Source organism: Mycolicibacterium phocaicum, assembly GCF_010731115.1.
Lineage (GTDB): Bacteria > Actinomycetota > Actinomycetes > Mycobacteriales > Mycobacteriaceae > Mycobacterium > Mycobacterium phocaicum.
Genome location: NZ_AP022616.1, coordinates 1,709,715 through 1,938,671 on the forward strand (window position 1 = coordinate 1,709,715; position 228,957 = coordinate 1,938,671).

General features: G+C 68.0%; 221 protein-coding genes, 2 tRNA genes, 1 other RNA gene and 2 pseudogenes (2 of these 226 running past the window's edge). 99 read left to right on the top strand and 127 right to left on the bottom strand.

Annotated features, from left to right (window positions below; genetic code table 11):
* Positions 1-1,423, top strand: partial view of an IS1182 family transposase gene (locus tag G6N46_RS08290; RefSeq protein WP_138248674.1) — the 3' portion only. Its footprint begins 125 nt before the window's first position; the window shows 1,423 of its 1,548 coding nt (coding positions 126-1,548); its start codon lies beyond the left edge, outside the window; the stop codon is at positions 1,421-1,423.
* A 157-nt stretch (positions 1,424-1,580) separates the two neighbouring features.
* Here G6N46_RS08290 and G6N46_RS08295 read toward each other — a convergent pair whose 3' ends face one another.
* Entirely contained in the window at positions 1,581-2,585 is a 1,005-nt protein-coding gene (locus tag G6N46_RS08295; RefSeq protein WP_167526397.1) for an AraC family transcriptional regulator, read from the bottom strand.
* Positions 2,586-2,686: 101 nt separating this feature from the next.
* On the opposite strand from G6N46_RS08295, the gene G6N46_RS08300 reads away from it, so the two are divergent.
* Positions 2,687-3,238, top strand: a complete 552-nt coding sequence (locus tag G6N46_RS08300; RefSeq protein WP_138248673.1) for a 2,4'-dihydroxyacetophenone dioxygenase family protein — start codon at positions 2,687-2,689, stop codon at positions 3,236-3,238.
* 32 nt (positions 3,239-3,270) lie between these two features.
* On the top strand, positions 3,271-4,740 hold the full coding sequence (locus tag G6N46_RS08305) for a WS/DGAT/MGAT family O-acyltransferase (protein WP_138248672.1): 1,470 nt from the start codon (positions 3,271-3,273) through the stop codon (positions 4,738-4,740).
* Here G6N46_RS08305 and G6N46_RS08310 read toward each other — a convergent pair.
* The 3 genes from G6N46_RS08310 to G6N46_RS08320 form a co-directional block, all read right to left on the bottom strand.
* Complete coding sequence (locus G6N46_RS08310; protein ID WP_138248671.1) at positions 4,718-6,073, bottom strand: hypothetical protein; 1,356 nt, start codon at positions 6,071-6,073, stop codon at positions 4,718-4,720. The two genes, G6N46_RS08305 and G6N46_RS08310, sit on opposite strands and share 23 nt — an antisense overlap.
* Positions 6,074-6,194: 121 nt before the next feature.
* Positions 6,195-6,719: a YbhB/YbcL family Raf kinase inhibitor-like protein gene (locus G6N46_RS08315; protein ID WP_138248670.1), complete on the bottom strand. Its 525-nt coding sequence runs from the start codon at positions 6,717-6,719 to the stop codon at positions 6,195-6,197.
* 47 nt (positions 6,720-6,766) lie between these two features.
* Positions 6,767-8,098, bottom strand: coding sequence for a M20/M25/M40 family metallo-hydrolase (locus G6N46_RS08320; RefSeq protein ID WP_138248669.1), 1,332 nt, complete (start codon positions 8,096-8,098; stop codon positions 6,767-6,769).
* Between the two features lie 76 nt (positions 8,099-8,174).
* Between G6N46_RS08320 and G6N46_RS08325 the strand changes: the two genes are divergently transcribed.
* Positions 8,175-8,260, top strand: a tRNA-Leu gene (locus G6N46_RS08325).
* Positions 8,261-8,320: 60 nt separating this feature from the next.
* On the opposite strand, the gene G6N46_RS08330 is transcribed toward G6N46_RS08325, so the two are convergent.
* The 4 genes from G6N46_RS08330 to G6N46_RS08345 form a co-directional block, all read right to left on the bottom strand.
* Entirely contained in the window at positions 8,321-9,772 is a 1,452-nt protein-coding gene (locus G6N46_RS08330) for an LLM class flavin-dependent oxidoreductase (protein WP_138248668.1), read from the bottom strand.
* Between the two features lie 90 nt (positions 9,773-9,862).
* Positions 9,863-10,600: an SDR family oxidoreductase gene (locus tag G6N46_RS08335; protein ID WP_138248667.1), complete on the bottom strand. Its 738-nt coding sequence runs from the start codon at positions 10,598-10,600 to the stop codon at positions 9,863-9,865.
* Between the two features lie 111 nt (positions 10,601-10,711).
* Positions 10,712-11,170, bottom strand: coding sequence for a hypothetical protein (locus G6N46_RS08340; RefSeq protein ID WP_138248666.1), 459 nt, complete (start codon positions 11,168-11,170; stop codon positions 10,712-10,714).
* Positions 11,171-11,174: 4 nt separating this feature from the next.
* A complete protein-coding gene (locus tag G6N46_RS08345) occupies positions 11,175-11,603 on the bottom strand; it encodes a DUF6636 domain-containing protein (protein WP_138248665.1) in 429 nt (142 codons plus the stop codon).
* Between the two features lie 192 nt (positions 11,604-11,795).
* On the opposite strand from G6N46_RS08345, the gene G6N46_RS08350 reads away from it, so the two are divergent.
* The 4 genes from G6N46_RS08350 to G6N46_RS08365 all read left to right on the top strand — a co-directional run bounded on the left by G6N46_RS08350 (position 11,796) and on the right by G6N46_RS08365 (position 15,564).
* Positions 11,796-13,136, top strand: a complete 1,341-nt coding sequence (locus G6N46_RS08350) for an FAD-dependent oxidoreductase (RefSeq protein ID WP_138248664.1) — start codon at positions 11,796-11,798, stop codon at positions 13,134-13,136.
* Positions 13,137-13,156: 20 nt separating this feature from the next.
* Positions 13,157-13,738 (top strand): TetR/AcrR family transcriptional regulator, encoded by a 582-nt coding sequence (locus tag G6N46_RS08355; RefSeq protein ID WP_138248663.1) that lies wholly within the window; start codon positions 13,157-13,159, stop codon positions 13,736-13,738.
* 28 nt (positions 13,739-13,766) lie between these two features.
* A complete protein-coding gene (locus G6N46_RS08360; RefSeq protein ID WP_138248662.1) occupies positions 13,767-15,146 on the top strand; it encodes a glycoside hydrolase family 1 protein in 1,380 nt (459 codons plus the stop codon).
* Positions 15,147-15,210: 64 nt separating this feature from the next.
* Positions 15,211-15,564: a heme-binding protein gene (locus G6N46_RS08365; RefSeq protein WP_064859292.1), complete on the top strand. Its 354-nt coding sequence runs from the start codon at positions 15,211-15,213 to the stop codon at positions 15,562-15,564.
* A gap of 19 nt (positions 15,565-15,583) precedes the next feature.
* Here the strand turns inward: G6N46_RS08365 and G6N46_RS08370 are convergent, their stop codons facing one another.
* The 30 genes and pseudogenes from G6N46_RS08370 to G6N46_RS08515 all read right to left on the bottom strand — a co-directional run bounded on the left by G6N46_RS08370 (position 15,584) and on the right by G6N46_RS08515 (position 50,380).
* A complete protein-coding gene (locus tag G6N46_RS08370; protein ID WP_138248661.1) occupies positions 15,584-16,165 on the bottom strand; it encodes a nucleoside deaminase in 582 nt (193 codons plus the stop codon).
* A gap of 2 nt (positions 16,166-16,167) precedes the next feature.
* Positions 16,168-16,797 (bottom strand): uracil phosphoribosyltransferase, encoded by a 630-nt coding sequence (upp, locus tag G6N46_RS08375; protein ID WP_133426988.1) that lies wholly within the window; start codon positions 16,795-16,797, stop codon positions 16,168-16,170.
* 9 nt (positions 16,798-16,806) lie between these two features.
* Positions 16,807-18,042, bottom strand: coding sequence for a URC4/urg3 family protein (locus G6N46_RS08380; RefSeq protein ID WP_138248660.1), 1,236 nt, complete (start codon positions 18,040-18,042; stop codon positions 16,807-16,809).
* Positions 18,039-19,331, bottom strand: a complete 1,293-nt coding sequence (locus tag G6N46_RS08385) for a GTP cyclohydrolase II (RefSeq protein ID WP_138248659.1) — start codon at positions 19,329-19,331, stop codon at positions 18,039-18,041. The genes G6N46_RS08380 and G6N46_RS08385 overlap by 4 nt, the downstream gene beginning before the upstream one ends.
* Before the next feature lie 88 nt (positions 19,332-19,419).
* Entirely contained in the window at positions 19,420-23,469 is a 4,050-nt protein-coding gene (locus tag G6N46_RS08390) for a bifunctional nitrate reductase/sulfite reductase flavoprotein subunit alpha (RefSeq protein ID WP_138248658.1), read from the bottom strand.
* A gap of 150 nt (positions 23,470-23,619) precedes the next feature.
* Positions 23,620-24,543 (bottom strand): alkylmercury lyase family protein, encoded by a 924-nt coding sequence (gene merB / locus G6N46_RS08395; RefSeq protein ID WP_234880605.1) that lies wholly within the window; start codon positions 24,541-24,543, stop codon positions 23,620-23,622.
* Positions 24,544-24,548: 5 nt separating this feature from the next.
* Positions 24,549-24,971, bottom strand: coding sequence for a MerR family transcriptional regulator (locus G6N46_RS08400; protein WP_138248657.1), 423 nt, complete (start codon positions 24,969-24,971; stop codon positions 24,549-24,551).
* 34 nt (positions 24,972-25,005) lie between these two features.
* Positions 25,006-25,845: a sterol desaturase family protein gene (locus tag G6N46_RS08405; protein ID WP_138248656.1), complete on the bottom strand. Its 840-nt coding sequence runs from the start codon at positions 25,843-25,845 to the stop codon at positions 25,006-25,008.
* Between the two features lie 12 nt (positions 25,846-25,857).
* Positions 25,858-26,562 carry a FadR/GntR family transcriptional regulator gene (locus G6N46_RS08410; RefSeq protein ID WP_138248655.1) on the bottom strand — a complete coding sequence of 235 codons (705 nt, stop codon included), beginning with the start codon at positions 26,560-26,562 and terminating at the stop codon, positions 25,858-25,860.
* 115 nt (positions 26,563-26,677) lie between these two features.
* Positions 26,678-28,171, bottom strand: coding sequence for a nitrate/nitrite transporter (locus G6N46_RS08415; RefSeq protein WP_138248654.1), 1,494 nt, complete (start codon positions 28,169-28,171; stop codon positions 26,678-26,680).
* Between the two features lie 548 nt (positions 28,172-28,719).
* Positions 28,720-29,175 (bottom strand): annotated as a pseudogene (locus G6N46_RS08420) (hypothetical protein); the annotation flags it as partial.
* A 10-nt stretch (positions 29,176-29,185) separates the two neighbouring features.
* On the bottom strand, positions 29,186-29,989 hold the full coding sequence (gene wag31, locus G6N46_RS08425) for a DivIVA-like cell division protein Wag31 (protein WP_020103630.1): 804 nt from the start codon (positions 29,987-29,989) through the stop codon (positions 29,186-29,188).
* Between the two features lie 269 nt (positions 29,990-30,258).
* Complete coding sequence (locus G6N46_RS08430; protein ID WP_061005129.1) at positions 30,259-30,552, bottom strand: YggT family protein; 294 nt, start codon at positions 30,550-30,552, stop codon at positions 30,259-30,261.
* A gap of 133 nt (positions 30,553-30,685) precedes the next feature.
* Positions 30,686-31,324, bottom strand: a complete 639-nt coding sequence (locus tag G6N46_RS08435; RefSeq protein WP_061005131.1) for a cell division protein SepF — start codon at positions 31,322-31,324, stop codon at positions 30,686-30,688.
* A gap of 65 nt (positions 31,325-31,389) precedes the next feature.
* Complete coding sequence (locus tag G6N46_RS08440; RefSeq protein ID WP_138248652.1) at positions 31,390-32,193, bottom strand: YggS family pyridoxal phosphate enzyme; 804 nt, start codon at positions 32,191-32,193, stop codon at positions 31,390-31,392.
* Complete coding sequence (gene pgeF, locus G6N46_RS08445) at positions 32,190-32,900, bottom strand: peptidoglycan editing factor PgeF (protein WP_138248651.1); 711 nt, start codon at positions 32,898-32,900, stop codon at positions 32,190-32,192. Before pgeF ends, G6N46_RS08440 begins: the two co-directional genes overlap by 4 nt.
* A 42-nt stretch (positions 32,901-32,942) precedes the next feature.
* On the bottom strand, positions 32,943-34,118 hold the full coding sequence (gene ftsZ, locus G6N46_RS08450) for a cell division protein FtsZ (protein ID WP_138248650.1): 1,176 nt from the start codon (positions 34,116-34,118) through the stop codon (positions 32,943-32,945).
* Between the two features lie 207 nt (positions 34,119-34,325).
* On the bottom strand, positions 34,326-35,318 hold the full coding sequence (locus G6N46_RS08455) for a cell division protein FtsQ/DivIB (protein WP_138248649.1): 993 nt from the start codon (positions 35,316-35,318) through the stop codon (positions 34,326-34,328).
* Positions 35,315-36,766, bottom strand: coding sequence for a UDP-N-acetylmuramate--L-alanine ligase (murC, locus tag G6N46_RS08460; protein WP_138248648.1), 1,452 nt, complete (start codon positions 36,764-36,766; stop codon positions 35,315-35,317). Before murC ends, G6N46_RS08455 begins: the two co-directional genes overlap by 4 nt.
* Positions 36,763-37,863, bottom strand: coding sequence for an undecaprenyldiphospho-muramoylpentapeptide beta-N-acetylglucosaminyltransferase (gene murG / locus G6N46_RS08465; RefSeq protein WP_407665189.1), 1,101 nt, complete (start codon positions 37,861-37,863; stop codon positions 36,763-36,765). Before murG ends, murC begins: the two co-directional genes overlap by 4 nt.
* A gap of 86 nt (positions 37,864-37,949) precedes the next feature.
* On the bottom strand, positions 37,950-39,692 hold the full coding sequence (gene ftsW / locus G6N46_RS08470; protein WP_138248647.1) for a putative lipid II flippase FtsW: 1,743 nt from the start codon (positions 39,690-39,692) through the stop codon (positions 37,950-37,952).
* Between the two features lie 350 nt (positions 39,693-40,042).
* Complete coding sequence (locus tag G6N46_RS08475) at positions 40,043-40,717, bottom strand: DUF5642 family protein (protein ID WP_138248646.1); 675 nt, start codon at positions 40,715-40,717, stop codon at positions 40,043-40,045.
* A 69-nt stretch (positions 40,718-40,786) separates the two neighbouring features.
* Positions 40,787-41,866 carry a phospho-N-acetylmuramoyl-pentapeptide-transferase gene (gene mraY / locus G6N46_RS08480; RefSeq protein WP_061001150.1) on the bottom strand — a complete coding sequence of 360 codons (1,080 nt, stop codon included), beginning with the start codon at positions 41,864-41,866 and terminating at the stop codon, positions 40,787-40,789.
* A complete protein-coding gene (locus tag G6N46_RS08485) occupies positions 41,863-43,362 on the bottom strand; it encodes a UDP-N-acetylmuramoyl-tripeptide--D-alanyl-D-alanine ligase (RefSeq protein ID WP_138248645.1) in 1,500 nt (499 codons plus the stop codon). Before G6N46_RS08485 ends, mraY begins: the two co-directional genes overlap by 4 nt.
* On the bottom strand, positions 43,359-44,894 hold the full coding sequence (locus G6N46_RS08490) for a UDP-N-acetylmuramoyl-L-alanyl-D-glutamate--2,6-diaminopimelate ligase (protein ID WP_407665087.1): 1,536 nt from the start codon (positions 44,892-44,894) through the stop codon (positions 43,359-43,361). Before G6N46_RS08490 ends, G6N46_RS08485 begins: the two co-directional genes overlap by 4 nt.
* 42 nt (positions 44,895-44,936) lie before the next feature.
* Positions 44,937-46,880: a peptidoglycan D,D-transpeptidase FtsI family protein gene (locus G6N46_RS08495; RefSeq protein WP_138248643.1), complete on the bottom strand. Its 1,944-nt coding sequence runs from the start codon at positions 46,878-46,880 to the stop codon at positions 44,937-44,939.
* Positions 46,877-48,055 (bottom strand): cell division protein FtsL, encoded by a 1,179-nt coding sequence (locus G6N46_RS08500; RefSeq protein ID WP_163692660.1) that lies wholly within the window; start codon positions 48,053-48,055, stop codon positions 46,877-46,879. Before G6N46_RS08500 ends, G6N46_RS08495 begins: the two co-directional genes overlap by 4 nt.
* Positions 48,055-49,203 carry a 16S rRNA (cytosine(1402)-N(4))-methyltransferase RsmH gene (gene rsmH / locus G6N46_RS08505; RefSeq protein ID WP_174814034.1) on the bottom strand — a complete coding sequence of 383 codons (1,149 nt, stop codon included), beginning with the start codon at positions 49,201-49,203 and terminating at the stop codon, positions 48,055-48,057. Before rsmH ends, G6N46_RS08500 begins: the two co-directional genes overlap by 1 nt.
* Positions 49,178-49,612, bottom strand: a complete 435-nt coding sequence (gene mraZ / locus G6N46_RS08510; RefSeq protein ID WP_073698086.1) for a division/cell wall cluster transcriptional repressor MraZ — start codon at positions 49,610-49,612, stop codon at positions 49,178-49,180. Before mraZ ends, rsmH begins: the two co-directional genes overlap by 26 nt.
* Positions 49,613-49,987: 375 nt before the next feature.
* Positions 49,988-50,380: an SCO2097 family morphological protein gene (locus tag G6N46_RS08515; protein ID WP_073698087.1), complete on the bottom strand. Its 393-nt coding sequence runs from the start codon at positions 50,378-50,380 to the stop codon at positions 49,988-49,990.
* Positions 50,381-50,589: 209 nt separating this feature from the next.
* Here G6N46_RS08515 and G6N46_RS08520 point away from each other — a divergent pair, with 209 nt between their 5' ends.
* From G6N46_RS08520 to G6N46_RS08535, 4 genes are all read left to right on the top strand, one after another.
* Positions 50,590-51,168, top strand: coding sequence for a GNAT family N-acetyltransferase (locus G6N46_RS08520; RefSeq protein ID WP_073698088.1), 579 nt, complete (start codon positions 50,590-50,592; stop codon positions 51,166-51,168).
* A gap of 68 nt (positions 51,169-51,236) precedes the next feature.
* Positions 51,237-51,863, top strand: coding sequence for an LppM family (lipo)protein (locus tag G6N46_RS08525; RefSeq protein ID WP_174557730.1), 627 nt, complete (start codon positions 51,237-51,239; stop codon positions 51,861-51,863).
* 91 nt (positions 51,864-51,954) lie between these two features.
* Positions 51,955-53,013, top strand: a complete 1,059-nt coding sequence (gene idsA2, locus G6N46_RS08530) for a bifunctional (2E,6E)-farnesyl/geranyl diphosphate synthase (protein WP_174814118.1) — start codon at positions 51,955-51,957, stop codon at positions 53,011-53,013.
* Entirely contained in the window at positions 53,010-54,500 is a 1,491-nt protein-coding gene (locus G6N46_RS08535) for an alpha-(1->6)-mannopyranosyltransferase A (RefSeq protein ID WP_138248639.1), read from the top strand. The genes idsA2 and G6N46_RS08535 overlap by 4 nt, the downstream gene beginning before the upstream one ends.
* Here G6N46_RS08535 and G6N46_RS08540 read toward each other — a convergent pair.
* Positions 54,487-54,891, bottom strand: a complete 405-nt coding sequence (locus G6N46_RS08540; protein WP_073698092.1) for an Rv2175c family DNA-binding protein — start codon at positions 54,889-54,891, stop codon at positions 54,487-54,489. The two genes, G6N46_RS08535 and G6N46_RS08540, sit on opposite strands and share 14 nt — an antisense overlap.
* On the opposite strand from G6N46_RS08540, the gene G6N46_RS08545 reads away from it, so the two are divergent.
* Entirely contained in the window at positions 54,881-56,122 is a 1,242-nt protein-coding gene (locus tag G6N46_RS08545; RefSeq protein ID WP_138248638.1) for a protein kinase domain-containing protein, read from the top strand. The genes G6N46_RS08540 and G6N46_RS08545 overlap by 11 nt on opposite strands.
* A 109-nt stretch (positions 56,123-56,231) precedes the next feature.
* On the opposite strand, the gene G6N46_RS08550 is transcribed toward G6N46_RS08545, so the two are convergent.
* Positions 56,232-57,617: a class II 3-deoxy-7-phosphoheptulonate synthase gene (locus G6N46_RS08550; protein WP_020103604.1), complete on the bottom strand. Its 1,386-nt coding sequence runs from the start codon at positions 57,615-57,617 to the stop codon at positions 56,232-56,234.
* Positions 57,618-57,729: 112 nt separating this feature from the next.
* On the opposite strand from G6N46_RS08550, the gene G6N46_RS08555 reads away from it, so the two are divergent.
* Positions 57,730-58,443 (top strand): zf-HC2 domain-containing protein, encoded by a 714-nt coding sequence (locus G6N46_RS08555; RefSeq protein WP_138248637.1) that lies wholly within the window; start codon positions 57,730-57,732, stop codon positions 58,441-58,443.
* Here G6N46_RS08555 and G6N46_RS08560 read toward each other — a convergent pair.
* Complete coding sequence (locus G6N46_RS08560) at positions 58,440-59,096, bottom strand: DUF5134 domain-containing protein (RefSeq protein ID WP_138248636.1); 657 nt, start codon at positions 59,094-59,096, stop codon at positions 58,440-58,442. The genes G6N46_RS08555 and G6N46_RS08560 overlap by 4 nt on opposite strands.
* Positions 59,093-60,460, bottom strand: coding sequence for a PepSY-associated TM helix domain-containing protein (locus G6N46_RS08565; RefSeq protein ID WP_138248635.1), 1,368 nt, complete (start codon positions 60,458-60,460; stop codon positions 59,093-59,095). The genes G6N46_RS08560 and G6N46_RS08565 overlap by 4 nt, the downstream gene beginning before the upstream one ends.
* Positions 60,461-60,573: 113 nt before the next feature.
* Between G6N46_RS08565 and G6N46_RS08570 the strand changes: the two genes are divergently transcribed.
* Positions 60,574-62,493 (top strand): cytochrome c oxidase assembly protein, encoded by a 1,920-nt coding sequence (locus G6N46_RS08570; RefSeq protein ID WP_138248634.1) that lies wholly within the window; start codon positions 60,574-60,576, stop codon positions 62,491-62,493.
* A gap of 65 nt (positions 62,494-62,558) precedes the next feature.
* Here the strand turns inward: G6N46_RS08570 and G6N46_RS08575 are convergent, their stop codons facing one another.
* On the bottom strand, positions 62,559-64,832 hold the full coding sequence (locus tag G6N46_RS08575; protein ID WP_268815727.1) for a heavy metal translocating P-type ATPase: 2,274 nt from the start codon (positions 64,830-64,832) through the stop codon (positions 62,559-62,561).
* A gap of 95 nt (positions 64,833-64,927) precedes the next feature.
* On the opposite strand from G6N46_RS08575, the gene sigC reads away from it, so the two are divergent.
* From sigC to G6N46_RS08600, 5 genes are all read left to right on the top strand, one after another.
* A complete protein-coding gene (gene sigC, locus G6N46_RS08580; protein WP_138248632.1) occupies positions 64,928-65,482 on the top strand; it encodes an RNA polymerase sigma factor SigC in 555 nt (184 codons plus the stop codon).
* A 71-nt stretch (positions 65,483-65,553) separates the two neighbouring features.
* On the top strand, positions 65,554-66,012 hold the full coding sequence (locus tag G6N46_RS08585) for a hypothetical protein (RefSeq protein WP_138248631.1): 459 nt from the start codon (positions 65,554-65,556) through the stop codon (positions 66,010-66,012).
* A 28-nt stretch (positions 66,013-66,040) separates the two neighbouring features.
* Complete coding sequence (locus G6N46_RS08590; protein WP_138248630.1) at positions 66,041-66,598, top strand: DUF5134 domain-containing protein; 558 nt, start codon at positions 66,041-66,043, stop codon at positions 66,596-66,598.
* Between the two features lie 20 nt (positions 66,599-66,618).
* The gene (locus tag G6N46_RS08595; protein WP_138248629.1) at positions 66,619-67,326 is read left to right on the top strand and encodes a YcnI family copper-binding membrane protein; all 708 of its coding nucleotides are present in this window, start codon (positions 66,619-66,621) and stop codon (positions 67,324-67,326) included.
* Positions 67,327-67,375: 49 nt separating this feature from the next.
* On the top strand, positions 67,376-68,770 hold the full coding sequence (locus G6N46_RS08600; RefSeq protein ID WP_166428075.1) for a copper resistance CopC/CopD family protein: 1,395 nt from the start codon (positions 67,376-67,378) through the stop codon (positions 68,768-68,770).
* 7 nt (positions 68,771-68,777) lie between these two features.
* Here G6N46_RS08600 and G6N46_RS08605 read toward each other — a convergent pair whose 3' ends face one another.
* Both G6N46_RS08605 and G6N46_RS08610 read right to left on the bottom strand, forming a co-directional pair.
* Positions 68,778-69,272 carry a polyadenylate-specific 3'-exoribonuclease AS gene (locus G6N46_RS08605; RefSeq protein WP_061006811.1) on the bottom strand — a complete coding sequence of 165 codons (495 nt, stop codon included), beginning with the start codon at positions 69,270-69,272 and terminating at the stop codon, positions 68,778-68,780.
* Positions 69,273-70,112 (bottom strand): hypothetical protein, encoded by an 840-nt coding sequence (locus G6N46_RS08610; RefSeq protein ID WP_234880601.1) that lies wholly within the window; start codon positions 70,110-70,112, stop codon positions 69,273-69,275.
* Positions 70,113-70,224: 112 nt separating this feature from the next.
* Here G6N46_RS08610 and G6N46_RS08615 point away from each other — a divergent pair, with 112 nt between their 5' ends.
* Positions 70,225-71,496: a glycosyltransferase 87 family protein gene (locus G6N46_RS08615; RefSeq protein ID WP_133427014.1), complete on the top strand. Its 1,272-nt coding sequence runs from the start codon at positions 70,225-70,227 to the stop codon at positions 71,494-71,496.
* Between the two features lie 164 nt (positions 71,497-71,660).
* Here G6N46_RS08615 and G6N46_RS08620 read toward each other — a convergent pair whose 3' ends face one another.
* From G6N46_RS08620 to G6N46_RS08640, 5 genes are all read right to left on the bottom strand, one after another.
* Complete coding sequence (locus G6N46_RS08620) at positions 71,661-72,362, bottom strand: lysophospholipid acyltransferase family protein (RefSeq protein WP_061010504.1); 702 nt, start codon at positions 72,360-72,362, stop codon at positions 71,661-71,663.
* 87 nt (positions 72,363-72,449) lie between these two features.
* Positions 72,450-72,860, bottom strand: a complete 411-nt coding sequence (locus G6N46_RS08625) for a hypothetical protein (RefSeq protein WP_133427015.1) — start codon at positions 72,858-72,860, stop codon at positions 72,450-72,452.
* On the bottom strand, positions 72,857-74,110 hold the full coding sequence (locus G6N46_RS08630) for an ArsA family ATPase (protein WP_138248628.1): 1,254 nt from the start codon (positions 74,108-74,110) through the stop codon (positions 72,857-72,859). Before G6N46_RS08630 ends, G6N46_RS08625 begins: the two co-directional genes overlap by 4 nt.
* On the bottom strand, positions 74,103-74,540 hold the full coding sequence (locus tag G6N46_RS08635; protein WP_138248627.1) for an SRPBCC family protein: 438 nt from the start codon (positions 74,538-74,540) through the stop codon (positions 74,103-74,105). The genes G6N46_RS08630 and G6N46_RS08635 overlap by 8 nt, the downstream gene beginning before the upstream one ends.
* Before the next feature lie 107 nt (positions 74,541-74,647).
* A complete protein-coding gene (locus G6N46_RS08640) occupies positions 74,648-75,037 on the bottom strand; it encodes a polyketide cyclase / dehydrase and lipid transport (RefSeq protein ID WP_061006822.1) in 390 nt (129 codons plus the stop codon).
* Positions 75,038-75,156: 119 nt separating this feature from the next.
* Between G6N46_RS08640 and G6N46_RS08645 the strand changes: the two genes are divergently transcribed.
* On the top strand, positions 75,157-76,944 hold the full coding sequence (locus G6N46_RS08645) for an AMP-dependent synthetase/ligase (protein WP_138248626.1): 1,788 nt from the start codon (positions 75,157-75,159) through the stop codon (positions 76,942-76,944).
* On the opposite strand, the gene G6N46_RS08650 is transcribed toward G6N46_RS08645, so the two are convergent.
* The 4 genes from G6N46_RS08650 to G6N46_RS08665 all read right to left on the bottom strand — a co-directional run bounded on the left by G6N46_RS08650 (position 76,945) and on the right by G6N46_RS08665 (position 80,501).
* Positions 76,945-78,111, bottom strand: a complete 1,167-nt coding sequence (locus G6N46_RS08650; RefSeq protein ID WP_163692663.1) for a glycosyltransferase family 4 protein — start codon at positions 78,109-78,111, stop codon at positions 76,945-76,947. It lies immediately after the preceding gene.
* Positions 78,112-78,129: 18 nt separating this feature from the next.
* Complete coding sequence (locus G6N46_RS08655; RefSeq protein WP_234880600.1) at positions 78,130-78,684, bottom strand: peptidase; 555 nt, start codon at positions 78,682-78,684, stop codon at positions 78,130-78,132.
* A 260-nt stretch (positions 78,685-78,944) separates the two neighbouring features.
* On the bottom strand, positions 78,945-80,081 hold the full coding sequence (gene ripC, locus G6N46_RS08660) for a peptidoglycan hydrolase RipC (RefSeq protein WP_163692666.1): 1,137 nt from the start codon (positions 80,079-80,081) through the stop codon (positions 78,945-78,947).
* Positions 80,082-80,234: 153 nt separating this feature from the next.
* Positions 80,235-80,501, bottom strand: coding sequence for a hypothetical protein (locus tag G6N46_RS08665; protein ID WP_138248623.1), 267 nt, complete (start codon positions 80,499-80,501; stop codon positions 80,235-80,237).
* Between the two features lie 116 nt (positions 80,502-80,617).
* Between G6N46_RS08665 and G6N46_RS28620 the strand changes: the two genes are divergently transcribed.
* Positions 80,618-80,821 (top strand): hypothetical protein, encoded by a 204-nt coding sequence (locus tag G6N46_RS28620; RefSeq protein WP_234880599.1) that lies wholly within the window; start codon positions 80,618-80,620, stop codon positions 80,819-80,821.
* Positions 80,782-82,425: pseudogene (locus tag G6N46_RS08670) on the top strand (DEDD exonuclease domain-containing protein); the annotation flags it as partial. The gene G6N46_RS28620 and the pseudogene G6N46_RS08670, both read left to right, overlap by 40 nt.
* On the opposite strand, the gene trpD reads toward G6N46_RS08670, so the two are convergent.
* A complete protein-coding gene (trpD, locus tag G6N46_RS08675; protein WP_234880598.1) occupies positions 82,363-83,454 on the bottom strand; it encodes an anthranilate phosphoribosyltransferase in 1,092 nt (363 codons plus the stop codon). The pseudogene G6N46_RS08670 and the gene trpD overlap by 63 nt on opposite strands.
* 69 nt (positions 83,455-83,523) lie before the next feature.
* On the opposite strand from trpD, the gene ctaE reads away from it, so the two are divergent.
* The 4 genes from ctaE to qcrB are packed head-to-tail and all read left to right on the top strand — an operon-like array spanning position 83,524 to position 87,768.
* Complete coding sequence (gene ctaE, locus G6N46_RS08680) at positions 83,524-84,135, top strand: aa3-type cytochrome oxidase subunit III (RefSeq protein ID WP_082762195.1); 612 nt, start codon at positions 83,524-83,526, stop codon at positions 84,133-84,135.
* A gap of 26 nt (positions 84,136-84,161) precedes the next feature.
* Positions 84,162-84,974, top strand: coding sequence for a cytochrome bc1 complex diheme cytochrome c subunit (gene qcrC / locus G6N46_RS08685; RefSeq protein ID WP_061003208.1), 813 nt, complete (start codon positions 84,162-84,164; stop codon positions 84,972-84,974).
* Complete coding sequence (gene qcrA, locus G6N46_RS08690; RefSeq protein ID WP_138248622.1) at positions 84,971-86,134, top strand: cytochrome bc1 complex Rieske iron-sulfur subunit; 1,164 nt, start codon at positions 84,971-84,973, stop codon at positions 86,132-86,134. Before qcrC ends, qcrA begins: the two co-directional genes overlap by 4 nt.
* Positions 86,131-87,768 (top strand): cytochrome bc1 complex cytochrome b subunit, encoded by a 1,638-nt coding sequence (gene qcrB, locus G6N46_RS08695; RefSeq protein ID WP_163692668.1) that lies wholly within the window; start codon positions 86,131-86,133, stop codon positions 87,766-87,768. Before qcrA ends, qcrB begins: the two co-directional genes overlap by 4 nt.
* A gap of 149 nt (positions 87,769-87,917) precedes the next feature.
* Here the strand turns inward: qcrB and G6N46_RS08700 are convergent, their stop codons facing one another.
* A complete protein-coding gene (locus G6N46_RS08700; protein WP_234880597.1) occupies positions 87,918-88,658 on the bottom strand; it encodes a hypothetical protein in 741 nt (246 codons plus the stop codon).
* An 82-nt stretch (positions 88,659-88,740) separates the two neighbouring features.
* Here G6N46_RS08700 and G6N46_RS08705 point away from each other — a divergent pair, with 82 nt between their 5' ends.
* Positions 88,741-89,349 carry a TetR/AcrR family transcriptional regulator gene (locus tag G6N46_RS08705; RefSeq protein ID WP_234880596.1) on the top strand — a complete coding sequence of 203 codons (609 nt, stop codon included), beginning with the start codon at positions 88,741-88,743 and terminating at the stop codon, positions 89,347-89,349.
* Between the two features lie 3 nt (positions 89,350-89,352).
* Here G6N46_RS08705 and G6N46_RS08710 read toward each other — a convergent pair whose 3' ends face one another.
* The 4 genes from G6N46_RS08710 to ctaC form a co-directional block, all read right to left on the bottom strand.
* The gene (locus tag G6N46_RS08710; protein WP_138248617.1) at positions 89,353-90,024 is read right to left on the bottom strand and encodes a DUF2561 family protein; all 672 of its coding nucleotides are present in this window, start codon (positions 90,022-90,024) and stop codon (positions 89,353-89,355) included.
* Positions 90,025-90,852, bottom strand: a complete 828-nt coding sequence (locus G6N46_RS08715) for a hypothetical protein (protein ID WP_064859233.1) — start codon at positions 90,850-90,852, stop codon at positions 90,025-90,027.
* Between the two features lie 187 nt (positions 90,853-91,039).
* Positions 91,040-91,459, bottom strand: coding sequence for a cytochrome c oxidase subunit 4 (locus tag G6N46_RS08720; RefSeq protein WP_020103569.1), 420 nt, complete (start codon positions 91,457-91,459; stop codon positions 91,040-91,042).
* 10 nt (positions 91,460-91,469) lie between these two features.
* Positions 91,470-92,510 carry an aa3-type cytochrome oxidase subunit II gene (gene ctaC, locus G6N46_RS08725; protein WP_061002997.1) on the bottom strand — a complete coding sequence of 347 codons (1,041 nt, stop codon included), beginning with the start codon at positions 92,508-92,510 and terminating at the stop codon, positions 91,470-91,472.
* A gap of 138 nt (positions 92,511-92,648) precedes the next feature.
* Here ctaC and asnB point away from each other — a divergent pair, with 138 nt between their 5' ends.
* Positions 92,649-94,604 carry an asparagine synthase (glutamine-hydrolyzing) gene (gene asnB, locus G6N46_RS08730; RefSeq protein ID WP_138248616.1) on the top strand — a complete coding sequence of 652 codons (1,956 nt, stop codon included), beginning with the start codon at positions 92,649-92,651 and terminating at the stop codon, positions 94,602-94,604.
* A gap of 75 nt (positions 94,605-94,679) precedes the next feature.
* Here the strand turns inward: asnB and G6N46_RS08735 are convergent, their stop codons facing one another.
* Positions 94,680-95,651 (bottom strand): carbohydrate kinase family protein, encoded by a 972-nt coding sequence (locus G6N46_RS08735; RefSeq protein ID WP_138248615.1) that lies wholly within the window; start codon positions 95,649-95,651, stop codon positions 94,680-94,682.
* A gap of 64 nt (positions 95,652-95,715) precedes the next feature.
* Between G6N46_RS08735 and G6N46_RS08740 the strand changes: the two genes are divergently transcribed.
* The gene (locus G6N46_RS08740) at positions 95,716-96,348 is read left to right on the top strand and encodes an Rv0361 family membrane protein (protein WP_138248614.1); all 633 of its coding nucleotides are present in this window, start codon (positions 95,716-95,718) and stop codon (positions 96,346-96,348) included.
* A gap of 25 nt (positions 96,349-96,373) precedes the next feature.
* Here the strand turns inward: G6N46_RS08740 and G6N46_RS08745 are convergent, their stop codons facing one another.
* Together G6N46_RS08745 and G6N46_RS08750 are read right to left on the bottom strand one after the other, a co-directional pair.
* Positions 96,374-96,742, bottom strand: coding sequence for a HesB/IscA family protein (locus G6N46_RS08745; RefSeq protein WP_061003004.1), 369 nt, complete (start codon positions 96,740-96,742; stop codon positions 96,374-96,376).
* 48 nt (positions 96,743-96,790) lie between these two features.
* On the bottom strand, positions 96,791-97,855 hold the full coding sequence (locus G6N46_RS08750; protein WP_138248613.1) for a glycerate kinase family protein: 1,065 nt from the start codon (positions 97,853-97,855) through the stop codon (positions 96,791-96,793).
* Between the two features lie 71 nt (positions 97,856-97,926).
* Here G6N46_RS08750 and G6N46_RS08755 point away from each other — a divergent pair, with 71 nt between their 5' ends.
* From G6N46_RS08755 to G6N46_RS08770, 4 genes are read left to right on the top strand one after another with little or no spacing between them, the layout of a single operon-like run.
* Entirely contained in the window at positions 97,927-98,607 is a 681-nt protein-coding gene (locus tag G6N46_RS08755) for a DUF3043 domain-containing protein (protein WP_061001345.1), read from the top strand.
* A 5-nt stretch (positions 98,608-98,612) separates the two neighbouring features.
* On the top strand, positions 98,613-99,137 hold the full coding sequence (locus G6N46_RS08760; RefSeq protein WP_061001346.1) for a bifunctional adenosylcobinamide kinase/adenosylcobinamide-phosphate guanylyltransferase: 525 nt from the start codon (positions 98,613-98,615) through the stop codon (positions 99,135-99,137).
* Positions 99,134-100,195, top strand: a complete 1,062-nt coding sequence (cobT, locus tag G6N46_RS08765; protein ID WP_061001347.1) for a nicotinate-nucleotide--dimethylbenzimidazole phosphoribosyltransferase — start codon at positions 99,134-99,136, stop codon at positions 100,193-100,195. The genes G6N46_RS08760 and cobT overlap by 4 nt, the downstream gene beginning before the upstream one ends.
* A gap of 2 nt (positions 100,196-100,197) precedes the next feature.
* Complete coding sequence (locus tag G6N46_RS08770; RefSeq protein ID WP_138248612.1) at positions 100,198-100,920, top strand: adenosylcobinamide-GDP ribazoletransferase; 723 nt, start codon at positions 100,198-100,200, stop codon at positions 100,918-100,920.
* An 80-nt stretch (positions 100,921-101,000) separates the two neighbouring features.
* On the opposite strand, the gene G6N46_RS08775 is transcribed toward G6N46_RS08770, so the two are convergent.
* From G6N46_RS08775 to G6N46_RS08785, 3 genes are read right to left on the bottom strand one after another with little or no spacing between them, the layout of a single operon-like run.
* Positions 101,001-102,119, bottom strand: coding sequence for a branched-chain amino acid aminotransferase (locus G6N46_RS08775; RefSeq protein ID WP_061001349.1), 1,119 nt, complete (start codon positions 102,117-102,119; stop codon positions 101,001-101,003).
* Between the two features lie 42 nt (positions 102,120-102,161).
* Complete coding sequence (gene gcvT, locus G6N46_RS08780) at positions 102,162-103,256, bottom strand: glycine cleavage system aminomethyltransferase GcvT (RefSeq protein WP_135356729.1); 1,095 nt, start codon at positions 103,254-103,256, stop codon at positions 102,162-102,164.
* Positions 103,257-103,267: 11 nt separating this feature from the next.
* Positions 103,268-103,696, bottom strand: a complete 429-nt coding sequence (locus G6N46_RS08785) for a hypothetical protein (RefSeq protein WP_135356730.1) — start codon at positions 103,694-103,696, stop codon at positions 103,268-103,270.
* A 32-nt stretch (positions 103,697-103,728) separates the two neighbouring features.
* On the opposite strand from G6N46_RS08785, the gene G6N46_RS08790 reads away from it, so the two are divergent.
* The 9 genes from G6N46_RS08790 (at position 103,729) to G6N46_RS08830 (ending at position 110,660) form a co-directional block, all read left to right on the top strand.
* Entirely contained in the window at positions 103,729-104,028 is a 300-nt protein-coding gene (locus tag G6N46_RS08790) for a WXG100 family type VII secretion target (protein WP_135356731.1), read from the top strand.
* A gap of 7 nt (positions 104,029-104,035) precedes the next feature.
* On the top strand, positions 104,036-104,323 hold the full coding sequence (locus G6N46_RS08795) for a WXG100 family type VII secretion target (RefSeq protein ID WP_163692672.1): 288 nt from the start codon (positions 104,036-104,038) through the stop codon (positions 104,321-104,323).
* Positions 104,324-104,333: 10 nt separating this feature from the next.
* Positions 104,334-105,677 carry a putative toxin gene (locus tag G6N46_RS08800; RefSeq protein WP_135356733.1) on the top strand — a complete coding sequence of 448 codons (1,344 nt, stop codon included), beginning with the start codon at positions 104,334-104,336 and terminating at the stop codon, positions 105,675-105,677.
* Positions 105,667-106,524, top strand: a complete 858-nt coding sequence (locus G6N46_RS08805; RefSeq protein WP_234791491.1) for a HEAT repeat domain-containing protein — start codon at positions 105,667-105,669, stop codon at positions 106,522-106,524. Before G6N46_RS08800 ends, G6N46_RS08805 begins: the two co-directional genes overlap by 11 nt.
* A gap of 76 nt (positions 106,525-106,600) precedes the next feature.
* Entirely contained in the window at positions 106,601-107,005 is a 405-nt protein-coding gene (locus G6N46_RS08810; protein ID WP_135356734.1) for a DUF7832 domain-containing protein, read from the top strand.
* 36 nt (positions 107,006-107,041) lie between these two features.
* Positions 107,042-107,500 carry a YbaB/EbfC family nucleoid-associated protein gene (locus G6N46_RS08815; protein ID WP_135356735.1) on the top strand — a complete coding sequence of 153 codons (459 nt, stop codon included), beginning with the start codon at positions 107,042-107,044 and terminating at the stop codon, positions 107,498-107,500.
* A gap of 59 nt (positions 107,501-107,559) precedes the next feature.
* Entirely contained in the window at positions 107,560-108,666 is a 1,107-nt protein-coding gene (locus G6N46_RS08820; RefSeq protein WP_138248611.1) for an adenylate/guanylate cyclase domain-containing protein, read from the top strand.
* A complete protein-coding gene (locus G6N46_RS08825) occupies positions 108,666-110,189 on the top strand; it encodes a leucyl aminopeptidase (protein ID WP_407665088.1) in 1,524 nt (507 codons plus the stop codon). The genes G6N46_RS08820 and G6N46_RS08825 overlap by 1 nt, the downstream gene beginning before the upstream one ends.
* An 84-nt stretch (positions 110,190-110,273) precedes the next feature.
* A complete protein-coding gene (locus G6N46_RS08830) occupies positions 110,274-110,660 on the top strand; it encodes a hypothetical protein (RefSeq protein ID WP_138248609.1) in 387 nt (128 codons plus the stop codon).
* 12 nt (positions 110,661-110,672) lie between these two features.
* Here G6N46_RS08830 and G6N46_RS08835 read toward each other — a convergent pair whose 3' ends face one another.
* Positions 110,673-111,596 carry an alpha/beta fold hydrolase gene (locus tag G6N46_RS08835; protein ID WP_138248618.1) on the bottom strand — a complete coding sequence of 308 codons (924 nt, stop codon included), beginning with the start codon at positions 111,594-111,596 and terminating at the stop codon, positions 110,673-110,675.
* A 191-nt stretch (positions 111,597-111,787) separates the two neighbouring features.
* On the opposite strand from G6N46_RS08835, the gene sucB reads away from it, so the two are divergent.
* Genes sucB through G6N46_RS08860 form a run of 5 tightly spaced genes read left to right on the top strand, consistent with a single transcriptional unit; the run spans position 111,788 to position 116,867 of the window.
* Entirely contained in the window at positions 111,788-113,560 is a 1,773-nt protein-coding gene (gene sucB, locus G6N46_RS08840) for a 2-oxoglutarate dehydrogenase, E2 component, dihydrolipoamide succinyltransferase (RefSeq protein WP_163692674.1), read from the top strand.
* A 4-nt stretch (positions 113,561-113,564) separates the two neighbouring features.
* Positions 113,565-114,473 (top strand): TIGR01777 family oxidoreductase, encoded by a 909-nt coding sequence (locus G6N46_RS08845; protein WP_138248585.1) that lies wholly within the window; start codon positions 113,565-113,567, stop codon positions 114,471-114,473.
* A 25-nt stretch (positions 114,474-114,498) separates the two neighbouring features.
* Positions 114,499-115,167 (top strand): lipoyl(octanoyl) transferase LipB, encoded by a 669-nt coding sequence (gene lipB, locus G6N46_RS08850; protein WP_061005304.1) that lies wholly within the window; start codon positions 114,499-114,501, stop codon positions 115,165-115,167.
* Positions 115,164-116,096, top strand: a complete 933-nt coding sequence (gene lipA, locus G6N46_RS08855; protein WP_061005306.1) for a lipoyl synthase — start codon at positions 115,164-115,166, stop codon at positions 116,094-116,096. The genes lipB and lipA overlap by 4 nt, the downstream gene beginning before the upstream one ends.
* A gap of 15 nt (positions 116,097-116,111) precedes the next feature.
* Positions 116,112-116,867 carry a DUF4191 domain-containing protein gene (locus G6N46_RS08860; RefSeq protein ID WP_064859253.1) on the top strand — a complete coding sequence of 252 codons (756 nt, stop codon included), beginning with the start codon at positions 116,112-116,114 and terminating at the stop codon, positions 116,865-116,867.
* Positions 116,868-116,944: 77 nt separating this feature from the next.
* Here G6N46_RS08860 and G6N46_RS08865 read toward each other — a convergent pair whose 3' ends face one another.
* A complete protein-coding gene (locus tag G6N46_RS08865) occupies positions 116,945-117,436 on the bottom strand; it encodes an RDD family protein (protein ID WP_167526398.1) in 492 nt (163 codons plus the stop codon).
* 168 nt (positions 117,437-117,604) lie between these two features.
* On the opposite strand from G6N46_RS08865, the gene glnA (G6N46_RS08870) reads away from it, so the two are divergent.
* The 3 genes from glnA (G6N46_RS08870) to G6N46_RS08880 all read left to right on the top strand — a co-directional run bounded on the left by glnA (G6N46_RS08870) (position 117,605) and on the right by G6N46_RS08880 (position 120,164).
* Positions 117,605-119,041 carry a type I glutamate--ammonia ligase gene (gene glnA, locus G6N46_RS08870; protein ID WP_061005309.1) on the top strand — a complete coding sequence of 479 codons (1,437 nt, stop codon included), beginning with the start codon at positions 117,605-117,607 and terminating at the stop codon, positions 119,039-119,041.
* Positions 119,042-119,270: 229 nt separating this feature from the next.
* Complete coding sequence (locus G6N46_RS08875) at positions 119,271-119,597, top strand: darcynin family protein (protein ID WP_061005311.1); 327 nt, start codon at positions 119,271-119,273, stop codon at positions 119,595-119,597.
* A 150-nt stretch (positions 119,598-119,747) separates the two neighbouring features.
* The gene (locus tag G6N46_RS08880) at positions 119,748-120,164 is read left to right on the top strand and encodes a DoxX family protein (protein WP_061005312.1); all 417 of its coding nucleotides are present in this window, start codon (positions 119,748-119,750) and stop codon (positions 120,162-120,164) included.
* Here the strand turns inward: G6N46_RS08880 and G6N46_RS08885 are convergent, their stop codons facing one another.
* The 7 genes from G6N46_RS08885 to G6N46_RS08915 form a co-directional block, all read right to left on the bottom strand.
* Complete coding sequence (locus tag G6N46_RS08885; protein WP_061005329.1) at positions 120,165-121,019, bottom strand: TIGR03619 family F420-dependent LLM class oxidoreductase; 855 nt, start codon at positions 121,017-121,019, stop codon at positions 120,165-120,167.
* On the bottom strand, positions 121,016-121,660 hold the full coding sequence (locus G6N46_RS08890; RefSeq protein ID WP_061005314.1) for a PaaI family thioesterase: 645 nt from the start codon (positions 121,658-121,660) through the stop codon (positions 121,016-121,018). Before G6N46_RS08890 ends, G6N46_RS08885 begins: the two co-directional genes overlap by 4 nt.
* A 5-nt stretch (positions 121,661-121,665) precedes the next feature.
* Positions 121,666-124,626, bottom strand: a complete 2,961-nt coding sequence (locus G6N46_RS08895; protein WP_138248583.1) for a bifunctional [glutamine synthetase] adenylyltransferase/[glutamine synthetase]-adenylyl-L-tyrosine phosphorylase — start codon at positions 124,624-124,626, stop codon at positions 121,666-121,668.
* A gap of 28 nt (positions 124,627-124,654) precedes the next feature.
* Entirely contained in the window at positions 124,655-125,998 is a 1,344-nt protein-coding gene (gene glnA / locus G6N46_RS08900) for a type I glutamate--ammonia ligase (RefSeq protein WP_061005316.1), read from the bottom strand.
* 82 nt (positions 125,999-126,080) lie between these two features.
* Positions 126,081-127,622, bottom strand: a complete 1,542-nt coding sequence (locus G6N46_RS08905; RefSeq protein ID WP_061005319.1) for an alpha/beta hydrolase — start codon at positions 127,620-127,622, stop codon at positions 126,081-126,083.
* Positions 127,623-127,715: 93 nt separating this feature from the next.
* A complete protein-coding gene (locus G6N46_RS08910; RefSeq protein WP_138248582.1) occupies positions 127,716-129,230 on the bottom strand; it encodes an alpha/beta hydrolase in 1,515 nt (504 codons plus the stop codon).
* Between the two features lie 58 nt (positions 129,231-129,288).
* Positions 129,289-130,686: a WS/DGAT/MGAT family O-acyltransferase gene (locus tag G6N46_RS08915; protein ID WP_138248581.1), complete on the bottom strand. Its 1,398-nt coding sequence runs from the start codon at positions 130,684-130,686 to the stop codon at positions 129,289-129,291.
* A 162-nt stretch (positions 130,687-130,848) separates the two neighbouring features.
* Here G6N46_RS08915 and panB point away from each other — a divergent pair, with 162 nt between their 5' ends.
* Positions 130,849-131,694 (top strand): 3-methyl-2-oxobutanoate hydroxymethyltransferase, encoded by an 846-nt coding sequence (gene panB, locus G6N46_RS08920; RefSeq protein ID WP_061005324.1) that lies wholly within the window; start codon positions 130,849-130,851, stop codon positions 131,692-131,694.
* A gap of 64 nt (positions 131,695-131,758) precedes the next feature.
* Here panB and G6N46_RS08925 read toward each other — a convergent pair whose 3' ends face one another.
* The gene (locus G6N46_RS08925; protein WP_061009818.1) at positions 131,759-132,538 is read right to left on the bottom strand and encodes an enoyl-CoA hydratase/isomerase family protein; all 780 of its coding nucleotides are present in this window, start codon (positions 132,536-132,538) and stop codon (positions 131,759-131,761) included.
* A 97-nt stretch (positions 132,539-132,635) separates the two neighbouring features.
* Between G6N46_RS08925 and G6N46_RS08930 the strand changes: the two genes are divergently transcribed.
* Positions 132,636-134,141 carry a CYTH and CHAD domain-containing protein gene (locus G6N46_RS08930; RefSeq protein ID WP_167526399.1) on the top strand — a complete coding sequence of 502 codons (1,506 nt, stop codon included), beginning with the start codon at positions 132,636-132,638 and terminating at the stop codon, positions 134,139-134,141.
* 5 nt (positions 134,142-134,146) lie between these two features.
* Here G6N46_RS08930 and rnpB read toward each other — a convergent pair.
* The 4 genes from rnpB to G6N46_RS08950 form a co-directional block, all read right to left on the bottom strand.
* An RNA gene (rnpB, locus tag G6N46_RS08935) (RNase P RNA component class A) lies at positions 134,147-134,547 on the bottom strand.
* Between the two features lie 25 nt (positions 134,548-134,572).
* A complete protein-coding gene (locus G6N46_RS08940; protein ID WP_138248579.1) occupies positions 134,573-134,923 on the bottom strand; it encodes a hypothetical protein in 351 nt (116 codons plus the stop codon).
* A 14-nt stretch (positions 134,924-134,937) separates the two neighbouring features.
* Positions 134,938-135,567, bottom strand: coding sequence for a class I SAM-dependent methyltransferase (locus G6N46_RS08945; RefSeq protein ID WP_138248578.1), 630 nt, complete (start codon positions 135,565-135,567; stop codon positions 134,938-134,940).
* Positions 135,567-136,532 (bottom strand): NAD(P)/FAD-dependent oxidoreductase, encoded by a 966-nt coding sequence (locus G6N46_RS08950; protein ID WP_138248577.1) that lies wholly within the window; start codon positions 136,530-136,532, stop codon positions 135,567-135,569. Before G6N46_RS08950 ends, G6N46_RS08945 begins: the two co-directional genes overlap by 1 nt.
* 47 nt (positions 136,533-136,579) lie before the next feature.
* On the opposite strand from G6N46_RS08950, the gene G6N46_RS08955 reads away from it, so the two are divergent.
* Positions 136,580-137,158, top strand: a complete 579-nt coding sequence (locus G6N46_RS08955; RefSeq protein WP_138248576.1) for a helix-turn-helix domain-containing protein — start codon at positions 136,580-136,582, stop codon at positions 137,156-137,158.
* An 84-nt stretch (positions 137,159-137,242) separates the two neighbouring features.
* Here the strand turns inward: G6N46_RS08955 and G6N46_RS08960 are convergent, their stop codons facing one another.
* The 18 genes from G6N46_RS08960 to cobC all read right to left on the bottom strand — a co-directional run bounded on the left by G6N46_RS08960 (position 137,243) and on the right by cobC (position 155,645).
* Positions 137,243-137,905 (bottom strand): CAP domain-containing protein, encoded by a 663-nt coding sequence (locus G6N46_RS08960; protein ID WP_138248575.1) that lies wholly within the window; start codon positions 137,903-137,905, stop codon positions 137,243-137,245.
* Positions 137,906-137,921: 16 nt separating this feature from the next.
* Positions 137,922-138,257: a DUF732 domain-containing protein gene (locus G6N46_RS08965; protein ID WP_138248574.1), complete on the bottom strand. Its 336-nt coding sequence runs from the start codon at positions 138,255-138,257 to the stop codon at positions 137,922-137,924.
* Positions 138,258-138,283: 26 nt separating this feature from the next.
* Positions 138,284-138,928, bottom strand: a complete 645-nt coding sequence (locus G6N46_RS08970; protein WP_138248573.1) for an Rv1363c family protein — start codon at positions 138,926-138,928, stop codon at positions 138,284-138,286.
* Positions 138,925-139,554 carry an Rv1363c family protein gene (locus G6N46_RS08975; RefSeq protein WP_167526400.1) on the bottom strand — a complete coding sequence of 210 codons (630 nt, stop codon included), beginning with the start codon at positions 139,552-139,554 and terminating at the stop codon, positions 138,925-138,927. Before G6N46_RS08975 ends, G6N46_RS08970 begins: the two co-directional genes overlap by 4 nt.
* Complete coding sequence (locus tag G6N46_RS08980; protein WP_138248572.1) at positions 139,518-140,969, bottom strand: MCE family protein; 1,452 nt, start codon at positions 140,967-140,969, stop codon at positions 139,518-139,520. The genes G6N46_RS08975 and G6N46_RS08980 overlap by 37 nt, the downstream gene beginning before the upstream one ends.
* Entirely contained in the window at positions 140,970-142,124 is a 1,155-nt protein-coding gene (locus G6N46_RS08985) for an MCE family protein (protein WP_138248571.1), read from the bottom strand. It lies immediately after the preceding gene.
* Complete coding sequence (locus tag G6N46_RS08990; RefSeq protein ID WP_138248570.1) at positions 142,121-143,425, bottom strand: MCE family protein; 1,305 nt, start codon at positions 143,423-143,425, stop codon at positions 142,121-142,123. The genes G6N46_RS08985 and G6N46_RS08990 overlap by 4 nt, the downstream gene beginning before the upstream one ends.
* Complete coding sequence (locus G6N46_RS08995) at positions 143,425-144,774, bottom strand: MCE family protein (RefSeq protein WP_138248569.1); 1,350 nt, start codon at positions 144,772-144,774, stop codon at positions 143,425-143,427. The genes G6N46_RS08990 and G6N46_RS08995 overlap by 1 nt, the downstream gene beginning before the upstream one ends.
* Positions 144,771-145,796, bottom strand: a complete 1,026-nt coding sequence (locus G6N46_RS09000) for an MCE family protein (protein ID WP_138248568.1) — start codon at positions 145,794-145,796, stop codon at positions 144,771-144,773. Before G6N46_RS09000 ends, G6N46_RS08995 begins: the two co-directional genes overlap by 4 nt.
* Before the next feature lie 39 nt (positions 145,797-145,835).
* Complete coding sequence (locus G6N46_RS09005; RefSeq protein ID WP_138248567.1) at positions 145,836-147,269, bottom strand: MCE family protein; 1,434 nt, start codon at positions 147,267-147,269, stop codon at positions 145,836-145,838.
* A gap of 3 nt (positions 147,270-147,272) precedes the next feature.
* Complete coding sequence (locus G6N46_RS09010) at positions 147,273-148,127, bottom strand: ABC transporter permease (protein WP_138248566.1); 855 nt, start codon at positions 148,125-148,127, stop codon at positions 147,273-147,275.
* A 7-nt stretch (positions 148,128-148,134) separates the two neighbouring features.
* The gene (locus G6N46_RS09015) at positions 148,135-148,908 is read right to left on the bottom strand and encodes an MlaE family ABC transporter permease (RefSeq protein ID WP_138248565.1); all 774 of its coding nucleotides are present in this window, start codon (positions 148,906-148,908) and stop codon (positions 148,135-148,137) included.
* Positions 148,909-149,253: 345 nt separating this feature from the next.
* Complete coding sequence (locus G6N46_RS09020) at positions 149,254-150,327, bottom strand: helix-turn-helix transcriptional regulator (RefSeq protein ID WP_138248564.1); 1,074 nt, start codon at positions 150,325-150,327, stop codon at positions 149,254-149,256.
* Positions 150,324-151,382 carry a LuxR C-terminal-related transcriptional regulator gene (locus G6N46_RS09025; RefSeq protein WP_138248563.1) on the bottom strand — a complete coding sequence of 353 codons (1,059 nt, stop codon included), beginning with the start codon at positions 151,380-151,382 and terminating at the stop codon, positions 150,324-150,326. The genes G6N46_RS09020 and G6N46_RS09025 overlap by 4 nt, the downstream gene beginning before the upstream one ends.
* Before the next feature lie 264 nt (positions 151,383-151,646).
* Complete coding sequence (locus G6N46_RS09030) at positions 151,647-152,753, bottom strand: bifunctional RNase H/acid phosphatase (RefSeq protein WP_138248562.1); 1,107 nt, start codon at positions 152,751-152,753, stop codon at positions 151,647-151,649.
* Positions 152,750-153,502 (bottom strand): zinc ribbon domain-containing protein, encoded by a 753-nt coding sequence (locus G6N46_RS09035; protein ID WP_138248607.1) that lies wholly within the window; start codon positions 153,500-153,502, stop codon positions 152,750-152,752. Before G6N46_RS09035 ends, G6N46_RS09030 begins: the two co-directional genes overlap by 4 nt.
* 11 nt (positions 153,503-153,513) lie before the next feature.
* Entirely contained in the window at positions 153,514-154,638 is a 1,125-nt protein-coding gene (locus G6N46_RS09040) for a Nif3-like dinuclear metal center hexameric protein (protein ID WP_163692677.1), read from the bottom strand.
* The gene (gene cobC / locus G6N46_RS09045; RefSeq protein WP_138248560.1) at positions 154,635-155,645 is read right to left on the bottom strand and encodes an Rv2231c family histidinol phosphate aminotransferase CobC; all 1,011 of its coding nucleotides are present in this window, start codon (positions 155,643-155,645) and stop codon (positions 154,635-154,637) included. Before cobC ends, G6N46_RS09040 begins: the two co-directional genes overlap by 4 nt.
* A 148-nt stretch (positions 155,646-155,793) precedes the next feature.
* Between cobC and G6N46_RS09050 the strand changes: the two genes are divergently transcribed.
* From G6N46_RS09050 to G6N46_RS09060, 3 genes are read left to right on the top strand one after another with little or no spacing between them, the layout of a single operon-like run.
* Complete coding sequence (locus G6N46_RS09050) at positions 155,794-156,420, top strand: HAD-IA family hydrolase (protein WP_163692679.1); 627 nt, start codon at positions 155,794-155,796, stop codon at positions 156,418-156,420.
* Positions 156,413-156,901: a low molecular weight protein-tyrosine-phosphatase gene (locus tag G6N46_RS09055; protein ID WP_138248559.1), complete on the top strand. Its 489-nt coding sequence runs from the start codon at positions 156,413-156,415 to the stop codon at positions 156,899-156,901. Before G6N46_RS09050 ends, G6N46_RS09055 begins: the two co-directional genes overlap by 8 nt.
* Positions 156,901-157,764: an SURF1 family cytochrome oxidase biogenesis protein gene (locus G6N46_RS09060; RefSeq protein WP_138248558.1), complete on the top strand. Its 864-nt coding sequence runs from the start codon at positions 156,901-156,903 to the stop codon at positions 157,762-157,764. The genes G6N46_RS09055 and G6N46_RS09060 overlap by 1 nt, the downstream gene beginning before the upstream one ends.
* Here the strand turns inward: G6N46_RS09060 and G6N46_RS09065 are convergent.
* The gene (locus G6N46_RS09065) at positions 157,706-158,671 is read right to left on the bottom strand and encodes a cobalamin biosynthesis protein (RefSeq protein ID WP_138248557.1); all 966 of its coding nucleotides are present in this window, start codon (positions 158,669-158,671) and stop codon (positions 157,706-157,708) included. The genes G6N46_RS09060 and G6N46_RS09065 overlap by 59 nt on opposite strands.
* Positions 158,672-158,707: 36 nt before the next feature.
* Here G6N46_RS09065 and G6N46_RS09070 point away from each other — a divergent pair, with 36 nt between their 5' ends.
* Both G6N46_RS09070 and G6N46_RS09075 read left to right on the top strand, forming a co-directional pair.
* Positions 158,708-159,535 carry an oxygenase MpaB family protein gene (locus G6N46_RS09070; RefSeq protein WP_138248556.1) on the top strand — a complete coding sequence of 276 codons (828 nt, stop codon included), beginning with the start codon at positions 158,708-158,710 and terminating at the stop codon, positions 159,533-159,535.
* Between the two features lie 28 nt (positions 159,536-159,563).
* Entirely contained in the window at positions 159,564-159,959 is a 396-nt protein-coding gene (locus tag G6N46_RS09075) for a VOC family protein (RefSeq protein ID WP_138248555.1), read from the top strand.
* Positions 159,960-159,962: 3 nt separating this feature from the next.
* On the opposite strand, the gene G6N46_RS09080 is transcribed toward G6N46_RS09075, so the two are convergent.
* Both G6N46_RS09080 and G6N46_RS09085 read right to left on the bottom strand, forming a co-directional pair.
* Complete coding sequence (locus G6N46_RS09080) at positions 159,963-160,661, bottom strand: DUF5666 domain-containing protein (RefSeq protein ID WP_138248554.1); 699 nt, start codon at positions 160,659-160,661, stop codon at positions 159,963-159,965.
* 90 nt (positions 160,662-160,751) lie between these two features.
* Positions 160,752-161,756 (bottom strand): alcohol dehydrogenase, encoded by a 1,005-nt coding sequence (locus tag G6N46_RS09085; protein WP_138248605.1) that lies wholly within the window; start codon positions 161,754-161,756, stop codon positions 160,752-160,754.
* Between the two features lie 220 nt (positions 161,757-161,976).
* On the opposite strand from G6N46_RS09085, the gene G6N46_RS09090 reads away from it, so the two are divergent.
* From G6N46_RS09090 to G6N46_RS09100, 3 genes are read left to right on the top strand one after another with little or no spacing between them, the layout of a single operon-like run.
* Complete coding sequence (locus tag G6N46_RS09090; protein WP_138248553.1) at positions 161,977-162,816, top strand: SH3-like domain-containing protein; 840 nt, start codon at positions 161,977-161,979, stop codon at positions 162,814-162,816.
* Positions 162,817-162,863: 47 nt separating this feature from the next.
* Entirely contained in the window at positions 162,864-163,583 is a 720-nt protein-coding gene (scnC, locus tag G6N46_RS09095; RefSeq protein WP_138248552.1) for a thiocyanate hydrolase subunit gamma, read from the top strand.
* Positions 163,580-163,918 (top strand): SH3-like domain-containing protein, encoded by a 339-nt coding sequence (locus G6N46_RS09100; protein WP_138248551.1) that lies wholly within the window; start codon positions 163,580-163,582, stop codon positions 163,916-163,918. The genes scnC and G6N46_RS09100 overlap by 4 nt, the downstream gene beginning before the upstream one ends.
* 8 nt (positions 163,919-163,926) lie before the next feature.
* On the opposite strand, the gene G6N46_RS09105 is transcribed toward G6N46_RS09100, so the two are convergent.
* Together G6N46_RS09105 and G6N46_RS09110 are read right to left on the bottom strand one after the other, a co-directional pair.
* The gene (locus tag G6N46_RS09105) at positions 163,927-165,387 is read right to left on the bottom strand and encodes an aldehyde dehydrogenase family protein (protein ID WP_138248604.1); all 1,461 of its coding nucleotides are present in this window, start codon (positions 165,385-165,387) and stop codon (positions 163,927-163,929) included.
* Between the two features lie 20 nt (positions 165,388-165,407).
* The gene (locus tag G6N46_RS09110; protein WP_234880591.1) at positions 165,408-167,393 is read right to left on the bottom strand and encodes an Ig-like domain-containing protein; all 1,986 of its coding nucleotides are present in this window, start codon (positions 167,391-167,393) and stop codon (positions 165,408-165,410) included.
* 10 nt (positions 167,394-167,403) lie between these two features.
* On the opposite strand from G6N46_RS09110, the gene G6N46_RS09115 reads away from it, so the two are divergent.
* Positions 167,404-167,985, top strand: coding sequence for a hypothetical protein (locus G6N46_RS09115; RefSeq protein ID WP_138248550.1), 582 nt, complete (start codon positions 167,404-167,406; stop codon positions 167,983-167,985).
* A gap of 207 nt (positions 167,986-168,192) precedes the next feature.
* On the opposite strand, the gene G6N46_RS09120 is transcribed toward G6N46_RS09115, so the two are convergent.
* Both G6N46_RS09120 and G6N46_RS09125 read right to left on the bottom strand, forming a co-directional pair.
* Positions 168,193-169,032: a mycofactocin-coupled SDR family oxidoreductase gene (locus G6N46_RS09120; RefSeq protein WP_138248549.1), complete on the bottom strand. Its 840-nt coding sequence runs from the start codon at positions 169,030-169,032 to the stop codon at positions 168,193-168,195.
* Between the two features lie 189 nt (positions 169,033-169,221).
* On the bottom strand, positions 169,222-169,821 hold the full coding sequence (locus G6N46_RS09125) for a TetR/AcrR family transcriptional regulator (RefSeq protein ID WP_138248548.1): 600 nt from the start codon (positions 169,819-169,821) through the stop codon (positions 169,222-169,224).
* Between the two features lie 114 nt (positions 169,822-169,935).
* Between G6N46_RS09125 and G6N46_RS09130 the strand changes: the two genes are divergently transcribed.
* From G6N46_RS09130 to G6N46_RS09150, 5 genes are read left to right on the top strand one after another with little or no spacing between them, the layout of a single operon-like run.
* Entirely contained in the window at positions 169,936-171,219 is a 1,284-nt protein-coding gene (locus tag G6N46_RS09130; protein ID WP_138248602.1) for a cytochrome P450, read from the top strand.
* Positions 171,216-172,673, top strand: a complete 1,458-nt coding sequence (locus G6N46_RS09135) for an aldehyde dehydrogenase family protein (protein WP_138248547.1) — start codon at positions 171,216-171,218, stop codon at positions 172,671-172,673. Before G6N46_RS09130 ends, G6N46_RS09135 begins: the two co-directional genes overlap by 4 nt.
* 20 nt (positions 172,674-172,693) lie before the next feature.
* A complete protein-coding gene (locus tag G6N46_RS09140) occupies positions 172,694-173,524 on the top strand; it encodes a mycofactocin-coupled SDR family oxidoreductase (protein ID WP_138248546.1) in 831 nt (276 codons plus the stop codon).
* Complete coding sequence (locus tag G6N46_RS09145; protein WP_138248545.1) at positions 173,521-174,333, top strand: mycofactocin-coupled SDR family oxidoreductase; 813 nt, start codon at positions 173,521-173,523, stop codon at positions 174,331-174,333. Before G6N46_RS09140 ends, G6N46_RS09145 begins: the two co-directional genes overlap by 4 nt.
* 16 nt (positions 174,334-174,349) lie before the next feature.
* Positions 174,350-175,144, top strand: coding sequence for a carboxymuconolactone decarboxylase family protein (locus G6N46_RS09150; protein ID WP_138248544.1), 795 nt, complete (start codon positions 174,350-174,352; stop codon positions 175,142-175,144).
* Here the strand turns inward: G6N46_RS09150 and mddA are convergent, their stop codons facing one another.
* Positions 175,145-175,969 (bottom strand): methanethiol S-methyltransferase, encoded by an 825-nt coding sequence (gene mddA, locus G6N46_RS09155; protein ID WP_138248543.1) that lies wholly within the window; start codon positions 175,967-175,969, stop codon positions 175,145-175,147.
* Positions 175,970-176,216: 247 nt separating this feature from the next.
* Between mddA and G6N46_RS09160 the strand changes: the two genes are divergently transcribed.
* Both G6N46_RS09160 and G6N46_RS09165 read left to right on the top strand, forming a co-directional pair.
* Positions 176,217-176,786: a hypothetical protein gene (locus G6N46_RS09160; RefSeq protein WP_138248542.1), complete on the top strand. Its 570-nt coding sequence runs from the start codon at positions 176,217-176,219 to the stop codon at positions 176,784-176,786.
* 17 nt (positions 176,787-176,803) lie between these two features.
* Positions 176,804-177,379 carry a hypothetical protein gene (locus G6N46_RS09165; protein WP_138248541.1) on the top strand — a complete coding sequence of 192 codons (576 nt, stop codon included), beginning with the start codon at positions 176,804-176,806 and terminating at the stop codon, positions 177,377-177,379.
* Here the strand turns inward: G6N46_RS09165 and G6N46_RS09170 are convergent.
* From G6N46_RS09170 to G6N46_RS29000, 3 genes are all read right to left on the bottom strand, one after another.
* Positions 177,376-178,641, bottom strand: a complete 1,266-nt coding sequence (locus tag G6N46_RS09170) for an HNH endonuclease signature motif containing protein (RefSeq protein WP_163692681.1) — start codon at positions 178,639-178,641, stop codon at positions 177,376-177,378. The two genes, G6N46_RS09165 and G6N46_RS09170, sit on opposite strands and share 4 nt — an antisense overlap.
* A gap of 40 nt (positions 178,642-178,681) precedes the next feature.
* Positions 178,682-181,570 carry an AfsR/SARP family transcriptional regulator gene (locus G6N46_RS09175; RefSeq protein WP_138248540.1) on the bottom strand — a complete coding sequence of 963 codons (2,889 nt, stop codon included), beginning with the start codon at positions 181,568-181,570 and terminating at the stop codon, positions 178,682-178,684.
* A 69-nt stretch (positions 181,571-181,639) separates the two neighbouring features.
* Positions 181,640-182,827 (bottom strand): PGRS repeat-containing protein, encoded by a 1,188-nt coding sequence (locus G6N46_RS29000; protein WP_163692683.1) that lies wholly within the window; start codon positions 182,825-182,827, stop codon positions 181,640-181,642.
* 327 nt (positions 182,828-183,154) lie between these two features.
* On the opposite strand from G6N46_RS29000, the gene G6N46_RS09185 reads away from it, so the two are divergent.
* The 5 genes from G6N46_RS09185 to G6N46_RS09205 all read left to right on the top strand — a co-directional run bounded on the left by G6N46_RS09185 (position 183,155) and on the right by G6N46_RS09205 (position 187,052).
* Positions 183,155-183,430, top strand: coding sequence for a DUF4242 domain-containing protein (locus G6N46_RS09185; protein ID WP_138248539.1), 276 nt, complete (start codon positions 183,155-183,157; stop codon positions 183,428-183,430).
* Positions 183,431-183,476: 46 nt separating this feature from the next.
* Positions 183,477-183,710, top strand: coding sequence for a hypothetical protein (locus G6N46_RS09190; RefSeq protein ID WP_138248538.1), 234 nt, complete (start codon positions 183,477-183,479; stop codon positions 183,708-183,710).
* 18 nt (positions 183,711-183,728) lie between these two features.
* On the top strand, positions 183,729-184,931 hold the full coding sequence (locus G6N46_RS09195) for a YncE family protein (RefSeq protein ID WP_138248537.1): 1,203 nt from the start codon (positions 183,729-183,731) through the stop codon (positions 184,929-184,931).
* Between the two features lie 93 nt (positions 184,932-185,024).
* Entirely contained in the window at positions 185,025-186,128 is a 1,104-nt protein-coding gene (locus G6N46_RS09200; protein WP_138248536.1) for a hypothetical protein, read from the top strand.
* Between the two features lie 213 nt (positions 186,129-186,341).
* A complete protein-coding gene (locus G6N46_RS09205) occupies positions 186,342-187,052 on the top strand; it encodes an MgtC/SapB family protein (RefSeq protein ID WP_163693127.1) in 711 nt (236 codons plus the stop codon).
* A 42-nt stretch (positions 187,053-187,094) separates the two neighbouring features.
* Here G6N46_RS09205 and G6N46_RS09210 read toward each other — a convergent pair.
* The 4 genes from G6N46_RS09210 to G6N46_RS09225 all read right to left on the bottom strand — a co-directional run bounded on the left by G6N46_RS09210 (position 187,095) and on the right by G6N46_RS09225 (position 188,896).
* Positions 187,095-187,169, bottom strand: a tRNA-Val gene (locus tag G6N46_RS09210).
* A gap of 41 nt (positions 187,170-187,210) precedes the next feature.
* On the bottom strand, positions 187,211-187,666 hold the full coding sequence (locus G6N46_RS09215) for a peroxiredoxin (protein WP_138248534.1): 456 nt from the start codon (positions 187,664-187,666) through the stop codon (positions 187,211-187,213).
* Positions 187,667-187,814: 148 nt separating this feature from the next.
* Positions 187,815-188,237 (bottom strand): DUF3052 domain-containing protein, encoded by a 423-nt coding sequence (locus G6N46_RS09220; RefSeq protein ID WP_020104234.1) that lies wholly within the window; start codon positions 188,235-188,237, stop codon positions 187,815-187,817.
* A 116-nt stretch (positions 188,238-188,353) separates the two neighbouring features.
* Positions 188,354-188,896: an Rv2240c family protein gene (locus G6N46_RS09225; protein WP_138248533.1), complete on the bottom strand. Its 543-nt coding sequence runs from the start codon at positions 188,894-188,896 to the stop codon at positions 188,354-188,356.
* Between the two features lie 149 nt (positions 188,897-189,045).
* Between G6N46_RS09225 and aceE the strand changes: the two genes are divergently transcribed.
* The 8 genes from aceE (at position 189,046) to G6N46_RS09265 (ending at position 199,457) form a co-directional block, all read left to right on the top strand.
* Positions 189,046-191,835 (top strand): pyruvate dehydrogenase (acetyl-transferring), homodimeric type, encoded by a 2,790-nt coding sequence (aceE, locus tag G6N46_RS09230; RefSeq protein ID WP_138248532.1) that lies wholly within the window; start codon positions 189,046-189,048, stop codon positions 191,833-191,835.
* 96 nt (positions 191,836-191,931) lie between these two features.
* Positions 191,932-193,167, top strand: coding sequence for a PucR family transcriptional regulator (locus tag G6N46_RS09235; protein ID WP_138248531.1), 1,236 nt, complete (start codon positions 191,932-191,934; stop codon positions 193,165-193,167).
* A 207-nt stretch (positions 193,168-193,374) separates the two neighbouring features.
* Complete coding sequence (locus G6N46_RS09240; RefSeq protein ID WP_174814121.1) at positions 193,375-194,295, top strand: ACP S-malonyltransferase; 921 nt, start codon at positions 193,375-193,377, stop codon at positions 194,293-194,295.
* Between the two features lie 75 nt (positions 194,296-194,370).
* Positions 194,371-194,664 (top strand): meromycolate extension acyl carrier protein AcpM, encoded by a 294-nt coding sequence (gene acpM / locus G6N46_RS09245; protein WP_061006272.1) that lies wholly within the window; start codon positions 194,371-194,373, stop codon positions 194,662-194,664.
* A complete protein-coding gene (gene kasA / locus G6N46_RS09250; protein ID WP_138248529.1) occupies positions 194,661-195,911 on the top strand; it encodes a 3-oxoacyl-ACP synthase KasA in 1,251 nt (416 codons plus the stop codon). The genes acpM and kasA overlap by 4 nt, the downstream gene beginning before the upstream one ends.
* A gap of 22 nt (positions 195,912-195,933) precedes the next feature.
* A complete protein-coding gene (gene kasB, locus G6N46_RS09255; protein WP_061006270.1) occupies positions 195,934-197,202 on the top strand; it encodes a 3-oxoacyl-ACP synthase KasB in 1,269 nt (422 codons plus the stop codon).
* 56 nt (positions 197,203-197,258) lie between these two features.
* Positions 197,259-198,686 carry an acyl-CoA carboxylase subunit beta gene (locus G6N46_RS09260; protein WP_138248528.1) on the top strand — a complete coding sequence of 476 codons (1,428 nt, stop codon included), beginning with the start codon at positions 197,259-197,261 and terminating at the stop codon, positions 198,684-198,686.
* A gap of 126 nt (positions 198,687-198,812) precedes the next feature.
* Positions 198,813-199,457, top strand: coding sequence for a dihydrofolate reductase family protein (locus G6N46_RS09265; RefSeq protein ID WP_138248527.1), 645 nt, complete (start codon positions 198,813-198,815; stop codon positions 199,455-199,457).
* 10 nt (positions 199,458-199,467) lie between these two features.
* Here G6N46_RS09265 and G6N46_RS09270 read toward each other — a convergent pair whose 3' ends face one another.
* Positions 199,468-200,217: an SDR family oxidoreductase gene (locus G6N46_RS09270; protein ID WP_138248526.1), complete on the bottom strand. Its 750-nt coding sequence runs from the start codon at positions 200,215-200,217 to the stop codon at positions 199,468-199,470.
* An 87-nt stretch (positions 200,218-200,304) separates the two neighbouring features.
* Here G6N46_RS09270 and G6N46_RS09275 point away from each other — a divergent pair, with 87 nt between their 5' ends.
* Positions 200,305-201,186, top strand: a complete 882-nt coding sequence (locus G6N46_RS09275; RefSeq protein WP_138248525.1) for a LysR family transcriptional regulator — start codon at positions 200,305-200,307, stop codon at positions 201,184-201,186.
* Here the strand turns inward: G6N46_RS09275 and G6N46_RS09280 are convergent, their stop codons facing one another.
* The 5 genes from G6N46_RS09280 to G6N46_RS09300 all read right to left on the bottom strand — a co-directional run bounded on the left by G6N46_RS09280 (position 201,187) and on the right by G6N46_RS09300 (position 207,106).
* Positions 201,187-202,467, bottom strand: a complete 1,281-nt coding sequence (locus tag G6N46_RS09280; RefSeq protein ID WP_138248524.1) for an MFS transporter — start codon at positions 202,465-202,467, stop codon at positions 201,187-201,189.
* 65 nt (positions 202,468-202,532) lie between these two features.
* Complete coding sequence (locus tag G6N46_RS09285; RefSeq protein WP_138248523.1) at positions 202,533-203,732, bottom strand: acyl-CoA dehydrogenase family protein; 1,200 nt, start codon at positions 203,730-203,732, stop codon at positions 202,533-202,535.
* A gap of 2 nt (positions 203,733-203,734) precedes the next feature.
* On the bottom strand, positions 203,735-204,868 hold the full coding sequence (locus G6N46_RS09290) for an LLM class flavin-dependent oxidoreductase (protein WP_138248522.1): 1,134 nt from the start codon (positions 204,866-204,868) through the stop codon (positions 203,735-203,737).
* A 136-nt stretch (positions 204,869-205,004) separates the two neighbouring features.
* Positions 205,005-206,525 carry a glycerol-3-phosphate dehydrogenase/oxidase gene (locus G6N46_RS09295; protein ID WP_138248521.1) on the bottom strand — a complete coding sequence of 507 codons (1,521 nt, stop codon included), beginning with the start codon at positions 206,523-206,525 and terminating at the stop codon, positions 205,005-205,007.
* On the bottom strand, positions 206,522-207,106 hold the full coding sequence (locus tag G6N46_RS09300) for a TetR/AcrR family transcriptional regulator (protein ID WP_138248520.1): 585 nt from the start codon (positions 207,104-207,106) through the stop codon (positions 206,522-206,524). The genes G6N46_RS09295 and G6N46_RS09300 overlap by 4 nt, the downstream gene beginning before the upstream one ends.
* 50 nt (positions 207,107-207,156) lie before the next feature.
* Between G6N46_RS09300 and G6N46_RS09305 the strand changes: the two genes are divergently transcribed.
* Positions 207,157-208,737, top strand: a complete 1,581-nt coding sequence (locus tag G6N46_RS09305; RefSeq protein WP_138248600.1) for an FAD-binding oxidoreductase — start codon at positions 207,157-207,159, stop codon at positions 208,735-208,737.
* Positions 208,734-209,636 carry a diacylglycerol kinase gene (locus tag G6N46_RS09310; protein WP_234880589.1) on the top strand — a complete coding sequence of 301 codons (903 nt, stop codon included), beginning with the start codon at positions 208,734-208,736 and terminating at the stop codon, positions 209,634-209,636. The genes G6N46_RS09305 and G6N46_RS09310 overlap by 4 nt, the downstream gene beginning before the upstream one ends.
* Before the next feature lie 14 nt (positions 209,637-209,650).
* Here G6N46_RS09310 and G6N46_RS09315 read toward each other — a convergent pair whose 3' ends face one another.
* The gene (locus tag G6N46_RS09315) at positions 209,651-210,289 is read right to left on the bottom strand and encodes a TetR/AcrR family transcriptional regulator (RefSeq protein ID WP_138248519.1); all 639 of its coding nucleotides are present in this window, start codon (positions 210,287-210,289) and stop codon (positions 209,651-209,653) included.
* Between the two features lie 115 nt (positions 210,290-210,404).
* Between G6N46_RS09315 and G6N46_RS09320 the strand changes: the two genes are divergently transcribed.
* The 3 genes from G6N46_RS09320 to G6N46_RS09330 are packed head-to-tail and all read left to right on the top strand — an operon-like array spanning position 210,405 to position 213,657.
* Positions 210,405-211,289 (top strand): SDR family oxidoreductase, encoded by an 885-nt coding sequence (locus G6N46_RS09320; RefSeq protein ID WP_138248518.1) that lies wholly within the window; start codon positions 210,405-210,407, stop codon positions 211,287-211,289.
* Positions 211,286-212,200, top strand: a complete 915-nt coding sequence (locus G6N46_RS09325; RefSeq protein ID WP_138248517.1) for a patatin-like phospholipase family protein — start codon at positions 211,286-211,288, stop codon at positions 212,198-212,200. The genes G6N46_RS09320 and G6N46_RS09325 overlap by 4 nt, the downstream gene beginning before the upstream one ends.
* Entirely contained in the window at positions 212,200-213,657 is a 1,458-nt protein-coding gene (locus G6N46_RS09330) for a flavin-containing monooxygenase (RefSeq protein WP_138248516.1), read from the top strand. Before G6N46_RS09325 ends, G6N46_RS09330 begins: the two co-directional genes overlap by 1 nt.
* Before the next feature lie 94 nt (positions 213,658-213,751).
* Here G6N46_RS09330 and G6N46_RS09335 read toward each other — a convergent pair whose 3' ends face one another.
* A complete protein-coding gene (locus G6N46_RS09335) occupies positions 213,752-214,267 on the bottom strand; it encodes a DUF3145 domain-containing protein (protein WP_061006284.1) in 516 nt (171 codons plus the stop codon).
* A gap of 198 nt (positions 214,268-214,465) precedes the next feature.
* Here G6N46_RS09335 and G6N46_RS09340 point away from each other — a divergent pair, with 198 nt between their 5' ends.
* Positions 214,466-215,884, top strand: a complete 1,419-nt coding sequence (locus G6N46_RS09340; RefSeq protein ID WP_138248515.1) for an NCS2 family permease — start codon at positions 214,466-214,468, stop codon at positions 215,882-215,884.
* Here the strand turns inward: G6N46_RS09340 and G6N46_RS09345 are convergent.
* A complete protein-coding gene (locus G6N46_RS09345; RefSeq protein WP_138248514.1) occupies positions 215,881-216,699 on the bottom strand; it encodes a serine hydrolase domain-containing protein in 819 nt (272 codons plus the stop codon). The two genes, G6N46_RS09340 and G6N46_RS09345, sit on opposite strands and share 4 nt — an antisense overlap.
* A gap of 112 nt (positions 216,700-216,811) precedes the next feature.
* On the opposite strand from G6N46_RS09345, the gene G6N46_RS09350 reads away from it, so the two are divergent.
* The 3 genes from G6N46_RS09350 (at position 216,812) to G6N46_RS09360 (ending at position 219,690) form a co-directional block, all read left to right on the top strand.
* Positions 216,812-217,900 (top strand): S-(hydroxymethyl)mycothiol dehydrogenase, encoded by a 1,089-nt coding sequence (locus tag G6N46_RS09350; protein ID WP_138248513.1) that lies wholly within the window; start codon positions 216,812-216,814, stop codon positions 217,898-217,900.
* Positions 217,897-218,520 carry an MBL fold metallo-hydrolase gene (locus G6N46_RS09355; RefSeq protein WP_138248512.1) on the top strand — a complete coding sequence of 208 codons (624 nt, stop codon included), beginning with the start codon at positions 217,897-217,899 and terminating at the stop codon, positions 218,518-218,520. The genes G6N46_RS09350 and G6N46_RS09355 overlap by 4 nt, the downstream gene beginning before the upstream one ends.
* A gap of 102 nt (positions 218,521-218,622) precedes the next feature.
* Entirely contained in the window at positions 218,623-219,690 is a 1,068-nt protein-coding gene (locus tag G6N46_RS09360) for a class I SAM-dependent methyltransferase (protein WP_138248511.1), read from the top strand.
* On the opposite strand, the gene G6N46_RS09365 is transcribed toward G6N46_RS09360, so the two are convergent.
* Positions 219,687-221,084: a GntP family permease gene (locus tag G6N46_RS09365; protein WP_138248510.1), complete on the bottom strand. Its 1,398-nt coding sequence runs from the start codon at positions 221,082-221,084 to the stop codon at positions 219,687-219,689. The two genes, G6N46_RS09360 and G6N46_RS09365, sit on opposite strands and share 4 nt — an antisense overlap.
* Positions 221,084-221,587 carry a gluconokinase gene (locus G6N46_RS09370; RefSeq protein ID WP_138248509.1) on the bottom strand — a complete coding sequence of 168 codons (504 nt, stop codon included), beginning with the start codon at positions 221,585-221,587 and terminating at the stop codon, positions 221,084-221,086. Before G6N46_RS09370 ends, G6N46_RS09365 begins: the two co-directional genes overlap by 1 nt.
* Before the next feature lie 131 nt (positions 221,588-221,718).
* On the opposite strand from G6N46_RS09370, the gene G6N46_RS09375 reads away from it, so the two are divergent.
* Entirely contained in the window at positions 221,719-222,426 is a 708-nt protein-coding gene (locus G6N46_RS09375; protein WP_138248598.1) for a FadR/GntR family transcriptional regulator, read from the top strand.
* Between the two features lie 11 nt (positions 222,427-222,437).
* Here G6N46_RS09375 and G6N46_RS09380 read toward each other — a convergent pair whose 3' ends face one another.
* On the bottom strand, positions 222,438-222,968 hold the full coding sequence (locus G6N46_RS09380) for a hypothetical protein (RefSeq protein WP_138248508.1): 531 nt from the start codon (positions 222,966-222,968) through the stop codon (positions 222,438-222,440).
* A 72-nt stretch (positions 222,969-223,040) separates the two neighbouring features.
* Here G6N46_RS09380 and G6N46_RS09385 point away from each other — a divergent pair, with 72 nt between their 5' ends.
* Positions 223,041-223,793 (top strand): SDR family NAD(P)-dependent oxidoreductase, encoded by a 753-nt coding sequence (locus G6N46_RS09385; protein ID WP_138248507.1) that lies wholly within the window; start codon positions 223,041-223,043, stop codon positions 223,791-223,793.
* A 24-nt stretch (positions 223,794-223,817) separates the two neighbouring features.
* On the opposite strand, the gene G6N46_RS09390 is transcribed toward G6N46_RS09385, so the two are convergent.
* A complete protein-coding gene (locus tag G6N46_RS09390; protein ID WP_138248506.1) occupies positions 223,818-224,162 on the bottom strand; it encodes a DUF732 domain-containing protein in 345 nt (114 codons plus the stop codon).
* Between the two features lie 261 nt (positions 224,163-224,423).
* Between G6N46_RS09390 and G6N46_RS09395 the strand changes: the two genes are divergently transcribed.
* Genes G6N46_RS09395 through G6N46_RS09405 form a run of 3 tightly spaced genes read left to right on the top strand, consistent with a single transcriptional unit; the run spans position 224,424 to position 228,256 of the window.
* The gene (locus G6N46_RS09395; RefSeq protein ID WP_064860213.1) at positions 224,424-224,858 is read left to right on the top strand and encodes an MmpS family transport accessory protein; all 435 of its coding nucleotides are present in this window, start codon (positions 224,424-224,426) and stop codon (positions 224,856-224,858) included.
* The gene (locus G6N46_RS09400) at positions 224,855-227,767 is read left to right on the top strand and encodes an MMPL/RND family transporter (protein ID WP_138248504.1); all 2,913 of its coding nucleotides are present in this window, start codon (positions 224,855-224,857) and stop codon (positions 227,765-227,767) included. The genes G6N46_RS09395 and G6N46_RS09400 overlap by 4 nt, the downstream gene beginning before the upstream one ends.
* A 30-nt stretch (positions 227,768-227,797) precedes the next feature.
* Positions 227,798-228,256 carry a DUF5078 domain-containing protein gene (locus G6N46_RS09405; RefSeq protein ID WP_138248503.1) on the top strand — a complete coding sequence of 153 codons (459 nt, stop codon included), beginning with the start codon at positions 227,798-227,800 and terminating at the stop codon, positions 228,254-228,256.
* Between the two features lie 57 nt (positions 228,257-228,313).
* Here G6N46_RS09405 and G6N46_RS09410 read toward each other — a convergent pair whose 3' ends face one another.
* Positions 228,314-228,957 carry the 3' portion of a TIGR03617 family F420-dependent LLM class oxidoreductase gene (locus G6N46_RS09410; protein ID WP_138248502.1) on the bottom strand. The gene runs 367 nt beyond the window's last position, so 644 of the gene's 1,011 nt are visible here — the last part of the coding sequence; the start codon falls outside the window, past its right edge; the stop codon is at positions 228,314-228,316.

Below are 228,957 nucleotides of genomic sequence, written 5' to 3' on the forward strand. Positions count from 1 at the left end.
GATGTTCGCCGACCTGTTCCCGTCGCGGCGGGGCCGACCCAGTGTGCCGGCCGAGGTGATGGCCTCGGTGATCACACTGCAAGCCCTGCACGGACTCTCAGACAACGAGACCGTGGACGCGGTCACCTTCGATCTGCGGTGGAAAGCCGCGTGCGGGCTGCCGGTCACCGCGCCGGCGTTTCACTCCACGACGCTGACCTACTGGCGGCGCCGGCTGGCGGCCTCGGATCGCCCCAACCGGATCTTCGAGGCCGTGCGAACCGTGGTCGCGCAGACCGCGGTGCTGGCGGGCAAGACCCGGCGAGCATTGGATTCCACCGTCCTCGATGACGCGGTGGCCACCCAGGACACCGTGACCCAGCTGATCGCCGCGATCCGCCGCGTGGGCCGCGACGTCCCCGGCGCCGCCGAGGTGATCGAGACTCATTGCACGGCCCACAATTACCACGACCCGGGTAAACCCACGATCGCCTGGAACGACAAGGCCGCCCGTGATCAGCTCATCGACGCCCTGGTCGGCGACGCGCATCGGCTGCTGGGGCATCTGCCCGAGCAGGAGCTGGGACCGAGGGCCGCCGAGGCGGTGGCCCTGCTAGCGCTGATCGCCGGGCAGGATGTCGAACCTGTCGAAGGCTCCGATGGCACCGACGGGCAGTGGCGCATCGCCCAGAAAGTCGCCGAGGATCGCATCATCTCCACCGTGGATCCTGAGGCCCGGCACGCTCATAAGACGGTGCATCGGCGCCAGGACGGCTTCAAAGCCCACATCGCGATCGAACCCGATACCGGGATCATCACCGACTGTGCTCTGACCAAGGCCAGTGGTCCCGATAACCACGAAGCGGTCGTCGGGCTGGGATTGCTTGAGGATGAAAATGCCCCGGTGCGGGTGCTCGGCGATTCGGCCTACGGCACCGGCGCAGCCCGCGCCACCCTCGCCGAACTCAAGCATGTCGCGGTGATCAAACCGCTGCCGCTGCGGACCCCAGTGCCTGGCGGGTTCACCAGCGATGACTTCGCCATCGATTTCGATGACCGCACCGTGACCTGCCCGGCCGCACACACCGTCACCATCACGCCCAGCGGTGGCGCAAAATTCGAAAAATATTGTCGCTCATGCCCGTTGGCGGCCCGATGCACTACCGCAGTACGGGGACGCAAGCTCACCATCAGCGAGCACGAACCGCTGATGCGTGCCGCCCGCGCAGCAGCGCGCACCCCCCAGTGGCAGGACGAGTACCGCCAACACCGGCCCATGGTGGAACGCTCCATCGCCTGGCTGACCCGCAGCAACCGCAAAGTCCGCTACCGCGGCACCACCAAAAACGACCACTGGCTGCACCACCGAGCCGCCGCCCTCAACCTGCGCCGGCTAATCACCTTGGGCCTGACGCACACGGGCACCACCTGGGCCATCGCCTAACGGCAGGTGACCAACCTCTTGCCACCCCAGGCAACCGATGCCACAGTCGATGGTGGCGGGGCGATCTCGTATCTGTCGACCTCCGGGCCTGACTTCACCCACGCGCCAATGAGCACTCCAGACGCCCCGCCCCAAACCCCACTAATTCAGCAGACTCCTAGCCCTCGACTCCGGTACGCCGGTACGCCGACGCCGACATGCCGAACCAGCGCCGGCTCGACCGCGACAGCACGCTCTGCTCGCTGTAGCCGAGTAGTCCGGCCAGCTGCCCCAATGGCATGTCGGTGGTGCGGAGGTAGCGGTCCGCGTCCTCGCGACGCACCTCGTCGACCAGCCCGGCGAACGACGTGCCCTGCGCCTCCAGTTGCCGCTGCAGGGTGCGCGGGTGCACCGCGAGCTGCTGCGCAACCAGGTCGAGGGTCAGGCCGCCGGTGGGCAGCATCCGGCGGATCAGCAGCCGGACCGGTTCGGCGGTCTGTGAATCAGCCGGGACCGCGATGGTGTTCAGATAGCCCCGCACCACGTCGTGCACCGCGCCGTCGGCCGCAAGCGGCCGGGCGAGCACCGCGCGCGGGAAGCGAAAACCGTTGTCCGGCATGGCAAAACGCGCCGGGCACCCGAAGTAGTCGGCATAGCTCTCGGCGGTCGTCAGCGGCTCGTGCCGGAAGTGCACCACGGCCGGCGTGAAGTCGGGCCCCGTCAGCAGCCGGAACACCCGGAGGGATACGCCGAGAGCCAACTCTGCCGCCTGCCGGTGCACGATCGGCCGGGGCACGGCGAGACGCCAATCGAATCGGGCGTAGCGCGCGGTCGGCTGCGGGTCGATCGCTGCCGACAGCGCCGGGCTGTAGACCGCCATGTACTGGTCGATCGCGGCGAGCGCGGCCGCTACGTTCGCCGCCGTCCGCGCCGCGATCCCGACCGGCCCCAAGATGTCCAGGCCTTGGCGCAGGGCCAGCCGCCGGCCGAAGTCGGGCGCGCCGGTCGCCGCGGCGGCAGCCTCCAGAACCGTGACGACGCTGCGGTAGTCGACGAAGTTGTCCTGATCGCCGACCGCGTCGACCGGGATGCGACTCCGGGCGAGCAAGGGCTCGGGATCGGCACCCAGTTCGCGGACCAGCTCGAGAAAGCCCTGCAGCGACGTGCCACGCACGAACGACATGTCGTCCACTGTCAAGAAGCTGTCGCTTGATGTCAAGTATCTCGGCGTCGCGGATCACAGAATTGATCCATAGCAAGCCACCCCACAACGAAAGGCTCGACATGACCGCCATCGCATCCCCCGAAATGGTCACCACCCTCAGCGGCGCTCCGCTCCCCCTGGTCGCACTGCCGCAAGGCGAGCTGCTGACCGTCAACCTCGCCGAGACGCCGCTCCTGAAGGACGCCCTCGGACCCGGCATGAGCTTCCACCCGCTGCGCCTGGACACCGAGCGGGGCGAGTACGTCATCCTCGCCCGCATGGCACCGGGCGTCGGCCTGCAGCTGCACTACCACACCGGTCCCGCGCAGGTGTACACCTTCCAGGGCTGCTGGTTCTACCGCGAGTACCCCGACCAGCCGCAGACCGCCGGCTCCTACCTGTACGAACCCGGCGGCTCGGTCCACACCTTCTTCACCCCCGAGGACAACACCGAGGACACCGTCGCGCTCATCATCGTCGACGGCGCGAACGTCAACTTCAACGAGGACGGCTCGTTCCACTCGATCCTCGACGCGGTGTCCCTGCACTACCTGACCGAGACGGTCTCCGCGGCCCAGGGCACCACGCCCGTCTTCGTCCACGGCGGCACCGCCGGCGTCGTCAAACCCTGACCCCACCGCCACGAGACTCGAAAGGACCGGCCATGACCTACCGGAAGTTGACCAGCCTCGACGCCCAGTTCCTGGCGATGGAGGACGGGCGCGCACACGGGCACGTCAGCGTGCTGAGCACCTACGCGCCCACCACCGCGGACGGCCGCGCGCTGACCGCAGACCGCATCCGCGACCTCGTGGCCGCGCGACTGCCGCTGCTGCCGCCGTTCCGCTGGCGCCTGGTCCGGGTGCCGTTCGACCTCGACCATCCCTACTGGGACGACTCCGGCGACGTCGATCTGAGCTACCACGTCCAGGAATCCGCGCTGTGCGCGCCGGGTGACGACCGCGCGCTCGCCGACCACGTCGCCGAGCTCATCGCCCGGCCGCTGGATCGGTCGCTGCCGCTGTGGGAAATCCACGTCATCAGCGGCCTGGCCGACGGTTCCGTCGCGCTGCTGATCAAGATGCACCACGCCGCCGTCGACGGCGTGTCCGGCGCCGACGTGCTGCGGGTCCTGCTGGACGACACCCCGGAAGGGCAGGTCATCGAGCAATCGGTGACGCCGGAACCCGGGCGCAAGCCGTCGCAGATCGACCTGCTCGGGCGCGGCCTGTTCAACGCGTCGCAGTACCCACTGCGGTCCATCCGCGCCGCGCTGCGCGCGCTGCCGCACCTCGACGAGGTCCCGACCCTGCGCGGTGTGCCCGGCGTCAACACCATCGCCCGGCACAGCCGGACCGCCAAGGCCGTCCTGGAACGTAGCGACGCTGCCGCAGGCACCGACCTCGTCGCACCGCGGACCAGGTTCCAGGCGCCCATCTCGCAGCATCGCAGCGTGGCGTTCGGTTCGGTGTCGCTGGCCGAGGTGAAGACCGTGAAGGACCACTTCGGTTGCAGCATCAACGATGTCGTGATGGCGATGTGCGCATCGGGTCTGCGGTCATGGCTGACGGAGCACGACGAGCTGCCCGCCGGACCGATGCTGTCGTTCGTGCCCGTGTCGGTCCGGACGCCCGAACAGATCGGGACGTTCGGCAACCGGGTCTCGGTCATGATGGCCGAACTGCCGACCGACGAGCCCGACCCCGTCCAGCGGCTCCACCGGGCGCGCGCCACCATGACCGCCGCCAAACAGCGGCATCGGACATTGCCGGCGTCGTTGCTGGAAGACGCGAACGACCTCATCCCGCCCGCTCTGTTCGCCCGCGCCACCGGGACCGCGCTGCGCCACGGCGCGTCGTTCCTGCAGCCGGCCGTCAACGCCGCCATCTCCAATGTGCCCGGCTCCCCCACGACGCTGTATTGCGCAGGCGCCGAGCAGCTTTCGCAGTTCCCGATCTCCGGTGTGCTGCACGGGGTCGGCCTGAACATCACGGTGTTCAGCTACCGTGACGAGCTGGCATTCGGCATCGTGGTCGACCGCGAGCAGCTCGACGATCCGTGGCCTCTGCTCGACGCGGTGCGGGGCTCCCTGGCGGAGCTGACGGCCGCGGTCAGTAAACCTCCAGCGGCGTGACACCGAGTTCGTCCAAGGTCTGCTGCACGTGCTCGCGCAGCACGGCCTTGGTGTTCTCGGCGCCTACCTGATAGCCCACGACGCCCAGGGTGACCTTGCCGTTGTGGCGCAGGGCCGTCACCACCAGCAGGCCGCCGGGCTGCTCGATGTCGCGTTTCTTGACGTTCTGCTCGACACCCCAGCAGATCACGTAATCGGCCTGGCGGACGCCGTCGATACGGCCGACCAGCTCCGGCACGTCGCCGACATTGGAGCAGGTCACCGGTAGCTCGCCGAGCACCATGGCCGCAGTGTGGCGGACCGCCCGCCGCGGGATGAACGGCGTCAGTGGCAACAGTTGGAAGGATTCGTCCGGCTGCTCCCGGGCGCGGCGCAGTGCGTTGCGGATCTCGCCGCGGAGCTCGGTGAGATCGGTTGTGGCCGAATCGGGTTCGACGGTGAACGTCGTGAACGTCATCGCGTTGGCCCTGGTGTCCTCGAACGACGCGCGGTCGTTGATCGCGACCATCAACGAGATGGCGCCGTCCCGCGCACGCTGGCGGCCCATCCGTACGCCCAGTCGCGTGGCGAACGCCGCGACCAGTGAATGGCCATTGCCGCCGAGTTCTGCTGCACGCGCGTCGAAGCGATCGAGGTCGATGATGGCGGACGCGAACGGCACGTGCACGAGTTCGTCACCGGAGGCCGAAACTCCCGTCGGCGGCGTTGCCGTCATCTCGCCGCGCCGCTCTCGGGCCAGTTTGGCGGCGACCTTGACCGTCCTCCGGACCTCCGGCAGGTCCCTGAAGGTCTGTCGCAGGTCGGAACGGATCGCCTGCAGACGGCTCCGGGATCGCGGCCGCTCGTAGCCCAGGTCGCGCTCGTTGCCCAGGACCGCGTCCATGAACGCGACGACCGAGCCGCTGCCGTCGATCAGACAGTGCGAGAGCACTATCGCGACCGCCGTCGAGCCATCGGTGAAAGGCTGCACCCCCAGGTGCCAACCCGGACCGCGCTCGGGATCGATCGGGATCTGGGCACGCTCCTCCAGCCAGTCGCTCAGTCCTGAACGTGGACAGGGCGTTTCGGCGACGTCGACCGGCCGCGGCGGGCCTGACGCGGCCACCCAACGATGACGGCCGAACGGCAGTGGGGAGCGCTCGATGTACCGCGCCACCATCCCCTTGCCGAAGTTCTCGTTGAACCGGCGCAACCCGTCGAGGTCCACCGGTCCCTCGTAGAACCACAGCGCCATGCCGACCTGGACCCGGCCATTGGCCCGGTACGACAGGAAGGTGGCCTGGTCGATGTAGTCGAGGCGGTCCTGATCCGTCGGTGTCGACTGCTTGCTCACCGGGGTAGGTGTGGACAAAGCCGATGGCCCCCTCGCTTCGGTAGGCCGGCGGGGTCGCTGCCGCCGGCCTCGATCCGATAGTAGGTCGGGTGATAGGTGGTCGCGAATCGGCGCGAGCGGCCTATTTCTGCTCGTACGTGCCGTGGATGACGGCCCGGGCGATGGCCTGCATGAACAGGTTGAAACCCAGGAACGCCGGGGTGGCGTCCTCGGGGATGTCCAGCTTTTCCACAGGTAGCGCGTGCACCGCGATGTAGTACCGGTGCGGGCCGTGACCGGCCGGCGGGGCGGCACCCAGGAAGCGCTTGAGGCTGGCGTCGTTGGTCAGGGTGATGGCGCCCCCGGGCAGGGCGTCGCCGTTGCCCGCGTCGGCGGCCAGCTCGGTCACGTCGGCCGGCAGGTTGGCGACGGCCCAGTGCCAGAAGCCCGACGCGGTCGGGGCGTCGGGGTCGTAGACGGTGACGGCGAAGCTGCGGGTCTCGGCCGGGAAGCCCGACCAGCTCAGCTGCGGCGAGACGTCTTCTCCCCCGGCGCCGAAGATGCCACTGACCTGAGCGTTGGCCAGCGGGCCGCCGTCGGTCAGTGACGTCGAGGTCAGGGTGAAGGTCGGCAGCTGCGGCAGGTTGTCATACGGCGAAGCGGTCATGATGCGAGTCCTTTCGGCGGTCAAACTTCGGTGGCGGGCAGGGTCGGTCAGCAGTGCGTCAGGAAGTGTTCGAGGACCTTGGCGCCGAACTGTAGTGCGTCCACGGGTACCCGTTCGTCGACCCCGTGGAACAGCGCGGCGAAGTCCAGCTCGGGCGGCAGCCGCAGCGGCGCGAAGCCGAAGCACCGGATACCTAGGCGCACAAACGCTTTCGCGTCGGTGCCGCCCGACATCATGTAGGGCACCGTGCGGGCGTCGGGGTCGACGGCCAGGATCGCGGCATTCATCGCGTCGACCAGGTCACCGTCGAACGTGGTCTCCACGCTGGGCAGGTCCCGTTCCCAGGTACGGGTGATGTTGGGACCGAGCAGCGCGTCGAGTTCGCGCTCGAAGGCCTCCTTGCGGCCCGGCAGGACGCGGCAGTCGACCATGGCCTCAGCCGTCGCCGGGATGACGTTGGCCTTGTAGCCCGCCTTGAGCATGGTGGGGTTCGCGGTGTCGCGCAGGGTGGCGCCCACGATGCGCGCGATGCCGCCCAGCTTGGCGATGGAACCTTCCAGGTCCGGCGAGGTCGGGTCGAGGTCGTAGCCGGTCTCTTCGGAGACCGCCGCCAGGAACTGCTCGACCGACTCACTGAGCACCAACGGGAACTGGTGCCGGCCCAGTTTGGCGACGGCTTCGGCGATCTCGGTGACAGCGTTGTCGTCGTGCACCATCGAGCCGTGCCCGGCGCGGCCGCGGGCCGTCAGCCGCATCCAGGACAGGCCCTTCTCGGCCGTCTCGATGAGATACAGGCGACGCTCGCCGCCCTCCTTGGTCGGGACGGTCAGAGAGAAGCCGCCGACCTCGCCGATGGCCTCGGTGATGCCGTCGAACAGGTCGGGCCGGTGGTCGACGAGCCATTGGCAGCCGTAGGTCCCGCCGTGCTCCTCGTCGGACACGAAGGCGAAGACGAGGTCCCTTGGCGGTGTGATGTTGTTGCGCTTGAGGTGCCGCGCGACGGCGATCATCATGCCGCACATGTCCTTCATGTCGACCGCGCCGCGGCCCCACACGTAGCCGTCCTTCACCGCGCCGGAGAACGGGTGCACGCTCCAGTCGGCGGGCTCGGCGGGGACGACGTCGAGGTGGCCGTGGATCAGCAGGGCGCCCCGGTTGGGGTCGGCGCCTTTGAGCCGTGCAAACACGTTGCCGCGCCCGGGCGCGCCCGCCTCCACGTACTCCGTGGTGTAGCCCACTTCGCGCAGTTTCTCGGCCACCCAGCGGGCGCAGTCTTCCTCGCCTTTGGTGGTCTCCGGCTCACCGGTGTTGGACGTATCGAACCGGATGAGGGAGCTGACGAGGTCGACGACCTCATCCTCGGGCGCAGTCACAGTCACATTCGTACCACCCTCGGTTTTGGACTGGGCACCTTGATCCGTTAGCCTAAGCTGCCCGGCCAGACGGCTGGGCAGGGTCCGAGTGGCGGAATGGCAGACGCGCTAGCTTGAGGTGCTAGTGCCCTATTAACGGGCGTGGGGGTTCAAGTCCCCCCTCGGACACACATCAGTAACCAAGAAACCCCGGCCCGCGGGCCGGGGTTTCTTGTCTCCACTGAGCGCTCAGCGGCCGCGCGCCGGTTGAGCCGCGGTCGATGCCGACGACGACGGCAGCGTGGACGGACGATCGATGATCGTCGACGACGGCCCACCGACCCGGTATCGCGCGCCGCGGTGCTCCTGCGGTAGCCGGTCGCCATTGCCGAGCAGCTTGTGCCGCAACGACCCTGGTTGGTAGTCCGCCTGGTAGGCACCACGTTCGGTGAGCACGGGAACCACATGCTCGATCACGTCGGCGAACGAACCCGGGGTGATGGAATAGGCGAGGTTGAAACCGTCGACATCGGTCTCGTCGACCCACTCCTGCAAGGTGTCGGCCACCGCCGCGCCCGACCCGACGATCCGTGGGCCCATGCCCCCGATCTCGCCCCACTCGGCGATGTCCCGGACCGTCCACTCCCGGCCATCGGGGTCAGCCGACTGAAACGCCTTGACCGCGGACAGGATCGCGTTCGAGTCGACGTTGCCGATCGGCTCGTCCAACCCGTACCGGGCCAGATCCACACCCATCCACCCGGACATGAACACCAGCGCGCCTTCCGGGTCGCCGTAGGAGAGCAACTCGCGATGCTTCGCGTGCGCCTCGGCATCGGTGGCCGCGGTGATCACTGTCGACAGGTTGAAGATCTTGGCCGAGTACGGATCCCGGCCGGCCAGTTCCAGCTCCCGGCGGATGGTCGAAACCGTCTCGGCCAGAATGGCTTTGGTCGGCGCCGCGGTGAAGATCGCCTCGGCGTTCTCGGCGGCGAACCGTACCCCGCGCGGAGATGAACCAGCCTGGTAGATCACCGGGGTGCGCTGCGGCGACGGCTCGGCGAGGTGCACTCCCGGCACGCTGAAATGTGTTCCGGAGTGCCCGATGTGGTGCACTTTGTCCGGATCGGTGAACACCCCGCGCTCGCGGTCGCGGACCACCGCATCGTCCTCCCAGGAGCCCTCCCACAACTTGTAGAGCACCTCGAGATATTCGTCGGCGTGGTCGTACCGGGCGTCGTGGGCCGGCTGGTCGGTCTGCCCCATGTTGCGCGCGGCGGCGGGCAGATAACCGGTGACCACATTCCAGCCGATCCGCCCCTTGGTCAGGTGATCCAGGGTCGATATCCGGCGCGCGAACGGATACGGGTGCTCGAACCCGGTGCCGGTGGTGATGCCGAAGCCCAGATGCTCGGTCACCAGCGCCATCGCCGATACCAACAGCAGCGGGTCACCCACCGGAATCTGCGCGGCCTGCCGGATGGCCGCCTCGTCGCTGGCTCCATAGACGTCGTAGGTGCCGAGCACGTCGGCGATGAACAGGCCGTCAAACCTGCCGCGTTCCAACAACTTCGCCAGTTCGGTCCAGTACTCCAGGTCCTTGTAGCGCCAGGACTGATCCTCTGGATGCCGCCACAGCCCGGGCGACTGATGCGCGACACAGTTCATATCGAAGGCGTTGAAGCGAATTTGTCGGGTCACTCCTCCACCGTGCACACATCTCGCGCATCAGACACCGATTGCACTCAGCACGAACATTTTTCGCCGACGTCAGCTGGGTGGCGAGCCGCGTCAACGCAAGCTGTACCCGCCGTCGGGATAGATGGTGGAACCCGTCGTCGCGCCGTTCAGGAACAGATGAACGACGGCGGCCGCGATCTCGTCCTCCCGCGCCAGCTTCCCGGTGGTCGACGTTTCGACGAAATGGGTGAACGCCGCTTCCCGGACCGCCCGGGGGCGTTGATTCCAGAGGTTGCCGTCCACGGTGCCGGGTGAGATGGCGTTGACCCGTACCGGCGCGAGTTCGACGGCCAATCCGCGTGCCAGTCCCTCGACCGCGGCGTTGGCCGCGACGTAGGCGGGGGCCGCTCCGGCGGGCCGCACACTGGCCGCCCCGGCCATCAGGACGACAGACGCGTCGGCGGTCAGCACCGGCAGCGCGGCCTTGACGACGCGGTACTGGCCCCAGAACTTCGAGTCGAAGGGCGATGCGGCGTCGGCCAGCGAGAGTTCGCGCATCGATCCGGTGACGTAGGTGGCCGCGGTGGTGAAGACGGCATCGACCGCATCGAGCCGGGCGAACAGGGCCGCGATGGTGCGCTCGTCCGCGGTGTCGACGACCTGCCAGGTCGCCGCCGGGCCCAGCTCGGCGGCGGCCTTTTCGAGCACACTCGCGCGGCGCCCGCCCAGCACGACCGCACCCCCACCGGACACCACCAATTTGGCCACCGCGAAACCGATGCCGGACCCGCCACCGATGAGGACGACCGTCCGATCAGCGAATGCGTCGCCGGCAAGGAAACTCTTCATGGCTCAGACCCAATCGTCCGCGCCGGGACACCGTCAATCGATTCGATCAGCGTGACTCGCCTGGGATGGTTTTGTGAAGTGACGGAACCTGTTGCGGATCAAGGGTGTTCGTCAGATGCCGTTGACGTAGTCGCCGGTGCAGATGTTGTAGTGCCCAGCGGGATCGAACGTCTCGCCGTTGCCAGGGAAGTACCACTTCACCGCTTGATACATCAACTGGCCATTGCAGGTGCCGAGGTTGTAGGCCACGATCGTCGCCGGTTGTTTGATCGACTCCGCAACGCTGGTGGCACCCGGCGGGATCCCGTAGGAAAGACCTCTCCCGATGGCCCGTTCTCCGCCCCAGGATGACCAGGTGATGTCCCAGATATCGCCCGTCGGGTCGCCGCCGTTGAAGACTCGCATCGGCCGGACCGTTCCGTAACCCCGCACGCTCGGGTTCCAAACGCCGCCGAGCGTCGGTTGCGCGTCGGCCGACGCCGGCGGTGCGCCGGTCGTCGAGCAGGCGGCCACGGCAATGGTGGTCGCAATCGCCGCAGCGAATCGTGTCGCGATCATCGTCGATTTCATGGAGTCAGCCCAACTGGTAGGAGTCGCGTGACACTCGGAAGTAGTGTCCGGTGGTGGAGTCGGTGCACGTCATGCCCGAAACTTCGCTATCGCAGGTGATGGCGCCCACGGTTCTCGTTTGCCCGTAGTCGAGAATCGCTGCGCCGTCGGGAAATTCGTGATCTGAGTGCCAGTCGCCCCCGATGGGCACGTGGCCCCGGTCGAGAATGAACCTGTTGCCCTTCCCGCCCACGGTGTAGTCCGGCGGGCGCGGGACGAACCACGTGTAGTCCTTGATCTCGCACATGGCACCGCCCGCGCCCATCTTGCAGCCGACGTTCCCCGACGGGGACCGAAACGCGTAGGCGTCATCGGCGTGCGCGGTCGCCGCCAGGCCGATCGTTGCCGCGACGGCCAGAGAAAGCTGTGTGGTGATCAGCGCCAGTTTGATCATCTTCGTGGCCTGCCTCTGTTCGGAAGGGTCGACGGTTCGGCGTCGGTCACTCCCAAGGCTGCGGCCGACGCCTTGGTGATTTCTTGGTGGGCGGCCGGCTGTGACGAGCATCTCGGCCGCCGCCCTGACGTAGGCCTTGCGGTACCCACGTACCAATTTAGGCTTGCCTTACCTAATTCAAGGAGATGCTGAATGCGTGACATCCGCGTGGCGGTGATCGGGGCAGGTCCGGCCGGAATCTATGCGTCCGACATCCTGGTCGATGAATACCCGCAGGCCAGGGTCGACCTGTTCGATCGACTGCCGGCCCCGTACGGGCTGGTCCGGTATGGCGTGGCACCCGACCATCCCCGGATCAAGGAGATCATCAAGGCGCTACGCCGGGTGCTCTCGCGCGATCAGATCCGCTTCATCGGCAATGTGCACTACGGCACCGATCTGAAACTGTCCGATCTACGGCGCTACTACGACGCGGTCGTGTTCTCCACCGGCGCTCGCGCCGACCGGCCTCTCGACATCCCCGGCATCGAGCTGCCCGGCAGCTACGGCGCCGCCGACTTCGTGTCCTGGCACGACGGCCACCCCGACGTGCCACGGACCTGGCCGCTGGAGGCCAAGAGCGTCGCGGTGCTCGGCGCGGGCAACGTGGCACTCGACATCGCCCGGATGCTGGCCAAGCCCGCCGACGAGCAGTTGAGCACCGAGATCGCCGGCAATGTGTACCAAGGCCTTTCACTGAATCAGGCCACTGATGTGCACGTGTTCGCCCGGCGCGGCCCGGCCCAGATCAAGTTCTCGCCGATGGAGTTCCGCGAGTTGTCGCACTCCCCCAGCGTCGACGTGATCGTGCACCCGGAGGGCTTCGAGATCGACGAGGCCAGCCAGCACGCCATCAACACCAGCAAGTCCACCAAGCTCGTCGTCAACACCATGATGCGGTATCTCGACGTCGAGCCCACCGGTGCGCCGCACCGCATCCACATCCATCTGTGCCAATCCCCGGTCGCGGTGCTCGGCGCCGAACGGGTCGAAGGGCTGCGGACCGAACGCACAGAGCTGATCGGCGACGGAACCGCTCGGGGCACAGGAGAATTCACCGATTGGCCGGTACAGGCGGTGTACCGCGCGGTCGGCTACCTGTCGTCGCACCTGGCCGACCTGCCGTTCGACCATCACGCCGGTGTGGTTCCGCACGATGCCGGCCGGGTACTGGACCTCGACGGCGAACTGATCGAGGGCACCTACGTCACCGGCTGGATCAAACGCGGACCCATCGGGCTCATCGGACACACCAAATCCGATGCGTCCGAGACGATCACCAGCCTGCTCGCCGACCTGCCCGGACTCCGCGCGCCGGAGGTCGGCGAACCCGATGCCATCCTGGAGCACCTGACCGGCGCCGGCATCGACTACACGACATGGGCGGAATGGGAACGCCTCGACGCCCATGAGATGGCCCTCGGTGCGCAACAGGGCCGAGAGCGGGTCAAGGTGGTGCCCCGCGCGGACATGATCAGGGCCGGTCGACAGTAGGGAGCCGCTAGCCTCACGTCATGCCAACTGTGGGGCGGTACGCCAAAGGTGAGGCCAAGCGCGCGGAGATCAAGGACGTCGCGCTGGCGGTGCTGGAACGCGACGGTGAGGCCGGTGCGTCAATGCGGGTGATCGCCAACGAGGCGAACATCAGCCTGGCGGGCCTGATGCACTACTTTCCCACGCGCGATGCCCTGCTGACCGAGCTGCAGCGCGACGGCGACGCCAAATTCGAAGAGCGGTACCGCAATTCGGACACTGACGTCGACCCGGGCGAAGTCATGGCACAGGCGATGGCGGACAAGGCGGCCAAACCGGGCTCGGGCACGGTCTATCTGTCGCTGGCCGCGGCCGCCGCGGTCGATCCGTCCCATCCGGCCGCGGAATACCTGCGCCGGCGGTACGAAGGGATGCGGGCAACCATCACCGAGTACGTGCGCCGCCGCCAGGAGACCGGCGCCGTGCCCGCACACGTCGACGCCGAGTTCACCGCCACGGCCCTGATCGCCGCAGCCGACGGGATCCAGATTCAGTGGATGTCCGACCGCTCGATCGACATGGGCGCGCACGTGCGCGCGGTGTGGGCAGCATTACTCGCCTGAGCAAAACAGTGCAGTGTATGGTTTTTGTATGAAGTGGAACCGGGTTGTCGTGGCGTCGGCCGTTGTCTTCTCCCTGTGCCTCTCCGCCTGCGGCGCGAAGCAGGATGTGAAGCAGGAGCGCACGGACAGCAGTCCGTCCTGGAACCGCAACTTCTACTGGGGTACCGCGACCGCCGGCTACCAGGTGGAGGGCGACGCTCCCGACAGCAACTGGCGCCGATACGTCGACCGGACGGCCGGCAAGCCCGTCACCGATCCGTTCGGCGCGGTCGAGCCGTACAAGCAGGCCGACGACTTCCGGCACCGCTACAAAGAGGACATCGCCAACGCGCATGCCATGGGCGTCAACACTTTTCGCTTCGGTGTCGAGTGGGCGCGGGTGATGCCGCAGCCCGGCGTATGGGACGAGAAGGAGCTGGCCTACTACGACGACGTCGTCGCGACCCTGCTCGCCAACGGCATGACGCCGATGATCACGCTGATGCACTGGGTGTATCCCGGCTGGATCGCAGACCGCGGCGGCTTCCTGAACAACGTCGCGGCGTTCGACGACTTCGCCAAGGCGATCACCAAACGGTATGCGGGACAGGGCGTGCTGTGGGTGAGCATCAACGAGCCCCTGGCCTTCGGCGCCATGGAAGTGCGCACCGGTGCCATCAAGCCCGACCAGTTCGGCACATTCCTCGACCGGGTCGCCGACGCCCACCGCGCCGTGTACCGCGCCGCGCATGACGCCGATCCCAAGGCCAAGGTCACCACGAATGAGGCCTACATTCCGCCGGAAGTGTTGGCGCAGTTCACCGGTCTGGGCGTCCAGGGAATCGATGGCTCGTTCTTCGACCGAGTCCGAGACAGTCTCGACTACCTCGGGTTCGACTACTACACGGGGACCGCCGAAGACAATCCGGCATCGGCGCAGAGCATGGCGCAGCGCTGGAATATCAAACTGCAGCCCGAGGACATCTACTACGTGGCGCGGCACTACGCCCAGCAGTACCCTGGCCTGCCGATCTACGTCGTCGAGAACGGCATGGTCACCGACAACGGCAAGCCGCGGTCCGACGGCGTGACGCGGTCGCAGTACCTCAGCGACACCGTGTTCTGGCTGCAGCGCGCCAAGGCCGACGGCATCCCGATCATCGGCTACAACTACTGGTCCCTGATCGACAACTACGAGTGGGGCAGCTACCGGCCCCGCTTCGGTCTGTATTCGGTTGACGCAGTCAATGATCCGGCATTGCGGCGGGTGCCGACCGACGCCGTCCAGACCTGCACTCAGATCACCCATGACGGCGGGACGCCGCCGGGGTACCGGCCCGTGATTCCCGCGGCGAAGTGCTCGACGACCGTCGGCAAGGACAGCTGCGCGCCGCTGGACGTGACCGGGCCGACGGTCGCGCTGCGCTGACGCGACGCGCGGCGATTCTCCGCAATGCGCCCGAGATCGCCAGGTTTCGAGCAGGATCAGCGGTATGAAACTGACTGCCATGCTCGCGCTCGCCGGGTTCGCCTCGCTCACGATCGCCATCCCCACCGCGAACGCTGCACCGTGTTCCGCGAGCGGACTGGCCAGCACCGCGGGGACAGTCCTGGCCCAGGCCGGGGCCTACCTCGACGCCCACCCGGGCGCGAACGACGCCCTGACCAACGCGAGCTCGTCGGGCGACGCCGAAGGCGCTGTCCGGGCGTACTTCACCGCTCACCCCGGCGAATTCTTCGATCTGAAGAACATCGCACGGCCCCTGACGACGCTGCGCGGTCAGTGCGGTGGCATGTCGGTCAGCCCCGCGCAGATGTCCGCACTGTTCGACGCGCTGTCGTCCTGAGCCGCCACGGCCCGGGAAATCAACGCCAGTAGCCCTGATGGGCTTGTGCCGCTTCGTCTTCGAGCAGGGGCCCGATGACGGTGATCGGGCGGTAGCCGTGCAGCAGGATGTCGCGGCACGGCAGCGCGTAGCCCGCGTTCTTCGGATCGCCGCCGGTGAATTGGAGCAGCCGGGTGTTGGACATGCCGTACACCACCCTGCCGATGCCACTCCAGTAGGCGCCGCCCGCACACATCGTGCACGGCTCGGTGCTGGCGTACAGCGTCGCTGACTTCATCCCGTCGTCGCCGAGTGCCCGCCAGGCGCTGCGGACGGTGACCATCTCGGCGTGGTCGGTCGGATCACCGCCGTCGACAGACGACGTGTTGCCGTGCTCGGCCACCACATTGCCGGCGGCGCCGGCCACCAGGGCACCGTAGGGGGCGCCGCCGGCCTGACGTGCCTGCTCGGCCAGCACGAAGGTACGCCGGAGGTGGGCCAGGTCTTGCGGATCCGGATCGGGCTGCGCGGCTGCCGGACCGGCGACGCCGACGGCCGCCACCGAGGCGCCGAAGGCTATTCCGGCGCCGCGCAGCACGGTCCGTCGGTTCGGGTTCAGCATTGCTACTTGGTACCGAAGATGCGGTCACCGGCGTCGCCGAGTCCCGGCACGATATAGCCGTGCTCGTCGAGCTGCCGGTCCAGCGCCGCGGCGTAGATCGGCACCTCGGGGTGGGCCGCCTGCATGGCCGCGACGCCCTCCGGACAGGTCAGCAGACAGACGAACTTGATGGACCGCGGCTGGTACTCCTTGAGCCGGTCGATCGCGGCCACTGCCGAGTTTCCGGTGGCGAGCATGGGATCGCACACCACGATGTCGCGCTCGTGCAGCTCGCTCGGCATCTTGAAGTAGTACTCCACGGCGACATGGGTTTTCGGGTCGCGGTATAGACCGATGTGGCCGATGCGCGCGCCCGGAACGACGCTGAGCATGCCGTCCAGAATGCCGCTGCCCGCCCGCAGGATCGAGGCGAAGACGAGCTTCTTGCCGTCGATGACCATGCCGGTGGTGGACTCCAGCGGCGTGTCGATCTCGACCTCGTGCACGGGGATGTCGCGCAGCACCTCGTAGGTCATCAGCATGGAAATCTCGTTCAGCAGCGCACGAAAGCCCTTGGTGGACACGTCTTTCTGCCGCATCAGCGTCAGCTTGTGCTGAACCAGCGGATGGTCGACGAGATGCAGGTTACCCATGGCGCCCTCCTAGAAAACCGTGCCGTCACTGCTGATGGACAGCGGCGGGTTGCCGCCTCGCAGCTGCTGCGCCAGGGTGCGCCCGGCGGCCCAGGTGCCGCCCTCGAGGACGCACGCCAGCGGCAGGGCCGCGGAGTCGAGGCCGAGCGCGGCGCGCACCAGCGGCGCGAGTTCGTCGAGCAGCGCGACGGTGAGCGCTCGCCACTCGACGACCAATTCGTCGGCCACCGACCAGGTTCGGTCCGCGGCCGCCGGATCACGCAAGCGCAGTACCCCGGCATCGAGCAGCAGGCCACCGTTGCGATATTCGGGCAAGCCGGTCAGCGCGTCCAGCCTGGTGACCGGCACCCGCGCCCACTCGAACGGTTCCAGCAGCGAGTACGTCAGCCACTGCGACAGCTTGTGGAACGGCATCCACCCACGCGACAACCCAACCCCGGGCACCGCCGGGTGCGGCCAGCAGTCACCGAGCGGGATACCGCCGATGTCGTTGTCGGCCAACCAGACTCCGGACAGGGTGTCCAGGAGCTGAGTCAGGATGTCGTGCGCATCGACTGCCGGGCCGGCCAGCGCGTCGAACAGACCGCCGGGGCGCCCCTGCGGGCCGAAGACCTCGGGACGGCTTTCCATGGCGGCGCCGAGGCGGCGCAGCAGCTGTACCCGGCCGCTCAGCCCCACCAGCGGATTGTCCGGTCCGGCCTGAAATGCCCGGCCGAGGCCGGCTTCGTCGATGGTGCGCAGGGCCGCGGCATCGACCTGCCAGGGCTGGGCCGGATCGCTGGAGAACAGCCCGTCGGCAAAGGCGTGCCAGCTCGCCACGCCGAGCCCCTCTGACCGCGTGAAGCGTTGCCCGGTAACGGGTTCGGTGTAGGCCCAGTCCGGCCCCGCGCCGGCGTCGAGCAGCACGCTGACTACAGCGAGGTCGATCAGCGCGCGGGCCTGCGCGGCGGGGTCCAACCCGGCCAACCGGGCGCGCAGGTCGGCGGTGCGGTCGACGCCGCCGGCCTCGAAATGGCGCCAGCGGCTGTGATACGGGATTGCCAGGTCCGGATAACGCGTGCGCGTGACGTCGGCGACGAGCTCGGCGGCGTGCGCCAGCGCGGCATCGTCGACCACGAACCAGCGGGACTCCCCCGCGCGCGCTCGGTGCAGCAGGAATGCGGCGCGTGCGCGGATGGCGTCGGTGCTGCGCAGGATGCCGACCGCGACGGCGCTGTCGGTGCCAGTGCCGGTGCTGATCGTCATGACGTGAGTCCGCGGCCCTTGGCGATCTTCAGTTCGTCGGCGTCGGGCACCGGCCCGGGGGTGAAGTAACCGGCGGCCGTCTTGGCGTCGATCTCGACGCGGGCGTCGGCCGGGATCAGGTCGTCGGGGATGTTGACGCGTTCGACGACCTCGATACCCGAGCCGGTGATGGCGTCGTATTTCATGTTGCTCATTGACACCAGCCGGTGAATCGTGCGGATACCCAGCCAGTGCAGGACGTCGGGCATCAGTTCCTGGAAACGCATATCTTGCACGCCGGCAACGCATTCCGTGCGGGCGAAGTACTGGTCGGCGGTGTCGCCACCGACCTGACGCTTACGCGCGTTGTACACCAGGAACTTGGTGACCTCCCCCAGCGCGCGACCCTCCTTGCGCGAGTAGGCCACCAGCCCCACGCCGCCTCGCTGCGCACCCTGGATGCACTCCTCGATGGCGTGGGTGAGGTACGGCCGGCAGGTACAGATGTCGGAGCCGAACACGTCGGATCCATTGCACTCGTCGTGTACGCGGGCGGTCAGCTCCACGCTGGGGTCGGCAAGGTCGCGGGGCTGGCCGAAGATGTAGAGGGTCTGCCCGCCGATGGGTGGCAGGAAGACCTCCAGATCGCCGCGCGTGACGAGCTCGGGATACATGCCGCCGGTCTCCTCGAACAGCACGCGGCGCAGTTCCGTTTCGCTGCAACCGAATCGCGCCGCGACCCCGGGAAGGAACCAGACCGGCTCGATGGCCGCCTTGGTCACCAGGGCGGCGCCGTTGTCCAGTAACACGCGACCGTCGGGGCGGAGCCGGCCTTTGCCGATCGCCTCGGCGACCTCCGGCAGGATCACATGGGCTTTGGTGATGGCGATGGTCGGCCGGATGTCGTATCCGCCGGCCAGTTCGGCGGTGAACGCGTCCGCGACCATGGCACCCCACGGGTCCAGGCTCACGATCGCCCCGGGGTCGGTCCATTGCGGATACGGGCCGATGACGTCGGTGGGTGCGGTGTTGGTCAGGTCGGCGCGGTGCGCGGGTGAGAGCGCGCCGGCCGCCACCGCCAGAGCCCGGTAGACGCTGTAGGACCCGCTGTGGGTGCCGATCACGTTGCGGTGCGCTCGCGTGGTCGTGGTCCCGATCACCGGTCCGCGCTCGGCGGCGGTGGCCGCACCCCAGTGGATCGGCAGGGCGTCGGCGGCGCCGCTGTGGGACGTGAGCCTGATGTGGCGGGCAGAGCCCCGGGGCGGGACCGCACGCGGTGGCCCCGATGCTGCGTCTGATTCGAGGACCATCGACATCGCTCCTTCCGGCAAGCTCCAGTCAACCCTGAAACGGCCGGGTGTGCAGCGGTACCGCCGGACCGCCTGGCCGGCAGGCAGATCAGTAGACGTCGCGGACGTAGCGCTTGTCGGCGATCAGCTCACGTTTGTATTCGTGCGCTGCCGATTCCGACATGCCGCCGTGGGCCTTGATGATGTTGGTGAGCGTCACGTCGACGTCCTTGGCCATCCGCGCCGCGTCGCCGCACACGTAGAAGTGCGCGCCATCCTCGAGCCACCGCCACAGAATCTCGCCGTGCTCGCGCATCCGGTGCTGTACGTACACCCGGCGCGCCTGGTCCCGCGAGAACGCGGTGTCGAGCCGGGTCAGCAGACCGTCGGCGGCGAAGGCCTCCAATTCGTCTTGGTAGTAATAGTTTTCGGCCCGGTGCTGGTCGCCGAAGAACAGCCAGTTGCGGCCGGTGTGCCCCAGTGCCCGGCGCTCGTGCAGGAAGCCACGGAACGGCGCGATGCCGGTGCCGGGGCCAACCATGATCATGGGGGTCAGCGCATCCTCGGGCGGCCGGAAGTGGGGCGCCGACTGCAGGAATACCGGCACCGTCTGCGCCCGGTCGGCGAGGTAGGTGGACGCGACGCCGTGCCGGATACCGCCGCGGGCGCCCTCGTAACGGACCACCGACACGGTCAGCTGCACCTCGTCAGGGCTCACCAGCGGGCTGGACGAGATGGAGTACGAGCGTGGCGCCAGGCGCACCAACGCATCTCGCCACTCCTCGGGTTCGGCCCGGACCTTGAACTCTTCCACCAGGTCCAGGCCGGTGCGGCCGTCCAGCCAGCGGTCGCGTTCTTCGCGGGGCGCCCGCAGCACCTTGGCCCGGCTGCGTTCGGCCAGGAAGTTGATCAGGGTCGGCGAGACCTTGCAGATGTCGTAGGACGTGGTCAGCGCATCGCGAAGCGCGGCTTCGCCGCCGTCGATCTCGATGACCTCGTCACCGGAGAGCCCGGTGGCCGCCAGCCATGCCGACACGGTCTCCGGGCAGTTGGCCACCACCACGCCAAGCGCATCGCCGACGCCATAGCTGACATCGTGGCCGGACAGGTCGAAGCCGATCTGGCGGACTTCCTTCGTGCCACCGGTGGTCAGCAGGGTGTTGCGGCACAACGGGACCGGCAGCGGGCTGTTGCGGGTGAACGGCTTGGCGGGCTTGGGAGCGGGCTTGGCAGGCGCGGCCGGAGCGACGGGTGCGGTCGGCGCCGACGGGGCGGCCGCGGCCAGCTCGACGACAGCGTCGGACCACTGCGCGATCGGCTCGTCGTCGTAGGCCTCGCAGTCCGCGCGGTCGAGCAGCGCGGTGGCCCCGAGCTCGGTGAAGCGGCCGTCGAGGGATTTGGCGTAGCCGCAGAAGTTGTCGTATGCGCGGTCGCCGATCCCGAGCACGGAGTACCGCAGCCCGGACAGATCCGGCGCATCGGCCGCACTCAGGCGAGCCCAGAAGTCGGCTCCGTTGTCGGGCGGTCCGCCATCACCGAAAGTGCTTGTCACAACCAGGACTTCGCCTGCGGCGGCGACATCGTCCAACGCGGTGTCGTCCAGCACCTGCAGGCGGGCCCCCGCGATCTTCGCGGCCAGTCCGGCGGCGAACTCCTCGGCGGTGCCGGTCTGCGACGCCCACAGCACCAGCGGGCCCGAGGGCGCCGCCTCTGGCTCGGGCCGGACATCGATGGCGGCAACCGGGGCCGAGACACTGTGCGCACCGGCCAGCGCCCCGTCGACCCACAGCCGCACCACGGGGCTGACAGGCGCCGACGCGGGCAGCACGGGGACCCCGGTGGAGTGTCCGATGCCACTGAAAAATCCTGACAGATAAACCTTTTCAGTGTCGTCGAGCGCGGGCGGCCCGGCCAGGCCGAGTGCGGCGGCCAGCGGGTGGAGCTCGGTACCAGTGGGTGCGGCAACAGCTGCGGCGGCGCGCTCGACCACGACCGGCGCCAACCGCACCGCGCACACCTTGAATTCGGGCTGCAACGAATCGGGGTCCACCGCATCGTTGGTGACGGCGTTGATCGTGAGCTGATCACCCTGTTGGTCGTTCCAGTGGAACGGCGCGAAGCAGTTGCCCGGCCGCACCCGGTCCGTCAGGACGGCCGGCAGGACCGCGGTGCCACGGCGCGATGACACCTCGACAGCCGCTCCGTCGGTGATGCCGAGGCCGGCCGCGTCGGTGGGGTGAATCTCGATGAACGGCTTCCCGGTGAGCTTGTTGAGCTTCTCGACCTTCCCGGTCTTGGTCATGGTGTGCCACTGGTGTTGCAGCCGGCCGGTGTTCAGCACCAACGGGAATTCGTCGTCGGGCAGCTCGGTGGCGTCCATGTGCGGGCGCGCGTGGAACACCGCCCGCCGCGAGGGCGTCGGGAACGCCAGCCGCGGCTGGTGCCCGTCGGCGCCGACGAACAGGTCCTGGCTGATGCCGTCGTTGAGGTAGCGGATCGGGTTCCGATCGCCGCTGTCCGGCGGGCAGGGCCACTGCAGCGGGGTCTCCCGCAGGCGCTCGTAGGTCACGCCGCTGATGTCGTAACCGGTCCGGCGGTTGGCGAACTGGCGGATTTCGGCGAATACGTGCTCGCTGGACTTGTAGTCGAACTCGTCGCCGAAGCCCATGTGCCGGGCCACATTACAGATCAGCTCCCAGTCGGGGCGCGCGTCACCGGCGGCGGGGATGCTCTGCTGCAACAGGGTCAGGTTGCGCTCGGAGTTGACCATGACGCCCTCGGCTTCGGCCCACAGCGTCGCCGGCAGCATGATGTCGGCGTAGGCGTTGGTCGCGGTGTCCTGGTAGGCGTCCTGCGTGATCACCAGCTCGGCGACCTGCAGGCCGTCGATGACGGTCTGCCGATTGGCCACGGAGGCAACAGGATTGGTACAGATGATCCATACGGCCTTGATGTCACCGGCGGCCAGTTGCCGGAACATCTCGATGGTGCCGGGGCCGACGTCGGTGCGGATGGTGCCGGGTTCCAGCCCCCACTGCTCTTCGGTGAACGCGCGGTCGTCGGCCGACGTCACGGCGCGCTGCCCGGGCAGACCCGGTCCCATGTAACCCATTTCGCGGCCGCCCATGGCGTTGGGCTGACCGGTCAGGGACATCGGACCGCTACCGGTGCGGCAGATGGCGCCGGTGGCCAGGTGCAGGTTGCAGATGGCATTGGTGTTCCAGGTGCCGTGCGTGCTCTGGTTCAGGCCCATGGTCCAGCACGACATCCACTCCCCTGCCTCGGCGATCATCTCGGCGGCGCGGCGGATGTCGGCTTCGGCGATACCGGTGATCTCGGCGACCTTCGCCGGCGGATAGTCGGCGAGGAACGCCGGCATGGCCTCCCAGCCCTCGGTGTGCGCGGCGATGAATTCGTGGTCTACCGCGCCACTTTCGACCAGGACATGAAGCAGGCCGTTGAGCAGCGCCAGGTCGGTTCCGGGTTTGATCTGCAGGAAGAGATCGGCCTTCTCCGCGGTCGTGGTGCGGCGCGGGTCGACGACGATCAGTTTGGCGCCCTTGGCCATGCGGTCGGCCATGCGCAGGAACAGGATCGGGTGGCAGTCGGCCATGTTGGCGCCGGTCACGAAAAACAGGTCGGCGGAATCGAAATCGGTGTACGACCCGGGCGGACCGTCGGCACCGAGCGACTGCTTGAAGCCGGTGCCGGCGCTCGCCATGCACAGCCGCGAGTTGGATTCGATGTGCACGGTACGGATGAAGCCCTTGGCCAGCTTGTTGGCCAGGTACTGGGCCTCGATGGTCATCTGGCCCGAAACGTACAGCGCCACGGCGTCGGGGCCGTGCTCGTCGATGATGGCCCGCAGCCGGCGGCCCGCTTCGGCGGTGGCGTCGTCGGTCGGGACGCTGACCGTCTCACCGTTGCGGCGCACCAGAGCGGTCGTCAGCCGGTCGTCATCGGCATGCATCAAGTCGGCATGGGTGGCGCCCTTGGTGCACAACCGGCCGAAGTTGGTGGGGTGCAAGCGGTCCCCGGATACGCGCGCGATCACGGGCAGCCCGGTACCGGCGTCGGGGCGGGTCTCGACCGAAATACCGCACCCGACACCGCAGTAGGAGCACGCGGTGCGCGTGGTGTGTGCTCCGGGGGGCGTCATGCCCTCAGTTCTACGGGCCGTCAATTCCGCAGCCGTTGCGCAACCATGTACTACGCGTCAACCCGAGCTCACATGGTCGTCAGGCCCTGGTGCGCAACATGTTTCATGCCGGAATCGTGACGGAAACCTGCCGGAAATCTGTGAGCTGCGTTACGCGGATCCGAATGAGTCGTTTGGCCAGTCTACGAGCAGAGTGCCGAAAACTGCGTCTGCGAGCGCGACCGCGTCGTCCTGCCCGACGACCAAGCCTTGCAACTCGGGACGGCGGTCGAGGTGGGACTGTGCGTGCAGCCGATCGAGGTGGAAGGTGATCGATCGGCAAGCGGTGGTCGCCAGCGTGCCACAGCCGCCGGCGTGCCCGACGACGACAACAGCGGTGGCGGGATGCCATATCCAGTCATCACCGCGACGCTCCACGCGAATCAGCGCTCCCGTATCAGGGTCGGCGGAGGTGATCATGGCGTCGGTACCGGTCATCAACGGAATCCCGAGCGCATCGATCGCACACATCGCGGCGACAGGCCCGTGGCCGGAGAGATGAACGGTGTGGCCCGTGGCCCGACGACAAAAGGGATACGCGATCTCGATGTATCCATCGTGGCCGGTATGCACGAGGTCCACTCCAGCCAGGTGCATCAGCGCTTCGTCCAGGTCGACCCCGACCGCGGCGGCGGTCGAGCGCAGGTCGTCCCGAACCACCTCGCCGTGATCGCGGAAACCGCGCAGTACTGCGCGGTGCAGCTCGCGCACCGGCGGCGGAAGCTGTTGAACGGCAGCGACGACCGATTGCGGTGTGCCGGAGCCAGTCTCGACCTGACCGTTCATGTGGGCGCGTAAGGCGTCCAGAACACGGTGCGATGTGGGCAGGTCGAGTCGGCACGCGTCACCGGTCGACTCGCCGGCGTCGGGGCGCATCACGTCGATGCCGTTCACGAGGACCGTCGGCGAGGGGTGGCTGCCGATCCGCTCGACAATCTGCGCCTCGATGCCGAGCGTGTTCAGGCAGTCGATGACCGTTTGTCTGGCGGCCTCGGCGTTCGGGCATCCCGGCGAGGTCAGTAGTTCGATCCGCATGACGGTCACCCCTGCGCGCCGGAGGTTGTCGTCGAAGCCACGGTTTCGATGTCCTGCAGAATCGGGCAGTCACGCTGGGCACGGGGCTGATCACAGGTACGGATCAGCCGAGCCAGCGCGTCACGCATAGCTGTGAGTTCGTCGATGCGCAGTTGCAGGTCGGCGATCCTGCGGTCAGCCATGGACCTGGCCTCTTCACATGCGGCTGGACCGCCGCCGGCCAGGTGTAGCAGCTCTTCGATGTCGTCGAGGGTGAATCCGAGCTGCTGAGAGCGCTTCACGAAGCGCACCACCCGCACCGCCTCGGGTGTGTATGCGCGATAGCCCGACCCGGTCCGCGCCGGTTCGGGCAGCAGGCCGCGCCGTTCGTAGTATCGGAGCGTTTGGGTATTGACCTGCGCCTGTTCGGCGACCTCGCTTGTCCTCACCTCACCAGCATGAACCCTGTACCCGGGTACCGGGTCAAGCCCCACCGGCGCCTTCGGGGCTCCACCCCGGTCCACGGAAGGTATATCCCCAGCGGTGCGTCCACGTTCGGGCGGCACGCACGTCGCGCCAGATTCCGGCGTATTCGTGCGTCGCCACCCGCAGTGGGTTGAACGTCTTGATGTTCTTGGTCAGACCGTAGACCACGCGCTCGCTTTCGGGCCGGAAACTTCCGAACAGCCGGTCCCAGATGATCAGGATGCCACCGTAATTGGTGTCCAGGTATTGGTCGTTGGAGCCGTGGTGCACTCGGTGGTGCGACGGCGTGTTCATGATCAATTCGATTGGCCGCCACATCTTTCCCACCCGCTCGGTGTGGATGAAGAACTGGTACAGCAGGCTCACCGACTGCTGCAGCAGGATCATCCACGGCGAGAAGCCGAGGAACGCCAAGGGCAACCAGAACGGCAGCGCCGTGAACGGCGTCCACGTCTGCCGCAGTGCGGTCGACAGGTTGTAGTGCTCGCTGGAGTGGTGCACGACGTGACTGGCCCAGAACACGCGAATCGTGTGGTGCGCGCGGTGGTACCAGTAGTAGACGAAGTCGTCGGCGACGAACAGCGCGACCCAGGTCAACGGGTTGTCGGCAGGCAGATGGACCGGCGCCACGAGGTACGCCGCGCTGAGCGCGGCCAGGACCACCAACTTCCAGCCGATGTTGATGATGACGTTGCCGATGCCCATGGTGAGACTCGTTCGGGAATCCCGGAGTTCGTAACCGACCTCGTCATCGTCCGGCAGGAAGCGGAAGGACAGCGCCTCAAGCACGAGGCAGATCACGAACACCGGTATGGCGTGCTGGATCAGATCGAACATGGGCAATGACTCCTACTGCCGAGCGGATAGGGTGTCGACGACGCGGCCCAGCAGCTCGTCGGCCACGCGGTAAGCGGCATCGGCGTCCCGCGCGACGAGGCGCTCGGCCAGCGTGATGTGGGCGTCGCGGTCGGCCAGTTCGGCGGCCGTGCCGAGGTCGGCGATCGATTCGAAGCCGATGTCGGCGAACGCCGCAACCAGCGTGTTCAGCGCCAGCCGGTAGGCCAGATTGCCGCTGCCGTCGATGATCGCGGTCCAGAATGTCAGGTCCACCGCGAACGATTCGTCGGTGCGCTGTGCCGGGTACGCCGCGGCCGCGGCGGCGATTGTCGCCAGCTGGTCGTCGGTGGCGTTGCGGGCGCACAGCCGGGCCGCGTCGGCGGCCACGGACCGGCGCATCACCATGATGTCGCGGGCGATCTGCAGGGCCGGCACGGCTCCGGTGGCAGCGAGGGTGCTGAGCACGTCCAGACCGGCCGTCTGCCGCCAGTCCTGGACCCGCGTCTTGCCGCCGTGGCTGATCCGCACCAGCCGGGCCTGCTGCAGCCGCTTGAGCGCTTCCCGGATGGCATGCCGGTTCACCGCGAAGGCCAGGGCCAGCTCGCGCTCGGACGGCAGTGCGTCGTCGACCGCGACGCGTCCGGACAGGATCTCGTCGACGAGGTGCGCGAAGACCGAGTCACTGACCGCTGACCGCGCGACAGGTGCGATGTCCATGGGGTCAATCATCGGATTGTCGGCGTTAACTGGTCAACTGGTTGGACCAGTTATCTGAATCACAAACACGAGAATGCCCCGCGGGAAACTCCCGCGGGGCATTCCGGCCGATTGACTAGGTAGCAGGCACGACCGCCCGGCCGACGTGCTCGCCGGTCGCCGCACGCAGGTGCGGCTGACGCAGGAACACGAACCAGGTGATGACACCGCACACCACGTAGAAGGCGAGGAACACCCAGAACGCGGTGGTCGCCGAGTGGGCGGGCCCGGCGTACGACGCCCGGAGCACGATGTTGACGAGCACGCCACCGAACGCACCGACCGCGCCGGCGAAGCCGATCAGCGCGCCGGACATGCTGCGCGACCACAAGGTCTTCTCCGCGGCACCCAACTCGTCCTTGCTCTGCGCCTTGGCCTCGAAGATCGACGGGATCATCTTGTACGTCGAGCCGTTACCGAGGCCGGTCAGGATGAACAGCACCATGAACGCCGTGATGTAGACGGCCATCTGGGCGCCCGTGGCCGGACCCTTGGTGGCGTCGTCCCACATGCCGCCGGCGACCAGGACGGCGGTGATGGCCGTCATCGCCCCGAAGGTGTACAGCGTGATCTTGCCGCCGCCGATCTTGTCGGCCAGCTTGCCGCCGAACGGACGCGAGATCGAGCCGAGCAGCGGGCCCAGGAAGGCGATCCACGCGGTGTGGATGGAGGCGTCGAAGTTGGCCTTGGCCAGTTCCTTGGCGGCTTCCTTCGGCAGCTTGGCCACCGACGCGACGTGGTACTTATCCAGCAGCGGCGCGACGTCCTGAGCGGTGAAGTTGATGTTCAGAATCTGGGTGAACGCGAAGCTGAACCCGATGAACGAACCGAACGTGCCGATGTAGAGGAAGCACATCACCCAAGAGTTGCGGAACTTCATGGCCTCGACCATCGCCGACAGGTTCGACTTCTGTCCCTGGATGTTGTCCATGAACAGCGCGGCGCCGAGGGCCGCGGCGGCCAGCAGCACCAGGTAGATGGCACAGACGACCTCGGGGCGACGGTTGCCGAGCGTGGCGATGGTGACCAGGCCGATGATCTGGATGACCGGGACGCCGATGTTGCCGCCGCCGGCGTTCAGGCCCAGCGCCCAGCCCTTCAGCCGCTGCGGGTAGAAGGCGTTGATGTTCGTCATCGACGATGCGAAGTTACCGCCACCAAAACCGGCGACCGCGGCGACGATCAGGAACGTCGTGTACGACGTACCCGGATGCATCATGAAGTACATGGTCAGCGCGCACGGGATCGCGAGCATCAAGGCGCTGAAGATCGTGAAGTTGCGGCCACCGAACTTGGCCGGTCCCACGGTGTAAGGAATGCGCATGAATGCGCCCACCGCGATCGGGACGGCACCCAGGACGAACTTGCCCAGCGCATCGATGCCGTAGACCGCCTGCGGCATGAACAGCACCATCACCGACCAGATGGACCACACCGAGAAGCCGACATGCTCGGCGAAGATCGACCAGATCAGGTTCCGCTTGGCGACGTCCTTGTTACCCGCGTCCCACGCAGCAACATCCTCAGCATCCCAGTGCTCGATGTCGCGGTTACGACTTAACAGACTCACAGTGCCTCCAGGCCTCCCAGTACGGAAATTGGTTGGCTACATATGTACGGACGCCCCATGCCGCAGCTGTTGCCCTTCGGTGTCAGCAAAGTCAATAGGCACTCACTTGGAGGACCCTGTGGTTGGTGACCCGCGTGATTCACAGCCGACGTTTAGACGCAACAAGCTCGAAATGTGGGGCGCGGACGCGCTGGCTGGTGCAGTGCCGCCGGCAACAGCGCCGATCAGGTGGGTTGATCCTGGCGGAAGAGGCCGAGGAGTACGTGAGTTCACTCGTGGTGACGATCCGCGGCGGTTGTTGAACTCAGGGACCTCCGGCGGCCGGCGAAAGTACCTGGCTTCAATTACGGCGGCTGAAACGCATGGCGACTGAAGCCACGTACTTCTCTGGCGAAGTCAACGGAAGAAAAAGCACCGCCGCGACGGGAATCCGTCGCGGCGGTGATCAGTGTGAAATTCGGGGCGTCTCAGGCCTTCTTGGCCTCGTCCTCGTCTGCCTTGGCTTCTTCGGTGCGTTCGGCTTCCTCGGCCTCTGGCTCGTCGGTCTCCTCGGCAGCGTCGTCGGCCTCGGACTCCTCCGATTCCGCGTCGGTCTCGTCGGTAGTCGCTTCGGCCTCGGCCTCGGGCTCGTCGGCCTCGGAGCTTTCGGCTTCGGCCGCTTCGGGCTCGTCAGACGACGCTTCGGGCTCGTCTTCCGAAACCTTCTCGGCCACAACCGTTTCGGGCTCGTCGGCCGGGTAGTCCTCGACAGGTTCCGCGGCCGCTTCTTCTTCCGCCGCGTCTTCTTCGCCGGCCTCGGTGGCCAGGGCGTCGTCGACATCGGGGACGGAGTCGGCCGCCGCACCGCCGCGCGAGCGTTCCCGCAGCGCGTCGACGATGAGCAGCAGCACCCCGATGACGCTGGCGCCGATACACACCCAGGCGATCAGCTCATTGCTGGTGACAATCGCGGTCACCAGCGCGGTCAGCCCGATGAGGGCAAGGACCAGGGCAATGATCAGCATTGGTCAGCCGTCAGCTGTTGCCCCGGTTGAACTGGCCGAAGCCAGCACCTTCGCCACCGGCCGCCGAATCGGCCGGAGCGGCAGAGCCACGCTGACCGAGCTCTTCGAGCTGGGACTCCAGGTAGGTCTTGAGACGCGTGCGGTACTCGCGCTCGAACGTGCGCAGCTGCTCGAGGCGGCCTTCCAGCACCGTGCGCTGCTGGTTGATGTTGCCCATGATCTCGGTGTGCTTGCGCTCGGCGTCGGCCTGCAGGGCGTCGGCCTTGTCCTGCGCCTGGCGCAGCTGCGCCTCCGAACGGGTCTGTGCGTCGGCCAGCATGGCCTCGGCGCGCGCCTTGGCGTCGGCGACCGTGGTCTCGGCGGTGCGCTTGGCATCGCTGACCAGGGCATCGGCCTGGGCGCGGGCGTCGGCGAGGGTCTTGTCGGCCTCGGCCTTCGCCGAACCGGTGAGACGGTCGGCAGTGTCCTGGGCCAGGCTCAGGACCTTGGCCGCACGGACGTGGTGGTCCTCGCCGACCGGTGCGGCGACAGGAGCGGCCACCGGCGCGGGTGCCGCGACGGGCTCCGGCTCGGGCGCGGGGGCGGGCGGGGTGTAGACCGGCGCCGCGACCGGCTGGCCGGTGCGGGCGGACTGGAGCTCGGCGTCGAGCTCGGCGACCCGCTGCCGCAGATCGCTGTTCTCTTCGATCAGCCGGGTCAGCTCGGTCTCGACGAGATCGAGGAATGCATCGACCTCATCCTCGTTATAACCGCGCTTGCCAATCGGCGGCTTGCTGAATGCGACGTTGTGGACGTCAGCCGGAGTTAGCGGCATCTTCTGCCCCCTTGCAGTCTGGACCGTCAATCGGTGTCAAAGTGTAGAGCGATCAAAGTGTAGAGCGATCGTGGAGTAACTGGCGTCCATCCTGTCACAGCAGACCCGGCGGTTGCAGGCGAGGTCCGGAATTAAGAACGAATTTCAATGTTTCATTGGAATTCGGCAACGCTGCCCGGCGCTCGACACCGAATTGACCAAAACGAAAGAAGCGCATTAATTACATAAATGTAATTAATGCGCTTCTGCAGGTCAGGGGAACGTCGCGGTCAGGCCCCGACCTGATCGAAAGACAGCCGCATGCCGATGAACACCACCATGAGCAGCACCACGATGGACAAGTCGACCCGGACCGGTCCGATGGTCAGCGGCGGGATCAAGCGCCGCAACAGCTTCACCGGAGGATCGGTCACCGTCATGATCACTTCGAGGATCACCACGGTCAGTCCCCTCGGCTGCCAGTCCCGGCTGAATCCGCGGATGAACTCCACCACCACACGGGCGATCAACAGCAGCCAGAAGACGAACAGCGCAAAACCCAGAATGTCGAAGAACAGGGTCAATGCAACAGACCTCACTAGCGCGGGAAAAGCGCCGACTGTTGTCGGCGCTTGAGAGCGAGCCTACCTAACGCAGACCCCTCCGGCCGGGGGCCGAAGGGGTCTTGCGTAGAGCTGTTCGGTGATACCAGGGGTGCTACTGGTAGCTGTAGAAGCCCGCCTCCGCGATCCGGCGACGCTCTTCGGCGCTGACGTCGACGTCGGCCGGCGAGAGCAGGAAGACCTTGGTGGCGACCTTGTCGAACGAACCGCGCAGCGCGAAGGCCAGGCCAGCCGCGAAGTCGACGAGGCGCTTGGCGTCGGCGTTGTCCATCGACACCAGGTCCATGATCACCGGGGTGCCGTCGCGGAAGCGCTCACCGATGGTGCGGGCCTCGCTGTAGTCCTTGGGACGCAGGGTCGTGATCTTGGCCAGGGCGCTGCCGGCCTCGAACAGCTCGGCCATGCGGCGGGGCTCCATGGCGACGGCGCCACGGGTGGCACCACGCAGGGTGTTGAAGCGCGGACGCTCGAACTCACGCGGGCCACGGGCGGGCATCTCGTCGTAGCCACCGCGGTAACCCATTGGGGCACTTTCGTATTCGCGGCCCATGCGGTCGTCGTAGCCGCGCGGCTCACCGCGGCCGTAGTCCTCGTCCTCGAAACGCTCGTCGCGGGGGCGGCGCGGGGCCTGGTAGGAGCGCGATGGACGCTCTTCGTCGTCGTAGTACTCGTCGTCATAGTCGTCCATCGGCGCCATACCGAAGTAGGCCTTGACCTTGTGCAGTGTGCTCATCGGATGCCCCTAGCTAAAAATGTGGTGTCTGGTGACTGTGATGTAAGTGTGACTGGAGTGACTACTCATGGTGACGTTAGAGGACGCGGTCCCATTAACGCGGTACCGACACGCACACACGTTGACCCGTGTCGCACTGCAACTTCCAGGTCATTCGACATGCCCGCGGACAGGCCCAGCCGGTATGGGTATTGCGTTTGGACCCTGAGCAATTCAGCCTCCAGTCGCGCAAACTCCGCGTCGGCCGCGCTGGCCAGCGGCGGGATCGCCATCAGGCCCGCCAGACCCAGGCCCGGCGCGGCATCCGCGGCAGCACACAGTTCGTCGACCAGGTCCGGTCGGTCCACCGGCACACCGCCGCGCGCCGGATCCCCGTCGAGGCTGACCTGGATATAGACCTGCAATGGCTCGGACCTGCGGCCTTGGTCCAATGCTTCGACCGCGCCGCGCGACAGCGTGGCGATCAACGGCGCGGTGTCGACCGAATGCGCCACCGCCGCCCAGCGCGCCACCGCCCGCGCTTTGTTGCGTTGAATTCGGCCGATCATGTGCCACCGAATTACATTGTTCGACTCTATGTTCGATGACGCATCCAACAATTCGCCGGGCGCTGTGATCAATTTCTTGTCCGACAACGCGGCCGAGACCTCGGCGACTTTGCCCGCCGCTTCCTGCTCCCGCGATTCACCGAATGCCCGGCAGCCCAATCCGAACAGTGCGACAACATCACTCGCCGGAAAGAATTTGGTGACCGGAAGAAATTCGATGTCGGCCCGATCCCGGCCGGCAGCCGCCGCGGCAGCGTCGATCCGCGCCTGAATCCGGGCCAGCGACGCGGCCAGTTCGGCCTCGCGCGGCGCGCCGGTCATTCCATCCACACCACCGACGCCAGCCGCCCGGTCGGGGCGCCACGTCGGTGGCTGAACAGATTCGGATCGTCGACCGTGCAGCGCGGGTCGATGTCGATGGCCTTGATACCCAGACCGGCCAGCTGCTTGGCGATGCCCGCCCGCAGATCCAGACCGACTGTGCCGCGCGCGGTGGTGGTGATACTGCCCGGCAGCACCGCCTCGACGTCGTCGGCCATCTCGTAGGGCACCTCATAGTTGCGCCCGCTGACCGCCGGGCCCAGCAGCACCGAGATGTCCTGCACCTGCGCACCGAGTTTCTGCATCGCCTCGACCGTGCGCAGCACCACGCCCTTCTGCGCGCCGACCCGTCCGGCATGCACGGCGCCCACCACACCAGCGCGTGCATCACCCAACAGCACCGGCACGCAGTCGGCCGTGATCACCGCGAGCGGAAGCCGCGGCGTCGCGGTGACCAGGGCGTCGGTGTTGTCGTAGGCTCCCCCGGCTCCAGTTCCGGGGCCCTCGACAACTTCGACATGGTCACCGTGCACCTGGTTCATCCACACCAGCGGGCCGTGCCCGATGGCCTCGGCCAGCCGAGTCCGGTTGGCCGCCACGGCCTTTGGCTCGTCGCCGACGTGGTCACCCAGGTTGAACGTGTCGAACGGGGCCTTCGAGACCCCGCCCGCACGCGTCGTAGTCACTCTGCGGATACGGAACGTCACGATGACAAATTTATCCGGCGTATCCGCGCCACTCGATCACTGTCAGTGCTTCATGAACGGCGGCACGTCGACGTCGTCATCGTCGTCGCCACGGCCGCCGACGCTCACCGTCACACCATTGGTCGCAGCCGGCACAGTGCCCGGGTCGGCGTTGAACGCACCGACCTTGCCCGCGCTCGCCGCCCCGAAGGTCTGTGCGCGGTGCGCACCACCGGCAGCCGGCGTCGCCGTCGCACCCGGCACCGCCGAAGTGACGGGCTTGCGGCTCTGGCCGGCGGTGTCGAACCCGGCCGCGATGACCGTGACGCGAACCTCGTCACCCAGCGAATCGTCGATGACGGTTCCGAAGATGATGTTGGCCTCGGGGTGGGCGGCATCCTGCACCAGCGACGCGGCCTCGTTGATCTCGAACAGACCCAGGTCGCTGCCACCGGCCACCGACATCAGCACGCCCTGCGCGCCGTCCATCGAGGCCTCGAGCAGCGGCGAGTTGATGGCGATCTCGGCGGCCTTGAGAGCGCGACCGTCGCCGCGGGCCGAACCGATGCCCATCAACGCCGTGCCGGCGCTGCTCATGACGCCCTTGACGTCGGCGAAGTCGACGTTGATCAGACCCGGGGTCGTGATCAGGTCCGTGATGCCCTGCACACCGTTGAGCAGCACCTCGTCGGCGCTGCGGAACGCGTCCATCAGCGAGACGGCGGCGTCGCCCATCTGCAGCAGGCGGTCGTTGGGGATGACGATCAGGGTGTCGCAGCTCTCGCGCAGCGCCTGGATGCCCAGCTCGGCCTGGTTCGAGCGGCGCTTGCCCTCGAAAGAGAACGGGCGGGTGACGACACCGACGGTCAGCGCGCCGAGCTTGCGGGCGATGCCGGCGACGACGGGCGCGCCACCGGTACCGGTACCACCGCCCTCACCGGCGGTGACGAACACCATGTCGGCGCCGCGCAGCAGCTCCTCGATCTCGTCCTTGGCGTCCTCGGCGGCCTTGCGCCCGACCTCGGGGTCGGCGCCGGCGCCCAGGCCACGCGTCGAGTCGCGACCGACGTCGAGCTTGACGTCCGCCTCACTGAGCAGCAGCGCCTGCGCGTCGGTGTTGATCGCGATGAACTCGACGCCGCGAAGGCCCTGTTCGATCATGCGGTTGACGGCGTTGACGCCGCCGCCGCCGACACCGATCACCTTGATGACGGCGAGGTAGTTATGCGGGGGTGTCATCTGACGTCTTCCTCCCTGGCTCGGTTTGTCCTGAGCAAAACTTCTCGAATCAAAACCCTAAACCTCAACCATAGGGTTAGAGTTATGTCAAGTTGTTCCGCGCAAACAGAACGGTAGGCCGCGGCCACGCCGCAGCCGTGCAGGCGCGCCGAGAGTTCACGTGATTTTTCTTGGCCTGGGCGAGCTCAGCGACGGGAAGTCGATGAGCTACTTCACAGTCGGCAGGTCGGGACTGGACACGTCATAGGTGTGGCCCGGCTGCGTGAGCAGCGCGCCCAGCTTGAGCGCCTTCTCCTCGGTGCGGTCGGTGGTCCCCCAGATGACCTCGCGACCGTCGTTCAGCGTCAGCGTGACACCGGCGACCGACGGCGCCCCGACGCGCGCGACCTGGCTGAACACCTCGGGACGCAGCGACAGCAGGACCTCGAGGGCCGCCAGCGTCGCCGGGTCCTTGGGACCGGGATTGTCGGCATCCAGGTACGGCAGGCCCGGCGGCGGCGGCTCGGTCGCGAAATCCACCCCGTCGCGGTCGAACAGGTGCGGGCCGTCCGGGTACTCCTTGGCCGCCACCGGAACCCGCTCCAGCACCGTGATGCGCAGGGTCGACGGGTACTCCCGCTGCACCCGGGCACTTGCCACCCGCCGGATCGTGGCGACCCGCTCGGCCACCGCGTCGGTGTTGACCTGCAGCAGCGGCGTCTCCGGCTTGACCGCGGCCGCCGCCGTCACCTGGTCCTCGGTCAGGGTGCCCAGACCGGTGACCACGGTGTGGCGGACCGCCATGATCGGCGTGAAGTACAGCACCAGACCCAGTGCGACGGCGACGACGGCCGTCACCGCCGACCACAACAACATCTTCAGGCCGCGGATGACGCCCCGTGTGGGCGCCTTGGGCTGCTCGGACAGGCCTGCCGCGCGGCGCCGCGCCTCCTGACGCGCCTGCTCCAGGGCCCTGGCCCGCTCCAGCGCGATGCGGCGTTCCTCCCGCTCGCGCCGGGCCCGGCGACGCGGCCCCTCGTAGTCGGGTGACGCGGGATCGGCCGACGCGGCGTCCGGCGCCTCCTCGGCGGCGGACTCTGCCGCGGCGTCCGGCGCGGTGCTGTCCGGCACGACGTCTTCTGCCGTCTCGCCCTGCACCGGATCATCCTGCGCCGCAACGGGTTCGGTAGCCGGCTCCCCCGAGCCGTCCGCCCCGGTCACGGCGTGGGCCGTCCCGGGGCGGCGCGGTCGGCCTTGACCTCCAGTGCGGTCAGGATTTCGCGCCCCAACAGCGTGACGTCGCCGGCGCCCATCGTGACGATGACGTCACCGGGACCCGCCTTGGCCGCCACCTGCTCGGCCACCGCGGAGAAGTCAGGCACGTAATGCACCGGGGCCGAGACGTGCTCGACGATGCTCGCGCCGCTGACGCCTGCCAACGGGGCTTCCCGCGCGGCATAGACATCGAGGACGAACACCTCGTCGGCACGATCGAGGGCCTGACCGAACTCCTTCGCGAAAGTCTGTGTGCGCGAATACAGATGGGGCTGGAACACCACGATGGACCGCGATGTGCCGGCCACCGCGCGCAGCGCTTCCAGCGTCGCCCGGACCTCGGTGGGATGGTGCGCGTAATCGTCGAAAACCCGGACGCCGTAAGCAGTTCCGACCGCCTCGAAGCGGCGCCGCACACCTTCGAACCCGGTGAGGCCGTCGAGCACGGCCTCCGGATCGGCGCCGACCTCACGGGCCGCCAGCAGCGCGGCCAGGGCGTTGAGCGCCATGTGCTTGCCCGGCACCGACAGTCGCATGCCCCGGCGGTGCGGCTCGCCCGCCAGTTGGATGGCCGCCACCCCACCGGTGCCCTGCTGCTGCCAGGTCAGCAGCGTCGCTTCCAGATCCGTGCGCTGCGCACTGCCCATGCCGTACCGCAGCACCCGAACACCGCGCTCCGCCGACCGCTGGGCCAGCGCCTCGGCACCCGGGTCGTCGGCGCACACCACCAGCGCGCCGCCGGGACGCAGCCGGGCCACGAAGTCGTCGAACACCGCGGTGTAGGCCTCGACGCTGCCGAAGTGGTCGAGGTGGTCGGCCTCGATGTTGGTCACCACCGCCACGTCGGGTGTGTATTCGAGCAGCGAACCGTCGCTCTCGTCGGCCTCGGCCACGAAGCAGTCGCCGCTGCCGTGATGCGCGTTGGTGCCGGCCTCACCCAGATCGCCACCGACGGCGAACGACGGGTCGAAACCACTGTGCTGCAACGCCACGATGACCATCGAGGTCGTCGTGGTCTTGCCGTGGGTGCCGGTCACCAGCACCGAGCGATAGCCGTCCATCAGCTTGGCGAGCACGACCGGGCGCATGATCACCGGGATGCCGCGCCGGTGGGCCTCCACCAGCTCGGGGTTGTCCTTGGGGATGGCCGCGTGCGTGCTCACCACGACGGTCGGGCCGCCCGGCAGCATGTCCAGCGACGACGCGTCGTGCCCGATCCGGATCTCGGCACCACGGGCCCGCAGGGCCGCGACACCACGGGACTCCTTGGCGTCCGAACCGGACACCTGGCCACCGCGGTCCAGCAGGATGCGGGCGATACCGGACATCCCGGCACCGCCGATACCGACCATGTGCACCCGGGCGAGCTCGGGTGGCAGCTGCCGCGCCGTCATCGGATACCCGCCGCCACGTCGAGGGCGATCTGCGCCACCCGCCGCGCCGCGTCGCGGTGGCCGGCCAGCGCGGCCGCCGTCGTCATCTGGTCCAGTGCGGCGGTGTCGCCCATCAGAGTTCCGATCCGTTCGGTGACGAAGTCCGGGGTGAGCTCGGCGTCGTCGACCAGCAGGCCGCCGCCGGCGTCGACCACCGGGAGTGCATTGAGTCGTTGCTCGCCGTTGCCGATCGGCAACGGCACGTAGACCGCGGGCAGACCGACCGCGCTGACCTCCGCGACGGTCATGGCGCCGGACCGGCAGATGGCCAGATCGGCTGCCGCATAAGCCAGATCCATGCGGTCGAGGTACGGCACCCCGACATAGGGCGGCGCACCCGGTGCCGGCTCCGGCAGCTCGAGGGTGTTCTTGCGGCCGTAGGCGTGCAGGACCGAAACGCCTTGCGCAGCCAGGTTTTCGGCCGCACCGGAGACGGCGCGATTCAGCGACTGCGCACCCTGGGAGCCACCGAACACCAGGAGCACGCGGGCGTCGTCGGCGAAGCCGAAGAACTTGCGGGCCTCCGCGCGCCGCGCGGCCCGGTCGAGTGCGGTGATCGACTCACGCACCGGGATCCCGACGACCTCGCCGCCCTTGAGCCCCGAATCCGGCACCGCGGCCAGCACGCGGCGCGCCGAGCGGGCGCCGACCTTGTTGGCCCAGCCCGCGCTGGCGTTGGCCTCGTGCACCACGACCGGAACGGTGCGGCGACGGCGCAGTCCCCCGCCGCGGGCGGCGAGGTAGGCCGGCAGCGAGACGTAACCGCCGAACCCCACGACGACGTCGGCCTGGACGGCGTCGAGAACGTCACGCGTCTCGCGGACCGCGGCGCGAACCCGCAGTGGCAGCCGGGCCAGGTCGGCAGAAGGCTTGCGCGGCAACGGAACCGGGGTGATCAGCTCGAGGTCGTAGCCACGTTCGGGGACCAGCCGGGTTTCCAGCCCGCGGGCCGTGCCGAGGGCGGTGATCCGGACGTCGGGCCGCAGCGCCACCAGCGCGTCGGCAACCGCCATCGCGGGCTCGATGTGACCTGCGGTGCCGCCGCCGGCCAGCACCACGGAGATGCCGCGAGTTCCGCCGTCGCTCCGCTCGCCTGGGTGTGTTTCCCCGTCGCTCCGCTCGCCTCGGCCCGAACTCACACCACTCACCCGTACCGCTGACCTTCCAATGTGCGGACCCGCGGGTCCGACCGGCGCGGGTCACGTCGCCCGTGACCCTTGAGGTCACCATTTTGCCTTGCACGCCGTCCGGCACCGTCGGCCGGTACGGGGTTGCCACGCTTACTGCGGCCGCGGTCGGACCGCCGGTCCGGTTCCTCGGTGCGCCGCGGGCGCCTCGGGGCGTCGGTGCGGCGCTGCCGGGGCGGCGGTTCCTGCCGGGTGGCCTGCCGGGTGGGCCGCGCCGACTTCGTGGGCTTTGCCGGCTTGGCGGGTTTGGCCTGCCGGGCGGCGGGCTTGCGGACCTGCTTGTCGCCGGCCTTGTCGCCCCGGCCACGCAACCGGTCCCGGGCCGAGTCCAAGGTGGTCGGCGAATACGGCACCGGCGGCGGCAGCCGCAGGATCCGGTTCATCCGGTCGTCGCGGCCGGCCCGCAGCGCAGCCACCGCGTCGGGCTCGTGGCGCGCCGCATTGGCAATCAGGCCGATCAGCAGAAGTGTTGTGGCCGTTGCTGTTCCGCCGGCAGAGATGAGCGGCAGCTGAATACCCGTGACGGGCAGCAGGCCGAGCACGTAACCGACGTTGATGAACACCTGGCCGACGACCCACAGTGTCGTGGTGGCGGTCAGCAGCCGCAGGAACGGGTCGACCGACCGGCGGGCGATCCGCATGCCGGTGTAAGCGAACAGGCCGAACAGCGCCAGCAGGCCCGCCGCGCCGATGAAGCCGAGCTCCTCGCCGATGATCGCGAAGATGAAGTCGTTGTGTGCGTTGGGCAGGTAGTTGAACTTCGCGGTGCCCTGCCCCAGCCCGTCGCCGAACATGCCGCCGTTGGCGAGCGCGTACTTGGCCTGCCGCGACTGGTAACCGATGCCCTGCAGGTCGGAGTCGGGGTCCAGCCAGGCCCGCACGCGGTCGGAGCGGTAGCCGGCCGAGACCGCCATGATGGCGGCCGCCCCGATGCACAGGACCAGCGAGCTGAGGAAGATCCGCAGCGACAGCCCGGCGTACCAGAGCAGGCCGAGCAGGACGATGCTCACCGACACCGTCTGGCCGAGGTCGGGCTCGGCGACGATCAGGCCGAGCGCCAGCACAGCGGCCGGGACCAGCGGAAACAGCAGCTCTTTCCAGCCGGCGTGCTGCATGCGGCGCGTCGCCAGCAGGTGCGAACCCCAGATCGCGAAGGCGATCTTGGTCAGCTCGGACGGCTGCATGGAGAAGCCGGCGACGACGAACCAACCGCGGGCACCGTTGGACAGATGGCCGATGCCCGGGATCAGCACCAGCGCGATCAGCACGAGGCTGACGATGAACGCCGGCAGCGCCATCCGGCGCATGAACGCGATCGGCAGGCGTAGCGCGACGTAGAACGCGATCAGGCCGATGACGGTCCAGAGCACCTGTTTGGCGAAGATCGTCCAGGGCGAGCCGTCCTCGTCGTACGAGTGCACGCCCGAAGCCGAGAGCACCATGGTCAGGCCCAGCGTGATCAGCAGCGCCGCGCATGCGATGACCAGGTGGAACGACGTCATCGGCCGGCCCAGCCAGGCGCCGAACCGGGCCCGGGGACCCTGCAGCTTGGGCTGGGCGGGCTTCGCGGCCGTCTCTGCGGCGTCTTTGCCCGTCTCTTTGCCGCCGTCCGCGGCGGCGCTCGGCGTCTTCTCGTCGGGGGCCTGCGGGCCTTCCGGGCCGGCTTTGCCCCGACGGAGCTTGGCAAGGATGTCCGGCATGTGACTACCCGACCTCGTCGTTCACATTGGTCACAAAAACCACAACTGTCCCTTGCATCCCAAAATCCTCCCCTGTCGCACCCGCAGGGCGCGGCACATCCGGCGCGTGTCGCCGGAATGGGGCGATTTGCCACAGCCGGTTGACCGTGCGTCTACGCCGAGAAATGTCGAGTACCGAGCAGCAGAAACGCACAGTCAATCCACCCCAACATTGACCGTGCGCCTGGGCAGAAAAAGGTCGAGTACCGAGCAGCGGTACCGCACACTCAATCCGCCGGGCTCATGCCGGCACGGTCGACGCCGCCGCGGGCCGAGACTTCACCCACAGACGTGGGCCCAAGGCTCGGGGACTAGGACTTGATCGCCGCGACCGCCTTGACGAGCAGGTCTTTGGCGACCTGCGGGTCGACGTCGGCCTGCACGACGGCCACGGTCTTGTCACCCATGACGGCCGTGTAGGTGGTCTCCTCGATGGCCTTGCCATTGGCAGTGATGTGCGCCTGCACGCCCATGGTCTTCGCGCCCGCGATATCGGGGCCCGGGACGCGCTCGACCGTCGCGGTGACGCCGTCGGTCGAGTCGACGGTGATGTGGTCACAGCCCGCATGGCCGAGTTCGCCGACGGTGCCGGCTGCTTCGGCCGCCATCACGATGACGGTGTTGCCGTCCTGGTTGCTGCCGATGAAGCCCGCGGTCTTGGCGCCGACGCCGGCCGGCGCGAGCGGCTTGAGCAGCGACGCGCACTCGGCGGGAGTGACGACCGACGGCGGCGTGGTGGTGAGCGCACCGACGCCCGGAGCATCCAGCTTCTCCTGGGTGACGGTGTCCGCCTCCAGATCCATCGGGTCGTAACCCGGCGGCAGGCTGCTCTTGGCGCTGCCGACCTTCGCGATGTCGTACTTCGCCGCGGCCTGGCCGTTCCCGGACTTGCCGTCCGAACCGCCGCAGCCGGCGATCAGCGCCGCGCCTGCCAGCACGACGGTCGCCAACCCAACGGGCCCGACCAGGTACTTCTCGACGTTCATGGCGCGAACCCTAACAGCGCGCCCCGGCGCCACCGCGCACATACTGAATGTCGGCTGTGAGCCGCGTGTCTAGCGGCCACCCGCCGAGAGCCACTCGCTGTAGAACAGCGCCACCCCGAGCCCGCAGGCGATGGCGGTGAGCAACCAGAACCTGATGATCACCGTGGTCTCGGCCCAGCCGGCCAGCTCGAAATGATGATGGAACGGCGCCATCCGGAACACCCGGCGCCCCGTGGTGCGGAAGGCCAGGATCTGGACCACCACCGAGGTCACCTCGGCGACGAACAGGGCGCCGAGCACGATCGCCAGCGTCTCGGTCCGGCTCGTCACCGACAGGCCGGCGATGATGCCGCCGAGCGCCAGCGAGCCGGTGTCGCCCATGAAGATCTTGGCCGGCGCGGCGTTCCACCACAGGAAACCGATGCAGGCACCCGCCGTCGCCGCCGCGACCAGCGCCAGATCCAGTGGATCACGGACGTTGTAGCAGCCCGGCCCCGGGCTGGTGGCGCACGCGTTGCGGTACTGCCAGAACGTGATCAGGACATACGCCGCGCTGACCATCGCCATGGCGCCCGCGGCCAGCCCGTCCAGGCCGTCGGTGAAATTGACGGCGTTGGACCACGCGCTGACCAGCACCACGATGAACAACACGAACAGCACCGGACCCAGCGTCACCGTCGCGATCTCGCGCACGTACGACAACCCCGCGCTTCCCGGCGTCAGCCCGTAACCGTTGCGGAACTGCAGCACCAGCACGCCGAACAAGACGGCCGACACCAGCTGGCCGATCGTCTTGGCGGTCTTGTTCAAACCCAGGTTGCGGGCCCGGCGGAGCTTGATCAGATCGTCGATGAAACCGACGGCGCCCAGCGACGTGGCGAGAGCCAGCACCAGCAGGCCCGAGGCCGACGGCCCTTCGCCGTCGACCAGCAGCCCCACCACATGGGTGCCGAGATAGCCGCACCAGATGCCGGTGACGATCGCCACGCCACCCATCGACGGCGTGCCGCGCTTCTTCTGGTGGCTGGCCGGGCCGTCCTCGCGGATCTCGTGACCGAAGCCCCTGCGGGTGAAGAGCCGGATCAGCACCGGCGTCAGCACGATCGACACCGCGAGCGCGATACCGACGGCGAACAGGATCTGGATCATGCCTGCCCCTCCCGCGCCAGCTCCTCGGCCAACGCGCCGAGCCCCGCGGAGTTCGAGGCCTTGACCAGCACGACATCGCCGGGCTCCAGCTCGGCGCGCAGCAAATCAAGTGCGGCCCCGGCATCCGGGACGGGCGATACCTCGCTGCCCCACGAGCCTTCCATCACCGCGCCGTGTTGCATGGCGCCCATAGTCCTCCCGGTTCCGACGACAACCAGTCGTGACACATCTAAACGCACGGCCAGTCGACCGATGCTGTCATGTTCGGCAATCGCGTCGTCACCCAGTTCGGCCATCTCGCCGAGCACCGCCCAGCTACGCACCGGCGCGCCGGATTCGGCACGCGCCGACTTGGCCATCCAGGCCAGCGCTTTGAGCCCCGCCCGCATCGAGTCGGGGTTGGCGTTGTAGGCGTCGTTCACCACGACGACGCCGTCGGCCCGGGTGGTGACCTGCATGCGGTGCTTCGAGACGGGCCCGGCGCCGGCGAGTGCGTCGGCCACCTGCTGCAGGGTCGCACCACATTCCAGCGCGACGGCGGCGGCGCTGAGCGCGTTGGACACCTGGTGATCGCCGTGCACCGCCAGCGTGATGTCGACCTGCTGCTCCCCCGCGTGCATGGTGAAGCGCGGACGGGCCAATTCGTCGAGGGTGACGTCACCGGCCCACAGATCGGCGCCAGGCGACCGCGATACCCGCACCACGCGGGCCCCGGTGACGTCGGCCATCGCCGCGACGGCACCGTCGTCGGCGTTGAGGATGACGACACCGTCTGCCGGAACAGCTTGCGGCAGTTCCGATTTCGTTGCCGCGATGACGTCGCGCGAGCCGAACTCGCCGAGGTGCGCGGTGCCGACGTTGAGCACCACACCGATCGACGGCGGTGCGATGGCGGCGAGCGCGGCGATGTTGCCGGGGTGCCGCGCCGACATCTCCAGCACCAGGAAGTCGGTGTCTTCGGTGGCCCGCAGCACCGTCCACGGGTGGCCGAGCTCGTTGTTGAACGATCCCGGCGGCGCGATCACCTCGCCGAGCGGCGCGAGCACGGCGGCCAGCAGGTCCTTGGTTGACGTCTTGCCCGACGAGCCGGTGACACCGATGATCCGCAGGCCCCCGGCGACCAGCCGGTCGGCCACGGCGCGGGCCAGTTTGCCCAGCGCCGCCAGCACGGCGGCGCCCGAGCCGTCGGTGTCGTGCTCCAGCGCACCGGATGCCGAATCAACCTGTCCGGCAACCGGCTTCACCACGATGGCCGGCACCCCGACGGGCCGGGCCGCCAGCACCGCGACGGCACCCGCCGCCACCGCGCCCGCGGCGAAGTCATGCCCGTCGGTCCGGGCGCCCGGCAACGCCAGGAACAGCCCGCCCGCCGTGACGGCCCGCGAGTCGAATTCGACGGTTCCGGTCACGCGCGTCGCGGCAGCAGCCTCGGGCGTGACGTCGGACAGTTCGCCGCCGACGATGTCGGCGATCTCTGCCAGGGTCAGGTCGATCATGCGGGTGACTCCCCAGCTTTCCCGGCCGCTGCATCGAGCGAGGCGGCCAATTCATCACGGTCATCGAACGGGCGGGTCTGACCGGCGCGGGTCTGGCCCGACTCGTGCCCCTTGCCCGCGACCAGGACGGTGTCCCCCGCCCGGGCCCAGCCGACGGCATGGTCGATGGCGGCCCTGCGGTCACCGATGACCACCACCTCGGCCGATCCGTCCGCGGCACCTGCCGCGATGGTCGCCCGGATCAGGTCGGGGTCCTCGTCGCGCGGATTGTCGTCGGTGATGACGACCAGGTCTGCCAGTTCCGCGGCGATGCGTCCCATCGGTTCGCGTTTCCCGGCGTCACGGTTGCCACCGGCCCCGAAGACGACGGCCAACCGGCCGCTGGTCTGCGGGCGCAGCGTCTGCAGCACGGCCTCCAGAGCACCGGGCTTGTGGGCGTAGTCGACGAGCGCGAGGAAGTCCTGCCCGCGGTCGATGGGCTGCAACCGGCCGGGAACGCTGGCGGTGGCCAGTCCGGGGGCGGCCTGCTCCGGGGACACGCCCACCGCGTCGAGCAGCGCCACGGCCAGCAGAGCGTTGGCGACGTTGTAGCCGCCGGGCAGGCCGATCCGCAGCCGGTGCTCTGCACCGTCGGGGCCGACGGCGGTGAACTGCTGGCCACCGCGGTCTGTCTCGATGCCGGTGACGGTCCAGTCGGCCTCGCCGGTGGTACTGACGGTGACGGGGTCGAGAGCCCGGGCGGCCATCTTCCGGCCCCAGTCGTCGTCGACGCACACCACAGACACCGCCGCGTGAGTGGGCGAATCCGGTTGGAACAGCCGGGCTTTGGCGTCCAGGTAGTCGTCCATGGTCGGGTGGAAGTCGAGGTGGTCCCGCGACAGGTTGGTGAAACCGCCGGCCGCGAAGCGCAGGGCGTCCACGCGCCCCAGCGACAGCGCATGGCTGGAGACCTCCATGACGACGGTGTCCACACCACGCTCGACCATGGTGGCCAGCAGCGCCTGCAGCGCCGGCGCCTCGGGGGTGGTCAGGGAACTCGGCAGGTCGCGGCCGTCGATCCGGATGCCGACGGTGCCGATCAGTCCGGCGACCCGGCCGGCGGCACGCAACCCGGCCTCGACCAGATAGGTGGTGGTGGTCTTGCCCGAGGTCCCGGTGATGCCGATGACGTGCAGCCGCTCGGACGGCCGCCCGTAGATTTCGGCGGCGACCTCACCCAGCACCGCCCGCGGGTCGGCATGGACGAGCACGGGGACGTCCACGTCGAGAAGCTCCACGCCGTCCGGGTCCGTCAGGACGGCGGCAGCACCGGCGGCGACGGCATCGGCGGCGAACCGCGCGCCGTGCGCGGCCGAACCCGGAAGCGCCGCGAACAGATCACCGGCGACGACGTCCCGGCTGCTCAGAGTGACGCCGGTGACCCGCAGGTCCCGGGCGTGCGCCTCGGCCGGCAGCGCTGCGCCAACATGGTCGGCCAATGAGCCCAGCGCAGCTCCGGCGGGATCAGCGGGGCGCAAGGTAGGCAAAGACATGGCCATGACACAGTACCGGGCCTCTCGCGGGCGCCTGCCCCGTCAGGTCGCCTGCAGGATCAGCGGAGGACCCGGGTCCGGCGACAGCGGCACGTTCTCCCGCTGCATCAGCCACGCCGCGATGTTGTGGAACAGCTGGGCCATCGAGTGGCCCGGAGTGCCGTCGGCATTGCGCTGTGGGTTGTTGGCCATGATCCCGACGACGTAGCGCGGGTCGTCCGACGGCGCCATGCCGGCGAAGGTGATCCAGTAGTGGTCGTCGTAGTAGCAGCCACATGCCGGGTTGATCTGCTGCGCGGTGCCGGTCTTGCCGGCCATCTGGTAGCCCTCGACAGCTCCCGGCCAGCCGGTGCCCTGCTGGGTGCCGCGCGGGTCGCGCTGGAGGGTCGAGCGGAACATGTTGCGCAGCGTCGCCGCGGTCTGCGGCGACACGACCTGGACGCTCTCGGGCGCCGGCTGGTCCTGGTGGGTGCCGTCGGCCGAGACGATCGACTTGACGATGCGCGGCTGGATGCGCAGGCCGTCGTTCGCGATGGCCTGGTACATGCCGGTCATCTGCAGCAGCGTCATCGAAAGACCTTGGCCGATGGGCAGGTTCGCGAACGAGCTGCCCGACCACTGATCGATGGGCGGCACCAGGCCCGCGCTCTCACCCGGCAGTCCGGAACCGGTGCGCTGGCCGAGGCCGAACTTGGTGAGCATGTCCGCAAAGCGCTCCGGGCCGACCCGCTGGGCCAGCATCAGGGTGCCGATGTTCGAGGACTTCCCGAAGACACCGGTGGTCGTGTACGGGTCGACACCGTGGCCCCACGCGTCGCGGATGGTGACGCCGCCCATGTTGTAACTGCCCGGAACCTGCAGCACCTCATCGGGATTCGAGAGGCCGAACTCGATGACCGACGCCGCGGTGACGATCTTGTTGACCGAACCCGGCTCGAAGGGTGACGTCGCGGGCAGGTTGCCCATCTGCTTGTCTTCCTGGCGGCTCAGTTCCTGCGCCGGGTCGAACGTGTTGTCGTTGGTCATGGCGAGGATCTCGCCGGTCTTCGCATCGAGAACCACGGCGGACACGTCATGTGCGCCCGAGACGTCCTTGGCCTGCTGCACCTGCTGCTGGACGTAGTACTGGATGTCGTTGTCGAGGGTGAGCTGCACCGTCGCGCCGTTGATGGCGTCGTGCCGGTCCCGGTAGCTGCCGGGGATCACCACACCGTCCGAGCCGCGGTCGTACGTGACCGAGCCGTCGGTGCCGGAAAGCTTTGCGTCGAAGGAGTCTTCGAGACCGAGCAGGCCGTGGCCGTCCCAGCCGATGTCGCCGACGACGTTGGCGGCCAGCGAGCCGCCGGGGTACTGCCGGATGTCCTGCCGCTCCGCGCCGACCTCGGGGTACTTCTTGGTGATGGCGTCGGAGATCGACGGATCGACGGCGCGGGCCAGGTAGACGAACGAGTCCTTGCCGGTGATCTTCTTGGCCAGGGTCGCGGCGTCGGGCTTGTTGCCCAGCAGACCGGCCACGCCGACAGCGATCTCGTTCAGACGCTTGTCGGGGTCCGGCGCCGCCGGGGTCTTGGCCTTCGCCTCCGTGAGCTGCTGGCGAATCCGGTTGGGCTGGAAGGTCAGTGCGCGGGCCTCGATGGTGAACGCCAGCTTGGCGTTGTTGCGGTCGACGATGCTGCCGCGGATCGCCTTCGCCACGTCGGTGACCTTGAGCTGGCTGGCCGCCTCGGCGCGTAAGCCCGCGGCCCGCGGCCCCTGCAGGAAGAACAACTGCACTGCCGAGGCCAGCAGCACCAGCGCGATGACGATGTTGCCTGTCTTGTGCCGGAACCCGAACGAGCCGGTCCGCCCCTCGGAGACCACCGCTTCGCGGGTCCGCCGCTCACGTGCCGAATGTGGTTGCGCGGGACGCGGTTTGGCGGCCGGCTGCCGCTTGCGCGGCGCGCCGGTCCGCGGGGCGCCGGTCTTGCGCGGGCCCGTGCCGGTCATGCGGGAAGGCCGGGGGCGGGCTGCGCCGGCAACGGGGCCGGAGCCGGGGCCGGAACCTGTGCGACCGGGGCCGGGGCGACGGGGGCCTGTGCGACGGGCGACGGCAGCGCGGCCTCAGGCTGCAACGCCGGGCCGGGCAGCGTGCCCAGCCCAGGCATCGGGAGCGCCGGAGCCGCGGGCGCGGGCGCCGCGAGGGCAGGCGCCGGGACCACCGGAGCGGCGGGCGCCGGTGCGTGCACGACCTGCTCGCGCGGGTCGACCACGACGGGCGCCGGAGCCGCGGCCGGCGCCGGAACAGCACCCGGGACCGGAACAGCTGCGGGAGCCGGAACACCCGCCGGAGCAGGCACGGGAGCGGCAGCGGGAGCCGGGGCCGGTGCCGGAGCAGCGGCGGGCGCCGGGGCCGGACGCGGCGCGGCGGCCGGGGCGGGCGGGGCCGCCTCGGGCAGCGGCGTGTTCAGCGGTGGCGGCGGCACACCCTGCGCCGGCTTCGGACTGCCGACCAGCAGCCAGTTGCCGGTCGGGTCCTGCACCAGGTGCGCGGTGTCGCGCGACGGGATCATGCCGAGGTTGCGGGCCGCGTCGGCAAGCGCCGGTGCGGCCTGGGCCACCAGCACGTCACGCTCGAGGGCCTCTTTCTGTTGCTGCAGAGCCTGATTGATCTCCTTGGCCCGGCCCAACTCGTAGGACCGCTCGGCCGCGGAGGTCGAAAGCCACAGCGTGACACCGAGACCCATACCCAGCGCGCCGATGATCAGCACGACGAACGGCACACGCGCGATCAGGTGCCGCGGGTCCAGGTCCATCTCCGCGATACGGATCAGCAGCCGCTCCCGCAGTGGCGTGCGAATGACCTTGGGTGCCTTGGCCTTACGCGCCTTGGCCCGAGCCTTGGCCTGGGACGCGCTCTTGGGGCGCGACGGCGCAGCGGTCGGCCGGGCGAACGGTGTGGTCTGCGGACCGGCACCGGTGGGCTTGGACCGCTGCGGCCGGACGTCGCGCTTGCCACGCTTGACGCGGGTTTCGCCCTTGTTACCGGACTTGTTGTCGCGCTTGACATCCCGCTTGTTCACGGGGTCCTGCCGCACGGCGGTGCGCCGGCGCGGATCCGGATCGCCGGACCGGGTGCCCCGTCGTGCGCTGCCGCCGCGTACCGGTGCTGGCCGCTTTGCCATCACAGACCTCCCCTTGTGGCAACTTTTTCCAGTGCGCGCAGGCGAACCGACGCGCTACGCGGATTCAATTCGAGTTCGTGTTCGTCGGCCCGCTCGGCACCCCGGGTCAACGAGGTGAAGAGCGGCTCGTAGCCGGGCAGCTCCATCGGCAGCCCCTCCGGAGTACGCGATGCGATGGCATCGGTGAAGTACCCCTTGACAATTCGGTCTTCCAGCGACTGATAGGCCTCGACCGCGATGCGGCCACCGGGACGCAGCGCGTTCAGCGCGGCGGGTATCGCGGCGCGCAGGCAGTCCAGCTCGCCGTTGACCTCGGTGCGCAGCGCCTGGAACGTCCGCTTGGCCGGGTGCCCCCCGGTGCGACGGGCCGGCGCCGGGATCACCGCGTACAGCAGCTCGACCAGTTCGGTCGTCGTGGTGAACGGGCGGCGGGCGCGCTCCCGGACGATGGCTCCCGCGATACGGGAGGCGAATTTCTCCTCGCCGTATTCGCGCAGCACGCGGGTCAGCGCCCGGGCGTCGTAGGTGTTGAGGATGTCCGCCGCCGTCAGCCCGGAGCTCTGGTCCATCCGCATGTCCAGCGGCGCGTCCTGGGCGTAGGCGAAACCGCGCTCGGCCTGGTCGAGCTGCATCGAGGACACCCCGAGGTCGAACAGGATGCCATCCAGTTCGCCTGGGCGGTAACCGGATTGGGTGAGTGCGTCGTCGATGCCGTCGTACGGAGTGTGCACGAGGTGCACCCGGTCACCGAACGGCGCGAGCCGCTCCCCCGCCAGCCGCAGCGCGGTCTGGTCGCGGTCCAGGCCGATGAGCGTCAGACCGGGAAAGCGGGACAGGAAGGCTTCGGAGTGGCCACCGGCACCCAATGTCGCGTCGATCATGACGGCGCCGGTACCGTCGGCGCCGCGCCGGGTGAGTGCCGGAGCCAGCAGCTCGACGCAGCGGTCCAGCAGCACCGGAATGTGCGGCCGGCGATCGGTCAACGCAACACCCCCATAAGGCTTCAGCTGGTGGATTTGTGCGGCCCCCGCAGCGAGGTCTCTGTCCGAGTTCGCGAACCTGACGTTGGGGAAGTACGCCAGGGCCGGTTCGGGCAGAGGCCACGCTGCACGGGCCTGCAGGTCAAAGGGTGCTGCCGAGCGCTTCATCGCTTGCCGCGGAGAAGTTCTCTTCGTGAGTTTCTTGGTAGGTCTGCCAGGCCGCGGCATCCCAGATTTCGAGGTAGTCCACCGCACCGATCACGACGCATTCCTTGGTCAGACTCGCGTAGCGGCGGTGGTCGGCGGACAACGTGATGCGGCCCTGAGCGTCGGGGTGCTGCTCGTCGGCGCCCGCAGCGAAAACGCGCAGGTCGGCACGAGCGGCGGGATCGTTCCGGGGGGTGCTCGCCACGCGGCGGGCGATCTCTTCCTCGAACTCGGCCCGGGGATACACGGCGAGGCTGTGATCTGGACTTTTGGCGACCATCAACCCTCCTGCCAGTGCATCACGGAACTTGGCGGGCAGCGTGAGCCGCCCCTTGTCGTCGAGCTTCGGCGTGTAGGTACCCAGGAACATCAGGCACCTCCCACCACTCCGGAGTCCGGTCTCTCCGACGTCCGCCACATTACCCCACAATCCCCCACTTCTCTCCATTCAAAGTCTAAAAATGGCCTTATCTGCCCCACCGGGCGCAGCAATCACGGGAAGTAGGTGGTGGAGCACGGCATCAAAGCGCCTGGATGCACGCGGAAACCACAGGTGAATGGCCGTGCGGAAGTGTGGTGGGGCGTTGTGGGGAACCGCGGAGCGCAGCCCCTGGAAAATCGCGGCGCACGCCGCCGCCGGCAAATTTCGCTACGGGCCCGGCGTGTCGGGCGTCACACCGCCACAGGACGGCCCAAAAAAATCAGGGGCAGCCGAATCGGCTACCCCTGTGTCACGCGTCAGCGATCACTCATCGAACCGGCGACGGAACCGGTCTTCCATGCGGTTGGTGAACGAGTTGCCGGCGCGAGCGCGCTTGGACTTGCCGGACGACGGCGTCGACTTCTCCTTGGACAGCACCCGGGGCCCAGTCACCGCGAACACCGCACCGGCAAACATCACCACGAAACCGATGACGCTCAGGATCGGGAGCTGGTTGATCCACAGGATCCGAAAGGCCACACCCAGCACCAGCAACGCCAGGCCGAGGACAAACAGCCCCGCACCTTGCAGCCGCCGCCGCGCTGACGGCGCGTGCAGCGTGCCGCCCCGGACGCTCGAAGCGAACTTCGGGTCCTCGGCGTACAGCGCACTCTCGATCTGGTCGAGCATGCGCTGCTCATGATCGGAGAGTGGCATCCGCGCCTCCCAACTCACACCGCTGCCCGCAGCGGCTCCTGACGTCTGCACCCGTGGTCACGGATCCCTAACTGTCATGATACGAGGTCACACAGACACGTACCACATACTTCAGACTCCCGAATTGTAAGACTGGTACGTCGGCCGGGCGACAGCGCCTGTTCAGCAACCCGAAACCGACATCCCAGCTGCACCGAAAGGCACACACCGTGGCGACACTCCTGACCGATCTGTCGCCGGCCGACATGCAGCAGCGACTCGACGAGGCGCTGTCCGTCTACGTCGAGGCCATGCGTTATCCGCGGGGCACCGAACGCCAGCGCGCATCGATGTGGCTGGAGCACACCCGGCGCGAGGGTTGGACGGGCGTCGCGGCGTTCGACGTTCCCGACGGCGGCTCCGTCGAGTCGGCACCGATGCTCGGCATCGCCTACGGGTACCGAGGCGCCCCCGACCAGTGGTGGCACCAGCAGGTCTCGACGGGCCTGCGGCACGTCGGTACGCCCAGCGAACGCATCGAGCAATTGATGAGCGGGTATTTCGAGCTCACCGAGCTGCACATCCACCCGCGGGCACAGGGTCACGGACTCGGCGAGGCGCTGGCACGGCGGCTGCTCGCCGGCTGCCGGGAATCCCACGTCCTGCTGTCCACTCCGGAAAGCGCCGGCGAGGGCAACCGGGCCTGGCGGCTGTACCGCCGGCTGGATTTCCATGACGTCATGCGCAGCTACTTCTTCCCGGGCGATCCACGGCCGTTCGCCATCCTCGGCCGTTCGCTACCGTTGTGACTGCCCCGGTCTGGCACGATAACGGCGTGAACCGCCGCCGCCACCTGCGTGCCTTGCTGCTGTTTCTGATGCTGCTCCCCCTGGCGGTCGGCTGCGTCCGCGTCCACACCTCGCTCACCGTCTCGCCCGACGACCGGGTGTCCGGCCAGATCGTCGCCTCCGCCAAGGCCAAAGACGCGGACGACAAGGGCCCGCAGCTGACCAACAACCTGCCGTTCGCGCAGAAGGTGGTGGTCTCGGACTACCGCAAGGACGACTACGTCGGGTCCGAGGCCGTGTTCTCGGACCTGAGCTTCTCCGAGGTGCCCCAACTGGCCAACCTGAGCCGCGACTCGGCCGGCGCCGACATCTCGCTGCGCCGCGCCGGTGACCTGGTGATCCTCGAAGGCCGCGTCGACCTGACCACAGTGGCCGACCCGGATTCCGACGTCACGTTGTCGGTGGCGTTCCCCGGAGACGTCACGTCAACCAACGGCGAGCGAGTCGCCAGCGACATCGTCCAGTGGAAGCTCAAGCCCGGCGTGGTGAGCACCATGAAGGCCCAGGCCCGCTACACCGACCCGAGCGCACGGTCGTTCACAACCGCCGCGATCTGGATGGCCGTCCTGGCCTTCGCGGTCGCCGGCGTCATCGGCGGCCTCGCCTACTGGAGCCGGGACCGCTCCCCGAAGTTCGCCGCAGTGTCCGACGAGTGACCCGCCACCCTCTAATCTGGATGCACAATTCCGGGGTCAGGAGAGGGGACGCGCGCTGAGCGTCGATGCCGCAGGTCCGTCGGCTGGCGAGCTGGCGAATGCCATCACAGATCAACTGCGCGACTATCTCGCCGAGCGCCGGCGGGACAGCGCCTACATCGGCGACGCCTATGCCGATGTGACGGGGGCACTCGAAGAATTCGTGTTGCGCGGCGGCAAGCGGGTCCGTCCGGCGTTCGCCTATTGGGGCTGGCGCGCGGTGGCACCCGACCCCGGCCACCCGGCCGACCCGGCCGTGCTGCGCCTGTTCTCCGCGCTGGAGCTGCTGCAGGCCTGTGCCCTGGTCCACGACGACGTCATCGACTGTTCGGCGACCCGGCGCGGCCTGCCGACAGTGCACCGGCTGTTCGCCGAGCGGCACCGACAGCTGGGCTGGCGGGGCTCGTCCGAGCAGTTCGGACTGTCCGCGGCCATCCTGCTCGGCGACCTGGCGCTGTCCTGGGCCGACGACGTCGTCTCGAACGCCGACCTGTCGGTGGACGCCCGGCGGCGCGTCAACGAGGTGTGGGCCCACATCCGCACCGAGGTGCTCGGCGGGCAGTACCTCGACATCGTCGCCGAATCCAGCGGCGCCGACACCGTGGCGTCGGCCATGAACGTGAACCTCTACAAGACCGCGTCGTACACCGTCACCCGGCCGCTGCAGCTGGGCGCCGCGGCCGCCGCCGACCGGCCCGACGTGCAGAAGATCTTCCACGCCGTCGGCACCGACCTGGGCATCGCATTCCAGCTGCGCGACGACGTCCTCGGGGTGTTCGGCGATCCGGTGGTCACCGGCAAGCCCTCGGGTGACGACCTGCGCTCCGGCAAGCGCACCGTGCTGCTGGCCGAGGCCGTCGAACTCGCCGAGAACTCCGACCCCACCGCGGCGGCCCTGCTGCGCAGCTCCATCGGCACCGACCTCACCGACGGTCAGGTCGCCGAACTCTGCGGCGTCATCGAGTCCGTGGGCGCGTTGGCCGCCGTCGAACAGCGCATCGCGCTGCTCACCCAGCGCGGACTGGACGCGCTCGCCGCGGCGCCCATCGACGAAGGGGCCAAGAGCGGACTCACCGAACTCGCCCGCCGGGCGTCGAACCGGTCCGCATGACCTGGTTCACTCGCCTCACCGCCTTCGGACGCTCCGACGAGGGCCGTCCCGCGCTGCTGGGGTTCACCGGCGCCATTCTGATCGCCCTCGGTGGGCTGGGCGCCGGGAGCACCCGGCAGCACGATCCCCTGCTGGAGTCGATGCACCTGTCGTGGTTCCGGTTCGGCCACGGGCTGGTGCTGTCGTCGATTCTGCTGTGGACCGGCGTGGCCCTGATGCTGATCGCCTGGCTCGCGCTGGGCCGACGTGTCGTGGACCGCACCGCGACCGAGTACACGATGATCGCGACGACCGGTTTCTGGCTCGCGCCTCTACTGCTGAGCGTGCCGGTGTTCAGCCGCGACACGTACTCCTACCTGGCGCAGGGCGCGCTGCTGCGCGACGGGCTGGACCCCTATCTCGTCGGGCCGGTCGACAACCCGAACTCGTTGCTGGACAACGTGAGTCCGATCTGGACCACCACCACCGCGCCCTACGGACCGGCGTTCATCCTGGTGGCCAAGTTCGTCACCATGATCGTCGGCGACCACGTGGTGCAGGGCACCATGCTGTTACGGCTGTGCATGCTGCCCGGCCTGGTCATGCTGATCTGGGCGGCGCCCCGCGTCGCCCGCCACGTCGGCGCCAACAGCGCTGCCGCCCTGTGGATCTGCGTCCTCAACCCGCTGGTGATCATCCATCTCATGGGCGGCGTCCACAACGAGATGCTGATGGTGGGGCTGATGATGGCCGCCATCGCGCTCACCTTCGAACGGCATCCCATCGCCGGCGTCAGCCTGATCGCCCTCGCAGTCGCGGTGAAAGCCACCGCGGGACTGGCACTTCCGTTCATGGTGTGGGTCTGGATGCGCCAGTTGCGCGAACGACACCCGTGGAGTCAGGTCCGCGCCTGGCTGGTGGCCACCGCAGCCTCGGGAGCGATCTTCACGGTGGTGTTCGCCGTGGTGACGGTCGCAGCGGGCGTCGGCCTCGGCTGGCTGACGGCACTGGCGGGTTCGGTGAAGATCGTCAACTGGCTGACCATCCCGACGGCCGTGGCCAACCTGATCCACGCCATCGGCGGGCTCGTCACCACCGTCAGCTTCTACGCGGTGCTGGACGTCACCCGGATCATCGGCATCGCGATCATCGCGATCTCACTTCCGTTGCTGTGGTGGCGGTTCCGCCACACCGACCGCGAAGCACTGATCGGCATCGCGCTGGTGATGGCCGTCGTCGTGCTGTTCGTGCCCGCCGCCCTGCCGTGGTACTACACCTGGCCGCTGGCGATCGTCTCCGCGCTGGCGCAGAGCCGGCCGGCCATCGCCGCGATCGCCGGGTTCTCGACCTGGATCATGGTGATCTTCAAACCCGACGGATCACACGGCATGTACTCGTGGCTGCATGTGATCCTGGCGACGGGATGCGCTGTGGCAGCGTGGTATTCGCTGGCGCACGCACCCGAGCCGGCTGCCCCGGAACCGGCGCCCGAAGCTAGTACGCCATAGCCTGGGCGCGGCGCAGCACTTCCCTGGCCTGGTGCGAATGCAGCGCGTCGACCGGGCGCGCATTGACGGTGCGCTCGGTGCTGCCGTCGCGGGTCAGCGTCAGCGACTCGTCGGCCGTGAACAGCCAACGCACGATGTCGGTTTCGTGGTAGCCGCCGTCGCGCAGCACGACCAGCAGGCCCGGCAGCTGCTTGATCACATGCCCCTTGGCGTCGAAGAAGATCTTCGGCACCACGATGGCACCGTTCCGGCGCACCCCGAGCAGGTGCCCGTCCCGCAACTGCTGATGCACCTTGGTCACCGGAATACCCAGCATGGATGCCACTGCGGGAAGGTCGTAAACCGCTTCATCGGGATCGATAACGTCCTCGGCGGCCGGAATGCTGCTCACGCAGGAGATTCTAGGGCCGTACGATTGCCGGGTGCAGCCATCCCGCCAACCTGACCCACTGATCGGTGTGGTGCTGGACGGGCGATACCGCGTGGATGCACCGATAGCCAGCGGTGGCATGTCGACGGTGTACCGCGGTCTGGACACCCGGTTGGACCGCCTGGTGGCGCTCAAGGTGATGGATTCCCGGTACTCCGGGGACCAGCAGTTCCTGACCCGGTTCCAGCGCGAGGCGCGCGCCGCCGCCGGCCTGAAAAGCCCTGGCCTGGTGGCGGTTTACGACCAGGGATTCGACGGCCGACACCCGTTCCTCGTCATGGAGCTGGTGGAGGGCGGGACGCTGCGGGAGTTGCTGCGCGAGCGCGGCCCGATGCCGCCACATGCGGTGGCAGCCGTGCTGGCCCCGATGCTCGACGGCCTGGCCGTGGCCCACCAGGCCGGGCTGGTGCACCGCGACATCAAACCCGAGAACGTCCTGATCTCCGACAGCGGCGAGGTCAAGATCGCCGACTTCGGACTGGTGCGGGCCGTCGCCGAAGCGAAGATCACGTCGACGAGCGTGATCCTCGGCACCGCGGCGTACCTCTCCCCCGAGCAGGTCAGCACCGGCGACGCCGACCCGCGCAGCGACGTCTACGCCGTCGGCATCCTGGCCTATGAGTTGTTGACGGGTGCCACGCCATTCACCGGCGACAATCCGCTCAGCGTGGCGTACCAGCGGCTGGACCAGGACGTACCGCCGCCGAGCGCGGCAATCGCCGGTGTGCCAAAGCAATTCGACGACCTGGTGGCGTGCGCGACAGCCCGTGCGGCGGATGACCGCTACCTCGATGCCGGCGACATGGCAGCCGAGCTGGCCGCCATCGTCGCCGATCTGGGCCTGCCCGAATTCCGGGTGCCGGCACCGACCAACTCGGCGCAGCACACCGCGGCGGCTGCCCAGCGTGGCCGAGCGGAACGCACCACGGTCGCGACGGGCCGGGCCCCGGCCCCCAAGCCGGCGCCCCAGCACACCCTGCAGTTCACGATGGACCCGGCGATGGACCCCGCGCTGCTCGAATCACCCATGGTGGCAAAGCAATTCGCCGGCATCGACCTCGACGACTTCGCCTGGGCCAGGCAGCGCTCGCGGCGTGCGGTGCTGTTCTGGCTCATCGCGATCCTGACGCTGACAGCGTTGGTCGCGGCCGGCGCCTGGACACTCGGCACCAACATCGACGGGCTGTTTTAAACCGCGAGAAGACGTAAAACTGTTGTTTTCATGGCGAAAACGACAGTTTTACGTCTGCTCGCGGGAAGTACTCGTGGGAACCACTCGCGGGAGAAACTCGGCGGGAAAACTAGTCGCGGAGCATCTCCGCGACCAGGAACGCCAATTCCAGGCTCTGCTGGGTGTTCAGGCGCGGGTCGCAGGCCGTTTCGTAGCGTCCGGCCAGGTCGTCGTCCGAGATGTCCTGCGCGCCACCGAGACATTCGGTGACGTTCTCGCCGGTGATCTCGACGTGGATGCCGCCCGGGTGCGTGCCCAGCGCGCGGTGCACCTCGAAGAAGCCCTGCACCTCGTCGACGATGCGGTCGAAGTGCCGGGTCTTGTAGCCCGTCGAGCTCTCGTGGGTGTTGCCGTGCATGGGGTCGCACTGCCAGATGACCTGGTGGCCGGAGGCCTCCACCTTCTGGATGATGCCCGGCAGCACGTCGCGCACCTTGCCGTTGCCCATCCGGCTGACCAGCGTGAGCCGGCCCGGAATGTTGTGCGGATCAAGGCGTTCCACGTACTCGACGGCCATCTCGGGCGTCGTGGTCGGGCCGATCTTGATGCCGATGGGGTTGGCGATGGTCTCCACGAACGCGATATGCGCGTGGTCGAGCTGACGGGTGCGCTCGCCGATCCAGACGTAGTGCGCCGACAGGTCGTACAGGCGCGGTTCGTCGAACTCGGTGGACAGCCGCAGCATCGCGCGCTCGTAGTCGAGCACCAGGGCCTCGTGGCTGGCGTAGATCTCGGCGGTCTGCAGATTGCGGTCGTTGACGCCACAAGCCGTCATGAAGTTCAGGCCACGGTCGATCTCGGCGGCCAGCGCCTCATACCGGGCACCCGCCGGCGACGTACGGACGAACTCACGGTTCCACTCGTGCACCTGCTGCAGCGACGCCAGACCCGACGAGGTCAGCGCGCGCACCAGGTTCATCGCGGCGCTCGCGTTGGCGTAGGCCCGCACGAGGCGCGACGCGTCGTGCACACGCACCGCGGGGTCCGGGTCGAAACCGTTGACCATGTCACCGCGGTAGGACGTCAGGCCCAGCGAGTCGGTGTCCGACGAGCGCGGCTTGGCGTACTGCCCCGCGATGCGGGCCACCTTGACCACCGGCATGCTGGCGCCGTACGTCAGCACGACGGCCATCTGCAGCAGGGTCCGGATGTTGGCCCGGATGTGCGGCTCGGTGTTGTCGACGAACGTCTCGGCGCAGTCGCCGCCCTGCAGCAGGAACGCCTTGCCCTGCGCCACGTCGGCCAGTTGCAGCTTGAGCTTCTCGATCTCGGACGGCACGGTGATGGGCGGCACGCTCTCGAGCACCTTGCGCATCGCAGCCGCCTGGTCCGCAGGCCAGCTGGGCTGCTGCGCGGCCGGACGGGACAGCGCGTCGGCAAGGCGGGTGCGCAGGTCCTCGGGCAGCGGGGGCAGCTCGGGCAGCTGGTCGATGGGTACGTCGACGGTCCAGTTCACGTGTCTATGGTACCGGCGCCGACCAGCGACTATTTACCCGCCAATTCGGCACCGATCGACGGATTTGGGACCACCGGGAGAAAACCGGGCCCGGTGCGCGACTATTGACGATGTGGAGTGCGAGATTGCCCGGGAGGCGCTGTCCGCGCGCATGGACGGCGAGCATGAGCCCGTCCCCGCGCGCCGCGTCGACGAGCACCTGGCGTCCTGCCCGGAGTGCCGGCAGTGGCAGGACGAGCTGAACAGCCAGATGGACCTGTTGCGTGGGCTGATCGCCGCCGACCGGACCCGGATGACCGCGGTGACCGATTCGGTCGCGCAACCCGCCCTGCCCGAAACCCGCGACGGCCTCGACTGGGTGCGCATCGCCCTCGCGGTGGTGGGCGGCATCCAGATCGTCCTGGCCGTCCTGCAGGCGGCGGGTGTCAGCATCGGTGTGCACGTCGGGCATTCGATGGGCGGGCATGTGGTCAACGAGTCGACGGCCTGGTCCGTCGCCCTCGGCGTCGCCATGCTGGTCGCCGCCGCCCGTCCCGCCGCGGCCATGGGACTGGCCATCGTCGGTGGCGTGTTCACCCTCGTGCTCACCGGCTACGTCGTCGTCGACGGACTGACCGGAGCGGTCGGCGCGGTCCGCATGCTGAGCCATCTGCCGGCGCTGGCCGGCGTGGTGCTGACCGTGCTGGTGTGGCGCCGCCACACCCTCGAACCGCCACGGCCGGACCGCGACGCGGCCCCCACGCTGGACGACATCACGCTGCCGGACAACGCCTCCCGCGGCCGCCGCCGGGGTCACCTGTGGCCCACCGACGGCAATGCCGCCTAGACCATCACGCCGAACATGATCGCCATCCCGGCCGCCGCCATGGCCTGACAGGCCACGGCGAACCACAGCCGGGCCGGGACGTCGGGCCGCTCCTGCCGCACCGCGAAGTAGCGGATGGCCCACCACAATGCGGCGGCACCGAACATCGCGGTGAACGCCCAGTTCACGGCGTCGACCCACGCCGCCGGGTGCCCACAGCCACCCATCGGGCCCGAATGCGGCGTCGTCCCGGACATGTCCATGCCCGGCATGGACGGCATCGACGACGCCGGCTGCGGCGCGTCGGCAGCGGTCCCGGTGCACTGACCGGGCAGCACCCGCCCGTCCATCACGGCGTACATCCACGCCATCGCCAGCATCATCACCGCGTGATAGCCGTCGGTCGCCCGGTGGCCGGCGCGCACCGCCAGGACCACGGTGAACCAGCCGGCCGCCAGCAGGAAGAACACCATCGGCGGCCGGTTCGGCACACTCATCCCCGCCGGCCACGCCATGACCAGCATCGCCACCGCCATCAACAGGTGCAGCGCGCGGCTCGTCTGGTCGATCCAGGTCCGATCCGCACGGGCAGTGACCAGGGCGTAGACGCACTGCGCCGCGCTCAGCAGGAACAGCCCCGTCACGAGCAGCCGGAGCCAGATGTCGACGATCACTTGGCCGCCTGCCGCCGCTGCCGCCAGCCCAGTGCCACGTCGACCGCGACGAACAGGGCCAGCGTGAGGCCGAACAGCGGGGCGAAATAGCCGACGCCGGCGAGAACGGCGACCAGGAGCACCGCCTCGTACGGCCGTAGCGCCGACAGCGCGCCCCGCCGCTGGCCCGTGGGCAGGACGAACCGGTCCCCGCGGGTCGGGCGGCGTCGCCACCACATGCGGTAGCCCAGCAGGATCCCGACGATCATCGCGAGGGCGACCGCGATCAGCGCCAGCTGGTTGACCAGGCCGAACAGGATGCCCATGTGCAGGTCGATGACCCAGTCGGTCATCTTGGCCATCAACGGCCATGCGGCGAAGTCCAGCCGCGAGACCACCGTGCTCGTGGCGGGGTCGACGACGATGGCGTCGTACTGCGTCGGCCAATCACGCTTGCGCTCGGCGACCTGCCAGCCCTGGCCCGCCGTCGCCGGCGGGTACATCCACATCGGGGTCCGCAGGTGCGCGTCATGGGCGACCTGCAGCGCCACGTCGGCTCCGCGAAGCGCGGTGGCCTCGTCCAACGCCGCCCCGGCGGTCTGCCCCGGCAGTGCGGTGTCGACGGACGGGCTGGTCCAGCTCAGCTGCGTCCGCAACTGTGCGACGTTCTCCCCCGCGAACCGCGACCACGTCATGCCCGACACCGCCAGCAGCGCCACCGCCGCAAGGATCCAGACCCCGAGGGTGCCGTGCCACGACAGCAGCCGGCGCCGCCCGGTCGCCCGTACATCCGGAACGACCAGCCGGCGCGGCTGTCCCCGGTTGTGCCCGACCCACAGCAGCAGGCCGACGCCCGCGATCACCCAGGACCAGCTGGCGGCCAGCTCGCTGTAGTTCCGGCCGAAGGCGCCGAGGTGCAGGTTGCGGTGCAGTTCGTCGAACCAGGCCCGCACCGGGAGCCACTGGCCGTAGGTGGTCAGGGCACCGCGGATCGCGCCGGTGTACGGGTCGACGAACACCGTGCGCGCGTAGTCGGCGGGGACGTCATCGACCGCGAGCGTCACCTGCGTCGTCTCGTCCGGCGCGGCCGGCGGCCGGATGCTGGTGACGGTGCCCTCCGGATGCGCGGCGCGGACGGCTGCCAGCTGAGCAGCCAGCGGCAGCTGCCGGTCGCCGATGTGGTCGACGGTGAGTTCGTGCCGGTACACCGCGCTGTCGATCTGCGGGATCACCGCGTACAGCAGCCCGGTGACTGCGGCGATCAGGATGAACGGCGCGACGAACAGGCCGGCATAGAAGTGCAGCCGCAGCAACGCCGGGCGAAAACGCTTCCACGCCGATGGGTCGGCCGCGACGTCCGAGTCGGGTAGTTGGGTATGACTCACAACTTGTATTGGTCGGCCCGCGGCGTCAGGAGTTCCTGCGCCCGGAAAATTTCTACGACACCTGGTCGTAGACTGGGCGTGATCAGTTCTTCAGGTGGAAGGCCGGTATTTCGATGGGCAGGCTGACTCTGCCGCTGTTGGGTTATCTGGCCGCGCTGGCCGCCCTGGTCGCCTACGCGCTCATCTCCGGCGACCAGCGCTTCGTCGCCACCGGCGACAGCTATCCCGGCACGTTCACCGCGTGCGCCGAACCGGTCGGCTACTTCACGGCCGTGCTCGCCGCCGCCGTCTGTCTCGGCGGCCTGCTGTACGTCGTCACCACGGCGCGCCCCGACCCCAAGGGCGTCATCGACCCGCCCGCCTTCCGCATCCACCTTGTGCTGGAACGGGTTTCGCTGGTCTGGCTGGTCGCCTCGGCGTTCATGGTGGTGGTGCAGGCCGCGACCGACGCCGGCGCCCCGGCTCTGCGACTGGTGGAGAGCGGCCGGCTGGGTGAGGCCATCGGCGCCTCCGAGATGGCCCGCGGCTGGATCGTCGCCACCCTGTGCGCCGCGGTCGTGGCGCTGACGCTGCGGTTCAGCGTGCGGTGGGTCGCCATGGTCGTGCTGTTGCTGCCGAGCGTCATCGGCGTCCTGGCGCTGCCGGTGACCGGCAACGCCAGCGAAGGGCCCGACCACGACTACACGACCAGCGCGGTCATCGTGTTCGCGGTGGCACTGGCGGTGCTGGCCGGTACGAAGATCGCGGCGGTCATCAGTCCGCCCGCGGCCGACCTCTACCGGCGCGTGCTGATCATCCAGGTCGCCTGCGGCACCGTCGCCCTGATCTACGGCGTGCAGCTGCTGGCCGAACAACTCGGGCCCCCCGGCCTGACGGGCAGCGACTACGGGCGGTGGGCCATCGTCGCCGCGATCGCGCTGGCGGCGTCCTGGATCACCGATGCCGCCGCACTGCGCCGCGCCAAGCCGTCCCGGCTGGCCACCTGCCTGCCCGCGATCACCGCGCTCGCCGCGGTGTCCGCCATGGCGGTGCAGACCGCGCCGCGCCTGCTGCACCACAAGTACACGACGTGGGACGTCTTCCTCGGCTACGAACTGCCCGCCCCGCCGAATGTGGTTCGGCTGCTGACGGTCTGGCGGTTCGACACCTTCATCGGCATCGGCGCGCTGGTCCTCGCCGGCGCCTATCTGTACGCGTATGTGAAGCTGCGGCGCCGCGGCGACGAGTGGCCCGTGGGCCGGCTGCTCGCATGGCTGATCGGCTGCGCGGTACTGCTCTTCACCAGCAGCTCGGGAGTGCGGGCCTACGGCTCGGCGATGTTCAGCGTGCACATGGGCGAGCACATGACGCTCAACATGTTCGTCCCCGTCCTGCTGGTGCTGGGCGGCCCGGTGACCCTGGCGCTGCGCGCCCTGCCCCCGGCCGGCGAGGGCGCCCCGCCCGGACCGCGCGAGTGGATTCTGTGGCTCGTGCACTCGAAAGTGACTGCCGCGCTGTCGAATCCGATCGTGGCGTTCGTGCTGTTCGTCGCGTCGTTGTACGCGGTGTACTTCACCCCCATCTTCAACACACTGGTCCGCTACCACTGGGGCCACGAGTTGATGAGCGTGCACTTCCTGCTGGTCGGCTACCTCTTCTACTGGGGCATCATCGGCATCGACCCGGGCCCGAAGCGCCTGCCGTTCCTGGGCCGGCTCGGATTGTTGTTCGCGGTCATGCCTTTTCACGCGTTCTTCGGCATCGCGACCATGACCATGACCGACACCATCGGCGGGCCGTTCTACAAGTTCGTCGGCCTGCCGTGGCTGTCCAGCATCGGCGCCGACCAGCACCTCGGTGGCGCGATCGCGTGGGGCTCGAGCGAACTGCCGGTGATCCTGGTGGTCATCGCCCTGGTGGCGCAATGGGCGCGGCAGGACCGCCGCGCCGCCTCCCGCGCCGACCGGCACGCCGACGCGGACTACGCCGACGACGACCTGGATGCCTACAACGCGATGCTGCGCGAACTGGCCCGCCAGCGCGGCCAGCAGTAACCCCCGCCGTCAACCAGCGATTTGTGCACGATAATCCGCGGCACGCGCGGAAAATCGTGCACAAATCACTTGAAGTTGCGCAGGCGCAGGCTGTTCGACACCACGAAGAACGACGAGAACGCCATCGCCGCGCCCGCGATCAGCGGGTTGAGCAGGCCGGCCGCCGCCACCGGGATGGCGGCGATGTTGTAGCCGAAGGCCCACACCAGGTTCATCTGGATGGTGCGCATGGTCGCCTTGGCCAGGTCCAGGGCCTGTGGCACCGAATCGAGGCTGTCACGCACCAGGATGATGTCGGCCGCGCCGATCGCGACGTCCGTACCGCGACCGATCGCCAGACCCAGATCCGAACAGGCCAGCGCCGGGCCGTCGTTGATGCCGTCACCGACCATCGCGACCATGCGACCGCGGTCGCGCAGCTGCTGGATGACGTCGACCTTGCCGTCCGGCAGCACGTCGGCGATGACGTCGTCGATGCCCACGGCGGCACCCACCGCGGCGGCGGCCGCCGGGTTGTCACCGGTCAGCAGGATGGTCTTCAGACCGCGCTCGTGCAGCGCCGCGATGGCGCCCGTCGCTGATTCGCGCACCGCGTCAGCGACCGCGATGGCGCCGCACAGCTGATCGTCGACCGCGACGAAAACCACTGTCTCGCCGCGAGATTCGGCGCCCCGGCGCGCTTCGGCCAGGGCCGCGGGCACCGCGGCACGACCGGCCGCCCACGACGGCTTACCGATGCGCACGTCACGCTCCGCCACGGTGCCGACGACGCCGCGGCCGGGAACGGCCTGGAAATCGGTGACGGCCTCGTGCTCGGGCGCTGCCGTGGTGATGGCCACCGCGACCGCGTGCTCGGACGCCGACTCGACGGCCGCGGCGAGGGCCAGGACGTCCTCGTCAGACCAGCCGTCGACGGCCGTCGCCGCGGTGACGGCCAGGTGTCCGGTGGTCAGGGTGCCGGTCTTGTCGAAGACGACGGTGTCGACGGCCCGGATCGCCTCGAGCGACCGGTGCCCCTTGAGGAAGATGCCGAGCTGGGCGCCGCGTCCGGACGCCACCATCATGGCCGTCGGCGTGGCCAGGCCCAGCGCGCACGGGCAGGCGATGACCAACACCGCCAGTGCGCAGGCGAACACCTTGTCCGGGCCCGCGCCCGCCAGTGCCCAGCCCAGCGCGGTCAGTGCGGCGATGCCGAAGACGCACGGCACGAATACCGAGGCGATGCGGTCGGCGAGGCGCTGCGACTCGGCCTTCTGGGCCTGCGCTTCCTCGACGAGGCGCACCATGCCGGCGAACTGGGTGTCGGCGCCGACCGCGGCGGCCTCGACGATCAGCCGGCCGTCGAGCACGATGGTGCCGCCGATGACGCTGCTGCCGGGCGTCGCGCGGACCGGCTTGGCCTCACCGGTCATCACGCTGGTGTCGACGGCCGCCGAGCCCTCGACCACGAGTCCGTCGGCCGCGATGGTCTGGCCGGGGCGCACGACGAACTTCTGCTGCTCGGCGAGTTCCTCGGCCGGGATGACCATCTCGGTGCCGTCGGCCAGCAGGATCGTGACGTTCTTCGCGCTCAGAGCCGCGAGCGCGCGCAGCGCACTGCCCGCCTTGGACTTCGCGCGGGCCTCGAAGTAGCGGCCCGCCAGCACGAACACCGTGACACCCGCGGCGACCTCGAAGTAGATGGCGTCGCTGCCGGCCAGGGCCTGCCAGATTCCGGTGCTCGTGGTGGCGTGATGGCCGACGAACATCGTGTAGAGCGACCACACCGTCGCGGCCGTCACGCCGACCGAGATCAGCGTCTCCATGGACGCGGCCCGGTTCCGGGCATTGCGCAGGGCCACGCGGTGGAAGGGCCAGGCGGCCCACGTCACAACCGGCAGGGCCAGGGCGGTCAGGATCCACTGCCACCCGGTGATCCGGGTGCTCGGCACGACGGCGAACATCACCGACAGATCGGCGAGCGGGACGAACAGCACGGCGGCCACCAGCAGACGACGCAGCAGGTAGCGGGCGTGTGACAAATCCTCGTCGTCGCGGTCCCCGGCGATGACCCCGGACCGCGGCTCGGCGTCGTAGCCGGCCTTGCGGATCACGTCGCACAGCTCGGTGTCGGCGATTTCCGGGAGCGCGTCGACCGTCGCGACGCGGGTGCCGAAGTTCACCGAGGCGCGGACACCCGGCATCTTGTTGAGCATGCGCTCGACCCGCGCGGCACAGGCGCCACACGTCATGCCGGTGACGTCGAGCTGAACCCGACGCACGTCGTCGGCAGCTGCGGCAGCGACTGCTGTGTCGTCGGCGCTGCCAGCCACTGTGCTTACCGAGCCGGCCGTCATCATCCTCCTATTGTCCCCGGCGATGCGGAGCTACCCAAAAACATTGGTCGGACGTGCCCGGCTGTGAGTTCCCGGCACTCGTCACATATGGTCGGGCCGTGAACAGCCGCGGCGACGACGATGAAGTGACCCGCCTGGCACTGGCTGCCGGTCGGGGCGATCGCGCCGCATTGGACCAGTTCATCAAGGCTACCCAGCGCGATGTGTGGCGCACCGTCGCCTATCTCGACGAGCCCGGCAACGCCGACGACCTGACCCAGGAGACCTACCTGCGGGCCCTCGGCTCGCTGTCCCGGTTCCGCGGCCGGTCGACCGCCCGCACCTGGCTGTTGTCGATCGCGCGCCGCGTCGTCGTCGACCACATCCGGCGCAAGCAGTGCCGGCCGCGCAGCAGCGCCGCCATCGAGCCCGAGACCGTCATCGACATGCACCAGCCGACCGCCCGGTTCGAGGACATCGTCGAAATCCGCATGCTGCTCGACGGTGTCGACGCCGACCGCCGGGAAGCGCTGCTGCTGACCCAGGTGCTGGGCCTGTCCTACGCCGAGGCCGCCGAAATCTGCGGCTGCCCCGTCGGCACCATCCGCTCCCGGGTCGCCCGGGCCCGCGACGACCTGCTGCGGGCCGGGAACCAGGACCAGAGCGCGGGCTGAGCCCGGAACCCGGGCCGCCACTTGCCCGACCAACTCTGCGAAACTGGTCTACAGACTGAACGGAGTTCGGCTTGTCCACCCGCCACGCGATCGACCTCGAACACACCCTGAGCGCCATCGGGCGCCGGGTGTTCGACGAGGTCTGGATCGGTCCTGCCCGCCGCTACCCCACCGCCGTCGCGGTCGTCGTGTTGGTGGTGTCGGCCGGGGTCAGCTGGTCGGAATCGCATCGGTGGGTACTGAAGGTCGTCGCCATCCTGTTCACCCTGGCCGCCATAACATCGGCAACGGCACTGTGGCGCAAGCGCTTTCGCGTGTGCTGCGCGGCGCTGTACCTGTCGGGCGTGGCCACGGCCGCCGGGTTCGGCGCGGTCTGGTGGTGCCAGACGTCACCGGCGCGGGTCGCGGTGTGGTGGTCGCTGGCCGGTTTCGTCGCAGCCGCGGTGCTGGCCGTCTGCTGGCTGGGTGTGGCGCTGACACCGCTCGAGCGGTCGCAACCCGACATGCGGTTCAAGCCCGCCGGGAACTGAATCCCCTTTCCGTACGACTAATGACAGCGTGATCGCCGACTCCGCCCTGCGCTGGGCGCTGACTGCCGTGTTCGCGGTGGCCGCGCTGCTGTTCGCGGGCAACGGGCGGCGCGTACCCGGACAACGCGGCGTCGCGGTGCTGCACGCGCTGGCTTCGGTGGGCATGATCGCGATGCTCTGGCCGGCCGGCATACAGGTGTCGCCGCTGCTGTACGTGCTGGTGTTCACCGCCGGCGCGCTGTACTTCGCCTACCTCGCCCTGTTCGGCTTCGGGCTGCCGCACCCCGTCTACCACTGCACCATGATGGCCGCGATGGCGCTGATGGGCCTGCTGATGGCGCCGAACGCCGGGGTCCCGGTGGCGACAGCTCGAGCCTCCGGTCACCACAGCGCCCACCTCGGTCACGGCGCCATCGCCGTGACTCCCCCGGGCTGGTTCACCGTGGTCTGCATCGCGCTCGCGGTCGGATTCTGCGCCGCCGCGCTGTGGTGGTTCTACCTGCTGGTGCGCGGGCCCAAGCGCCCGTACGCCGACCTGCTCATGGCGCTCGGGATGAGCGCCACCTTCGCTGTCATGGCCGTCTGACCCCCTCCCGAAAGGACAACATGCCCAAGCTTTTCCAGGCCCGCAAGCCTCTTCAGGCCATTGCCGCCGTCACCGCGACGACGGCCTGCGCCGTCGCCCTGGCCGCGCCGGCCGCCGCCCACGTCAAGGTGACCGGCGACGCCACCCAGGGTGGCTGGGGCGTGCTGAACTTCCGCGTGCCGACCGAGTCGGACACCGCGTCGACCACGGGCCTGCTGGTCGTACTGCCCGACGACCAGCCGATCATCTCTGTCAGCACGCAGCAGAAGGCCGGCTGGACCGCCACCATCACCAAGAAGAAGCTGCCGGCACCGCAGAAGGACGACGACGGCGCCGAGGTCACCGAGTACGTCTCGTCGGTCGAGTGGAAGGCCACCGCCCCGGACGCGCCCATCCCGCCGCATCAGTTCAACGTCTTCGCGATCTCGGCAGGCCCGCTGCCCAAGGTCAACACGCTGACGCTGCCCGCGGTCCAGACCTACAGCGACGGCAAGACCGTCAACTGGAACGAGATGGCCAACCCCGGCCAGCCCGAGCCCGAGCACCCCGCGCCTTCCCTGCACCTGAAGCCCGCCGGCGGCGGTGACCACGACCGGCCCGCAGCCGCCGCCCCGGCTGCTGCGACGCCCGCCTGGCCGGGCCTGACGGCGCTGGCCCTGTCGGTGGTCGCGCTGCTGCTGGGGATCGCTAACCTGGCAGCTTCCCGACGAAAGACGAGTCACGACTAGAGAACTGAGGCCGGTCGCAGCGCTGCTCGCGGCTCTGCTCGCGCTCCTGCTGCCGGCTCCCCTCGCACACGCGCACGCCGTCCTGGTCTCCAGCGATCCGGTCGACGGCGCCACGCTCGCGGCCGCGCCGAGCCGGGTCACCTTGACGTTCGACGAGCCGGTTCGCATGATTCCCGGTGCGGTCCAGGTGATTTCGAACGCCGGCGCACGGGTCGACCGGGAGGTCCGACAGCGGGCGGGCAACACCACCGTCGAACTGGACCTGCCGCCGGAACTGCCGCGCGGCAGCTACACGGCGACGTGGCGGCTGATGTCGGCCGACGGACACGAGGTGTCCGGGTCGGTGAGCTTCGGCGTGCAGCAGGCGCCGGACGCGCCGCCGGAGATTCATCCCGTTGCCTCGTCGTCGGTGGCGTCGGATGTCTCCCGCGGTCTCACGTACACCGGCCTGGTGCTGTGTGTCGGCGTGCTCGCGGCGGCCCGGCTGGTGTGGGGATGGGCACTCACCCTGCGCCGCACGCGCGTCCTGGCCGGCATCGGCTGGGTACTGCTGGCCGCGGCGACCGTCATCGACGCCGTCAGCACCGGAGCCGACGTCCGACTCTACGTGCAGGCGTTCCTGCTCGTGCTGCTCGCGGCGACCGTGCGCGCCGGGACTGCGCTGTTCGTCGTGATCGCGACGGCGCTCGCGGCGGGCGTCGCCGCTTCCGGGCACGCTTCCGCCGGTCCGGACCCGTGGCTCGCCATCACCGTCACCACCGTCCACCTGCTGGCCATGGCGCTGTGGCTGGGCGGGCTGGTTGTGCTGACGCTGGTGGTCCTGCCCGCCCGTCGCAGTGACGAGCTGGCGCGGTGGTCCCGGGTGGCGTTCGGGTGCGTCGCGGCGGTCCTGCTCACCGGCGAGTACCAGGCCTGGCGGCAGGTGTCGCCCATCGAGTCCCTGTGGTCGACCGGCTACGGAATGGCCTTGTGCGGCAAGGTTTTCCTGGTGACGCTCATGGCCGCCCTGGCCTACCTCGGCCGGCGTCGGCTCACCCCGCAGCGGCTGCGTCGCACCGTGCCGCTGGAAACCGCGATCGCGGTGCTGGTGCTGATCATGACCACGGTGCTCACCGGTGAGCCGCCCGCCCGCACCACCTACGGCCCCGCGTTCACCGCAACCGCCGCGCTCGACGAGGGCCGCCAGGCGCAGGTGCATCTCGATACCACGCGGCACGGCGCCATCCCGATCGACATCACCGCGCCCGGCGCCACCGCGCTGCGGGGCACCCTGTCGAGCGCCGAGATCGCCAGCCTGCCCGTGCGTTTCACGGCGGGTGCCGACGGTCACTGGCACAGCACGTACGCGACGGCGCCGCGGCCGGGACTGTGGACGCTGCAGCTGACGGTGCAGTTCGGCCCGAACGACGCCGCCGTCACCAGCGTGCCGTTCCGCGCCTGGTGACCGTGACTTACCTCGGCGCCGTCATCATCTCGGCGATCAGCCGGTAGCGGTCCAGGTTGTGTCGCGCATCCACCAGCGCGTCGTGGGCATCGCGCGGCCGCGGTGGCATCCGCGGGCTGCCGCAGTCCTCCCAGAACTGTCGCAGTTCCCGGGTGAAGCGCGGCATCGCCGGTGGCAGGTCGGCCATCGGCCCCCACAACTGGCACAGCACCACGTGGTCGTAGGCGCCGACCCAGGCCCACAGCTCGATCGGCTCGTCACCGTCGATGTTGAAAAAGTCCTCCAGCTCCGAGCGGATCTGCCGGCGCGAGCGCCACACCTTCGACGACGGTGACGGGAGCTTCGGCAGCACGTTCTTGCGCACCCAGGAACCGGCCCGGTCGGGGTCGAACTCCGAAGAGACGGCGTAGTACTCGCGCCCGTCCTCGGCGGCCACACCGATCGAGATCAGGTCGATGGTGCGACCGTCGTCGATGAACTCGGTGTCGTAAAAAAACTTCATTCAGGCAACCTCGGTCGGCGTTCGGTCCGGCGGCGCGGGTGCCGCGTGGATCTCGCGGTCGAGTTGTTGGTCAACGTCCGCGTCGTCGGGAAACTTTGGCATACCGGCGATCGCATCCTGTAACCACAGCTTCGCCCGCACCACCGGCCGGCGCAGCCAGCGCTCGCGTTCCAGCGCTTTGTGCATCTTGCGCGGCCGGCTCGTGTAGCGCCACCGGGCCCACGGCGCGTGCGGTCGCGACAGCCGGATTGCCCCGATGACCAGCAGCGGTGTGATGAACATCCCAATCAGTCCGGTCCACACCTTGCCCTTGAGCAGCACGATGACCGCCATCGCGAGGGTGATGAGAGCCAGCGCCACCACCATGATCCGGGCGGCCACGTCTTGGTCGTCACGCCAGACCGTGATGTCGAAGAACGACAGCGGGTTGAACCCGAGGATCAGCAGCCCGGCCACCGCGATCGCGACGAACACCGCGTCGACCGAGGTGCGGCCGTCCTCGGCCCAGTACACGTCCGACAGGTGCAGGATCAGCGCGAACTCGTCCAGGACCAGGGCCGCACCGATACCGAAAAAGATTGCCGCCACGGTGAATTCGGGGACGCCGCCGTCGACGGCGAGGGTCACCATCGTCACTCCCGACACCATCACGAGCACCACGCCGATCACCACGTGGTGGATGTGCAGGCTGCCGTGACCGATGTTGCGCGGCTGCCACCACTTGCGCGGCGCCGGATTGTCGGCATGGGCCCGGATGTAGCGCACCACGGTCCGGGTCACGAAAAACGTCAGGATGAACGCAATCAGGCACCACAACAACGGCAGCCGCCCACTGGACACGAACTCCGTAGGTAAGGGCGACCGCACGCTGAAGAAACTTACGCCCGCGTATGCGTGTCACCGCACCGCAGGGCGCCGACGCGCCGGTCCCCCCGATAGGCTGTCCGGCGAGATGCGTATCAGACCCGGGTTCTGGCCCGCCTCCGGACAACGGCTGGCCTGGCGGCTGCTGCAGTTGCTGGCCATGTTGACGTTGGTATGGGGCGCCTGGCGGCTGCTGGGTCATACGCCGTACCGGATCGACATCGACGTGTACCGGATGGGCGGCCGCGCCTGGCTGAACAACACGCCGCTGTACAGCGAGAGCACGATCTTCCGTACCGAGGCCGGCATCGACCTGCCGTTCACCTACCCGCCGCTGGCGGCGATCATGTTCGCGCCGTTCGCCTGGCTCCCGCTGCCCGCAGCGAGCGTGGCCATCACGGTGACGACGTTCGTGTTGTTGCTGGTGTCGGTCGTGATCGTGCTGACCCGGCTGGACGTCTGGCCGCAATCGCAGCTCGGCAGCTCGGCCCTGGCCCGCCGGTGCTGGCTCGCCGTCGCCATCGTCGGACCTGCCGTGCTGTTCCTCGAACCGGTGCGGTCCAACTTCAACTTCGGGCAGATCAACGTCGTGCTGATGACGCTGGTGATCGCCGACTGCGTCCCCCGCCGTACCCCGTGGCCGCGCGGCGTCCTGCTCGGGGTGGCGATCGCCCTCAAGCTGACCCCGGCCGTGTTCCTGCTGTACTTCCTGCTGCGCCGCGACTTCCGCGCACTGCTCACCACGGTGGCGTCGTCCGTCGCGGTCACGCTGATCGCATTCGCGCTGGCGTGGGGCGACTCGTGGGAGTACTGGACCAAGACGGTCCGCAACACCGACCGCATCGGCACCGCGACGCTGAACACCAACCAGAACATCTCCGGCACGCTGGCGCGGTTCGGGATGTCGGCGACGCCGCGATTCGTGCTCTGGGTCGTGCTGTGTTTCGCGGTACTGGCGCTCACGGTGTGGGCGGCCCATCGGGTGCTCCGCGCGGGGCAGCCGGTGCTAGCCCTGATGTGTGTGGCGATGTTCGGCTTGGTGGTGTCACCGGTGTCGTGGTCGCATCACTGGGTGTGGGCCCTGCCGACCATGGTGACCATCACCGTGATCGCCTACCGGGAACGCAGCGCCGTCCTGGCCGCGGTGAGCGCACTCGGCGCCGTCCTGCTGGTCTGTACGCCGATCCGGCTGTTGCCCGAACATCACGAGGTCGACGCGACGCTGTGGCGTCAGGTGATCGGCAGCTCGTACGTGTGGTGGGGGCTCGCCGTCATCGCCGCGGCGGGCACCATCACCGGCCGCGGCACACCCGCTGCCGATGCGACCGAACACGTCGCGCCGGTCTCGGCGACGAACTGACCGCGGCCGCGTGGCAGCCGCGCGACGGTGACCACAAGGCGGTCCGACGGCCGCTGTTCGGCCGCGTCAGGTTGGCGAACCGGTGAACCGGCCCTGCGAAATCAAGAAAGCCGAGGATCGCGTCACCTGGTGACGGCAATCCTCGGCTCTTGTCGTTCTGGCGTTCAGCCCGCCTTGATCGCGGGCGGCGGCGTCTTGCCTTCTTTGACGTCGGCCGCGTAGAGGTCGACGTACTCCTGCCCGGACAGCCGCATCAGCTCGTACATGACCTCGTCGATCACGGCGCGCTCGATGAACCGGTTACCGGCCAGCCCCTCGAAACGGCGGAAGTCCATCGGCTTGCCGAACTTCACCTCGACGCGCGCGAAGTGCCACATCTTGCTTCCCGGCGGGTTCACGACGTCGGTGTTGATCATCGCGACGGGAATGACGGGGATACCGGTCTCCAGCGCGATGCGCGCCAGGCCCGTCTTGCCCTTGTAGAGCTTGCCGTCCGGCGACCGCGTGCCCTCGGGGTACATGCCGAGCAGCTTGCCCTGGTCGAGGATCTTGGCGGCGGCGGTCAGCGCGTCGGCCGCGGAGTCGGCGTTGGTGCGGTCGATCGGCACCTGGCCGGTCGACGAATAGAAGAACTTGATCAGCTTGCCCTTGATACCGGTACCGGTGAAGTACTCGGCCTTGGCCAGGAAGAAGATCCGCCGGCGCAGCACCAGCGGCAGATAGAAGCTGTCGACGACCGCCAGGTGATTACTGGCCAGCAGGACGGGCCCCTGGTCGGGAACGTATTCCAGCCCCGTGACTTTCGGACGACCCAGAAGACGCAGCAACGGGCCCATCAAGATGTACTTGTAGAACCAGAAGAACATCGAACCTCCCGCTGAGGGCCCCCGGACGGTGCCCCCGACAACTTTACCCACCGACTGTCGGCCCGACCACAGCCCGCAGCGGACTGGTCATTCCTCCACAGATACCGGAATGGACTGGTACCGGCCCGGCCCTGGTGGACCGTCCGGATCGTCGGGCTGGCGGTGTTTGCCGCCGGGACCGGACGGATCCGTCGGCGGCTCGGGGTGCGGGCCGGCGGGGCCCTGGTCGGCGAGCGCGGCGCGCACGGCGTCGAGAAAAGTCGTGCTGTGTTCGGCGATGGCCGTCAGCATCGGATGCTGTTCGTCGTTGGCCAGGGCGACAAGTGCGCACACCGGGCACCACACTTGGTTGCAGTCGCTGGGGTTCTCGCCGTCGGCGAGCATCGCCACGGACAGCCGGACGACGGGATCGATCTTGTCGAGGAGCGCCTGCGCCAGCAGCCGCAGGTCCACCGGTAGGTCGCCCAGAGCGTCCGCCCCGAAATCGGTGTGCGTCACTTGGGCCACACCTCCGGGTCAGGGCGAAAACGGACGGTCAGTTCACAGCCGCGCAACGACGCGCCGGTCACGATGCAACGGCGCAGGACTGATGCCAACGGGACCCGGCGCCGGGTGCCACCCGAGCCGATGATCAGGTCGTCGTCGACGCGGCCCAGCGTCAGAGACCCCGGGTCGATTTGCGGCAATTCTATCCGGAGCCGGTAGACAGCGGCCAATCCTGAGCCCGATTCGCGGTCGACGATGGGCCGCGGCGGCGCGGGCGGCGGGGCGCCGTGCCGCAGCCGCGATGCCTCCAGCAGTTCCCCCAGTGCCTTCGGCCCGATGGGTTCGCCGGCCAGGTGCGGCACGAGCACCAGACGCACGTCGCCGACGGCGGCATCCAGGTCGCTGAGCATGCTGCGCTGCTCGGCGATCCGCTCGGCGTACCAGTCGAACGCGAGGTGCGCGGGCAGGTTCACGTACTCGTACGAATCGTCTTGGATCAGAACCTGATTCACGATCAGCTCGGATACGTGCACGCCCATCAAGGTGAGGGACGCCAGCGTCCGCACCGCCTCGGCCACCACCACCCGTTCCGGGGTGAGCACCAGATGCGCGGTGACGTCCGGCTGGTCGAGCAACTCCCCCAGCGCCTCGGTGGCGGCGGCGAGCCGCTCGACGAGCATGACCATGGCGGCCGTCTTCGCATCGGCCAGACCGACCGACAGCCGCCGGTGCCGCGGCCAGGCCTTCTCTAGGTACAGCGCGAACGCGCCGGGCAGCGTCAGCATCCGCATCGCGTCGGCGGTCGAGGCGCAGTCGACGATCACGTGGTCCCAGTTGCCCGACGCCGCCAGCTCGGCGACCTCGTGCAGGCCCAGCACCTCCTGAATGCCGGGCAGCGCCGAAAGCTCTTCCGGGGCAACGTCTCCCACATCGGACTCCGGGAACCGGGCGACCAGCACGGCGGCCACCTCACGCCACCGGGCCTCCAGCAGCGCCAGGGTGTCGAGCGCCAGGGCATCCAGCACGACGCCGGCACCGTCGTCGACGGGGACCTGTGTCGGCGTCCGCAGTCCGGTCGGCGGGACGTCCGCGCCGAGCACGTCACCGGTGGAATGGGCCTGATCCGTCGACACGATGAGGACCCGCTGCCCGGCCCGGGCGTCGCGTACCGCGGTGGCCGTGGCCACCGTCGATTTGCCTACTCCACCCTTACCGACGAACAGACTGATCCTGGCACGCCCAGCAGGGTCTGTGTCACTCAGACTCGACTCGCTTCTTGAGGTCCTTGAGCGCCGTGTCGGTCAGGCGCCGCTCTGCCTTGCGTTTGAGCAATCCGATCATCGGAATCATCAGATCGACCGACAGTTCGTAGGTCACCTCGGTGCCAGAATCCTTGGGCGACAAGCGGTATGTGCCTTCGAGCGCCTTCAGCAGCGTGCTGGACACCAGGGACCAGCTCACCGACTTGCGGTCGGCGGGCCACTGGTAGGTGAACACCATGGTGTCCTTGAGCACCGTGGCGTCGAGGACCATCCGCGCCGTCTTCGGGTAACCGTCGGCGTAGACGTCGAGCACCTCGGTCTCCGGGTACTCGGCGACCCAGTCGGGATATGAGCCGATGTCGGCGATCACGTCCATCACGGTCGCCGGGTCGGCGTCGATGTAGATGGTCTGCGCAGTCTTGTCCGCCACGTGTCCACTTCCCCGAGTTCTACGATGCCGGCGCGGGCGTCGGACGCCCGTCTGCCGAGCTCTCAATGTACCGCCAGCGCCCCGCCCTGGCGGGGCGATACCGGGCCTCAGGCCAACCGGGACACGCCCACCGGGCGGGTCCGCTCGAGATCGGTCTTGATCTCGAAAGCCATGTTCTTACCAGCCACCCGGCGTCGGTGGTTGAGGTCCGCCAGGTTCAGCTCGGCGAGTGCCGCGCCGGACACACCCGTCGGCTCGGCGTGCAGGAAATAGTGCAGCACGACACCGTCCATGACGGCCTCCAGCCACACCTCCATGGTCCCGGTCAGCGCACCGGTGACGGTCCACCGCTGCCCCGCCGGACCGCGGTCTTCGACGACCGTCAGCTTGAGGTCCGGCCACCAGCGCCGCCAGCTGCTCTGGTTCGCCACGGCGGCACCGACAGCGGCTGGGTCGGCGCACACGAAGGTCTCGTCGGCGATCTGGATGCTGTTCATCCCGACCAGCTTCACATACGCCTCCACAGTGTGATGAAGCACCCGACTACGCTGAGCACGGCATTGCTGTCACGGCACTGCTGCCAGTACCGCCTTGCCCTGACCCGAAAGGCCACACCGTGCGTGAGTTCAGCGTTCCCGCATCGTTCACCATCGGCGAATACGACAACGTCGTCGCCCCGGTGTACTCCCTCGAGCGCGATGACCCCAAACACGTAGCCATCCAGCGCCTGGTCGGAGACACCTGGACCGACGTGACCAGCGCCGAGGTGGCCGCCCAGGTGCGGGCCACCGCCCTCGGCCTGATCGCCAAGGGCGTCAAGGCCGGTGACCGTGTGGTGCTGCTGTCGGCGACCCGCTACGAATGGCCGATCATCGACTTCGCGATCCTGTCGATCGGCGCGGTGACGGTGCCCATCTACGAAACCTCCGCCGCCGACCAGATCCGGCACGTGCTGGCCGACTCCGGCGCCGTCCTGGCCTTCGCCGAGGCGGACTCCCACGCCGCCAAGATCGAGTCCATCCGGTCCGAGGTGCCCGCGCTAGGTGAGGTGCTGGTCATCGACGGCGGCGCCCTCGATCAGCTGGCCGACGCCGGCGCCGGCGTGGACCGCGCCGAGCTGGACGCCCGCCTGGCCGCCATCAAATCGAGCGACCCGGCCACCCTGATCTACACCTCGGGCACCACCGGCCGCCCCAAGGGCTGCCAGCTGACCCACGCCAACCTGCTGTCGGAGCTGCGCGGCGTCAAGGCCTGCTTCCCCGACCTGCTGGCCAAGGGCCAGAAGCTGCTGGTGTTCCTGCCGCTGGCGCACGTGCTGGCCCGCGCCGTCGCGGTGGCCGGCTTCAGCAACCAGGTGACCCTGGGCTTCACCAGCGACATCAAGAACCTGGTGCCGATCCTCGGGGTCTTCAAGCCGACGCTCGTGGTGTCGGTGCCCCGCGTGTTCGAGAAGGTCTACAACACCGCCGAGCAGAACGCCCGCAACGACGGCAAGGGCAAGATCTTCCAGATCGCCGCCGACACCGCCATCGAGTGGAGCAAGGCGCAGGACACCGGGGGCGCCGGCCTGCTGCTCAACCTCAAGCACACGGTGTTCGACAAGCTGGTCTACGGCAAGCTCAAGGCCGCCCTCGGGGGCAACTGCGTCGGCGCCATCTCCGGTGGCGCGCCGCTGGGCGCCCGCCTCGGCCACTTCTACCGCGGCGTCGGCGTCACCATCTACGAGGGCTACGGCCTGACCGAGTCCAGCGCCGCCATCACCGTCAACCGGGTCGGCGAGTTGAAGGTCGGCACGGTGGGCAAGCTGGTGCCCGGCAACAGCATGCGCATCGCCGACGACGGCGAGCTGCTGCTCTCCGGCGGCGTGGTGTTCAGCGGCTACTGGGGCAACCCGACCGCCACCGACGAGGCCTTCACCGGCGAGTGGTTCCACACCGGTGACCTCGGCGCCATCGACGACGACGGCTACCTGTCGATCGTCGGGCGCAAGAAGGAGATCATCGTGACCGCCGGCGGCAAGAACGTCGCCCCGGCCCCGTTGGAAGACGTCATGCGTGCGCACCCGCTGATCAGCCAGGCCATGTGCGTCGGCGATCAGGAGCCGTTCATCGCCGCGCTGATCACCATCGACCCCGAGGCGTTCGAGGGCTGGAAGCAGCGCAACAACAAGGACGCCGGCGCATCCGTGGGCGACCTCGCCGCGGACCCGGCCCTGGTCGCCGAGATCCAGAAGGCCGTCGACGACGCCAACCAGACGGTGTCCAAGGCCGAGGCCATCCGGAAGTTCCGGATTCTGCCGGTCGACTTCACCGAGGACACCGGCGAGCTGACGCCGACGCTGAAGGTCAAGCGCAAGGTGGTGGCCGAGAAGTTCGCCGCCGAGATCGCGGCGCTCTACAGCTAGCTAGAGAAGCTCGGCGAGCCGCTCGCCCTTGAGCTTCCACTGCCAGTTGTCGACGACGAACTGACGGCCGGCGGCGCCCATAGCGGCGCCCCGGTCGGGGTCGGCGAGGATGTCACTGACGGCGGCCGCAATTTCGGCGACGTCGCGACCGTCGACCACGTGGCCGGTCTCGCCTTCCACGACGGTTTCCGGTGCGCCCCCGGAGTCACCGGCGACCACCGGCACACCGCACGCCGAGGCCTCGAGGAAGACGATCCCGAGGCCCTCGACATCGAGACCGTTGCCCCGGGTCCGGCACGGCATGGCGAAGACGTCGGCCATCGCATGGTGGGCCGGCAACTCGTCGCCGGGCACGCCGCCGGTGAACACCACATGGTCGGTGACGTCGTAGCGCCGCGCCAGCTTCTGCAGGTCGTCGCGGTACGGCCCGTTGCCGACGATCACCAGTGCGGCGCCGTCGATCCGTTGCCGGATCTCGGGCAGTGCCCGGATCAGCATGTCCTGCCCTTTGCGCGGCACCAGGCGGGACAGGCAGACGATCACCGGCCGCTGCCCCAGCCCGTACCGGGTCCGCAACTCGGCCCGGGCCACCTCGTCGGGGACGAAGCGGTCGACGTCGACCCCGGGCGACAGGTATTCCAGCGCCGCGTCCGGCCCGAACGCCGCGGCGAACCGGTTGCGCGTGTAGTGGCTGACGAAGGTCACCACGTCGGTGTTGTTTCCGATGTGGCGCAACGCGTTTCGCGCGATGGGCAGCATCGACCAACCCACCTCGTGCCCGTGCGTGCTGGCCACCACCCGGGTCGCGCCGGCTTCGCGGGCCAGCGGGGCCAACAGCGCCAGCGGCGCGGCCGCGCCGAACCACACCGTGTCGATGTCGTGCTCGGCGATGAGGCGGCGCATCCGCAGCGCGACGGTCGGTTCGGGCACCATCAGCGTCGTCGGATGGCGGACCACCTCATAGCCGGCGGCCGCGGCGGCCTTGTCGTATTCCGGTGCGCCCTTCCATTTCGGGGCGTACACCGTCAGCTCGTGCGACCCGCGGCCGAGCAGCTCATTGACCAGGCTCTCCAGATACGACTGGATGCCGCCCTTGCGGGGCGGGAAATCGTTGGTCAGCAGCAGCACCCGAGACGTCCGGGGCGAGCGCAGCGACGGGGAAGACATCGCGGTCAGGCTATCGCGTCAGCCCGGGGCCGCGAGCCACTGCCGCCACGCAGCGGTCAGCGCGTCGCCCCGCAGGCCGAGCGTGGCGGTCAGTGCGGCGTCGAGATCAGGATGACCGGCGCCGCAGGCGGCCAGATACAGCCGGCGCAGCACCGGATCGCCGAACCGCGCGCCGACGAACCGGGCGAACCACCAGGCGCGGTCATAGGCGAGCGACAGCGCCGGGCCGGTGACCTGGAAGTCGGCGTTGGTGGGCAGCACCGCCATGTCGGCGGGTGCGGGTCGCGGGGTGCGCGGGCGGCTGACGTAGTCGGCGACGCCTTCAGTCAGGCACCAGGGCGCGTCGGCGGCCGTGACCGGCCGGGAGGCATAGTGGAAAAGCTCGTGGCGCAACACGATTCGCAGCGCACCCGGTCCCATCGCGGCGGCGCCGGGCCCGAACACGATGCGGTCGACGGTGGTCGCCGCGGCGAACTCCTGACGTCCGCCGGCCAGCGCCCGGAACTCCTCGTCGGTCCCGGTGGTCACGATGGTGATCTGACGGCGCCAGTCCTCGCCCCAGAATGCGGTCACCGCGGCGACGGCGCCGTCGAGTTCGGCGGTGATGCGGCCCGGCAGCGTCGAGCCGGGGTCGAGGACCAGGAGGTCGGCGGTCCGGCCGTCGGCCAGCCGGATGGTGCCCGGAGTTGGCGACGGCAGCGGCGGCGCCGGCAGCGGTGAGGCGGCCGGAACGTCAGCCGAGTGACCGCGACTCAGTACGAAAGCGGCAGCAGCCGCCTCTGCGGTGAGAAGGCCGATAACTACGCGACGGGAAAGACCGCGACGGGAGAGGCTCAGTAGCGACGCACGTTGTAGATCGGCGCGTTGTCGACCGGAGCGACCCGCACGGGCACACCGAACGTCGAGGCGTGGACCATCATGCCGTCGCCGATGTAGATGCCCACGTGCGAGGCATCGGAGTAGTAACTCACGACGTCACCGGGCTGCATCTGGTCACGCGACACCGCTTGGCCGCCGGCGGCCTGCGCGTAGCTCGAGTGCGGCAGCGAGATGCCGGCCTGCTGGAACGCCCACATCACCAGGCCCGAGCAGTCGAACTGGCCGGGACCGGCGGCACCCCAGACATACGGGTCGCCGATGCGGGTCAGTGCGGCCTGCACCGCGATGGCGCCGGCAGCGGTGCCGCCACCTTCCGACGGGACGGGAACCGCCTCGGCGGGCGGGTTGGGGCCGGCGGCGTTGATGGCGGGATCGTCACCCGGGGCCGGCAAGGCATCCGGGGCGGGCGCCGGCGGGGCGGCGGGAGCCGGCGGGAGTGCCGCGAGCGCCTGCCGCTGACTCGGCGTCAGCGCGGTGTAACGGGACTTGACGATGGCGATCTGCACCTGCAGCTTGCTTTGCTTGGACTGCAGATCGGCACGCACGGCGGCGGCCTGCTCGGCCGCGGTCTTGGCTTCGGACGCCGACTTGGCCGAGTCGGCCTCGGCCTTCGCGGCGGAGTCGGAGGCGCTGTGGAAGTTGGCCATCTGCGCGGCCATCTCACCGGCCATCACGCGCTGGACCGAGAGCTGGTCGATCAGACCCTGCGGGGAATCGGCGGTCAGGATGGCGTCGATGCCGTCGGTGCGGCCGCCCATGTACTGCGCCGCAGCAATCTTGTCGACCGAGTCCTGGTAGGTAGCCAGGTCGTTCTTGGCGACTTCCGCGGCGGCAGCGGCGGCCTCGTGCTTGGAGTCGGCGGCCTTCGCGGCAGCCAGCTTCTTGTCCAGATCGAGCTGCGCGGCGTGCATGGCCTCGGTGGTCTGTTCCGCCTGGCGCGAGAGCTCGTTGAGCTTTGCTACGGCATCGTCGGCCGGATCGGCCATGACGTTGCCCGCAAATGCACTACCAAGTATGGTGAGCCCCGCGATCGCACCGGCTACTGGTCGTTTAAGACCGCATATGGTGCGGTGTGTGCGGTGGAGACTCAAGATTTCGCGTCCTTCAACTGCGGGTTCGAGCCGCTTCGAACTCAGTGAGGTCTCGAATAGGTTACGAAACGGCATCGGCGTTGTCCAACGGGAATGGCCAATCTATCAGCCCGCCCCCCGATCCCGTTAACCAGCATCACAATGTGAGCGTCGTCACGCTACGCCCGTAGTACTTGACTTTGTCTCGTTTTGAGTGCCCGCCCCGCCTTTGGGCCGACCGATCGGCACCAACCGCAAGCGCGGCGCCAGGCCCGCATCGGCGAGCACCTCCAGCGCGCGGCGCTCGTCGTCGAGCAGCGTCTCGGGTACGCCCAGCAAAACACTGACCACGCAGTCACCGCAGCCCGGACCACGCACGGCGCAGTCGTCGCAGTCGATCTTGACCGGCCCGTTGTCGAACTTCATCTCTGACTCCTTCATCGGTTGAGGCGCACGCTAGCGACGTCCACCGACAAAAAAGTGCGGGTGATCAGCAACCGGATCACGGAATGACATCGATGTGATTTCTTGTCGGTGCCGGCCCCTACTGTCACGTCATGGGCTCCGGCAGCGCCACCGACCAGTTGGCTTTCGACCTCGACGAGGCGTTGCTGCGTGACACCACATTCGTGGTGGTCGACCTGGAGACCACCGGCGGCCGGGCCCGGGCGGACGACACCGGAGGCGGCTGGACGCCATCACCGAGATCGGTGCGGTCAAGGTGCGCGGCGGCGAGATCATCGGCGAACTGGCCACCCTGATCGACCCCGGTCGCGCCATCCCGCCACAGATCGTGCAGCTGACCGGGATCACCACGGCCATGGTGTGCGACGCCCCCCGCATCGAATCGGTGCTGCCCGCCTTTCTGGAGTTCTGCCGCGGCGCCGTCCTGGTCGCCCACAACGCGGGCTTCGACATCGGCTTCCTGCGGGCGGCGGCCGAGCGGGCGCAGCTGCCCTGGCCCAACCCTCCGGTGCTGTGCACGGTCAAGCTGGCCCGCCGGGTCCTGACGCGCGACGAGGCACCGAGCGTCCGGCTCTCGGAGCTGGCCCGGTTGTTCCGCGCCACCACCACCCCCACGCACCGCGCCCTCGACGACGCCCGCGCCACCGTCGACGTGCTGCACGGACTACTCGAGCGCATCGGCAATCAGGGTGTGCACACGCTGGCCGAACTGCGCGGCTATCTCCCGGACGTCACCAGGGCTCAGCGCCGCAACCGCAAGCTCGCCGACGCGCTGCCGAGCTCCCCCGGCGTCTATCTGTTCCGCGGGCCGTCCGAGGAGGTGCTGTACGTGGGCACCGCGGTCGATCTGCGCCGTCGGGTCCGGCAGTACTTCACCGGCGCCGACCCGCGCGCCCGCATGAAAGAGATGGCGTCACTGGCCATCCGCGTCGACCATGTCGAGTGCGCCCACGAGTTGGAGGCCGGCGTGCGCGAACTGCGGCTCCTCGCCGCGCACGCGCCGCCGTACAACCGGCGCTCGAAGGCCCCGCACAAGTGGTGGTGGGTGGTGCTCACCGACGAGGCCTTCCCCCGCTTCAGCGTGGTGCGGGCGCCGCGACACGATCGGGCGGTCGGGCCGTTCCGGGCCCATGCCGACGCCGTCGACTCCGCGCTGCTGCTGGCCCGCTTCACGGGCGTGCGGACCTGTACGACGCGGCTGGCGCGGGCCGCCCAACACGGGCCGCAGTGTCCGGAGCGGGAACTGTCGCCATGTCCGGCGCCCCGCGGCATCACCGCGGGCGCCTACGCCGAATTCGCCGACCGGGCCGCGGAAAACATTGCCGGCGTTGATGATTCCGCACTGTGCACGGCACTGAAACACATCGACGACCTGGCTTCCGAGGGCCGTTTCGAGACCGCCGCGCGGCTCCGCGACCATGCCGCGACCGTCATCGACGGACTGTGGCGCGGCCAGCGCCTGCGCGCCCTGACCGCACTGCCGGAGCTGGTGGCCGCCCGGCCCGACGGCGCCGGCGGCTGGCACCTCGTCGTGGTCCGGTACGGCCAGCTGGCGGCAGCCGGGAACGCACCGCGGCGAGTCCCGCCGATGCCCGTCGTCGACGCGATATCCGCTGCGGCACAAGTGATCCTGACAGCGGAGCGGCCGCTGGGCGGCGCGCCCGTCGAGGAGGTGGCGCTCATCGTGCGCTGGTTGGCCGCGCCGGGTGTGCGCATCGTGCGCACCTCCGCCGACGACGAATCCGGGTACTGCCTACCGGTCACCGCGGCCGGCCGGTGGGCCGAGTGGGCCGCCACCGCCCGGTCGGCCCGGGCGGCGGCGCAGCAGGCACAGCGCTCAGACCTTCTGGGTGAACCGAGCCCACCGCGCGAGCAGCTGCTCGGCCGCACCCGAATCGATCGCCTCGGTGGCGCGGGCCAGGCCACGCTCCCACGCCGGCACCCACTGGGCGTCGCTGGATAGCCCGGCATGAGCCACCATCGCGCCAGCGGCGTTGAGCACCACGGCATCCCGGACCGGACCGGTCTGGCCCGCCAGGACCGCGCGCACCGACTCCGCGTTCGCCGTGGCGTCACCGCCGCGCAACTCGCTCAGCTCGGCGCGGGCGAACCCGAATGCCTTCGGGTCCAGCGTCAGCCGCTCGACGGTGCCCGCCTGCACGCGCCAGATGGTGCTCGTCGTCGTGGTGGTCAGTTCGTCGAGCCCGTCGTCGCCGTGCACGACCAGGACGCTGGAGCCGCGCGCGGCGAACACCCCGGCCATCACCTCGGCCAGTTCCGCCCAGGCGCAGCCGATCAGGCCGGCGCGCGGCATCGCCGGATTGGTGAGCGGCCCAAGGAGATTGAAGACCGTGGGCACCCCGATCTCTCGCCGCACTGCCGACGCGTGCCGGTAGGACTGATGGAACTGCGGGGCGAACGCGAACCCGATGCCGACCTCGACGACCGAGCGGGCGACGTCTCCCGGCGACAGGTCGATCCGCACGCCCAGGGCCTCCAGGGTGTCGGCGCCACCGGACAACGACGATGCCGCGCGGTTCCCGTGCTTGATCACCGGCACCCCGCACGCGGCGACGACGATCGACGCCATCGTGGACAGGTTGACGGTGTTGGAGCCGTCGCCACCGGTCCCCACGATGTCGACGACGTCGCTGCCGATCGCGGCGAGCGCGTCCGCGGGCACTTTTCGGGCGTGTCGCAACATCACGTCGGCGAGCTCCGTCACCTCCGCGGAGGTGGGCCTCTTCATCTTCATCGCGATGGCGAACGCAGCGATCTGCGCCGGGGTCGCAGAACCGGTCATGACCTGGTCCATTGCCCACCCCGCCTGACCCGCGGCAAGGTTCTGGCCGGTGGTCAGCCGGCCCAGGATCTGGGGCCATTGCGGCCCGTCGGTGATCGGTTCCTGATGGGGATCGGTGGTTGGCACGAACCCGATTATGACCAATGTCGGCACCCGGGTGGAGTTCAACAACTACAAAGCGTCATACTTACCGCTGTGACGAGCGCTGTAGGTACCTCCGGAACCGCCATCACGTCGAGGGTGCATTCGCTGAACCGGCCGAATATGGTCAGTGTCGGCACCATTGTGTGGCTTTCCAGCGAGTTGATGTTCTTTGCTGGGCTGTTCGCAATGTATTTCACCGCGCGTGCCCAGGCGGGCGGCGATTGGCCGCCGAAGCCGACCGAACTCAATCTGGCCCTCGCGGTGCCGGTGACGCTGGTGTTGATCGCGTCATCGTTCACCTGCCAGATGGGCGTGTTCGCGGCCGAGCGCGGCGACGTGTTCGGGCTGCGCCGGTGGTACGTCATCACGTTCCTCATGGGCCTGTTCTTCGTGTTGGGACAGGGCTACGAGTACCTCAACCTGGTCGACGAGGGCACCACCATCCCGGGCAGTGCCTACGGATCGGTCTTTTACCTGACGACCGGTTTCCACGGCCTGCACGTCATCGGCGGTCTGGTGGCATTCGTCTACCTGCTTGCCCGCACGAAGATGAGCAAGTTCACGCCGGCCCAGGCCACCGCTGCCATCGTTGTGTCGTACTACTGGCACTTCGTCGACATCGTGTGGATCGCCCTGTTCGCCACCATCTACTTCGTCCGATGACCAACTCGTCGATGAGAAGGGGTTCGATGACCAGCAAGTCCCGTCGTCGGTTACACCGGCGCCTCTCAGCAGCGATGCTGCTGCTGCTCGGACTTCTAGTCGCTGGTGGCCTCGCGGCCACCCTGACGCCGCGGCCTCAGGTCGCGGTCGCCGACGAGTCGCAGCTGGCATTGCTGCGTACCGGCAAGCAGTTGTTCGAAACGTCCTGCATTTCGTGCCACGGCGCCAACCTGCAGGGTGTGACCGACCGCGGCCCGAGCCTCATCGGCGTCGGCGACGCGGCCGTCTACTTCCAGGTGTCCACCGGCCGCATGCCTGCCATGCGCGGCGAGGCCCAGGCCGCCCGCAAGGACCCGGCGTTCGACGAACACCAGATCGACGCCCTCGGCGCCTACATCCAGGCCAACGGCGGCGGTCCTCAGGTTCCGCGTGACGCCAACGGCCAGATCAACCAGCACTCGTTCATCGGTGAGAACGTCGCCCGCGGTGGCGACCTGTTCCGCCTGAACTGCGCGTCCTGCCACAACTTCACCGGCAAGGGTGGCGCACTGTCGTCGGGCAAGTACGCGCCCGACCTCGGCCATGCCGCCGAAGTGCCGGCGCAGGTGTACACCGCCATGCTCACCGGCCCGCAGAACATGCCCAAGTTCTCGGACCGCCAGCTGTCCCCGGAAGAGAAGCGCGACATCGTCGCTTACGTCCGCGAGTCGGCTGAGCACCGCAGCCAGGGCGGCTACGGCCTCGGCGGCTTCGGCCCCGCGCCCGAGGGCATGGCGATGTGGATTATCGGGATGGTCGCCGTGATCGGCGCGGCTATGTGGATCGGAGCTCGCGCATGAGCGAGAACGTGAACATTCCCAGTGACGCGGAACTGCGCGAGATGTCGCGCGAAGAACTCGTCGAACTGGGCGGAAAGATCGACGGCGTCACGACCGTCTTCAAGGAGCCGCGCTGGCCCGTCGAGGGCACCAAGGCGGAGAAGCGCGCCGAGCGTCAGGTTGCGGCCTGGCTGCTGCTCGGTGGTCTCTCCGGCCTGGCCCTGCTGCTGGTGTTCCTGTTCTGGCCGTGGGAGTACAAGCCGTTCGAATCCGACGGCGAGTTCATCTACTCGCTGGCCACCCCGTTGTACGGCCTGACCTTCGGTCTGTCGATCCTCGCGATCGGCATCGGTGCGGTGCTCTTCCAGAAGAAGTTCATCCCCGAGGAAATCTCGATCCAGGACCGCCACGACGGCGCCTCCCCCGAGGTCCACCGCGCCACCGTCGCGGCCAACCTGACCGACGCGCTCGAGGGCTCGACCCTCAAGCGCCGCAAGCTGATCGGCCTGTCGCTCGGCGTCGGCCTGGGTGCGTTCGGCCTGGGCACCGCGGTCGCCTTCATCGGCGGTCTGATCAAGAACCCGTGGAAGCCGGTCGTGCCGACCGCCGAGGGCAAGAAGGCCGTCCTGTGGACGTCCGGCTGGACCCCGCGTTTCCACGGCGAGACCATCTACCTGGCCCGGGCCACCGGCCTGCCGGGTGAGTCCCCCTTCGTGAAGATGCGTCCCGAGGACATCGACGCGGGCGGCATGGAGACCGTGTTCCCGTGGCGTGAGTCCGACGGCGACGGCACCACCATCGAGTCGCACGAGAAGCTGTCCGAGATCGCACTCGGTGTGCGTAACCCGGTGATGCTCATCCGCATCAAGCCCGAGGACCTGTCCCGCGTCGTCAAGCGCAAGGGCCAGGAGAGCTTCAACTTCGGTGACTTCTTCGCCTACACCAAGGTGTGCTCGCACCTGGGCTGCCCCTCGTCGCTGTACGAGCAGCAGACCTACCGCATTCTGTGCCCCTGCCATCAGTCGCAGTTCGACGCGCTGCACTTCGCGCGGCCGATCTTCGGACCGGCGGCCCGCGCCCTGGCGCAGCTGCCGATCACGATTGACAAAGAGGGCTACCTGGTCGCCAACGGCGACTTCATCGAACCCGTCGGACCGGCATTCTGGGAGCGCAAATCATGAGTCCCAAGCTCGCTGACATCGCCGCCGCCCAAGGCGACGCGATCGACTCGCGGTACCACCCGTCGGCCGCCGTACGCCGGCAGCTGAACAAGGTCTTCCCGACGCACTGGTCCTTCATGCTCGGTGAGATCGCGCTGTACAGCTTCCTCGTGCTGCTGCTCACCGGTGTGTACCTGACGTTGTTCTTCGACCCGTCGATGACCGAGGTCATCTACAACGGCGTCTACCAGCCGCTGCGCGGCGTGCAGATGTCACGGGCTTACGAATCCGCCCTGGAGATCTCGTTCGAGGTCCGCGGTGGCCTCTTCGTCCGCCAGATTCACCACTGGGCCGCGCTGATGTTCGCTGCGTCGATCATGGTCCACCTGGCCCGCATCTTCTTCACCGGCGCGTTCCGCCGCCCGCGTGAGGCCAACTGGATGATCGGCTCGGTGCTGCTGATCCTGGCCATGTTCGAGGGTTACTTCGGCTACTCGCTGCCCGACGACCTGCTGTCCGGTATCGGTCTGCGCGCCGCGCTGTCCTCGATCACCCTGGGCATCCCGGTCATCGGTACCTGGATGCACTGGGCCCTGTTCGGTGGGGACTTCCCCGGCAACATCATCATCCCGCGCATGTACGCCCTGCACATCCTGCTGATCCCGGGCATCATCCTGGCCCTGATCGGTGCCCACCTGGCGCTCGTGTGGTTCCAGAAGCACACGCAGTTCCCCGGCCCCGGTCGTACCGAGAAGAACGTCGTCGGCGTGCGCGTCATGCCGGTGTTCGCGATCAAGGGTGGCGCGTTCTTCGCGCTGGTCACCGGCATCCTGGGCATCATGGGTGGTCTGCTGCAGATCAACCCCATCTGGGAACTGGGCCCCTACAAGCCCTCGCAGGTGTCCGCCGGTAGCCAGCCCGACTTCTACATGATGTGGACCGAAGGCCTGGCCCGTATCTGGCCGGCCTGGGAGTTCTACCCCTTCGGCCACACCATCCCGGCCGTCATGGGTGTCGCCGTGATCATGGGTCTGGTGTTCGGTCTGTTGATCGCGTGGCCGTTCCTGGAGAAGAAGTTCACCGGCGACGACGCCCACCACAACCTGCTGCAGCGTCCGCGTGACGTGCCGGTCCGCACCGCCATCGGTGCCATGGCCATCGCGTTCTACATGGTGCTCACCCTGGCCGCGATGAACGACATCATCGCGCTCAAGTTCGACATCTCCCTCAACGCCACCACCTGGATCGGCCGCATCGGCATGGTCGTCCTGCCCGCCATCGTCTACTACCTCACCTACCGCTGGTGCGTAGGCCTGCAGCGCAGCGACCGCGCCGTCCTCGAACACGGCATCGAGACCGGCATCATCAAGCGCCTGCCCCACGGCGCCTACGTCGAACTGCACCAGCCCCTCGGCCCGGTCGACGACCACGGCCACCCCATCCCGCTGGAATACCAGGGAGCCGCACTGCCCAAGCGCATGAACAAGCTCGGCTCCGCCGGCTCCCCCGGCACCGGCAGCTTCCTGTTCGCCGACTCCGCCGTCGAACAAGCCGCCCTCGCCGACGCCGAACACGCCGCCGAGCACAAGGCACTCACCGCCCTCAAGGAGTACCAGGACGAAATTTCGCCCAACGGCTCCAACGGGCATCACTAGTTCGATCTACGGTTTCGGCCCGGTCTGGTTTCCACCAGACCGGGCCGAAGTCGTTTTCGGGCCCACTCCCCTACCCCGGCCTCTGATTTCCGCGCTGAGCCTGCGCTGGGGGCGAGAAAAGTCGAGTGCCCTGCGCCCTCGGCACAGACTCAACGATGTGCGAACGCCGCGGTGATCCAGTTGCCGAACTCGCACGCCAGGTGCCAGCGATGCTGAGCGATCATGTACGGCGCGGTGAGCCAAGGGAATTCGACGCACAGCCGCGCGTGGAAGCCGTTCGCCTCGTCGCGGAACTCATGCCGGACGCCGCCGATCGCGAGGCCGCTCCCGGTACGCGCGACCCCTGCCGCCTCGACGGGAAAAGCGGTATCACGAGGTGTCACGAGCGGTGACGTGTCGTCGTAGTCGACGAAGAACTGCGTCGCCAGTGGGCTGCCGCCCGTCGTTTCGACGACTTCCTGCCGTCCGTCCGCGGCGGTGTCGATGAGGAAGTGGTCGGGGTTGGCGGCGATCATGCTGTGGGCGTAGTCGTCGCGCTCGGCGGCGGTGAACCACTCGACGAATGCCGCCGCGCTGCCGCCGGTGACGTACAGGTCGCACACGCTCGTCGCGCGTCGCCCGAAGGACAGTTGCGTCGACGCGCGGGCCACGACCCCGGCCGCGCGAATGTCACGCGCCAAGCGCCGGCGGACGTCGTCGGCGCCCAGGGCCAGCTTGGCATCGGCGAAGGCTGTTCGTTGCCGGGCGAGATCGCCGGCGGGCACGGGCAGACCGATCTTGCGGGCGGCCTTCGGCAGGCGCTCGGCCTCCCAGGCGAGTACCTCGTCACGAGGCACCGCACGACCCGCGATCACGGCGTCGATGGTGAGCGTCTGGTCCGGCATGCGCATACCTCCTACACTAAAAGCATCTATGGTTGCTTTTATATGCCCCGTCGCGCCACCGGGTCAACAGTCCTGCGAGACTGAATCGGTGACGGACACCACCATCGACGCCGCCGCGGTCCCCCGACCGCGACCAGGTGGCCGATCCGCACGTGTCGTGGCGGCCGTGCACACGGCGACGCTCGAACTCCTGGCGGAAACCGGGTACGAGAGTCTGCAACTGCCAGATGTGGCCAAGCGCGCCCAGGTCAACAAGACGACCGTCTACCGCCGGTGGCCGACGAAGGCCGCACTGGTCGCCGACCTGCTGACGAGCTTCACGCAGCGCAACGTCGCCACACCGGACACCGGGTCATTGCAGGGTGACCTCGAAAAGCTCCTCGCCGACATCGTCACCGCGCTGGCCGACCGGGCCGTCCGCGCCGTCCTCTACGGCGCGCTGGCCGGCGCCGACGACAGCGACGACGTGCGGACGGCGCGGGCCAGGTTCTGGGAGGAGCGGTTCCGGCGTAGCGGCGCGGTCGTCGAACGCGCGATCACGCGGGGCGAAATCCCGCCCGGCACGGACCCGCGCGCAGTGCTCGAGATGGCTGCCAGCCCGATCTACTTCCGCGTCCTGTTCACGGCGGACGCCGTCACGCCCGACTATCTCGGCGAGACCGCCCGGCGCACCATTCGCGCGTTCGCACCGCGCTGAGCGCTAAGCCGCCCGGGCATCCTCGGCCGACGCCTCCAGCACGGCATGCAGACCGCGCAGGCAGTACCAGGGAATGGCCACCATGGCAGCGGTGATGAGGAATGCCAGGCCGTACAGGATCCAGGCCAACTCGTCGTGGCGGTCGGCCAGCATGTACGCGCCCAGGAAGATGAACAGCGTCGCGCCGCCCATGGCCGCGGCGATCCCGAGCGTGCAGCGCAGCCACAGCTGATCCACCGCCGCCACCGGAAAGCCCAGCATGCTGGTCGCCGGCGACGCCGAATAGCGGCGTACCACCGGGTCGTCGAAGGAGCGCAGGGCGCTCGTCGGAATCTCCCCGGCGGGACGACGATCGTCGGCCTCGGACGGTCCGCCCCCGAGCAGCGGCAGCGGTGCCGCCCCACCGCGACGGGCGCGCAGTAACAGCGGGATGGCGCCCACGATGACCGCCGCCGACACCGCGATGACGGAGTACAGCAGCCACGGCGTATGCGACGATTCCGCACCCGACGGGTGCCGGGTACCAAGGTCCACCATGGCGACGACAGCGGCCACCCCGGCGCCCAGGGCCGCCAGCCACACGGCGACGGAGCCGCCGAGCAGAAGACGGTCCAACTGCTCGGGGTTGCCGCCGGTCACTCGCGACCGGGTTGAAGTCTCAGCGTTGTACGGCATTTAACAGCTCGTCTGCCAATCATCGTTTGTCTGCGAGGCCAGCGTCTGGCCGTCGCTGGTCACAATCGAACAGTTCAGGTGGCTCAGCCGCAGCAGGCTGGAGGCCTGCACCGAGCCCACATCGGACATCGAGATCGGTGTCAGAGTGATCATCCACGGGATGTAGACGTTCTGCTGGGTGCGCTGGCGGCCCGCGGCGTCGGTGTACGTCACCGAAATACGGTCCAGCGGCGCCTTCGTGCCCCAAATCCGGTACGTGACATACCGCGGTCCGGTCGGCGGCGCCGACGTCGTGGCCGGCGGCGCGGCCGCGGCGCTGCTGGGCGGCGGAGGCGGTGGCTCCTCCGACGGGGGTGGTGGCGGCGGCTGGGTCACGGTCACCGTCGACGGGGGTGGCGGAGGCGGCGGTGGCGGGGGCGCCTCGGTTGTCGTGGACGGAGGCGGCGGCGTGGTCGTGGTGGTGAACTCGTCCTGGAACGGCGGCGCCGACGTCGTGCTGGTCGACGGCGTCGCCACGTTCTCCGAGCTGGTGTTGCGGGTCACCAGGATGGCGACGGACGCCACCAGCGAGATGGCGGCGATGATCGCGACGACACCGACGACCCACGGCCACCGCGGCGGCGGGGCGTCATCGGCGTCGGGTTTGGCCTCGTAGCTGTCGTAGTCGTACAGCGCCGGCTCCGGCGGCACGTACGGGGCGATGGTGAAGTGCTCGGACTCGGGCGCCGAGTAGGCCTGCGAATAGATCTCGGTTTCGCCGGTGCCTTCACCGACGCCCGATGACTCCCGGGCCGCATCATCCGAGCCCGGGGAATGTGACCCGCTCACGTACGCCTATCCCTCTCGACCACTGTGTCGCTGCAGCTGCGGAACGTCGCTCACGGCGACATTCCAGCCTTCGGCAGACATTACCCAACATGGGCCCGGCATGGCCGTACCGGACGGTGCCAGAGGACCATCTGACATACGGTTGTGACCTGACCGCAGAGCGATCAGGTCACAGGGGCCGTATGTGTCAGTGCTTCTCGGGGCCGGTGTAGTACTCGAACACCAGGCCGGCGACGGTGGCCAGCACGAAGCAGACGCCGGCGACGATCAGCCAGGGCAGCCACAGGCCGATACCGACCGCGGTGGTCGAGGCCGACAGGGCGATCAGCAGCGGCCACCAGCTGTGCGGGCTGAAGAAGCCCAGCTCGCCGGCGCCGTCGGAGACCTCGGCGTCTTCGTAGTCCTCGGGCCGGGTGTCGAGGCGACGGGCCACGAACCGGAAGAACGTGCCGATGATCAGCGACAGACCGGTGGTCAGCACCAGCGCGGTGGTGCCGGCCCACTCGATGCCACCGTTCGCGTACAGCGCGGTCAGCGCGCCGTAGCCGACGGTCGCCAAGGCGAAGAAGGCAGTCAGAATCTCGAAAAGTCGGGCTTCGATATGCATGGCGTATCCCCTACTTGCTCGCCTGAGCGGGCGAACCGACCTGCTCGCCGCGGCGAGAGTCGAACGGATGGGTCGTCTGGGCCACCGGCGGCAGACCGATCGAGACCAGAGCGTCGGCGTTGGTCGCCTTCGGGTGATCGATGCGGTACTGCAGGTAAGCCTTGAACTGCTCCGGCTCCACGACGCGTACCTCGAAGTTCATCATCGAGTGGTACGTGCCGCACATCTCGGTGCAGCGGCCGACGAACGGACCTGTCTTCTCGATCTCGGTGACCTGGAAGATGTTGTCCGAGTGGTTGGCCTCGGGGTTCGGGATGACGTCCCGCTTGAACAGGAACTCCGGCACCCAGAAGCCGTGGATGACGTCGGCCGAGGCGATCTGGAACTCGATGCGCTTGCCCTTCGGCAGGACCAGGATCGGAATCTCGGTGCTGGTGCCGATGGTCTCGACCTTGTCGAAGTTCAGGTAGCTGCGGTCCTCGGGGTTCTCGCCGCGGATCGCGCCGACCTTCTCCTCGCCGTGCTCGTCCTTGCCCTCGGGCTTGGACTTCATGGCTTCCTTGCGGGCGGCGTCGGCGCCGTCGTAGGAGAAGGTGTTGTCCTTGAAGGCGACCTTCTGGTAGCCGAACTTCCAGTTCCACTGGAAAGCGGTGACGTCGATGGTGACCTCAGCAGGCTTGCTGTGGTCCATCATCTTCTCCTGCACCACGACGGTGAAGTAGAAGAGCACCGAGATGATGAGGAACGGCACGACGGTCAGCACCAGTTCCAGCGGCATGTTGTAGCCGAACTGACGGGGCAGCTCAGTGTCGGTCTTCTTCTTGCGGTGGAACGCCATCGCCCAGAAGATCAGCGCCCACACGATGGCGCCGACCACGAACGAAGCGATAACCGACCACACCCAGAGGTCACGGTTTGCGTGCGCTTCTGGCGTGATGCCGGTCGGCCAACCCAGGCCGAAGACTTCCTGCCAGCTGCATCCGCTGAGCAGCAGCGTCGACGCGCCGAGAATGGCGGACAACGCCACCAAACGGAGCCCGCGAGCGGTCACGTTGAGGCCCTCCTAGAGGTCGGTCAAGCCGGTCGAATACTACGCAGCGTAGACCACGCCCACGGTGCCGAGCGAAGCGACCGGCCAATCGGCAGCGCCGGTTCTGAGTTCACCTGCCTGAACAGGCATACTGGCGCCGTGTGCGGACTGCTGGCCTACCTGGCCGACCCTGTTGCCGACCATTCCACTGACCTGGTGAACGCCGTTTCGGATGCCACGCATCCGATGCGCCACCGGGGCCCGGACGAGTCGGGCGCATGGGCCGACGACAGCGATCCGACCGACGGACACCACACCGTCGTCTTCGGCTTCAACCGGCTCTCCATCATCGACATCGCGCACAGCCACCAGCCGCTGCGCTGGGGTCCGCCGGAGTCGCCGAACCGCTACGCGCTGGTGTTCAACGGCGAGATCTACAACTACCTCGAGCTCCGGGAAGAACTGCGGACCGAGTTCGGCGCCGAATTCGCCACCGAAGGCGACAGCGAGGCGATCGTCGCCGCCTACCACTACTGGGGCACCGCGGCGCTGGGCCGCCTGCGCGGCATGTTCGCCTTCGCGCTGTGGGACACCGAGACCCGTGAGTTGTTCTGCGCGCGTGATCCGTTCGGCATCAAGCCGCTGTACCTGGCGACGGGCCCCGGCGGCACGATCGTCGGCAGTGAGAAGAAGTGCATCCTCGACCTCGCGGCGCGCGCCGGCATCGACCTGAGCATCGACGAGCGCGCCGTCCAGCACTACACGGTGCTGCAGTACGTGCCCGAACCCGAGACACTGCAGCGCGGAATCCGTCGGCTGGAGTCGGGCAGCTACGCCCGCATCCGGCCGGGCCAGCAGCCCGAGGTGACGCGCTACTTCAAGCCGAAGTTCAGCGCTGTGCCATTTGTCACAGGGCAGGAGCAGGCCCGGTACGACGAGATCACCGCGGTTCTGGAGGATTCGGTCGCCAAGCACATGCGGGCCGACGTCACCGTCGGTGCGTTCCTGTCGGGAGGTATCGACTCCACCGCCATCGCCGCGCTGGCGATGCGGCACAACCCCAAACTGATCACGTTCACGACGGGCTTTGAGCGCGAAGGCTTTTCCGAGGTCGACGTGGCCGTCGCCTCCGCCGAGGCCATCGGCGCGCGGCACGTGACCAAGGTGGTGAGCCAGGCCGAGTTCGTCGAGGCACTGCCCGAGATCGTCTGGTATCTGGACGAGCCGGTGGCCGACCCGGCGCTGGTGCCCCTGTTCTTCATCGCCCGCGAGGCCCGCAAGCACGTCAAGGTCGTGCTCTCCGGCGAGGGCGCCGACGAACTGTTCGGCGGTTACACCATCTACCGGGAACCGTTGTCGCTCAAGGCTTTTGATCGCGTACCGCGGGGACTGCGGCGCGGGCTCGGCAAGGCTTCGAAATCACTGCCGGACGGTATGCGCGGCAAGAGCCTGCTGCACCGCGGGTCGCTGACGCTCGAGGAGCGTTACTACGGCAACGCCCGCAGCTTCTCCGACGAGCAGCTGCAGTCGACCCTCGCGCAGTTCGATCCCGAATGGACCCACACCGATGTGACGGCGCCGATCTACGCCGAGTCCGCGGGCTGGGACCCGGTGGCGCGCATGCAGCACCTGGACCTGTTCACCTGGCTGCGCGGCGACATCCTGGTCAAGGCCGACAAGATGACGATGGCCAATTCACTGGAACTGCGGGTGCCGTTCCTGGACCCGGAGGTGTTCGCGGTGGCATCCAAGCTGCCGTACGACCAGAAGATCACGCGCACCACCACGAAGTACGCGCTGCGCCGGGCGCTCGAGCCCATCGTGCCCCCTCATGTGCTGCACCGCGCGAAGCTGGGTTTCCCGGTGCCGATCCGGCACTGGCTGCGTTCGGGCGAGCTGCTGGAGTGGGCGTACGCGACGGTCAACGCGTCGCAGGCCGGGCATCTGATCGACCTCGACGCCGTCCGCGAGATGCTCGAGGAGCACCGCAACGGCGTCAGCGATCACAGCCGCCGGCTGTGGACGGTGCTGATCTTCATGCTGTGGCACGCCATCTTCATCGAGGGCAGCGTCACGCCGCGGATCAGCGAGCCCGTCTACCCCGTCGAACTCTGACCCATACGACGAAAGTGCGGGAAATGACCGCGAATTCGCACTGAATTCGGTCGTTTCCCGCACTTTCGGCGGTTATCAGCTCAGGGCTGCGGCGATCTCGTCAGCGGCCTCGGCACCGAACGCGTCCGACAGCCGCGGCAGCGCGGTGGCCTTGTCCCAGGTCCATTCCTGCGGACCCGGCGCCTCGAGGACCAGCGTGGCCACGAGCGAGGCCAGCTGAGCGGCCCGTTCCAGACTCAGGCCGGCGCCGCGGCCGGTGAGGAAACCGGCGCGGAACGCGTCACCGATGCCGGTCGGGTCGACCTTCTCGTTCTCGGGCACCACGTCGACGTGGACGAACGAACCGTCGCCGACGATGTCGACGCCCTTCTCCCCCAGCGTGGTGACCCGGAGCTGGATCTGGCTCATCACCTCGGCCTCGGACCAGCCGGACTTCTGCAGCAGCAGGTCCCACTCGTAGTCGTTGGTGAACAGGTAGGTGGCGCCGTCGATGAGGCGACGGATCTCCTCGCCGGACAACCGGGCCAGCTGCTGGCTGGGGTCCGCGGCGAACGGCAGACCCAACTTCCGGCATTCCTCGGTGTGCAGGAACATGGCCTCGGGGTCGTTGGCGCCGATGATCACGAGCTCGGGCTCGCCCTGGGCGGCGACGAGGTCGGCCAGTTTGATGTTGCGTGCTTCGGACATGGCGCCGGGATAGAACGACGCCAACTGCGCCATGTCCTCGTCGGTGGTGCAAACGAATCGTGCGGTGTAGGCGGAGTCGGACACCAGCACCTGCGAGCAGTCGACGCCGTGCGACGTCAGCCAGCCGCGGTAATCGTCGAAGTCCTTGCCCACCGCGCCGACCAGCGTCGGGCTACCACCCAGGATGCCGATGGCGTAGGCGATGTTGCCCGCGACGCCGCCGCGGTGCACGACCAGGTCGTCGACCAAGAAGCTCAGCGACACCTTCTGCAGGTGTTCGGCCAGCAACTGCTCGGCGAATCGGCCCGGGAAGCGCATCAAATGGTCGGTCGCGATCGATCCGGTCACGGCAATGGTCATTCGGCGAGCTTACCCAGGCTGACGCCCCGGCCCGCCTGCGCGGGTGCGCTAGCCTGTGGTCAACATGGACGGCGCATATCCGTACCCGGAATCGATCCCCCCGCAGCCGGGTCCGGGGAACCCCACATTCGGAGCCCCTTTCGGCGGCCCGCCTCCGGCCTACCCGACGACGCTGCCACCGGCCGTGGAGTACCCGTCGGGCGGCGGAAGCAACAAGAAGCGCATCCTGCTGGTCGTCGGCGCGGTCGTCGCGGTCGTCGCCGTCATCGGCGGCATCATCTTCGCGGTGCGCAGCACCAGCGATCGCGGTCTGGCCGATGCCATCGCCAAGTCCGCGATCCAGGGCTACCTCAACGCGTTGCTGCATCAGGACAAGCAGACCGTGGCGCGCCATGCGCTCTGCGGCCTGTACGACGGCATCAAGGATCACGCCACGGATTACACGGTGGCGAATCTGGCCAGTGATGCGTTCCGCAAGCAGTTCGGTCAGGCGGATGTGACGTCGATCGACAAGATCGTGATGCTGTCCCCGAATCAGGCGCAGGTGCTGTTCACCATGAAGGTGGCGCCGTCAGGCCGGCTGCCGCGCGGTTCGGGACCCAAGAACAACGAATTCCAGGCTGTCGCTCAGCTGCTGGTGCAGCCGCGCGAGACCCTGGTCTGCTCGTACCTGCCGCGCCCGGCGGACTCCCTGTAGGAGGCCGCCGGACCGGCCGGTTGAATCAGTTGAACGAATCGCCGCAGGCGCAGGAGCCGGTGGCGTTCGGGTTGTCGATCGTGAAGCCCTGCTTCTCGATGGTGTCGACAAAGTCGATGGTCGCGCCCTGCACGTAGGGGGCACTCATCCGGTCGACGGTCAGATTGACGCCGCCGACGTTGGTGGTGAGATCACCATCGAGGGTGCGGTCATCGAAGAACAGGTTGTACCGCAGGCCGGCGCAGCCGCCCGGTTGCACGGCGATACGCAGCGCGAGGTCGTCACGGCCTTCCTGATCCAGCAGGGCCTTGGCCTTGGCGGCCGCAGCGTCGGACAAGATCACGCCGTGGGTCTCGGTCGAGGTACCGGTGGTGGTCGCGTCCTCAACAGTCATTGCTTCTCCCTGGTGCACACTCGATTGCCTGGCAATATCCAGGCACCATCAACGGTACCTTGTCGGGCCGTTATTCCCGAGTTCAGCGGCTACGCCTGCAGCTAACCCGGCCAGCTGGTTGGCCGCATCGCTGATGGCGAGCTCCACCGAACCGGCGTGGTCGACGATCGAATGGGCTGCCGCGACGCCGGCACCGGCCAGCGCTGACGGGTCCAGCGCCACCTGTCCGGCCAGTACCAGGACGGGCTTGCCGCCCGCCTGGCCGACCAGGGCGCTGATCACCTTGCCGTGCAGCGACTGGTCGTCGAACCGGCCCTCACCCGTGATGACCAGGTCAGCGGCGGCCAGGTCCGCGGCCAGCCCGGTATGGGTGGCGATGACCGTCGCGCCCGATTCGCGCCGTCCGCCCAGCGCCAGCAGCGCCGCTCCCAGCCCGCCGGCGGCGCCGGCTCCGGGCTCGACGGCGACGTCGCGGCCGGCCACCGATTCGAGTTCACGGGCCCACGCCATGAGCCGCTGCTCCAGCAGCACCACCGTGGCCGGATCTGCGCCCTTCTGCGGGCCGAACACCGCGGCGGCACCCATCGGACCGAGCAGCGGGTGCTCCACGTCGGAGGCGACGACGACCTCGATGCCGGCGAGCCTCCGAGATGCTGGCGTCAGGCCGCCCAGCGCCGCGACAAGCCCCTGGCCACCGTCGGTGCACGAGCTGCCGCCGAGCCCCACGACCACCTTCGTCGCGCCCGCGGTCAGCGCCGCGTCCACCAGTTGCCCCACCCCGAAGCTGGTGGCGTCGAGCGCGGTCCGCACGGTGGGCGGCCCGCCCAGCAGCGCCAATCCGCAGGCCTGCGCGCACTCGATGTACGCGGTGTCCTGGTGCAGCACCCAGTGCGCGGTGACGTCGCGGTCCAGCGGGCCGCGCACCGTGGCCGCCTGCAGACCGCCCAGCCGTTCGGCCAGGACGTCGACGAAGCCCGGGCCGCCGTCGGACTGCGGCGCGAGCACCAGCGTGTCGGCCGGCCGCGCGGCGGCCCAGCCCGCGGCGATGGCCGCCGCGGCCGCCACGGCGGTGAGGCTGTCGCCATAGCAGTCGGGGGCGACTAGGACTCTCATCGGAGCAGGTTAAGCCGCCCACGGCTCGGGTGCATGACGGCCGACGGCGGCGACCGAAGTAACCTGACAGCGTGAATCTGCTGGGCCGCAAGAAGGACAACGCCGACTCCGGAGACGAGAGTGGCAATGCTGACGACGTCGACATGACAGTTGACGCGGGCGACGACGCCGGGGCCCGGACCACCGCGCCCAAGGGTCGCCCCACTCCCAAGCAGAGCGCGAACCGTAAGCGCGGCCCGGTCGCACCGGCGCCGATGACGACGGCCGAGGCCCGCAAGCGCCGCAAGGAGCTGCGCAACTCGAAGTCGAAGGAAGAGCGCAAGGCCGACCGCGTGGCCCGCCGCGCCGACATGGATGCGCGCCGCGCCAAGATGATGGCCGGCGACGAGGCCTACCTGTTGCCCCGTGACAAGGGCCCGGTCAAGCGCTACGTCCGCGACCTCGTCGACTCCCGGCGCAACGTGCTGGGGCTGTTCATGCCGTCGGCGCTGGTGCTGGTGTTCTTCATGATGGCGCTGCCGCCGGTGCAGACCCAGGGCCTGCTGTCGGTCGCGATGCTGGGTCTGATGGTCATCATGGCCATCGACGGCGTCCTGCTCAGCCGGCGCATCAACAAGCGAGTCGACGCGAAGTTCCCGGGCAACACCGAAAGCGGTTGGAAGCTGGGCTTTTACGCGTCCAGCCGGGCTTCGCAGCTGCGCCGCATGCGTGTGCCGAAGCCGCAGGTCAACCGCGGAGACAAGGTCGACTGAGCCCGGTGCGCACCCTGGTGCTCGGCGGCATCCGGTCGGGAAAGTCGCAGTGGGCCGAGGACTGGATCGCCCGTGCGGCGGGTCCGGACGGGCCGGTGCGCTACGTCGCGACCGGGTCCGTCGACGGCGACGCCGACTTCGCCGCCCGGGTTTCGGCCCATCAGAACCGTCGCCCGGTGCACTGGTCGACCGTCGAATCCGCTGACGTGGCAGCTACTTTGCGCGACTCGGCCGCCACGATGGTCGATGACATCGGCGGATGGCTCGTCGCCGCGATGGACCGGCGCGCCGCCTGGACCGGCGGCTCGATCCAGACCGATGTCGACGAATTGGCCTCCGCGGTCAGCGAATTCACCGCGCCACTGGCCCTGGTCAGCCCAGAGGTGGGCCTGACCGTCGTCCCCGCCACGGAATCGGGCCGCCGGTTCGCCGACCAACTGGGCTCGCTCAACCAGCGCCTGGCCGCGGTCTGCGACCGCGTGGTGCTGGTGGTGGCCGGCCAGCCTCTCACCGTCAAGGAGCCCAGATGAGCGATCCCCGCGCCCAGTTCCCCGATCTCACCAAACCCGACGCCGACGTGCGCGAGGCTGCCCTCGCGCGTCAGCTCACCTTGACCAAGCCGCCGGGCGCGCTGGGACGCCTCGAGGATTTGTCGGTCTGGGTGTCGGCGTGCCAGGGCGTCTGTCCGCCAAAGCAATTCGAGCGGGCGCGGATCGTGGTGTTCGCCGGCGACCACGGCGTGACGGCATCGGGCGTCTCCGCGTTCCCGTCAGAGGTCACCGCGCAGATGGTGGCGAACTTCGACGCCGGCGGCGCCGCCATCAACGTGCTGGCCGAGGTGGCCGGCGCCACCGTGCGCGTGGCCGACATCGCCGTCGACGGTGAGGCCCACTCCCCCGCGATCGGCGCCCACAAGGTGCGGCGCGGCAGCGGCAACATCGCCGTCGAGGACGCGCTGTCGACCGAGGAGGCCATCGCGGCGATCGCGGCGGGTCGCACCATCGCCGATCAGGAGGTCGACGCGGGTGCCGACCTGCTCATCGCCGGCGACATGGGCATCGGAAACACCACTCCGGCAACGACTCTGGTCGCCGCTCTGACGGCGACCGAGCCCGTTGCCGTCGTGGGCCGCGGCACCGGTGTCGACGACGAGGGCTGGGCGCGCAAGACCGCGGCGATCCGCGACGCGCTGTTCCGTGCCCGCCAGGTCAAGGCCGATCCCGTTGCGCTGCTTGCCGTTTGCGGCGGTGCCGACCTGGCCGCCATGGCCGGTTTCCTGGCCCAGGCCGCCCTGCGACGTACGCCGGTGCTGCTCGACGGCATGGTGGTGACGGCGGCCGCGCTCGTCGCCGACCGGCTGGCCCCCGGCGCGAAGACCTGGTGGCAGGCCGCGCACCTGTCGACCGAACCCGCTCATGCGGTGGCACTGCAGCGCCTGCAGCTGACCCCGATCCTGGACCTCGGCATGCGCCTGGGCGAAGGCAGCGGCGCGGCGGTGGCGCTGCCGGTGCTGCGGGCCGCGGTCGCGACGCTGGCGTCCATGGCCACATTCGGCGAGGCGAACGTCACCGACAAACCCGCCCACTGACTGTGATCGGTTCCCTCGCTTCGGCTTTCGCGTTCAGCACCGTCCTGCCGGTGCGCAGTGACCGGCCGTTCGGCCGCGGCACACTGACCGCACTGCCGGCCGTGGGCGTCGTTCTCGGCGGTATCGCCGCGGCCGTGGTGTGGGGCGCCGGGCAGGTGTACATGACCGGCCCGCTCGCCGGGTTGCTCGCGGTGGCGGTGCTGCTCCTGCTGACCCGTGGCCTGCACATCGACGGGCTGTCCGACACCGTCGACGGCCTCGGCTGCTACGGACCGCCTGAGCGGGCCCTGGCCGTCATGCGCGGCGGCACCGCGGGCCCGTTCGGGGTGGCCGCGATCGTGGTCGCGATCGGCGCACAGAGCATGACGTTCGCCGCGCTGAGCCCGGTGGCGGTCGTCATCGCCGTCACTGCGGGCCGCGTCGCCGCCCTGACGGCCTGCCGCACGTCGGTACCGGCGGCACCGGGCAGCACGCTGGGTGCGATGGTTGCCGGTAGCCAACCGGTATGGGTGGTCGCGGCGTGGACGGTGGCGGTCGCGGCCGCATCGGCGTGGGCGACGCCGCGGTTGTGGCAGGGCCCGGTCGTCGTACTCGTCGCCCTGGGGGTCACCGCGCTACTGGTGGCGCACTGCGTCCGCCGGTTCGGCGGGATCACCGGCGACGTGCTGGGCGCGGCCGTCGAGATCACGACGACGCTGACGGCGCTGGGACTCGCTGCCCACTAGCCGCAAACCTCGTTGACACTGCGGCCAGGGCGCTGCTTACTCGCACCTTTGCGCCGTAGCCGCAGCGTCAACGCAGGAAACTATCCCAGCCGGGTCATCCAATTGTGGGTGTCGGCGAACGTGCCGCGCTGGATTCCCGTGAGGGTGTCGCGCAGCGCCATGGTGACCTCACCGGGCTGGCCATCACCGATGGTGAACTCGCCGGCCGATTCGCCGTGGCCGTACTTCACGTGCGCGACCGGGGTGATGACGGCCGCGGTACCACAGGCGAACACCTCGGTGATCTCGCCCGCAGCGGCCTTCTTCTGCCACTCGTCGATGTCGATCTTGCGTTCCTCGACGGCGAAGCCGGCGTCAACGGCCAACTGCAGCAACGAATCCCGCGTGATGCCGGGCAGCAGCGAACCGGACAGCTCCGGGGTGACCAGCCGCGCCGAACCACCGCTGCCGAACACGAAGAACAGGTTCATGCCACCCATCTCTTCGACGTACCGGCGCTCGATGGCGTCCAGCCAGACCACCTGGTCGCAACCCATCTCGGCGGCCTGCGCCTGCGCGAGCAACGAGGCGGCGTAGTTGCCACCGAACTTGGCCGCACCGGTGCCACCGGGGCTGGCCCGCACGTACTCGGTGGACAGGTACACCGACACCGGCTTGATGCCGCCCTTGAAGTAGGCGCCGGCCGGCGAGCCGATCACCAGGTAGCGGTACTCGTTGGCGGGCCGCACGCCCAGGCCCGGCTCGGTGGCGATGATGAACGGCCGCAGGTACAGCGACGCCTCACCACCGGCAGCGGGCACCCACTCGTTGTCGACGGCGATCAGCTGACGCAGCGACTCGACGAAGACGTCCTCGGGCAGCTCCGGGATGGCCAGGCGCCGGCACGACGACTGCAGTCGGGCGGCGTTGGCCTCCGGGCGGAACGACACGATCGAGCCGTCATTCCAGCGGTACGCCTTCAGACCTTCGAAGACCTCCTGCGCGTAGTGCAGGACGATGGCCGACGGATCCAGCTCGATGGGGCCGTACTCGGTGACCCGCGCGTCATGCCAGCCGCGGTCGACGGTGTAGTCGATGGCCACCATGTGGTCGGTGTGGAACCGCCCGAATCCGGGGTCGGCCAGAACCTGGGCCCTTACCTCGTCGCTCGCCGGGTTGCTCGCGCGCGAAACGGTGAATTCGAGGGGGCCATCGGTCATATGCCGATTGTATCGCCCGTGGCTAGCGCGTTTTCGTCGCGGCTAGCGCGTCTTGGCCGCCACGAACGGCGGCGCGACGACCTCGCACTCGAGCGCCCGGCCGCGGACGTCGACGGTCACGCGCGCGCCGTCGGCGATGTCGGCTGCGGTGTCGAGCAGCGCCAGCGCGATGCCGACCTTGAGGCTCGGCGAGAAGGTGCCCGACGTGGTGATGCCCACTGGCTTGTCACCATCCAAGACGGTGAGGTCGGCGCGCAGCACGCCACGACCGACCGCCTTGAGACCGCGCAACGTGCGCTTGGGGCCGGCTTCCTTCTCCGCGAGCAGGGCGTCGCGGCCCCAGAACGCGTCCTTCTTCCAGCCGATGGCCCAGCCGCAGCGGGCCTGCAGCGGCGAAATGTCCAGCGACAGTTCATGTCCGTGCAGCGGGTAGCCCATCTCGGTGCGCAGCGTGTCGCGCGAGCCCAGTCCGGCGAGTTCACCGCCGGCGTCCTTGACCGCGGCGACGAGCGCGTCGAACACAACACCCGCGCGGTCCCACTCGGGCAGCAGTTCGTAACCGTGCTCGCCGGTGTAGCCGGTGCGGCACACCCGGACCGGGACACCCTCGTATTCGGCGTCGGCGTATCCCATGTAGTCCATGTCGGTCGGCAGCCCGAGCGCGGTGAGCACCTCGGTGGACTTCGGCCCCTGCACGGCGAGCACGGCGTAGGAGCGGTGCTCGTCGGTGATGGTCAGTTCGGGCGGGGCGAGGCGCTGCAGCTCGGCGACCACGGCGGCGGTGTTGGCCGCGTTGGGCACCAGGAAGATCTCGTCGTCGGAGACGTAGTAGGCGATCAGGTCGTCGATAACGCCGCCGGATTCGTTGCAGCACAACGTGTATTGCGCCTTGCCCGGCCCGATGCGGCGCAGGTCGTTGGTGAAGGCGGAGTTGACGAACTCGGCGGCGCCGGGGCCACGCACCAGCGCCTTGCCGAGGTGGCTGACGTCGAACAGGCCGACGGTCTCGCGGGTGGCGTTGTGCTCGGCCACGGTGCCGGCGTACGACACCGGCATCAACCAGCCGCCGAATTCGGCGAAACTCGCCCCGAGTTCGCGGTGACGGTCTTCCAGCGGGCCCTGCAACAGTTCGCTCACGGCCAGACAGCCTAGTGCTGCGGCCACAGATTCGGGGTATCGACGCTGGTTGTCATGGCTTCGGCATCGATTGTGACGCCGTCAGCGGTGGTTCTATACGGGACCAGAACGTCGACCGCCGGGCCATCGCGATGTTCGAGCCGGATGTTGATCGCGTCGCCGGCGAATGGTGCGCGCACAGTGACATCCAAGACAGTGGCGCGTGCCCGCAGCCGTTGAGCATCGTCGTCGTTATGGAGTGCCGACATCACGGCGTCCGCAGTGTTACGGACGGACGCCCCCAAGGCACGCATGGTGCGGTGACCGCCGGAGTCGATGACCAACATGAACGGCGCCAGGTTCTGAAAGCTCAATGCCGTGGCTGCGACTTGTATGCTGGCCTGCAGCAGCTCGTTGAGATCAGCTTGGGTTGCAGGGCTGAATCGCGTATGCCAGTCCATCGGCGGATCTCATACCTCGTGGGGGGGTGGGGATGGATAACAGTTTACGGGTGGATCCAGACGTTCTGGATCACGGTGCGGCGCAGCTCCATGCGGCGCATGACGCCATCCAAGCGGCGTTATCGAGGGCTCATGACAGCCATGAGACTCTTCAGGGCGCATGGAGAGGCCGTACCGCCGATGTAGGCGCGCAAATGTGGACCGACGTACACGACAAGTTCCGTCGGCACCTCGACGCGCTGGCGGACAACGCCACGAAATTGTCTGTCGCTGCTGGTCTTTACCGCGGTCAGGATGCGTCGTCGGGCGCCGACATCGCACAGCAGATGTGAGACAACGTTGCCCACATACGAATACGACCTCGATGAGATGAACGAGTTCATCACAGCGCTGGACCGATCAATTGAGGAGATCACAACCCATTGCGCCACTACGAAATCCGCGGTGGCGGCCGTACTCAACCACTACTCAGGCTCTGCCGCAGCAGCCTTTACCGACTTCCATGAGGGCTGGCAGAACACCGCCCGCCAGCATCTGGATTCACTGAGGGCGTACCGGGCGTACGTCGCGACAGCTCGCGACAACTACACCGAGGCGCGGCGCAAGAACGTCGAAATGTTCCACTAGGAGTGAGCCGTTGACGAAGATCACTCCAGAGAACTATTACGCGGTGGCCGCCAAACTTTGTGCTGCGTCAGCGCAGCTCGCAACGGACGTAAAGAATCTCGACAACGCACTCGATGTCAGCCAGTCCGCGGGAACGTACGCCTCTGGTGGACCGACATGGGCGCAGAGTTTTGACCAGTCAGCTTCCGACGTCTTCGAACTCGGATCAATTACCGCCATCGCTGCCCGCGAACTCGGTTACCTCGTTCATCAGGCGGGCCTCAACCACGCCCACGCCGAAAACGAATCTGGCGGTGGCGGGAATCAGCCAACCCCGCCCGCACCCCAGGGGTGCACGCTGGAGACAAATCTCCATCCAAGTCAGCATGCGGTCGGCGGAACGCACGAGAAGCCCGACAAGTGGGACTTGATTGCCGAATACGTCACCAAGCAGTGGGCCGATTGTGATGAAGGCCGAATCGACAGCGCCGGAAAACAATTCACGAGTTTTGCCAACAGCAAGGGTGCCACAGCCGTGCAGCTGTGGAACGACGTCACCACGGTGTTCACCAACGACGCGCAACACCAGAGTCCCGAGGTCAACGGAATTGTTGACGAGGTCGCGGCCGTCTGCAGATCGCTACGAGACACTGGCGACGCAGCAAGCGCATTGGGCACCGCATGCTCGGAAGTTCACCGGGTTGCCACTATCGACAAGAGCACCGGCAGAACGTCCCTGAAGATTCTCGATTTGATCATCAAGTCGTATGAGATCGACAAGATCGCCGCGCGCCGGCTTCCGTTCGGGTCGTGGATGGTCCGTCAACTTGACGAATTGATCAAAACCAACAAAATCGCGTACGCGCGCGGCATGGACAAGCTGATCGAAGGCATCAATGGCACGGTCGACACTGCCGCCAAGTCCAATCAGGGCATCTATTCGCTCGCGACCGGCAGCACCCAGGGGCTGTCCTCGATTCTCAACCGCACACCTCGACAGACCAATCCAATTCGAAACCGCGGCGACCGTGACAATGACGCGGCCGGCAAGCGCGGGGAGGACCGGGCCGGGGTGCCGGGCAATTACAAGAAACGATGGGTGAGGGTCACGGTCAACGGTGTCCCGAGGATCGTCGAACCGGATTACATCGACCGAGCCAACAAGAATGTCGTTGAAGTCAAGAACACCAACGAGATTCGTGGCAACTACGACCAGATCGCCGCGGAGACCGAGTGGGCACGTCAGCAGGGTTTCACCATGACGTTGGTGGTCGATCACCGCACCGTGATTAACGATCCGCGTATTCAGGCCATGATCGATTCTGGACAGATCCAATTGATCCGCAAAGAACTGGACGACAACGATGACATCTGATCCGCAAGGCGCACGGGATGCCACCGTCGCCGCATTGCGCGAGGCAATCGGTGCAGTTGAGGCCACCAGCGCCGACTTAGTCCGCAAACCGCCACCACCGCAGGAAGCCCCGCCGCCCAAAAAGCGCCGCACACCTCCGAAGCAGAACCCCGACGGCAGCTGGCCACCCATCACCTACCCAGGCATGCCCGAAGGCGACGACTGGATGCACAACCTCCCAGCGCGCTACACGGACGGCCAACGCGGACACGACCGCAGAATCATGGAAGAGCTCGCCGCCGTCGGCGTCCCCTGCTACACAGTCAGCGAGTTGGCCGACCGTGCCGAGACGGTTCCACAAGGCATCCCCATCTTCATCGACTGGCTCACGCACCTGGAAGAACGTGTCCCCGGGCCTGAATCTGACCACCGGGAGATCCTGCGTTCGGGGCTGATCTGTGCTCTGGACGACCCGGCCGCGCGCGGCAACCAACGGGCGATCGACCTGCTCATCCAGCAATTGCGGCGACAACCGCCATTAGCCGGACCAGTACGAGACTTCACCGAATATGCGTTGGCTCATATCGCTACTAAGACCGACTTCCCGGCCATCGCTGCCCTGATCGACGAATTGCCACCGGACTATCCGCGAGGAGCATTGATCGAGTACCTCGGCAGGGTAAAGACCTCGGAAGCACAAGCAATCGCACTGCACTGGCTCGACAACGGTTACGCATACTTCGCCATCAAGGCACTGGTTTCGATGAAGGCCATTGGCGTGCGCGACCGCGTCGCGCCCTACGTCAATGACCACGATCCCTGGGTGCGGAAAGTCGCCAAACGTGCCATGGAACGGCTCCCCGACTGACGTGCACCGCACCACCGCTCCAGAACTTCCGGGCACCCGACCGAGCTGCCCGCCCCATTGAAGGAGAAACACGCCGATGACCTACGACGACGCTGGTTGGCACCAAGATTCAGTCGGTGAACACGGCCTGGACCCCGACTGCACCGCCACCCACATTGGCATGTTCTTCGCCTGGCTGGCCCACAACGATCTGGTCGACACCGAGAGAACGAATACCGCACCGCTGCTTGCCCGGTCGATCACTCCAGGAAAGTTCCTGGTCGACCAATGCTGTGGAGAGATCAACTCGGCCGATGTCACCGCACGCGGCGCCGCGTTCTGCGAAGCGGCCTATCGTCAGTATCTGCGCGTCTACGACGCTATCCCCGAAATCGCCAGGTACGAGGTCAGTTACGCCGCACCAGACACGTGGGAGACGTACGACGCCGTGGCACCGGTAATCCAGGAGGCCTACGAAATCTTCAGACATGGCGGCAACTGAGTACCCCCTGCCAATTCACGTCGAACGGTTACCCACATGACCGACAACCGGTTCATCGATATCGAAAGTCTAGAAGGCCAAGCCGAATTGATCGCCCGTACCCGCCGAGCGGTCGACGAGATCGGCGAAGTTCAGGCATGCTCCCCCGACGATTTGGTTCGCGTCACCGTCGCAGTCTCGGGCCTGGTAACTGATGTCGACCTGGCCGACGAGACCGTGCGCCTCGACCGCGAAGAACTCGGCCGACTGATCGCGGCCACCGCTCAGAAAGCCAGCCAACTCATGGCGGCCAAAGTCGCCGAGGCCATGGCCGAGGTCCATCGTCTTCAAGAACTACTGCTCGCCGACTTCGACGGTGTCGACGCCTCTGCAGCCGAGGCTCTCCGCAGCATCGCTGCCAATTCTCGCGCTGAGGAACTGCCAAGCGACGTAGACCCATTCGACTTCTACGTCCCGTACGACCAACCGTCGGACCAGGATCGAGAAGACTGGTAACCACACATCCGCAAAGCCCAGTCCGCCCATCACCGCCCCGTAGCTGGCAAACTCATCTCGTGGTCGACTTCGACGCATTGGAAGCCGCGGGCATCGCCGATGCGCGTCGGCGCGCGCCGCTCATCGAGTACCTGGACAGCCTGGGCTTCACCGCGGAGCAGATGGTCGCAGCAGAGCGCCAGGGCCGGTTGTTCGGGCTGGCGGGCGACGTCGTGCAGTGGTCGGGGCAGCCCCGGCACAGCCTGACCGACGCCGCCCAGGCGCTCGGGTTGCCGCTGGCCGACGTCGAGCAGGCCTGGGCGGTCCTGGGCCTGACGGTCGCCGACCCGAATACGCCGACGCTCACCGACAACGACATCGAGGCGCTGCGCACCTGGACCGATCTGCGGACCGCGATCGGCGACGACGCCGCGACGGGCTTCCTCCGGGTGATCGGTGCGAGCGTGGCGCGGGTGGCGGAGGCGCTGGCGTCGATGAGCCGCGCCGGTCTGCCGGAACTCGATCTGGCGCACAGCCACGACGAACTCGTGACGGCACAGGCCTACCGGTCGGCGGCCGCCTTCATCCCGCGCATCGGCGGCATGATCGACTCGTTTCACCGCCACCATTTGTTCGCTGCCCGAACGTATTTCGATGCCATCGTCCACCACGAGTCGTTAACAGTGGACTGCGGTGTCGGGTTTGCCGACCTGTCCAATTTCACGCAGCTCACGCAGCGGCTCACACCGGCCGATCTGACCAGCCTGCTCAACGAGTTCAACGCCATCACCAATGACGTGGTGCACGCCGACGGAGGTCGGGTGGTCAAGTTCATCGGTGATGCGGTGATGTGGGTCAGCGCGACACCCGAATCGCTCGCCAAGGTCGCCATGGATTTGGTGCACCATCCGCGCCCGAAGATGGCCAACATCAGCGTGCGGGCCGGCCTGAGCTTCGGTTCGGTGGTCGCCACCGGCGGTGATTACTTCGGCAACCCGGTGAATCTGGCGGCCCGCCTGGTGGCCGCGGCCGAGCCGGGGCAGATTCTGGTGGCCGCGCCGTGGTACGACATGCCGGGCAAATGGCCGGTCGCGCCTCGGGAGCCCTTGGTACTCAAGGGCTTCAACGACCCCGTGACCGCATTCGAGCTGTGCCCGGAGGCTGAGCGGGCGGCCCGGCAGGCGTGATGACTAGGGTGGGACCGGTGAGCAGCGCACCCGGTTACCAGTCCCCCGCCGTCACCCTCGCATCCGCCCTGCCGTCCGATCTGGACGCTGCGGTGCTGATCGTGCCGGTCATCACCGGCGAGAACGACGAGGCCACGGTCGTGGCCAACCCGTTTCTGGACGCCGAGGCCACCGGTGAGATCGAGGTGGCGCTGAAGGCACTGGGCGCGAAGGGTTCGACCGAGCAGGTGACGCGCGTGCTCGTCCCGTCACTGCCGGTGGCCAGCGTGCTGGCCGTCGGCCTCGGCAAGGACCGCGACGAATGGCCGGCCGACGTGATCCGCCGCGCCGCGGGCGTGGCCGCCCGTTCCCTCAACGGCACCGAGACCGTCGTGACCACCCTCTCCGAATTGGATGTGGCCGCGGCCGTCGAGGGCCTGATCCTGGGCGCCTACCGCTTCTCCGAATTCCGCAGCGCGAAGACCGCCCCCAAGGAGGCGGGCCTGACTGCCCTCACGGTTCTGTCCACCGCAGACGACGCCGAGACCGCCGCGGCTCGGGGTGTCGACGTGGCGACCGCGGTCGCGACGGCCCGCGATTTCGTCAACACCCCGCCGAGCCACCTGTACCCGGGTGAATTCGCCAAGCGGGCAAAGGCTTTGGGTAAGTCGGCGGGCCTCGAGGTCGAGGTGCTGGGCAAGAAGGAACTGGAGGATGCCGGTTTCGGCGGCATCGTGGGCGTCGGCAAGGGCTCGTCCCGGGGGCCCCGACTCGTGCGCCTGACCTACCGCTCCGGCACGAAGAACGCCAAGAAGGTGGCGCTCGTGGGCAAGGGCATCACCTTCGACACCGGCGGCATCTCGATCAAGCCGGCCGCCAACATGCACCACATGACCTCTGATATGGGCGGCGCCGCGGCCGTCATCGCCACCATCGTGCTGGCGGCGCGCCAGCAGCTGCCGGTCGACGTCATCGCGACCGTCCCCATGGCCGAGAACATGCCGTCGTCGACGGCGCAGCGCCCCGGCGACGTACTGACCCAGTACGGCGGGACCACCATCGAGGTGCTCAACACCGATGCCGAGGGCCGGCTGATCCTGGCCGATGCCATCGTCCGCGCCTGCGAGGACAACCCCGACTACCTGATCGACACCGCGACGCTGACCGGCGCGCAGCTGGTGGCACTCGGCGTGCGCACCCCCGGCGTGATGGGCACCGACGACTTCCGCGACCGGGTCGCCAAGCTCTCCCAGGAGGTCGGCGAGAACGGCTGGCCGATGCCGCTGCCCGAGGAACTCAAGGATGACCTCAAGTCGACGGTGGCCGACCTGGCCAACGTCAGCGGCGCGCGCAACGCCGGCATGTCGGTGGCCGGGGTCTACCTGCGCGAGTTCGTCGCCGACGGTGTTCAGTGGGCGCACCTCGACGTCGCCGGCCCGGCCTACAACACCGGCGGCCCCTGGGGCTACACCGGTAAGGGCGGCACCGGCGTCCCGACGCTGACCATGTTCGCCGTGCTGGAAGACATCGCGAAGAACGGCTAGCCATTCGCCCGATGCGGTAGCTGGATTGACGCCAGTTACCGCATTTTCGGCATGCCAATCTCCACACCGGCGTATTTTTCCTGCATGAACAAGTTCATTCGCGTTATCGCCGTGGCAGTCGCCGTTATTGGCCTGGAGTTAGCCGGATTGAGCAGCACCAGCACGGCACTCGCCGACCCCGAGCAGGAACCCGTCCCCGATCAACTGTGTCCGTTCCGCAATGTGATCGACCGGATGGGCGGCAACGATCAGTGCGATCCCGGCTGGAACGATGCCAACCAGAACGTCGGCGCCGGGGCTCCGAACGAGTGCGCGCCCGGCGGCGGGTGGGTCGGAAACAACGAGCTGTGCCCGCCCCCGACGCTCAACGTGAACGTCAACCATGACGGCAACGGGAATCATCAGATCACCATCAACGGCCAGCAGGTCGATCCCAAGAACATCACCGTCGACGGCAAGCCGATGGGCTGACCCACCGCCCGCCTAGCCCACGTATGCGTCGTGCAGATCCCGGGCCGGCTCGGCACCGGCGAGGTGGTCGGCCAACTCGCGCACCGCGGTTGCCAGCTCCTCCGGATGCGACATCGGCGACCAGTGCCCCGACTCGATGTCGCGGCGCCACAGCCGCGGAACCCATTGCGGCGTCTCGTCGTACAGGTGCGGGCGGACGAACTGGTCGCCACGGTTGACGATCACCTGCACCGGCACGTTGACGTAGTGGTCGCGCCGGCCCTTGAAGATGGTCCGCCAGTAGTTGGCGGGGTACACCTTGAGGCTGTTCGCGGCGTCGGTCGCGAAGGTGTCCGAATGCCGAATCTGCTTGTCGGACATGCCATCAAGATGTTTCATCAGTTGCGGCAGGATGGTCGGCACAGTGGCCCGAACCAGCACTCGCGCCACGAGCGGTATCGAGAAGAAACCCTGATACGTCAGTCGCAGGAACTGCGACACCGACTGCAGGAACCGCACCGGCCGATACGGGCGCTTCAAGCCCTCCATGATGAAGTGCCGGGTGTGGTCGGCGCTCGGTCCCGACGTCGAGGTGAAGGACGCGATGCGATCCACCGACTCGGGCCGCGACAGGTATTCCCACATGCCGACCGAGCCCCAGTCGTGGGCCAGTACGTGGACCTTCTCGCCGGGCGCCAACGCGGCGATGACGGCCGCGAAGTCATCGGCGTAGTGGGCCATGGTGTACGACGAAACCTTCTTGGGCACACCGGAATTGCGCGATCCGCGGTTGTCGTAGCGGATCACGCGGTAGGTGTCGGCGAGGTGGGGCACGGTGGCGTCCCACATGTCGTGCGAATCCGGCCAGCCATGCACCAGTACCACCACCGGACCGTCGGGGTTGCCCTCTTCGTAGGTCGCGATCCGCGTCCCGTCCGCGCTGTCCACAAACTGCATCGTCACACCCGCCTGACCTCAAAATATCCCGTACCGCCGGTACCGGTTCGAATGCGACAGTAGCCTGCTCAGCGAGGGTGTCAACACAGCGGGACAAAGTCCCGACCCGCCCCTCCTCGACTGCGCGAGCATGACAGGATGGGGCCTGAGACATTCGAAGTGACGAGCGAACTTTTCGAGGAGTCAACGTAATGGCCATCTCCGTCCAGATGCCCGCACTCGGTGAGAGCGTTACCGAGGGGACCGTCACTCGATGGCTCAAGCAGGAGGGCGACACCGTCGCGGTCGACGAGCCCCTGCTCGAGGTGTCCACCGACAAGGTCGACACCGAAATCCCGTCGCCTGCAGCCGGTGTCCTGACCAAGATCGTCGCGCAGGAAGACGACGTGGTCGAGATCGGCGGCGAACTCGCCGTCATCGGTGAGGCCGGCTCGGAGCCGGCCGCAGCCCCCGCTTCAACCGCCGCACCGTCGGCTCCCGAGCCCGCCGCGGCCCCCGCGCCGGAGCCCACCCCGGCTCCCGCACCTGCCGCCGAAGCGCCCGCGTCGGCCCCCGCTCCGGCGGCCTCCGACGCTGCCGACGCCACCTCGATCGTGATGCCCACGCTGGGCGAGTCGGTCACCGAGGGCACCGTGACCCGCTGGCTCAAGAAGGTCGGCGACTCCGTCGAGGTCGACGAGCCCCTCGTCGAGGTCTCCACTGACAAGGTCGACACCGAAATCCCGTCGCCGATCGCGGGCGTGCTGCTTTCCATCACCGCTGACGAGGACGACGTCGTGTCCATCGGCGGCGAGCTCGCGAAGATCGGTGCCGCCGGTTCGGCCCCGGCACCGGCACCCGCCCCTGAGGCACCGGCCCCGGCCGCTGAGGCCCCGGCAACCGCCGCCGCGCCGACGCCGCCGCCGGCTCCCCCGGCGCCGGCCGCACCGACCCCGCCCCCCGCGCCTGCTCCCGCCCCGGCTGCCCCGGCACCCGCCGCCGCAGCTCCGGCCGCCACGTCCGCCCCGGCCGACGACGCCAGCCCCTACGTCACCCCGCTGGTGCGAAAGTTGGCTGCGGAGAACAACGTTGACCTCGCTTCGGTGCAGGGCACCGGCGTCGGCGGCCGCATCCGCAAGCAGGACGTGCTCGCCGCGGCCGAGGCCGCCAAGGCCCCCGCCGCACCTGCCGCCGCGTCGGCTCCGGCCGCTCCGGCCGCCAAGGCCCCGGCCGCAGCAGCTCCCGCGCCCGCGCTGGCGCACCTGCGTGGCACCACGCAGAAGGCCACCCGGATCCGTCAGATCACGGCCAAGAAGACGCGCGAGTCGCTGCAGACCACGGCTCAGCTGACCCAGACCCACGAGGTCGACATGACCCGCATCGTGTCGCTGCGGGCCCGCGCCAAGAACTCGTTCGCCGAGCGCGAGGGTGTGAACCTGACGTATCTGCCGTTCATCGCCCGCGCCGTGATCGACGCGTTGAAGATCCACCCGAACGTCAACGCCAGCTACAACGAGGAAACCAAGGAGATCACCTACTACGACGCCGAGCACCTCGGCTTCGCGGTGGACACCGAGCAGGGCCTGCTGTCGCCGGTCGTGCACAACGCCGGTGACCTGTCCCTCGGTGGCCTCGCCCGCGCGATCGTCGACATCGCGGACCGCGCCCGCTCGGGCAACCTGCGGCCCGACGAGCTGGCCGGCGGCACCTTCACCATCACCAACATCGGTAGCCAGGGCGCGCTGTTCGACACCCCGATCCTGGTTCCGCCGCAGGCGGCCATGCTCGGCACCGGTGCCATCGTCAAGCGGCCGCGGGTCGTCGTGGACGAGGGCGGCAACGAGTCGATCGGTGTCCGGTCGGTGTGCTACCTGCCGCTGACCTACGACCACCGCCTGATCGACGGCGCCGACGCCGGACGGTTCGTGACCACCATCAAACGTCGTCTCGAAGAGGGTGCGTTCGAGGCCGACCTGGGGCTGTAATCCCATGGCGCACGCGGTCATAGCCATCGCGGGCTCGTCGGGACTCATCGGTTCCGCACTGGTGTCGGCGCTCCGTGCCACCGACCATCGGGTGGTGCGCATCGTGCGCCGCCAACCGGCCAACGCCGACGAGGTGTACTGGAACCCCGACGCCGGCGACTTCGACTGGCGCACGTTGCGTGACGTCGATGCCGTGGTCAACCTGTGCGGGGTGAGCGTCGGTTCCCGCCGGTGGTCGGGAGCGTTCAAGCAGAGCCTCCGTGACAGCCGCATCGTCCCGACCGAGGTGCTGACCGACGCCGTCGTCGACGCCGGAGTGCCCGTGCTCATCAACGCCAGTGCCGTTGGCTTCTATGGCAATACGCGGGACCGGATCGCCGACGAGCGCTCCCCCGCCGGCACCGGCTTCCTGGCCCGGCTGTGTCTGGACTGGGAGGCCGCCACGCGGCCGGCGGCCGACGCCGGTGTCCGCGTCGTGCTCGCGCGCACCGGCCTGGTGCTGGCGCCGGCAGGCGGCATGCTGGCCCGGCTCCGTCCGGTCTTCGGGCTCGGGCTGGGTGCCCGGCTGGGCAGCGGGCGCCAGTACATGCCGTGGATCACGCTGGAGGACGAGGTGCGGGCCCTGCTGTTCGCGCTGAATCACGACGACCTGTCCGGACCGCTCAATCTGACAGGGCCGGCGCCGGTCACCAACGGTGAGTTCACCGAGGCGCTGGGACGGGCACTGCACCGCCCCACCCCGCTGCTGATGCCCGGTTTCGCGCTGCGGGCCGCGCTCGGCGAGTTCGCCGAGGAGGGACTGCTCGGCGGCCAGCGCGCCATCCCGGCCGCGCTGGAGGATGCCGGCTTCGAGTTCCACCAGCGGACCATCGGCGAGGCGCTGTCTTACGTCACCGCCCCCAACGCGGCCTGACTCCAGCAGGCGTAGCGTCAGTTCGGTGACGATCCGATCTGCCGGCGGCCCGATCGACGTGCGCCGGCTGGGCACCATCGACTACAACGACGCCTGGGCGCTCCAGCGGGAGCTCGCTGACGCCCGCTCCGACGAGCGCGGCGACGACACGCTGCTGCTGCTCGAGCACCCACCCGTCTACACCGCCGGCCGCCGGACCGAACCGCATGAGCGGCCGGTCGACGGCACCCCCGTCATCGACACCGACCGCGGCGGCAAGATCACCTGGCACGGTCCCGGACAGCTGGTCGGCTACCCGATCATCGGCCTGGCGCAGCCGCTCGACGTGGTGAAATTCGTTCGGCTGCTCGAGGATGCGCTGATGGCGGTCTGCGCCGAGCTCGGCCTGCAGACCATCCGGGTGGACGGCCGGTCGGGCGTCTGGCTGGCGGCCGACGAGCTGCGGCCCGAACGCAAGATCGCCGCCATCGGCATCCGCGTCGCCCGCGGCACGACGCTGCACGGCTTCTCCCTGAACTGCAACTGCGACCTGCGTGCGTTCGGCGGCATCGTCCCGTGCGGCATCGCCGACGCCGGTGTGACGTCGCTGACGAAGGAGTTGGGCCGCGAGGTCACGCCGGAGGACGTCATGGACCGGGTGGCGTCAGCGGTGTGCACGGCACTCGGCGCTCCCGCACTAACATCGACACCATGAGCGTCGATCCCGGTAACCGCAAGCTGCTCCGCCTGGAGGTCCGCAACGCGGAGACGCCGATCGAGCGCAAGCCGCCGTGGATCAAGACCAAGCTCAAGATGGGCCCCGAGTACAAGGACCTCAAGAGCCTGGTCAAGCGCGAGGGCCTGCACACCGTCTGCGAAGAGGCCGGCTGCCCCAACATCTACGAATGCTGGGAGGACCGCGAGGCCACCTTCCTGATCGGCGGCGAGCAGTGCACCCGCCGCTGCGACTTCTGCCAGATCGACACCGGCAAGCCCGCCGACCTGGACCGTGACGAACCCCGCCGGGTCGCCGAGAGCGTGCACACCATGGGTCTGCGCTACTCCACGATCACCGGGGTGGCCCGCGACGACCTGCCCGACGGCGGCGCCTGGCTGTACGCCGAGACGGTGCGCCAGATCCACGCGCTCAACCCGAACACCGGCGTCGAGCTGCTGGCCCCCGACTTCAACGGCGTGCCCGAGCTGCTCGAGCAGGTCTTCGACTCGCGCCCAGAGGTGTTCGCGCACAACGTCGAAACCGTGCCGCGCATCTTCAAGCGCATCCGCCCGGCGTTCCGCTATGAGCGCAGCCTCGGCGTGATCACCGCGGCCCGCGACTACGGCCTGGTGACCAAGAGCAATCTGATCCTCGGCATGGGCGAGACGCCCGAGGAAATCCGAGTGGCCCTGCAGGACCTGTACGACGCCGGCTGCGACATCGTCACCATCACGCAGTACCTGCGCCCGTCGCCGCGGCACCACCCCGTCGAGCGGTGGGTGCGGCCGGAGGAATTCGTCGAGCACCAGCAGTTCGCCGAGGGTCTCGGGTTCGCCGGTGTGCTTGCCGGACCGCTGGTCCGGTCGTCCTACCGGGCCGGGAAGCTGTACGCCCAGGCTGCCCGGTTACGGCCACCGGTTTCCTGAATCTATCCTGGTGGCATGGCGAAGACCACCAATCCTGCTGCTGTGAAGGCTGCGAAGGCCGAGGCGAAGGCGGCCCGCAAGGCCGCCTCGAAGCAGCGCCGCGCCCAGCTCTGGCAGGCGTTCCAGATTCAGCGCAAAGAGGACAAGCGGCTGCTGCCGTACATGATCGGCGCGTTCGTGCTGATCGTGGCGCTCGCCGTCGCGATGGCCGCGTACTCCGGCGGCATCTTCAGCTGGATCACGCTGCCCATCCTGGGCGTGCTGCTCGGCGCGCTGGTCGCGTTCATCATCTTCGGCAGGCGCGCGCAGAAGTCGGTCTACAGCAAGGCTGACGGCCAGACCGGCGCGGCGGCCTGGGCGCTGGACAACATGCGCGGCCAGTGGCGGGTCACGCAGGGCGTCGCCGCCACCGGCAGCTTCGATGCCGTGCACCGGGTGGTCGGCCGGCCGGGTGTGATCTTCGTCGGCGAGGGTTCGCCGCAGCGCCTGAAACCGCTTCTGGCGCAGGAGAAGAAGCGCACCGCACGACTGGTCGGCGAGGTGCCGATCTACACCATCGTGGTCGGCAACGAAGAGGACCAGGTGCCGCTGTCCAAGCTGGAACGGCACCTGACCAAGCTGCCCGCCAACATCACCACCAAGCAGATGGACGCGCTCGAGTCCCGTCTGGCCGCTCTGGGTTCCAAGCTGGGCCCCGGCGGTCTGCCCAAGGGTCCGCTGCCCGCCGGCGCCAAGATGAAGGGCATGCAGCGCACCGCGCGCCGTAAGTAGTCGCAGTCAGCGATTTGTGCACGATAATCCGCGGTGGCCGCGGATTATCGTGCACAAATCACGCCAGGGGGCGGTGGTCAGCGGCGCAGGACGGCGGTGTGGGTCAGCCGGTCCTGCAGCCCGCGGCCGTCGGCATCGGTGAGCAGCGCGGGCACGGCCAGCAGCACCAGCAGCATGCGCACGAAGGCGCGGCCGAGCCCGACGTACTGGCTCCGGCCGACGGACACGACGCGCAGCCCGAGCGCGAACTGTCCGGGCGTGAAGGTGAAGAGCCGCACCGAAACCGTGCCGACGACGACCCAGGCGATCACCGCGGGGGTGCCGTGCCAGACGTATTGGTACTCGTATTCACTGAGCCCGCCGAACACCACACTCAGGGTGCCCAGGCCGTAGCAGATCAGCCAGTCCACCAACAGCGCGGCGAAGCGACGGCCAAATCGGGCGAGGGAACCCGGTCCGGTTTCCGGCAGGCCCAGGGCTTTACCCGGGTATGTGGCGTCATCAACGGGGCGCTGCGATTCGGGCCCGGACAGCCACGAACCGAGCCGAAATCCATCTGCACCGGACATGGTGTCAGGATAGGCGTGCGCGCTCGTGCAACCGAACCGCGCGGCGGGTGGTCCGCGGTTACCCAAACCGTCGATCGCGTAACGTCCGCGAAACATACGGTTGATTGGCGTGCAACATCGTGTCCCTAGGTTCAACCGCGGGTAACACCAGTAAAGGAGATCACTTACGTGGCAGAAAAGACGTCTGACGACATTTTCAAGCTGATCAAGGACGAGAACGTCGAGTACGTCGACATTCGTTTCTGCGATCTGCCGGGTGTTGTCCAGCACTTCTCGATCCCGGCTTCGGCCTTCGACGAGAGCGTTTTCGAGGACGGCCTGGCGTTCGACGGTTCGTCGGTGCGCGGCTTCCAGTCGATCCACGAGTCCGACATGATGCTGCTGCCGGATGCCAACACCGCGCGCATCGATCCGTTCCGCGCCGCCAAGACGCTGAACATGAACTTCTTCGTGCACGACCCGTTCACGCGCGAGGCCTACTCCCGTGACCCGCGTAACGTCGCCCGCAAGGCCGAGAACTACCTCGCCAGCACCGGCATCGCGGACACCTGTTACTTCGGTGCCGAGGCCGAGTTCTACATCTTCGACTCCGTGGCGTTCGACTCGAAGATGAACGGCACCTTCTACGAGGTCGACTCCGAGTCGGGCTGGTGGAACAGCGGCGAGCCCTTCGAGGCCGACGGCTCCGCCAACCGTGGCTACAAGGTCCGCCCCAAGGGTGGCTACTTCCCCGTCGCGCCGTACGACCACTACGTGGACCTGCGCGACGAGATGTCGACCAACCTGATCAACTCCGGCTTCACCCTGGAGCGCGGCCACCACGAGGTCGGCACCGCCGGCCAGGCCGAGATCAACTACAAGTTCGACACGCTGCTCGCCGCCGCCGATGACGTGCTGCTGTTCAAGTACATCATCAAGAACACCGCGTGGGCGAACGGCAAGACCGTCACCTTCATGCCGAAGCCCCTGTTCGGCGACAACGGTTCGGGCATGCACGCCCACCAGTCGCTGTGGAAGGACGGCAAGCCGCTGTTCCACGACGAGTCCGGCTACGCCGGCCTGTCCGACATGGCGCGCCACTACATCGGCGGCATCCTGCACCACGCCCCGTCGCTGCTGGCGTTCACCAACCCGACGGTGAACTCCTACAAGCGTCTGGTGCCGGGCTACGAGGCCCCGATCAACCTGGTGTACAGCCAGCGCAACCGCTCGGCGTGTGTGCGTATCCCGATCACCGGCAACAACCCGAAGGCCAAGCGCCTCGAGTTCCGTTGCCCGGACAGCTCGGGTAACCCGTACCTGGCCTTCTCGGCGATGCTCATGGCCGGTATCGACGGCATCAAGAAGAAGATCGAGCCGCTGGCCCCGGTCGACAAGGACCTCTACGAGCTGCCGCCGGACGAGGCCGCCAACATCCCGCAGGCCCCGACCTCGCTGGCTGCCGTCATCGACCGCCTCGAGCAGGATCACGACTACCTCACCGAGGGTGGCGTGTTCACCGAGGACCTGATCGAGACCTGGATCTCGTACAAGCGGGAGAACGAAATCCTGCCGGTGCAGATTCGCCCTCACCCGTACGAGTTCTCGCTCTACTACGACTGCTGAGTCGCGAGCGCAAAGGACTGCCCCTCTCCTTCGGGAGAGGGGCAGTCTGCGTCTACGGGGTGCGCGACTCGGCCGCATGCCTTGCCGAGCCACAATAAGTACGCTAGCCTAACCATTGTGAGCGACACTGCTCACGGTGCTGACAACCTCACAGGTCAACGGAGAGATTCGTTGACCTGTTTTCGTTTCTCTCCAACCCTATTCACAAGCGAGAGAACGAGGTTCGCCAATGTTCACGGTTTTCATGCTGGTCAAGACCAATCCCGAGTGGCTCGGTTTCCCGGTGGCCAAGCGGTTCGACGAACTCGCGCGGCATCTGCAGCCGATCCTCGACCGCCACAAGGCGGTCAACTTCACGTGGTACGACACGGAGTTCTACACCGCCCGGGTCACCGATGTGTGGGTGCTGGCGGCCGCCGACCCGCACGAGTACGAGCTGGCGGTCGAAGAGCTTCGCGAAACACCGCTCTGGGACCGCTATTTCGCCATCGTCGAGATCCTGCCCGGGGTCGCCAACGCCTACGCCGACAACTACGGCAGGGCCGCTATCGGATGACCGACACCTGGTTCGCCCCCTGCCTCCGGGGGCGAACCAGGTGACTCAGCGCCGAGTTCTGTGGCGCTGTGAGGCACATCGCGGAAATTTGCTCCCATTCCGCAATCTCGCGGCACCTGGCGCGTCACAGGAACCTCATATGATGTCGCCATGGCTCAGACTGACATCGAATCGCGGCTCGACGCGGTCGCTCCCATCGTGCTCTCCGTTTTCCGGATGGTCATCGGCTTCCTGTTCACGATCCACGGCGCCACCACGCTGTTCAAGTGGCCGGTCGACACCAATCCCGGCGTGGCCGCACCGGATTTCGGCAGTTTTCCGGGCTGGTACGCCGGCGCCATCGAGCTCATCGTCGGCATCCTGATCTTCACCGGCCTGGCCACCCGCATCGCCGCCTTCATCGGTTCCGGCGAGATGGCTTTCGCGTATTTCATGGCGCACCAGCCGAAAGGCCTGCTGCCCATCGCCAACGGCGGCGAGCCCGCGGTGCTCTACTGCTTCGCGTTGTTCCTGCTGGTCTTCACCGGCGGCGGCGCCATCGCACTGGACGCGCTGCGGAAACGCTAGTCACAGACCGAGGTCGACGCGAAAGCGCTTGAGTCCGTCGATCTTCTCGGCCAGTGTGGCTGTGGGACCGCTGTAGAACATCCAGGGCATCGTGATGTTGCCGGTGATGCCCGCCCGCGCGGCGCGCTCGAAATGCTCCGGCAGGTACGCATCGGCCAGCGGTGTCAGAATCTCGAAACCCTCGATCGGTAAACCGTTTTCGACGCGCAGTTCGCGCACCCGGGTCGCCGCGGCGATGGCCTGGTCAGTGGTGATCAGGTCCCCGATCCAGCCGTCGTTGCGGGCGGCCCGGCGCAGCGCGATCTCACTGAGTCCGCCGACGTAGACGGGCACCGGTGGCGGCGTCGGCTCCATCTCGAGCCGCGGCACCTGGTAGAACTCCCCGTCGAACGACGTCCAGCCGGGCTGCCACAGCTGCCGGATCAGCTCCAGCATCTCGTCGGTGCGCTTGCCGCGACGCTCGAAAGCCTGCCCCATCAAGGCGAATTCGTCGGCGCACCAGCCCACGCCGACACCGAACTCGACCCGGCCGCCGGACAGGCAGGCCGCGGTCCCGACGGACTTCGCGACCGAGAACGGGTCGCGCATCCCCGGGATGTACACCGTCGTCACGAATTTCACGCGGCTGGTCACCTGCGCCAGGGCACCGACCAGCACCCACGGGTCCGGCCAGTGCGTGAACGGCTGCCAGCGCCGCTGCCCGTCGGGCGTGTACGGGTACGGCGTGCTCAGCGTCTCCAGGTTCACCACATGGTCCGGGATCGCGATGCCGTCGTAGCCGAGTTCGTCTGCGGCCCGGGCGATCTCGGTCAGTTCACTGATGTCCAGGAACGCCAGGGAGACGTAGAACTTCACCCGCGCGCCCACTGCGGCCGGATGAAGATGCCGTCGGCCTCGACGGTCACACCCTCGGCGTCGGAAAGGGTGCCACGTGCAAAGGTCTTGACGCCGTCGGTCCGGTCCACCCAAGCCTCGGCCCGGACCCGCCCCAGCGGGGTGCCACGCAGATAACGCACGGTGATGGTGCCGGTGAAATGTGGCTTCGTCAGTCCGGCGCTGGCAACCTCGCCGAGCAGCTGATCCAGCACCAGGGCGCAGATTCCGCCGTGCACCAGGCCGGGCGGGCCTTCGTAGGGCAGCCCCAGGTCGAACTCGGCCCAGCAGCGGCCGTCCGGCCCGTCGTGGTGGGTGATCCCCATCGGCGGGGCGATGGCGTTGCGCAGCCCCACAGTCGGATTCGCGTACGACAGCGGACGACCGGTGTCGGCGAGCCGCACGATCGAGGGCACGGGCTTTTGCACCGCAAGGAGTCTGTCGACGATCGCTTCGATCTCGGTTTGTGCACCGGACAGGGTCTCCGCGTCGACGCCGGTACGGATCCCGGCCTCGATGAGCCTGCGGACCGCATCGGTGAACGGCTCGTACACGGCGCACTGGCGCTGGTACTCCTCGTCGGTGATCACGTCGAAGGAGGAGTTGCCAATTGCCTCTGTCATGTCGCCTACTCCCCGAACACCTTGCGCACCACGGTTTTGGCACGACGAGTCACGCGCAGATAGTTGTCCAGGAAGGCGCCGCCGTCGCCGCTCGGCCAACCGGCCGCCACGGCGACCGCGTTGAGCTGACGTCCCGGCCCGGGCAGTTGGTCGGTCGGTTTGCCGCGGACTAGCACCAGGGCGTTGCGCGCGCGGGTCGCGGTCAGCCAGGCCTGCCGCAGGATGTCCGCCTCGTCACCCTCGATCAGCTGGGCCGCCTCGATGGCGTCCAGCGCTTGCAGTGTCGACGTGTTGTGCAGCGTGGGAACCTGATGCGCATAACGCAATTGGAGCAGCTGCACGGTCCACTCCACGTCGGCCAGGCCACCGCGGCCCAGCTTGGTGTGGGTGTTGGGGTCGGCGCCGCGGGGCAACCGCTCGGCATCGACCCGCGCCTTGATCCGCCGGATTTCCCGTACCGCATCTGCCGAGACGCCACCGGTCGGATAGCGGGTCTTGTCCGCCATCAGCAGGAAGCGCTCGCCCAGTTCCAGGTCGCCCGCCACCCGGTGCGCCCGCAGCAGGGCCTGAATCTCCCACGGCTGGGCCCACTGCGCGTAGTACGACTCGTACGACGCCAGCGTCCGCACCAGCGAGCCGTTTCGGCCCTCCGGCCGCAGCCCGGCGTCGACCTCCAGCGGCGGGTCGCTGCTGGGCTGCCCCAACAACGTCCGCACCTGTTCGGCGACCCCGATCGCCCAGCGCACCGCGGTCGAATCCTCCACGCCCGCAACCGGTTCGCAGACGAACATCACGTCCGCGTCCGACCCATAGCCCAGCTCACCGCCGCCGAGGCGGCCCATGCCGATGACGGCGATGCGCGCCAGCGGGCCGCCGGCTCCGGAGCGCGCCCGGATCACCGCATCGAGCGCGGCCTGCAGCACCGCGACCCACACCGACGTCAGCGCCTTGCAGACATCGACCACCTCGAGCAGCCCCAGCAGGTCGGCCGACGCCACCCGCGCCAGTTCCCGGCGACGCAGGGTGCGCGCCGCGGCGATGGCCCGCACCGGGTCGGCGTGCCGTCCGGCCGACGCGACGAGCGCGCGGAACACCGCATCCGGTTCCACCTCAAGCAGTTTCGGCCCCTGCGGACCGTCGGCGTACTGCTGCAGGACTTCGGGCGCCCGCATCAACAGCTCCGGTACGTAGGCCGAGGTGCCGAGCACCCGCATCAGCCGCTTGGCGACGGCGCCCTCGTCGCGCAGAGTCGACAGGAACCAGCGCTGGTCCCCCAGTTCCTCGCTGATCCGCCGGTACGCCAGCAGGCCCGCGTCCGGATCCGGGGTGTCCGACAGCCAGTCCAGCAGCGTCGGCAGCAGCACCTGCTGCACCGTGCCACGGCGGCCGCTGGCACTCGTGAGCGCGGCCAGGTGCGTCAGCGCACTCTGCGGGCCTTCGTAACCCAGTGCGGCCAACTGCCTTTCGGCCGCGGCGGTGGTCAGGCTCGGACCGAACTGGTTCCCCACTTCGAGCAGTGGCTGATAGAAGAGCTTGGCGTGCAGGCGGGACACCCGCATGTTCTGCCGCTTCAGATCCTCACGGAGAACCCCGAGCGCGTCGTGCTGGCCGTCAGGCCGGATGTGCGCCGCCCGCGCCAGCCAGCGCCACGCCTCGTCGTCGCCGTCCTCGGGCAACAGGTGGGTGCGCTTGAGCCGCTGCAGTTGCAGCCGGTGCTCCAGCATCCGCAGAAACTCATATGACGCAGTGAGATTGGCGGTGTCGTCGCGGCCGATGTAACCGCCCGAGCCGAGCGCGGCCAATGCGTCGACCGTGGAGGCGACATGCAGCGAATCGTCATTGCGGCCGTGCACGAGTTGCAGCAGCTGGACCGCGAACTCGACGTCGCGGAGCCCACCCTTGCCGAGCTTCAGTTCTCGGGACTTCACCCCGGCGGGCACCAGTTCCTCGACGCGGCGGCGCATGGCCTGCACGTCGGGCACGAAATCCTCACGGTCACAAGCGGTCCAGACCATCGGCATCAGCGCGTCGATGTACTGTTCGCCCAGTTCGGCATCGCCGACGGCCGCGCGGGCCTTCAAAAGTGCCTGGAATTCCCAGGTTTTGGCCCAGCGCTGGTAGTACGCGACATGCGACTCCAGGGTGCGGACCAGCTGACCGGCCTTGCCCTCGGGCCGCAGCGCGGCGTCGACCTCGAAGAAGGTCTCGCCGGCGAACCGCATCATCTCGCCGGCCACCCGCGTGGTCACCGAGTCCGCCGCCTCGGCCACGAAGATGACGTCGACGTCGCTGACGTAATTCAGTTCGCGCGCACCGCATTTGCCCATCGCGATGACCGCGAGCCGGGGACCGGGTTCGTCGCCGCACACCGTCCGGGTGGCGACGACCAGTGCCGCCCCGAGCGCCGCATCGGCCAGGTCGGACAGGTGCTCGCCCACCGTGACGTACGGCAGCACCGGTTCGTTCTCGACCGTCGGCGCGACGTCCAGCGCCGCCAGCACCAGGATGCGGTCGCGGTAGTAGGTCTGCAGCACATGGGAAACAGCGGAGGTGCCGGCCGTCCTGCACAATTCGGCCGCCAACCGCTCGAAGTCCTCGAGCAGCTCGGCGCGGGACGGCAGCGTGATCTCACCGCGCAGCAGTCGCCACGAAAGCGGGTGCGCCACCAGATGGTCGCCCAGGGCCAGCGACGAGCCCAGCACGGCGAACAGCCGGCCGCGCAGCGCCGTGTCGGTCACCAGCAGCGTGCCGAGTTCGGCCCAGTCGCCCTCGAGGGCGTCCGCGATCCGCACCATGGCGCGCAGGGCGCTGTCGGCGTCAGGGGCGCGCGACAGCGACCACAACAACGGGACGTGCGCGTCGGTGTTCCAGCCGAGCCGGTCCAGATCCGCCCGCGCCGTGGGCGCCACCAACCCGAGGCGCCCGACGCTGGGCTGTGTGGGGCGCTGCGTCGCGGGGTTGGGCACCACCCGACGTTAGCGCACCATCACGGCGTCACAGCGACAGGTATTCCTTGAGTTCGAACGGTGTCACGTGGCTGCGGTAGGTCTCCCACTCGGTGCGCTTGTTGCGCAGGAAGTAGTCGAAGACGTGCTCCCCCAACGCCTCGGCGACGAGCTCGGACTTCTCCATCTCGGCCAGCGCCACGCCCAGGCTCGACGGCAGTTCCTTGTAACCCATCGCGAGCCGTTCCTCGGGCGTCAGGTTCCAGACGTTGTCCTCGGCCTGCGGCCCCAGCTCGTAGCCCTTCTCGATGCCGCGCAGGCCGGCGGCCAGCAGCACCGCGAACGCCAGGTACGGGTTGCATGCCGAGTCGGGGCTGCGCACCTCGATACGGCGCGACGACGCCTTGCGCGGCGTGTACATCGGGACCCGGACCAGTGCGGAGCGGTTGGCCGCACCCCACGACGCGGCGGTCGGCGCCTCGCCGCCGTGCACCAGCCGCTTGTAGGAGTTCACCCACTGGTTGGTGACGGCGCTGATCTCGCTGGCGTGCGTCAGGATGCCGGCGATGAAGGACTTGGCGACGTCCGACAGCTGCAGCGGGTCGTCGGCGCTGTGGAAGGCGTTGGTCTCGCCCTCGAACAGGCTCATGTGCGTGTGCATCGCCGAGCCCGGGTACTGGCTGAAGGGCTTGGGCATGAACGTGGCCCGCACGCCTTCGTTGATCGCGACTTCCTTGACCAGGTACCGGAACGTCATGACGTTGTCGGCCATCGACAGGGCGTCGGCGTAGCGCAGGTCGATTTCCTGCTGGCCGGGCGCGCCCTCGTGGTGGCTGAACTCCACCGAGATGCCCATCGACTCGAGGGCCTCGATGGCGTGCCGGCGGAAGTTCGGGGCCGAGTCGTGCACGGCCTGGTCGAAGTAGCCGTTGTTGTCGGCCGGCACCGGCACCGAGCCGTCGTTGGGGCCGGGCTCCAGCAGGAAGAACTCGATCTCCGGGTGCACGTAGCAGGAGAAGCCCAGATCGCTGGCCTTGGCCAGTTGCCGGCGCAGCACGTGCCGCGAGTCGGCCCACGACGGCGAACCGTCGGGCATGGTGATGTCGCAGAACATGCGGGCCGAGTAGTGCTTGCCGGTGCTCTTGGTGGTCCACGGCAGCACCTGGAAGGTGGACGGATCCGGCCGGGCCACCATGTCGGCCTCGGAGACGCGGGCGAAGCCCTCGATGGCGGATCCGTCGAAGCCGATGCCCTCTTCGAAGGCGCCTTCCAGCTCGGCCGGCGCGATCGCCACGGACTTGAGGTATCCGAGCACGTCGGTGAACCACAACCGGACAAAGCGAATGTCGCGTTCTTCCAGCGTGCGCAGCACGAATTCCTTCTGGCGATCCATGTCCGCAGCGTAGGCAGCAGCTGTTAAATCCGTGTTACCAAGTGGACTCTGTTCGGCATGTTTCGCTGGTGAGACGCTCAGGTCAGCACCGCAATCCCGCCGCCGGCAGCACGGACTGCGTCAGGAACGCCACCACGGCCGTGTCGACACACCGGTCGCCGTTGAACACGACGGTGTGCTGGGTGCCCTCGTAGCTGATGAGTGAGGCGCCCAGTTCGCGCGCCAGGTTCACCCCGGCTTGATACGGCGTGGCCGGGTCGTGCGTGGTGGAGACGACGACGACCTTGCCCGGGCCGGGCGACGCCGGTGCGTGCGGACGGGACGTCGCGGGCACCGGCCACATGGCGCAGACGTCGCGCGGCGCGTAGCCGGTGTACTGGCCGTAGCTCATGAACGGCGCCAGCTGACGCGCGCGCTGGTCGGCGGCCGCCCAGGTCGCGGGATCGGTCGGGAACGGCGCGTCGACGCACCGGATCGCGGTGAACGCGTCCTGCAGGGGCGCGTAGCGTCCGTTCTGATCACGGTGCTGGTAATCGTCGGCCAGCAGCAGCAGATCACCGGCGTCGCCGCCGCGCTGCAGTCCGAGCAGCCCGCTGGTCAGGAACTTCCAGTACTTCTTCGTATAGAGCGCGTTGATGGTGCCGGTGATCGCGTCGGAGTAGCTCAGGCCCCGCGGATCGGACGTCAGACCCGGACGCACGGCGAGCGGATTGACCAACTGCTGGTACCGCGCCACGAACTGCGTCGGGTCGGTCCCCAACGGGCAGCCGACCGACTGTGCGCAGTCCGCCGCATAGTCGTTGAAAGCCGTTTGGAATCCCGCCAATTGGAGCAGGTTCTCGGTGACCGGATCGGCGTTGGGGTCGACGGCGCCGTCGAGCACCATGGCGCGCACCCGGTCGGGGAACCGTTCGGCATAGGCCGCACCGAGCTCGGTGCCGTAGGAGAAGCCGAGATAGTTGATCTGCGACTCCCCGAGCGCGGCCCGCACCACGTCCATATCCCTTGCCGCCGAGGCGGTTCCGACGTTGGCCAGGAAGCTGCTGCCCATCTGTTCCAGGCAGTCCTGCGCCGTGCGGCGGCTGACGGCTTCGATGTGCGCCACGCCGGCCGGGCTGTAGTCGACCATCGGGTCGCGGCGGTTCGCATCGAATTCGGCGTCGCTGCGGCACCGCAACTGCGGCGTCGAATGCCCCACGCCACGCGGATCGAAGCCGACGAGATCGAAGCTGCGGCCGATCTCGGTGTCGGACAGGACGGCGCCCATGCCCGCGACGGTGTTGACGGCCGACGCGCCCGGACCACCGGGGTTGACGAGCAGCACGCCGAGGCGCTGGCCCGAGGCCGGGACCCGGATGACGGCCAGTTTCGCTTGCGGCCCTTGCGGATCCGCGTAGTCGACGGGGACGCTGATGTTGGCGCACCGCGCCGTCGGCAGGTCCGTGGTGTCACCGATGAAGGGTTCGCAGCCACCCCAGACCGGTGCCTGTTCGTAGTAGGACTGCAGAGATTCAGGAGCCGCGTGCGCGGCCGATCCCGGTGCGGCGCTGATGGCCACCAGCAATCCGACGACCCCTACCGCACACCGTCGTCCTCGACTGCCCGCCCGCCACATGGCACACATGGTCGCACGGCGCACAGCCGAGCCGAAGCCTGGTTCCGGAGGGAGACAACCCGGCAATCAGACGGTGACCGAACGGTTATCGTGTGACAGCACTCAGCATTTCGCGCCGGCCTCGGGCACGACCCCGTTGACCAGATAGCCGGCAGCGTGATCGTCGACGCAGCTGTTGCCCTGGAACACCACGGTGTGCTGGGTGCCGTCGAACGTCAGCAGACTGCCACCGAGTTCCTTGGCCAGGTCCACGCCGGCCTGGTACGGCGTGGCCGGGTCGTGCACCGTCGACACCACCAGCGTCGGCGCCAGGCCCTTGACCGAAATCTCGTGCGGCTTGGACGTCGGCGGCACCGGCCAGAACGCGCAGGTGCCCAGCGGGGCGTCGCCGGTGAACTGGCCGTAGCTCATGAACGGCGCCACCTCACGGGTGCGCTTGTCCTCGGCAATGACCTTGGCGCGGTCGGTGATCGGCGGCTCGTCGACACAGTTGACGGCCACCCGGGCGTCGGTCGAGTTGTCGTAGTGGCCGTCGGGGTCGCGGCCCATGTAGGCGTCGGCGAGCCGCAGCATGATGTCGCCGTGCCCTCCCGCGAGCTCGGTCAGCCCGGCGGTGAGGTCCTTCCACATGGCCGGCGAGTACAGCGGCAGGATGGTGCCGACCAACGCGTCGCTGTAGCTCAGACCGCGCGGATCCTTTGTGGCAGCGGGCTTCTGGACCAGCGGGTCGACCAGGCTGTGGTAGACGTCGTTGACCTTGGCCGGGTCGGTGCCCAGCGGGCAGTCGGGGCTGGTCGCGCAGTCGGCGGCGTAGTTGTTGAACGCGGTCTGGAACGCGGCGGCCTGGTTGATGTCGGCTTCGATCGGATCGGCGTTGGGGTCGACGGCCCCGTCGAGGATCATCGAGCGCACCTTGTCCGGGTAGTCCTCGGCGTATTGGGCGCCGATCCGGGTGCCGTACGAGTAACCGAGGTAGGTCAGCTTGTCGTCGCCGAGGGCGGCCCGGATGGCATCCAAATCCTTGGCGACGTTGGCGGTTCCGACGTTCTCGAGGAACTCCTTGCCCATCTTGTCGACGCAGCGCTGCACGAACGCCTTGGTCTCGGATTCGATGTGCGCGACACCGGCCGGCGAGTAGTCGACCTGCGGGTCGGCGCGCTGCCGGTCGTTGTCGGCGTCGGAGTTGCACCACACGGCGGGCTTGGAGGACCCGACGCCGCGGGGGTCGAAGCCGACGAGGTCGAAGCGCTGCCGGACCGAGTCGGGAATGTTGTTGAGCAACGACACCGCGGCGCTGACGCCGGACTCCCCGGGACCGCCGGGGTTGATCACGAGCGAACCGATCTTGTCGCCGGTCGCCTTGATCCGCAGCAACGCCAGCTGGGCGACGTCGCCGTCGGGCTTGCTGTAGTCGACGGGCACCGACAGCATCGCGCACTCGGCGCCCTTGGGGATGCGCGACTGCGAGTCCGGGGACGTGGTCTGGCACGGCGACCACTGCAGGGGCGCGCCCGGCTTCGGCACCGCGCGGGTGGCGCGTCCGTCGATCACCTGGCTGCAGCCTGTCGCCAGCACGAGCACCATTGCTGCGGCGAGACTCCCCCGTCTGAGGTTCATGGTCGACCATGGTGCCATGTGCGCTGGTCTGACCTGATGAGGGCGTTGCCGCGCGCCGTCAGACGGTGGCGACCAGTTCGTCCAACGCGGCGGCGAACTCGTCGGCCATGTCCCACAGGTCCGGAACCAGCTCCGGGCAGGAGATCAGGCCGACGTCGAGCGTGCCGTTGAGGGACATCACCGTGATATTGAGCCCGGAGCCGTGGAACAGCGGGCCCAGCGGGTACATCGCCTTGACCTCAGCGCCGAGCATGTACAGCGGATCCTGCGGACCGGGCACGTTCGAGACGACGAGGTTTTGCACGGGCTTGGCCTCGGCCAGGCCGGTCGATGCGAACACCCGCATCGCGGCGCCGAACACCGACGGCGCGGCGAACTGCGACCAGTCCTGCAGCAGCGTCGCGCTGATGGCCGAACTGTGTTGTTTGGCAACGGTGCTCGCGTCGGCGATGGCCCGCAAACGTTCGGCGGGGTCTTCGATGGTGGTCTCGAGTTTGGCGAACATGCCCGATACCTGATTGCGGCCCGGGCGGTCGGATTTGTCACGCACGGACACCGGGCACATGGCCACCAGGGTCGATTCCGGCAGCGCGTCGCGCTCGGCCAGGTAGCGCCGCAGCGCGCCCGACACCAGCGCCAGCACCACGTCGTTGACCTTGACGTGGAAGTGGTTCTTGACGGTCTTGATGTCCGCCAGGTCCAGCTGCGCGAAGGCGACGTTGCGGTGCGCGGTGACGTTGACGTTGAAGGCCGTCTTGGGCGCGGCGAACGGCGCCGCCATGGTCAGGCCCTTGGCGGCGCGGCGGACGGTGTCGATGACGGTCGTCGCCGTCGAGGGCAGCACGTTGGCCAGCTTCAGCGGCCGGGTGAAGTACTTGACCGCCCCGCCGACGGCGATCTCGAGTTCGGACGCGGTGCCGGCGGCCGGCACGGGCTCGGGCGCCGGCGCATCCGGCTCGAGGGTGCACAGCTGCGACATCAGGTTGGCGCCCGTGACGCCGTCGATGCCGGCGTGGTGCATCTTGGTCATCACCGCCAGCCGACCACCGTCGTGGGCGTCGGTGCCGGCGATGTTCTCGATCACCCACATCTCCCACAGCGGGCGGCTACGGTCCAGCTGCAGCGCGGCGATGTGCCCGCAGATCTCGGACAGCTCGACACGGCCGCCCGGGGCCGGCAGCCCGATCCGGTGAACGTGCCGGTCGATGTCGAAATCCTGGTCCTCGACCCACACGGGGTGGTCGAGGTTCAGCGGCGAGTCGGCCAGCTTCTCGCGGAACTGCGGCATGGCCGCGATGCGCTCGCTGAGCATCTGCCGCATCTTGTCGAAGGTGTAGCCACCCGGAATGGTGGCGGCGTCGAGTTCCAGCACCGCGCACACGTGCAGGGGCTGCACGGCGGTCTCCAGATAGAGGAAGCTGGCGTCGAGTCCGCTGAGCCGTTGATATCCGGGCATGGGCGTGATCGTAGGCGGCCCGGTTTACCCAATGTGAGGCATTCCACTTCATGTGTCGTTCACCTTGGGGGTGCGGTGGTGGCAGACTTGACGGCGTCAAACGTCCCGGGGACCCGATATGGGCCTCGAGGTTCGTACCGACCAACACATTTGAGGACGACGATGTCTGATCAGGTTTACGGCGCTGCCCCGGAGTCTGTCTGTACGACCCCGCGAACCAAGATTCGTACCCACCACCTGGCGAAATGGAAGGCCGAAGGCCACAAGTGGGCGATGCTCACGGCCTACGACTACTCCTCCGCCCGCATTTTCGATGACGCCGAGATTCCCGTCCTGCTGGTCGGCGATTCGGCGGCCAACGTGGTCTACGGCTACGACACCACCCTGCCCATCACCATCGACGAGTTGATCCCCCTGGCCCGCGCGGTCGTCAAGGGCGCCCCGCACGCGCTGGTGGTCGCCGATCTGCCGTTCGGCAGCTACGAGGCGAGCCCGCAGCAGGCGCTCGCGACGGCCACGCGGTTCATGAAGGAGACCGGCGCCCACGCGGTCAAGCTGGAGGGCGGTGAGCGGATGGTCGAGCAGATCGCCGCACTGACCCAGGCCGGCATCCCCGTCGTGGCCCACATCGGTTTCACCCCGCAGAGCGTCAACGGGCTCGGCGGCTTCCGGGTCCAGGGCCGCGGTGAGGCCGGCGATCAGACCATCCACGACGCCATCGCCGTCGCCGAGGCCGGCGCCATCGCCGTCGTACTGGAGATGGTGCCGGCGGAGCTGGCCACGCAGATCACCGGCAAGCTGACCATCCCGACCGTCGGCATCGGCGCCGGCGCCAACTGCGACGCGCAGGTGCTGGTGTGGCAGGACATGGCGGGCATGACGGCGGGCAAGACCGCCAAGTTCGTCAAGCGTTTCGGCGACGTCGGTGCCGAATTGGGCCGTGCCGCACGGCAATACGCCGCCGAGGTGGCCTCCAGCGTGTTCCCCGCCGAGGAGCACTCTTACTGAGCGCGACTGTGAGGGCTGTGCACGCGAATCTGTGAAACTGCGTGCACAGCCCTCACACTCGTCGTTACGCGAATTCCGGCTTGCGCTTGCCGACGAACGCGCCGACGCCTTCTTTGCCGTCGGCCGACGACGCGCACTTGGCGATCAGCCGGCCCTCGCGTTCCAGCTGGGTCTCGTAGTCAGCGCCGTAGGTGGTCAGCAGCAGCTGCTTGACCGCGGCGTTGGAACCGCCGGGCTGCGTGGCGACCTCGGCGGCCAGGGCGTCGAGCGCGGCGGGCAACTCGGCGTCGGGCACGACGCGCGTGACCAGGCCCCAGTCGGCGGCCTCAGCGGCCTTCAGCACGCGGTTGGTGATCATGAGTTCCTGCGTGCGGCGCAGGCCGATCAGCCGCGGCAGCACATATGACGATCCGCCGTCGGGGCTCAGGCCGGCCTTGGTGTACGCCATCGTGAACGACGCCGACTCGGCGGCGAGCACCAGATCGCCGGAGACGCCCAGCGGGAAGCCCGCGCCGGCGGCGACGCCGTTGACGGCGGTGATCAGCACGGCGTCCATGCGGGCGAACGTCGACATGGCGCGGTGCAGGTCGTCCGCGATGCCCTTGACGAACGCGCCCGGGTCCTCGGCAGCAGCCATCGCCTTGAGGTCGCCGCCGGCGCAGAAGAACCGTCCGGCGCCGGTCAGGGTGACGACCTTGACGCCGGCGGTGTCGCACAGCGCGGCAGCCTTCGCGAGGTCGCGGGTGAGGGCGTCGTTCATGCCGTTGGCGGCCTCGGGCCGGTCGAGCACGATATTCACGACGGCACCGGACTGGGCGAACTTCAGTGTCTCGAATTCGGTCACGCTTCAAGACGTTATCGGCAGCGGGTGCGGCGCCGCGATATGGCACCCTAATGGCAGCGTTGGTACTGCCCGTCCCGGGTCGCAAATGAAGGTGAACATGGCCGCTGGCAAGCGTAAACCGTCCCGCCACACCGAGATTGAACGCAAGTTCGCGGTGGTCGACAGCACGGTGTCCCCGTCGTTCGACGGATTGTCCGCCGTCGGCCGGGTCGAGCAACTGCCCGTCGCGCATCTGGATGCGGTGTACTTCGACACCCCGGATCATGATCTGGCGGCGCACAAGATCACGCTGCGGCGGCGCACCGGCGGCACCGACGCGGGCTGGCACCTGAAGCTGCCGGCCGGAGCCGACGCGCGCACCGAGGTGCGGCTGCCGATCACCGCGGCGCGCGAGAGCGTGCCCGACGAACTGCGCGACATCGTGCTGGCCATCGTGCGCGACCGCTCGCTGCAACCGGTCGCGCGCATCGAGACCGAGCGGACCGTGTCGATGCTGTACACGCCGGACGACACCGAGCTGGCCGAGTTCTGCGACGACCGGGTCACCGCCACGGCGGGCGAGTCGCTGCAGAACTGGCGCGAGTGGGAGCTGGAGCTGGTCGGCGCGGATTCGGAGGCCGCCGACTCGGGTCCCGAGGTACTCGACCGGCTGGCCAACCGGCTCTTCGATGCGGGTGCGCAGCCGGCCGGGCACGGGTCCAAGCTGGCCAAGGTCCTCGCCGCGGCCCGGGGCGGGGACGCGCCGCCGCCGGCGCCCGAGCCGACGGACAAGGTGCACCGCGCCATCGCGGCGCACATCGCCGAGTTGATCGACTGGGATCGCGCGGTCCGCGCCGACGCCTTCGATTCGGTGCACCAGATGCGGGTCACGATCCGCAAGATTCGGAGCCTGCTGCAGGAGACCGGCAATCTCGGTGACCGCGAGTGGGTACTCGACGAGCTGAAGCTGCTGGCCGCGGTGCTGGGCACCGCGCGCGACGCCGAGGTGCTCGCCCAGCGGTACGACGATGCGCTGAAGGGGCTTGCGCCGGAGCTGGTGCGAGGGCAGGTGCGCGAGCGCCTCGTCGACGGTTCCCAACGGCGCTACCAGTCCGGGCTGCGGCGGTCGCTGACGGCGATGCGGTCGGAGCGCTACTTCCATCTGCTCGACGCACTCGATGCGATCGTCGTCGACAACACCCAGCCGGCCACCGCCGACGAGGAAGCCAAGCCGGTGACCGTCGGCGGCGCCTACCGCCGCGTCCGCAAGTCGGTGCGGCGGGCTGAATCGGCGGAAGCCGAGGGCGCCGAGGACAGCGAGGAGGCGCTGCACCGAATCCGCAAGGGCGCCAAGCGGCTTCGCTACACCGCGGCCGCCATGGGCGAGTCGAAGGTGGCCGACTGCGCCAAGGACATCCAGACGCTGCTGGGCGACCACCAGGACAGCTACGTCAGCCGCGGACATCTTGTCCAGCAAGCCGAGGCTGCCCACGCCGCGGGCGAGGACACCTTCACCTACGGCATCCTGTACCAGCAGGAGGCCGAGGTCGCCGAGTACGCCCGGCTGCAGTTGGATGCTTCGCTCAAGGCGCTGGCGCGCGCGATGCGCAAAGTGAAGAAGTAGCGGGGCGGACGAGCTGGCCTGTAAGCCGGATTCTGTTCCCCGCCACCATCGCTGGTGGCGGGGCGGCGACCATCCATCTGGGCACACCGTCGCCGGGTGCCTCAAGCGGCCTACCCGCAGGCTCGGGCGAGCAGCCCTCGGGCACCTGCGCAACCGCAACCAGGTTGCGGCCTTCTTGGCCTTGCTTCGGGTGGGGTTTACCTAGCCACTCCGGTCACCCGGAATGCTGGTGCGCTCTTACCGCACCGTTTCACCCTTACCGTCTTCGCACCAGGCTCAGACGGCGGTCTGTTTTCTGTGGCACTGTCCCGCGAGTCACCTCGGATTGCCGTTAGCAATCACCCTGCTCTGTGAAGTCCGGACTTTCCTCGAAACCTCTCGGTCCCGCGGCCGCCCGGCCAACTCGTCCGCGCCGATACCATATCAGCTGGTCAGAGCGCCGCGACCAGCGAGTCCAGCACAACGATCGCGCCGTACACCAGGAGCACCTGTTTCAGCCAGCGCGGCCCGTCCCGACGCGTGCGGGCGAGCGCCAGGCCGAGACCGAGCACCACGATCACCGGCACTGTGATCGCCCAGTGCGCCCACACCTGCCGCGGTCCGTACACCAGCAACGCGGCGGCCGGCCCCAGCGACCAGTCGCCGGAGGTGGCCAGCGAGTTGCCCATGGCGTCGGTCAGGACCTGAACCGCCTGGTGACCACCGAACAGCAGGCACAGACAGGCGGTCACCAACAGCATCGACTCCGCGGCCAGCCGGAAATCGAGCCGATGTTTGACCACCCGGTGACCTCCGATCAGTGCGTGCGGTGCAGGACAATCAGATTGTCCCGCAAAACGGCGGGTTCGCCGGTAGGGCCGATTGCCTCGCGTTCTACAGTACCGACGTGCTGCTTCTGCCAGCCTTCGTCAGGCAGATCGAGCTCGGCGACGACCTCGCCAGCGGACTGAAAGTGGTGGTCATGGATATGTTTGGCGGCCCACGGCGGCGCCTCGCCGTGGTCGACGATCAACAGGGTGCCACCCGGGGCGACGGCAGCTGACGCCTGCTGCAGTATTTGCCGGCGCTCCAGATGGACCGTGGAGTGCAGGAACTGCGCAGACACCAGATCGAAGCTGCCCGCCGGGAAAGTGTGCGACAGGTCGTGGTGCTGAAAGTCGATGCGCTCGGCCACTCCCCTGGCCTCGGCCGCGCTGCGGGCCCGGTCCAGGGCGTTGGTGGCGATGTCGACCGCCACGACCTGCCAGCCCGCGGTGGCGAGCCAGATGGCGTCGGCGCCCTCGCCGCACCCCAGATCGAGCGCGCGGCCCGGCGTCAGCTCGCCGGCAATCTTCGCGAGATGGGCGTTGACCCGGCCGCTCCACATCTGTGGTTTCTCGGCGTACCGGCTTTCCCAGTGCTCCTGGGGCGTTTCCGTCGTGGACATCAATCCTCCTGCGTATCGAAGTGGGGCCAGGGCATGACGGGTAGGCCGAACTGGTCGTGCAGCAGACTCTGCACGATCGCGGCGGCCGCGGCGGAACCGGCGGCGATCGCCGCCGCCACCTGGGGCATCTGCGCGCAGACGTCGCCCGCGGCGAAGACGCCGGGCACCGACGTGCGCTGTATCGGGTCGACCTTCACGGCGTCGACGACGACCGGACCCGGCGGGGCGATCCGCACGCCGAGCTGGGTCGCCAGGTCGGTCCGCTGCCGCAAGGCGCTGGCCACCAGCACGCCCTCGCGCTCGAGCTCGTCGCCGTCGGCGAACACCACGGCGGTCAATGCGCCGTCGCGCGAGGCGAATTCGACGATCTTGCGCTCGTCGACCCGGACACCGGCAGCGGCCAGCGTGCGGTTCTGGTCGTCATCCAGACCGGAGGGACCGTTCGACACGACGACGATGTCGTCGGTCCAGCCGCGCAGCATCAGCGCCATGTGCACGGCCCGGTCGCCGTCGGCGAGGACGGCCAGCGCCTGGTCGCGCGCTTCCCAGCCGTGGCAGAACGGGCAGTGGAACACCGACCCGCCCCAGTGCTCGTCCAACCCCGGGATGTCGGGCGCGTCGTACTGCATGCCGCCGGCCAGCAGTATCCGCCGGGCGTGGTGCACCGATCCGTCGGCGAGTTCGAGCCGGAACGCGGGGCCGTCCTGTGCCGTCGCACTGGTGACCTGCCCGTCGATGACCTGCACCGACGGGTACTCGGTCAGCTCACGGCGCCCGTCGGCGTACAGGTCGGCCGGCGGCCGTCCATCCTGACCCAGCAGTCCCCCGATGCCGTGGGCCGCGAGGTTGCTCTGCTCACCGGCGTCGATGACCAGGGTGCGTCGTCGCGCTCGTCCGAGCACCAGTGCGGCGCTCAGCCCCGCCGCGCCGCCACCGACGATGGCGCATTCCCATTCGTTGTTCATGACACCGACCTTGCCGGGCGATGGCGAAAATGCCAAGCTGATTTGCCATGCAGGCAAACCCTGAGGACGACGATATCGAAGCGCGGGTCCGGCGGCGACTGCGAGAACTGCGCACGCAACGCGGCATGACGCTGGAAGACGTTGCGCGCGCGGCCGATATCGACATCTCGACGTTGAGCCGCCTGGAATCGGGCAAGCGCCGATTCGCACTCGACCACCTGCCCCGGCTCGCCGCGGCGCTGTCGATCAGCACCGACGAACTCATGCGCGCACCCGAGGCCGAGGACCCGCGGGTCCGCGGCGCGTCACACAGCCGCGACGGCATCACCTACTGGCCACTCACCCGCGGCGGGCCGGCCGGCGGGCTGCACACCTTCAAGATTCGCGTGAGCACCCGGCGCCGGACGCCACCCGCCGAGCTGCCGGTGCACGACGGCCAGGAGTGGCTCTACGTGTTGTCGGGGAACCTCCGGCTGCTGCTCGGAGATCGCGACTTCACCATCAAACCCGGTGAGGCCGTGGAGTTCTCGACCTGGACACCGCACTGGTTCGGCACCGTGGACGGGCCGGTCGAGGCGATCGCCATCTTCGGGCCGCATGGAGAGAAGCTGCATATCCGCAACTGAGCCGCATCCGCGCCGCGGACGCACTCAGTTCACCAGTTTCGCGATTTTCCCGTTCTGCAGGCGCACTCGCGAGACACGAGAGTCCTAGTTGGGCGGATACGCCGGCGGCGGGTGGACGCCGCGCAGGATCCACGGGAACCAGTCGAAGAAGTGCTCGACCTCGTCGCTGCCGTCGTAGTCGGGACTGGGGTCGAAGCCGTTGTTGGTGCCGCCCGCTTTGTCGTCGCGGTGCGGCGGTTCGGGCAGCTGGCCGTAGACGGCGACGACGACGGTACGGTCCAGGCTGTTCTCGGACCACACGCCCATCTGGTTGTTGGCACAGTTGGCCATGATCTGTTTGATGACGGGGTCGTAGTACCACTGGTTGATCAGCTCGACGCCGCTGATCGCCAGCGCGGGATTGATGGCCACGGTCTGTGCCACCGGGCCGCCGCGGTAGCCGGCGTCCGCGGCCCGCGTCTGGGGTGTGGATCCGTCAGATCCGATGTCGCCGTCCAGGTTCCGGTTGGCCATCATGTCTCTGGCCTGGCGTGCGGCGGCCTCCTGCAGCTGCGGGTTGACGGCAATGTCGTTGGTGCATCCCGCCTGATGCTGCACGGTGTAGACGTTGGATACCACGGAGTCGTTGAGCCGCTTGTTGTTCGGGATGAGGGTGTTGCCGTTGTCAGCGTGTGCGAACGGCGTGCAGAGCACAGCACTGACGGGCACGACAGCCAACGCGGACAGCACCAATGGCCGACGTCTCATGTTGGATTCCTTTGCATCAGGGATGAACACCGGGCGGCGACTGGTAGTGCGCCGCGGAGTTTCTCAGCTGCCAGATCTGCGCGGGGCACAGTTCGCCCACGGCCTGCGAAATCAGGTAGGACGCCTGGTAGTCGTCGTCGGTGCCGAAATCGCCTCGTACGTCGCCCATCACCTGAGCGAAGGGCTGACCGGCCGCCACCTTGTCACAGATGCCGTAGCCATAGCCCAGCGCCGCATCGGCGTTGGGAAAGTTGTAGCCGGGCCGCACGGTCACGCCGATCAGATACGCGGCCGCATCGGCGTGGACAGTGGGTGCCGACAGCACCGGCAGCACCGCCGCGGCGAGCAACATGCAAGTCCACCGTCTGGTCACGCGGCTCACATCGGATCGAATTGTGAGATGAGCCAACGCCCCTCGACCTTGTCGAGAGTCACGCGGACGCTCGACGCGGTGCTGGTCGGGGCGCTGTCACCGATGATCATCGTCTGATCCACGAACAACATCACCACCGCGTGGTTCGGCGATGCCTTGGTCCAGGCCGCCGCCGGCACCGTGGCGACCGCCGAGATCTTCTTCTGCTTGGACCCGGGGATCACCACATCGCGTGTGAGCTTGGTGTAGGAGTCCAGGAAGTTGCCGGTCATGTACTTCTTGGCGGCTTCCAGATCCTTGTCGACGGTCTCGGGCTTGTACGACAGCAAGGCGATGGTGCCGTCGCTGGCGGCTTTGGTGGATTCGGTTTTGGCCGTGTCGGTCTCATGCAGGGACACGTCCTTCCACTGCAGATACCCGGCGGCCCCACCGAGCACGAGGACCAACGCGGGCAACAGGCCGTACACGGCGACGTTGGCCCACGCGACGCGGCGCCGCCCAGGTGCAGGCGCCGCGTCGGTGGTCTCTGCGAGCGACCCGGGCATCGAGTCGTCGATCTCGATGTCGTCGTCGAGCTCGTCGACCGAAGCTGTTGCTTCAATGGGTTTTTCGGCGGCCTTGTTCTCGCCGCGGGACTTGATCAGTTTCACGGCACAAACTCCACGTTCGACACCTTCATGACATCACCGACTTTCTGCACCGCGAGGCGCATCCGCCACTCGCGGGGTTCCTGATCCGGCGCACCGACATTCGAGGTCTTGACGGCCACCGCCACCAGCACCTGTGCCGAGTCACCGGACTCCGATTCCAGCCCGGCCTCGGTGATGGACCCGGTGGATGTCGACTTCGCTTCCTTGACGACCTTGATGAAAGGTGCTGAACGCTTGGCGAAGTCGTCGTAGAACTCCCCCGTCGCGCTGTCGAGGATGCGCTGCACGTCGGCGTCGGCGCGCTGCCAGTCGATGGTCGTCAGGTTCAGTGCGCCCTGCCGCGCGGCCTGGACGATCTGGCTCTGCCGCTCGTCGACGCCAGTCGCGCGCTGTGTCCGCACCACCAGCCACCCGACCAGCGCACCGAGTGCGACCACCAGGATCAGACCGATCACCGCCGCCAGCCGGCGCACCGACTTCGGCTTCGTCGGCTCCTCGACCAACTCATCGGCAGCGGTGTCAGGGGCCTCATCGAAGTCCTCGATGTCATCGATTTCGGGATCGAGGACAGCGACCCCGCCGCCCTCGGTCAGCTCCCCGGCTGCGGCGTCATCATGCTCTGCCATGTCTTCTCCTTCGGAGCCGTGTGGGCCAAATCGGCTTGGGTATAGGTCTTTCCGTCCGGGCCGATATACGACCCACTGGCCGGGTCGTACTCGGCCACCGCGACCGGTGGTGGCGGCGGCGCACCGGGCGGCGCGGCCGAGCCCGGCCGCAGCTGCGGCACGTCCTGCCCGGTCCAGGTGGCGTTGGGATCGCCCTTCCAGTTGTAGCCGTCATTGAGGGGCACGTACGGCTCGTTGCTCTCGCACTGCTTGACGGTCGCGGCGCGCTTGCCGGGCACCGTCTCGCACGGCAGGTTCTTGGCGCCGCGCACGTTGAACATGCCGTCCTGCGGAGTCCGGCAATACAGATCGCCGGCCGGAAGTTCGGGGTAGTCCTCCAACGCGGGGTTGCGCATCTGCTGCGCCGGCAGATACCCGGTGGTGCACGGCGGCGGCAGGTTGATGTTCAGGTTGAAGCTCAGGTACGCACCCTTGTACGCCTGCTTGGTGTCGCGGTTCGCCAACGTAACGCCTTGCGCCGCTTCCGTTGTGCGTGGCAGCAGTACCAGGAGCTGCTCGAGGTTCGGTTGGTACGTCACTGCGACCTTGTTGATGGACACCAGGTTCTGAAGCAGGATCGGCAGTGTCGGACGCAGCCGGTTGAACAACTGCCCCATCTCCCCGAACGCCGGACCACCCTTGTCCAGGAGGGTGCCCACGGCCTTGTCCTGCGCCTGCAGCTCCCCGGTCACCGTGGCGAGGTTCGATGCCCACGCCTGGATGGCACCCGAGGTGTTGTTCTGCGAGTCGAGCACGGGTTTGACCTGATCGATCAGGCTCAGCAGCGGGTCGAGGTTCGCGCGCGCGTCGATGGCCAGCTGGCTGCCGCCCTTGACGATGTGTGAAAGCTCGGGCCCCAAACCGCCGACAGCCGTGGCGGATTCGTCGATGACCGTCTTGAGGTTCTCCTTGGGCACGGCCTGCAGGCCCTTGGTCAGCGAGTCGATCACGGTGTTGATGTCCGGCGGCACCGAGGTATGCGCCAGCGGGATGACGTCACCGTCCCTCAGCGGCCGGGAATTCGCGCTGCGCGGCGTCAGGGACACGAACTGCTCACCGATCGCCATCTGGCTGTGCACGTCGGCCTGCACGTCGGACGGAATGTCGGTGCCCGAATTGAGCGACAGCTCGGCCTGCACCCCGGTGGGCGTGAGCCCGACAGACTGCACCCGGCCCACCACCGTGCCGCGGTAGGTGACGTTGCCGGTGGCGTAGAGGCCGCCGGTCTCGGGCAGCTCCATCTTGACCACGTAGCGCCCGATGCCGAAAAGCTTGGCGGGCAACTGCATATAGATCAGGCTCATCATCGTCACCGCGACCAGGGCTACGAGGGCGAAGATCGCGAGCTGAATTCTCACGCGTTTGTCGAGATGCATTTACGGCCCCTGATCCCAGCGGTACGGAATGGTCAGCGGATTGCCCGGGTTGTTCGGCCCGCCGGCGGTGCACGGGCTGGGGAACTGGCCGATGGTGCGGCCCCATTGCAGTTCCAGCTCCGTCAGGTCGCACTCCCAGCGGGTGCCGGTGAAGAACGCCTGGTCGATGCGGCTGAGGGTGAGGTCGACGATCGCGGTGAGGTTCGCGTAGTCGCCGCGCTGCCACTTCTCGATGGTGTCGCTCGGGAACGGCACCGTGGGGATGAAGCTCAATGCCCGCGTCATGGCCGGCCCGGCGTTGGCGAGCTGCTCGAGCGTCGGCCCCAGATCACGTAATTCCTTGATCACGTTGTCTTTTGACCGGTCCACGGTATCCGCGGCCAGCGCGGCGAACTTGCTCAACTTGTCGGCGGCCTTGACCAGGTTCTCCCGTTCACCGTTGAGTACGGCCAGCGCCTCCGGGACCGTGTCGATGGCCTTGTCCAGGACCGGCTGGCTCGCGGCCAGCTTGCCGACGACGACGTTCAGGCTCTCCGACGCCGCGATGATGTCAGGGGTCTGGTCCTTGACGTTGGCGGTGAACGTATCGAGCTGTTTGATGAGGCTGCGCAGGTCCTCGGCACGCCCGTGGAACGCCGTGCTGAACGCCTCGGTGATGTCCTGGACGTTGCCGATGCCACCGCCGTTGAGCACCATCGACACCGCTGACAGCGTCTGCTCAACCGACGGGAAGCTGCCGCTGCTCGCCAGTGGAATGACCGACCCCTGGTGCAACTGTCCTTGTGGCCGGCCGTCTTTGGGCGGCCCGAGCTCGATGTGCAGCGTGCCCAGCAGACTGGTCAGACCCAGTTTGATGGTCGAGTTGGCCGGTACCTTCACATCTCCGTTGAGCCGCATGGTGACCAGCGCGTGCCAGCCCTGTCGCTCGATCTTGGTGACCGTGCCGACCGTGACGTCGGAGACTCGCACCCGCGAATTCTCTTGCAGGTTGGTGACATCGGGCATCTGCGCCTGGATTTCGAAGGCTCCGGGTCCCCCACCCTCGGTGCCGGGCAGCGGCAGGCTGTTGGCGCCGCGCCACCCCGAGCAGCCGGCCGAGGCCAGCAGCGTCAGGACCGCGAGGGTGCAGCCGGCGGCGGTACGCAGGCGGCTCATGACCCACCTCCCGGCGGCGTCATCATGCCGGCCAGGCCGGCGTTGGCGTCGGTGGCCACGGTCTGGGGGGCCGCCGGCGCGGGCGCCGCAGCCGCCTGCTGTGCCACGGGGGCAGCGGGCCGCGACGGCGGCACATAATCGGGACGCATCCAATCCTCGCTGTACGTAACCTCATTGGGCCGCGCTTGGGTACCGACGAACAGGTTTTCGCCCAGCGGCGGGAAGTTGTACTGCCGGTTCTTGACGATGGGCGCCAAGTACTGCGCGCACAACTTCGACGACTGGTCCGCGCCGAGGCGCGACGCGGCCTGGATGGCACCGCAGATGAAGCTGACCGGGTTGGCGAAGTTGTTGGCCGCCAGAATGCCGGTCAGCGAACCGACCGCCGGCTCGTAGATGTTGTTCAGATCCGCTACCGAATTGGGTGCCACGTGGAGCACCTGCTTGATGTCGTCGAGGCTGCCCACGATCGCGGTGCTGACCGAGGCCAGTTTGTCCGACGCTGTCCCGACAGCCTCCTTGTTGTCCGCGACGAACGACCGCACGTCGTCGGCGACCGCACTCATGTCGTGCAGCGCCTGCCCGACCTTGCCCGGATCGTCGGCGACCAGTCCGGTCACCTCGGCCAGGTTGGTGTTGAGCCGTTCCATCAGCCCGGTGCTGTCCTTTAGCGCGGACACCAGGATCGAGAGATTCTTGAACGTCGAGAACAGGTCGTTGCTGTGGTCGCCGAGGATCGAAACCGCCTGCGACAGGCGGACCACCGATTCCCGGATGCTGGCGCCCTGCCCGCGCAGATTGTCGGCGGCGGTATTGATGAAACCACCGAGCGTGCTGACCCCGCCGGGCTGGTCGGGCTTGAGCAGATCGGCCAGCCGCTGCAGCTGAGTGCGGACCTGATCCCACTCCACGGGCACCGCGGTCCGATCGAGCGGAATCACGGCGCCGCCGCGCAACGGCGGCCCGCCCCGGTACGGCGGGATCAGCTGAATTGCCCTGCCTGTCACCAACTGTGGCGACAGGATCACAGCCTTGGCGTCGGCCGGCACCTTGTACTTGTCGTCGATCCAGAAGGTCACCTTGACCTTTTCGGGCCCCGGTTCGATCTTGTCGACCTTGCCGACCGGCACGCCCTGGATCAGCACATCGTCGCCACTGAACAACTGATTCGTGTTCTGGAAATAGCCCACCACTTCATTGCGCGACGCCCGCTGGAACGCCGTCACGGCGAAATAGCCGCCGCCCACGACAAGGGCCAGCGCGGCTGCCACCACGAGCAGACGCGTGGACAGCTTGCTCATCACTGTCCTCCTGGCGTCGGTGCGGCTACTTCAACGGGATCCGACACGTGCAGTGGCGGGGTTTTCGGTGGTTCCGGCATGGCGGTCATCCCGGGTGCGAGCGGCGGCGGTCCGGGCGGCGGCCCACCGGGCGGCGGGGCCGGTTCCGGATCGCGGACGGGGTAGCAACCGGGCCCGGGCAACGGGATTCCGGGCGGGCCGCACGCGGTGTCGCCGGGCTTGCCGGTGATCGCGTCCGGGATGGTCATGCGTGGGTCGCCGGCCTGGCCGGTGCGCGGGAACGGCACGGGCAACGGCGGGGTGCCGGGCTGTCCGGTCTGCGGATCCTGAAGCTGGGACGGCAGTTTGGTGTTCGGGTCCACTCCGAGGTCGGAGAACGCGGCATCGACGAACGGCTGCACGAACTGGCCCGGCAACAGGTTGACGATGTACGCCTTGAAGAACGGGCCCGACCCGAGCGCGTCACCCAGTGCCATGGCGTACTGGCTGAGTCGCTTGACGGCCTCCTGCAACCGCTCCTTGCGGTTGTCGAGCATCGTCACGACACCGTTGAGCTTGTCCAGCGCCGGCCGCAGCTGCGTCTTGTTCTCCGCGATCAATCCCTTCAACTGCTGGGAGACCGCAGACAGGCTGTTCCACAGCCGGCTCACCGCGGCACTCTGCGAACGCAGTTGCACCAGAAGCGCATTGGTGTTCTTGACCAGGCTGACCACCTGGTCGCTGCGCTTGGCCAGCACCGTCGTCGCCTTCGAGGCGTTTTCCAGCAGGCCGCGCAGTTGTGCGTCCCGGTCGTTCAGCGTCTTGGAGAACCGCGCGATGCCGTTGACCGCGTCCCGCAGGTCCGGAGCGGTGTTCGCGAACGCCTCCGAGACCGTGGCCAGCGAGTCCGACAGCTGATGGGTGTCCAGGCCGCTGATCGCATTGGTCACGTCACCCAGTGCGTCCGGCAGCTGGTACGCCGACACGGTCCGCTCGAGCGGGATGGTGCCCTTGAGGTCGCCGTCGCCCTTGGGAACGACTTCGAGCATCTTGCTGCCCAGCAGCCCCTTGGTCTTGATCGCGACCTCGGTGCGCTCCCCGAGGTGCACGTCGTCGTCGACGGTGAACTTGATCAGCACGCGCGGGCCGTCGAGGTCGATGCTCGCGACCCGGCCCGCCGGAAAACCTGAGATGTCCACGGGCGCACCGGTATGCAGGCCGCTGGCGTCTTCGAAGTACCCGGAGTACGTGGTCGTGCCGCTGACGAACGGAATCTTCTGGAACAGCAGCGCGACGGTGGCGACCATTACGACGGCGCTGATGCCTATCGCGCCCAGGGCGAAATGACTTCGCTCGGCAAAAGGTTTCATCTGGGTGTGCACCGTCCCGTGCTCTGTCCGGCCACCTTCACGTAAACCGGTTGTCCGCCTTTGCCGTTGAGTTTGAGCACCGCGTCGCAGAGGTAGAAGCTGAAGAAGTCGCCGTAGATGCCCTGCCGGGTCAGCGCCTTGTACTTGTCCGGCAGGGTGTTGATGAAGTTGTCGAAGTAGTCGTGGTCGGCGAGCACGAGTCCGGCGGTCCGGTCCACTTCATGGACGGTCTTGACCAGCGGCGGCCTGGCCTCGGTCAGCAGGCCGGCAATCGAGTTGGCCGCTGCATCGGTGTAGGCCACGGCATTCGAGACGTCGGTCTTGCGTTGTGCCAGGCGGTCGACCAACTGCGACAGTGACACCACGGCTTTGTCGAGCTTGTCGCTCTTGCCGCCGAAGGAACTGAGCACGGTGTTCAGGTTGGTGACGACCTGCCCGATCAACTGGTCGCGGTCGGCCAGGGTGTTGGTGACCACCGCGGCCTGCGCCAGGAACGACCCTATCGACGGCCCCTGCCCCTGCAGCGCCTGGATCAGCTGCCCACTGAGATCGTTGATCTTGTCGGGGCTCAGGGCCGAGAACAACGGACGGAAACCACCGATGACGGCATCGAGGTCCAGCGCCGGCTGGGTCCGGTCGACGGGGATGGTGTCCCCCGCGTTGAGCTTCTTGGTGCCGCCGGCACCTTCCTCGAGCGCCAGGAACCGGTCACCGACGACGTTGTCATACCGGATCACGGCACGGCTGCCCTCGGTCAGTACGACGGAACTGTCCGCGGTGAACTCGACCGTCACCGTGGAATCGCGGTTGATCGACACGTTCTTGACCTGGCCGACCTCCACGCCCGCGATGCGAACGTGACTGTCCTTCTTCATGTTCGAGACGTTGATGAAGCGGGCGAAGTAGGTGTGACCCTCGTCGAACCGCAGGTCGGCGAAGACCGCCCAGAGGGCGACGGTGCCGAGCAGACATACCGACAGGAAGACGGACAGGCGCAGGAGCGTGCCCCTAAGGTTCTCCACGACTTCCCTCCTGTCTCGGTCGTTGATTGGTCATCACGGTCAGTTCCCGCCCGCCTCGGCAGGCAACGCGGGGGCTTCGGCCGGCAGTGGCGGCGCCTCGGCGGGCGCCGGTGCCGACTGCGGTTGCGCGTCAGCGGGATTCGGCGGCGCGGGCGGCACACCGGGCCACAGCGGCACCCCGCCGGGGCCGTACAGCGGTGCGCCGTAGGGCGGCGCGCCGGGGTACGGGATCGGGCCGGGAGCGGGCCCGGGCAGGCACTGCCGGATGCTCGGCGCCTGAGGCACTGCGCGGGTGCTCTGGAACCACTGGCCCCAGCAGGGGCTGCCGATGCCCGGGTTCGGCCGGATGTCGAGCCCGGTGCCCCAGCCCGTGTTGGTGATCAGTTGCCGCACTGGAAAGTTCTTGGCGACGTCGGGCAGCGAGCCACAGCCGGGCTTCCCGCCGGGACCACCCTTGGCCGCGTTGATCGGCAGGTTGTCGGGGAACACGTACGGGTTCTTGCCGGGCAGCAGCGTCGCATCGAGGATCAGCGAGCGGCCATCGGCCCCGCCGAACACGCCCCACGCGCCGGTGTCGAGGAACTTCTTGGTGCCCTCCAGCCAGCAGGTGTATCCGGGGCTGTACTTGAGCAGCAGACTCGTCGTGGGTTCCAGCCCATTGATGGCGTCGACGAGGTTGTCCCGGTTCGGACCCAGCAGGTCCGTGCCGGCCTCGGAGAATCCGATGACGTTCATCAGCAGGCTGTCGAGTGCCGTGGCCTTACCCGTCACCGTGCTGCTGGTGGTACTGGCGGCGTTGAGGATTTTCACGATGTTGTCGGCCGCCGCACCGTAGGTGTCACTGAACTGCTTGAACGACCGCCAGTCGTCACGAATCTTGTCCGAGCGTGAGTTGAGCGCCGTCAGTACCTCGTTGAGATCGGTTGTGGCCTGGCCCATTCGCTCACCCTGGCCACGGACGCCTTCGGCGACGGCGCTGAGCACCGAGTTCAGTTTCGCCGGATCCACCATGTCGAGCAGGTTGACGATGTTCTCGAAGACGGTGTCGACCTCGGTCGTCGTGTGTTCGGAGTGCAGCACCGCGCCGGCGGCCAACCGGGTGCTGCTGGGCGACGACGGATAAACCAGATCGACGAACTTGGCGCCGAACGCCGTTGTGACACTCACCTGCGCACCGACATTGGCGGGGATGTACTTCACCTGGTCCGGGTCGAGCTTGAGTTGCAGGGTCGCCCCCGACTGGCCCACGTCGATCTGGCTGACACGGCCCACCAGCACGCCGCGCATCTTGACCTTGGCGTTGGTCTCCAGCACCAGACCCGCCCGGTCCGCCATGACCGTCACGGGCACATAGGGTTTCGCGGCACCGGTGAAGATGACCGTGGTCACCACCATGAACAGCACCACGGCCGTGATCAGGATCAGGGCCCACCATGAGTTCGAGATCCGGCGATCTCCCTTGCGCGCTTCCACCGGCTAACCCGCCATGTTGAAGTTGCCGGACTGGCCGTAGATGGCCAGTGAGATGAACACGATCTCGACGGCCGCGATCACCATCGACAGACGCACCGCACGGCCGACCGCCTCACCCACGCCGGCGGGACCGCCGGAAGCGGCAAAGCCGAAGTACGTGTGCACCAACATGATCACGACAGTGATGGCGACGCACTGGACGAACGACCAGATGAGGTCGGTCGGGTTGAGGAACGTGTTGAAGTAGTGGTCGTACACACCGGCGCCCTGCCCGTAGACCGTCGTGGTGCCCATGCGCGCGGCGAAGAACGCCATCATGACCGCGACGCAGTACAGCGGGATCACCACGACCACCGCGGCCAGGACCCGGGTCGACGCGAGGTAGGTGATGCTGCGGATGCCGATCACCTCGAGGGCGTCGATCTCTTCGTTGATCCGCATGGCACCGATCTGCGCGGTGGCGCCGGCGCCGATGGTGGCCGACAGCGCCACGGCCGTGGTCGCCGGCACGATCATCCGCACGTTGAGGAACGCCGAAGCAAAACCCGTGAGCGCCTCGAAGCCCACGGACGAGAACTGGTTGTAGCCCTGGATCGCCACGAGGGCACCCGTCGTCATCGTCAGGAAGCCGACGATCGCGACCGTGCCACCGACGACGACGAGCGCGCCGGTGCCCAAACCTGTTGCGGCGATGAGCCGTAACAGCTCCGCACGATAGTTGACGACGGCATCGGGAATCGACCCGATGGTGTGCGAATAGAAGGCACCCTGCTCACCGATGCGATTCCAGCGCGCCACCGAGGTCTTGGCCAGTTTGTCGAGCCGCGGGAATCTGCGGCTGGGGACGTCGACAGTCATCTCTCCCTCACGACACCGTGTACTGGATCGCGACCGCGGTCACGATGACGTTGATGGCGAACAGCACCATGAAGGTGAAGACCACGGTCTCGTTGACGGCGTTCCCCACACCCGCGGGGCCGCCGCGCACGGAAGTGCCCTTGTAGCAAGCGATCAGGCCGGCCGCCATGCCGAACAGCGTCGCCTTGATGAGCGCGACGATGATGTCCCCGGGACCGGTGAGCAGGTTCAGGCCGCCGACGAACGCACCCGGAGACACGTGCTGCACGGTGGTACAGAACAGGAACGCACCGGTCAGGCCGACGAGGATCACCGTCGCCGACAGCGCCAGCGCCACCGTGGTGGCGGCCAGCACGCGGGGCACCACGAGCGAACGGATGGGGTTGATGCCCATCACGCGCAGCGCGTCGAGTTCTTCGCGGATGGTCCGCGCCCCGAGGTCGGCGCACATCGCCGTCGCGCCGGCCCCCGACACCACCAGCACCGTGACGATGGGGCCGATCTGGTTGACGGTGCCGATCGCGGCGCCGGTGCCGGAGAAGTCGGCTGCGCCGAATTCGGTCAGGAGAATGTTGAAGGTGAATGTCAGCAACACCGCGAACGGCATCGTGAGCAGCAGCGCGGGCAGGACGGACACGCGCGCGACGAACCACGTTTGCATGACGTATTCATGCCATGCGAACGGCGGTTGAAACATTTGCACAAAAGTGTCGAACGTCATCGCGAAGAAGCCGCCCAGTGAAGTAACCGGCTTCGCCGCTGTGCGAGCAATCGTCACCATTTGCCGCCCGCACTTTCCAACCATTGCGCCGAATCCACTACGTATGGTCGATAAGCGATCGCTGCGGCCAACATGGGTGGAGACGCTATCAATGTAGGTCAGCCGTCAGCCACCTCCAGATGGAGGGATTCAGGCCTGTGAGTTGTCCCCCATCGGGGTGACTATTGTGCTCTACATCACACGGTGCCGGCGGTACCGGAATTCCACAGCAATAGCACAGTCAAGCCATATCAGATAATTGCTGAATTCGCACCAGAACAGAAATGCAGGCCAGTTTTTTAATTCACCACAGCGGCAATATCGAAAGCGCCCCGAAAACCCGACGGAGGCCGAAAGCACGCACGGCTATCGCGCCTGTTCACCGAATCTGGACTGCGCGTCCATGTAGAGCGTGATCGCCTCCAACCGATTGGCCGCGCCGATCTTGCGCAGGATGCGTTTCACGTGCGTCTTGACGGTTTCCACCGACACGACCAACCCCTCGGCGATCTCCGCATTGGAGTCGCCCCGCACCATCCTGGCGAACACCTCACGCTCGCGGCTGGACAACGCCGCCGTGACCGCATCGACCGCCGCGGCCGGCGCGAACACGTCGTCGTCACCGCCGGGGTCCAGGCTGACGGCGGTGCCGGCGATGCGGTCGGCTTCCTCCGCCAACCGGGCGGCGGCCCCGATGATCGATACCCGAAGCTGTTCCATCCGTTCGGAATTCAACAGCCGCTCGTAGACGAACGAATACACCGCCAACAGCAGTCCCAACGTCTCGACGTCACCGTCGGCGATGGCACCCCGCGCGCGGAACATGTGGACCAGTGCCACCACTTTCGACTCGACGACAATGGGGGCGACCAGATAGTCCGCAGCGCCCAGTATGTCGCAGAAGCCCTCGCTGGCCGGCGCCTCATCGCCGCCGGCGTGGATGACCCGCCGGAATCTGACGCAGTCCTGTTCGGCGGCAGCGACATTGCGCGGCACCGGTTTTCCGGTACCGCGCGTGCCGTGCGATGTCACGGGGATGAACTTGTCGGGAGCGATGGACGACAGCACCGCACTGCTGAACCCGATGGTGTGGCAGAGCTCGGCGCACACCTGGCGCTCGAGTGCCTGCAGCGACGGCGCCGCTTTCAACCGCCGGATGCTGTCGATCACCGAGCGCGCCGTGGCACCGGAGTCGTCACCGCTGATCAGGCGCGCCTCGACCTGCGCCTGCAACGACGCCATCAGCAGCCGCTGCGCCACGGCGGGCATCAGTGCGATGCCCTCGCCGTCGTCGCCGAACAGCACTTCCTCCGTGGTCGCCGCCGAGTTGGCAATGGCCTCCTCGAGAGTGGTCGCCTTGTCCGCTCGCGGCAGGTTGAGCACGCTGCGCAGGTGTCCGTCGATCTGATTGAGCCTGGTCACCATCGCACGGCGCGTCATCGCGACGGTCCGCTCCCCACGCCGGCGTCCATCGCCAGATACATCGCGAGGGCGGCCGCGCGGTTGGTGGTGCCGAACTTCTCGGCGATGCGCTTGAGATGGGACTTGACGGTGCCCTCGGAGATCTCCAGACAGCGCGCGATGTCGCGATTGGTGGCTCCGGTCGCCACGTAGGACATGACCTCCCGCTCACGCGGGGTCAGCTCGGCCGCGACGACGGGCGCGCTCGTCGGCTGGACATCCGGCTCGCACTCGCCTGCATCCGACACGACAGCGCCACCCGGTGCGGGCCGCGTCATGAGGTGATCCATTGTGGCGCAGAGTTTGTCGACCTCGACGCGCTGCTGCGTAACCTTCTCTGCCAGAACGGCCCGCTCGTACACCACGGCCAGGCATTCGGCGAATGCCTCGAGCAGATCGAACTGATCCATGACCGTGGTGCCGGGGGCTTCGGGGAAATCGGCGTGCAGCATCCCGATCACCGCGCCGCCGACGGTGATCGGTGCCGCGAGGTAGTCCAGCCGGGCCGACGCGGTCGGGCGGGACACGACGACGCCGTGTCGCCCGCGGATCAGGGCGGCCTCTGCCTCGGCGTCCTCGAACCGGACGGGCACGCCCACCGAGAACCCATGGAAGGACAGCGATGTCGCACCGCGGCCATGCAGATGCCGCGGCAGCCAATCGTGCTCGCGGACCGTGGAGACCATGACGCGGCTGAATCCGAAGTCCCGGCACAGCAGTGTCATGGCGGCCTTGATGGTCTCCCGCGACGAGGTGCCGCGCAACGAATCGACGGCGTGGCGAATGGCAGTCACGCGCCCGGCACCATGGGCCACCGCGCGACGGCTCAGCTCACGGCGGAGCCGCTGGACGCCGGCCAACACGTCTTCGGTCGCGGTGCCGGCACTGCGCTGGCGTTCGAGGCGGCGGCGGAAGCGGTCGAGTTGCCGGTCCAGCTCGCGGTAGGCGCCGGGATCGCGAAGATTGCGGCCCAGCGAGTGCAGTCGGTCCGCTCCCGTCGTCGTCGCAGCGTGCCCGGCGATGAGCGTGGCCATTCACTCCCCTGCCTCGAGGTCGAAAACGGGACTGGTGCCAACATGTTCCGCGGTGCGCGCAGACGGGTCGGACCCGCGGCAGCTCTGCCCAGCTGCGACCGATGCGCGTTCAACAACCGTTTGAAATGTTGCTACGCAGATTCTGCGTGGACGACAGCTTTCGACCTATGTCCGCAACCGACGAAAAAACCAGCGTCGCCCGCTCTGCTCTGTCCTGACACGACAAATCTGTGAGTCAGCAAACCGCCGGAGCTACAGACCGGCCTACAGATAAGCGGTCTGATTGACCAACCGGACCGCGGAACCGCCGTCGCCGAAGAACTCCGCGATGCTCAGCGACGCCAGATCCAGGTGCAGGCGGTACAGGATGCCGGGCCCCGCATCGAGCGCCTGCCGCAGGATCGTCTTGATCGGCGTGACATGCGAGACCACGAGTACCGTCGTCGCACCGTGCTCGGCGATGATCCGGTTGCGGGCGCGGCGAATCCGGTGCGTCACCGTATCGAAGCTCTCCCCATCCGGCGGCGCTACGCTGGTGTCCCCCAGCCAGCTGCGGTGCAATTCCGGATCCCGTTCGGCCGCTTCGCGGAAGGTCAGGCCTTCCCAGGCACCGAAGTCGGTCTCGATCAGGTCGTCGTCGACGGTGACATCGAGGCCCAGCGCACTCGCCGCCGCCTTCGCGGTGTCCAGCGCCCGTTGCAGCGGCGAGCTGATCACCGCCGAGATGCCGTCGATGCCAGCGATATACGCCGCGGCCGCCGCGGCCTGCTCGCGTCCCAGTTCGGTCAGCGGCGGGTTACCCCGGCCCGAGTAGCGCCGGTGCACCGACAATTCGGTCTGCCCGTGCCGCAGCAGCAGGAACCGGGTCGGCGCGCCGACGGCACCGGTCCAACCGGGCGCGGATGGTTGTGCCGCAGCAGCTTTCGGCTCCGGCTGGGCAGCCGGCACCGACGGCGCCGACACCGACGCCGCCGCAGCATCCATGGCCTCGTTGGCCAACCGGTCGGCGTGGGAGTTCTGGGCCCGCGGAATCCACGTGTAGCTCACCCGGCCGAACCGCCGGGCGAGCGCCACCGCCTCGCGGTTCAACGGGATCAGGTCCGGATGCTTGACCTGCCAGCGGCCCGACATCTGCTCGACCACCAGCTTCGAATCCATCGACACCGCAACGTCATCGGCGTCCAGGGCGGCCGCGGCCTCCAGACCGGCGATCAGGCCCCGGTATTCGGCGACGTTGTTGGTCGCCACCCCGATCGAGGCACTGCTCTCCGCGAGCACCTCGGCCCGGTCGGCCGAAAACACCACGGCGCCATAGCCTGCGGGTCCCGGGTTGCCGCGCGACCCACCGTCGGCCTCGACCAGAACTCTCACAGACCGGTTTCTCCCGCACGGAAGTCCTTGACCCGCACCAGGATCGCCCCGCACTCGGGGCAGCGCAGCACGTCGTCGGGGGCGGCCGCCGAAACCCGGGACAGCTCACCACGATCCAGGTCGATGCGGCAGGCGCCGCAGCGGCTGCCCTGGAGCAGCCCCGCGCCGGGGCCGCCCAGCTTGCGCTGTTTCTCGTACATCTCGGCAAGTTCCGGGGACACCGAGTCCAGCAGCGCTTTGCGCCGGTCGGCCGCCACCTTGCGGGACTCGTCGATGGACACCAGCGCCTGGTCGCGCTCGACCTGCGCTGAGGTCAGATCCCCCTGCAGCGCGTCGATCAGGGCCAGTTCCTCGTTCCGCTCACCCTGCAGCTCTTCCCGACGCTCCATGATCTCCAGCTGCTGCTCCTCGAGAGCGGCCTGCCGGCGCTGCAGCGTCTCGAGCTCGTGCTGCAGTTCGGCCACCTGCTTGGCGCCGACCGAACCACTGTCCATCAGCTTCTGGTCACGGGCCTCACGCTGACGCACGGCGTCGATCTCGGACTCGAACTTGGCGATCTGCGCGTCCAAATCCTCGACGGCGATGCTCAGCGCCGCCAACCGATCGTTGGCCTCGCGGTGCTCTGCCTGCACGGCGTCGAAGCGCTGCTGCTCGACCAGGTGCGTCGACCGGTGCGTCAGGCGGGTCAGCGCGGCGTCCACTTCGGCCACCTCGAGCAACAAACGTTGTTGCGACACTTCAGCTTTCATCTTCACGTCTCTCAGCAGGTTATCTCGACGTTCCAGGGGTCGGTACGGATCTGGCTGACCCGCACCGGCAACGCATCACCGAATTGTGCACGCACGACCCCGGCGGCCTGCTCGCACCACGGAAATTCACTCGCCCAATGCGCTACATCGACCAGCGCCACGTCCGATGCGCGGCGGTGCTCGTCGGCGGGATGATGGCGCAGATCGGACGTCACGTAGACATCGACGCCCGACCGCGTCACCGCCCCCAGCAGCGAGTCGCCGGCGCCCCCGCAGACCGCGACGCGTGACACCAGGGCGTCCGGATCGCCCGCTGCCCGTACCCCCCACGATGTGGTGGGCAGACCGCGCGCGACGCGGGACGCGAAGGCCGACAACGGTTCCGGCTCCGGCAATGAGCAGATGCGCCCGATTCCGACGTCCGACGGCAGCGGCGCCAGCGTGAGCACGTCGAACGCCGGTTCCTCATAGGGGTGCGCCGCGCGCATCGCCGTCAGCACCGCCCGCCGCAGCCGGGACGGCGCGATCACCTCGACGCGGTCCTCGGCGACCTGCTCGATGGCGCCGACCATGCCGATGGTCGGTGTCGCGCCCTCGTGCGGCAGGAACTGGCCTACGCCCATGGTCGCCCAGCTGCAGTGCGAGTAGTCGCCGATCTGGCCGCCACCGGCGGCGAACATCGCGTCCCGCACCGCGTCGGCGTTCACGTGCGGCACGAACACGACCCATTTGTCCAGGTCAGCGCGCGCCTCGGCGGGGTCGAGCACACCCTCGACCTGCAGGCCCAGTGCCTCGGCGAGGGCGTCCGACACCCCGGGCGCGGCCGCGTCGGCATTGGTGTGCGCGCTGAACAGCGCCGCGCCGCGGCGGATCAGCGAGTGGATCAGGGCGCCCTTGCCGGTGTCGGCGGCCACGGTGTCGACGCCGCGCAGCAGCAGCGGATGGTGCGCCAGCAGCAGTCCGCCCTCGGGCACCGACGCGGCGACGGCCGCGGTGGCGTCGACCGCGACGGTCACCGACTCCACGGCCTCGGACGGGTCACCGCACACCAGGCCCACCGAGTCCCAGCTGTGCGCGAGCGCCGGCGGGTAGGCGCGGTCCAGCGCGGCGATGACGTCACGCAACGGCACACTCACCAGGGGACCTCCTGTAGGGCTTCGGCGAGGACCGGCCATTCCGGGCGGACCGCCGCACGCAGGTAGCCGTCGGGCAGCCCGAAGAACGTGTCGCAGCGGCGCACCGCAATTCCCTTCTCCGCCAAGTACTTCCGGGCCAGCTCTGCATCCGGTACCGAAAACAGCACGAAAGGGGCCGCGCCGGCGGCGACGGGGAATCCGGCCGCCGTCAGGCCCGCCGCCATCTCGGCCCGCAGCTGCGCCAACCGGCGCGCCCCCGCGTCGGCCTCGGCCACCGCCTCGGCGGAGCAGCACGCCGTCAACGCCTCCAACTGCAGCGTGCCCAGCGGCCAGTGCGGCCGCTGCGCCGTCAGCCGTGCCAGCACCTCGGGCGCGCCCAGCGCGTAGCCGACCCGCAGCCCGGCCAGCGACCAGGTCTTGGTCAGGCTGCGCAGCACCACGACATCGGGCAGCGACCGGCCGGCCAGCGACTCCGGTTCACCGGAGACCGCGTCGGCAAAAGCCTCGTCGACGACGACGAGGCGCCCGGGCGCGCACAGCGCCAGAATCTCGTCGCGGCGGTGCAGGACGCCGGTCGGATTGGTGGGATTGCCCACAACCACGAGATCGGCGTCAGCCGGCACCGCGGCGCCGGACAGCCCGAACGGCGCGTCCAGCACCACGTGCGCGACGGGCACGCCGGCGGTGTCGAACACGGCTTGGGGCTCGGTGAACGACGGCGCGATGAGCCCCGCCAGGCGCGGCCGCAGCTGCGGAAGCAGCGCGAAACCCTCGGCGCCACCCGCCAGCAGGGCCACTTCCTGCAGGTCACGGCCGTGCCGGGCGGCGACGGCGGCACGGGCCGCGGCCACGTCGGCGGCGGTCGGGTAGCTACCCAGATCGGCCAGCCGGGCCGCGAGCCGGTCAGCCAGCCACTGCGGCGGGCCGGAACCGCGGACGTTCACCGCGAAGTCGAGCATGCCGGGCGCGACAGCCTGATCGCCGTGATAGCGCGCCCCGGATTCCACACGTAGACCCTAGATCAGAGCTGCCAGAAGCCGAGAAGGACCAATTGGTCGCTCGTCGCACCCTCAAAGCAGCCATTTGGTCCTTCTCGAACCGGAACTCGTCCGGTGCGCGGCGCAGGCGGTCAGATACATCAGGGACAATGACACCGTGACCCCGCAGTTGGTGCTATTCGACCTCGACGGGACGCTGACCGACTCCGCCGAGGGCATCGTCGCCAGCTTCCGTCACGCGCTCGACGCTGTCGGCGCTGACGTACCCGACGGTGACCTCGCCGAACGCATCGTCGGCCCGCCGATGCACGTGACGCTGGGCTCACTGGGCCTCGGTGAGAAGGCTGCCGACGCCATCGCCGCCTACCGCGCCGACTACACGTCCCGCGGCTGGTCGATGAACCGCATGTTCGACGGTATCGAGGACCTGCGGGCGGCCGGGGTACGGCTGGCCGTCGCGACGTCGAAGGCCGAGCCGACTGCCCGGCGCATCGTCGAGCACTTCGGCATCGACGAGCACTTCGAGGTGATCGCCGGTGCCAGCGTCGACGGCACCCGGTCGGCGAAGGCCGACGTCGTCGCTCATGCGCTCGCCCAGCTGACCCCGGTGCCCGAGCAGGTGCTGATGATCGGCGACCGGTCGCACGACGTCCATGGCGCCGCGCACCATGGCATCGACACCGTCGTCGTCGACTGGGGTTACGGCGCAGCCGATTTCACCGACGATTCGACGGTCCGGCGGGTCGCCACCGTCGACGAGCTACGGGAGGTGCTGGGTGTCTGACCGCGTGCACGTGACGTTCATCTGTTCCGGCAACATCTGCCGATCGCCGATGGCCGAGAAGATGTTCGCCCACCAGATCGACGAGCGTGGGCTGGCCGGCCTGGTCCGGGTGACCAGCGCCGGCACCGGCGGCTGGCATGCGGGTGATCCCGCCGACAGCCGCGCCGAGCGGGTGCTGCGCGCGCACGGCTACCCCACCGCGCACGCCGCCGCGGCCATCGACGCCGACCATCTCGCCGCCGACATGATCGTTCCCATGGGCCGCAACCACACCCGCATCCTGAGCGACCTGGGCGCCGATCCCGACCGGGTGCGGATGATGCGCTCGTTCGACCCCCGTTCGGGCGCGCACGCGCTCGACGTCGAGGACCCGTACTACGGCGGCATCGACGATTTCGAGGAGACCTTCGCGGTGATCGAGGCGTCGCTGCCGGGCCTGCACGACTGGGTCGACAAGCAACTGGCGGACCGAGGCGACTGATGCGCCGGCTCGGGTTCCTCTTCCGGCCGCAGTGGCTGGCCCTGTTCGTCGTGGTGATCGCGTTCGCCTACCTGTGCTTCACGGTGCTCGCGCCGTGGCAGCTGGGCAAGAACACCCGCACCTCCCGCGAGAACAACCAGATCGCGTCGTCGCTGAACACCGAACCCGCGCCCCTGACTTCGGTCCTGCCGCACCAGGATTCGTCGGCCCCGGATGCGCAGTGGCGGCGGCTGACGGCGACGGGCCACTACCGCCCCGAGGCGCAGGTGCTGGTCCGGCTGCGGACCGATGACGGCGACCCCTCCTACGAGGTGCTCACCCCGTTCGCGGTCGACGGCGGCCCGACGGTGCTGGTCAACCGCGGCTACGTGAAGCAGGGCGACGGTCCGGGCGTGCCACCCTTCGCCGCGCCGCCGCCGGGGACGGTCACGATCACCGGGCGGCTGCGGGATGCCGAGCCGATCATGTCGGGCAAGGAACCGTTCAAGCAGGACGGCATCCAGCAGGTGTACTCGATCAGCCCGACCCAGATTTCGCAGCTGACCGGCGTGCCACTGACGGCGGAGTACCTACAGCTCGTCGATGGCCAGCCGGGTGGTCTCGGGGTCATCGCGCTCCCGCACCTGGATGCCGGCCCGTTCCTGTCGTACGGCATCCAGTGGATCGCGTTCGGCATCGTCGCGCCCATCGGGCTGGGCTACTTCGTGATGGCCGAAATCCGGCAGCGCCGCCTGGAGAAGGCCCAATCCGGCTCGGGCACCGACACTTCCGGTGGGCCCGACCCCGAGGAACCGGCCACGCCACTCACCGCCGAGGAGAAGACCGAGCAGAAGCTCGCCGACCGCTACGGCCGGCGCCGCTGAGCCCGACGGCCACCACCGTCGCCAGCGCCTGCACCCGGCGGGTCAGTCCCACCGCGCGACGCAGATCGGCGGGCACCGGCGCGGGCCCGGTGCCCAGGGTCGGCCGCATCTCCAGCCGGTGCGCGTACTGCGTCGCTCCCCCGAGCCGCACGCCCAGCGCCCCGGCGAAGGACGCTTCGGCCACACCGGCGTTGGGGCTCGGGTGCTTGTGCGCGTCGGCGCGCCACGCCCGCCACGCCGCGGCGGGCCGTCGCGACGCCGCCATGACGCACAGCCCGGTCACGCGGGCCGGCAGATAGTTGAGGACATCGTCGAATCGGGCTGCCGCCCAACCGAACCGGGTGTAACGCGGGTTGAGGTGACCGATCATGGCGTCCAGGGTGTTGGCACCGCGGTACACCAGCAGGCCCGGCACCCCGGCGACGGCGCCCCACAGGATCGGTGCCACCTGGGCGTCGGAGGTGTTCTCCGCGACCGATTCGAGCGCGGCCCGGGCCAGCCCGTCGGCATCCAGCGCCGACGGATCACGCCCGCACAGGGACGGCAGCAGCTCGCGAGCCGCAGCCACATCGTCGCGCTCGAGCCGCGCCGCCATGTCGGCACCGGTCCGGGCCAGCGACGTCCCGCCGAGCACGGTGTAGGTCGCCGCGGCGGTCACGAGCGTCTTCGCCACCGGACCCCGCGCGACACGTTCCAGCCCGATGCCCAGCGCGCCCAGCCCGAGCAGCAACGCCGCGGTGTGGCCGGCCCCCGCCGGCCGGTTGTCGCGGTACGTACGCCGTTCCAGCGCGGCGGCCGCCGTGCCGAACAGCGCTACCGGATGGCCGCGGCGTGGGTCGGCCCAGCACACATCGGCCAGGTAGCCGAGCGCCAGACCGGCCGCCCGCGGGGCGCTTCTGTCAAACACGCCGGGCAGCGTCTCACAGGTGTCTACTCTCCCATCATGCGGCTGGGTCCACCTCGGCATCCGAAGCGGGTTGTCGACCTCATCAACCCCGCGGCGGCGCTGGCGCCCGCGGCCAACGTGATCATGCAACTGGCCCTGCCCGGGGTGGGTTACGGCGTGCTGGAGAGCCCCGTCGACAGCGGCAACGTCTATAAGCACCCGTTCAAACGCGCCCGCACCACCGGCACCTACCTCGCGGCCGCGGTGTACGGCACCGACGACGACCGTGCCCTGATCCGCCGCGAAGTGGACCGGGTGCACGCGCTGGTGCGGTCGACGGCGTCGAGCCCGGTGAAATACACCGCGTTCGACCCGAAGCTGCAGCTGTGGGTGGCGTCGTGTCTGTACCGCTACTACGTCGATCAGCACGAGTTCCTGTACGGCCCGCTCAGCCCCGCGGCCGCGGACGCCATCTATCAGGACGCCCGCACCCTCGGCACCACGCTGCAGGTGCGCGAGGGAATGTGGCCGGCCGACCGCGTCGCCTTCGACGAGTACTGGAAACGCACGCTCGACGAGCTGCAGATCGACGAGCCCGTCCGCCAACACCTGCACGGCGTGGCGGCGCTGGCGTTCCTGCCCACCCCGCTGCGGCAGCTGGCCGGTCCGTTCAACCTGTTCGCGACGACGGGCTTCCTGCCCACCGAGTTCCGCACCCACATGAAACTGGCGTGGACACCCACCCAGCAGCGCTGGTTCGACCGGCTGCTGACGGCGCTGCGGCTGGCCGACCGGGTGATCCCGCGCGACGTGTGGCTGCTGGGCTACCAGCTGTACCTGTGGGACATGCGGTCCCGCGCCCGGCGCGGAAAAGCAGTGGTATGAAACAACATTCACGATCAGGAGGCATCCCATGGCGTTCGCAGCTCTGAACCATGTCGCGGTCACCGTCAGCGATATGACGGTCAGCGGCCCCTGGTACCGCAACCTGATCGGCGAGGACCCGGTGCTCGACGAACACACCGACGCCGGCTACCGGCATCTGGTGTGGGCACTGCCCGGCGGCACCCTGTTCGGCATCCACCAGCATGACCGCGCCATCGAACCGGGCCAGTTCAGCGAGTTCCGGGCCGGCCTCGACCACGTCGGCTTCGGCTGCGCCTCCCGGGCCGAGCTCGTCGACTGGGCCGCCAAACTCGAGGCGCTGGGCATCACCCATGGCGGCGTCGTCGACGCGCCCTACGGCTCCGGTCTGAGCTTCCGCGACCCCGACGGCATCGCCTTGGAGTTCTTCGCGCCGCCGGAATGAGCGTCAGCGGTGCCCGCCGCCACACGCCCCGTTCACGGCCGGCCGCACCATCGCGAACGTGGCCTGGAGGGCGCCGTTGCCGTCCTTGGTGCCGCGCGCGCCCAGACACATCCCGGCGGCGATCGCCTTCGCGTCGGCGCTGGAGCTCTTGGTGTAGCGGGTGTCGGGTGTCACCGTCACGGTGATCTGCGCGTTGTCGGCGTCGGTGACCATGATCGTGCTGCCGTTCACCGAGGCAACCGTGCCGTTGATGCCGTGTTCGCGCTTTCCGCCCTTCTGACCGCATTGCGCGTTGCCCGGTTGGCCGACGAGGACGTTGGCGGCCGTCACCGCGTTCCCGGTGTCGTTGCCCTTGACCGGGCGGACCGCGACGCACTCGCCGGCCGTGACGTCGGTCAGCTGACCGGGCCCGAGCTGGGTGACCCGCGTCGAGGACGTGATGTCCACGGTCCCCGGCCCGTCTTTCCCGGTGATCGACACGGTGCCGCCCGAGACCGAGTTGACCAGACCGGACAGCCGGTCTTTACCGCCCGGACCGCCGGGAGCTGCAGGTGCCGGGTTCGCGGACGACGGCGCTGAACTGGCGGCGGCACTGGAACCGGCCGACGGTGTGTTCGATGATCCGCAGGCCGCCAGGGACAGCGCGGCGAATCCGGCGAGGGTGACGACGCCGTAGCGCCGGGTACGGGATGTAGTGGACATGAGCCCACAGTGAACGGCCCAGCCATGAATCAGCCCAGATCTTGATATGAAGACGCTGGGCGCGGCTCCATCGTCAGCTCGGGGTCACGCTCAGCCCATTGTCAAGACCACGCGGAATCGCGCATCGCCCGCCATCATCCGGTCGTAGGCTGCCTGCACCTGGCTCAGCGGCATCGTCTCGACCATCGGCCGTACCCCGGTCAGCGCCGAGAAACGCAACGCGTCCTCGGAGTCCTGCGACGTCCCAGAGGCCCAGCCCTGCACACCCAGCGACTTGGTGATCAGCGCGATCGGCGGCACCTGCATCAAGTTCTCGGACGCGCCGACAACAAGTAACTGACCGCGCGGTTTCAGGCCGCCGAGCACGGCGGTCATCGCATCCGCGGCGGTGACCGTCGAGAGCACCACGACAGCACCACCGAGCTTGCGGAGTTCGGCCGCAGGGTCAGACCCGCGTGAATCGATGTAGTGATGGGCGCCAAGCTCTTTCGCCAGCGGCGCCTTGTCTTGTCCGCGCGCGATCGCCGCCACTTCCAACCCCATCTTGGCGGCGAACTGGATCCCGAGATGGCCGAGACCGCCCACCCCGAGGATCCCGACGAGGTCCCCGGGTCGCGCAATCGAATTGCGCAGCGAGTTGAACGTCGTGATGCCCGCGCACAACAGCGGAGCGGCTTCCACGAAAGACAAGCCGGCCGGAATCCGCGCCAGCGCCTCGGCCGGAGCCACCAGGTACTCGGCATAGCCCCCGTCGTAGCTGGCACCGGCGGTCTTGCGCTGCGCGCACGAGATGAAGTCTCCGCGGCGGCAGGGCTCGCACGTGAAATCGCAACCACCGAACGCGCCGACGCCCACCCGGTCACCGATGGCCCACGCGCTGACGCCGGCGCCGACCGCGTCGACTTCGCCGGCGATCTCATGCCCCGGCGTACGCGGGAACGTATTGCCCAGCGTGCCCGCCACCGTCATCGAATCGGTGTGGCAGACGCCGCAGGCACGGACGCGGATCCGCACTTGCCCAGGCCCGGGCTCGGGAATGTCCATGTCCGCCAACTCAAATCGCGCACCCTGTGCCAGAACACGGGCTGCCTTCATCGTCGCCACGCGATGCACCCTACGCCGGAACAACGAGCCCACCTCGGGAAGGTGAGCGCGAACGCGCCAAACCGGCACGCGACTGCCACGGCAACGGTTAAGGTCGGAAAAGTAGTCATGTGAGCCAGGACGCGGGGGTGCGTTCGTCCCTCAGCATGTGTTGGATGCCGGATCGGGCCTCGCGTCAGTTTGTCGCCTCTGCACAACACGAGGAGCTGTCATGAGCACAGCGGCCGAGCGCGCAGCCCAATTGGGCTTGGTGTCCCGACTGAAATCGTCCTACCCGGAACTTCCCGACGCCCCCTACCCCGACATGCTGGATGCGGCCCGGATCCAGGCCTACCTGAAACCGGTGCACGACGTGGGCGGCGAGCCCGACGCCCCGATGGAGTACGTCAACAAGCAGTACGAGCTGTGGGAACACATGACGTACGTGATCTGCGAGGTGCTGGCCTGGCGCGGCATCTGGTTGTCGGAGGAGCGGCGCCGCATCGGCAACGTCGACGTCGGCCGTGCGGAGTACCTGGGTCTGCCCTATTACGGCCGCTGGCTGCTGTCGGTCGCCCGGGTCCTGATCGAGAAGCATCACATCAGCCTCGGCGAACTCATGGAACGGATGGCCGAGGTGAGGGGCCGTTACGAGGGCGGGCTCGACGGCAAGACCCTCGAGGCGAAGCCCAGGTCCGAGGGCGACGGGGCGAACGTCAAGCGCAACAAGCATCACATCGAAGCCGTCGGCATCGGCGATCCGCAGATCTACGCCGGTAAGGCCGGGACACCGAAGTTCAAGGTCGGCGACGCCGTGCGGGTGCGGGAGCTGCCGGTGATCTTCTACACCCGCACCCCGGAGTACGTGCGCGGCGCGACCGGCAAGATCGCGGTGCTGGCCTACGAGAGCCCGGCGCCGGAGGACGAGACGTGGGACATCCCCGAGGCGCCGCCCGAGTGGTTCTACGTCGTCGAGTTCAACCAGTCCGAGCTGTGGCACGACTACACCGGCACGACGCGCGACACCCTGCGCACCGAAATCCCCGAACGCTGGCTGGAAGCCGCCACCTAGCTCGAATCACCGATGCGCTCAATTCACTGATACCAGAAGGGATTTGCATGTCGGATCACCATCATGATCATGACCACGACCACGCCCGCACCGTGAAACCCATGGTCGACGAGATCACCGACTTCGAGGTCCTCGAGATCGCCCTGCGCGAGTTGTGCATCGAGAAGGGCATTTTCACCGCCGAGGAGCACCGGCGGTTCACCGAGTTCGCCGAGCAGATCGGCCCCACCCCGGCGGCGCGGCTCGTCGCACGGGCTTGGCTGGACCCCGAGTTCAAGGAGCTGGCCGTCAACGATTCACTCGCCGCCAGCAAGGCCGTCGGCGTCGATTGGCTGGAGCCGACCGGCTTCGGCACCCCGAGCGATTTCGTCGCGTTCCAGATTCTCGCCGATACGCCGACGGTGCATCACGTCATCGTCTGCGCGCTGTGCTCGTGCTATCCGCGGCCGATCCTGGGGAACTCCCCCGAGTGGTACCGCACGCCCAATTACCGCCGGCGCCTGGTCCGTTGGCCGCGTCAGGTGCTGGCCGAGTTCGGGCTCTACCTGCCCGACGACATCGAGGTCCGGGTCGAGGACTCCAACCAGAAGCACCGGTTCATGGTGATGCCGATGCGCCCCGAGGGCACCGACGGCTGGACCGAAGATCAACTGGCCGAGATCATCACGCGCGACTGCCTGATCGGCGTGGCACTCCCCAAACCGGGCGTGACCACCAACGCGATCGTGACGACGCGCCCCGCCATGCACCCGGGGACGGCCGGATGAGCGAGATCGCGCCACTGCGGGACATCGTGGCCCGTGACCAGGTGTGGTCGCGCATGGCCGCCAAGTGGGGTGTCGAAAACCCTGTTCCCCCATGGAAAACCAGCCTCGACGGACTCTGTGACGCACTGGACCATTCGGCCTGCGAAGCCGAGGTGCTCAATTTCAAGGACCGCCGCGACGAAGAGGACGCCCTCTCGGCCACGGTGTATGCGAGCCTGCCGTACCCGGAGAACCAGCTGGTCTCGCTCGCCCATTCACTGGTCGCGCGCGGCGTCATCAGCGAAGCGGAGTTGCAGGAACGACTCGCGAGCGTGCGGGCCAGGCTGGAGGGCTGACACGCCCGTCAGGACACCTTGATCCGGATGTTCTTGGTCTGCCGGAACTCTCGGAGGCCTTCGATTCCGCCCGACCGGCCGATGCCGCTGTGTTTGTATCCGCCGTAGGGGCCTTGCGGCTGGATGTCGCTTCGGGTGTTCACCCAGACCGACCCGGCCTGAAGCTGCCGTGACACCACATGGGCGCGGTGCAGATTCGTGGTGTGGACGAATGCGTTGAGCCCGTACCGGGTGTCGTTGGCCAGCTCCACCGCTTCGGCGTCGTCGTGGAATCGCAGCACCGACACCACCGGCCCGAAGGTCTCCTGCTGGGCCAGCGGTGAGCAGTTGTCGACGTCCGCGAACACCGTCGGCTCGACGTAGAACCCGGACGCCAGCTCGCCGCCGATCCGGTTGCCGCCCAGCACGAGTTCGCCGGCTCCTTCGGCCATCGCCCGCTCGATGGTGCCCAGGATGCGGTCGACGGCGGCCTGGTTGATGACCGGACCGAAGAGGACATCGGAGCGCAGCGGGTCGCCGATCGGCGCCCGCGTGACAGCGGCGAGGAACTTGTCCAGAAACGCGTCATAGACATTGTTGTGAACCAGAATTCGGCTACTGCAGGCACAACTCTGCCCGGCCTGCATGATCGGCCCTTGGTGCGCGGACAGGTTCGCGGCGGCATCCAGATCGGCATCGTCGAAGATGATCGCGGCGGCGGTGCCCCCGAGTTCGGCGACCACCGGGGTGATGTTCTCCGCTGCGGCGGTCAGCACCCGCCGGGCAGTGGCGGTACCTCCCGTGAAATGAATCTTGCCCACACCGGGGTGCCGCACGAGTGCCTCGCCGCCGTCCGCGCCCGCGGGCAGCACGTTGACGAGGCCGGCGGGCAAGCCGGCCTCGAGGCAGAGTTCGCCGAACCGGAGTGCCGCCAGCGGTGCGAGTTCCGACGGCTTGACGACGACGGCATTGCCCGCGGCCAGGGCCGGCGCGACCGCCAGCCCGATCACCACGAGGGCGCCGTTCCATGGCGCGATGACGCCCACGACGCCGTACGGTTCATGCTCGACCAGGTTGAGGTCGAAGCCGCCCGCCACGGGAGTGCTTGCGCCATCGGCCTTGTCGACGTATCCGGCGTAGAACCGGAAGAACCGTTCTGTCAGCACCGACGTCGCGGCCAACGACGTCGGCACGCCGTAGTCGTGGGTGTTGATCCGGGCGAACTCCCCGTGGTGCTCACCGAGGAGATCGGCCAGATCGAACAGGATGTCGCGGCGCCGGTCGGGCGGATACGACATCCAGGTTCGCTGCGCCCGCTTGGCCGACTCGACCGCCCTGTCGATTTCCACGGCGCCGGCCATCTCGACGACGGCGTTCACCCGACCGGTGCCGGGATAGATGTGGTGGTGCGTCCCACCGGAGGATCCCGTGATCCGCTCTGCACCGAGAAGCAATGCACCACTGGGTAATTCGTTGCCGCTTGCGATGATGCGGTCCTTTCGATGGCCGGCTATGCGTCCTGCTGTGCCTGGTGCGCCGCATCCGGGTCCGGCAGCGACTGCACATCGCCGTCGACACTGGAGGTGATGGTGCCGGTCAGCGACTGCTGGAACGCGTTGATGTTCGCGTCGGCTGTCAGATAGCCGGTGTGGGCGCCGGTGACGGTGATATCGGCCAGGTAGTGGACCGTCGTCTGACTGGCGTTGTAGTCGGCGGATTCGGTGCCGTTGAGAATCTCGCCCAGTTCGTTGACATAGTTGGTGTAGGTGACGGTGCGGATGGTGCGCGTCGGATCGTTGGAGTCCGGCGCCTCGGTCACCACCGCGGTACCACCACCCACACCCGAATAGGTGCCGGTGGCCGGCAGCGGTGTGGTGGCGGCGACGTAGCTGCCGAGGGCCGGTGCCCACGAATCCGAGCTCGGCGTCGACCGGTCCGCCGCGACCGGTCCGACACTGGTGGTGTACTTCAGGTTCGCGATGACCAGCCGGGACACCGTCGGATCGGTGGTGCTGGACTCCCAGAACGTGACAGCGGTGCCGTCGGGATTCCAGCTCGGCATGCTGCGGGCCGCGTATCCGTCGCCGGCGTCGAACAGCGGAATGCCGTTCTCCCGGTTGAGTTCATCACCGACCTGGACGATCCATTCCTGGTTCGAGATGTTGACCGGGGCGGCCCACTCCAGGTACACGGGTGCGCCGACGTACACCGGCAGGAAGTTCTGCCGGATGATCCGCGTCATCGGGGTCAGCGCATTGAGCCCGCGGGTGCTGCCGATGGCGATCCACTGCATGTTGGGCGAGTAATCCATGTCCTCGTCGTAGTCGAGGTTGGCCGTCACCCTGGTGACCTTGCCGGTGGCGAGGTCGACCTCGATGTCGTCGACATTGCCCGCATCGAATTGGCCGCCGAGGATCACCACGCCCTTACCGTCCGGTGTCCACTGCTTGCCCTCACCCGTGGGGTACACCACCCGGGCGTCGGTGACCGTGTAGCCGGTATCGGTGCGGGTGAGCGTGCCGACGATCGGCAGGGCCTGCAGCAGGTTGTTGGGCCCGATCACGATTCGGGTGTACAGCACGTGGGTGCCGTCCGGCGACACCCGCATCTCGCGTTGCGGATCGATGGCGTAGCCACCGCCGGCCGGCGTGGTGATCGAAACCAGCTGGGTCCCGTTGATTCCGGTTTCCAGCATGGAGTAGCGCGGCGTCTGCCCGGCGACGTTCACCAGCACCAGTACCCGGCCCGAACCGTCGTCGACGGGAACGGGTTTGGCCAGATTTCCGGTTTCGCCGACGCTGACGCCGCAGGTCACACATTGCAGCGCCGTTCCGTCGGTCTTGACCTGGTAGATCTCCGAGCGGCCCCCGCTGGTCGGTTGGCCGGCGAAGAAGATGGATTGGCCGTCGGCCGAGTAACGCGGATTCGCCGGGCTGGCAATGGTGCCGGGCAGGTTCAGGATCACCCGCTGGACTTCGGGGTTGAGCACCGAAACGTCGATGCCGGCCTTGGCGCTGTGCGGGCTGAACAGACCCAGCAGGTTGAACTTGCCGTCCGTCACCGACACGGAGAACGAATCGGTCTGCACCGCCGTGTAATTGATGTCGTTCGGGGTGTAGGTGAAGTTGCCGGTGGCCTGATCGATGGTCAGCGTGCCGTACTTCGGCCCCTGTGTGACCTTGTAGGTCAGGGCGTCGCCTTCGGCGTCGGACGCGCCGAGGTTACCGGTCACTGTCTGGCCGGTCTGAACTGTCGTGGTCGGGTTGTATGCGATGGTCGGGGCCTGGTTGAACACGTTGCGCCGCACCCAGGCGAGTACCGCCCACACCGCCGGGGTCAGCGGGTCCGCGGTGTTGGGTGCCGGCTTCACGAACGGGTTGAGCAGATTGGTCACCACACTGTTGAGAAAGCCCGCCAAACCCGTTGCCGGAGAGACGACCTGAGTCGTCACGGCGGCCGGTATCGCGGCGGTGGCAGCCGTCGCGGCGACCGCCATCGTCTGTGTCGTGGCGGCCGTGGAGGCAACTGCCGCCGCGGTCACCGCGGCGGTCTTGGCCGTGACGTTGGTGCTGACGGCCGCGGTGCTCGCCGCCTGCGTGGAGGGCGAGGCGGTGGTGGTCTCCGCACGCGCCGGCTTGGCCGGGGATTTGGTGGTCGTGCCCGGCTTGGACGAGGGCTTGGCACTCGTGCGCGGCTTGGCCGCCACCGATGCCGTACCGCCGCCGGCACTTTCGTGTGCGTCGCCCTTCGGAGTCGTCGATGAACTGCCGGTATGGGCTCCCCCACTGCTGCTGACGACCACCCCCGAGCCCACCTCGGCGCTCGACGACGTCGATCCGGACGTCGGTGATGTGCCTGACGTCCCTGGGACCGAAGACGATCCGGTGCCACCCGAGCCACTCGCCGATTCGGTCGTCCCGGTCGTCCCCGTGGTGCCCGCCGTTGCGGTTACACCGGTGTTCGTCGGGGACCCACTCGTCGCACTGCCCGCGGCACCCGAGGACGTCGACCCACCCGGTGCGCTCATCGAACTCGATGACGATGAACTCGCCGACCCGCCAACGGTATCCGCGACGGCCACTCCGTGACCGGTCGCCACCGCGGTGGCCAGCCACGCCGCGACCGCCAGGCCGCCATACCCGCCGATCTTGGCGGCTCTCTGACAGGAGTGGGACGCAGGTACCTCGGGTGCCACTGAGGCAAACAGCGGATTGACGGGAGAACTGTTACTGGCCATGGGCTTTGGCTCCGTTGCCGTTGGGTTGATGCCTATTCGGTTGGGTTGCTGATCAGGGTTACTTGAGCATGCTTCCGGCGTCGACGGTCATGGGAAGACCTGTCACATAACGGGATTCGTCCGAGGCCAGGAACAGCACGGCGTTGCTGATGTCCACTGGCTCGACCCAGCCCACCGGCAGCACGTGCATCATCTGCGCGACGACCTTCATGTCGTCCGGGCCCGGGTTCTCCAGGTCGGGACGGAACAGCTTCATGGTGCCCTCGTTCATGAACAGCGGGGTGTTCACGTTCGTGGGGTGCACCGAGTTCACCCGGATCGAGTGGTGGCCCAGCTCCACGGCGAAGGTCCGCATCAGCCCGACCACGCCATGCTTGGCCGCGATGTAGTGCCCCGTGTGCGGGTAGGCCTTGAGTCCGCCCACCGAGCTGGTCAGAATGATCGATCCACCCTGCCCCTGCGAGATGAGGTGCGGCACCGCGGCTTTGACCGACTTCCAGACGCCGGAGAGGTTGACGTCGATCATGTCGGTCCAGTCTTCTTCGCTGGTGTGGTCCAGCGTCTGGCCACCGTTTCCGATACCGGCATTGGCGCAGATGATGTCCAGCCGGCCGAGCTGTTCGACGCCGTTGTCGACAGCGGCCTTCACCGCGGCGTAGTCGCGCACGTCGACCTCGGCGGTGACGATGCGCCGGTTCAGCTGCTTGACCAGGTCCGCCGTTTCGGCAAGGTCGTCCCGCGTCGCGGGTGCGATCTGGGGGTTGCTGCTCACCGGACCACAGACGTCGATGGCGATGATGTCGGCGCCCTCTTCGGCGAGCCGCACGGCGTGACTACGCCCCTGACCACGGGCCGCTCCGGTGATGAATGCGACCTTGCCCTCTACCCGTCCCGCCATGAATCCACCTCGCTGTTGGTTGTCGCCGCCGCCGCGGAATGGCGGTCCGGCCGTCGATTCCAAAAATTGGTCGATCGATCAGGAACCATGGCATGCGATGCCGCGCAGTGTCAATGACGAGATTCAAAAAGGCGGCGACGCCGCCGAAATCACCGAGCGGACGGGCGCGACGGCCCGTCCGGCCACCGGTCAGTCGCGCACGACTTCCGCAGCCTTCGTCAACAGCTCGATCTGCCGGTCGATGAACGCGCGGAGTTCCTCATGCCCCCGGGTCACACCGACCGCATTCTCATTGCCGACGCTGCGCGCGATCTGGGCGACGATCATGGAGATCACCACCGGCGGGTACGCGTCCAGATTCACGCCGGCGGTCCGCAGAACCAGCGTCACCGCCGCGGTCTCGATATCGCGCACACGTTCCGAGTACGCCTTCAATTCGGCGCCAACGGCCTTGCGATGGTTGGCCAATGCCATGAATTCGGTGCTCAACACCGTCTGTCGCGGGTCACTGTTGATCCGCCACAGCGCGCGCAGCGGGTCCTCGTCGAGCAACACTTCCCGCAGCCGCTCCAGAGCCACTTCCCCGCCGGCACGAAGCGCCTCGACGAACAGGTCGTCCATGGTCGGGAAGTAGTAATAGACCAACGCCTGCTTGACGCCGGCCTGGGCCGCGACCCGCCGCGAGGTGGCCGCGGCGTATCCCTCGTCGTGCATGATCTGCACCGTCGCCTCGATCAGGCGCTGTCGGGCACCGCCGTCATCGGCCTTCGATTTGCGTGCCTGGGTCATCGACGAACCCGCCCCGAAATGCTTGACCGGCCGTCGCGGCGCGTGATAGGCATACGGCAGTCTAACATTTTGATCGATCGATCAGGAGTTGCTGTCATGCAGCCCAAGTCCACAGTGGCCGACCTCGCCGACGTCGACTACTTCACGAACCCCGACATCGCCCAGGACCCGTACGCGTACTGGGATCACCTGCGTCAGCAGGGGCCTGTCGTTCGCGAACCGCACTACGGCGTGGTGGCGGTGACCGGGTACCAAGAAGTCCAGGCGGCCTTCAAGGATGTCGATTCGTTCTCGGCGGTCAATGCCATCGGCGGCCCGTTCCCGCCGCTCCCGTTCACCCCGGATGGGGACGACATCAGCGAGCTCATCGAGGCACACCGTCACGAGTTCCCGATCTTCGAACACATGGTGGTGATGGATCCGCCCGAGCACGAGAACGCCCGGTCCCTGCTGAGCCGGCTGCTGACCCCGCGCCGCCTGCAGGAGAACTCGGACTACATGTGGGGTCTCGCCGACCGGCAGTTCGACGAGTTCATCGCGAACGGCCGGTGTGAGTTCCTCGGCGAGTACGGCAAGCCGTTCGCGACGCTGGCGATCGCGGATCTACTCGGCGTACCCGAGGACGATCGCCCCGAGATCCGGCGCAACCTCGGAGCCGGCAACGTACCGGGATCCGCGGTCGGCGCATTGGACCATGAACCCGTCGGCTCCAATCCCCTTCAGTACCTTGACGATCTGTTCAGCGGCTATATCGCCGACCGGCGCGAGCACCCGCGCGAAGATGTGCTGACCGGGCTGGCCACCGCCACCTATCCCGACGGCTCCGTCCCGCCGCTGCTCGAGGTGGTGCGGCCGGCGACGTTCCTGTTCGCCGCCGGGCAGGAAACCGTCACGAAGCTGCTCAGTTCCGCCGTCAAGGTGCTGGGCGACAACCCCGGGCTGCAGCATCACCTGCGGGAGAACCGCGACCTGATCTCGCCATTCATCGAGGAGGCACTGCGCTTCGAGAGCCCCACCAAGGTGGACTTCCGCCTGTGCCGCAAGTCCACCACCCTGGGTGGCGTGCCGATCAAGGCCGGCACCGTGATGATGCTGTGTCTCGGGGCGGCCAACCGGGATCCCCGAAAGTTCGACAATCCCAACGAGTTCCGTCTCGATCGCAAGAACGTGCGCGAACACATCGCCTTCGGCCGTGGCATCCACACCTGCGCCGGCGCTCCCCTGGCCCGGGTCGAGGGCCGGGTCACCATCAACCGCCTACTCGACCGGACGCGCGACATCCGGATCAGCGAGGCCAAGCACGGCGCCCCGGGCCATCGCAACTACGGCTACGAGCCGACGTTCCTGCTGCGCGGCCTCACCGAGCTGCACATCGAGTTCACCGAGGCGCGGCGATGACGGTGCAATCGGTCCTGGAAGACATCACGAACCGGCCGGGCCACGGGGACGTCATCGCGATCATCAACCCCGCCACCGAGGAGGTGATCGCCGAATTCCGGGACGGCGGCGCCGAAGCGGTCGACGCTGCCGTGACCCGTGCGCGCGCGAGTTTCACCTCGGGGGTGTGGAGCGGGCTGCCCGGCAACGAGCGGGCCAAGGTGCTGTGGCGGGTGGCCGATCTGATCGACCAGCACGCCGACGAACTCGCCCAGATCGATTCCCTCAACACCGGAATGCCGTATTTCCAGGCGTTCATGATCATGTCGACGTGCGCCGAATCGTTCCGTTACTACGCGGGCTGGTGCACCAAGGTCAACGGCATCGCCCACGATGTGCAGCAGACCGGCGGCATCACGGGCGCCTTCACCACCATGCACGCCTACACACTCAAAGAGCCCTACGGCGTTGTCGGGCTGATCTTCCCGTGGAACGGGCCGGTGTTCAACGCGTGCACCAAGCTGGCGCCAGCCCTGGCCGCGGGGTGTAGCTGTGTCGTCAAACCCGCTGAGGAGACGCCCCTTTCGGCCCTGCTGCTGGAGCGGATCCTGGCCGAGGCCGGCGTACCGGGCGGCGTGGTCAACCTCGTCACCGGATACGGCCACACGGTCGGCGCGGCGATCACCGCGCATCCCGGCGTCGACAAGGTCGCCTTCACCGGCTCCACCGAAGTGGGCAAGCAGATCGTGCAGGCCGCCGGCGGTGGCAATCTCAAGCGGGTCGCGCTCGAATTGGGCGGCAAGTCACCGGTTCTGATCTACGACGACGCCGATCTGGACACCGCCATCACGATGGCGGCGATGGGTATCTTCATCCATTCCGGGCAGGGCTGCATCAGCGGATCGCGAATCTTCGCCCAGCGAAGCGTGTACGAGAAGGTGGTCGAGGGCGTCGCCAACATCGCTAACTCGGTGAAGCTCGGTGCACCGACAGAAGACGGCGTCCTGATCGGCCCGATCATCAGCGCCAAGCAGCTCGACCAGGTGTTGGGCTTCATCGATGGGGGCCGCCGGGATGGCGTCGAGATAGTCGCCGGCGGAGACCGGCTGGATCGCAGTGGATTCTTCGTGCACCCAACGGTTCTCACCGATGTCGCGCCCACCGCGCGGCTGTACCAGCAGGAGATCTTCGGGCCGGTGGTCGCGATCCTGCCGTTCGATGACGACGACGAGGTCGTGGCCCTGGCCAACGATTCCGAGTACGGACTGGCCGCGACGGCCTGGACCAAGGACATCGGCCGCGCGCACCGACTCGCCAAACGTCTCGACGCCGGCACCGTCACGCTGAACTGCCAGATGGTGTTCGACCACTCGATGCCCTTCGGCGGCTACAAGCAGTCCGGCTGGGGGCATGAATGGGGACGCGACGGCATCGAGAGCTTCCTGAAGACCAAGACGGTTTACACCCAACTTTGAGTACACGGCAAGGAGTTCAGATGGGATCGTTGGACGGGAAGGTCGCCTTCATCACCGGCGCGGCCCGTGGGCAGGGGCGTAGCCACGCCGTGCATCTCGCCAGAGAAGGTGCGGGCATCATCGCCGTGGACATCTGCGCCGACATCGCGTCGAACGGCTACCCCATGGCCAGCCGCGACGAGCTCTCCGAAACCGTGGCTCTCGTCGAATCGGTGGGCGGCAAGATCGTCGCCGACGTCGCCGACGTCCGTGATTTCGCCGAACTCAAGTCAGCGGTGGATGCCGGCGTCGAGCAATTCGGTCGCCTCGACATCGTCTGCGCGAACGCCGGCATCGCCACGATGGCATTCCGTGAGCTGACCATCGAAGAAGAACTCGAGATGTGGACCGACGTCATCGACGTCAACCTGACGGGCGCCCTGCACACCGCCAAGGCCGCGATCCCCCACATCATCGCCGGCGGGCGCGGCGGGTCGATCATCTTCACCAGCTCCACTGCCGGGCTCAAGGGCTTCGGCGGTTCGCAGGCCGGCGGTCTGGGATATGCGGCGTCCAAGCACGGCATCGTCGGACTCATGCGAACACTGGCCAATGCGCTTGCCCCACAGAGCATCCGGGTCAACACCGTGCACCCGACCGCCGTCAACACCATGATGGCGGTCAACCCGGCCATGACGGCGTTTCTGGAGAACTACCCCGATGGTGGCCCACACCTGCAGAACCCCATGCCTGTCGGGCTGCTCGAACCAGAAGACATCAGCCACGCCGTCGCCTTCCTGGCCTCCGATGCGGCGCAATACATCACCGGGGTCACGCTTCCGGTCGACGCCGGCTTCTGCAACAAGCTGTGAATGCCGGCACCGGCAGAGTCGCCGGCAAGAAGATATTGATCACGGGCGCGGCCCGCGGGATGGGCCGCAGCCACGCGGTGCGCCTCGCCGAGGAGGGCGCCGATCTCATTCTCGCGGACATCTGCGAGTCCCTCGCCGTCCTCGAGTACCCACTGGCCACGCGCGACGATCTCGACGAAACCGCCAGACTGGTGCGGGAATCCGGACGCCGCGCCGCGACGTACGTCGTCGACGTCCGCGATGCCGACGCGTTGCGCGCGGCAGTCGACGACGGCGTGCAGCAGTTGGGCGGCCTCGACGGCGCCATTGCCAATGCCGGGGTCCTCACCGCGGGCACGTGGGACACCACCACCGCAGAACAATGGCGCGCCGTGGTCGATGTGAACCTGATCGGGACGTGGAACACCTGCGCAGCGGCGCTGCCCCACCTGATCGACCGAGGCGGCAGCATCGTCAACATCAGCTCCGCTGCCGGTACCAAAGGGACACCGCTTCACCTCCCCTATACCGCGTCCAAGCACGGGATCGTGGGGCTCAGCAAGAGCCTGGCCAATGAGGTTGCCGCGCAGGGTGTTCGAGTGAACACAGTGCATCCCACCGGAGTGCCGACCGGAATGCAGCCGCCGTCCCTGCACGCCCTGATCCGGGAGACGCGGCCTGACCTGGCACCGCTTTTCGCCAATGCCCTACCGGTCGTCATGGCCGAGGCCATCGACATCAGCAACGCGGTGCTGTACCTGATGTCCGACGAATCCCGTTACGTCACGGGCCTCGAACTCAAAGTCGATGCCGGCGTCACCATTCGGTGAGCCAGAGAGGACGAACATGACAGAGCTGGACACCGAGCGCGGCAGGCTGGCCTACGCCGAAGTCATGACGGTTGCCGCACCACCGCAGTCAACCCCGGTGGACGACCATTTGCGGGATGTGGTCTTCGGCGACGTCTGGCAGCGGCCAGGACTGACCCGGCGCGAACGTCGCTTCATCACCCTCCCCTGCGTCGCGGACGCCGATGCCGAAGATCCGTTGCGCGCACATGTTTACGCCGCCCTCAACAGTGGTGACATCACGATCGTCGAGATGCGGGAAACCGTCCTGCATTTCGCCGTGTATGCCGGCTGGCCGAAGGCTTCCCGCTTCAACATGATCGTCGACCAGGAGTGGAACCGCATCCATCAGGAGCGGGGCCTGCCGGTACCCGAGCCCGAACGGCTGCTGCCGCTTCCCACTCCCAGTGACCCCGAAGAACGCCTGGCCGTCGGCGCGCAGTGCTTCAAGGACATCAACTGCCTGCCGTTCGCGCCGAACCAGGACAACCCATTCCAGGGCGCCGGCATCTTGAACTTCGTCTTCGGCGAAATGTGGCTGCGGCCCGGGCTGGCGAGAAAGGAACGGCGCCTGATCACCGTGGCCTGTGTCGCCTTCCAGGACGCGCCGTTTCCCATCGTCAGCCACGTCTACGCCGCGTTGAAGAGCCGCGACGTGTCGTTCGACGAGATGGACGAACTGATGCTGCATTTCGCCGCACACTGCGGATGGCCGAAAGCCGCACATCTGAGTCAGGTTGCCGCCGAGCAGAAACGGCGCGTGACGCAGGAGTGGGCCGCCGAGGCCGGCTGATCACCGCCACAACTTCGGCACGAGCATCGGCACGCGGTCGCGATACACGCGGTACTGCTCGCCCAGCGCGGCGATCAGGTCGCGCTCCTCGAGCTGGATTGCCACCAGGATGTACCCGGTCGTGGTGAGCGAGAACAGCAGGTGCCCGGCCGTCATGGTCGGCGTGGCCCAGAAGGCGACGACGAATCCGAGCATCAGCGGGTGCCGCACCAGCCGGTAGAGGAGCACCGTGCGGAAACCGTTGTCCGCATGGGCCTTCGACTGCCACGCGAGCACCACCTGGCGGACGCCGAAGAGTTCGAAGTGGTCGATCATGAACGTCGAAGCGAGCACCGTCATCCAGCCCACGGTCGCCAGTGCGTACAGCGCCACGGCAGCCGGCTCGGAATCCACCTGCCACACCACCGTGTCGATCGAGCGCCACTGCCAGAACACCAGCGCGAGTGCCGCAGACGCGAACAGCACGTAGGTGCTCCGCTCGATGGCGACCGGCACGAAACGGGTCCACCACCGTTTGAAAGCCGGCCGGGCCATCACGCTGTGCTGGACCGCGAAAACGCTCAACAAGCCGAGGTCGATGATCACCGCTTGTCCGACCGGCGCGTGGATTGCGCGGTCGACGCTGCGCGGCACGATGACGTCTGCGACGAACCACATGGCGTAAACGAACACACCGAGGAATAACGCGTAGCTCACCGCGCCGTAGGCCAGCGTGGCCCTGCGGGCTCCCGGTCGATCGTCGGGTCGGTTCGTGGGGTGACGGAGCACCGGGCAGCTGGTGATCTTCGGTCCGGCAACGACATCCGGCGGCGGTGTGGGGCTCATGGGAGTTCCTCTCGGGTAGTGCAGTTTTGTAGTCACCCGACGATGCGTCCCGGCTCTGCACCAAACGTTGCACCGCTATGAAATGCCGAGGTCAACGCGGTCCCCGGTAGACACACACACCTCGTGCGCCCTGCTTCCGCCGTCGGCGCGTGCCGGTCACCTGCGCCTTTCACGACTTCTTCAGCAGCGGGCAACGCCACTCGCGCACCGTCAGTGCGACAACCCCCACTGCCAGAGGAGAGCAGCAATGAACGGAATCATCCGCCTGGGCGGCGTGGCCGCCGTCGCGACGATCGTCGGCCTCGGCGCCGGCACCGCCGTAGCGGCGCCCGCGCAAACCGACGGCGCCATGCTCTACATCTGCCAAGACATCGGGAACCCGAGCAGCTACCGGATCACGGTCAAAGGCGCCTATCCGATGCAGCAGCCCGACGCGGCCGGCTACCTCATCCACATGAACGACGGCAATCATCCCGGTGGCTCCGGTCCCGGCGGGCTGCGCGTTCAGCTCAAGGCCGACAATCCCGGCAACAACTCCGACTACGACATCGGCTACGGCTTCTACCCCACGACCCAGACCACCAGTGAGGGTTATTTGAAGGCGGGCCCCAGTGGCCTCGAGTACCGGCGCGAAATGGTCGTCCCCCGACCGAATTTCAACGAGGACTACCGGCAGCCCGGCGCCGACGACAACGTCGACGAGGTCTATGCCGTCGCGACGTTCCGCGACGGTGGCGGCGGCGAACGGCGTGCTGTGACGCAGGTGATCACACGCAATTTCGAGGTGCCGGGCATCTGCGACGGCTGCTGCCACTGAGACACGAGGAAACGACAATGAACAACAACTCATGGCCGGTGAAACTCACCGCGACCGTACTCGCCTTGACCGCCGTTACCACCGCACCCGCGGTCGCAGCTCCCAAGCCCAGCGGCGCAACGCTTTTCCTCTGTCCCGATTTCGGGAAGCCGGGCTCGTACCGGGTGACCATCCGCGGCGTCTTCCCGATGACACAGGCCGACGCCGAGGGCTACCTCATCCACATCGACGACAATCCGGCCAAGCCGGGCCACATGGTCTACTACCTGCAGGACGACGACGGCCATGGCCACGAGGGAGACAGCAGCATCGCCTACCTCACAGTGCCGCACAGACATTCGGATGCGGGCGGCTTCCTCCGGGCCGGCCCTGGTGGCCTGGAATACCAGCGTGAGTTGTCGGTGCGCACCTACGACCTCGATGCCGACGGCACCAAGTGGTACGACCCCGACCGGGTTACCGGCGAAGATCTCGACGAGATCTATGCCGCGGCAACATTCATCGACGCCGATGGTGGCGCAAGGACGCAGATCAGCCAGCAGATCACCAAGGACTTCACCGCGCCCGGCGTCTGCGACGGGTGCTGTTCCTAGCCGGCCGGCTGCGTGGGTGGAGGTTCGAAAGGTTGGTACCACCACCATTGGGCGCGTTCCCCGGTCGGTCCGGGACACGGCCGAACATTGGGTGGCGGAATGGTCGGTGGCCTCGCCAGGGATCCACCGTCGAGTTGTCGACCCGCGGAGTCGGTCACGACCAGCCGATCAGCCGGGCCGGTGATGGTGATGACCCGCTTGTGGTGCAGCTGGTGGTGGTACGGGCACACCAGCACCAGGTTGTGCAGTTCGGTTTCCCCGCCGTTCTCCCAATGAATGATGTGATGCGCATGCAATCCGCGGGTCGCCCCACACCCAGGCACTCGACAGCAGCGGTCGCGGTGTTCCAACGCGCGGCGCAGGCGGCGGCTGATGGTGCGCGTCGACCGGCCGGCACCGAACGGCTGACCATGCTTCTCGAGCCACACCTCACACGTCGCGTCACACAACAGCAGCCGGCGTTCGTCATCGGTCAGCGCCAGGCCCAAATGCAATGCCGCCGCCCGCTTTTCCGCATCCATGTGCACCACCACGGTGGTGTGCTGCCCATGCGGACGGCGTTCCACATCGGTGTCCCAGCCGGCCTCCACCAGGCTCATGAACCCGTCCACCTGATTCGGGAACGGCGGCGCCTCGTCGGACGGTTGCCCATCCTCGTGGGCGCGCCTCCAGTCCGCCACCAACGCATCCTGATGCGACGCCACCGCCGCATCGAACTTGGCGGCCTCCAGCTTGGGCAGCCGAATCTTGTATGTCGTGGACCCGTCCTCGTGCGTGGTCTTGCGGATCGACCGCTCCGGCTCCGGCTCCGGCTTCGTTTCCAGCTCGGGGTCCGGGCGCGGCTCCAACTTCACCGCGGTCCGTAGTTGGGTGACCGTGGCGCTTTCGGCGAACTGTGCGTAATGCTCATCAGAGCCGTCGGCGGCGTGCTCGGCGACGACGCCGACCTGATCCAGCGACAACCGGCCTTCCCGCATCGCCTCGGCGCAGCGCGGGAATTCCTCGATCCGGTGCGCGACCGCCACCATCACTTCCGCATTGCGCGGTGACACCCCGGTCTTCCACGCCACCAACGCAGGAAGCGACCGCGCCCCCGTCGCGCCCCACAACCCATCACGATCGATCTCGGCCACGATCTCCACCAACCGGCCATCGATCGCGTTGCGCTGACCGATCAACTCCCCGATCTCCACGACGAACGTATCGAGACGCTCACACGGCGACGGCGACTCAACATCGAAAGCCATTGCCGTGGTGGACATAACACCATCAAAGCAGAAGGGTACGACAGGTTTGCTCGTCTCACATGAAGCGGTGCAACGCCGTTCGCGCGTAGTCGACGATCTCCGTACCCGTCAGCACGACGCCGTCGGCGCCGTCCAACTGCGCCACCTGGGCGGCGTTGAGCGGTGGTCGCCGGCCCGCCGCGATGGCAGCTCCGTGCAGCGCCGCGGCTTCTGTGATGGCGCCGGCCTGCAGCAGGAACCGCGCCATGCGCCCCAGGTTGTCCCACTGCAATGGAATGACTTTCGACGGTCCGGCGATCACGAACATCTCGAGTGTCACATGATGACCCCGCGCTGCCGCGCGACGGTCACCGCGGGCGGCGTGAATGGTCGCCGACTCCATCTCGGCCATGGCGATCAGCCAGGTGTTCTCCACAGAGGAGGCCAACTCGTGGGCGTCGCTGATGATCGGCAACGCATCGTCCGGCCGGCTTACGGCAAGCGCCCGCGCCAGCGCGCACCGTGCCAACGACCGTCCGGTGGGGTTTCCCACGCTGTCCGCGATCCGCACGGCTTCCCGCGCAGCCGGCAACGCCGCGTCGTTCGTCTCCATCGCCTGGTATCCGAGGGAGATCCGCTCTGCCGCCAGCAGCCTCCGCAGTGGATCGGTGCCATCGCCCGACCGGAAGAACAGGTCCTCGAAATATGCGGTGCTGGTCGACAAGTCGCCGTCATTCATCACCACGTCGGCGAGCACATCGGCCGGGTACGCGAGAAAGGACACACCCGCGGCCGGCTCGCGGCCGTCGGCCAGGGCGATGATCGCCCGCGCGTGCGCGAACTCCCCGAGTACCTGGTAGCCGCGCGCGACAGTGCCGACCGCGGCCGGAAACAACGGATGGTGGCGGTCGGCGGCCTGGATCGCCCGCTCCACCCAGTCCATGGGGTCGTAACCCACGCGAAGGTGGATCTCCGGCAGCGACGTGGCCAGCCGCAACGCCAGGTCGATGTCGTGCCTCGCCATCGCGAACTCGAACGCCGTCCGCAGATTGTCGAAATCCGGTGCGACAAAAGTCGTTCCGGCCTTGGGCAGGACCCGCTGTACCCAGGCCGCTTCGTCACGGCCACGCATCCCCGCCGACGCGCGCTCGGCGAGTTCGACGAAGTACGTCGCGTGGCGGGACGCCACCGCGTCAGCGGTCCCGTTGTCCTGCAGGCGTTCCCGTCCGTACGCGCGCAATGTCTCCAGGACGTCATAGCGGGTGCCCGTCGGGCCGGTGCGCACCATGACCATCGACTTGTCGACCAGGCCCATGAGCATGTCCAACACATCGTCGTCGGTGGTGCCGGCGTCGGCACACACACCGTGAACCGCGTCCAGATCGAACCCGCCGGCGAACACCGACAATCGCGCGAACAACTGTTGTTCGGATTCGGACAACAATCGGTACGACCAGTCGATTGTCGCGGTGACGCTCTGCTGCCGCGGGTGCGCGCCGCGCTTACCGCCGCTGAGCAGGCGTAACCGGTCCAGTCGGCGGGCAACGTCCCCACTTGACATCGCCCGCATGCGGGCGGCGGCCAGCTCGATGGCCAACGGCACGCCGTCAAGCCGCCGGCAGATTTCCGCCACGGCGCCCACCGGCTCGCGATCGGGGTCGAAGTCGGGCCGGCTGGCCCTGGCCCGGTCGACGAACAGCACGGCGGCGTCGTCCTCCGACAATGGATGCACCGGCACGAGGCGTTCGGCTTCCACCCCGAGGGATTCGCGGCTCGTCGCCAATACCCGCACGCCGGGACACTCGTAGGTGATCCGGTCGATCAGGGCGGCCGCGTTGGCGAGGACGTGCTCGCAGTTGTCGATGACCAGCAGAAGTTTCAGCGGACGCAGATGATCGATCACGGCATCGTCGACGTCCTGGCCGTACCCGGCCTGCACCCTCAGCGCGGCAGCGACGGCGCGTCCGATGGCCGAACCGTCACTCAGCGGTGCCAACTCACAAATCCACACGCCATCAACGAAATTGCTCTCTTCGCGCGCCGCCGTTTCGAGGGCAAGACGGGTCTTGCCGACGCCTCCGACTCCCGTGAGCGTCACGACCGGCCCGTCGCCGAACGCGGACAGCACGCGCCGTACGTCGTCGTCGCGACCGACAAGCCGGGTTACGCGCCGCGGAACGACGGGTTCCGTCGCCGGAGCGGCAGCCGCAGCGGGTTGCGCGACGGGCCGCGCGGGATCACCGTCGAGTATCTGTTGCTGGACGGCCTGCAGGGCCGGACTGGGGTCGACGCCCAGTTCCTCGACAAGCCGTTCGCGCATCGCGCGGTACGTATCGAGGGCGGCGGCCTGTCGCCCGCACCGGTACTGCGCCAGCATCAGCTGTCCCGCCACCCGCTCATCGAGCGGATGTGCCTGCAGCGTCGTCGTCAGCTCATTGAGTAACTCACCGTGGCGCCCCGCACCGAGCGCCGCGTCATTACGATCGAGCACCGCGGAAAACCGTTCGGCTTCAAGCGAACCCCGCACCTCGTTGGCCCACGGCGTGTCGATTGTGGCGAACGGCTCCCCGCGCCACAGCGCCAGTGCGGCGTCGAACTGGCCGGCGGCCTCGGCCGGGATGGACGCCGCCCGAGCCCGGGCCAGCATGTCCCGGAAGAGATGCACGTCCACGGTACGCGGATCGGCCTGCAGCGCGTAGCCGGCAGGCCCCCGGACAATCTGCACGCCATCGGCGTCCGAGAAGAGCTGACGCAGTCGAGAGATGTACGCCGCCAAAGCATTACGCGCCTTGTGCGGCGGTTCATCGGCCCACACCCGGTCGATGAGCTGATCGGACGACACCGGACGATTGACGTCGACCAGCAATGACACCAGCACGCACCGCTGGCGCGCATGACCGACGTCGAGGCGCCGGCCATCGACCAGCACCTCGACGTCGCCGAGCACCCGAAACTCCACCGCCATCGACGTACAGCGTCCTCCAAGTTTCGGCGAGACGCCCGGCAATCGCGGCAATCAGTGCCGGTGCACCACCTACCCGTTGCTGCCATTGTTGCCATTGCCGTTGTTGCCCTGGCCGCCGGTACCGCCAGTACCTTTCGGACTACCGCCGTCACCACCGTCGCCTCCCTTGGCGGTCCCGGTTTTCGTGGTGGCATTTCCGCCGTCGCCGCCACGGCCGCCGGTGCTCAGCGGGCCGCTGTTGCCGCCGTGACCGCCGCCGCCCGCTTTGGCCGCGCCCGACGTCGACGACGCCGCGCCGCCGGTTCCACCGGCGCCACCCCTGCCGACTTGTGAATTCGCGCCGGAACCGGCGTAGCCGCCGCTGGCGCTCACCCCCGCTCCGCTGCCACCGGCTCCGCCCGCGCCGCCGGTCCCGGAGAATCCACCGTCGCCACCCGCGCCGCCACTACCACCGACACCCTGACCCTGGCTGCTCGCGCCGTTACCGCCGTCACCCCCGCGGCCGCCCGTCCCGATGAATGTCCCGGCTCTGCCGCCATGTCCGCCGGTGCCACCCACCGCGGTACCGACATTGGTGGCGTTACCACCCCTACCGCCATTGCCACCATTGCCGGCTATGCTGCCGCCGTTCCCGCCGGTGCCGCCCGGATGACCCATACCGCCATCGGCCGATGACGCGTTGGCACCCGCGCCGCCGTCACCGCCGTTTCCGAACAAGCCCGCGTTGCCGCCGTTCCCCGGTCCCTGGTTTGCGGTCGCATCGCCACCCTTGCCGCCGTTGCCGAAGAGCAGTCCGCCCCGGCCGCCGTTCTGGCCCGCGGCTCCATCTGCACCGTTGCCGATCAACAGCCCGCCGTTCTCACCCGGTGCGTCGCCGTTGCTCACGAAGATGCCGACAAGCTCACCCAGAGGATCGCCGCCGACGCCCGGTTGAAGCGCCGTCGGCGCCCCGCCCCCGGCGGGCGTGCGCACCGTCGTAGCGGCGAGCAGCGCGGGACCGAAGACGAGCGCCGTGTCGCCCGCGACGCGCACCCGTGGCTCGTGGTGCGGTGGACGGCTCGCGACCACGTGCGGACCGTCGACGGAATCACCTGACCGCGGTTGCACCACAACGGGTTCCACTGACGTACGCGGCGCGGTCGGATCCGCGGAGTGCGCGGCAGCCCTGGTTGGCTCCGCTTGCGTCGCGGCCCGCACCGTCACCACATCGACATGGCGCGGCAGCGCAGATGACGCCTCCTGCGAAGCGAATGCCATTGGCAGCATGGCGATTCCAATACCCAAAGCAATTACCGGCGGACCCACCCGCCCGACTGACTTCATGTCCACCACCGTCTTCTCCGTTCCCGATCAGGTCGTTGCCCGACGAAGCCATCGGACCGGTCGACGGTCTACCGGGGCCGTTGCGCGCCGCTGAAGCAGTTGTGAAACACAGGCCGGCGAAACTGAGCCGAGCGGCCCGCTGTGCACCGCCGTGACCTGCAGATTTCAGGATTCCGTCAAGGCCACGGCAATCGAGGCAACGCATTCTTCGAGACGACCGCGACGACAGTTGCGGACACCAGACCCAGGGACGGAGAGATCATGAAGCGCTACCTCATCGAGCGGGAGATTCCGGGAGCCAGCGAGCTGACCGAGGCGGAGCTGGCCGACATCGCGACGAAGTCGAACGATGTCGTGGCGAACCTCGGCGTCCCCTATCGCTGGATCACCAGCTACGTGGCGGGTGACAAGATCTATTGCGTCCACGAGGCGCCCAGCGAGGACGCGATCCGTGAGCACGCACGTCGAGGTGGCTTCCCCGCCGACAAAGTCGCGGTGCTGGCCAACGAATTCGGCCCCGAGTCCGCCGATACCTGATGGCACTTTCGGCCCACAGCCGGCGCATAGGTGCCACACTGGCGACGTGACGACGAACGATATCTACGAGCGGCTCGGGGCGCTGGAACAGTTGGTCCGACATCTCTACGCGCAGACCGGCATCCCACTGCCCGATGTGCGGTCGATGGCGCAAACACAGGTGTCGAACCGCGTGCTCGAACTACTGGCCGCCGGCAACAAGATCGCGGCCATCAAGGCGTACCGCGACGAGGCCGGTGTCGACCTGCCGACCGCGACCCGGGTTGTCGAATCCCTTTAGGCCAAGGGAGCTTTCGCCATGCTCGCAGTCATCGCAACGATTCCGGAGAGCGGCGGACCGACGGCGGCGGCGGCGAGTCCGGCCGGTGACCGCCTGTACGTCGGAAACATCGCCAATCCGACGGTCTCGGTGATCGCCACGGTCAGCAACACCGTGGTCGACACCATCGGGCCCGGCATCGGATTACCCGGCGCCCAGCAGCTGGTCGTACACCCGGACGGTACGCGGCTGTACTGCAACAATCTGGGCGGGTTGTCGGTGATGGACGTCAGCACCAAATCCGTTGTGGCCGTGGTGCTGTCCGGCTGGGCCGGCACAGCGGCGGTTCACCCCGACGGTTCCACCGTTTATCTCGCTTCAGGCGGCGATACCGATGGCACTTCCGACCCGAAAGTCATGCTGATCGACGCCGCCACCAATACGGTGACCGGAACCATCAAGGTCGACGACGCGTACTACCTCGCCGTCAGCCCCAACGGCGCCCGCCTCTACGTCGCGGGTTACGGCGGAGACCTGATCTGGGTCATCGACACCACGAGCCACAACATCGTGAAGACCATTGACGTCGGCAAGCCGATCGGCGGATTCGTCGTCAGCCCCGACAACAGTCGGCTCTATGTGCAGGGCGACGTCAAGTTCGGTCTGACCACCAGTAATGTGACCATCGTTGATGTCGGCGCCGGCGCGGTCACCACCAGCGTCACCTTCCCACTCGGCGAAGAGCTCACCGACATCGCCGTCGCGCCCGATGGTTCGGCGGTCTACGTCACCCAACTGACCGGCGACGTGAGTCGGATCGATACCGCCACCATGACGGTGACGGATACCGTCAACATCGGGAATTACGCAGGGGCCATTGCCGTTTCGCCCGACGGCTCGCGAATCTACGTCACCAACCGGTACAACAACACGGTGTCGGTGCTCGCTCAACTGCACCTTCCGGCCGGCGGCCTCGACCTGCCCGACCTGGTCGGCAAGCTGTTCGGTGGCGCGGCCGCCGGCGGCGGCGGTTGGTTGGTCATCGGCGACCATTTCATTCCGATCCCACCGCGAGAGCCCGTGCTGCAGGCCATCGCGCGCACACTCGCGCCGCACGTGGGCAAGCCCGTGCAGAACCATGAATTGGGCCAGCGCCTGCGACGCACCCTGGCATCCGAACCCGAGGCCCCAAAAATGGCGCCCGGCACCTTCCACCCCGACGGGCACCGACCGCAGCACTGACAGCGGCGCGAACTTTGGCGATTGCTCAGCACCGAGGCAAATTTGTCGCTACCGTCAATATTGCTTGAGTTCCCTCTCGGTCAGGAGCTTCACATGCATACCCTCACAGCCCGTTTGAGCCTGCCCACCGCCGCCGCCGTCATGGCCGCAGGCGTCATCGTCGCCGCTCCGCCGCCACCGGTGTTGAGGGCCCTCCCCGCACCGGTGATACACAGCGTCCAAATGCCGAACATCCAGTTCACCGCCACCATCGCAGACATCCTGCAGTTCCCCGCGTTCAAGCAGTGGGTCGCCAACCAGATCACCGACTTCGTGACAATCGGGGCGGGACTGGCCAAAGCAGGCCAGGGCGTCGGGCAGACCATCAGTGCCATCCCGGGACTCGTGGTCACCGTCGCGCAGCAGGTTCTGGCCCGAGACTTCGTCGGCGCCCTCGGCACTGTCGAAGCCGGAGTCATCGGCGCGGTGACCGTCATCGGCGGGCCGATCCTGTTGTCCATGATAGCGCGCGACCAACGCGTGCTGGCGGTGGACCAGGCGTTGGTGCAAGCAGTCCCGGTCGCGCTGATCGGTCTCGGCACCGGTCTGCTCGGCGGGTTCAACGCTGTCGCGACCTCGGCGATCATCGCCACCCAGAACATCGTGGCGGCCCTACTGCCCATCAACATCGGCAACCTCGCCACTGCCGTCGTCGACGGCGTCAAACTCGTCGTCCAGGGCCTCAACACCGGCGCCGCCAACGTCATCGACGGCATCGCCTTCGCGCAGAACACCATTGCCAACGCATTGGCGACCCAGCCGGCGCCGATCGCGGCCGTCACGCCGACCCCGGCAGCCGGGGTCGCGGCCACCGCAATCCCGAAGATCACCGCAACGAAGATCAAGCCCGCGGTCAAGCCTGCACCGACATCGGCCACGCCGCCGACGACGGGCACCAAAGACTTGGCAGACCCCAAAGATCCGACAGACACCAAGGATTCAACGGCGCCCGACACCGTCTCGACGACGAAGCACGACACCGACTCCGGCGCCAAGCCCGACACGACCGGGGCAACAACCAACTCGAACGCCGGCTCAGGCACGTCGGACACCGGCAGCAAGGCCGAGAAGCAGACCGCCCCGAAGAAGCCGAAGACGAAGTCCGGCAAGAAGTCCCAGGGCAAGAAGGTCACGTCGACATCGCAGGCCGCCGCCTGAGGCCCAGCACATCCGGAGGTAACTCACAGACAGCCGCAGCAATGCGAAATACGCACTGAATCAACGATATCCGCGCCTCACGGTGACCACAGGTCGCCCGCCGTTCACCTTGAGTTCGTAGTCGATCCTTACCATCCGCCCCTACTGCCGTCGCAGCCGCGGACGCGCCGAGAGCGCGCCCCGGAATTCGAAAGCAACAGGAGCACAAGGGTGATCGACACACTGGATATCGCGCTGCGGATCGCCGCCGGCCTGGGGCTCGGCGCGGCGATCGGGCTGGAGCGTCAGTGGCGGTCCCGCAATGCCGGATTGCGCACGGCTGCACTGGTCAGCCTCGGGTCGACGCTGTTCGTCATCATGGGTGGCTACACCTTCGCGGGGGAACATGCCGATCCGACCCGGGTCGCCGCCCAGGTCGCGTCCGGCATCGGCTTCCTCGGCGCCGGCGTGATCATGCAGCAGGGCGCCACGATCTCCGGACTCAACACCGCGGCCACCCTGTGGGCCTCCGCCGCCATCGGCGCCCTGGCCGGCGGCGGACTGTTGATCCCCGCCGTGATCGGAAGCTGCGCGGTGATCGCCGCCAACATCTTCCTGCGGCCGGTGGGACGCACGCTGGACCGGCACCGCCGTCCGGGCGCCGAAGAGTCCTCTGCCGAATACCGGTTCGAGGTACGGTGCGCCACGACCGCCGAGCTGCACATCCGCAGCCTCATCTTCGACGCCATCTCGCACCCCAACCTCACGGTGCGCTCCATCTCCGCGGTCGATCTGCCCGACGACGAAGGGGTGCGCATCACGGCCACCGTCATCGCCGACGAACGCGACGACCACCGCATCGAGGCGGCCCTCGCCGATGTCATCAAGGCACCGGCCGTCACCGCGGTGCGCTGGAGCGCCGACGACATGAGCCCGGTCGACTAGACCGCACCCCGGCGGCCGACAAGGCCGCTACCAGGGGAAATTTGGTGGGCGCGGACGGTATCGAACCGCCGACCGCTGGTGTGTAAAACCAGAGCTCTACCACTGAGCTACGCGCCCCGCCTCGGGCACGCTACACGCCGATGGCGGCCAAGGGAAAATCAGTCGAGCGCGTTCAGCGCCGAAACCCAGACCGACTGGTCGCGCGCCTCGCCAGGCGATGTGCACTCCGCGAATCGCACGATGCCCTCCCGGTCGACGAGGAACGTGCCTCGGTCCGGGTACCCGGAAACCTCGTTGAAAACCCCATAGAGCTGGGCCACCGCGCCATGCGGCCAGAAGTCGCACAGGATCGGGAACTCGAAGCCCGATTCGCGCGCCCACACCTTGTGGGTGGCCGGCGGCCCGACCGAGATGGTCAGCGTTTCCACCGAGTCATTGCGGTACCGGGCCAGGTTGTCCTGAATCTCGCCGAGCTCCCCCGCACACACCGGGGTGAACGCCAGCGGGAAGAACACCAGCAACACGTTCCGGCCGCGTAACGCCGACAGCGTCACGGCGCGACCGTGCTGGTCTTTGAGCGTGAAGTCCGGTGCGACGGACCCGACGTCGATCATGACCGAACCCGCGAACGCAACGTGGTGGCGGAAAGCAGGCCGGTTTTCCGCCGTGTGGTTGCACTCGACGCGACGACGGCCCACCGACAACGGATTTGCCGCACAGAGGCGGCCGCACCGTCCAGCCGCGGCACAACAGCCAACCGCACTAGTGCCGGCCCGCGGCCTTCGACTTGGGCTGCACCAGGCGGCTGGCGATCCAGTCCCCGAGGTTGGCCGACGACGTGACGACCAGTCCAGCGGTGGGCGCGGACTCGGCGATCTCGGCGGGCTGGACGTGGCCGCCCTTGCCGGTTTTCGGAGTGACCACCCAGATGACGCCGTCATCGGCCAGCGGGGTGATCGCGTCCATCAAACGGTCGACCAGGTCGCCGTCGTCATCGCGCCACCACAGCAGCACGACGTCCACGACTTCGTCGGAATCCTCGTCGAGAAGCTCTCCGCCGCACGCATCTTCGATGTCAGCGCGGATGTCGTCGTCGGTGTCCTCGTCCCAACCCAGCTCCTGGACGATCTGATCTTTGTGAATGCCCAGTCTCTGGGCGTAGTTCGGCGCGTCCGCCGCGGCCACCGGTGTCCTCCTCTAACCTGCTTGTTTGCAGCCCGTGTGTGTGGAACCCAATAGTCGCACGCGGCGACGATTCATTCGACGCAAGACACATCTTTGATCGACAAGATCAGTGCTTGCTACCCGCATGCGGTCTCGGTGGCCGACTTGGCGTTGTTGAACGAGTCGACCGCGGCATTGAAATCTGAGGTCGACGCGTTGGTGCTGATCGCCGTCGCCAGCGACTGGGCCGCCGCCGACCAACCGGCGAGCGCCGCCTTGAGGGTGTCCGACTGCACGGTCGTGGCGCTCTTGGTCACCGCGTCCGCGGCGTGGTGCAGGGCGTCGACCGCGGCCTGCAGCTTGGCAGCGTCGGTGCCACCGGCGTTCTCGGCGTCGACGTAGGCGTTGACGGCCTGCATCGCCGGTTTGCCGGTGTCGACGAACGTCTGGCACGCGGCCTCTGTCGCCGCCACGGACGCGCTCGACGAACTGGAACTGGCCGACGCCGCCGCGGACAGCGACACCGAGGTGCGGTATGCCGCGGCGCCCGGCTGGTCGACCGTGGAACTGCCTTCGACGGACTTGCTGCAGCCGACGAGCACCATGGCGGAGACCGCCACGCTCCCGAATACCAAAGCGGCTGCGCGAAGCCGCGACACACTCGCCGCGCTGGTCATCATCAGCTGACCGTACAGGGTTGATGTGTCAATCGCGGGCATCCGAACGCGTACTCGCCGGTAGCCCACCCCAACGCCTAATCTGCGCAACGATGGGGGGACGATGGGCAGTGCCAAAAGCATCCCCAAAATCGAATACCAAGGAGTGGCAGTTGACCACTGAGTTCGTGCGCCAAGACCTGGCTCAAAACTCCAGTACCTCAGCCGAACCCGACCGGGTCCGGGTGATCCGTGATGGTGTCGCGTCGTACCTACCCGACATCGACCCAGACGAGACCGCCGAATGGCTGGAATCGTTCGACGACCTGTTGGGTCGGTCAGGGCCCGCGCGTGCCCGCTACCTGATGCTGCGGCTGTTGGAGCGCTCGCGGGAGATGCGCGTGTCCATCCCCGCGCTGACGTCCACCGACTACGTCAACACCATCCCCACCGACCTGGAGCCGTGGTTCCCCGGTGACGAAGAGGTCGAGCGCCGCTTCCGCCGCTGGATCCGCTGGAACGCCGCGATCATGGTGCACCGCGCCCAGCGGCCGGGAGTCGGTGTGGGCGGCCACATTTCGACGTACGCATCCTCGGCGTCGCTGTACGAGGTCGGCTTCAACCACTTCTTCCGCGGCAAGAACCACCCCGGCGGCGGCGACCAGATCTTCATCCAGGGCCACGCCTCCCCCGGCATCTACGCCCGCGCCTTCCTCGAGGGCCGGCTGTCTACCGACCAACTGGACGGCTTCCGGCAGGAGCACAGCCACGCCGGCGGCGGCCTGCCGTCGTACCCGCATCCCCGCCTGATGCCCGATTTCTGGGAATTCCCCACGGTGTCAATGGGTTTGGGCCCGATGAACGCCATCTACCAGGCGCGCTTCAACCACTACCTGCACGACCGCGGCCTCAAGGACACCAGCGATCAGCATGTGTGGGCCTTCCTCGGCGACGGCGAGATGGACGAGCCCGAGAGCCGTGGCCTGATCCAGGTCGCCGCCAACGAGGCGCTCGACAACCTGACGTTCGTCGTCAACTGCAACCTGCAGCGCCTGGACGGACCGGTCCGCGGTAACGGCAAGATCATCCAGGAGCTGGAGTCGTTCTTCCGCGGCGCCGGCTGGAACGTCATCAAGGTGGTGTGGGGCCGCGAATGGGACGCCCTGCTGCACGCCGACAAGGACGGCGCGCTGGTGAACCTGATGAACGTCACCCCCGACGGTGACTACCAGACCTACAAGGCCAACGACGGCGCGTACGTCCGCGACCACTTCTTCGGCCGGGACCCCCGCACCAAGGCGCTGGTCGACCCCATGACCGACCAGGAGATCTGGAACCTCAAGCGCGGTGGCCACGACTACCGCAAGCTGTACGCCGCCTACCGTGCCGCGATGGAGCACAAGGGCCAGCCGACCGTGATCCTGGCCAAGACCATCAAGGGCTACACCCTGGGCAGCCACTTCGAGGGCCGCAACGCGACGCACCAGATGAAGAAGCTGGCGCTCGACGACCTGAAGAAGTTCCGCGACGCGACGCGGGTGCCGATCACCGACGCCCAGCTCGAAGAGAACCCGTACCTGCCGCCGTACTACCACCCGGGCTCCGAGTCGCCGGAAATCCGGTACATGCTCGACCGGCGCCGGGCGCTCGGCGGCTTCCTGCCGGAGCGGCGCACCAAGTCCAAGCCGCTGCCGCTGCCGGGCCGCGACGTCTACAAATCGCTCAAGAAGGGTTCGGGCAACCAGGCCGTCGCCACCACGATGGCGACGGTGCGTACCTTCAAAGAACTGTTGCGGGACAAGAACATCGGGCCGCGCATTGTCCCGATCATCCCCGACGAGGCGCGCACGTTCGGCATGGACTCATGGTTCCCGAGCCTGAAGATCTACAACCGCAACGGCCAGCTCTACACCGCCGTGGACGCCGATTTGATGTTGGCGTACAAGGAATCCGAAGTCGGCCAGATCCTGCACGAGGGCATCAACGAAGCCGGGTCGACGGCGTCGTTCACCGCGGTGTCGACGTCGTACGCCACGCACGACCTGCCGATGATCCCGATCTACATCTTCTATTCGATGTTCGGGTTCCAGCGCACCGGCGACGGATTCTGGGCGGCTGCCGACCAGATGGGCCGCGGCTTCGTCCTCGGCGCCACGGCCGGGCGCACCACGCTCACCGGCGAGGGCCTGCAGCACGCCGACGGGCACTCGCTGCTGCTGGCCTCGACCAACCCCGCGGTGGTGGCCTACGACCCGGCGTTCGCCTACGAGATCGCGTACATCATCGAGAACGGTCTCGAGCGCATGTACGGCGAGAACTCCGAGAACGTCTACTTCTACATCACCATCTACAACGAGCCGTACGTCCAGCCGGCCGAGCCCGACAACTTCGACCCCGAAGGCGTCCTGCGCGGCATGTACCGCTACCGCGTCGCGACCGAGAAGCGCTCCAGCACGGCGCAGATTCTGGCGTCGGGCGTCTCGATGCCCGAGGCGCTGCGGGCGGCGGACATGCTGGCCGAGACCTGGGACGTCGCCGCCGACGTGTGGTCGGTGACCAGCTGGGGCGAGTTGAACCGCGACGGCGTGGCCATCGACCGGCATGCGCTGCGGCACCCGGACCAGCAGGCCGGCGTGCCCTACGTGACCGCTGCGCTCGCGAAGACCGCGGGCCCCGTGGTCGCGGTGTCCGACTGGATGCGGGCGGTGCCCGAGCAGATCCGGCCGTGGGTGCCGAACACCTACGTCACCCTCGGCACCGACGGGTTCGGCTTCTCCGACACCCGCCCGGCGGCCCGTCGCTACTTCAACACCGACGCCGAGTCGGTCGTGGTGGCGGTGCTGGAGGCCCTGGCCCGTGACGGCGAGATCGACCCGTCGGTGGCCGTCGCGGCGGCCAAGCAGTACCGGATCGACGACGTCTCGGCCGCCGAGGTGTCGTACGCGGACACCGGTAGCGCCTAGCCCACACGCGCCGAGATGACGGTTTCTGGCGGAAACCGTCATCTCGGCGTGACTGGATTGGCGGAAGTCTCCAGAAATCAGGCGTATCTTTTAGTCATGCCTGACAACGCAACCGGCGGTAAGCGGTTCGTTCCCCCCAAGTCGACGCTCGAAGTACTCGAGAACGTCCCGGACACGGTGCTGCGCCGTCTCAAGCAGTACTCCGGCACGCTGGCGACGCAGGCGGTGCACGCCCTCGAGGAGCGGCTGCCGTTCTTCGCCGAGTTGGAGGCCTCGCAGCGCGCCAGCGTTCACCTGGTGGTGCAGACCGCGGTCGTCAACTTCGTCGAGTGGATGCGCGACCCGAACAGCGACGTCAGCTACACCGCGGAGGCCTTCGAGGTCGTGCCGCAGGATCTGCGGCGTCGCATCGCGCTGCGGCAGTCGGTGGAGATGGTGCGGACCACCATGGAGTTCTTCGAGGAAGTGGTCCCGCTGCTGGCCCGCACCGAGGAACAGCTGACGGCACTGACGGCAGGCATTCTGCGGTACAGCCGCGATCTGGCCTTCGCGGCCGCCAGCGCCTACGCCGACCAGGCCGAGGCCCGCGGCGCCTGGGACACCCGGATGGAAGCCAACGTCGTGGACGCCGTCGTGCGCGGCGATGTCGGCACCAGCCTGCAGTCGCAAGCCGCGGCACTGAACTGGGATGCCACCGCCCCCGCGACCGTCGTGGTGGGTTACCCGCAACCCGACCGAGCCGATCTGGCCAGCGAGGACGTCCACGACGTCGCCAGCCGCAACGGGCGCGTCGCCCTGTCCGACGTCCACGGCACCTGGCTGGTGGCCATCGTGTCCGGACAGATATCCCCCACAGATCGGTTCCTGGGTGAACTGATGGGTGTCTTCGCCGACGCCCCGGTGGTGATCGGGCCGCTGGCCGCCACGCTTGCGGCCGCGCACTACAGCGCCACCGAAGCCATCTCCGGCATGAATGCGGTGAGCGGCTGGACGGGCGCACCCCGCCCGGTCGCAGCCCGCGAACTACTGCCGGAACGCGCGTTGCTCGGGGATCGTTCGGCCATCGCGGCGCTGGAACTCGAGGTCGTCCGGCCGCTGGCAGACGCGGGTCCGGCGCTGACGGAGACCCTCGAGGCGTACCTCGACGCCGGCGGCGCCATAGAAGCGTGCGCCCGTAAATTGTTCGTTCATCCAAACACCGTCCGGTACCGGCTGCGCCGGATCGCCGACTTCACCGGCCGCGATCCCATGGTGCCCAGGGATGCTTACGTGCTCCGCGTGGCCTCCACAGTGGGTCGATTGAGCCGTAGCCCCGCTCAGGCCAACCAGTAAACGGCCTGATCAGCATAGTTACAGCAAACCTACCCGCCGGTAGCTATCGACACCCCACTGTGATCCACATCGCAGCCAGGTCTCGCCAACGTTGCATAACGTGCGTTTTTGTAGACATTCCACAAAACTTTAAGACGAGGTTCATAATCTCTTACACGGCATAAAACCCGCTTCACAGTGTTTTCTTAATCCGTGCCTCAAACACCTGTGCTTGCGCTGCTTGCCCCCGGGCAGGGATCTCAGACGCCCGGCATGCTCACCCCCTGGTTGGAGCTGCCCGGTGCTGCTGACCGTCTGGCCACCTGGTCGGAGATCAGCGGCCTCGATCTGGCCCAGCTCGGCACCACGGCGACCGCCGAGGAGATCACCGACACCGCGGTGACCCAGCCCCTGGTCGTCGCGGCGACGCTGCTCGCACACGAAGAGCTGACGAAGCGCGGCCTGCTGGCCGGCGCCACCACGATCGTGGCCGGCCACTCGGTCGGCGAGATCGCCGCCTACGCCATCGCCGGCGTCATCTCCGCCGACGAGGCCATCAAGCTCGCCGCCACCCGCGGCGCCGAGATGGCCAAGGCCTGCGCCCTGGAGCCCACCGGCATGGCCGCGGTTCTCGGTGGCGACGAGGCCGAGGTGCTGGCGCGTCTCGAAGCCCTGGAACTGGTCCCGGCCAACCGCAACGCGGCGGGCCAGATCGTCGCCGCCGGTGCCGTCGCGGCGCTGGAGAAGCTGGCCGAGGATCCGCCGGCCAAGGCGCGCGTCCGTGTGCTGGCGACCGCCGGCGCCTTCCACACGCACTTCATGGGCTCGGCGCAGGAGCCCTACGCGGCTGCCGCGGCGACCATCACCCCGAGCGAGCCGACCACGACCCTGCTGTCCAACGCCGACGGCCAGCCGGTCGCCGGTGCCGCGGACGCCATGGCCAAGCTGGTCGCCCAGATGACCCGTCCGGTCCGCTGGGACCTGTGCTCGGCCACCCTGCGCGAGCGCTTCGACGGTCAGGAAGTGACCGGAATCATCGAGTTCCCCCCGGCCGGCACCCTCACGGGTATCGCCAAGCGCGAAGTCAAGGGCGTGCCCACGCATCCCATCAAGACCCCCGCAGATCTGGACGGACTCGCCGAGTTCTGACAGGCCCGCTTGCCGAAACAACCAACCCGGCACACCAAATCCGGTGTGCCGACACAACAAAAAGAAGGAGCCATCGTGGCTGCCAGTCAAGAAGAAATCATCGCCGGCCTCGCCGAGATCATCGAAGAGGTCACCGGCATCGAGCCGTCTGAGGTGACCCCCGAGAAGTCCTTCGTCGACGACCTGGACATCGACTCGCTGTCGATGGTCGAGATCGCTGTCCAGACCGAGGACAAGTACGGCGTGAAGATCCCGGACGAGGACCTGGCCGGCCTGCGCACCGTTGGTGACGTCGTCGCCTACATCCAGAAGCTCGAGGAAGAGAACCCCGAGGCTGCTGCCGCACTGCGCGATAAGTTCAGCAAGTGACCAGGCCTTCCACGGCTAACGGAGGCTTCCCGAACGTCGTGGTGACCGCCGTGGAGGCAACCACGGCGCTCGCTGCTGACATCGAGAGCACGTGGAAGGGCCTCCTGGCAGGCGAAAGCGGCATCCGTGAGTTGACCGACGATTTCGTCACCAAGTGGGACCTTCCGGTGCGTATCGGTGGCCACCTGGTCGACGATCTCGAGGCCGAGCTCACCCGCGTCGAACTGCGCCGTAACTCGTACGTGCAGCGCATGTCGCTCGTGCTGGCGCGACGGTTGTGGAAGAACGCGGGTGCGCCCGAGGTCGATCCCGACCGTTTCGCCGTCGTGATCGGCACCGGTCTGGGTGGCGGCGAGAAGATCGTCGAAACCTACGACGCCATGAACGAAGGCGGCATCCGCAAGGTCAGCCCGCTCGCCGTTCAGATGATCATGCCCAACGGTGCGGCTGCGGTCGCCGGCTTGGAACTGGGCGCCCGCGCCGGGGTCATCACCCCGGTCTCGGCGTGCTCGTCGGGTTCTGAGGCCATCGCCCACGGTTGGCGTCAGATCGTCATGGGTGACGCGGACTTCGCCGTCGTCGGTGGCGTGGAAGGCGGCATCGAGGCACTGCCCATCGCGGCGTTCTCGATGATGCGCGCCATGTCGACCCGCAACGACGATCCCGCGGGTGCGTCGCGGCCGTTCGACAAGGATCGTGACGGCTTCGTGTTCGGTGAAGCCGGCGCGATGATGATCATCGAGACCGAAGAGCACGCGCTGGCGCGTGGTGCCAAGCCGATCGCCCGCCTGCTGGGTGCCGGTATCACCTCGGACGCGTTCCACATGGTGGCCCCGGCAGACGGCGGCGTGCGCGCCGGTGCCGCGATGAAGCGTGCACTGGAGACCGCGGGGCTGGACGCCAAGGACATCGACCACGTCAATGCTCACGGCACTGCCACCCCGATCGGTGACACCGCCGAGGCCAATGCCATCCGCGTCGCCGGATGTCAGAACGCCGCGGTGTACGCGCCGAAGTCGGCGCTCGGCCACTCCATCGGTGCGGTCGGTGCGCTGGAGTCCGTGTTGACGGTGCTCGCGTTGCGCGACGGGGTCATCCCCCCGACGCTCAACTACGAGACGCCGGATCCCGCCATCGATCTCGATGTTGTTGCGGGCGAGCCTCGTTATGGCGAATACAAGTACGCCATCAACAACTCGTTCGGGTTCGGTGGACACAATGTCGCCCTGGCCTTTGGGCGTTATTAAGTCGAAGGGACATTGAGCAGTAATGGCAGGGGTAACCGCACAGAGGTTGTCAACGGGGAATGGTCTCCCCAATGTGGTCGTCACTGGCGTAGCCATGTCGACTGCCCTGGCGACCGACGCCGAAACCACATGGCAGAAGCTCCTTGACGGACAGAGCGGGATTCGTCTTCTCGAAGATGACTTCATCGAGAAGTACGACCTCCCCGTCCGTATCGGTGGGCATCTGCACGAGGATTTCGAAAGTGAACTGACGCGGGTCGAACTGCGTCGGCTGTCATATCTGCAGAAAATGTCGACGGTCATCGGCCGGCGAGTCTGGGAAAACGCAGGCTCGCCGGACGTTGATCCCCGACGACTGATGGTGTCGATCGGCACCGGCCTCGGCTCGACCGAGGAACTGGTCTTCGCCTACGACGGCATGCGCGAGCGCGGCCTGCGAGCGGTTTCGCCGCTGGTCGTGCAGATGTACATGCCCAACGGGGCGGCGGCCGCTGTCGGACTGGAGCGCAAGGCCAAGGCCGGGGTGTCCACCCTGATCTCGGCCTGCGCGTCCGGTTCGGAAGCCATCGCCAACGCCTGGCGCCAGCTGGTGCTGGGCGAGGCCGACGTCGCCATCGCCGGTGGCGTCGAAACCAAGATCGAGGCAGTGCCGATCGCCGGGTTCGCCCAGATGCGCATCGTGCTGTCCAACACCAACGACAACCCGGCCGGTGCCTGCCGCCCGTTCGACCGCGACCGCAACGGCTTCGTGTTCGGTGAGGGTGGCGCCATGCTGGTGCTCGAGACCGAGGAACACGCCAAGGCCCGCGGCGCCAACATCCTGGCCCGCCTCATGGGCGCCAGCGTCACCTCGGACGGCTACCACATCGTGGCCCCGGACCCCAACGGCGAACAGGCCGGCTACGCCATGACCCGGGCGATCGAGCTCGCCGGTCTGGCGCCGTCCGACATCGACCACGTCAACGCGCACGCGACCGGCACCAGCGTCGGTGACGTCGCCGAGGGCGTGGCCATCAACAACGCCATGAAGGGCCACCGCCCCGCGGTGTACGCCCCCAAGTCCGCTCTGGGCCACTCGGTGGGTGCGGTTGGTGCGGTGGAGTCCATCCTCACCGTGCTCGCGCTGCGCGACGGCGTAATTCCGCCCACACTGAACCTGGAAAACCTGGATCCGGAGATCGATCTGGATGTGGTCTCCAAGGCTCCGCGGCAGGGCGACTACAAGTACGCGATCAACAACTCGTTCGGGTTCGGCGGACACAACGTCGCACTCGTATTCGGCCGGTACTGAGCGACCCCGGAAAACACAGCGCAGACCCCGGTGTGCGAGATCAAGGAGATTAGAAAATGACGACCCTGGCACCTGAGGCGACGGCCGCCGAATCACTTGATCCTCGCGACCCGCTGCTGCGGCTCTCGACCTTCTTCGACCCGGGCAGCGTCAAGCCGCTGCACGAGCGCGACAAGTCGGGCGTCCTGGCCGCCTCCGGCACCGTCAACGGCGTGCACACCATCGCGTTCGCCACCGACGGCACCGTCATGGGTGGCGCCATGGGCGTCGACGGCTGCGCGCACATCGTCCGCGCCTACGACACCGCCATCGACGAGCAGGCCCCCATCGTGGGCATCTGGCACTCCGGTGGTGCCCGCCTCGCCGAGGGTGTGCGCGCGCTGCACGCGGTCGGCCAGGTCTTCGAGGCCATGATCCGGGCCTCGGGCTACATCCCGCAGATCTCGCTGGTCGTCGGCTTCGCCGCCGGTGGTGCCGCCTACGGCCCCGCACTGACCGACGTCATCGTCATGGCCCCCGAGGGTCGCGTCTTCGTCACCGGCCCGGACGTCGTCCGCAGCGTCACCGGTGAGGACGTCGACATGGTCTCGCTCGGCGGCCCCGACACCCACCACAAGAAGTCGGGTGTGTGCCACATCGTCGCCGACGACGAGCTCGACTGCTACGAGCGTGGCCGTCGCCTGGTCGGCCTGTTCAGCCAGCAGGGTCACTTCGACCGCACCAAAGCCGAGGCCGGCGACACCGACATCAAGGCCCTCATGCCCGAGTCCGCGCGTCGTGCCTACGACGTGCACCCGATCGTCGAGGCGCTGCTCGACGAGGGCGTGCCGTTCGAAGAGTTCCAGTCCAAGTGGGCGCCGTCCATCGTGGTCGGCCTGGGCCGCCTCGCCGGTCGCTCCGTCGGCGTCATCGCCAACAACCCGCTGCGGCTGGGCGGCTGCCTGAACTCCGAAAGCGCCGAGAAGGCAGCGCGTTTCGTGCGCCTGTGCGACGCCTTCGGCATCCCGCTGATCGTGCTGGTCGACGTCCCCGGCTACCTGCCCGGCGTGGACCAGGAGTGGGGCGGCGTCGTGCGCCGTGGCGCCAAGCTGCTGCACGCCTTCGGTGAGGCCGAGGTCCCGCGCGTCACCCTGGTGACCCGCAAGATCTACGGCGGCGCGTACATCGCGATGAACTCGCGGTCGCTGGGCGCCTCGAAGGTGTTCGCATGGCCGGACGCCGAGGTCGCCGTCATGGGCGCCAAGGCCGCCGTCGGCATCCTGCACAAGCGCAAGCTGGCCGCCGTCGAGGACGCCGCCGAGCGTGAGGCCCTGCACGAAGAGCTCGCCCTTGAGCACGAGCGCATCGCCGGTGGCGTCGACTCGGCCATCGAGATCGGTGTGGTCGACGAGAAGATCGACCCGGCCCACACCCGGTCGAAGATCACGCAGGCCCTCGCCGAGGCCCCGGCCCGCCGCGGTCGCCACAAGAACATCGCGCTGTAGTTCGTTCGCGACTCACGCAAAACTGCCCCTTTTCGTTGGAAAAGGGGCAGTTTTGCGTTCCCCCGCAAGCGGGAGGTGCCCCCACCGTCGCGATGAGTTTCGGTAACCACGGAGGTCAACACGTCCATGACGCAACTGGTGAAAGTGCAGAACTTCAACGTCTCGGCGGACGGCTTCGGCGCCGGTGTCGGGCAGAGCTTCGAGCGACCCTTCGGTCACGCCGACCCGAGCACCATGTTCGCCTGGGCCGGCGCCACCGCCAGCTGGCCCAACCGCACCGATCCGGGCGGCACGCGCGGCCTCGATGACCACCTCGTGCGCGACTTCCACCACAACATCGGCGCAGAGATCATGGGCGCGGGCAAGTTCAGCCCCTACCGCGGGCCGGCCCGGCTCGACTGGCAGGGCTGGTGGGGCGACGAACCCCCGTTCCACACCCCGGTTTTCGTGATGACGCACCACGTGCGGCCGTCGTTCACGTTGTCGGACACCACGTTCCACTTCGTCGACGCAGCACCGGCCGAGGTGCTGGCGCAGGCGCGGGAGGCCGCGCAGGGCAAGGACATCCGCATCGGCGGCGGAGCGACGATCGTCCGGGCGTTCCTCGACGCCGATCTCATCGACACCCTGCACATCGTGGTGTCCCCCACCGTGACGCTCGGCGAGGGCTCACGGCTCTGGGAGTCCCCCGACGAGCTGCTCGACCGGTACCACTGCGACGTGGTGCCCAGTTCCAGCGGCGTCATCCACCACTTGTTCTGGCGCCGCTGAGCTTTCGCGCCTACCGGGTGGTGTAGCCGCCGTTGGCGAAAATGGTCTGACCGGTGATCCAGTGGCCTTCGCCGGCCAGGAACACGACCAGCGGGGCGATGTCCTCGATGAGGGTCAGCCGGCCGCCCATCGCCTGCGACTTGTGGAACTCCACCCGCTCCGGGGTCTCCTGGCCGTAGAAGAACGGCGTGTCCATGGGCCCGGGACCGACGTTGTTGACGTTGATGCCGCGTGTCGCGAACTCTTTCGCGGCGGCGCGGGTGAAGTGCTCGACGGGGCTCTTCGCGCCGGCGTAGGTGCTGTAACCGTCGGTGAAGGCCGCGAGCAGCGCCGTCACGATGGTGATCACCGATCCGCCGTCGTTGAGCCGGCGGCCGGCCTGCTGCAGGAAGAAGTACGCGGCCTTGGCGTTGATGTCGAACATCGAATCGTATTCGGCCTCAGTCGTTTCCACGATCGGCTTGCGCAGCACCTTGCCGACGGTGTTGATCGCGATGTCGACGCCGCCGAACGCCCCGACTGCCGCGTCGAACAGCTTCTCCACGTTGCCGGGCACGGTGAGGTCACCCTGGACCTTGATGGCCTTGGCGCCGGCGGCCTCGACGGCGGCGACGGTCTGGTCGGCGTCGGCCTCGGTCGCGGCGCTGTTGTAGTGCACGGCGATGTTGACGCCGCGCGCGCCGAGGGTGGTGCTGATCAGGCCGCCCAGGTTCTTGGCTCCGGCGGCGACGACTGCTGACTTACCTTCGAGATTGCTCATGACGCCCACGCTAGCCACTGCCAACCACAATTAGAAACGAAAGTTTTCTACCTATCCACAACCAACAGTTGTCGATAGGGTGGGTGCATGACCCGGCCGTATCCCGACCTGCGGAGGCTGCAGCACTTCCTCGCGGTCGCCGACGCCGGCGGCTTCACCCGTGCCGCGGACCAGCTGCACCTGAGCCAGCAGGCCCTCAGCAGCTCGATCCGGCAGCTCGAAAAAGAGCTGGGCGCAACGCTTTTCGATCGTGACGGCCGTCGGGTCAGCTTGACGCCGGCGGGCCGGCAACTGCACAGCGATGCGCGCACGCTTCTCGCCGCCGCCCACACCGTCACCGACCACGTGCAGCGCGCGGCCAGCGCCGCACGCGAGAACTACGTCGTCGGGCATACCCCCGCGCTCGAGAGCGTCGAGGCGTACGCGCTGTTGGAGCCGGTGATCGACGCCTTCGCCGACGTGTCCTTCACGTTCCGCCAGATGTTTCCGGACCAGCTGTCTCCCGCGCTCCTCGACGGGTCGATCCAGCTCGCACTGCGCCGCGGCGTGGTGCCGGACCGCGACCTCGCCACCGCGGTACTGGGTTACCACGAGGTGCGCGTGGCGGTGCTGAGTTCGCATCCGCTGGCCCGACGCGACACCGTCGACCTCACCGATCTGACCGACGAACGGATCGCGCTCTGGGCACCGCCGGGCGCGTCGTACTACAGCGACCTCCTGCTGGGCGCCTGTCGCCGAGCCGGATTCGAGCCGGACTACGTCGTCAGCCGCGTGCAGGGCGCCGCCACGGTGGCCGCGCCGTTGACGACGGGAGCGGTGGCGTTCGTGACGCATCCGGTGGGGCCGGTGCTGGACGGCCGGGTGACGGTCGTCGACCTCCAGCCGCCACTACTCGTCCCGGTGCAGGCCATGTGGCAGCGGCATACGCGGTCGCCGATCCGGGACCTGCTGCTCGCTCAGCAGGGATAGTCAGGCGCGCGCCACCAGAGCCTCGTCGGCGAGGTCGTCGAGCTCCTTGCCCTTGGTCTCGGGCCCGAACAGGTAACCGATCACGGTCAGCAGCCAGATCGCGGACAGCGCCAGATAGGGCGTCTGCACACCGTAATGGCCGATGGCCCAGCCGACGACGGTCGGCGCGGCGATCGACACGATGCGACCGCCGCCGACGGCGACACCAAATCCGGTGCCGCGCAGCACTGTTGGAAACAGCTCGGAGATGTACGCGTCACCGACGCCCCACAGCCAGCCCAGGGTGGCGATGGAGATGGCGCCGTAGACCTGGTATTCGGCCAGCGAATCCGAGGTGGCCGCCAGGATCGCGGACCCGGCCTCGATGACGGCGCCGAGAATCGCCGACGGGCGGCGGCCGAACCGGTCGGCCAACGCGGTGCCGATGAAGACGAAGACGACCTGAAGCAGGAAGAACAACAGGGCATAACGAATGGCGTCGGTGGTGGACGCATGGAATCGCTTGACGATGTACGTGGTGAGAAACAGGGTCGAGCCCCAGTAGCCGACCGCGTTGGCCGTGTAGATCAGCCAGCCCACGATCAGCCGCCGCCGTACGCCGGGGAGCTGCCACAGTTTCGTCCGCGGGATGCCGTCCCGCTTCCGGGCCTCTTTCACCTCGGTGTAGCGGGGTGATTCCGTAATGCCCTGGCGGACAAGGAACAAGATGATGGCCGGGACGATGGCCACGATGAACGACGACTGCCAGCCGAACCGTGGCACCAGCACCAGCGCGACGGCAGCCGCGAGGACGTAACCGAGCGAGAACAGCGAGAAGATCACCCCGCCCACCCCGATGGCGCGGGTCTTGGTCGGCCACACCTCGGCGGTGTAGGGCGCGCCCACCGCCAGTTCGCCGGCCCCACCCACGCCGGTGAGGAAGCGCAGGCCGGTGAATGCGGCCAGGTTGGTGGTGATGCCGGCCAATGCGGTGGTGATGCCATACAACAGGATTGACGCACCGAGCGTGGTCTTGCGTCCCCAGCGGTCGGCGGCGATACCGAAACCGATGGTGCCGATGGTGTAGCCGACCAGGAAGATCGACCCGATGTACCCGGCCTGGGCCTCGGTGATCTGCAGGGTCTTCTTGATCTCGGGCAGGACGAGGCCGTAGATGTTCACCGCATAGGAGTCGAAGCCATATCCGAGCCCCGCCGTCACCGCCACGAACAGCGCCGGTCTGAACGGCTGTGACTTCGGCGGGGGCGAATCGACTTGTGCCTCTTCCAGATTGGCAGTCATCAGTCGACGGTATCGGGCCCCCGGCAGCGTCCGAACATTCAGAATCCGCCGGATCGCAAGTGCATTCAGATCTGACCGTGATTCGGCGGGGCCACGCCGGAGAGTTCCCACGCGCCGATGTGGTGGTACTTCCAGTCGACGGGGTCGTGCACGCTGTGGGTCCGCGCGTTCCGCCAGTGCCGGTCGAGGTCGTAGCGGCGGTCGGTTCCGCTCGCGCCGGTCAGCGCGAAGATCTGGCTGGCGACATCGACGGCCACGTCACTGGCGAAGGCTTTGGCCTGCGCGACCGCTATCGAGCCGCGCGCGGCCGCGTCGGGATCGGTGACGTCGAGGCCGATGTCTTCGAGTTCTTCTGCGGCCCAACGCAAGAGCTGAGTGGACGCCCGTGTGCGGGTGGCGAGTTGGCCGAATCGCAACAGGACGTGTGGATCGTCGCCGGCGGCGGTGGCCCCGCCATGACGCACCGCCTCGAAGAACGGGCGGCTGCGGGTGCGGACGAACTCGGCGGCGTCGGCCAGGGCGCCTTCGGCGATACCGGCTTCGATGGCCGTGTGGACGAGCTGGGCGCGGGCGCCGAGCAGTTGCGGCTTCTCGAATGCCGACCAATAGGGCAGGACCAGGTCGCCGTCGACGGCGACGCCATCCAACGTCGTGGTGCCACTCACCGTCGAGCGCTGCCCCATGGCGGCCCAGTCTTCGTCGATCGTCACGCCGGGTGCGTCGCGTTCGACGAACGCCAGCACGAGACGATCCTCTGGATCGAGCGCGCTGACCGCCAGCCACTGTGACGTGATAGCGCCGGTGCAGTAGTACTTGATGCCGTCGAGTCGCCACCGCGCGCCGTCGCGGATCAGGCGCGTCTTGAGGTCTTGGGCATGATGACCACCACGCTCGGCGAGCACCGGACCGATGCGCGCACCGTCGACGACAGCGGGCAGGATGCGGGCCCGCTGCAGTGGGGTGCCGAGGAGGCGCAGGATGTCCACGGCCAGATAGTGACCCTGCGGCGTCTGTGCAAGGGCCGGGTCGGCCGCCGCGACGATCCTGATGACCTCGGCCAGCGTCCGAGGTCCGAGTCCGTCTCCCCCGTCATCGATCGGCACCGTGACGGCCGGCAGCCCCAGGCTGTCGAACTCGGCCACTTCGGCGCGGGGTACCGCGCCGGCCCGATCACGTTCTGCCGCACCGGGCTTCACCGAAGCCGCGAATTCTTCCGCGGCCGCGACGACGTGCGCGTGGGTTCGGGGAACCCGGGTGCGCACCATGGTCAGGAGCGCCGATCAGCGAGCAGCCCACGCTCCGCCAGGATGGGGACGACGCCCTCGCCGAAGGTGAAGGCCTCTTCCAGATGTGGATATCCGGACAGGATGAACTCGTCGAGGCCCAGCTCGTGGTATTCGGCGATGCGGTCGGCGACCTGCTGATGACTGCCGACCAGCGCGGTGCCGGCGCCGCCGCGGACCAGTCCGATACCGGCCCACAGATTGGGCGACACCTCCAGGTTGTCGGTCCGTCCGCCATGCAGGGCGGACATCCGACGCTGACCCTCCGACTGCGAATTGCGCTGTATCTGCTGGGCACGGTTGATGCTCTCGGGGTCCAGGCCGGCCAGCAGCTTGTCGGCCTGCGCCCACGCCTCCTCTTCGGTGGGGCGGCTGATGACGTGCAGCCGAATCCCGAACCGCAATTCTCCCGCCGCCCGTCGCGCGCGGCCCAGGTTCTTGACCTGGTGCCGCACGGCGTCGAGCTTCTCGGCGACCTGGGCGGGCGGCTCACCCCACGTGAGGTACACGTCGGCGTGTTCGGCGGCCACTTCCAGTGCTTCGGCCGAGGAGCCGCCCAGATAGATGTCGGGCCACGTCTCGGCGGGGATGATCGTCGAGTTCTCCACCGACAGGTGCTTGCCGGTGAAGGTGACCGGCTCGCCGGACCACAGCTGCCGGAAGATGGTGAGGAACTCGGCGGCCCGCTCGTAGCGCTCGGATTTGCCGAGGTAGTCGCCGAAGCGGCGCTGCTCGACATCGTCGCCGCCGGTGACCACGTTGAGCAGCAATCGATTCCGCGAGATGCGCTGGTACGTGGCGGCCGCCTGGGCGACGAGGGTCGGGGCCTGCAGCCCCGGCCGGAACGCCACGAGGTACTTGAAGTGTTCGGTCCGCTGGGTCAGTGCGGCCGTGAACACCCAGGCGTCCTCACACCAGCTGCTGGTGGGGGTCAGCGCCCCCGTGAACCCGAGCTTCTCCGCGGCGCCGGCCACCAGACTGAGGTAGTCGAGGTCGGGCACCCGATCCGCGCCGAAGGCGTCTGCCCGGCTGCCTGCGCCTCCGACCGCGTTGCCGAGACTCAGGTCGGTGCGCGAGTCACCATTGGTCGGCAGGAACCAGTGCAACGTGATGGCCATCAGCGAAATGTAGAGGCAAGCACTGCCACCGGACACCGCCATCGAATCTGTTGCGGCGGCCGCAATGGGCGTGACCACCGGACGTGGCTGTGATTCCGTCAGAATCATGCTGATTCCAACGCGCGCACTTCGGCGGCTAGATGAAATCCTGCGCCACGGCAGCGACGCGCTCGCGGTCGGCGTCGACCAACCCGATCCGGGTCCGACGATCCAGGATGTCGTCGGCGGTGAGCGCACCTTCGTGCGTGACGGCGTATTCGAATTCGGCGCGGGTGACGTCGATTCCGTCGGCCACCGGCTCGGTGGGCCGGTCACAGGTCGCAGCGGCGAACACGTTGGGCGCCTCCGCGCCGTAACGCGCGACCAATGACTCCGGCAGCGCTGCAACATGATCCACCGACACCGGGTTCTCCGGAGCCCCGACCAGGGGCAGATTGCGAGTCCGGCACTCCCCCGCGCCGAGGTCACGCAGCGCCACCGCCTGGTTCAGCACATCCTCTGCCATGTAGCGGTATTCGGTGAGCTTGCCGCCGATGACACTGAGCAGCCCGCTGCCCGACTCGACGACAGCGTGATCGCGGGAGACGTCGGCGGTGTTGCCCTCGCCGGTGTCGATCAGCGGCCGCAGCCCGGCGTAGGCACCACGCACATCGTCGGGCCCCAGGCTCGTCGCCAGTGCGGTGTTGACGGTGTCCAGCAGGAACGTGATCTCGGCCGGAGTCGGTTGCGGCACATCGGGAATGGGGCCGGGCGCGTCCTCGTCGGTGAGTCCGAGGTAGACGCGGCCGAGCTGTTCGGGCATGGCGAAGATGAACCGGTTGAGCGCGCCGGGGATCGGAACCGTCAGGGCCGCAGTCGGATTGCCGAACGCCGCGGCATCGAACACCAGGTGGGTGCCGCGGCTGGGCCGCAGCTTGATGGCGCCGTCGACCTCGCCGGCCCACACGCCGGCGGCGTTGATCACCGCGCGCGCGGTCAGGTCGAAGGACTCGCCGGTGAGCTGGTCGGTGAGCCGCACCGACGTGCCGGTCGCGTCGGAGGCCGCCGTCCGGGTGAGGATGCGGGCGCCGTGCTGCGCGGCGGTGCGCGCCACCGCGGTGACCAGACGGGCATCGTCGATCAACTGGCCGTCGTAGGCGAGCAGCGCGCCGCCGAGTCCGTCGCGGCGGACCGCGGGCACCAATTCGGCGGCGCGGGCCGCATCGACACGACCCGACCGCGGCAGGACCGCGGCCGACGTGCCGGCCAGCCGGCGCAGGCCGTCGCCGGCGATGAAGCCCGTGCGCACCAAAGCCCTTGAGGCCCTGTTCATCTCGGGCAGCAACGGCACCAACTGCGGCATGGCGTGTACCAGGTGCGGGGCGTTGCGGCTCATCAGGATGCCGCGCTCGATGGCGCTGCGCCGGGCGATCCCGACATTTCCGGTCGCCAGGTAGCGCAGGCCGCCATGCACGAGTTTGGAACTCCACCGGCTGGTGCCGAACGCCAGGTCGTGTTTCTCGACGAGCACCGTCGACAGTCCGCGCGTTGCGGCGTCCAGCGCGATGCCCACGCCGGTGATGCCGCCGCCGATGACGACGACGTCGACGGTCTCGCCGTCGGCCAGGGCCGTCAACTCGGCGCTGCGACGGGCGGCGTTGAGGGCACTGGTGGTCATGGCTTGAGGTATCCGTTCAGGGAGTGAGCAAGTTCGATGTCCAGCGCGGCGACGTCGAGGACGGGCGCGACCATCTGCGCCGACTGGATGGCCGACTGGACGATCAGCAGGCACATGGCGGCGAGTTGCCTGGGATCGCCGGGACGGACGCTGCCGTCGGTCTGCGCCGTGGCGAGCGCGCCGGCCAGCACTTCCAGCAGGATCTGCTGGCTGGTACCCATCCGTTGGGAGATGTACACCATCGCCAGGGCGGGTGCGCTGCTCAGGACGGACATGATGACCTCGTCGTCACGCAGCCGCTCCGCCATGCCGACCATTCGTTCGACGATCGCCTCACGGTCGGTGCCGGCGACGGCAACCTCGTTGAGGGAGTTGGTGATTCGTGCCGTCAGCAGTGCCGCGAGGATCGCCTGGGTGTCCGGCCAGCGCCGGTACACCGTCGGCCGGCTGACGCCGGCGCGGCGTGCGATCTCGGCCAGCGTCACGCGATCCACCCCGAAGGCGATCACGCAGTCGGCCGCAGCGTCGATGATTCGGGCATCCAGAGGATCCCGAGCTTCATCGTTACTGATTGACATCATGTGTAATACTGTAACGCATGACCGCGACACGTGACCACCTCGAACCGCCGATGAAGTGGAACGCCTGGGGTGACCCCGCTGCAGCCAAGCCCCTGTCCGATGGCATCCGCGGCCTGCTGACCGCAGCCCTGGGCATCGACGCGGCCCCGGTGACCGAGCTCGAGGCCGACCAGGTCACGTTGCGCCCGTCGGCCCTGGCGGACGCCGACCGCGTCGCGCTCGCAACGATCGTCGGTGACGAGTTCTGCCGCACCGACGATCACAACCGCCTGCTGCGGGCCGGTGGCAAGTCGACGCTGGACCTGTTGCGCCGCAAGGACACCGGCGAGCAGGACGCGCCGGACGCGATCCTGCTGCCGGGCTCCGAGGACGAGATCGCCCAGGTGCTTCAGTACTGCACCGAACACCGCATCGCGGTCGTCCCGTTCGGCGGTGGCACCAGCGTGGTCGGCGGACTCGACCCGATCCGAAACGGTTTCAGCGCCGTCGTGTCGCTGGACCTGCGCCGCCTGGACCGACTCGTCGCCCTCGACAAGGAATCCGGCGAGGCCGAACTCGAGGCCGGCGTCACCGGCCCGCAGGCCGAGAAACTCCTTGGTGCCGAGGGCTTTTCGCTCGGCCACTTCCCGCAGAGCTTCGAATTCGCGACCATCGGCGGGTTCGCCGCGACGCGGTCGTCGGGCCAGAACTCGGCGGGCTACAACCGGTTCGACGACATGGTGCGCGGGCTCACCGTCGTCACTCCGGCGGGCGTCCTCGATCTGGGCCGCGCCCCGGCGTCGGCGGCCGGCCCCGACCTGCGGCAGCTGATCGTCGGCTCGGAGGGCACCTTCGGCGTCATCACCCGGGTCCGGTTGCGCGTGCACCCCGTGCCCGAGACCACGCGCTACGAAGCCTGGTCGTTCCCCGACTTCGCCACCGGCGCAGCGGCTCTGCGGGCCGTCGTGCAGACCGGCACCGGACCGACCGTCATCCGACTCTCCGACGAGGTCGAGACCGGCATCAACCTGGCCACCACCGAGAGCATCGGCGAGCAGACCATCACCGGCGGCTGTCTGGCCATCACGCTGTTCGAAGGCACGGCCGCCCATACCGCGAGCCGTCACGACGAAACCCGCGCCCTGCTGGCCGCCCAGGGTGGCACGTCGCTCGGCGAGGCCCCGGCCCGTGCCTGGCAGCACGGCCGGTTCGGCGCCCCGTACCTGCGTGACTCGCTGCTGACGGCCGGCGCGCTGTGCGAGACCCTCGAGACCGCGACGACGTGGTCCAACGTGCCGGCGCTGAAGGCAGCCGTCACCGAGGCGCTGACGACGTCGTTGCGGGAAAGCGGCACCCCGGCACTGGTGATGTGCCACATCTCGCACGTCTACCCCACCGGCGCCTCGCTGTACTTCACGGTCGTCGCCGGCCAGCGCGGCAATCCCATCGAGCAGTGGCGCGCGGCGAAAACCGCCGCGTCCGAGGCGATGGTGCGCTGCGGAGCCACCATCACCCACCACCACGCCGTCGGCGCCGACCACAAGCCATGGATGACGGCCGAGGTCGGCGACCTCGGCGTCGAGGTGCTGCGCGCCGTCAAGAACGTCCTCGACCCCGGCGGAATCCTCAACCCTGGCAAGCTGATCCCGTGACAGGCACCCTGCGGCGAGTCACCCTGCTGACCAACCCCGCATCCGGCCAGGGACGGGGCTCGGCGGCGGCGCAGCGCGCCGTCGCCCGGCTGCAACGCCGCGGCGTCGACGTCGTCGAGCTGATCGGGTCCGACGCCGCCCATGCCCGTCGGCTGCTCGACGAGGCACTCCAACACGGCACCGATGCCGTGGTGGTCGCCGGCGGCGACGGCATCATTTCCCTTGCACTGCAGGCACTTGCGCAGGGCGACGTGCCGCTGGGGATCATCCCCGCCGGCACCGGCAACGACCACGCCCGCGAGTTCGGGATTCCGCGGGACGACCCGGAAGCCGCCGCGGACATCATCGCGACGGGCCGTACCCGCACCATCGACCTGGGCCGGATCGAGGGCGCCGACGGCACCGTGCGCTGGTTCGGCACCGTGATGTCGGCAGGATTCGACTCGCTGGTCACCGATCGCGCCAACCGGATGACGTGGCCGCGGGGCCGGATGCGCTACAACGCGGCGATGCTGGTGGAACTGTCGCAGTTGCGGCTGCACACGGCGCGGGTCAGTTTCGACGGTGGTCCCGAGCAGGAAATACCCGTGACGCTGGCGACTTTCGGCAACGGCAAGAGCTATGGCGGGGGCATGCTGATCTGCCCTGGCGCCGACCTGGGCGACGGCCTGTTGGATGTCACGATGGCAGCCTCGGAATCGCGGCTCAAGTTGGTCCGCCTGTTTCCGACGGTCTTCAAGGGCACGCACGTCCACCTCGACGAGGTGACCACGCGGCGGGCCCGCACCGTCACGATCGATGTGCCCGGGATAAACGCCTATGCCGATGGCGAATTCGTGTGCCCGTTGCCGGTGACGGTGTCCGCGGTGCCGGATGCGTTGCGGGTTCTCGTTCCCTAGCCTGGCCGCGGTCTTCAGTCCTGCGTAGCCGCAAGCAGCGCAAGCAGATTCATCAACCGGGTGATGGCGCCGGTGACCGGCCTCGCCGGCAGTGTCGGGTCGACGGCACGTTGAATCCCCAGCCCGATGCCGGCGCTCAGGAACAGATTGCCGATGTCGTCGAAGCTGTCGATCACTCCGGCGGCAACCATCTGCTCTTCACCGAGCCCCAAATCGACCGCGAGCGAACGCAATACGTCGACGACCATCTGGGCCGCTTCGTTGCGTAGGTCCGTGACCATCTGCCCCAACTCGGGATCGTTGCGTGACAGCACCACGAATTCGAGTTCCAGCATGGTCCAGCCCACATCGCCCGCGGTGCGTTCGATCCACGCATTCACCGCCTCGACGCGGCTCGCCACGTCGGCATCCGACATCGCCAGCTCGGACATCTCGGAGAACTTGTCGCGGTGGATGGCCTCGAGCACTTCCCGGCACAAGACCGGCTTGCTGCCGAAGTTCGAATACACCGCACCCTTGCTGTAGCCGGCGTCGTCGGCGATGTCCTCGAGGCTGGTGGACGCATACCCATGCTTGAGAAACCGCGCCTTCGCCGCGTCGAGCAGTTCGGCGCGCGTCTGCTCCTGACGCTGCACCCTGGTCAATCGCGGCATGCGTCGATATTAGTCGGTTGCGATACCCCGGGTACTAGCTTTACTCGGAGAATTCGGATACCGTGGGTATTCGAATGAGCCGGCAAGGCTCCTACCAGCAGATTCGAGGCTATCGATGCAGCTAGCACGACGTTCCATCTCACTCGACGGAGCCACCGTCGTCATCACCGGAGGCGCGAGGGGCATCGGCGCAAAGACCGCCGAGTTGTTCGCGCAGCACGGCGCCACCGTGTGGATCGGCGACATCGACGCCGACATCGCGGAACAGACGGCCCGCAGAATTCCCCGCTGTCGCAGCGCGCGCCTCGACGTCACCCGGCGCGACTCCTGGGACCAGTTCGTCGGGCAGGTGCTGAAGGAATCCGGCCGTATCGACGTCCTCATCAACAACGCCGGCGTGATGCCGCTGGGCGCTTTCGAGTCCGAAGCCGAGGCCACGACCGACCTGATCCTCGACGTCAACGTCCGGGGCGTCCTGAATGGCATGCGGGCGGTGATCCCACTGATGATCACGCGCGGCAGCGGCCACGTCGTGAACATCGCGTCGATGGCGGGCATGATCCCCGTCCCCGGCATGGTCACCTACAACGCCAGCAAGTTCGCCGCGGTCGGCGCGTCCCTCGCCGCGCGGAACGAGTACGCCGGAACGGGTGTCACCGTGTGCGCGGTGCTGCCGTCGGCGGTCCGCACCGAACTCTCCTCCGGCGTTCAACTCGGCGGTGGCATGCCGACCGTCGATCCTGAAGATGTCGCGCAGGCGGTGCTGAAGACGTTGCGCACCAAGGCCGCCCGTACCTCGGTACCCGAATGGGTGGCACCGGGCTGGGCGCTGGTCGACGCGCTGGTCCCGGAGTTCGTCCAACGCGCGGCGCGCTCGCTCATCGACGACCGCCGCGCCCTGACCGCGCTGGACCCGGTCGGCCGATCGGCCTACCTGGACCGGATCGAGCGGCAGACGAAAGACCATGACGCCGAGTCGAACTCGGACGCACAACGATGAAGCGGGCACTGGTCATCGGCTGCGGCGGGACCATCGGCGGCGCCTGGATCGTCGCGGCCCTGCACGCCCTGCAGGAGCAGACGGGCTGGGACCCGCGGGAAGCCTCCGTGTTGCAGGGCACGTCGGCGGGCGCCGAGATCGTCACGATGCTCGGCGGCGGCGCGTCCGTCGACGACCTGGTGGCGATGCACCGCGGCACCAGTACCGATGAGCGCCTGATCCGGCACGTCGAGGCCACGCCGCCGAGCCTGCCACCACTGCCGTCGCTCCGGTTTCTGAACCCGGCACTCCTGCGCAGCCAAACAGGCCTGGCCGCCGCCACCGGGATCGCCCCGACCGGCCGTGCCGACGCAACATGGCTGCAGCGCTTGGCATCTGGCTTCGCCGACGCCGCCGGCTGGGTACCACACCCCGGCGCGCGCATGGTGGCATTCGACTACCAGCGGGGCGAGCGCGTGGCATTCGGCGCACCCGGTGCACCGAAAGCCACTGCGGGCGAGGCACTCCGGGCATCGTGGGGGGTGCCCGGCTGGATGCCTCCGGTCAGCATCGGCGACCGCAGGTTCGTCGACGGCGGCGCCGCGTCCACCGCGTCGGTCGACCTCATCAGCCACGACGATGCCGACCTGATCTACGTCATCACCCCGATGGCCTCCGAAAGTGGCGTTCGCGCACCCGGATTGGGCGGCATCCTCGAAGACCGGTTACTCCGCCGTCCGATGTCGAAGGTGCTGGATGCCGAGATCGCCACCGCGCGGGCTCGCGGCATCGAGGTCGTGGTGATCCAACCGGACGCCGACGATCTGGCCGGCCTGGGCGCCAACTTCATGCTGCGCAGCAAGCGGCGCGCGGCGTTCGAATCCGCCATGACCACCGCACCGAAGACGGTGCGTCGAGCTTGGGAGTCCTGATGAGCAAACGTGATCCGCGCATCGTCATCATCGGCGCCGGCGTCGCCGGGATCGCCTCCGCATACACCTTCCAGCAGGCCGGGTTCACCAACTTCACCATCCTGGAGAAGGGTTCGGACGTCGGCGGGGTCTGGCACTGGAACCGCTACCCCGGGCTGACGTGTGATGTGCCGTCGCACATCTACCAGTTCGCCTTCGCCCCCAAGCCCGACTGGAGCCACATCTGGGCGGGCGGCGAGGAGATTCAGGAGTATCACCGCGACGTCGTCGAGCGGTTCGGCCTCGACAACCACCTGCGGCTGGGCACCGAAGTCACGGCGCTGCACTACGACCAGGACGCCCACACCTGGACCGTCACGACCGAGAATGACACACTGACAGCCGATTTCGTCATCTGCGCCACCGGCGTGCTGCACCACCCGTTCACGCCGGACATCCCCGGCATGGACTCCTTCGAGGGCACCGTCGTGCATACCGCGCGGTGGGACCCCGAGCTGGAGACCGCGGGCAAGCGCATCGCCGTGATCGGCACCGGATCGACCGGCGTGCAGGTGGTTTCGGCACTACAGCCGCAAGCCGGCAAGTTGCTGCACTTCGCCCGGTCCCCGCAGTGGATGCTGTGGGCACCGATGAAGCTGCCACAGCTGAGTGCCGTCACCGCCCTGCTGCGGGCCATGCCGCAGCTGTATCAGACTGTCGCCGAGCGCATTCCGCTGTGGGGCTCGAGCGTTCTCGTCGATATCGTGACCAAGCCGACGTGGCGCCGCAAGCTGGTGCAGCAGTACGCCCGGCTGAGTCTGCGGGCCCAGGTCCGCGACCCGAAGTTGCGTGCCGCACTGACCCCCGACTACCAGCCGCTGTGCAAACGGCAGGTGCTCTCGGGTACGTACTACCGGGCGATCAAGGCCCCCAACGCCCAGCTGGTCACCGATCGCATCGCCGAGTTCACGCCCACCGGCATCCGCACCGCGGAGGGCGAGCACCACCGGATCGATATCGCCGTGCTGGCCACCGGTTTTCAGGCGCACAACTACATGCGTCCGATGCAGGTGGTGGGCCGCGACGGCGTCACGCTGGACGACGCATGGGTCAAGGGCCCCCGCGCCTACCGGATGACCGCGATTCCGGGCTTCCCGAATCTGTTCACAGTGCTCGGCCCGAACTCGCCGACCGGATCCATCTCGCTGCAGTACACCGCCGAACTCACCGCGCGGTACATCGTGAAGTGGCTCGAACGATTCGAGCGCGGCGAGATCGACGAAGTCGAGGTGACCGAGGCGGCCACCGACGAATTCAACGCCGCGGCAGTCGAAGCCATGGAGCCGACGGTGTGGAACACCGGTTGCAATTCCTGGTACTTCAGCGAAGGCGGCACCATCGACCTGTGGCCGTTCGACGTCGCCACCATCACCCGGATGCTGAGCGAGCCCGAGCCGGAGCACTACCGGGTCAGCTGAGCCGAACGGGCTCAGCACCGCCGAACGTGAGCTTGTGTGCCAAATCCATCGCAGGATTGACACACAAGCTCATGTTCGACGGATCAGCGTCGAGCTACCCGACGCCCCGGTTGAGCCAGCTGACTTCGCCGACCTCGGCGCCGCCGCCGCGGTAGGGCTCCAGAGCCTCGTCCCAGGCGGTGCCCAGGACGGTGTCGAGTTCAGCGGCGAGCATGTCGGCGCCGCCTTCCATCAAGGTGCGCAGGCGCTGTTCGCCGACCATGGTGTCACCGTTGGCGCTCATCGAACCGCTCCACAGGCCCAGGGTCGGGGTGTGGCACCAGCGGTGCCCGTCGACGCCGGCGCTCGGGTCCTCGGTCACCTCGAAGCGCAGCACCGACCACGAGCGCAGTGCGCTGGCGAGCTGGGCTCCGGTGCCGACGGGCCCCATCCAGTTGGTGATGGCGCGCAACTGACCGGGCATGGCAGGTTGGGGCGTCCACTTGAGGTTCGCCCGCGCCGACAGAGTCGACGAAAGTGCCCACTCCACATGCGGGCATACCGCCGCGGGAGAGGCATGGATATACACCACGCCCGTCGTCGCGTCGGCGAGTTGGTTCGACGCACGCATAATCTGCTCCTTCAGCTCCACGAGGGACGTCTTCCCCAACGACCTGGTGTTGCTGAAATGTTGCAGATGTTTAGTGCGTGTCTATTGTGCCGCGTGAGACCCCTGTTGCGCTAGTCTGTCGCGCAATCTCTCAGGACGGCCTCAGAATCGGCGTCGTGTGTTGGCGCGGAGTGTCGGCTCGCCATCTATCTTCTAACCGTGACTGCCCTGGACCGGTTCTTCGAGATCTCCGCACGCGGCTCGACCGTCGCCGCTGAACTGCGCGGCGGCGCGGTGACCTTCATCGCGATGGCGTACATCATCGTGCTGAACCCCATCATCCTGTCGAGCACGGCAGACATCGCCGGGCACAAGCTCCCTTTCGGTCAGGTCTCCGCGGTGACATCGCTGGCGGCCGGCGCCATGACGATCCTGTTCGGTGTCGTCGCCCGTCTCCCCTTCGCGTTCGCGGCCGGGCTCGGCATCAACTCGTTCCTCGCCAGCTCCGTGGTGGGCGTCCTGACCTGGCCCGAAGCCATGGGCCTGGTGGTCATCGAAGGCCTCATCATCGTCGCGATGGCCGTCACCGGCTTGCGGCGCATGATCTTCGACGCCGTGCCCATGCCGCTGAAGCTGGCCATCACTGCGGGTATCGGGCTGTTCATCATGTTCATCGGCCTGGTCAACGCCGGCTTCGTCGCGTCGACGGGGCATCCGTCGCCGCCGCTGGGTCTGGGCGCCGGTGGCACCGGCTCGGTCCGCGCGATCCCCACCCTGGTGTTCGTGTTCACCCTGTTGACCTCGGGTGTCCTGGTGGCCCGCAAGGTGCGCGGCGGCATCCTCATCGGCCTCATCTCGGGGACCGCGCTGGCCGCCATCATCGAGGCGATCTGGCACCTCGGCTCGGCAACCGAGAAGCCCGGCGGCTGGAGCCTGTCCGTCCCGACGCTGTCCGGTTCCCCGTTCGCGGTGCCCAACCTGTCCCTGATCGGGCACGTGGACTTCGGCAGCTTCGGCCGGATCGGCGCCATCGCCGCGCTCATGCTGGTGTTCACGCTGTTGTTCACCAACTTCTTCGACGCCATGGGCACCATGACGGGCCTGTCCCGGCAGGCCGGCCTGTCCGACGAGCACGGCAATTTCCCGCGCCTGCAGTCCGCGCTGGTGATCGAGGGCACCGGCGCCGTGGTCGGTGGCGCCGTGTCGGCATCGTCCAACACGGTGTTCGTCGAATCGGGCACGGGCATCGGTGAAGGTGCCCGCACCGGTCTGGCCAGCCTGGTGACCGGTGGATTGTTCCTGGCCGCAATGTTCTTGACGCCGCTGACGGAGATCGTGCCCACCGAGGTCGCGGCCGCCGCGCTGGTGATCGTCGGCACCCTGATGGTCTCGGTGCTCCGCGAGATCGACTTCTCCGACTTCTCGGTGGCCCTGCCGGTGGTGCTGACGGTGGCCGTCATGCCGCTGTCCTACTCGATCGCCAACGGCATCGGCGTCGGCTTCATCGCGTGGGCCGTCCTGCGCGCGGCGTCGGGCCGCATCAAGGAGATCAGCCCGCTGCTGTGGGTCGTCGCCGCCGGGTTCCTGCTGTTCTTCGCCCGCGGCTGGATCGACAGCATGATCGGGGTCGTCCGCTAGGCGAACTCGCGGACGACGGCGGCGGACACTTCCGGCCATACGGCGTGCGTCCAGTCCCCGAAATCGCGGTCCGTCAGCACGATCAGCGCGAGGTCCGCCTCCGGATCGACCCAGAGGAACGTCCCCGACTGACCGAAATGCCCGAACGTCCGGCCCGAGTTGGCCGCGGCCGTCCAGTGCGGGTGCTTGCCGTCCCGAATCTCGAAACCCAGGCCCCAGTCGTTCGGGCGCTGCGATCCGAATCCCGGCAGCACGCCGTCGAGGCCCGGGAAATGCACCGAGATCGCGGCGGCGTGCATGGGTGTCGACACCAGAGCCGGACGCAGCAGATCACCGGCGAACGCGGCGAGGTCGGTCACGGTGGACCACGCGCCGTAGCCGGCGGTTTCGGCCGCACCCGGCAGATCGGAATCGCTCATCCCCAACGGCTCGAAAACCGCTTCGCGCAGGTACTGCGCGAACTCGATGCCGGACTCGTGCTGCAGCACCTGAGCCAGCACCGCAAATCCGGCATTCGAGTAGATGCGCCGCGTGCCGGGCGCCGCGATGGCGTCGGGCGTCTGCATCGCCAGACCCGAGGCGTGCGCAAGCAGGTGGCGCACCGTCGACCCGGGCGGGCCGGCCGGGGTGTCCAGCTCGACGACGCCCTCTTCGATCGCGATCTGTGCGGCGCGTGCCACCAGCGGCTTGGTCACCGATGCGAGCCGGAACGCGCGGTCGACGGGTCCGCGCGTGGCGAGCACACCGGCAGGTGACACCACCGCGGCCGCGGCGTTCGGTACCGGCCAGGAATCCAGCAGCTCGAGAGCGGTCACGCCCACGACCCTGTCACATATCGCAGCGCCGGTGGGCACAGGCCGGGACCGGTTAATCAGACATTTGTATGGACACCATTCCAACTCTTCCCGGAGGCATTAGGTTATAGCCATGAGTCAGACAGTGCGTGGTGTGATTTCCCGGGCCAAGAAGCAGCCCATCGAGCTCGTCGACATCGTCATCCCCGATCCCGGACCCGGTGAGGTCGTCGTGGACATCATCGCCTGCGGCGTGTGCCACACCGACCTCACCTACCGCGAAGGCGGCATCAACGACCAGTACCCCTTCCTGCTCGGCCACGAAGCCGCCGGCACCGTCGAGTCGGTCGGCGACGGTGTCACCCACGTCGCGCCCGGTGACTTCGTCATCCTCAACTGGCGCGCCGTGTGCGGCGAATGCCGCGCCTGCAAACGCGGCCGCCCGCACCTGTGCTTCGACACCTTCAACGCCACCCAGAAAATGACCCTCACCGACGGCACCGAACTCACCCCCGCCCTGGGCATCGGCGCCTTCGCCGACAAAACCCTCGTACACGAACGCCAGTGCACCAAAGTCGATCCCGAAGCCGACCCCGCCGTCGCCGGCCTGCTGGGCTGCGGCGTGATGGCCGGCATCGGCGCCGCCATCAACACCGGCGCCGTGACCCGTGATGACACCGTCGCGGTCATCGGCTGCGGCGGCGTGGGCGATGCCGCCATCGCCGGGGCGGCCCTGGTCGGCGCCAAACGCATCATCGCCGTCGACACCGACACCAAGAAGCTGCACTGGGCCCGCGAATTCGGCGCCACCCACACCATCAACGCCCGCGACCTCGACGCCGTCGAGACCATCAAGGACCTCACCGACGGCTTCGGCGCCGACGTCGTCATCGACGCCGTCGGCCGCCCCGAAACCTGGAAGCAGGCCTTCTACGCCCGCGACCTCGCCGGAACCGTTGTCCTCGTGGGTGTTCCGACACCGGACATGACCCTCGAGATGCCGCTGATCGACTTCTTCTCCCACGGCGGGTCCCTCAAGTCCTCCTGGTACGGCGACTGCCTGCCCGAGCGCGACTTCCCCACCCTCATCAGCCTGTACCTGCAGGGCCGGCTGCCGCTCGAGAAATTCGTCACCGAGCGCATCGGGCTCGACCAGATCGAAGACGCCTTCCACAAAATGCACAGCGGCGAGGTCCTGCGCTCGGTGGTGGTCCTCAAGTGAGTGCCATTCAGCGGGTCGTCACCAGCGGCACCTTCAGCCTCGACGGCGGCACCTGGGACGTCGACAACAACATCTGGCTCGTGGGCGACGAGAACGACGTCGTCGTGTTCGACGCCGCCCACACCGCGGCACCCATCATCGAGGCGGTGAACGGCCGCAACGTCGTCGCCGTCGTCTGCACCCACGGTCACAACGACCACATCACCGTCGCCCCGGAACTGTCCACGGCCCTCGACGCGCCCGTGCTGCTGCACCCCGCCGACGACATGCTGTGGCGAGATGTCCACCCGGACAGCCCATTTCACACCGTGGGCGATGACCAGGTGCTCAGCGTCGGCGGGCTGGAGATCAAAGCCATACATACGCCCGGGCACTCCCCCGGCTCGGTGTGCTGGCACATCCCCGAGCTCGGCGCGGTGATCTCCGGCGACACCCTGTTCCACGGCGGACCGGGTGCCACCGGCCGCTCGTACTCGGACTTCCCGACCATCCTGGCGTCGATTTCCGAGAAGCTCGGCAAGCTGCCCGGCGACACCGTCGTCTACACCGGCCACGGCGACACCACCACCATCGGCGGCGAGCTGGTCAACTACGACGACTGGGTGGCTCGCGGCAGCTGAGCTGCCAATCGAGCACGGCAGCTGAGCCGCCAATCGAGCACCGTCCACTGATTCGAGGCACGTTCGAAGCGCGCCACACAGCCGGCAGCGCTACCGTGAGACATGCCCGAGTCCAGCGTGGTGGTGCAGCCCGACCCCATCGGGAGCTCGCGCCTGCAGACCGTCGGACTCCGCACGGCCACAAAGCTTTTCGAGCAGGCCGCGGCCGAGGTGCCGCTCCCGGCGGCGCCTCGGCCGGTGGTGATCGCCGAGTACGGCTCGGGCAACGCCCATAACGGGCTGCTGCCCATCGGCGCCGGCATCGCCGCGTTGCGCAAACGCGTCCGGCCCGAGCACCCCATCGCGGTGACACACACCGACATTCCCGACAACGATTTCAGCGCCCTGTTCCGCACCTTGCGCGACGACCCGTTCAGTTACCTGCGCACCGATCGGGCCACGTTCGCATCGGCGGTGGGACGGTCGTATCTCAGCCAGATTCTGCCGTCGGAAGGTGTGCACCTGGGCTGGTCGGCGTGGGCCATCCACTGGCTCAGCCGCATGCCGTCGGACATCCCTGATCACATTCAGCCGTCCTACAGCGCCGACGCCCAGGTGCGCGCCGCGTACGCCCGGCAGGCGGCGCACGACTGGCACGAGTTCATCGCGTTCCGCGGCCGCGAGCTGAGTCCCGGTGGTCGCCTCGTGGTCATGACGATGGGCCAGCACGACGACGGGCGGCTCGGCCTCGAGCCACTTTTCGACGGGCTGATGCGCGCGCTGTCCGAGCTGCAGGACCAACGGCTCGTCAGCGCCGAGGAGCTGCGCCGCATGCGCCTGCCGATCGTGGGCCGCAGTGAGACCGACTTCCGATCACCGTTCGCCCCTTCGGGTCGCTTCGAGCGACTGCGGATCACGCATCTGGTGGTCGCCGACGAACCGGACCGCTTCTGGCAGCAATACCAGAACGACCGTGACGCAACGGCTTTCGCGAAGAGCTGGGTCGGCTTCACCCGGGCGGCGGTGTTCGACACCCTGCTGGAGGCGTTGGACCCGGCGGACGCGGCGCGCCGATGTCGGCTCGCCGATGCCCTGGAGGCAGCGCTGACCGAGCTACTGGTCGCGGCACCAGAACCCATGCCGATTCCGGTGGCGCACATCGTCGTTGAGAAACAGCGGCGCGAAAGCTAGACGAACACATCCAGGATCAGGACCATGGCCAGGCCGGACACCGACAGCACGGTCTCCATGATCGACCACGTCTTGATGGTCTGACCGACGCTCAGCGTGAAGTACTCCTTGACCAACCAGAAGCCCGCATCGTTGACGTGCGAGAAGAACAGCGAGCCCGCGCCGACGGCCAGCACCACCAAGGACAGCTCGCCGGAGCCCATGCCGTCGACCAGGCCCAGAATCAGCGACGACGCCGTGATGGTGGCGACGGTGGCCGACCCGGTGGCCAGCCGGATCAAAACCGCGAGCACCCAGGCCAGCACGAGCACCGAGATGTGTACGCCTTCGGCCCAGCGCGCCAGCATCGTGCCGATGCCGGTGTCGACCAACACCTGTTTGAATCCGCCGCCGGCGGCGACGATCAGGAAGATGCCCGCGACCGGGGGCAGGCTCGACTCGATGCATTTGGTGATGGCGGTGCGGTCCATCCCGGCGCCGCGGCCGAGGGTGACGGTGCCGACCACGACGGCGATGAGCAGCGCCACCAGCGGGGTGCCCACGGCATCGAAGATCCGGCGGAACCACTGCGTCTTGTCGTCGATGAAGATGTCGACGAGGGCCTTGCCCAGCATCAGCGCGACAGGCAGCAACACCGAGAACAGCGTGACACTGAAGCGCGGCCGTTTGCCGTGTGCGCGAAGGGCTTCCGGGTCGGTGTCGAAGGTGTCCGGCGCAGCGACGACGACCCACTTACCGGCGAGGCGGCCGAACAGCGGCCCCGCGACGACGATCGTCGGGACCGCGACGAGCACGCCGAGCCCGAGCGTGACCCCGAGGTCCGCGTTCAGCAGTCCGACGGCGGTCAGCGGACCGGGATGCGGCGGCACGAAACCGTGCATGGCCGACAGGCCCGCCAGCGCGGGGATGCCGATGGTGATGAGCGATTGCTGCGAGCGCCGGGCCACCAGATAGATGACGGGCATCAGGAGCACCAGCCCGATCTCGAAGAACATCGGCAGCCCGATGATCGCGCCGACCAGTGCCATCGCCCACGGCAGCGCGCGGGGCGAGGCGGCACCGACGATGGTGTCGACGATCTCGTCGGCACCGCCGGAGTCGGCGAGCAGTTTGGCGAACATCGCGCCGAGGGCGATCAGGATGCCGACGCCGGCCGCCGTCGCGCCGAACCCGTCGGAGAACGATTTGAGGACGGCGGTGAGGTTCTCGCCGGCCGTCAGCCCCACCGTCAGGCCGCCGAAGATCAGCGACAGGAACGGGTGCAGCTTGACCAGTGTGATGAGCACGACGATGACGCCGATGCCGACGACGAAGGCCAGGATCAGCTGCGTGGCCGAGGAGACCGGCTCGATGAGCTTGGGCGCGTCGGCGAGGAAGGTGACGGTGGTGTTCATCAGATGCTCTCCCCGTCGGTGCGGGAAATGTATTCGTCGACAATCGAATCGATGCTCTGCCCGACGTCGATCACGGTTCCCGCCTCATCGGGTCGCAGCGGTTCCAGGGTTTCGAACTGCGACGCGAGCAGCGACGCCGGCATGAAGTGGCCGGGCCGGCTGGCCTGCCGGGCGCCGATGACCTCGGGGGTACCGAACAGGTGCAGGAAGAGGGTGCCCGGACAGTGGCTGCGCAGCTGCTCGCGGTACTGGTACTTGAGGGCCGAACAGCTCATCACGCCGCCGTCGCCGCAGTGCTCGCCCAGCCACAGCCCGATGGTCTCCAGCCAGGGCCGCCGGTCGTCGTCGTTCAGCGGGTGACCGGCCGCCATCTTCGCGATGTTGGCGGCGGGATGGAAGTCGTCGGCGTCCGCGAACGGCACGCGGAGCCGTTGCGCCAGCGCCGCGCCCACGGTGGACTTGCCGGATCCGGAAACGCCCATGACGACGATCGGTGATGGCATCTGCTGCACCTGCCTTGCTGTGGTTTGACTCACACAGCGTGGCTCAAAAGTCAGACTATTTCAAGACCTGAATCAAAATCATCCGTTTTAAGCCAGATGAGATGACTTATGACACGATGTTATGCGTGGTAATGCCCTCAAACGTCGGCGCGCTGCACGACAACGTTCTGAGCGCGCTGGGGACCGCCGTGGTCTCGGGTACGTACGCGCCCGGCGAGGTGATCACCCTCGAATGCGTGAGCGCCGAACACGGCGTGTCCCGAAGCGTCGCGCGGGAGGCCATCCGCGTGCTCGAGTCGATGGGCATGGTCGCGTCGCGCCGCCGCGTCGGCATCACGATTCAGCCCGCGGTCAACTGGAACGTCTTCGATCCCCGGCTGATCCGCTGGCGCCTCGAGTCCAGCGACCGGGCCGCCCAGCTGGTGTCGTTGTCGGAGTTGCGCCGCGGATTCGAACCCGCGGCGGCCGCCTTGGCCGCCGAGCGCGCCAACCCGCACCAGTGCCGCATCATGGCCGCCGCCGCGTCGGACATGGCGGTGCACGGCCGCGACGGTGACCTGGCCGCCTATCTACAGGCCGACAAGGTCTTTCATCAGACCCTGCTGGAGGCCAGCGGCAACGAGATGTTCCGTGCGCTGAATTCTGTGGTGTCCGAGATCCTGGCCGGACGCACCCATCACGGCATGATGCCCGACTCGCCCAATCCGGCCGCCATCGCGCTGCACGACGAGGTCGCCCGCGCCGTGCGCCTGCGCGATGCCGCCGGTGCCGAGCGCGCGATGCGCGCCATCATCGACGAGTCCGCCGCCGCGGTCGCCGCGGACTCCGGTTCGGACTGAGGGGTCTGCCGCTAGCGGCAGCGCTTCAGGCCGTCGTTGGGGTCACAGAACAGCGGGAACTGCTGCACCGGAATCGGCAGCGGCTTCTGGAATTCCAGCCGGAACGACTTCTTCGTCATCGCCGCCTGCACGCCGCACTGTTCGCTGTTGGTCGTGGTCCGGGTACCGGTCCAGTTGGTGTCTTCCCACTCGTAGGTCTCGACGAGCTTCGACTTGGATCCGTCCGGGCACGTGAAACCCTGAAGGTCGGTCTGGGTGAACATCCAATGTCCCTCACCGCCGGTCTGGCGAGCATCGCCGCCCAGCGATCCGCCGTACTGGTCGGAACCGACGTGCACGAGGCAGCCCACCGGCAGTTCCAGGTTGTTGCGCAGATCGCCGACGGTCGGGGCGCAGACGGGCCAGATGGTCCACACGCTCATCGGTGTGCCCTCTTGGATGTAGGTGTAGATGCCTTCGGGCAGCCGAATGTTGTCGGCCTGCGCCGGCGCGGCCGCCCCGAAGAGTGCGCCCGCTGCGACGAAGCCAAGACTCGAAACCATAGCGAGAACACGTTTCATTTTCACCGCCCGAGTATCGCAAACGACTTGGCCACGGCGTGAGAAAGTCACCGTATGAGTTCACTCAGCGGGAAGGTTGCGTTGATCACCGGGGCCTCTGCCGGCCTGGGCGCGGCCACGGTCAAGGTTTTCGCCGAACGCGGCGCATCGGTCTTCGGAATCGCGCGGGACGCCGAGAGGATGGCGACGGTGTTCGCCGACGCCTACGGCGACCAGCCCGGCGGCGCGTTCGCCGCGGTGGACATCAGTACGGCCGACGCGTGCCGGCAGGCGGTCGAGGACTGCATCGCGAAGTTCGGCCGGCTGGATGTGCTGGTGAACGTCGCCGGATTCCACGTCATGAGGCACACGCTGTCGATGACCGACGACGACTGGGACCGCGACCTCGCGGTGAACCTGAACGGCCCGTTCTACCTGACCCGGGCGGCGCTGCCGCAGCTGCTGGAGAACGGCGGCAACATCGTCAACGTCTCCTCGATCGCCGGCGTCGAGGGCGAGATCTATTCGGCGGGCTACTGCGCCGCCAAGCACGGGCTCATCGGGCTGACGCGCGCACTGGCCGTCGAGTACACCAAGGAAAAGCTCCGGGTCAACGCGGTGTGCCCGGGCGGCATGCTGACCGCACAGGTCACCGAGTTCGCGGCGCCCGAGAACGCCGACTGGGACCTGATCATGCGGATCGCCGCGCCGCGCGGCTTCATGGAGCCCCGCGATGTCGCGAACGTCATCGCGTTCCTGGCCAGCGACGACGCCGCCGCGATCCACGGTTCGGTGTACCGCGTCGACAACGGCAAGGGCCCGGCCTGATCCAGGCCGGGCCCTGCCTGACGACTAGTGGGCGAGCGCGACCAGCAGGTCGTGCTTCTCGGGGCAGTACGTGTCGAACGCGGCGTTGAGGAACTGGTACACCTGCTGCTCCGAGCTGCTGTTGCGGGGCAGGTTCTTCTTCAGGAACGCCGCCGAGTCGGTGGCGCTGTGGTCGACGTTATTGTCGAGCCGCTGGCAGGTGATCTTGCCGATCCAGGCGTTGTAGTCCTTGGGGCCGTAGATCCCGTAGGTGTGCAGCTGGTTGGCGAAATCGGTGTCCGGGTCGGCCTGCGCGGGGACAGCCATCCCGACAGCGAGGGCGGCGGCGGCGATTGAGCCGGCCACACCGGCCAGAGTGCGTGCCTTCATATGACGGAGTCTATTCGTGCTGGTTGCCATGTGCCCCTGCTCCCTGAACAGTCGTCGCCGCCTGTTCAATCCCATTGAACTGCTGCGTATTTGGTTCGATCTGCTGCGCGCTACCGGCTACGGTGATACGAGCCACTCACAGCGAAGGTTTCCCATGATTAACTTAACTGGTCTAATCTAACACTTAAATGACCTAATCTGTCGCGGTCAAGGTATGGGAAGCGGGGAGCAGCGAGTGCAGTCGACCATGGTGTCCGCAGCGTGATCGGCAATGCGCTCAAGAAGGCGTGGATCCCCTTGCTGATCCTCGCCGTGGCCCTCGTCGCCGGCTTCACCGTGCAACGCGTGCGAACCTATTTCGGCCAGAACCCCGTCATCGTCACCCCGCGCAACTTCGCCGACGACGCCAAACCGTTCAAGCCCAAGGTCGTCACCTACGAGATCACCGGCGAACCCGGCGCCTACGCCGACATCAACTACCTCGACCTGGATGCCAAACCCCAGCGCGTCGATCACGCGATGCTGCCCTGGAAACTGGTCCTGTCCACCACCGCACCGGCGGCCTCGCCGAACATCGTCGCCCAGGGCGACGGTGACTCCATCACCTGCACCGTCCACGTCGACGACGAACTCAAAGACACCCGAACCTCCACGGGCGTCCACGCCCAGACCTTCTGCCTGGTGAAATCTGCATGACACATCCAACCGACGAAGACACCGTCATCTTCCCGAAGGCCGAGCAGCCGCCGCACCGGCCGCTGATCGCCCGCCTGATCCGCACCTTCGCGATCCCGGTCATCCTGTTCTGGATCGGCGTCATCGTCTTCCTCGGCAGCGCCGTCCCCTCACTGGACGAGGTCGGCAAGATGCGCTCGGTCTCGATGTCACCGGACCAGGCCGCGTCGGTCATCGCGACGAAACGCGTCGGCGAGGTGTTCCAGGAGTTCAAGTCGAACAGCTCGGTCATGGTCGTGCTGGAAAGCGATCAACACCTCGGCGCGGAGGCACACGCCTACTACGACGAGATGATCAAGAAGCTCGAGGCCGACACCGCGCACGTCGAGCACATCCAGGACTTCTGGAGCGACCCGTTGACGGCCGCCGGCTCACAGAGCAACGACGGTAAGGCCGCATATGTACAGGTCTACCTGCGCGGTAACCAAGGCGAGGCGTTGGCCAACGAATCCGTGCAGGCCGCGCAGGACATCATCAAGAGCATCAAGACGCCGCCCGGCCTGAAGGTCTATGTCACCGGCCCGGCGGCGCTCGCGGCGGACCAGCACATCGCCGGTGACCGCAGCGTCAAGATGATCGAGGGCGTCACGTTCCTGGTCATCATCGTCACCCTGCTGCTCGTGTACCGGTCGTTCATCACGGTGCTGCTGACGTTGCTGATGGTGGTGCTCGAGCTGTCCGCGGCGCAGGGCGTCGTCGCGGCATTGGGTTTTTACGACATCATCGGTCTGTCGACGTTCGCCACCAACCTGCTCGTCACGCTCGCCATCGCGGCAGCGACCGACTACGCGATCTTCCTCATCGGCCGGTACCAGGAAGCGCGCGGCGCGGGTGAATCCCGCGAAGACGCCTACTACACGATGTTCGAGGGCACTGCCCACGTCGTGCTCGGCTCCGGCCTGACCGTCGCGGGCGCGACGTTCTGCCTGCACTTCACCCGCATGCCCTACTTCGTGTCGCTGGGCGTCCCCCTGGCCATCGGCATGGTCACCGTGGTGTTCGCCGCCCTGACGCTGGGCCCGGCCGTGATCTCGCTGGCCAGCCGGTTCCGCAAGACTCTCGAGCCCAAGCGCGCGATGCGGGTGCGGGGCTGGCGCAAGATCGGCGCCGTCGTGGTGCGCTGGCCGGCCCCCATCCTGGTCGGCACCATCGCGCTGTCCCTGGTCGGCCTGCTGACGCTGCCGGGCTACCAACCGGCCTACAACGACCGCCTGTACCTGCCCACCGACATCCCCGCCAACGAGGGCTATGCCGCGGCGGACCGGCACTTCTCGCCGGCCCGGATGAACCCCGAGTTGATGCTCATCGAGAGCGACCACGATCTGCGCAACTCCGCCGACTTCCTGGTGATCGACAAGATCGCCAAGGCCATCTTCAAGGTCCCGGGGGTCTCGCGGTCGCAGACCATCACCCGCCCTGAGGGCAAGCCGATCGAGCACACCTCGATCCCGTTCCTGATGAGCATGAGCGGCACCTCTCAGAAGATGAACGAGAAGTACGCCCAGGACTCGATGGCCAACATGCTCAAGCAGGCCAACGACATGCAGGTCAACATCGACACGATGAAGAAGATGCAGGGCATCACCACCCAGATGGCGGCCGTCACGCACAGCATGGTCGGCAAGATGGTCAACATGACCCTGGACGTGGCCGACCTGCGCGACCACATCTCCGATTTCGACGACTTCTTCCGGCCGATCCGCAACTACCTGTACTGGGAACCGCACTGCTACGACATCCCGGTCTGCTGGACCATGCGGTCGATCTTCGACACCCTCGACGGCATCGACACCATGACCGACGACATCCAGAACCTGATGCCGGACATGTTGAAGCTCGACAAGATAATGCCTCAGATGGTCGCGTTGATGCCCGAGATGATCTCGACGATGACCAACATGAAGCAGTACATGCTGACCATGTACCAGACCCAGAAGGGTCTGCAGGATCAGATGCAGGCGCAGCAGGACAACGCGAGCGCCATGGGCGAGGCGTTCGACAACTCCCGCAACGACGACTCGTTCTATCTGCCGCCCGAGGTCTTCGACAACGCCGAATTCAAGCGCGGCATGAAGAACTTCATCTCGCCCGACGGCAAAGCGGTACGGCTGATCATCTCGCATGAAGGCGAACCGATGAGCGCCGAAGGCATCTCGCACATCGACGCCATCAAGAACGCCGCCAAGGAGGCCATCAAAGGCACTCCCCTCGAGGGCTCCAAGATCTATCTCGGTGGCACCGCGGCGACCTTCAAGGATCTGCAGGAGGGCGCTGACTACGACCTGCTGATCGCCGGAATCTCCGCCCTCGCACTGATTTTCGCGATCATGCTGATCATCACGCGATCGGTGGTGGCCGCGGCGGTCATCGTCGGAACCGTGGTGCTGTCACTGGGCGCCTCATTCGGTCTGTCGGTTCTGTTGTGGCAGCACCTGATCGGGCTCAACCTGCACTGGATGGTCATCGCGATGGCGGTCATCATCCTGCTGGCCGTCGGCGCGGACTACAACCTCCTGCTCGTCGCCCGGTTCAAGGAAGAGATCCACGCCGGCCTCAACACCGGCATCATCCGGTCGATGGGCGGCACCGGTTCCGTGGTCACCTCGGCCGGCCTGGTCTTCGCCTTCACCATGATGTCCATGGCGGTCAGCGAGCTGCACGTGGTCGGTCAGGTGGGAACAACCATCGGCCTGGGTCTGTTGTTCGACACGTTGATCATCCGATCTCTGATGACGCCGGCCATCGCCGCCCTCATGGGCAAGTGGTTCTGGTGGCCGCAGCGGGTGCGTCAGCGTCCGGTGCCAGAGCCGTGGCCGCAGCCCAAGCCGTCCGGCGAACTGCAGACGACTTCCAACAGCACAGGTATCTAGGAAACAGGAGTGAGGACTATGGTCGAGATCATGCGTGGTCTGAAGCGTGCCGGTATCGGGATCGCGGCCTTGGGCGCCATCGCGACGACGCTCGCCGGACCGGCCGCCGCCGATGCCACCGACGACTACCCGATCCCCCACCGGATCATCATCACCACGTGTGATGCCGAGCAGTACCTGGCCGCCGCGCGCGACACCAGCCCGGTCTACTACTCGCGCTACATGATCGACATGCACAACCGGCCGGCCGACATCCAGCAGATGGCCCAGGACCGCATCCACTGGTTCTTCTCGCTCGACCCGGTGGGCCGCCGCCAGTACTCCGAGGACACCGCCACCAACGTCTACTACGAGCAGGTGGCCACCCACTGGGGCAACTGGGCCAAGATCTTCTTCAACAACAAGGGCGTCGTCGCCAAGGCCACCGACGTCTGCATGAACTACCCCAAGGGCGACCTGAACGTCTGGAACTGGGTCCAGGCGCCGTAGTTTCCGTAGTGATTTGTGCACGATTTTCCGCGCGAACCGCGGATTTTCGTGCACAAATCACTGGGCGTGCAGGGCGGTGACCAGGTCCCGGATGTTGTCCGGGCCGGCCGTGTAGTACGGGAAATAGCAACAGATTTCGTCGACGTGCGCGCCGAAGCGGCGGCCGATCTCGGCGGCGCACTCCTCCGGGGTGCCGACGATGCCGATGGTCCGGACCATATCGTCGCTGATCAACGCCCGCATGCCGGCGAAGTCACCGACCTTGGACATGGCGTTGAGTTTTGGCTGCAGGTCCGCCCAGCCCTCCGTCTCGAGCACGGGCAGATACGCCGGCGTCGAGCCATAGAACGCGATCAGCGTCGCCACGCCGTTGATCGCCGCGGTCAGGTCCTCCTCGGTGCGTCCCACCGCCACCATCGCCTGCGCGATGATCTGCAGATCGCCCGGCGCGCGCCCGACGCGCCGCAAGCCCTCCCCCACTGCCGCCAGGGTCCGGTCGGCGAAATGCCGGGCGCTGTGGAAGGGCATCACCAGCAACCCGTCGGCGACCTCTGCGGCAGTGCGGGTCATGACCGGGCCCAGCGCACCCATGAGCACCGCCGGCGGCCCGAACGGATTGGGGCCGGGGTTGAAGTTCGGCGGCATCAGGGTGTGGGTGAAGTGCTTGCCGCGAAAATTCAACGGCGCCTTACCTTCCCAGC

Coding starts and splice junctions, on each gene's coding strand:
- G6N46_RS08385 (WP_138248659.1), bottom strand. CDS start 19,331: ATGGTCCTCGAATCAGACGCAGCATCGGGGCCACCGCGTGCGGTCCCG.
- G6N46_RS08975 (WP_167526400.1), bottom strand. CDS start 139,554: ATGGCAGAGCATGATGACGCCGCAGCCGGGGAGCTGACCGAGGGCGGC.
- G6N46_RS09235 (WP_138248531.1), top strand. CDS start 191,932: ATGCCTGACAACGCAACCGGCGGTAAGCGGTTCGTTCCCCCCAAGTCG.
- G6N46_RS08360 (WP_138248662.1), top strand. CDS start 13,767: ATGAAGTGGAACCGGGTTGTCGTGGCGTCGGCCGTTGTCTTCTCCCTG.
- G6N46_RS09320 (WP_138248518.1), top strand. CDS start 210,405: ATGCAGCTAGCACGACGTTCCATCTCACTCGACGGAGCCACCGTCGTC.
- G6N46_RS08955 (WP_138248576.1), top strand. CDS start 136,580: ATGCAGGCAAACCCTGAGGACGACGATATCGAAGCGCGGGTCCGGCGG.
- G6N46_RS08995 (WP_138248569.1), bottom strand. CDS start 144,774: ATGAAACCTTTTGCCGAGCGAAGTCATTTCGCCCTGGGCGCGATAGGC.
- cobT (WP_061001347.1), top strand. CDS start 99,134: ATGAGCGATCCCCGCGCCCAGTTCCCCGATCTCACCAAACCCGACGCC.
- glnA (WP_061005316.1), bottom strand. CDS start 125,998: ATGGATCGCCAGAAGGAATTCGTGCTGCGCACGCTGGAAGAACGCGAC.
- G6N46_RS09170 (WP_163692681.1), bottom strand. CDS start 178,641: ATGTCCACCACGGCAATGGCTTTCGATGTTGAGTCGCCGTCGCCGTGT.
- G6N46_RS09090 (WP_138248553.1), top strand. CDS start 161,977: ATGAGCACAGCGGCCGAGCGCGCAGCCCAATTGGGCTTGGTGTCCCGA.
- rsmH (WP_174814034.1), bottom strand. CDS start 49,203: ATGAAGCGCTCGGCAGCACCCTTTGACCTGCAGGCCCGTGCAGCGTGG.
- G6N46_RS08575 (WP_268815727.1), bottom strand. CDS start 64,832: ATGATGACGGCCGGCTCGGTAAGCACAGTGGCTGGCAGCGCCGACGAC.
- G6N46_RS08745 (WP_061003004.1), bottom strand. CDS start 96,742: ATGACTGTTGAGGACGCGACCACCACCGGTACCTCGACCGAGACCCAC.
- G6N46_RS08345 (WP_138248665.1), bottom strand. CDS start 11,603: ATGATCAAACTGGCGCTGATCACCACACAGCTTTCTCTGGCCGTCGCG.
- G6N46_RS09370 (WP_138248509.1), bottom strand. CDS start 221,587: ATGCCATCACCGATCGTCGTCATGGGCGTTTCCGGATCCGGCAAGTCC.
- merB (WP_234880605.1), bottom strand. CDS start 24,543: ATGCGGATCGAACTACTGACCTCGCCGGGATGCCCGAACGCCGAGGCC.
- G6N46_RS08865 (WP_167526398.1), bottom strand. CDS start 117,436: ATGTCCGGTGCAGATGGATTTCGGCTCGGTTCGTGGCTGTCCGGGCCC.
- G6N46_RS08750 (WP_138248613.1), bottom strand. CDS start 97,855: ATGAGAGTCCTAGTCGCCCCCGACTGCTATGGCGACAGCCTCACCGCC.
- ftsZ (WP_138248650.1), bottom strand. CDS start 34,118: ATGACACCCCCGCATAACTACCTCGCCGTCATCAAGGTGATCGGTGTC.
- G6N46_RS08495 (WP_138248643.1), bottom strand. CDS start 46,880: ATGACCGGCACGGGCCCGCGCAAGACCGGCGCCCCGCGGACCGGCGCG.
- G6N46_RS09280 (WP_138248524.1), bottom strand. CDS start 202,467: ATGACTGCCAATCTGGAAGAGGCACAAGTCGATTCGCCCCCGCCGAAG.
- G6N46_RS08300 (WP_138248673.1), top strand. CDS start 2,687: ATGACCGCCATCGCATCCCCCGAAATGGTCACCACCCTCAGCGGCGCT.
- G6N46_RS09275 (WP_138248525.1), top strand. CDS start 200,305: ATGACCCGGCCGTATCCCGACCTGCGGAGGCTGCAGCACTTCCTCGCG.
- G6N46_RS09175 (WP_138248540.1), bottom strand. CDS start 181,570: ATGGCGGTGGAGTTTCGGGTGCTCGGCGACGTCGAGGTGCTGGTCGAT.
- G6N46_RS08615 (WP_133427014.1), top strand. CDS start 70,225: ATGCGTATCAGACCCGGGTTCTGGCCCGCCTCCGGACAACGGCTGGCC.
- G6N46_RS09135 (WP_138248547.1), top strand. CDS start 171,216: ATGACGGTGCAATCGGTCCTGGAAGACATCACGAACCGGCCGGGCCAC.
- G6N46_RS08440 (WP_138248652.1), bottom strand. CDS start 32,193: ATGACCGGCGCGCCGCGCGAGGCCGAACTGGCCGCGTCGCTGGCCCGG.
- G6N46_RS08905 (WP_061005319.1), bottom strand. CDS start 127,622: ATGTGTGCCATGTGGCGGGCGGGCAGTCGAGGACGACGGTGTGCGGTA.
- G6N46_RS08990 (WP_138248570.1), bottom strand. CDS start 143,425: ATGAGCAAGCTGTCCACGCGTCTGCTCGTGGTGGCAGCCGCGCTGGCC.
- G6N46_RS09305 (WP_138248600.1), top strand. CDS start 207,157: ATGAAGTGGAACGCCTGGGGTGACCCCGCTGCAGCCAAGCCCCTGTCC.
- G6N46_RS09375 (WP_138248598.1), top strand. CDS start 221,719: ATGCCCTCAAACGTCGGCGCGCTGCACGACAACGTTCTGAGCGCGCTG.
- G6N46_RS08915 (WP_138248581.1), bottom strand. CDS start 130,686: ATGCCCGGATATCAACGGCTCAGCGGACTCGACGCCAGCTTCCTCTAT.
- G6N46_RS09035 (WP_138248607.1), bottom strand. CDS start 153,502: ATGAAAGCTGAAGTGTCGCAACAACGTTTGTTGCTCGAGGTGGCCGAA.
- G6N46_RS08740 (WP_138248614.1), top strand. CDS start 95,716: ATGGACGGCGCATATCCGTACCCGGAATCGATCCCCCCGCAGCCGGGT.
- G6N46_RS08370 (WP_138248661.1), bottom strand. CDS start 16,165: ATGCTGAACCCGAACCGACGGACCGTGCTGCGCGGCGCCGGAATAGCC.
- G6N46_RS08700 (WP_234880597.1), bottom strand. CDS start 88,658: ATGCGCATGCCGGACCAGACGCTCACCATCGACGCCGTGATCGCGGGT.
- G6N46_RS09125 (WP_138248548.1), bottom strand. CDS start 169,821: ATGACCCAGGCACGCAAATCGAAGGCCGATGACGGCGGTGCCCGACAG.
- lipA (WP_061005306.1), top strand. CDS start 115,164: ATGAGCGTCGATCCCGGTAACCGCAAGCTGCTCCGCCTGGAGGTCCGC.
- G6N46_RS09265 (WP_138248527.1), top strand. CDS start 198,813: ATGACGCAACTGGTGAAAGTGCAGAACTTCAACGTCTCGGCGGACGGC.
- G6N46_RS08945 (WP_138248578.1), bottom strand. CDS start 135,567: ATGTCCACGACGGAAACGCCCCAGGAGCACTGGGAAAGCCGGTACGCC.
- G6N46_RS09080 (WP_138248554.1), bottom strand. CDS start 160,661: ATGTCCACTACATCCCGTACCCGGCGCTACGGCGTCGTCACCCTCGCC.
- G6N46_RS09060 (WP_138248558.1), top strand. CDS start 156,901: ATGCGCCGGCTCGGGTTCCTCTTCCGGCCGCAGTGGCTGGCCCTGTTC.
- G6N46_RS08410 (WP_138248655.1), bottom strand. CDS start 26,562: ATGGACATCGCACCTGTCGCGCGGTCAGCGGTCAGTGACTCGGTCTTC.
- G6N46_RS08515 (WP_073698087.1), bottom strand. CDS start 50,380: ATGCCACTCTCCGATCATGAGCAGCGCATGCTCGACCAGATCGAGAGT.
- G6N46_RS09215 (WP_138248534.1), bottom strand. CDS start 187,666: ATGATCGACGTCGGGTCCGTCGCACCGGACTTCACGCTCAAAGACCAG.
- G6N46_RS08860 (WP_064859253.1), top strand. CDS start 116,112: ATGGCGAAGACCACCAATCCTGCTGCTGTGAAGGCTGCGAAGGCCGAG.
- wag31 (WP_020103630.1), bottom strand. CDS start 29,989: ATGCCGCTAACTCCGGCTGACGTCCACAACGTCGCATTCAGCAAGCCG.
- upp (WP_133426988.1), bottom strand. CDS start 16,797: ATGGGTAACCTGCATCTCGTCGACCATCCGCTGGTTCAGCACAAGCTG.
- G6N46_RS09360 (WP_138248511.1), top strand. CDS start 218,623: ATGCCCGAGTCCAGCGTGGTGGTGCAGCCCGACCCCATCGGGAGCTCG.
- G6N46_RS09010 (WP_138248566.1), bottom strand. CDS start 148,127: ATGACTGTCGACGTCCCCAGCCGCAGATTCCCGCGGCTCGACAAACTG.
- G6N46_RS09300 (WP_138248520.1), bottom strand. CDS start 207,106: ATGATGTCAATCAGTAACGATGAAGCTCGGGATCCTCTGGATGCCCGA.
- G6N46_RS09225 (WP_138248533.1), bottom strand. CDS start 188,896: ATGATGACCAGCGCGGCGAGTGTGTCGCGGCTTCGCGCAGCCGCTTTG.
- G6N46_RS08665 (WP_138248623.1), bottom strand. CDS start 80,501: ATGAAGGAGTCAGAGATGAAGTTCGACAACGGGCCGGTCAAGATCGAC.
- G6N46_RS08525 (WP_174557730.1), top strand. CDS start 51,237: ATGCTGCTCCCCCTGGCGGTCGGCTGCGTCCGCGTCCACACCTCGCTC.
- G6N46_RS09150 (WP_138248544.1), top strand. CDS start 174,350: ATGACAGAGCTGGACACCGAGCGCGGCAGGCTGGCCTACGCCGAAGTC.
- G6N46_RS08775 (WP_061001349.1), bottom strand. CDS start 102,119: ATGACCGATGGCCCCCTCGAATTCACCGTTTCGCGCGCGAGCAACCCG.
- G6N46_RS08790 (WP_135356731.1), top strand. CDS start 103,729: ATGGATAACAGTTTACGGGTGGATCCAGACGTTCTGGATCACGGTGCG.
- G6N46_RS08340 (WP_138248666.1), bottom strand. CDS start 11,170: ATGAAATCGACGATGATCGCGACACGATTCGCTGCGGCGATTGCGACC.
- G6N46_RS09405 (WP_138248503.1), top strand. CDS start 227,798: ATGCGTGGTCTGAAGCGTGCCGGTATCGGGATCGCGGCCTTGGGCGCC.
- G6N46_RS09015 (WP_138248565.1), bottom strand. CDS start 148,908: ATGGTGACGATTGCTCGCACAGCGGCGAAGCCGGTTACTTCACTGGGC.
- panB (WP_061005324.1), top strand. CDS start 130,849: ATGTCTGATCAGGTTTACGGCGCTGCCCCGGAGTCTGTCTGTACGACC.
- G6N46_RS08825 (WP_407665088.1), top strand. CDS start 108,666: ATGACTAGGGTGGGACCGGTGAGCAGCGCACCCGGTTACCAGTCCCCC.
- G6N46_RS08605 (WP_061006811.1), bottom strand. CDS start 69,272: ATGAAGTTTTTTTACGACACCGAGTTCATCGACGACGGTCGCACCATC.
- G6N46_RS08380 (WP_138248660.1), bottom strand. CDS start 18,042: ATGACGATCAGCACCGGCACTGGCACCGACAGCGCCGTCGCGGTCGGC.
- murC (WP_138248648.1), bottom strand. CDS start 36,766: ATGACGGCGCGGCAGCTGCCACCCGAGCTCGCCCGGGTGCACATGGTC.
- G6N46_RS08295 (WP_167526397.1), bottom strand. CDS start 2,585: ATGTCGTTCGTGCGTGGCACGTCGCTGCAGGGCTTTCTCGAGCTGGTC.
- G6N46_RS09110 (WP_234880591.1), bottom strand. CDS start 167,393: ATGGCGGTCGCCGCGACGGCTGCCACCGCCGCGATACCGGCCGCCGTG.
- G6N46_RS28620 (WP_234880599.1), top strand. CDS start 80,618: ATGGGCTCCGGCAGCGCCACCGACCAGTTGGCTTTCGACCTCGACGAG.
- G6N46_RS09270 (WP_138248526.1), bottom strand. CDS start 200,217: ATGAGCAATCTCGAAGGTAAGTCAGCAGTCGTCGCCGCCGGAGCCAAG.
- G6N46_RS09025 (WP_138248563.1), bottom strand. CDS start 151,382: ATGGCCACGCTCATCGCCGGGCACGCTGCGACGACGACGGGAGCGGAC.
- G6N46_RS08545 (WP_138248638.1), top strand. CDS start 54,881: ATGCTGCTCACGCAGGAGATTCTAGGGCCGTACGATTGCCGGGTGCAG.
- G6N46_RS08815 (WP_135356735.1), top strand. CDS start 107,042: ATGACCGACAACCGGTTCATCGATATCGAAAGTCTAGAAGGCCAAGCC.
- G6N46_RS08785 (WP_135356730.1), bottom strand. CDS start 103,696: ATGGACTGGCATACGCGATTCAGCCCTGCAACCCAAGCTGATCTCAAC.
- G6N46_RS08710 (WP_138248617.1), bottom strand. CDS start 90,024: ATGCCGTACAACGCTGAGACTTCAACCCGGTCGCGAGTGACCGGCGGC.
- mddA (WP_138248543.1), bottom strand. CDS start 175,969: ATGAGCCCCACACCGCCGCCGGATGTCGTTGCCGGACCGAAGATCACC.
- G6N46_RS08735 (WP_138248615.1), bottom strand. CDS start 95,651: ATGACCATTGCCGTGACCGGATCGATCGCGACCGACCATTTGATGCGC.
- G6N46_RS08650 (WP_163692663.1), bottom strand. CDS start 78,111: ATGTCTTCCCCGTCGCTGCGCTCGCCCCGGACGTCTCGGGTGCTGCTG.
- G6N46_RS09335 (WP_061006284.1), bottom strand. CDS start 214,267: ATGCGTGCGTCGAACCAACTCGCCGACGCGACGACGGGCGTGGTGTAT.
- G6N46_RS08805 (WP_234791491.1), top strand. CDS start 105,667: ATGACATCTGATCCGCAAGGCGCACGGGATGCCACCGTCGCCGCATTG.
- ftsW (WP_138248647.1), bottom strand. CDS start 39,692: ATGCCGGACATCCTTGCCAAGCTCCGTCGGGGCAAAGCCGGCCCGGAA.
- G6N46_RS09365 (WP_138248510.1), bottom strand. CDS start 221,084: ATGAACACCACCGTCACCTTCCTCGCCGACGCGCCCAAGCTCATCGAG.
- G6N46_RS08485 (WP_138248645.1), bottom strand. CDS start 43,362: ATGATCGACCTGACCCTGGCAGAGATCGCCGACATCGTCGGCGGCGAA.
- G6N46_RS08640 (WP_061006822.1), bottom strand. CDS start 75,037: ATGAACAGCATCCAGATCGCCGACGAGACCTTCGTGTGCGCCGACCCA.
- G6N46_RS08835 (WP_138248618.1), bottom strand. CDS start 111,596: ATGCAGTTTGTGGACAGCGCGGACGGGACGCGGATCGCGACCTACGAA.
- G6N46_RS09160 (WP_138248542.1), top strand. CDS start 176,217: ATGAACGGAATCATCCGCCTGGGCGGCGTGGCCGCCGTCGCGACGATC.
- G6N46_RS08720 (WP_020103569.1), bottom strand. CDS start 91,459: ATGCATATCGAAGCCCGACTTTTCGAGATTCTGACTGCCTTCTTCGCC.
- mraZ (WP_073698086.1), bottom strand. CDS start 49,612: ATGTTCCTGGGTACCTACACGCCGAAGCTCGACGACAAGGGGCGGCTC.
- G6N46_RS09070 (WP_138248556.1), top strand. CDS start 158,708: ATGCGGCTGGGTCCACCTCGGCATCCGAAGCGGGTTGTCGACCTCATC.
- G6N46_RS09200 (WP_138248536.1), top strand. CDS start 185,025: ATGCATACCCTCACAGCCCGTTTGAGCCTGCCCACCGCCGCCGCCGTC.
- G6N46_RS08305 (WP_138248672.1), top strand. CDS start 3,271: ATGACCTACCGGAAGTTGACCAGCCTCGACGCCCAGTTCCTGGCGATG.
- G6N46_RS08435 (WP_061005131.1), bottom strand. CDS start 31,324: ATGAGCACACTGCACAAGGTCAAGGCCTACTTCGGTATGGCGCCGATG.
- G6N46_RS08490 (WP_407665087.1), bottom strand. CDS start 44,894: ATGTCTTTGCCTACCTTGCGCCCCGCTGATCCCGCCGGAGCTGCGCTG.
- G6N46_RS08620 (WP_061010504.1), bottom strand. CDS start 72,362: ATGTTCTTCTGGTTCTACAAGTACATCTTGATGGGCCCGTTGCTGCGT.
- G6N46_RS08960 (WP_138248575.1), bottom strand. CDS start 137,905: ATGAGACGTCGGCCATTGGTGCTGTCCGCGTTGGCTGTCGTGCCCGTC.
- G6N46_RS09290 (WP_138248522.1), bottom strand. CDS start 204,868: ATGGCCATCACGTTGCACTGGTTCCTGCCGACCAATGGTGACTCGCGC.
- G6N46_RS08595 (WP_138248629.1), top strand. CDS start 66,619: ATGCCCAAGCTTTTCCAGGCCCGCAAGCCTCTTCAGGCCATTGCCGCC.
- G6N46_RS08980 (WP_138248572.1), bottom strand. CDS start 140,969: ATGCATCTCGACAAACGCGTGAGAATTCAGCTCGCGATCTTCGCCCTC.
- G6N46_RS09195 (WP_138248537.1), top strand. CDS start 183,729: ATGCTCGCAGTCATCGCAACGATTCCGGAGAGCGGCGGACCGACGGCG.
- G6N46_RS09325 (WP_138248517.1), top strand. CDS start 211,286: ATGAAGCGGGCACTGGTCATCGGCTGCGGCGGGACCATCGGCGGCGCC.
- G6N46_RS08845 (WP_138248585.1), top strand. CDS start 113,565: ATGGCGCACGCGGTCATAGCCATCGCGGGCTCGTCGGGACTCATCGGT.
- G6N46_RS08830 (WP_138248609.1), top strand. CDS start 110,274: ATGAACAAGTTCATTCGCGTTATCGCCGTGGCAGTCGCCGTTATTGGC.
- qcrB (WP_163692668.1), top strand. CDS start 86,131: ATGAGTCCCAAGCTCGCTGACATCGCCGCCGCCCAAGGCGACGCGATC.
- G6N46_RS09400 (WP_138248504.1), top strand. CDS start 224,855: ATGACACATCCAACCGACGAAGACACCGTCATCTTCCCGAAGGCCGAG.
- G6N46_RS08500 (WP_163692660.1), bottom strand. CDS start 48,055: ATGGCAAAGCGGCCAGCACCGGTACGCGGCGGCAGCGCACGACGGGGC.
- G6N46_RS09295 (WP_138248521.1), bottom strand. CDS start 206,525: ATGACCACCAGTGCCCTCAACGCCGCCCGTCGCAGCGCCGAGTTGACG.
- mraY (WP_061001150.1), bottom strand. CDS start 41,866: ATGATCCAGATCCTGTTCGCCGTCGGTATCGCGCTCGCGGTGTCGATC.
- G6N46_RS08965 (WP_138248574.1), bottom strand. CDS start 138,257: ATGTTGCTCGCCGCGGCGGTGCTGCCGGTGCTGTCGGCACCCACTGTC.
- G6N46_RS08365 (WP_064859292.1), top strand. CDS start 15,211: ATGAAACTGACTGCCATGCTCGCGCTCGCCGGGTTCGCCTCGCTCACG.
- G6N46_RS09085 (WP_138248605.1), bottom strand. CDS start 161,756: ATGAAGGCAGCCCGTGTTCTGGCACAGGGTGCGCGATTTGAGTTGGCG.
- G6N46_RS09330 (WP_138248516.1), top strand. CDS start 212,200: ATGAGCAAACGTGATCCGCGCATCGTCATCATCGGCGCCGGCGTCGCC.
- G6N46_RS08890 (WP_061005314.1), bottom strand. CDS start 121,660: ATGACAGAGGCAATTGGCAACTCCTCCTTCGACGTGATCACCGACGAG.
- G6N46_RS09390 (WP_138248506.1), bottom strand. CDS start 224,162: ATGAAGGCACGCACTCTGGCCGGTGTGGCCGGCTCAATCGCCGCCGCC.
- G6N46_RS09260 (WP_138248528.1), top strand. CDS start 197,259: ATGACGACCCTGGCACCTGAGGCGACGGCCGCCGAATCACTTGATCCT.
- G6N46_RS09185 (WP_138248539.1), top strand. CDS start 183,155: ATGAAGCGCTACCTCATCGAGCGGGAGATTCCGGGAGCCAGCGAGCTG.
- G6N46_RS08355 (WP_138248663.1), top strand. CDS start 13,157: ATGCCAACTGTGGGGCGGTACGCCAAAGGTGAGGCCAAGCGCGCGGAG.
- G6N46_RS09315 (WP_138248519.1), bottom strand. CDS start 210,289: ATGCCGCGATTGACCAGGGTGCAGCGTCAGGAGCAGACGCGCGCCGAA.
- G6N46_RS08875 (WP_061005311.1), top strand. CDS start 119,271: ATGTTCACGGTTTTCATGCTGGTCAAGACCAATCCCGAGTGGCTCGGT.
- G6N46_RS08810 (WP_135356734.1), top strand. CDS start 106,601: ATGACCTACGACGACGCTGGTTGGCACCAAGATTCAGTCGGTGAACAC.
- sucB (WP_163692674.1), top strand. CDS start 111,788: ATGGCCATCTCCGTCCAGATGCCCGCACTCGGTGAGAGCGTTACCGAG.
- G6N46_RS08405 (WP_138248656.1), bottom strand. CDS start 25,845: ATGTTCGATCTGATCCAGCACGCCATACCGGTGTTCGTGATCTGCCTC.
- G6N46_RS09120 (WP_138248549.1), bottom strand. CDS start 169,032: ATGGCGGGACGGGTAGAGGGCAAGGTCGCATTCATCACCGGAGCGGCC.
- G6N46_RS29000 (WP_163692683.1), bottom strand. CDS start 182,827: ATGGCATTCGCTTCGCAGGAGGCGTCATCTGCGCTGCCGCGCCATGTC.
- G6N46_RS08350 (WP_138248664.1), top strand. CDS start 11,796: ATGCGTGACATCCGCGTGGCGGTGATCGGGGCAGGTCCGGCCGGAATC.
- G6N46_RS09385 (WP_138248507.1), top strand. CDS start 223,041: ATGAGTTCACTCAGCGGGAAGGTTGCGTTGATCACCGGGGCCTCTGCC.
- kasB (WP_061006270.1), top strand. CDS start 195,934: ATGGCAGGGGTAACCGCACAGAGGTTGTCAACGGGGAATGGTCTCCCC.
- G6N46_RS08930 (WP_167526399.1), top strand. CDS start 132,636: ATGGCCGCTGGCAAGCGTAAACCGTCCCGCCACACCGAGATTGAACGC.
- G6N46_RS09350 (WP_138248513.1), top strand. CDS start 216,812: ATGAGTCAGACAGTGCGTGGTGTGATTTCCCGGGCCAAGAAGCAGCCC.
- qcrC (WP_061003208.1), top strand. CDS start 84,162: ATGACCAGCAAGTCCCGTCGTCGGTTACACCGGCGCCTCTCAGCAGCG.
- G6N46_RS09165 (WP_138248541.1), top strand. CDS start 176,804: ATGAACAACAACTCATGGCCGGTGAAACTCACCGCGACCGTACTCGCC.
- G6N46_RS08535 (WP_138248639.1), top strand. CDS start 53,010: ATGACCTGGTTCACTCGCCTCACCGCCTTCGGACGCTCCGACGAGGGC.
- G6N46_RS09100 (WP_138248551.1), top strand. CDS start 163,580: ATGAGCGAGATCGCGCCACTGCGGGACATCGTGGCCCGTGACCAGGTG.
- G6N46_RS08390 (WP_138248658.1), bottom strand. CDS start 23,469: ATGACGCCCCCCGGAGCACACACCACGCGCACCGCGTGCTCCTACTGC.
- qcrA (WP_138248622.1), top strand. CDS start 84,971: ATGAGCGAGAACGTGAACATTCCCAGTGACGCGGAACTGCGCGAGATG.
- G6N46_RS08910 (WP_138248582.1), bottom strand. CDS start 129,230: ATGAACCTCAGACGGGGGAGTCTCGCCGCAGCAATGGTGCTCGTGCTG.
- G6N46_RS09285 (WP_138248523.1), bottom strand. CDS start 203,732: ATGGTGCGCACCCGGGTTCCCCGAACCCACGCGCACGTCGTCGCGGCC.
- G6N46_RS09020 (WP_138248564.1), bottom strand. CDS start 150,327: ATGACGCGCCGTGCGATGGTGACCAGGCTCAATCAGATCGACGGACAC.
- G6N46_RS09380 (WP_138248508.1), bottom strand. CDS start 222,968: ATGGTTTCGAGTCTTGGCTTCGTCGCAGCGGGCGCACTCTTCGGGGCG.
- G6N46_RS08315 (WP_138248670.1), bottom strand. CDS start 6,719: ATGACCGCTTCGCCGTATGACAACCTGCCGCAGCTGCCGACCTTCACC.
- G6N46_RS09075 (WP_138248555.1), top strand. CDS start 159,564: ATGGCGTTCGCAGCTCTGAACCATGTCGCGGTCACCGTCAGCGATATG.
- G6N46_RS08570 (WP_138248634.1), top strand. CDS start 60,574: ATGGGCAGGCTGACTCTGCCGCTGTTGGGTTATCTGGCCGCGCTGGCC.
- G6N46_RS08985 (WP_138248571.1), bottom strand. CDS start 142,124: ATGAGCCGCCTGCGTACCGCCGCCGGCTGCACCCTCGCGGTCCTGACG.
- G6N46_RS08335 (WP_138248667.1), bottom strand. CDS start 10,600: ATGAAGAGTTTCCTTGCCGGCGACGCATTCGCTGATCGGACGGTCGTC.
- G6N46_RS09140 (WP_138248546.1), top strand. CDS start 172,694: ATGGGATCGTTGGACGGGAAGGTCGCCTTCATCACCGGCGCGGCCCGT.
- scnC (WP_138248552.1), top strand. CDS start 162,864: ATGTCGGATCACCATCATGATCATGACCACGACCACGCCCGCACCGTG.
- G6N46_RS08475 (WP_138248646.1), bottom strand. CDS start 40,717: ATGAACGTCGAGAAGTACCTGGTCGGGCCCGTTGGGTTGGCGACCGTC.
- G6N46_RS08880 (WP_061005312.1), top strand. CDS start 119,748: ATGGCTCAGACTGACATCGAATCGCGGCTCGACGCGGTCGCTCCCATC.
- G6N46_RS08950 (WP_138248577.1), bottom strand. CDS start 136,532: ATGAACAACGAATGGGAATGCGCCATCGTCGGTGGCGGCGCGGCGGGG.